General features: G+C 50.4%; 146 protein-coding genes, 4 tRNA genes, 92 pseudogenes, 1 riboswitch and 1 other annotated feature (2 of these 244 cut by a window edge). Of the genes and pseudogenes, 122 read left to right on the plus strand and 120 right to left on the minus strand.

Going from position 1 to position 230,686, the window contains the following annotated elements; all coding sequences use genetic code 11:
* The 11 genes from trhP to P2W74_RS08310 form a co-directional block, all read right to left on the minus strand.
* A protein-coding gene (gene trhP / locus P2W74_RS08260) for a prephenate-dependent tRNA uridine(34) hydroxylase TrhP (protein WP_203360695.1) crosses the window boundary here: on the minus strand, window positions 1–645 show its beginning. 717 nt of this gene lie to the left of the window's left edge; only the first 645 of its 1,362 coding nucleotides appear in the window; it begins with the start codon at window positions 643–645; its stop codon lies beyond the left edge, outside the window.
* A gap of 113 nt (window positions 646–758) precedes the next feature.
* Window positions 759–2,870, minus strand: a complete 2,112-nt coding sequence (locus P2W74_RS08265; RefSeq protein ID WP_276294655.1) for a DUF4034 domain-containing protein — start codon at window positions 2,868–2,870, stop codon at window positions 759–761.
* Window positions 2,871–2,881: 11 nt separating this feature from the next.
* Window positions 2,882–3,601 carry a DUF1266 domain-containing protein gene (locus tag P2W74_RS08270; RefSeq protein ID WP_412767219.1) on the minus strand — a complete coding sequence of 240 codons (720 nt, stop codon included), beginning with the start codon at window positions 3,599–3,601 and terminating at the stop codon, window positions 2,882–2,884.
* Complete coding sequence (locus tag P2W74_RS08275; RefSeq protein WP_276294656.1) at window positions 3,598–4,797, minus strand: PcfJ domain-containing protein; 1,200 nt, start codon at window positions 4,795–4,797, stop codon at window positions 3,598–3,600. Before P2W74_RS08275 ends, P2W74_RS08270 begins: the two co-directional genes overlap by 4 nt.
* Before the next feature lie 26 nt (window positions 4,798–4,823).
* Window positions 4,824–5,534 carry a tetratricopeptide repeat protein gene (locus tag P2W74_RS08280; protein WP_276294657.1) on the minus strand — a complete coding sequence of 237 codons (711 nt, stop codon included), beginning with the start codon at window positions 5,532–5,534 and terminating at the stop codon, window positions 4,824–4,826.
* 28 nt (window positions 5,535–5,562) lie between these two features.
* Complete coding sequence (gene baeR, locus P2W74_RS08285; RefSeq protein WP_276294658.1) at window positions 5,563–6,285, minus strand: envelope stress response regulator BaeR; 723 nt, start codon at window positions 6,283–6,285, stop codon at window positions 5,563–5,565.
* Window positions 6,282–7,685: an envelope stress sensor histidine kinase BaeS gene (baeS, locus tag P2W74_RS08290; protein WP_276294659.1), complete on the minus strand. Its 1,404-nt coding sequence runs from the start codon at window positions 7,683–7,685 to the stop codon at window positions 6,282–6,284. Before baeS ends, baeR begins: the two co-directional genes overlap by 4 nt.
* Window positions 7,685–9,097 carry an MFS transporter gene (gene mdtD, locus P2W74_RS08295; RefSeq protein ID WP_276294660.1) on the minus strand — a complete coding sequence of 471 codons (1,413 nt, stop codon included), beginning with the start codon at window positions 9,095–9,097 and terminating at the stop codon, window positions 7,685–7,687. The genes baeS and mdtD overlap by 1 nt, the downstream gene beginning before the upstream one ends.
* A gap of 4 nt (window positions 9,098–9,101) precedes the next feature.
* Window positions 9,102–12,179, minus strand: coding sequence for a multidrug efflux RND transporter permease subunit MdtC (mdtC, locus tag P2W74_RS08300; protein ID WP_276294661.1), 3,078 nt, complete (start codon window positions 12,177–12,179; stop codon window positions 9,102–9,104).
* Window positions 12,180–15,302 (minus strand): MdtB/MuxB family multidrug efflux RND transporter permease subunit, encoded by a 3,123-nt coding sequence (locus tag P2W74_RS08305; protein WP_276294662.1) that lies wholly within the window; start codon window positions 15,300–15,302, stop codon window positions 12,180–12,182. It lies immediately after the preceding gene.
* Window positions 15,302–16,549: an MdtA/MuxA family multidrug efflux RND transporter periplasmic adaptor subunit gene (locus P2W74_RS08310; protein ID WP_276294663.1), complete on the minus strand. Its 1,248-nt coding sequence runs from the start codon at window positions 16,547–16,549 to the stop codon at window positions 15,302–15,304. The genes P2W74_RS08305 and P2W74_RS08310 overlap by 1 nt, the downstream gene beginning before the upstream one ends.
* 280 nt (window positions 16,550–16,829) lie before the next feature.
* Here P2W74_RS08310 and P2W74_RS23480 point away from each other — a divergent pair, with 280 nt between their 5' ends.
* Both P2W74_RS23480 and P2W74_RS08315 read left to right on the plus strand, forming a co-directional pair.
* Window positions 16,830–16,886, plus strand: coding sequence for a type I toxin-antitoxin system Ibs family toxin (locus P2W74_RS23480; protein WP_223882170.1), 57 nt, complete (start codon window positions 16,830–16,832; stop codon window positions 16,884–16,886).
* 188 nt (window positions 16,887–17,074) lie between these two features.
* Window positions 17,075–17,719, plus strand: coding sequence for a hypothetical protein (locus tag P2W74_RS08315; RefSeq protein ID WP_276294665.1), 645 nt, complete (start codon window positions 17,075–17,077; stop codon window positions 17,717–17,719).
* Here the strand turns inward: P2W74_RS08315 and P2W74_RS08320 are convergent.
* Complete coding sequence (locus tag P2W74_RS08320) at window positions 17,694–18,749, minus strand: DUF3829 domain-containing protein (protein WP_276294666.1); 1,056 nt, start codon at window positions 18,747–18,749, stop codon at window positions 17,694–17,696. The genes P2W74_RS08315 and P2W74_RS08320 overlap by 26 nt on opposite strands.
* A gap of 94 nt (window positions 18,750–18,843) precedes the next feature.
* On the minus strand, window positions 18,844–20,196 hold the full coding sequence (gene yegD / locus P2W74_RS08325) for a molecular chaperone (protein WP_276294667.1): 1,353 nt from the start codon (window positions 20,194–20,196) through the stop codon (window positions 18,844–18,846).
* 134 nt (window positions 20,197–20,330) lie between these two features.
* Between yegD and alkA the strand changes: the two genes are divergently transcribed.
* Window positions 20,331–21,200 carry a DNA-3-methyladenine glycosylase 2 gene (alkA, locus tag P2W74_RS08330; RefSeq protein ID WP_276294668.1) on the plus strand — a complete coding sequence of 290 codons (870 nt, stop codon included), beginning with the start codon at window positions 20,331–20,333 and terminating at the stop codon, window positions 21,198–21,200.
* Here alkA and P2W74_RS08335 read toward each other — a convergent pair.
* Window positions 21,168–24,497: a diguanylate cyclase gene (locus tag P2W74_RS08335; RefSeq protein ID WP_276294669.1), complete on the minus strand. Its 3,330-nt coding sequence runs from the start codon at window positions 24,495–24,497 to the stop codon at window positions 21,168–21,170. The genes alkA and P2W74_RS08335 overlap by 33 nt on opposite strands.
* A gap of 340 nt (window positions 24,498–24,837) precedes the next feature.
* Here P2W74_RS08335 and udk point away from each other — a divergent pair, with 340 nt between their 5' ends.
* The 3 genes from udk (at window position 24,838) to asmA (ending at window position 28,032) form a co-directional block, all read left to right on the plus strand.
* Entirely contained in the window at window positions 24,838–25,479 is a 642-nt protein-coding gene (udk, locus tag P2W74_RS08340) for a uridine kinase (protein WP_276294670.1), read from the plus strand.
* Between the two features lie 91 nt (window positions 25,480–25,570).
* Window positions 25,571–26,152, plus strand: coding sequence for a dCTP deaminase (gene dcd / locus P2W74_RS08345; protein WP_276294671.1), 582 nt, complete (start codon window positions 25,571–25,573; stop codon window positions 26,150–26,152).
* A 26-nt stretch (window positions 26,153–26,178) separates the two neighbouring features.
* On the plus strand, window positions 26,179–28,032 hold the full coding sequence (asmA, locus tag P2W74_RS08350) for an outer membrane assembly protein AsmA (protein ID WP_276294672.1): 1,854 nt from the start codon (window positions 26,179–26,181) through the stop codon (window positions 28,030–28,032).
* An 85-nt stretch (window positions 28,033–28,117) separates the two neighbouring features.
* On the opposite strand, the pseudogene P2W74_RS08355 reads toward asmA, so the two are convergent.
* Window positions 28,118–29,705 (minus strand): annotated as a pseudogene (locus P2W74_RS08355) (TerC family protein).
* Window positions 29,706–30,392: 687 nt separating this feature from the next.
* On the opposite strand from P2W74_RS08355, the pseudogene P2W74_RS08360 reads away from it, so the two are divergent.
* The 38 genes and pseudogenes from P2W74_RS08360 to tnpA form a co-directional block, all read left to right on the plus strand.
* Window positions 30,393–31,536 (plus strand): annotated as a pseudogene (locus P2W74_RS08360) (polysaccharide export protein).
* Window positions 31,537–31,541: 5 nt separating this feature from the next.
* Window positions 31,542–31,980, plus strand: a pseudogene (gene wzb / locus P2W74_RS08365) (low molecular weight protein-tyrosine-phosphatase Wzb); the annotation flags it as partial.
* A 9-nt stretch (window positions 31,981–31,989) separates the two neighbouring features.
* Window positions 31,990–34,153: pseudogene (gene wzc, locus P2W74_RS08370) on the plus strand (tyrosine-protein kinase Wzc).
* A gap of 134 nt (window positions 34,154–34,287) precedes the next feature.
* Window positions 34,288–35,132, plus strand: a pseudogene (gene wcaA, locus P2W74_RS08375) (colanic acid biosynthesis glycosyltransferase WcaA).
* Between the two features lie 2 nt (window positions 35,133–35,134).
* The gene (gene wcaB, locus P2W74_RS08380) at window positions 35,135–35,623 is read left to right on the plus strand and encodes a colanic acid biosynthesis acetyltransferase WcaB (RefSeq protein WP_276294673.1); all 489 of its coding nucleotides are present in this window, start codon (window positions 35,135–35,137) and stop codon (window positions 35,621–35,623) included.
* Window positions 35,620–36,837: a colanic acid biosynthesis glycosyltransferase WcaC gene (gene wcaC, locus P2W74_RS08385; RefSeq protein ID WP_276294674.1), complete on the plus strand. Its 1,218-nt coding sequence runs from the start codon at window positions 35,620–35,622 to the stop codon at window positions 36,835–36,837. Before wcaB ends, wcaC begins: the two co-directional genes overlap by 4 nt.
* Window positions 36,812–38,024 (plus strand): annotated as a pseudogene (gene wcaD / locus P2W74_RS08390) (colanic acid polymerase WcaD). Before wcaC ends, wcaD begins: the two are co-directional and overlap by 26 nt.
* Before the next feature lie 32 nt (window positions 38,025–38,056).
* Window positions 38,057–38,802, plus strand: a pseudogene (wcaE, locus tag P2W74_RS08395) (colanic acid biosynthesis glycosyltransferase WcaE); the annotation flags it as partial.
* Window positions 38,803–38,821: 19 nt separating this feature from the next.
* Complete coding sequence (gene wcaF / locus P2W74_RS08400) at window positions 38,822–39,370, plus strand: colanic acid biosynthesis acetyltransferase WcaF (RefSeq protein WP_276294675.1); 549 nt, start codon at window positions 38,822–38,824, stop codon at window positions 39,368–39,370.
* Between the two features lie 29 nt (window positions 39,371–39,399).
* A pseudogene (gmd, locus tag P2W74_RS08405) lies at window positions 39,400–40,524 on the plus strand (GDP-mannose 4,6-dehydratase).
* A complete protein-coding gene (gene fcl, locus P2W74_RS08410) occupies window positions 40,524–41,501 on the plus strand; it encodes a GDP-L-fucose synthase (RefSeq protein ID WP_276294676.1) in 978 nt (325 codons plus the stop codon). Before gmd (P2W74_RS08405) ends, fcl begins: the two are co-directional and overlap by 1 nt.
* Window positions 41,491–41,970: a GDP-mannose mannosyl hydrolase gene (locus tag P2W74_RS08415; protein WP_276294677.1), complete on the plus strand. Its 480-nt coding sequence runs from the start codon at window positions 41,491–41,493 to the stop codon at window positions 41,968–41,970. The genes fcl and P2W74_RS08415 overlap by 11 nt, the downstream gene beginning before the upstream one ends.
* Window positions 41,967–43,192 (plus strand): annotated as a pseudogene (gene wcaI / locus P2W74_RS08420) (colanic acid biosynthesis fucosyltransferase WcaI). The gene P2W74_RS08415 and the pseudogene wcaI overlap by 4 nt, the downstream one beginning before the upstream one ends.
* 3 nt (window positions 43,193–43,195) lie before the next feature.
* The gene (gene cpsB, locus P2W74_RS08425; RefSeq protein WP_276294678.1) at window positions 43,196–44,641 is read left to right on the plus strand and encodes a mannose-1-phosphate guanyltransferase; all 1,446 of its coding nucleotides are present in this window, start codon (window positions 43,196–43,198) and stop codon (window positions 44,639–44,641) included.
* A 375-nt stretch (window positions 44,642–45,016) separates the two neighbouring features.
* Window positions 45,017–46,411, plus strand: a complete 1,395-nt coding sequence (wcaJ, locus tag P2W74_RS08430) for an undecaprenyl-phosphate glucose phosphotransferase (protein ID WP_276294679.1) — start codon at window positions 45,017–45,019, stop codon at window positions 46,409–46,411.
* A 9-nt stretch (window positions 46,412–46,420) separates the two neighbouring features.
* Window positions 46,421–47,899: a colanic acid undecaprenyl disphosphate flippase WzxC gene (gene wzxC / locus P2W74_RS08435; RefSeq protein WP_276294680.1), complete on the plus strand. Its 1,479-nt coding sequence runs from the start codon at window positions 46,421–46,423 to the stop codon at window positions 47,897–47,899.
* A 27-nt stretch (window positions 47,900–47,926) separates the two neighbouring features.
* Window positions 47,927–49,222, plus strand: a pseudogene (gene wcaK, locus P2W74_RS08440) (colanic acid biosynthesis pyruvyl transferase WcaK).
* Window positions 49,219–50,443, plus strand: a pseudogene (gene wcaL, locus P2W74_RS08445) (colanic acid biosynthesis glycosyltransferase WcaL). The pseudogenes wcaK and wcaL overlap by 4 nt, the downstream one beginning before the upstream one ends.
* An 11-nt stretch (window positions 50,444–50,454) precedes the next feature.
* A pseudogene (wcaM, locus tag P2W74_RS08450) lies at window positions 50,455–51,851 on the plus strand (colanic acid biosynthesis protein WcaM); the annotation flags it as partial.
* A 176-nt stretch (window positions 51,852–52,027) separates the two neighbouring features.
* On the plus strand, window positions 52,028–52,918 hold the full coding sequence (gene galF / locus P2W74_RS08455; protein ID WP_276294681.1) for a GalU regulator GalF: 891 nt from the start codon (window positions 52,028–52,030) through the stop codon (window positions 52,916–52,918).
* A gap of 379 nt (window positions 52,919–53,297) precedes the next feature.
* A pseudogene (locus P2W74_RS08460) lies at window positions 53,298–54,714 on the plus strand (mannose-1-phosphate guanylyltransferase/mannose-6-phosphate isomerase).
* Window positions 54,715–54,735: 21 nt separating this feature from the next.
* Window positions 54,736–56,115: a phosphomannomutase CpsG gene (gene cpsG, locus P2W74_RS08465; RefSeq protein WP_276294682.1), complete on the plus strand. Its 1,380-nt coding sequence runs from the start codon at window positions 54,736–54,738 to the stop codon at window positions 56,113–56,115.
* Window positions 56,115–56,909, plus strand: a complete 795-nt coding sequence (locus P2W74_RS08470; RefSeq protein WP_276294683.1) for an ABC transporter permease — start codon at window positions 56,115–56,117, stop codon at window positions 56,907–56,909. Before cpsG ends, P2W74_RS08470 begins: the two co-directional genes overlap by 1 nt.
* Window positions 56,909–58,134: pseudogene (locus tag P2W74_RS08475) on the plus strand (ABC transporter ATP-binding protein). Before P2W74_RS08470 ends, P2W74_RS08475 begins: the two are co-directional and overlap by 1 nt.
* Window positions 58,131–58,370 carry a class I SAM-dependent methyltransferase gene (locus P2W74_RS08480; RefSeq protein ID WP_276294684.1) on the plus strand — a complete coding sequence of 80 codons (240 nt, stop codon included), beginning with the start codon at window positions 58,131–58,133 and terminating at the stop codon, window positions 58,368–58,370. The pseudogene P2W74_RS08475 and the gene P2W74_RS08480 overlap by 4 nt, the downstream one beginning before the upstream one ends.
* 19 nt (window positions 58,371–58,389) lie before the next feature.
* Window positions 58,390–59,343 (plus strand): FkbM family methyltransferase, encoded by a 954-nt coding sequence (locus P2W74_RS08485; RefSeq protein WP_328517919.1) that lies wholly within the window; start codon window positions 58,390–58,392, stop codon window positions 59,341–59,343.
* A gap of 144 nt (window positions 59,344–59,487) precedes the next feature.
* On the plus strand, window positions 59,488–62,589 hold the full coding sequence (locus P2W74_RS08490) for a glycosyltransferase (protein ID WP_276294686.1): 3,102 nt from the start codon (window positions 59,488–59,490) through the stop codon (window positions 62,587–62,589).
* Between the two features lie 33 nt (window positions 62,590–62,622).
* Window positions 62,623–63,662: pseudogene (gene gmd, locus P2W74_RS08495) on the plus strand (GDP-mannose 4,6-dehydratase).
* A pseudogene (locus tag P2W74_RS23485) lies at window positions 63,662–64,560 on the plus strand (GDP-mannose 4,6-dehydratase). Before gmd (P2W74_RS08495) ends, P2W74_RS23485 begins: the two co-directional pseudogenes overlap by 1 nt.
* Window positions 64,560–65,696, plus strand: a complete 1,137-nt coding sequence (locus tag P2W74_RS08510; RefSeq protein ID WP_276294688.1) for a glycosyltransferase family 4 protein — start codon at window positions 64,560–64,562, stop codon at window positions 65,694–65,696. The pseudogene P2W74_RS23485 and the gene P2W74_RS08510 overlap by 1 nt, the downstream one beginning before the upstream one ends.
* Before the next feature lie 5 nt (window positions 65,697–65,701).
* Window positions 65,702–66,022: a glycosyltransferase gene (locus P2W74_RS23415; protein ID WP_328517917.1), complete on the plus strand. Its 321-nt coding sequence runs from the start codon at window positions 65,702–65,704 to the stop codon at window positions 66,020–66,022.
* A gap of 1 nt (window position 66,023) precedes the next feature.
* Window positions 66,024–66,824 (plus strand): glycosyltransferase, encoded by an 801-nt coding sequence (locus tag P2W74_RS08515; RefSeq protein WP_328517920.1) that lies wholly within the window; start codon window positions 66,024–66,026, stop codon window positions 66,822–66,824.
* 482 nt (window positions 66,825–67,306) lie between these two features.
* A pseudogene (locus tag P2W74_RS08520) lies at window positions 67,307–68,333 on the plus strand (integrase core domain-containing protein).
* A 401-nt stretch (window positions 68,334–68,734) separates the two neighbouring features.
* The gene (locus tag P2W74_RS08525) at window positions 68,735–70,360 is read left to right on the plus strand and encodes a DUF6311 domain-containing protein (RefSeq protein ID WP_276294689.1); all 1,626 of its coding nucleotides are present in this window, start codon (window positions 68,735–68,737) and stop codon (window positions 70,358–70,360) included.
* A gap of 233 nt (window positions 70,361–70,593) precedes the next feature.
* Window positions 70,594–70,956 carry a GtrA family protein gene (locus tag P2W74_RS08530; RefSeq protein ID WP_276295149.1) on the plus strand — a complete coding sequence of 121 codons (363 nt, stop codon included), beginning with the start codon at window positions 70,594–70,596 and terminating at the stop codon, window positions 70,954–70,956.
* On the plus strand, window positions 70,953–71,870 hold the full coding sequence (locus P2W74_RS08535) for a glycosyltransferase family 2 protein (RefSeq protein ID WP_276294690.1): 918 nt from the start codon (window positions 70,953–70,955) through the stop codon (window positions 71,868–71,870). The genes P2W74_RS08530 and P2W74_RS08535 overlap by 4 nt, the downstream gene beginning before the upstream one ends.
* Window positions 71,871–72,063: 193 nt before the next feature.
* The gene (gene gndA / locus P2W74_RS08540) at window positions 72,064–73,470 is read left to right on the plus strand and encodes an NADP-dependent phosphogluconate dehydrogenase (protein ID WP_276294691.1); all 1,407 of its coding nucleotides are present in this window, start codon (window positions 72,064–72,066) and stop codon (window positions 73,468–73,470) included.
* Window positions 73,471–73,692: 222 nt separating this feature from the next.
* A pseudogene (gene tnpA / locus P2W74_RS08545) lies at window positions 73,693–74,117 on the plus strand (IS200/IS605 family transposase); the annotation flags it as partial.
* A 154-nt stretch (window positions 74,118–74,271) separates the two neighbouring features.
* Here the strand turns inward: tnpA and P2W74_RS08550 are convergent.
* The 7 genes and pseudogenes from P2W74_RS08550 to P2W74_RS23495 form a co-directional block, all read right to left on the minus strand.
* Window positions 74,272–76,008, minus strand: a complete 1,737-nt coding sequence (locus tag P2W74_RS08550; protein ID WP_276294692.1) for a hypothetical protein — start codon at window positions 76,006–76,008, stop codon at window positions 74,272–74,274.
* A 577-nt stretch (window positions 76,009–76,585) separates the two neighbouring features.
* The gene (locus P2W74_RS08555; protein ID WP_276294693.1) at window positions 76,586–77,203 is read right to left on the minus strand and encodes a hypothetical protein; all 618 of its coding nucleotides are present in this window, start codon (window positions 77,201–77,203) and stop codon (window positions 76,586–76,588) included.
* Window positions 77,172–77,486: a hypothetical protein gene (locus P2W74_RS08560; protein WP_276294694.1), complete on the minus strand. Its 315-nt coding sequence runs from the start codon at window positions 77,484–77,486 to the stop codon at window positions 77,172–77,174. The genes P2W74_RS08555 and P2W74_RS08560 overlap by 32 nt, the downstream gene beginning before the upstream one ends.
* Complete coding sequence (locus tag P2W74_RS23490; RefSeq protein WP_412767220.1) at window positions 77,468–77,908, minus strand: class I SAM-dependent methyltransferase; 441 nt, start codon at window positions 77,906–77,908, stop codon at window positions 77,468–77,470. Before P2W74_RS23490 ends, P2W74_RS08560 begins: the two co-directional genes overlap by 19 nt.
* Complete coding sequence (locus P2W74_RS08565; protein ID WP_276294695.1) at window positions 77,877–78,110, minus strand: hypothetical protein; 234 nt, start codon at window positions 78,108–78,110, stop codon at window positions 77,877–77,879. Before P2W74_RS08565 ends, P2W74_RS23490 begins: the two co-directional genes overlap by 32 nt.
* Window positions 78,107–79,114, minus strand: a complete 1,008-nt coding sequence (locus P2W74_RS08570; protein ID WP_276294696.1) for a glycosyltransferase family 2 protein — start codon at window positions 79,112–79,114, stop codon at window positions 78,107–78,109. The genes P2W74_RS08565 and P2W74_RS08570 overlap by 4 nt, the downstream gene beginning before the upstream one ends.
* Before the next feature lie 281 nt (window positions 79,115–79,395).
* Window positions 79,396–80,205: pseudogene (locus P2W74_RS23495) on the minus strand (transposase).
* A gap of 510 nt (window positions 80,206–80,715) precedes the next feature.
* On the opposite strand from P2W74_RS23495, the pseudogene ugd reads away from it, so the two are divergent.
* Window positions 80,716–81,883: pseudogene (gene ugd, locus P2W74_RS08585) on the plus strand (UDP-glucose 6-dehydrogenase).
* A gap of 45 nt (window positions 81,884–81,928) precedes the next feature.
* Here the strand turns inward: ugd and P2W74_RS08590 are convergent.
* The 10 genes and pseudogenes from P2W74_RS08590 to hisL all read right to left on the minus strand — a co-directional run bounded on the left by P2W74_RS08590 (window position 81,929) and on the right by hisL (window position 89,176).
* Window positions 81,929–82,066: a pyrophosphohydrolase domain-containing protein gene (locus P2W74_RS08590; protein ID WP_328517921.1), complete on the minus strand. Its 138-nt coding sequence runs from the start codon at window positions 82,064–82,066 to the stop codon at window positions 81,929–81,931.
* A 121-nt stretch (window positions 82,067–82,187) separates the two neighbouring features.
* The gene (locus P2W74_RS08595) at window positions 82,188–82,451 is read right to left on the minus strand and encodes a phosphoribosyl-AMP cyclohydrolase (RefSeq protein ID WP_276294697.1); all 264 of its coding nucleotides are present in this window, start codon (window positions 82,449–82,451) and stop codon (window positions 82,188–82,190) included.
* A gap of 89 nt (window positions 82,452–82,540) precedes the next feature.
* A pseudogene (hisF, locus tag P2W74_RS08600) lies at window positions 82,541–83,318 on the minus strand (imidazole glycerol phosphate synthase subunit HisF).
* A pseudogene (gene hisA / locus P2W74_RS08605) lies at window positions 83,300–84,038 on the minus strand (1-(5-phosphoribosyl)-5-[(5-phosphoribosylamino)methylideneamino]imidazole-4-carboxamide isomerase). The pseudogenes hisF and hisA overlap by 19 nt, the downstream one beginning before the upstream one ends.
* Window positions 84,038–84,628 carry an imidazole glycerol phosphate synthase subunit HisH gene (gene hisH / locus P2W74_RS08610; RefSeq protein ID WP_276294698.1) on the minus strand — a complete coding sequence of 197 codons (591 nt, stop codon included), beginning with the start codon at window positions 84,626–84,628 and terminating at the stop codon, window positions 84,038–84,040. Before hisH ends, hisA begins: the two are co-directional and overlap by 1 nt.
* A pseudogene (gene hisB, locus P2W74_RS08615) lies at window positions 84,628–85,696 on the minus strand (bifunctional histidinol-phosphatase/imidazoleglycerol-phosphate dehydratase HisB). Before hisB ends, hisH begins: the two are co-directional and overlap by 1 nt.
* Window positions 85,693–86,774, minus strand: a pseudogene (gene hisC / locus P2W74_RS08620) (histidinol-phosphate transaminase). The pseudogenes hisB and hisC overlap by 4 nt, the downstream one beginning before the upstream one ends.
* Window positions 86,771–88,077, minus strand: a pseudogene (gene hisD / locus P2W74_RS08625) (histidinol dehydrogenase). The pseudogenes hisC and hisD overlap by 4 nt, the downstream one beginning before the upstream one ends.
* A 6-nt stretch (window positions 88,078–88,083) precedes the next feature.
* Window positions 88,084–88,985: pseudogene (gene hisG, locus P2W74_RS08630) on the minus strand (ATP phosphoribosyltransferase).
* A gap of 45 nt (window positions 88,986–89,030) precedes the next feature.
* Window positions 89,031–89,153: a sequence feature (His leader region), on the minus strand.
* Window positions 89,129–89,176: a his operon leader peptide gene (gene hisL, locus P2W74_RS08635; protein ID WP_001375657.1), complete on the minus strand. Its 48-nt coding sequence runs from the start codon at window positions 89,174–89,176 to the stop codon at window positions 89,129–89,131. It overlaps the preceding feature by 25 nt.
* Before the next feature lie 174 nt (window positions 89,177–89,350).
* Here hisL and P2W74_RS08640 point away from each other — a divergent pair.
* The 4 genes and pseudogenes from P2W74_RS08640 to plaP all read left to right on the plus strand — a co-directional run bounded on the left by P2W74_RS08640 (window position 89,351) and on the right by plaP (window position 92,774).
* Window positions 89,351–90,176, plus strand: a pseudogene (locus P2W74_RS08640) (SDR family oxidoreductase).
* 46 nt (window positions 90,177–90,222) lie between these two features.
* Window positions 90,223–91,148, plus strand: a pseudogene (locus P2W74_RS08645) (LysR substrate-binding domain-containing protein).
* Between the two features lie 215 nt (window positions 91,149–91,363).
* Window positions 91,364–91,426 (plus strand): membrane protein YoeI, encoded by a 63-nt coding sequence (gene yoeI, locus P2W74_RS08650; protein WP_181684280.1) that lies wholly within the window; start codon window positions 91,364–91,366, stop codon window positions 91,424–91,426.
* Window positions 91,416–92,774, plus strand: a complete 1,359-nt coding sequence (plaP, locus tag P2W74_RS08655; RefSeq protein WP_276294699.1) for a putrescine/proton symporter PlaP — start codon at window positions 91,416–91,418, stop codon at window positions 92,772–92,774. The genes yoeI and plaP overlap by 11 nt, the downstream gene beginning before the upstream one ends.
* Window positions 92,775–92,885: 111 nt before the next feature.
* On the opposite strand, the pseudogene sbcB reads toward plaP, so the two are convergent.
* A pseudogene (sbcB, locus tag P2W74_RS08660) lies at window positions 92,886–94,311 on the minus strand (exodeoxyribonuclease I).
* Window positions 94,312–94,709: 398 nt separating this feature from the next.
* Here sbcB and phsA point away from each other — a divergent pair.
* From phsA to P2W74_RS08695, 7 genes and pseudogenes are all read left to right on the plus strand, one after another.
* Window positions 94,710–96,986: pseudogene (gene phsA / locus P2W74_RS08665) on the plus strand (thiosulfate reductase PhsA).
* A gap of 14 nt (window positions 96,987–97,000) precedes the next feature.
* A complete protein-coding gene (gene phsB, locus P2W74_RS08670) occupies window positions 97,001–97,579 on the plus strand; it encodes a thiosulfate reductase electron transport protein PhsB (protein WP_276294700.1) in 579 nt (192 codons plus the stop codon).
* Complete coding sequence (phsC, locus tag P2W74_RS08675) at window positions 97,576–98,340, plus strand: thiosulfate reductase cytochrome B subunit (RefSeq protein ID WP_276294701.1); 765 nt, start codon at window positions 97,576–97,578, stop codon at window positions 98,338–98,340. The genes phsB and phsC overlap by 4 nt, the downstream gene beginning before the upstream one ends.
* 151 nt (window positions 98,341–98,491) lie before the next feature.
* A pseudogene (gene dacD, locus P2W74_RS08680) lies at window positions 98,492–99,664 on the plus strand (serine-type D-Ala-D-Ala carboxypeptidase DacD).
* 122 nt (window positions 99,665–99,786) lie between these two features.
* The gene (sbmC, locus tag P2W74_RS08685) at window positions 99,787–100,257 is read left to right on the plus strand and encodes a DNA gyrase inhibitor SbmC (RefSeq protein WP_276294702.1); all 471 of its coding nucleotides are present in this window, start codon (window positions 99,787–99,789) and stop codon (window positions 100,255–100,257) included.
* 136 nt (window positions 100,258–100,393) lie between these two features.
* A pseudogene (locus P2W74_RS08690) lies at window positions 100,394–101,454 on the plus strand (FUSC family protein).
* Between the two features lie 172 nt (window positions 101,455–101,626).
* A complete protein-coding gene (locus tag P2W74_RS08695; protein WP_162379907.1) occupies window positions 101,627–101,962 on the plus strand; it encodes a DUF496 family protein in 336 nt (111 codons plus the stop codon).
* Between the two features lie 33 nt (window positions 101,963–101,995).
* On the opposite strand, the pseudogene P2W74_RS08700 reads toward P2W74_RS08695, so the two are convergent.
* The 25 genes and pseudogenes from P2W74_RS08700 to pduA all read right to left on the minus strand — a co-directional run bounded on the left by P2W74_RS08700 (window position 101,996) and on the right by pduA (window position 118,821).
* Window positions 101,996–102,865, minus strand: a pseudogene (locus P2W74_RS08700) (L-threonine kinase).
* Between the two features lie 132 nt (window positions 102,866–102,997).
* On the minus strand, window positions 102,998–103,339 hold the full coding sequence (locus tag P2W74_RS23790) for a hypothetical protein (protein ID WP_459560540.1): 342 nt from the start codon (window positions 103,337–103,339) through the stop codon (window positions 102,998–103,000).
* Window positions 103,329–104,174: a hypothetical protein gene (locus P2W74_RS08705; RefSeq protein WP_459560537.1), complete on the minus strand. Its 846-nt coding sequence runs from the start codon at window positions 104,172–104,174 to the stop codon at window positions 103,329–103,331. Before P2W74_RS08705 ends, P2W74_RS23790 begins: the two co-directional genes overlap by 11 nt.
* Window positions 104,159–104,611, minus strand: a complete 453-nt coding sequence (gene pduV, locus P2W74_RS08710; RefSeq protein ID WP_276294703.1) for a propanediol utilization protein PduV — start codon at window positions 104,609–104,611, stop codon at window positions 104,159–104,161. Before pduV ends, P2W74_RS08705 begins: the two co-directional genes overlap by 16 nt.
* Before the next feature lie 4 nt (window positions 104,612–104,615).
* Window positions 104,616–104,970: pseudogene (gene pduU / locus P2W74_RS08715) on the minus strand (propanediol utilization microcompartment protein PduU).
* 87 nt (window positions 104,971–105,057) lie between these two features.
* Complete coding sequence (locus tag P2W74_RS23500; protein WP_412767233.1) at window positions 105,058–105,144, minus strand: hypothetical protein; 87 nt, start codon at window positions 105,142–105,144, stop codon at window positions 105,058–105,060.
* 44 nt (window positions 105,145–105,188) lie between these two features.
* Entirely contained in the window at window positions 105,189–105,311 is a 123-nt protein-coding gene (locus P2W74_RS23505) for a hypothetical protein (RefSeq protein ID WP_412767252.1), read from the minus strand.
* Window positions 105,263–105,532 (minus strand): annotated as a pseudogene (locus tag P2W74_RS23510) (BMC domain-containing protein). Before P2W74_RS23510 ends, P2W74_RS23505 begins: the two are co-directional and overlap by 49 nt.
* A 2-nt stretch (window positions 105,533–105,534) precedes the next feature.
* Window positions 105,535–106,912, minus strand: a pseudogene (locus P2W74_RS08725) (SLBB domain-containing protein).
* Window positions 106,909–108,027 (minus strand): annotated as a pseudogene (locus P2W74_RS08730) (1-propanol dehydrogenase PduQ). Before P2W74_RS08730 ends, P2W74_RS08725 begins: the two co-directional pseudogenes overlap by 4 nt.
* A 10-nt stretch (window positions 108,028–108,037) precedes the next feature.
* Window positions 108,038–109,425, minus strand: a pseudogene (pduP, locus tag P2W74_RS08735) (CoA-acylating propionaldehyde dehydrogenase PduP).
* Window positions 109,422–110,422: pseudogene (gene pduO / locus P2W74_RS08740) on the minus strand (two-domain cob(I)yrinic acid a,c-diamide adenosyltransferase PduO). The pseudogenes pduP and pduO overlap by 4 nt, the downstream one beginning before the upstream one ends.
* A gap of 10 nt (window positions 110,423–110,432) precedes the next feature.
* Window positions 110,433–110,724, minus strand: a pseudogene (locus tag P2W74_RS08745) (EutN/CcmL family microcompartment protein).
* Between the two features lie 3 nt (window positions 110,725–110,727).
* Window positions 110,728–111,221, minus strand: a pseudogene (gene pduM / locus P2W74_RS08750) (microcompartment protein PduM).
* Window positions 111,218–111,361, minus strand: coding sequence for a PduL/EutD family phosphate acyltransferase (locus tag P2W74_RS08755; RefSeq protein ID WP_276294704.1), 144 nt, complete (start codon window positions 111,359–111,361; stop codon window positions 111,218–111,220). The pseudogene pduM and the gene P2W74_RS08755 overlap by 4 nt, the downstream one beginning before the upstream one ends.
* A complete protein-coding gene (locus tag P2W74_RS08760) occupies window positions 111,339–111,812 on the minus strand; it encodes a PduL/EutD family phosphate acyltransferase (RefSeq protein ID WP_276294705.1) in 474 nt (157 codons plus the stop codon). The genes P2W74_RS08755 and P2W74_RS08760 overlap by 23 nt, the downstream gene beginning before the upstream one ends.
* 42 nt (window positions 111,813–111,854) lie before the next feature.
* Window positions 111,855–112,320: pseudogene (locus P2W74_RS08765) on the minus strand (BMC domain-containing protein).
* A gap of 24 nt (window positions 112,321–112,344) precedes the next feature.
* Window positions 112,345–112,621: pseudogene (gene pduJ / locus P2W74_RS08770) on the minus strand (propanediol utilization microcompartment protein PduJ).
* Window positions 112,622–112,640: 19 nt separating this feature from the next.
* Window positions 112,641–112,991 carry a glycerol dehydratase reactivase beta/small subunit family protein gene (locus P2W74_RS08775; protein ID WP_276294706.1) on the minus strand — a complete coding sequence of 117 codons (351 nt, stop codon included), beginning with the start codon at window positions 112,989–112,991 and terminating at the stop codon, window positions 112,641–112,643.
* Window positions 112,981–114,819 (minus strand): annotated as a pseudogene (locus P2W74_RS08780) (diol dehydratase reactivase subunit alpha). The gene P2W74_RS08775 and the pseudogene P2W74_RS08780 overlap by 11 nt, the downstream one beginning before the upstream one ends.
* Window positions 114,820–114,832: 13 nt before the next feature.
* A pseudogene (pduE, locus tag P2W74_RS08785) lies at window positions 114,833–115,352 on the minus strand (propanediol dehydratase small subunit PduE).
* A gap of 14 nt (window positions 115,353–115,366) precedes the next feature.
* Window positions 115,367–116,034 (minus strand): annotated as a pseudogene (locus tag P2W74_RS08790) (propanediol/glycerol family dehydratase medium subunit).
* A 10-nt stretch (window positions 116,035–116,044) separates the two neighbouring features.
* A complete protein-coding gene (pduC, locus tag P2W74_RS08795) occupies window positions 116,045–117,709 on the minus strand; it encodes a propanediol dehydratase large subunit PduC (protein WP_276294707.1) in 1,665 nt (554 codons plus the stop codon).
* 18 nt (window positions 117,710–117,727) lie between these two features.
* Window positions 117,728–118,540, minus strand: coding sequence for a propanediol utilization microcompartment protein PduB (gene pduB / locus P2W74_RS08800; protein WP_276294708.1), 813 nt, complete (start codon window positions 118,538–118,540; stop codon window positions 117,728–117,730).
* Window positions 118,537–118,821 (minus strand): propanediol utilization microcompartment protein PduA, encoded by a 285-nt coding sequence (gene pduA / locus P2W74_RS08805; RefSeq protein WP_001183618.1) that lies wholly within the window; start codon window positions 118,819–118,821, stop codon window positions 118,537–118,539. The genes pduB and pduA overlap by 4 nt, the downstream gene beginning before the upstream one ends.
* A gap of 514 nt (window positions 118,822–119,335) precedes the next feature.
* Between pduA and pduF the strand changes: the two are divergent.
* The 25 genes and pseudogenes from pduF (at window position 119,336) to P2W74_RS08930 (ending at window position 139,477) form a co-directional block, all read left to right on the plus strand.
* A pseudogene (pduF, locus tag P2W74_RS08810) lies at window positions 119,336–120,147 on the plus strand (propanediol diffusion facilitator PduF).
* Between the two features lie 199 nt (window positions 120,148–120,346).
* A pseudogene (pocR, locus tag P2W74_RS08815) lies at window positions 120,347–121,259 on the plus strand (transcriptional regulator PocR).
* Between the two features lie 312 nt (window positions 121,260–121,571).
* Window positions 121,572–121,746, plus strand: a riboswitch (cobalamin riboswitch).
* Window positions 121,747–121,846: 100 nt separating this feature from the next.
* Entirely contained in the window at window positions 121,847–123,226 is a 1,380-nt protein-coding gene (locus tag P2W74_RS08820) for a cobyrinate a,c-diamide synthase (RefSeq protein ID WP_276294709.1), read from the plus strand.
* Complete coding sequence (gene cbiB / locus P2W74_RS08825) at window positions 123,223–124,182, plus strand: adenosylcobinamide-phosphate synthase CbiB (RefSeq protein ID WP_276294710.1); 960 nt, start codon at window positions 123,223–123,225, stop codon at window positions 124,180–124,182. Before P2W74_RS08820 ends, cbiB begins: the two co-directional genes overlap by 4 nt.
* Window positions 124,183–124,192: 10 nt before the next feature.
* Window positions 124,193–124,825, plus strand: a complete 633-nt coding sequence (locus tag P2W74_RS08830; RefSeq protein WP_276294711.1) for a cobalt-precorrin-8 methylmutase — start codon at window positions 124,193–124,195, stop codon at window positions 124,823–124,825.
* Window positions 124,822–125,961 (plus strand): cobalt-precorrin-5B (C(1))-methyltransferase CbiD, encoded by a 1,140-nt coding sequence (gene cbiD / locus P2W74_RS08835; RefSeq protein ID WP_276294712.1) that lies wholly within the window; start codon window positions 124,822–124,824, stop codon window positions 125,959–125,961. The genes P2W74_RS08830 and cbiD overlap by 4 nt, the downstream gene beginning before the upstream one ends.
* Window positions 125,955–126,560, plus strand: a complete 606-nt coding sequence (locus P2W74_RS08840) for a cobalt-precorrin-7 (C(5))-methyltransferase (RefSeq protein WP_276294713.1) — start codon at window positions 125,955–125,957, stop codon at window positions 126,558–126,560. The genes cbiD and P2W74_RS08840 overlap by 7 nt, the downstream gene beginning before the upstream one ends.
* A pseudogene (locus P2W74_RS08845) lies at window positions 126,550–127,120 on the plus strand (decarboxylating cobalt-precorrin-6B (C(15))-methyltransferase). Before P2W74_RS08840 ends, P2W74_RS08845 begins: the two are co-directional and overlap by 11 nt.
* A complete protein-coding gene (locus tag P2W74_RS08850) occupies window positions 127,113–127,886 on the plus strand; it encodes a cobalt-precorrin-4 methyltransferase (RefSeq protein ID WP_276294715.1) in 774 nt (257 codons plus the stop codon). Before P2W74_RS08845 ends, P2W74_RS08850 begins: the two are co-directional and overlap by 8 nt.
* Window positions 127,867–128,922 (plus strand): cobalt-precorrin 5A hydrolase, encoded by a 1,056-nt coding sequence (gene cbiG / locus P2W74_RS08855; RefSeq protein WP_276294716.1) that lies wholly within the window; start codon window positions 127,867–127,869, stop codon window positions 128,920–128,922. The genes P2W74_RS08850 and cbiG overlap by 20 nt, the downstream gene beginning before the upstream one ends.
* A pseudogene (locus P2W74_RS08860) lies at window positions 128,922–129,651 on the plus strand (precorrin-3B C(17)-methyltransferase). Before cbiG ends, P2W74_RS08860 begins: the two are co-directional and overlap by 1 nt.
* Window positions 129,648–130,440: pseudogene (locus P2W74_RS08865) on the plus strand (cobalt-precorrin-6A reductase). The pseudogenes P2W74_RS08860 and P2W74_RS08865 overlap by 4 nt, the downstream one beginning before the upstream one ends.
* Window positions 130,441–130,464: 24 nt before the next feature.
* Window positions 130,465–131,247: pseudogene (cbiK, locus tag P2W74_RS08870) on the plus strand (sirohydrochlorin cobaltochelatase).
* A pseudogene (locus P2W74_RS08875) lies at window positions 131,244–131,963 on the plus strand (cobalt-factor II C(20)-methyltransferase). The pseudogenes cbiK and P2W74_RS08875 overlap by 4 nt, the downstream one beginning before the upstream one ends.
* A 15-nt stretch (window positions 131,964–131,978) precedes the next feature.
* Window positions 131,979–132,703 (plus strand): annotated as a pseudogene (gene cbiM / locus P2W74_RS08880) (cobalt ECF transporter S component CbiM).
* Window position 132,704: 1 nt separating this feature from the next.
* Window positions 132,705–132,987, plus strand: a pseudogene (locus P2W74_RS08885) (energy-coupling factor ABC transporter substrate-binding protein).
* Window positions 132,974–133,654: an energy-coupling factor ABC transporter transmembrane protein gene (locus P2W74_RS08890; RefSeq protein WP_276295152.1), complete on the plus strand. Its 681-nt coding sequence runs from the start codon at window positions 132,974–132,976 to the stop codon at window positions 133,652–133,654. Before P2W74_RS08885 ends, P2W74_RS08890 begins: the two are co-directional and overlap by 14 nt.
* Before the next feature lie 8 nt (window positions 133,655–133,662).
* Window positions 133,663–134,483: pseudogene (locus P2W74_RS08895) on the plus strand (energy-coupling factor ABC transporter ATP-binding protein).
* Window positions 134,480–136,010: pseudogene (locus tag P2W74_RS08900) on the plus strand (cobyric acid synthase). The pseudogenes P2W74_RS08895 and P2W74_RS08900 overlap by 4 nt, the downstream one beginning before the upstream one ends.
* Window positions 136,007–136,553 (plus strand): annotated as a pseudogene (cobU, locus tag P2W74_RS08905) (bifunctional adenosylcobinamide kinase/adenosylcobinamide-phosphate guanylyltransferase). The pseudogenes P2W74_RS08900 and cobU overlap by 4 nt, the downstream one beginning before the upstream one ends.
* A pseudogene (gene cobS, locus P2W74_RS08910) lies at window positions 136,550–137,298 on the plus strand (adenosylcobinamide-GDP ribazoletransferase). The pseudogenes cobU and cobS overlap by 4 nt, the downstream one beginning before the upstream one ends.
* A 79-nt stretch (window positions 137,299–137,377) precedes the next feature.
* A pseudogene (cobT, locus tag P2W74_RS08915) lies at window positions 137,378–138,273 on the plus strand (nicotinate-nucleotide--dimethylbenzimidazole phosphoribosyltransferase).
* A 22-nt stretch (window positions 138,274–138,295) separates the two neighbouring features.
* Window positions 138,296–138,388: a hypothetical protein gene (locus tag P2W74_RS08920; RefSeq protein ID WP_276294717.1), complete on the plus strand. Its 93-nt coding sequence runs from the start codon at window positions 138,296–138,298 to the stop codon at window positions 138,386–138,388.
* A gap of 153 nt (window positions 138,389–138,541) precedes the next feature.
* Window positions 138,542–139,237 carry a L,D-transpeptidase family protein gene (locus tag P2W74_RS08925; protein WP_276294718.1) on the plus strand — a complete coding sequence of 232 codons (696 nt, stop codon included), beginning with the start codon at window positions 138,542–138,544 and terminating at the stop codon, window positions 139,235–139,237.
* 66 nt (window positions 139,238–139,303) lie between these two features.
* Window positions 139,304–139,477: a hypothetical protein gene (locus P2W74_RS08930; RefSeq protein ID WP_276295153.1), complete on the plus strand. Its 174-nt coding sequence runs from the start codon at window positions 139,304–139,306 to the stop codon at window positions 139,475–139,477.
* 152 nt (window positions 139,478–139,629) lie between these two features.
* Here the strand turns inward: P2W74_RS08930 and P2W74_RS08935 are convergent, their stop codons facing one another.
* The gene (locus P2W74_RS08935; protein ID WP_276294719.1) at window positions 139,630–141,069 is read right to left on the minus strand and encodes a PRD domain-containing protein; all 1,440 of its coding nucleotides are present in this window, start codon (window positions 141,067–141,069) and stop codon (window positions 139,630–139,632) included.
* A 333-nt stretch (window positions 141,070–141,402) separates the two neighbouring features.
* On the opposite strand from P2W74_RS08935, the gene P2W74_RS08940 reads away from it, so the two are divergent.
* The 4 genes from P2W74_RS08940 (at window position 141,403) to P2W74_RS08955 (ending at window position 145,136) form a co-directional block, all read left to right on the plus strand.
* The gene (locus P2W74_RS08940) at window positions 141,403–142,944 is read left to right on the plus strand and encodes a PTS transporter subunit EIIC (RefSeq protein WP_276294720.1); all 1,542 of its coding nucleotides are present in this window, start codon (window positions 141,403–141,405) and stop codon (window positions 142,942–142,944) included.
* 33 nt (window positions 142,945–142,977) lie between these two features.
* Window positions 142,978–144,336 (plus strand): class-II fumarase/aspartase family protein, encoded by a 1,359-nt coding sequence (locus P2W74_RS08945; RefSeq protein ID WP_276294721.1) that lies wholly within the window; start codon window positions 142,978–142,980, stop codon window positions 144,334–144,336.
* A 93-nt stretch (window positions 144,337–144,429) separates the two neighbouring features.
* Window positions 144,430–145,053 carry an oligogalacturonate-specific porin KdgM family protein gene (locus tag P2W74_RS08950; RefSeq protein WP_276294722.1) on the plus strand — a complete coding sequence of 208 codons (624 nt, stop codon included), beginning with the start codon at window positions 144,430–144,432 and terminating at the stop codon, window positions 145,051–145,053.
* Window positions 144,993–145,136 (plus strand): oligogalacturonate-specific porin KdgM family protein, encoded by a 144-nt coding sequence (locus P2W74_RS08955; protein WP_276294723.1) that lies wholly within the window; start codon window positions 144,993–144,995, stop codon window positions 145,134–145,136. Before P2W74_RS08950 ends, P2W74_RS08955 begins: the two co-directional genes overlap by 61 nt.
* Window positions 145,137–145,491: 355 nt before the next feature.
* Here P2W74_RS08955 and P2W74_RS08960 read toward each other — a convergent pair whose 3' ends face one another.
* The 6 genes and pseudogenes from P2W74_RS08960 to P2W74_RS23525 form a co-directional block, all read right to left on the minus strand.
* On the minus strand, window positions 145,492–145,875 hold the full coding sequence (locus P2W74_RS08960) for a DUF2750 domain-containing protein (protein WP_276294724.1): 384 nt from the start codon (window positions 145,873–145,875) through the stop codon (window positions 145,492–145,494).
* A 5-nt stretch (window positions 145,876–145,880) separates the two neighbouring features.
* Entirely contained in the window at window positions 145,881–147,068 is a 1,188-nt protein-coding gene (locus P2W74_RS08965; RefSeq protein WP_276294725.1) for an RHS repeat-associated core domain-containing protein, read from the minus strand.
* A 72-nt stretch (window positions 147,069–147,140) separates the two neighbouring features.
* Window positions 147,141–147,563, minus strand: coding sequence for a hypothetical protein (locus P2W74_RS08970; RefSeq protein WP_276294726.1), 423 nt, complete (start codon window positions 147,561–147,563; stop codon window positions 147,141–147,143).
* Window positions 147,545–147,634, minus strand: a complete 90-nt coding sequence (locus P2W74_RS23515) for a hypothetical protein (protein ID WP_412767221.1) — start codon at window positions 147,632–147,634, stop codon at window positions 147,545–147,547. The genes P2W74_RS08970 and P2W74_RS23515 overlap by 19 nt, the downstream gene beginning before the upstream one ends.
* Complete coding sequence (locus tag P2W74_RS23520; RefSeq protein ID WP_412767234.1) at window positions 147,621–147,890, minus strand: hypothetical protein; 270 nt, start codon at window positions 147,888–147,890, stop codon at window positions 147,621–147,623. Before P2W74_RS23520 ends, P2W74_RS23515 begins: the two co-directional genes overlap by 14 nt.
* Window positions 147,885–148,073, minus strand: a pseudogene (locus P2W74_RS23525) (RHS repeat-associated core domain-containing protein); the annotation flags it as partial. The pseudogene P2W74_RS23525 and the gene P2W74_RS23520, both read right to left, overlap by 6 nt.
* Before the next feature lie 413 nt (window positions 148,074–148,486).
* Between P2W74_RS23525 and P2W74_RS08980 the strand changes: the two are divergent.
* Window positions 148,487–148,600, plus strand: a pseudogene (locus tag P2W74_RS08980) (SymE family type I addiction module toxin); the annotation flags it as partial.
* A 43-nt stretch (window positions 148,601–148,643) separates the two neighbouring features.
* Here P2W74_RS08980 and P2W74_RS08985 read toward each other — a convergent pair.
* The 7 genes from P2W74_RS08985 to P2W74_RS09015 form a co-directional block, all read right to left on the minus strand.
* Window positions 148,644–149,033 (minus strand): DUF2750 domain-containing protein, encoded by a 390-nt coding sequence (locus P2W74_RS08985; protein WP_276294728.1) that lies wholly within the window; start codon window positions 149,031–149,033, stop codon window positions 148,644–148,646.
* Window positions 149,030–149,542, minus strand: a complete 513-nt coding sequence (locus P2W74_RS08990) for an RHS repeat-associated core domain-containing protein (RefSeq protein WP_276294729.1) — start codon at window positions 149,540–149,542, stop codon at window positions 149,030–149,032. The genes P2W74_RS08985 and P2W74_RS08990 overlap by 4 nt, the downstream gene beginning before the upstream one ends.
* Window positions 149,543–149,570: 28 nt before the next feature.
* Complete coding sequence (locus P2W74_RS08995; RefSeq protein WP_276294730.1) at window positions 149,571–150,965, minus strand: RHS repeat domain-containing protein; 1,395 nt, start codon at window positions 150,963–150,965, stop codon at window positions 149,571–149,573.
* A complete protein-coding gene (locus P2W74_RS09000; protein WP_276294731.1) occupies window positions 150,940–151,248 on the minus strand; it encodes a hypothetical protein in 309 nt (102 codons plus the stop codon). Before P2W74_RS09000 ends, P2W74_RS08995 begins: the two co-directional genes overlap by 26 nt.
* A 119-nt stretch (window positions 151,249–151,367) precedes the next feature.
* A complete protein-coding gene (locus P2W74_RS09005) occupies window positions 151,368–151,982 on the minus strand; it encodes a DUF4303 domain-containing protein (RefSeq protein WP_276294732.1) in 615 nt (204 codons plus the stop codon).
* A 1-nt stretch (window position 151,983) separates the two neighbouring features.
* Entirely contained in the window at window positions 151,984–153,033 is a 1,050-nt protein-coding gene (locus P2W74_RS09010; RefSeq protein ID WP_276294733.1) for an RHS repeat domain-containing protein, read from the minus strand.
* 99 nt (window positions 153,034–153,132) lie between these two features.
* The gene (locus P2W74_RS09015) at window positions 153,133–154,263 is read right to left on the minus strand and encodes a hypothetical protein (RefSeq protein ID WP_276294734.1); all 1,131 of its coding nucleotides are present in this window, start codon (window positions 154,261–154,263) and stop codon (window positions 153,133–153,135) included.
* Window positions 154,264–154,335: 72 nt separating this feature from the next.
* Between P2W74_RS09015 and P2W74_RS09020 the strand changes: the two genes are divergently transcribed.
* On the plus strand, window positions 154,336–154,587 hold the full coding sequence (locus P2W74_RS09020) for a SymE family type I addiction module toxin (RefSeq protein ID WP_328517922.1): 252 nt from the start codon (window positions 154,336–154,338) through the stop codon (window positions 154,585–154,587).
* A gap of 64 nt (window positions 154,588–154,651) precedes the next feature.
* Here P2W74_RS09020 and P2W74_RS09025 read toward each other — a convergent pair whose 3' ends face one another.
* The 15 genes and pseudogenes from P2W74_RS09025 to P2W74_RS09095 form a co-directional block, all read right to left on the minus strand.
* Window positions 154,652–155,131: an Imm26 family immunity protein gene (locus tag P2W74_RS09025; RefSeq protein ID WP_276294735.1), complete on the minus strand. Its 480-nt coding sequence runs from the start codon at window positions 155,129–155,131 to the stop codon at window positions 154,652–154,654.
* A 349-nt stretch (window positions 155,132–155,480) separates the two neighbouring features.
* A pseudogene (locus P2W74_RS23530) lies at window positions 155,481–155,672 on the minus strand (RHS repeat-associated core domain-containing protein); the annotation flags it as partial.
* Window positions 155,673–155,770: 98 nt separating this feature from the next.
* Window positions 155,771–156,205: an SMI1/KNR4 family protein gene (locus P2W74_RS09035; RefSeq protein WP_276294737.1), complete on the minus strand. Its 435-nt coding sequence runs from the start codon at window positions 156,203–156,205 to the stop codon at window positions 155,771–155,773.
* The gene (locus P2W74_RS09040) at window positions 156,202–156,669 is read right to left on the minus strand and encodes a hypothetical protein (protein WP_276294738.1); all 468 of its coding nucleotides are present in this window, start codon (window positions 156,667–156,669) and stop codon (window positions 156,202–156,204) included. The genes P2W74_RS09035 and P2W74_RS09040 overlap by 4 nt, the downstream gene beginning before the upstream one ends.
* A 170-nt stretch (window positions 156,670–156,839) precedes the next feature.
* Window positions 156,840–157,193, minus strand: coding sequence for a hypothetical protein (locus tag P2W74_RS09045; RefSeq protein ID WP_276294739.1), 354 nt, complete (start codon window positions 157,191–157,193; stop codon window positions 156,840–156,842).
* A 12-nt stretch (window positions 157,194–157,205) separates the two neighbouring features.
* Complete coding sequence (locus P2W74_RS09050; RefSeq protein WP_276294740.1) at window positions 157,206–159,032, minus strand: RHS repeat domain-containing protein; 1,827 nt, start codon at window positions 159,030–159,032, stop codon at window positions 157,206–157,208.
* A 77-nt stretch (window positions 159,033–159,109) separates the two neighbouring features.
* Entirely contained in the window at window positions 159,110–161,596 is a 2,487-nt protein-coding gene (locus P2W74_RS09055) for a PAAR-like domain-containing protein (protein WP_276294741.1), read from the minus strand.
* A gap of 2 nt (window positions 161,597–161,598) precedes the next feature.
* Window positions 161,599–162,780: a DUF2169 family type VI secretion system accessory protein gene (locus P2W74_RS09060; protein ID WP_276294742.1), complete on the minus strand. Its 1,182-nt coding sequence runs from the start codon at window positions 162,778–162,780 to the stop codon at window positions 161,599–161,601.
* A 10-nt stretch (window positions 162,781–162,790) separates the two neighbouring features.
* Window positions 162,791–164,782 (minus strand): type VI secretion system Vgr family protein, encoded by a 1,992-nt coding sequence (locus tag P2W74_RS09065; RefSeq protein WP_276294743.1) that lies wholly within the window; start codon window positions 164,780–164,782, stop codon window positions 162,791–162,793.
* Window positions 164,783–165,325: 543 nt separating this feature from the next.
* Window positions 165,326–165,640: a hypothetical protein gene (locus P2W74_RS09070; RefSeq protein WP_276294744.1), complete on the minus strand. Its 315-nt coding sequence runs from the start codon at window positions 165,638–165,640 to the stop codon at window positions 165,326–165,328.
* 47 nt (window positions 165,641–165,687) lie between these two features.
* Window positions 165,688–166,002 (minus strand): hypothetical protein, encoded by a 315-nt coding sequence (locus tag P2W74_RS09075; RefSeq protein WP_276294745.1) that lies wholly within the window; start codon window positions 166,000–166,002, stop codon window positions 165,688–165,690.
* Window positions 165,999–166,808, minus strand: coding sequence for a DUF4225 domain-containing protein (locus P2W74_RS09080; RefSeq protein ID WP_276294746.1), 810 nt, complete (start codon window positions 166,806–166,808; stop codon window positions 165,999–166,001). The genes P2W74_RS09075 and P2W74_RS09080 overlap by 4 nt, the downstream gene beginning before the upstream one ends.
* Before the next feature lie 61 nt (window positions 166,809–166,869).
* A pseudogene (locus P2W74_RS09085) lies at window positions 166,870–167,055 on the minus strand (ISAs1 family transposase); the annotation flags it as partial.
* Window positions 167,056–167,069: 14 nt separating this feature from the next.
* Window positions 167,070–167,474: pseudogene (locus P2W74_RS09090) on the minus strand (contractile injection system protein, VgrG/Pvc8 family); the annotation flags it as partial.
* A gap of 235 nt (window positions 167,475–167,709) precedes the next feature.
* Window positions 167,710–168,228: an Hcp family type VI secretion system effector gene (locus tag P2W74_RS09095; protein WP_276294747.1), complete on the minus strand. Its 519-nt coding sequence runs from the start codon at window positions 168,226–168,228 to the stop codon at window positions 167,710–167,712.
* A 713-nt stretch (window positions 168,229–168,941) separates the two neighbouring features.
* Between P2W74_RS09095 and tssB the strand changes: the two genes are divergently transcribed.
* The 18 genes from tssB (at window position 168,942) to P2W74_RS09185 (ending at window position 190,563) form a co-directional block, all read left to right on the plus strand.
* Window positions 168,942–169,448 carry a type VI secretion system contractile sheath small subunit gene (gene tssB, locus P2W74_RS09100; protein ID WP_276294748.1) on the plus strand — a complete coding sequence of 169 codons (507 nt, stop codon included), beginning with the start codon at window positions 168,942–168,944 and terminating at the stop codon, window positions 169,446–169,448.
* A 19-nt stretch (window positions 169,449–169,467) separates the two neighbouring features.
* Entirely contained in the window at window positions 169,468–170,952 is a 1,485-nt protein-coding gene (gene tssC / locus P2W74_RS09105; RefSeq protein WP_276294749.1) for a type VI secretion system contractile sheath large subunit, read from the plus strand.
* Window positions 170,953–170,958: 6 nt separating this feature from the next.
* Window positions 170,959–171,381, plus strand: coding sequence for a type VI secretion system baseplate subunit TssE (tssE, locus tag P2W74_RS09110; RefSeq protein ID WP_276294750.1), 423 nt, complete (start codon window positions 170,959–170,961; stop codon window positions 171,379–171,381).
* A 5-nt stretch (window positions 171,382–171,386) separates the two neighbouring features.
* The gene (gene tssF, locus P2W74_RS09115) at window positions 171,387–173,210 is read left to right on the plus strand and encodes a type VI secretion system baseplate subunit TssF (protein WP_276294751.1); all 1,824 of its coding nucleotides are present in this window, start codon (window positions 171,387–171,389) and stop codon (window positions 173,208–173,210) included.
* The gene (tssG, locus tag P2W74_RS09120; protein WP_276294752.1) at window positions 173,177–174,220 is read left to right on the plus strand and encodes a type VI secretion system baseplate subunit TssG; all 1,044 of its coding nucleotides are present in this window, start codon (window positions 173,177–173,179) and stop codon (window positions 174,218–174,220) included. The genes tssF and tssG overlap by 34 nt, the downstream gene beginning before the upstream one ends.
* A 16-nt stretch (window positions 174,221–174,236) precedes the next feature.
* Complete coding sequence (gene tagH / locus P2W74_RS09125) at window positions 174,237–175,523, plus strand: type VI secretion system-associated FHA domain protein TagH (protein WP_276294753.1); 1,287 nt, start codon at window positions 174,237–174,239, stop codon at window positions 175,521–175,523.
* 23 nt (window positions 175,524–175,546) lie between these two features.
* Window positions 175,547–176,053 carry a type VI secretion system lipoprotein TssJ gene (tssJ, locus tag P2W74_RS09130; protein ID WP_412767235.1) on the plus strand — a complete coding sequence of 169 codons (507 nt, stop codon included), beginning with the start codon at window positions 175,547–175,549 and terminating at the stop codon, window positions 176,051–176,053.
* A gap of 2 nt (window positions 176,054–176,055) precedes the next feature.
* Window positions 176,056–177,399: a type VI secretion system baseplate subunit TssK gene (tssK, locus tag P2W74_RS09135; RefSeq protein WP_276294755.1), complete on the plus strand. Its 1,344-nt coding sequence runs from the start codon at window positions 176,056–176,058 to the stop codon at window positions 177,397–177,399.
* A gap of 4 nt (window positions 177,400–177,403) precedes the next feature.
* Complete coding sequence (icmH, locus tag P2W74_RS09140) at window positions 177,404–178,219, plus strand: type IVB secretion system protein IcmH/DotU (protein WP_412767222.1); 816 nt, start codon at window positions 177,404–177,406, stop codon at window positions 178,217–178,219.
* Window positions 178,220–178,230: 11 nt separating this feature from the next.
* Window positions 178,231–180,927, plus strand: coding sequence for a type VI secretion system ATPase TssH (tssH, locus tag P2W74_RS09145; protein WP_276294756.1), 2,697 nt, complete (start codon window positions 178,231–178,233; stop codon window positions 180,925–180,927).
* A complete protein-coding gene (vasI, locus tag P2W74_RS09150) occupies window positions 180,924–181,673 on the plus strand; it encodes a type VI secretion system-associated protein VasI (protein ID WP_276294757.1) in 750 nt (249 codons plus the stop codon). The genes tssH and vasI overlap by 4 nt, the downstream gene beginning before the upstream one ends.
* A gap of 2 nt (window positions 181,674–181,675) precedes the next feature.
* Complete coding sequence (gene tssA / locus P2W74_RS09155; RefSeq protein ID WP_412767236.1) at window positions 181,676–183,103, plus strand: type VI secretion system protein TssA; 1,428 nt, start codon at window positions 181,676–181,678, stop codon at window positions 183,101–183,103.
* A 75-nt stretch (window positions 183,104–183,178) separates the two neighbouring features.
* Complete coding sequence (gene tssM / locus P2W74_RS09160) at window positions 183,179–186,643, plus strand: type VI secretion system membrane subunit TssM (protein ID WP_459560541.1); 3,465 nt, start codon at window positions 183,179–183,181, stop codon at window positions 186,641–186,643.
* Between the two features lie 141 nt (window positions 186,644–186,784).
* Window positions 186,785–187,684 (plus strand): hypothetical protein, encoded by a 900-nt coding sequence (locus P2W74_RS09165; RefSeq protein WP_276294759.1) that lies wholly within the window; start codon window positions 186,785–186,787, stop codon window positions 187,682–187,684.
* Window positions 187,685–187,693: 9 nt separating this feature from the next.
* Window positions 187,694–188,194, plus strand: coding sequence for a hypothetical protein (locus tag P2W74_RS09170; protein ID WP_276294760.1), 501 nt, complete (start codon window positions 187,694–187,696; stop codon window positions 188,192–188,194).
* Window positions 188,187–188,717, plus strand: a complete 531-nt coding sequence (locus P2W74_RS09175) for a DUF1240 domain-containing protein (protein ID WP_276294761.1) — start codon at window positions 188,187–188,189, stop codon at window positions 188,715–188,717. The genes P2W74_RS09170 and P2W74_RS09175 overlap by 8 nt, the downstream gene beginning before the upstream one ends.
* On the plus strand, window positions 188,714–190,060 hold the full coding sequence (locus tag P2W74_RS09180; RefSeq protein WP_276294762.1) for a VasL domain-containing protein: 1,347 nt from the start codon (window positions 188,714–188,716) through the stop codon (window positions 190,058–190,060). The genes P2W74_RS09175 and P2W74_RS09180 overlap by 4 nt, the downstream gene beginning before the upstream one ends.
* Window positions 190,061–190,083: 23 nt before the next feature.
* The gene (locus tag P2W74_RS09185) at window positions 190,084–190,563 is read left to right on the plus strand and encodes an Hcp family type VI secretion system effector (protein ID WP_276294763.1); all 480 of its coding nucleotides are present in this window, start codon (window positions 190,084–190,086) and stop codon (window positions 190,561–190,563) included.
* Between the two features lie 784 nt (window positions 190,564–191,347).
* Here the strand turns inward: P2W74_RS09185 and P2W74_RS09190 are convergent.
* From P2W74_RS09190 to P2W74_RS09205, 4 genes and pseudogenes are all read right to left on the minus strand, one after another.
* Window positions 191,348–192,112, minus strand: a complete 765-nt coding sequence (locus P2W74_RS09190; protein ID WP_276294764.1) for a hypothetical protein — start codon at window positions 192,110–192,112, stop codon at window positions 191,348–191,350.
* 537 nt (window positions 192,113–192,649) lie between these two features.
* Window positions 192,650–192,846, minus strand: a pseudogene (locus P2W74_RS09195) (integrase); the annotation flags it as partial.
* A 305-nt stretch (window positions 192,847–193,151) separates the two neighbouring features.
* A tRNA-Asn gene (locus tag P2W74_RS09200) sits at window positions 193,152–193,227 on the minus strand.
* A 99-nt stretch (window positions 193,228–193,326) separates the two neighbouring features.
* The gene (locus tag P2W74_RS09205) at window positions 193,327–194,781 is read right to left on the minus strand and encodes an EmmdR/YeeO family multidrug/toxin efflux MATE transporter (RefSeq protein ID WP_301702813.1); all 1,455 of its coding nucleotides are present in this window, start codon (window positions 194,779–194,781) and stop codon (window positions 193,327–193,329) included.
* A 192-nt stretch (window positions 194,782–194,973) separates the two neighbouring features.
* Between P2W74_RS09205 and P2W74_RS09210 the strand changes: the two genes are divergently transcribed.
* From P2W74_RS09210 to P2W74_RS09225, 4 genes and pseudogenes are all read left to right on the plus strand, one after another.
* Window positions 194,974–195,049, plus strand: a tRNA-Asn gene (locus tag P2W74_RS09210).
* A gap of 143 nt (window positions 195,050–195,192) precedes the next feature.
* Window positions 195,193–195,543 (plus strand): annotated as a pseudogene (locus tag P2W74_RS09215) (Arm DNA-binding domain-containing protein); the annotation flags it as partial.
* A pseudogene (locus tag P2W74_RS09220) lies at window positions 195,523–195,804 on the plus strand (integrase core domain-containing protein); the annotation flags it as partial. The pseudogenes P2W74_RS09215 and P2W74_RS09220, both read left to right, overlap by 21 nt.
* A 39-nt stretch (window positions 195,805–195,843) precedes the next feature.
* Window positions 195,844–196,074 (plus strand): annotated as a pseudogene (locus P2W74_RS09225) (transposase domain-containing protein); the annotation flags it as partial.
* A gap of 451 nt (window positions 196,075–196,525) precedes the next feature.
* On the opposite strand, the gene P2W74_RS09230 reads toward P2W74_RS09225, so the two are convergent.
* The 5 genes and pseudogenes from P2W74_RS09230 to P2W74_RS23545 form a co-directional block, all read right to left on the minus strand.
* A complete protein-coding gene (locus P2W74_RS09230) occupies window positions 196,526–198,616 on the minus strand; it encodes a beta strand repeat-containing protein (RefSeq protein WP_276294765.1) in 2,091 nt (696 codons plus the stop codon).
* A gap of 31 nt (window positions 198,617–198,647) precedes the next feature.
* Window positions 198,648–198,908, minus strand: coding sequence for an Ig-like domain-containing protein (locus P2W74_RS09235; RefSeq protein ID WP_412767237.1), 261 nt, complete (start codon window positions 198,906–198,908; stop codon window positions 198,648–198,650).
* Window positions 198,905–199,362: pseudogene (locus P2W74_RS23535) on the minus strand (inverse autotransporter beta domain-containing protein). The gene P2W74_RS09235 and the pseudogene P2W74_RS23535 overlap by 4 nt, the downstream one beginning before the upstream one ends.
* A 26-nt stretch (window positions 199,363–199,388) precedes the next feature.
* Window positions 199,389–199,571 carry an inverse autotransporter beta domain-containing protein gene (locus P2W74_RS23540; RefSeq protein WP_412767238.1) on the minus strand — a complete coding sequence of 61 codons (183 nt, stop codon included), beginning with the start codon at window positions 199,569–199,571 and terminating at the stop codon, window positions 199,389–199,391.
* Window positions 199,565–199,783: pseudogene (locus P2W74_RS23545) on the minus strand (inverse autotransporter beta domain-containing protein); the annotation flags it as partial. The gene P2W74_RS23540 and the pseudogene P2W74_RS23545, both read right to left, overlap by 7 nt.
* A 638-nt stretch (window positions 199,784–200,421) precedes the next feature.
* Between P2W74_RS23545 and P2W74_RS09255 the strand changes: the two are divergent.
* Window positions 200,422–200,834, plus strand: a pseudogene (locus P2W74_RS09255) (transposase); the annotation flags it as partial.
* A gap of 64 nt (window positions 200,835–200,898) precedes the next feature.
* Here the strand turns inward: P2W74_RS09255 and P2W74_RS09260 are convergent.
* From P2W74_RS09260 to P2W74_RS09280, 5 genes and pseudogenes are all read right to left on the minus strand, one after another.
* Window positions 200,899–201,585 (minus strand): helix-turn-helix domain-containing protein, encoded by a 687-nt coding sequence (locus P2W74_RS09260; RefSeq protein WP_276294770.1) that lies wholly within the window; start codon window positions 201,583–201,585, stop codon window positions 200,899–200,901.
* Window positions 201,586–202,126: 541 nt separating this feature from the next.
* Window positions 202,127–203,907 (minus strand): annotated as a pseudogene (locus P2W74_RS09265) (aminopeptidase P family protein).
* 15 nt (window positions 203,908–203,922) lie between these two features.
* A pseudogene (locus tag P2W74_RS09270) lies at window positions 203,923–205,391 on the minus strand (AMP nucleosidase).
* A 142-nt stretch (window positions 205,392–205,533) separates the two neighbouring features.
* A pseudogene (locus P2W74_RS09275) lies at window positions 205,534–207,040 on the minus strand (C69 family dipeptidase).
* A gap of 499 nt (window positions 207,041–207,539) precedes the next feature.
* Window positions 207,540–207,615, minus strand: a tRNA-Asn gene (locus P2W74_RS09280).
* 328 nt (window positions 207,616–207,943) lie between these two features.
* Here P2W74_RS09280 and nac point away from each other — a divergent pair.
* Together nac and cbl are read left to right on the plus strand one after the other, a co-directional pair.
* A pseudogene (gene nac, locus P2W74_RS09285) lies at window positions 207,944–208,863 on the plus strand (nitrogen assimilation transcriptional regulator NAC).
* A gap of 101 nt (window positions 208,864–208,964) precedes the next feature.
* Window positions 208,965–209,915: pseudogene (cbl, locus tag P2W74_RS09290) on the plus strand (HTH-type transcriptional regulator Cbl).
* Window positions 209,916–209,951: 36 nt separating this feature from the next.
* Here the strand turns inward: cbl and P2W74_RS09295 are convergent.
* The 3 genes and pseudogenes from P2W74_RS09295 to P2W74_RS09305 form a co-directional block, all read right to left on the minus strand.
* Window positions 209,952–210,027 (minus strand) — tRNA-Asn (locus tag P2W74_RS09295).
* A 100-nt stretch (window positions 210,028–210,127) separates the two neighbouring features.
* Window positions 210,128–210,926, minus strand: a pseudogene (gene mtfA, locus P2W74_RS09300) (DgsA anti-repressor MtfA).
* A 247-nt stretch (window positions 210,927–211,173) separates the two neighbouring features.
* Window positions 211,174–211,632, minus strand: a pseudogene (locus tag P2W74_RS09305) (tyrosine-type recombinase/integrase); the annotation flags it as partial.
* 89 nt (window positions 211,633–211,721) lie between these two features.
* Here P2W74_RS09305 and P2W74_RS09310 point away from each other — a divergent pair.
* Window positions 211,722–211,853, plus strand: coding sequence for a hypothetical protein (locus P2W74_RS09310; RefSeq protein ID WP_276294771.1), 132 nt, complete (start codon window positions 211,722–211,724; stop codon window positions 211,851–211,853).
* Between the two features lie 106 nt (window positions 211,854–211,959).
* On the opposite strand, the gene P2W74_RS09315 is transcribed toward P2W74_RS09310, so the two are convergent.
* The gene (locus tag P2W74_RS09315; protein ID WP_276294772.1) at window positions 211,960–212,220 is read right to left on the minus strand and encodes a YdgH/BhsA/McbA-like domain containing protein; all 261 of its coding nucleotides are present in this window, start codon (window positions 212,218–212,220) and stop codon (window positions 211,960–211,962) included.
* 112 nt (window positions 212,221–212,332) lie between these two features.
* Between P2W74_RS09315 and P2W74_RS09320 the strand changes: the two are divergent.
* Window positions 212,333–212,635 (plus strand): annotated as a pseudogene (locus tag P2W74_RS09320) (DNA cytosine methyltransferase); the annotation flags it as partial.
* A 205-nt stretch (window positions 212,636–212,840) separates the two neighbouring features.
* On the opposite strand, the gene ompC reads toward P2W74_RS09320, so the two are convergent.
* A complete protein-coding gene (gene ompC, locus P2W74_RS09325) occupies window positions 212,841–214,016 on the minus strand; it encodes a porin OmpC (RefSeq protein ID WP_276294773.1) in 1,176 nt (391 codons plus the stop codon).
* A gap of 647 nt (window positions 214,017–214,663) precedes the next feature.
* Here ompC and drpB point away from each other — a divergent pair.
* The 4 genes and pseudogenes from drpB (at window position 214,664) to P2W74_RS09345 (ending at window position 217,635) form a co-directional block, all read left to right on the plus strand.
* Window positions 214,664–214,956, plus strand: a pseudogene (gene drpB / locus P2W74_RS09330) (cell division protein DrpB).
* Between the two features lie 29 nt (window positions 214,957–214,985).
* Window positions 214,986–215,682: pseudogene (locus P2W74_RS09335) on the plus strand (phosphohydrolase).
* 73 nt (window positions 215,683–215,755) lie between these two features.
* Window positions 215,756–217,187 (plus strand): annotated as a pseudogene (locus P2W74_RS09340) (DNA cytosine methyltransferase).
* On the plus strand, window positions 217,168–217,635 hold the full coding sequence (locus P2W74_RS09345; RefSeq protein WP_276294774.1) for a very short patch repair endonuclease: 468 nt from the start codon (window positions 217,168–217,170) through the stop codon (window positions 217,633–217,635). The pseudogene P2W74_RS09340 and the gene P2W74_RS09345 overlap by 20 nt, the downstream one beginning before the upstream one ends.
* On the opposite strand, the pseudogene yedA reads toward P2W74_RS09345, so the two are convergent.
* A pseudogene (gene yedA / locus P2W74_RS09350) lies at window positions 217,627–218,549 on the minus strand (drug/metabolite exporter YedA). The gene P2W74_RS09345 and the pseudogene yedA sit on opposite strands and share 9 nt — an antisense overlap.
* Window positions 218,550–218,720: 171 nt before the next feature.
* On the opposite strand from yedA, the gene P2W74_RS09355 reads away from it, so the two are divergent.
* From P2W74_RS09355 to dgcQ, 3 genes and pseudogenes are all read left to right on the plus strand, one after another.
* Window positions 218,721–219,638, plus strand: a complete 918-nt coding sequence (locus P2W74_RS09355) for a DUF808 domain-containing protein (RefSeq protein WP_276295157.1) — start codon at window positions 218,721–218,723, stop codon at window positions 219,636–219,638.
* 76 nt (window positions 219,639–219,714) lie between these two features.
* Window positions 219,715–219,897: a YodC family protein gene (locus tag P2W74_RS09360; protein ID WP_276294775.1), complete on the plus strand. Its 183-nt coding sequence runs from the start codon at window positions 219,715–219,717 to the stop codon at window positions 219,895–219,897.
* Between the two features lie 124 nt (window positions 219,898–220,021).
* Window positions 220,022–221,720, plus strand: a pseudogene (gene dgcQ, locus P2W74_RS09365) (cellulose biosynthesis regulator diguanylate cyclase DgcQ); the annotation flags it as partial.
* Here the strand turns inward: dgcQ and P2W74_RS09370 are convergent.
* Both P2W74_RS09370 and yodD read right to left on the minus strand, forming a co-directional pair.
* A pseudogene (locus P2W74_RS09370) lies at window positions 221,715–222,543 on the minus strand (mannosyl-3-phosphoglycerate phosphatase-related protein). The pseudogenes dgcQ and P2W74_RS09370 sit on opposite strands and share 6 nt — an antisense overlap.
* 311 nt (window positions 222,544–222,854) lie before the next feature.
* Complete coding sequence (yodD, locus tag P2W74_RS09375; protein WP_276294776.1) at window positions 222,855–223,082, minus strand: YodD family peroxide/acid resistance protein; 228 nt, start codon at window positions 223,080–223,082, stop codon at window positions 222,855–222,857.
* 129 nt (window positions 223,083–223,211) lie between these two features.
* Between yodD and dsrB the strand changes: the two genes are divergently transcribed.
* A complete protein-coding gene (dsrB, locus tag P2W74_RS09380; protein ID WP_176167543.1) occupies window positions 223,212–223,400 on the plus strand; it encodes a protein DsrB in 189 nt (62 codons plus the stop codon).
* A 130-nt stretch (window positions 223,401–223,530) separates the two neighbouring features.
* Here dsrB and rcsA read toward each other — a convergent pair whose 3' ends face one another.
* From rcsA to fliI, 11 genes and pseudogenes are all read right to left on the minus strand, one after another.
* Entirely contained in the window at window positions 223,531–223,989 is a 459-nt protein-coding gene (gene rcsA, locus P2W74_RS09385; protein WP_412767223.1) for a transcriptional regulator RcsA, read from the minus strand.
* Between the two features lie 397 nt (window positions 223,990–224,386).
* Window positions 224,387–225,164, minus strand: a pseudogene (gene fliR / locus P2W74_RS09390) (flagellar biosynthetic protein FliR); the annotation flags it as partial.
* A gap of 8 nt (window positions 225,165–225,172) precedes the next feature.
* Window positions 225,173–225,443: pseudogene (fliQ, locus tag P2W74_RS09395) on the minus strand (flagellar biosynthesis protein FliQ).
* Between the two features lie 8 nt (window positions 225,444–225,451).
* On the minus strand, window positions 225,452–226,189 hold the full coding sequence (gene fliP / locus P2W74_RS09400) for a flagellar type III secretion system pore protein FliP (RefSeq protein ID WP_276294777.1): 738 nt from the start codon (window positions 226,187–226,189) through the stop codon (window positions 225,452–225,454).
* The gene (gene fliO, locus P2W74_RS09405) at window positions 226,189–226,566 is read right to left on the minus strand and encodes a flagellar biosynthetic protein FliO (RefSeq protein ID WP_276295158.1); all 378 of its coding nucleotides are present in this window, start codon (window positions 226,564–226,566) and stop codon (window positions 226,189–226,191) included. The genes fliP and fliO overlap by 1 nt, the downstream gene beginning before the upstream one ends.
* Window positions 226,566–226,979 carry a flagellar motor switch protein FliN gene (gene fliN, locus P2W74_RS09410; protein ID WP_276294778.1) on the minus strand — a complete coding sequence of 138 codons (414 nt, stop codon included), beginning with the start codon at window positions 226,977–226,979 and terminating at the stop codon, window positions 226,566–226,568. The genes fliO and fliN overlap by 1 nt, the downstream gene beginning before the upstream one ends.
* Window positions 226,976–227,980, minus strand: coding sequence for a flagellar motor switch protein FliM (fliM, locus tag P2W74_RS09415; protein ID WP_276294779.1), 1,005 nt, complete (start codon window positions 227,978–227,980; stop codon window positions 226,976–226,978). Before fliM ends, fliN begins: the two co-directional genes overlap by 4 nt.
* A gap of 4 nt (window positions 227,981–227,984) precedes the next feature.
* Window positions 227,985–228,453: pseudogene (gene fliL, locus P2W74_RS09420) on the minus strand (flagellar basal body-associated protein FliL).
* 104 nt (window positions 228,454–228,557) lie between these two features.
* Window positions 228,558–229,780, minus strand: a pseudogene (gene fliK, locus P2W74_RS09425) (flagellar hook length control protein FliK).
* Window positions 229,777–230,228, minus strand: a pseudogene (gene fliJ, locus P2W74_RS09430) (flagellar export protein FliJ). Before fliJ ends, fliK begins: the two co-directional pseudogenes overlap by 4 nt.
* Window positions 230,229–230,248: 20 nt before the next feature.
* Window positions 230,249–230,686, minus strand: a pseudogene (gene fliI / locus P2W74_RS09435) (flagellar protein export ATPase FliI); it runs 943 nt beyond the window's last position.

Genomic DNA, 230,686 nt, shown 5'->3' on the forward strand with positions numbered 1-230,686 from the left:
GACGATATTACCGACCGCATCTTCTTTCCCTTCCTGCACGTTGTATTCCCAACGGCAGGCGTTGGTGCAGGTTCCCTGGTTCGGGTCGCGCTTGTTGATGTAACCAGAAAGCAGGCAACGGCCGGAGTAGGCCATGCACAGCGCGCCATGAACGAAGATTTCAATCTCCATTTCGGGCACCTGGTTGCGGATCTCTTCAATCTCTTCCAGCGACAGCTCGCGGGAGAGGATCACGCGGGTCAGTCCCATTTGCTGCCAGAATTTTACCGTCGCCCAGTTGACGGCGTTCGCCTGAACCGACAGGTGAATGGCCATTTCCGGGAAGTGTTCACGAACCAGCATGATGAGCCCAGGATCGGACATGATCAGGGCATCCGGACCCATTTCCACCACCGGCTTCAGGTCGCGGATAAAGGTTTTCAGTTTCGCGTTATGGGGGGCGATGTTAACAACCACGTAGAATTTTTTGCCAAGCGCATGGGCTTCATTGATGCCGAGCTGCAAATTTTCGTGGTTGAATTCATTGTTGCGCACGCGCAGTGAATAACGCGGTTGCCCCGCATAAACAGCATCTGCGCCATAAGCGAAAGCGTAACGCATATTTTTCAGCGTTCCCGCCGGGGAAAGGAGTTCCGGTTTAAACATAGTTTTCTCGTTCTGATGACAGGTCAGATCCGTCCCAACGGGTGGGACGGTTAGGGGAGTGCCCCCACTTTAAGGGCGGGCATTGTAGCGCTAGCGGGCCTGTGAGTAAACGGCTACACCATTGGGTTGACCTGACCGGGTAATTCCGAGGCCGGGATACGCACGGTATGCCAAGTATAACGCATGCGTTTCCAGCGCGTATCGAAATGCAGCTTGTAAAGACAATCTCTGACCAGCTCATTGTCGGGGTACAGCGTATCGGCAAAGTGGGTCCAGCGAGCGCTTTGTTTTATATTAAACAACACCTTATCCTGCTTGTTACCGTGTAATCGCGCGAGCGTCACCATCGCCTGAAGTGTGCCTTTTTGTGCCTCTTCCTGGATAACCGCTAAATGAGAATGCGCCAGGGTCAGATCGGTAACTTCAAAAATGTTGAGCAGGAACAAACCCCAGGCCTGTTCGTGACCCAGTTGATGCGCCTGTAAGAGATAATCGAGGAGATTTTTTTCGTAGCCTGGCCATTTTGCAGGATCGCTTTCTTCAACGCACAGTCGCTGATTGCAGATAGCGAGACTGAAATAAATATCGCGTAAATCCGCTTCGTACCCGCTATAGCCGCCATTGGCGATCAGAGGCCAGGGCGTGTTGTCGCGCTGGGCGATATGGTCACGCAGAATCTGTGCGGCATGCTGATAATAGTTCAGCGCGGTGGCGGTTTGATAAGGCACAAGGGTGCCATTGTCCCGATTGTTATATTCATCCGCCAGCCAGTGTAGCGCGCCGGGAATATTACGCTCTGCGCCAACCTCCGCCAACGGTACGCAATACTCAGAACGGTTGAGCCAGCCGAAAGAGCGAATGGTCCATTTCCAGGTCGCGCTGTGTTGTATGGCTGAAACGCGGTCCAGCCAGGCATTGCCCCGTTCGGTATTTTTCTCAAAGCCAAACAGTCCCGCGAGCTGGAAATAACCGCGATAAATCACCGCAGCCCAGCCTTCAGCGTTCTGTGAATTCTGACAAATAAAATTATAGATCCAGTGGCTGTCGGGGAAATCACGTAGCGCAAACTTGATGGCCTGATAAGTGAAGTAATTGTCTAACTTCTTGTTCTCCATGACCGCCCGTTGAATGCAGTCCCAGAGCGCCTCTTCATCGCCTACATCGTCATAGCAGTTAAGCAGCCACCCCAGCGCATTGTGGCGATCTTCCTGATTCCGGGCATGGCTGGCAACGGCTTGCGCTTTCGCGATGGTTTTGGTTCTGATCTCAGGCTCGTCAATCTCTTTGACGCTCAGGTCACGATACTCATCCCACCAGATCAGTAGCTCCAGGTGTTCGCGTTCGCTATCAGAGAGATGAGCACAGGTCCCGGACGCCAGAAACGCATTAATCTCTTGATGGGTGCCGTTCCAGCGCGGCATGCGAAACGGAAGATACTCGCCCAATGCAGAGTATGCCGTTGGGAAAATCCTCAGACATACGGTGAGCCAGTAATTGAGGCTGAAGTCATCATCGGTGGTCAGCAGCACAGACGGTCGCGGCAGGGAAGGGCAAACGGCGTTGTCCAGCGACAAACCGGAATGGGCCATCAGTGCGTCGATTTCCTGCGGCGAACGCTGATGGTAATCGGCAAGTTTCGGCACGCCTGCGGTGCCGACGGTCTCGTTACCTTTAAGAAAATCCGCCATCCAGTCGGGAAAACCAAATACCTGCGCGTTGGTGTTGGCGAGTGAAGCGGCCATCCACTGGCGCGGATCGCAGTCGATGGAGTTGATGGCGGCAATCATCATCTGTTCATTACAGGCGCTGGCGCAAATCCACATGGCGTGCGACGTGTCGCGCGCCCAGCCGTAGCTACGGTACAACCATGCGCGATGGTTCCAGTATTGCGTTTCAGCAAGCCAGGCGTGTGTGGAGCGCGGACGCGCGTTTTGCCAGGCTTTAATAAGCGCCAGGCCTTCTGATCCGGCTTCAACGAGCGGCTCCAGATCATAGAGGGGGTTACACATCTGCGTCCAGGCGAGGAAATAGCGTTTTTCCGCTTCCCGGCTGGTGAAGCTTTCCGTCAGCGCATGGTTAAACAACTCGTCCAGCTCGTCATAGCGCTTAAGGCGCAGGAAACTGGCGATATCGGCGATGAACCACTCCCGTTGCCCGCTGTTTTCCGCCATTTTGTGGTTACACATTGTCGCGGTAGCATTGAGTACGCGATCGTTCAATTCCATATGTTCGTCTCTCAATTGAGTTCAAAAATTTTAAAGTCATTCCACGGCAATTCTCGCCAGTGGCTGAGTGGATCTTCCAGATACTGCATGACTTCCTGGAGATCGCGCCCGGTGATTGTCGTCGGGGTGTGGTGTAGCTCCAGCCATATCTGCCGTGCGCGAACGTAAGCGGTAGCGTAATCTTCCCAACTGTGAAAGCAGTCCTGAGCACGCTGGGCGTTGAGGAGTAAAACCAGCCATGCTTGCTCGTCGCGACACCAGCCTAATCCGGCGATGCAGCGCGTTAAAAAGGCGGTACGCGCGCAGTCGAAAGCCAGCGCGTCACGCACCTGTCCCTGGGCGGCTAACTGCTCATAAAACCCGCGTGGTGTCTGACCGACGCCAGCAGGCCAGCGCTGCAAAATATCAGCAACCTGCTGGCGTAATGTGTCTTCACGAAGATCTTCCGCCAGCCCCAGCTCTTTTTTCACCTGTTGCGCCAGCTGTTGACGTTTACGCTCATCAATGGGCAACGCCAGTGTGACGTTTTCCGTTTTCAACCCGTTGCGCAAAATGAGAATATCCGCCAGCGCCAACGCCCATTTGCGTCGACGGGTGTCGCGGCGTCGTTCTGCCAGCCGCTCTTGTTCTTGCTCCTGCGCGGTGGGTGTTTTTCTTCGCGCCGCTTTTTTGCATTTCCAGATAATAAATATGATGGCGACCAGCAGTGAAAGGAGTAGATGCAACGTCATTTCCTCTCGTCAGCGGTTAAATAGCGGGTGGTTTGCAGCGTGATGCTTTCAATTTCAAACGGTTCGCAGCCGGTGTTTTTTCCGGCAACGGTGGGATGCCACAGTTGTTGTGGGTACAACATTTCGGCCGCCGTTGCGACCGTGGGGTCGATCGTCTGTAGCTGGTGCAGTTCGCCTGGCGAGCTGTGTAGCAGCAACCATTGTAACGCGACGGGCGGGTCTGTGACGTGTCGCAGCAGATGGAAATTGTTGTGCAACACGCTGAGCAGAAAACTTTCATCGTGGATATCGGTAATGAATTTCCAGCCCTCGTGCTCCGGCGTTTTTTCGTAAACAATACCCATACCTTCGCAGTCGGCATGGCGTACCGGTTGTGCCGCGATGTGGCGCAGTAAATGCAAAACATCAGCGGTGTATTTTTTCACCGGATGGCGGTTTTGTTTGCCTTTGATCTGCTCGATTTCCAGCCCTTCAGGTTTTACCCGCATGCTAATGGTGACGTGAGGAATATTATTTTCGTCGCGCAGGCTGAACAGGCGCATTGCCCCCTGTTCAATTTGTTTGGCGTAGTAGTCACCGTAGCCGCCTGCAAGCGAGTTGTTATCCTGAAATTGCCCCACGCAGTGCTGCATGTGCCAGGATTCATAGGCCATTTCGCAGCGTAGCGCCGGGTGCATGGCATCAAATTCAACCAGCGTCCCGCTGGTCACGCTGAGCACTTTTTTCAGCACTTCCTGGGTAGCGGGATGCCAGCCTTGTTGACGGCGGCGCTGCATTTTTTTATGTTCCGCTTCGCGCATCACCAGTGCGGTAAAGCAGTTGATACGCTGCAGTTTTCCCGCCAGCCGGGTGTCATTTTGACGGCTGAGAAACTCCACCAAATTGCGCTCCGTGGCGTGCAATTCCGGATGCTGCGGGTCGAGATAGTAGAACGTTGCGCCGCCGGTGAGTTTTGGCGGCAACCATTCGGGCATGTCAGTCTGTGCACCGAACCAGGTGGCATAATCAAGCGCGTTTCGAATTGGGGAAACGAGAGGAAAACTGCCGATAGCCCAGCGATAAAAGTGGTTGGTCAACCAGCGGCGAATGTCTTCGCTGTCGCCGCGCTGTTCACTGCGCGACGTAATGGTTGCCATGACATCGGTGGAATTGATGACATTGCGGGGCTGGTATGTCTTAACGTTATCTTCACTCATGGCTTTCCCTGCCGGGTTGGTAAACGTCAGTCAACGCGCAGATAGCGCCCGTCGGCGCTGACGTTAGCACCAAAACCGCATTGGGTGGGATCATCTGTTTTCACGTCAATAGCGTCGGGCGAGACGGTTAACGAGATGTCACAATGGATATAATCGCCTTCTCTGAGCGCGATGACGCCGGCATTGTCTTTTAGCGTGACCTTCTCGGAGAACTCGCCCATATTGGGACCGTAATATATCGCCATCATGCCTAAATAGTAGCCCTGAAAATCTACCTGGTAGTCGGATTTATTTTCCAGCGGTTTTATGATAAGCGTTTCCCACGTGCCCAACCCCACGTAATTCCAGTATTCGCCCGCCGCAGAAGAGGGGGCGGGCAACGCCGCCAGTTTATCTTTGATCAGTCCCAGATTATAGGCAGACTTGCGATCGTCAGGTTTGATCATCAGCCAGGCGCGGGCTTTACGCCACTCAGCCTGGCGCATCCAGGTGAGCGCAACGTTGTTGTACGCCGTGGCGATGGCCTTGTCGTCAAGTCGACAACTTTCGCTCCAGGTCACTTGTTTTTCAAACGCTTCACGCGCGTCGGCGTAGTTTTTCGCTTTGTAGAGTTGCTCACCCTGACGGGCATAGTCAGGGATTTTTGCGCAGTCGGCGACAAATTGTTGCTCAGAGATTTCTGCGTGAGCGACACCTGAGATCAGCAGAAGCAGTAACGCGCTATTTCTTATATCCATGACAATCCCTTGGTCCTTTTGAATGACGTTAAACAATCCGACAGGCATCGGCTTCCCAGCGATATCCAACACCATAGACAGCGCGAATAAATGACTGTTCGGTGTCCAGTGATTCCAGCTTACGGCGCAAATTTTTGATGTGGCTGTCGATGGTGCGATCGGTCACCACACGATAATCATCGTAGAGGTGATTGAGCAGTTGCTCGCGAGAAAAGACCTTGCCCGGCTCGTGCGAAAGGGTTTTCAGTAAGCGGAATTCGGCAGGCGTCAAATCAAGCATCTTACCGCACCAGGAGGCCTGAAAACGGCCTTCATCGACAATCAGTGGGCTGTCGGCGTCCAGCTGTTGCAACTCTTTGTGGGGGCGGCAACGGCGAAGAATGGTTTTGACGCGGGCGACCACTTCACGCGGGCTGTACGGTTTGCAGATGTAATCATCGGCGCCAATTTCCAGCCCCAGCAGCCGGTCGATCTCTTCAATTTTGGCCGTCACCATGACGATAGGAATTTCAGAAAAACGGCGGATTTCCCGACACAGGGTTAAACCGTCAGTGCCGGGTAACATGAGATCCAGCAGGATCAAGTCGGGCGGTGTTTGATGCACGTAAGGCAGTACCTGATCGCCGTGACCGATCAGGGTCGGTGCATAACTCGCGGCGCGCAGATAGTCGATAAGCAGTTGTCCCAGTTTGGGTTCATCTTCCACAATCAAAATCCGTGGCGTGTTTTCATCAATGGGTAACTCAGTCATACATCTCTCTGTAAATCGCGTTCCAGCGGTAACTCTACTGTAATGCTAACCCCGCCAAAAGGCGAATGGGCTGCGCGGATGTGGCCATTATGTGCCTGCACAATGTTGACGCAAATCGCCAGTCCCAGCCCGGAACCGCCACTGGCGCGGTTGCGGGAGCCTTCTGTTCGGTAAAAACGTTCAAACAGTTTTTGCAGCTGTTCGTCGCTAACGCCGGGCGCGGAATCAGCGAAGGTCAACAGCAACGACTTGTCGCGTTGTTCAGCGGAAATATGCAGACCGCCACCGCTATCGGTGTAACGCAGACTGTTTTCCAGCAGATTATTGAACAACTGCATCAGACGATCCCGGTCGCCAAATACGCAGGCACTGTCTGGCAAAGACAGCTGTAACGTCAGTCCCCGGCTGGCGAAACGCTCGCGAAACGCACCACCGGCGACTTCCAGAAGAGGAATAAGATCGACCGAGGTTTTCTGGTACGCCAGCGCCCCCTCATCAGACATCGACAGCTGATGCAGGTCGTTTACCAGCTTGGTCAGTGTGCCGACTTCGGCCTGTAGCGAGGCCACTGACTCCGGCGTGAATTGCCGCACGCCATCCTGAATCGCCTCCAGCTCACCGCGCAGAACGGCTAACGGCGTGCGCAGTTCGTGAGAGATGTCAGCCATAAAATCGCGGCGCATTTGCTGATTTTTTTCCAGCGTACTGGCGAGCTGGTTAAAGTCCTGCGCCAGTTTGCCCAGTTCATCTGTGCTGGTGGCGGCCACGCGGGTGGTGAAATCACCGGCAGCCAGCTTGTGCGTACCTTCCACCAGGCGTTTTACGGGCGCCAGCAGTCCACGCGCCAGTGAAAACGTCGCCAGCGCTGCCAGCAGGGTGGATAGCGCCACAATCAGCCAACTGGTTCGACGCTGCTGTTTATCAAAATTAATGTCGGTATTGCGCGTCAAGCGTTCGACAGGGGAGGCGATGACCGCGCCGACTTCCATGCCATTCACGAGGATTGCCCGCCGCGTACCGTCGTGTGGAACGGGGGCTCGGGGGCCGACCAGCACTCTGGCATTTTGGTCGACGACCCAAAACTGGGTGCGCCAGCCGTGCGGGGGCATACCCGGGCCGGGTTTGTCATCGTCGTTATCATGTTCTAAAGAGCGCAGGATCTGGAACACAAAACGATCGTTATTGCGTAAAAAACGCCAGTTGCCATGTAACTGGTACTGCTCGCCCAGCGCGTCGCTCAGCAGTTGCAAGCGCTGCTCGTTGCCCTGTTTGATGTAGTCAATAAATCCGCGCTCGAAGCTAATGCGTACGGCCCAGTGCATGGTGATGAGCAAAACAATGCAGGTGGCGAAAATAGCCAGAAACAGTTTACCGGTGATACCGGGTCGCCAGAATTTCATTACAGGCTCCTTTTTCGCCGCGAAATGACCGTGTTTTTATGTGTGTCGTTAGGGACCCGGGAAAAAATGATCGCCGGAAGTGCAATGATGAACGCCATACAAAGCCAGCTGTACATAAAGACGGTTTGCGTTGCGCCTGCCTCAGCGGTGAGGTGTTGTTGACCAAACATCCCCAGCAATAATCCGGCAACGGTCACGCCAATACTCATCGACAACTGCATGATCATCGACAGCAAACTGTTGCCGCTGCTGGCTAAGTCGTCCGGAAGATCCTTCAACGTCAAGGTGTTCATCGAGGAGAAACGGGTTGAGTTAACCATCCCTAGCATGAACAGTACAAAAGGCAGGATGTAATACCAGCCCAGCAGCGCTGTGGCCATAAGCAGCAGACTGACCAGCGCCAGGCCGAGGGTGGTGGCGACCAATACGCGGCGATAGCCAAACCGGTTGACCACCTGCACCACTACCCGTTTCATCCCCATACTGCCGAGCACCATCGGGATCATCATTAACCCGGCATGGAAGGGCGAGAAGCCCAGGCCAATCTGTAAAAATACCGGGGTCATAAAGGGGAGCATGCCACTGCCGATACGTCCGGCGAAACTGCCAAGCAGACCGAGCGAAAAGGTGTGAGTGCGGAACAAGTCCAGACTAAACAGAGCGCGCGCATTGTTCTTCGCATGCCGGAGATACAGCAGGATTGCCACGACGCCGCTGGCGATGAGTACCGCCAGCGCGGCGTGAGAGATCCCCGATCCTTTACCGCCATCAAGCGCCAACGTGAGGACCGCCATGCCGACGGCCAGCAGAAGAAATCCAGAGAGATCAAAACGCCGCGTTTGCATCGTGTAGTTTGGCATCAGCAGCAATGTGGCGATGGCCCCGACGATCCCAACGGGAATGTTGATCAGGAAAATCCAGTGCCAGGAGGCGTACTCCACCAGAATGCCCCCTAATGCCGGGCCGAGCAGCGGACCAATCTGACCCGGTAACGTCACGAATGTCATTGCAGCCATATACTGTTCGCGTGGGACGATTTTCATCACCGTTAGCCTGCCGACCGGCACCATCATTGCGCCGCCGACGCCCTGTAGCACGCGCGCCATCACCAGCTCATTGAGCGTGTTGGAACCCGCGCAAAACAACGATCCCAGCGTGAACAGGATGATGGCGGAAAAGAAAATGTTACGCACGCCGATTTTGTCCGCCAGCCACCCGCTGGCGGGGAGCATCACGGCCACGGTCAGCACATACGACACGATAACCATGTGCATATGCAGCGGGCTTTCCCCAAGGCTTTTCGCCATCGAGGGAAGTGCAGTGTTAACAATCGTGGTATCCAGCGACTGCATAAAGAAGCCGAATGCCACAATCCAAAGTTGCCAGCGGGTGCTGTCGGGAAGTTCTGTCATTTTTCTATGCCGATACGGTTTTGCTGTTTTTACGTGAAAAACGCAGCCGCAGACGGTCAAAAAAGAGATACACCACCGGGGTGGTATAGAGTGTCAGGAGCTGGCTCATGACCAGCCCTCCCACAATCGTAATCCCCAGCGGCTGGCGTAACTCTGAGCCGTCTCCACTTGATAGCACCAGCGGCAGTGCGCCAAATAACGCCGCCAGCGTGGTCATCATGATGGGGCGAAAACGCAGTAAACAGGCCTGAAATATCGCCTGTTCCGGCGTCAGATTGCCGTTTCTTTGCGCTTCCAGCGCAAAATCGACCATCATGATGGCGTTTTTCTTCACAATGCCAATTAATAGCATGATCCCTATCAGGGCGATTAGGCTGAACGGGGCATCAAAAAGCTCCAGCGCCAGTAGCGCACCTACGCCAGCGGAGGGGAGCGTTGAGAGAATGGTCAGCGGGTGAACATAGCTTTCATATAACATCCCCAACACAATATAGACCGTGGCGATCGCCGCCAGAATCAGAATCACCTGGGCGTTCATGGTGTCCTGAAACACCTGTGCGGTACCGGCAAAACTGCCGCGAACCGTGGAGGGAACCCCAAGCTGTGTCATGGCGCGGTTGATTGCGTCAGTGGCTTGTGAGAGCGACGTCCCGGTCGGCAGGTTAAAGGCGATGGTCGAGGCCGCAGATAATCCCTGATGGTTTACCGACAACGGCGCGTTAGCGGGCTGCCATTTCGCAAAGCTCGAGAGCGGAATGGCTTTCCCGTCATTGTTAATCACGAACATTTTATCCAGCGCGCTGATGTCCTGGGTATAACGCGGATCCACTTCCATCACCACTTTGTACTGGTTCATCGGCTGATAAATGGTCGAAATCTGCCGCTGACCAAAGGCATTGTTCAGTAAACTGTTCGCCGCCTGAACGTCGATACCCAGCCGTGACAGGGTGTCGCGATCGTATATCAGGTCCATCTCCGCGCCGTTGTCCTGCTGGTCAGAGTTAACATCGGCCAGTTGCGAAAGCGAGGAGAGCGATTTACGAATTTTGGGTTCCCATTCGCGAAGCGCCGCCAGGTCATCTGACAGTAGCGTGTACTGATAGCTGGCGTTGGCCTGACGTCCACCGACGCGGATATCCTGCACCGCCATCAGAAACAGATTGGCGCCGGGCTCTTTTGCCAGTTTGACCCGCAGCCTGTCGATGATCTGCTGAGCGGTTTCGTGGCGCTCATCGCGAGATTTCAGGGTGATAAACATCATGCCGCTGTTGACTCTCGAACCGCCGGTAAAACCGGTGACGTTATTCACCGCCGGATCGTCACGGATGATTTTCATAAAGTCTTCGAGTTTACCGCGCATCGCCTGGAACGAAATGCTCTGATCGGCCTGAATGCCGCCCATCAACACCCCAGTATCCTGCTCAGGGAAGAAGGTTTTGGGGATCGAAATATAGAGCCAGATGTTCAGCGCGATGGTGCCAAGCAGGACAACGCCCACCAAACGGGTATGTTTTAACACCCATTTCAGTGAGTTGCCGTAACCTTGTTGCAATGCGACCAGCAGGCGTCCAAAACCCCGCTTGCGCGTCTGCTCGCGCGGCTTGCCGGATTTGAGCATCCAGCCGCACATCATCGGGGTTAAGGTCAGCGAGACGAGCAGTGAAATCCCTATCGCCACCGACAGCGTAACGGCAAATTCGCGCAGCAGCCTGCCGGGCAATCCCCCCATCAGCAGCAACGGCAGAAATACCGCCACCAGCGAAAGACTCATCGAGAGCACGGTGAAACCGACTTCCCGCGTTCCCTGTAGCGCCGCCTGTAAGGGTTTCATTCCCGCTTCAAGGTGGCGGGAGATGTTTTCCAGCACCACGATGGCGTCATCGACGACAAAACCGGTCGCAATAGTTAACGCCATCAGCGACAGGTTATTCAGGCTAAAGCCGCACAAATACATGGCGGCGAAAGTACCAATCAGCGAAACCGGCACGGCGACGGCAGGGATCAAGGTTGCACGCCCGGAACGCAGGAATAAAAACACTACCAGCACCACCAGGGCGACGGAAATGATCAGCGTCTGTTCTACCTCTTCCAGCGAGGCCCGAATTGTCGGAGAACGGTCCTGGGCAATTTGTAGATCGATGGAGGCCGGGATCAGCGTTTGCAGGTCAGGGATCTTTGCCCGAATACTGTCCACCGTCTGAATGATGTTGGCTTCCGGCAGTTTGCGGATCATCAACAATATCGCCGGTTTCGCGTTGGTCATCCCGGCATTACGCACATCCTGAACCGAGTCGCTGACCGTGGCGACATCACCCAGCCGTACGGCCGCGCCGTTGTTGTAATGAATGATCAGCGGCTGGTATTCCGCAGCGGTTTTCAGTTCATCATTGGTCTGAACCTGCCAGCGACGGCCCTGGTCTTCAAGCGCACCCTGCGGTTTTCGCACATTGGCATCGCTGATGGCGGTACGCACATCGTCCAGCGAAACGCCCTGGTTAAACAGCGCCTGTGGATTCAGCCCAACGCGCACGGCGGGTAACGAACTGCCGCCGACGTCCACATCGCCCACGCCGTCGATTTGGGCGATGGTCTGGGCAAGCTGCGTCGAGGCAAAGTCATACAGCTCGCCCTGAGTCCAGGTATCCGATGTCAGCGTCAGGATCATGACCGGCGCATCAGACGGATTGGCCTTCCGGTAGGTCGGGCGGCTGGGCATTCCGCTGGGGAGCAAACTTTGTGCGGCGTTGATCGCCGCCTGCACGTCACGCGCGGCACCGTTGATATCGCGGTCGAAATTAAACTCAAGAATAATGCGCGTGCTGCCCAGTGAGCTACTGGAGGTCATTTCAGTGATGCCGGCAATGCGCCCCAACGCGCGTTCCAGCGGCGTGGCGACCGAAGAGGCCATTGTCTCCGGTGAAGCGCCCGGCAACGAGGCGCTTACCATGATTACCGGGAAATCTACCTGCGGCAACGGCGCGACCGGCAACAGCCGGAAGCCCAGCACGCCGCACAGGGTAATCGCGAGAGCGATCAAAATGGTGGCGACCGGACGATAAATGAAAAGGGCGAAAAACTTCATTTACGCTTCCTCTTCCCGGCGCGAAAAGCGGTTTTTCATCGACAGCGATAAGCGGTCAAACAGCAGATAAATGACCGGCGTGGTGAACAGTGTCAATACCTGGCTGACCAGCAGACCGCCGACCATGCCAATGCCCAGCGGACGGCGCAATTCGGCCCCTACGCCGGTACTTAGCATCAACGGCAATGCCCCCAGTAATGCCGCCAGGGTCGTCATCAGGATCGGGCGAAAACGCAGCAAACAGGCCTGGAAGATGGCTTCCTGCGGTGCCATGCCCTGTTCGCGCTCAGCGGCAAGGGCAAAGTCGATCATCATGATGGCGTTTTTCTTGACGATCCCAATCAACAGAATGATGCCGATGATGGCGATAACATCCAGTTCACTGCCTGCAATCATCAAGGCCAGTAGCGCGCCGACGCCAGCCGTTGGCAACGTGGAGAGAATGGTGATGGGGTGAATAAAGCTTTCGTACAGCACACCGAGCACGATGTACATCGCCACCACCGCCGCGACGATAAGCCAGACGGTGTTGCCGAGAGCGGCCTGGAAGGCGAGGGTGCTACCCTGGAACTGAGTGGTGATATCCGCAGGCAGATTGAGCGTTTTTTCGGTGTCCAGGATCGCCTGTACCGCATCGCCGAGCGCATAGTCGTCCGGTACGTTAAAGGAGATGGTCGTGACCGGGAACTGATCGAGATGGTTAATGGAAAGCGGGGCAAAACGCTGGCCGATGCTGGCGATAGCGCTGAGCGGTACTATGCCGCCGTCGCGACCGGTCAGACGCACGGAATCTAATGCCGCCAGCCCCGGCGTGTTTTCCGTGTTGTGTTCAAGGACCACGCGATACTGGTTTGCCTGGGTATAAATCGTCGAAATCAGCCGCTGGCCGAACGCGTTATACAGGGCGTTATCGACATCAGCCATACTGATCCCCAACCGGCTGGCGCTGTCACGATCAACATTGACATATGCCACCAGACCTTTGTCCTGCCAGTCGCTGCTCACGTCAGAAAGCTGCGGCAACTGCTGCAGTTTTTCCACCAGTTGTGGCACCCAGGTGCTTAGCGCATCCAGCGATGTCGCCTGCAGCGTGAACTGATACTGCGTCCGGCTCACCTGGGTATCGATGGTGAGATCCTGCGTTGGCTGAAGATAGAGATCCACGCCCGGCACGGTGTCTACCGCTTGCTGCAGACGTGAAATCACCTGCGAAACGCGATCGTCACGCTCATCAAGGGGCTTCAGGTTGATTTGCAATCGGGCGCTATTCAGTGCCGGATTGGTGCCATCCACGCCGACAAACGCGGTCAGACTTTCGACAGCAGGGTCTTTGAGAATGAGGTCGGAAACCTGGCGCTGACGCTGCGCCATGTTGGCGAACGAGCTGGATTGCGGCGCCTGCAGCGTTCCCTGAATAATGCCGTTATCCTGGATCGGGAAGAAACCTTTCGGGATAAATACCCACAACATCACGCTCAGGAGCAGCGTGCCCAGGGCGACGCTGAGCGTCAGCCAGGGATGATTGAGCACTTTCGCCAACAGATGACCATATCCGGCGATAATGCGTTCAAACATTTTTTCCGAGGCGCGGGAGAAACGGTTTTGCTTGCGCAGTGATTCCTGGCTCAGCATTCGTGCGCACATCATTGGGGTCAGCGTCAGCGACACCACGGCAGAAATCAGAATAGCGACCGCCAGCGTCACGGCAAATTCGCGAAACAGCCGCCCGACGATATCGCCCATAAACAGCAGTGGGATGAGTACCGCAATCAACGAGAAGGTTAACGAGATAATGGTAAAGCCGATCTCGCCCGCCCCTTTGAGCGCGGCCGCCAGCGGTTTCTCGCCTTTTTCGATATAACGCGAAATGTTTTCAATGACCACAATCGCGTCATCCACCACAAAACCGGTGGCGATGGTGAGCGCCATCAACGTCAGGTTATTGATGGAGAAATCGAGAAATACCATCACGGCAAAGGTGCCGATCAGCGACAGCGGTACGGCGACACCGGGTATAATGGTGGCAGGAATATTGCGCAAGAACAGGTAGATGATCATCACAACCAGCGCAATGGCCAGCATTAGTTCGAACTGGGTGTCCGTCACCGAGGCGCGAATATTGGTGGTGCGGTCCGACAGTACCGTCACCTTGACCGATTTCGGCAAACTGTCGGTCAGTTGCGGCAACATCTGGCGAATACTGTCTGCGGTGGAGATAATATTCGCGCCGGGCTGGCGCTGCACATTCATCACGATGGCTTGTTCTTTATTGGCCCAGGCCCCGAGCCAACGGTTTTCGGCACCTTGTTCAACGGTGGCGACATCGCCCAGGCGAACAGGTGCGCCGTTTTGATAAGCAATAATCAACTGGCGATATTCATCCACGGACTGCATCTGATCGTTGGCGGAGAGCGTGACCGCGCGCGTGGGACCGTCGAGACTGCCTTTTGCCGAATTGACGTTCGCGCCGGTGATGGCGGTACGGATGGTTTCGCTGGTAAGCCCCAACGCGGCGATGGCCTGCGCATTCAGCTTCACGCGTACTGCCGGGCGTTGTCCCCCGGAAAGCGTCACTAAACCAACGCCGGAAACCTGCGAAATTTTTTGCGCCACCCGTGTTTCGACCATATCTTCTACCTGCGTCATCGGCAGGGCGGTGGAGGTGACGGCCAGCGTCATAATGGGCGGATCTGCCGGGTTCACTTTGCTGTAAACCGGAGGGTTAGGGAGATCGTTCGGCAGCAGATTGGTGGCGGCATTAATGGCGGCCTGCACTTCCTGCTCGGCGACATCCAACGGCAGTGAAAGCTGGAACTGTAGCGTCACCACCGATGCGCCGCCTGAGCTCTGCGACGACATCTGTTTCAGACCTGACATTTGTCCAAACTGGCGCTCAAGCGGGGCGGTGACGGCGGAGGTCATCACATCGGGGCTGGCGCCAGGATAGAGCGTCACCACCTGAATCGTCGGATAGTCCACTTCGGGCAATGCGGCAACGGGCAAGAATCGATAGCCGATAATCCCGGCCAACAGAATTGCCACCATCAATAGCGTCGTGGCGACAGGGCGCAGAATAAACAGGCGGGATGGGCCGCCCGTTCTGCCTGGCGGTAACACCTGCATCAGGAGTTCGCTCCTTTTTTGCCATATTCTCGCGTAGTGGCTTTACCGTCAGTTGGGGTTGCGGATTGCGCCTCCACCACTTCAACTTTCGCCCCTTCCGTCAGACGGTCAATACCGTCGGTGACCACACGATCGCCAACGGACAATCCGGCGCTAATCACCACTTTCTGACTGTCCTGAATACCGGGTTTCACCTGATGTTTGCTGACCCTGTTTTCGTCATTCAATACCCAGACAAAATGGCCTTCGTTACCCATTTGTACGGCGGCAGTCGGAATTACAACGGCATTGTGCTCGGTATCAACCAGCATTCGCGCATTGACGAATTGATTAGGGAACAACGTATCATCCTGATTATTAAAGCGCGCTTTAATCTTAATGGTACCGGTGGTGGCATCAATCTGGTTGTCCAGGCTCAGCAATACCCCTTCGCTCAGCTTTTGCGCGTTGGTGCGATCCCAGGCCTCAACCGTGACGGTTTTCCCCGCTTTTTGCGCCTGCACCACCGTGGCGATATCGCTTTCCGGCAGGGTAAAAATCAGATCGATAGGGTGTGTCTGAGTGATAACGACGATCCCGGTGGTGTCGCTACTGGCGATCTGATTACCGATATCCACCTGTTTCAAACCGACGCGACCGTCAACCGGTGCGGTAATGCGGCTCCAGTCAAGCTGAAGTTGCGCGCTGGCGACGCTGGCCTCATCAGCTTTGATCGTTCCCTGGGTTTCGCTGACCAGCGCCTGCTGGGCGTCCAGCTCCTGACGAGAAACGAGATTGGTTTTCGCCAGTTGTTGAAAGCGGGCTAAATCACGACGGGCATTCGCCAGTGTGGCGTTGTCTTTGGCTAACTGTCCCTGCGCCTGGGCTAACGCAACCCTGAACTGGCTGGGATCAATTTCCGCCAGCAGATCGCCTGCTTTGACCTGTTGCCCTTCCTGAAAGTGCAGCGCCATCAGTTGACCGTCCACGCGGCTACGCACCGTCACCGTATTGGCCGCCGTCACGGTTCCCAGCCCGGTCAGATAGCGTGGCACCGCTTGTTCTACGGCGGTCGCAGCCTGAACTGGCGCTAACGGGCCGGCGCGCATACCGCGTCGGCCTTGCCCGGCGGGGTGCTGTGCGTGCCCGGTGGCGCCCGGCGCTGTTCCCTGTGTTTCTCCACGACTGTGCCAGAACCAGACTGCGGAAATGGCCGCCGTAGCGACCACAATAGCGAGCACCCAGCGGAATTTGTTACTGCCTTTCATCGTTATAAGTTTCTCATCCTGAAACGTTTCGCGGAATGATACTAGTTTAGCCATCTAACAAGGGAGAATAATGGAGGAATTATGAAACACTGTCTGGATTCGTCTGAATGGCGACGGGCTTTGCGAAGCGTTACGCAACAATTATCGACAAAAAGAGAGGGTGCTGGGTATTACGTTAAAGTGACGGCACGGCGAAGGAGGTAAGCCACTCATTTCAGCAGGACGCTGAAACGGGAAAGCCCCTCCCGAGGAAGGGGCCTTAAATAAGGAAAGGGTTATGATGAGGTTAGTCATCATACTGGTGATACTCTTAGTTATCAGCTTGCCAGCATACTAAGACACCAGGGGGAGGGGGAAACCTCTCCCTTACCCTCACTCCTTAATTTAGAAGTCACGAAGGAGAAAGTCAATAATGCTGGCAACAAAGCGCGTGTTTGATGAATGACAGAAATTTGCATTGTGAGCGCAATGAAGTGGCGATAAGGTTAATAACCTGGATGTGTTCAATGACTATTGGCGATTTAAATGAATTCTGGAGTTGGTCGTAGTCTAGGTTATATATTTGGTGTAACTGTTGCTTTGCCTTTGGTTATAGCTGTGGCGAATTTTTTATTCTTTCGCGGTAATCAAGTCACCCCTGAGCAGGTAACGGAATATATCAATGCCAGCGTTATTGTTGAGTTATATATTCCACAGATAGGTGAGGGGCCGGATGAGACGCGAGACGATGATGAAATTTATTATCCAAAGTTATCAACAAAGCGAGGTCGCCACACGAAAGTGATTCATCGTTTTATCTTTTTCTCTAAAGAGTACCAAAGATATTTTATGATGGTTAATTTTGATGGTTTTGATTATGAAGGCGAATTTAATTTCGACCGAAATAATGACCGAAACCATTACATTTACAGTGGCAACTCCGTTTTTGTGCTGGCGAATATGACGCAATGGAACGATGTCCGTTATGGTTCAAAAAGCCAGCCTGTACCCGTTTTTGGGGTTGAAATCAGTAGTCGGGGCTTTACGAACCCTGACATTCTTCAGGATGCCAAAAAAGCGTTTGATGTTCCTGAACGGGTAAATCGTCAGTTTGTTGAGCAATACCTCAATCACTTTTTACCCGCTGAGGATTTTAAACGCCTGTTCATTCATCGCAATGAGCGCGAGTGAACAGGAAGTTATCGCCGTCATCAGGTGTTAGCCAGTTGTATTGATCGACCACACTGTTGTACTTGTCTTGTACGGCGGGGCAGGAACCATCAACCGTATAGCCCATGTCCATCCCTTCTATGCGCATTTTTTCTGAGCGGGTATAAGGCGTAGGCTCTTTCATTCTTCGCGCATATTTTATGGCTTGCGTCTGGAGATTCTGTGTCTCATAAATAAATAAAGACTCACGGCCTTCTTCATCTGTTGCTTTCAATTTTGCAATTAGCGTATCCAGTGCAGAGGTCTTTTCTTTGAGCGCATCCACATCGACACTTCCCATTGTAACGTTCTTCTGAATTTCCTGGGCTATCATCGTTGTCTTAAGAGCATAATAACGAAAGTTTTTTTGTGCTACGATCTCTTCTTCAGTCAGTGTTTTTTGGTGTTGCTCATCGACCTGTTTCTGAATTGCGGCATACCAGTCGTTTGCGACAGTCTCAAACGGGACATGATATTTTAACCACTCGCCATGTAACGCTTTACCTTTGATAAAACCATCGTCCTTATAGTTTTCTTGTTTATAATAGACGCGTATTTCGCTAATTTTAGCCGCCAGCGCCGTTGCCCTGCGCATATAATCAATGGCGAGTGTATCAATAGACTCGGGTGTGGCGATTAATGTGTGCACCTGACTGATTTTTTTATCACAGTCAGATAAGTGATTGTCCGAAATTTCACTAATGCCTGCGCCTGGGCTTTCATTACCCGTTGGGCCATGCTGTAAATCCTTTATCCAGGAATGATAATGTATAAAACTGCGGTCAAATTCGGGCTGGAGATGATTGATGCAGCCAATATAAATGCGCATTTTTTCACGATAAATTTTATCAGCATTAAGTTGGTCGGGTGTTATCACCTTTGGCTGGATGAGGGAAGAAGGTTGTTGTGCAATGGTAGTGGTAGATATCGACTCATCATTGTTATTATCGCATCCAATCAATCCGATTGAAGTGAAAATAATCGATAGTGTAAATATATTAATTCGTTTCATACTAATAAATGATAATGAAGTAATTTACATAGAAACTTCACTATAATCTTTTTATTTAGCGCCGGGTAGCACAATGCCGCCCGGCACTACATGATTAGCGAAAAACCACGTCCGCCCAGCGCGCCAGACCGGCGGTTACCGAACCAAAATCATCGCCCCCGGCAATCGGTATTCCCGGTAGCTGTTCGGCCAGCGCTTTCCTGAGCAGCGGCGAACGCGCGCTGCCGCCGGTCAGGTAAATCACATCCGGTTTTTCCTGCGCGTTATCCAGCGCCAGTTGAACCTGTTCCAGAATCCTTGCCAGTGGTTGATTCAGCGCCGCTTCCAGCCCTTGCTGGCTGATTGCCGCCGCGAGTTCGTCACTGATGAAAGGCAACGACGTGGTGACAGTCGTCTGTTCGGAAAGGGCAATTTTGCTCTCTTCCGCACTGCGCACCAGGCGATAGCTCAGACGCTGACGCCAGACTTTGAGCAACAGCGCCACTTTGTCTGCCTCACGCGCGTCACGAACCAGATCGTTAAGCAAGCGACCGTTGGCGGTGCTGTAAAAATCACTTTGCGCCGGGACATCATTTATGGCGACGGCATTCCACCATGGCAGAATCGGCAGCGCGATGCCTTTTTCTGTTTCGCCACCCATGCCGAGCAGCGGCATTAGGTTTTTAAACGCCAGTGCGATATCAAGATCGTTACCGCCGACGCGACATCCGCTGTGTCCGAGCAGGCTGGTTTCACGATCGGCGCGTTGATGCCACTGGGGTCCCATCAACAGTAAGGAGCAGTCCGTGGTCCCGCCGCCGATGTCGACAACCAGAACCCGTTTTTCTTCGGTCAGCGTGGCCTCATAATCCAGCCCTGCTGCAACGGGTTCGTACTGAAACACCACTTCCTGAAACCCCGCGCGTTTTGCCGCACGTTCCAGAATCCCTTGCGCCTGGGCATTGGCGTCGTCTCCGCCTAATCCCTGAAAGTTGATCGGGCGACCAATGACCGCCTGGTTTATCGATTCTGGTAACTGACTCTGAGCCTGAAGACGGATGTGCAGCATCATGGCGCAAACCAAATCCTCGAACAGCGCAACCTGCTGCGGCTTAAGCCCGCTGGCGCCTAAGAAAGATTTGGGCGATTTAACGAAGTAAACCTCTTCGGGATCGTCAATGTACTGGGCCAGAGAGGCGAGTCCAAACTGTACGCTGCCCGCATTGACATCAATGTCTTCTTCACGGTTGTAGCGCATCGCGCGACGCAACAGTGCCTGCGTTTCTGCATCCGTTGCCGGAACATCGTGATGGCGGTACAACCATTCACTCACCGCTTCGCGCGTGGGAGCACAAAGCATCGAGGGCAACAGCGTGCTGTTATTTTCCATCCTGAGCAGGCGCGGTTGCCCGTCTTGCATAACGGCCACTGAACAGTTCGCCGTACCGTAATCAAAACCAATAAACACTGAAAAATCCCCATGCCAGTGAAGAAGGGGCGTGACTTTAACGAAATGTTGCCGCCCCGACAACTGGAATATGAAAGCAAGGCGCAACGCGTGTAAACCGTTTATGCTGAAGATTCACCGTTAAAGGAGTCGCAATGTATACCCTGAGCTGGCAACCGCCGTATGACTGGTCCTGGATGTTGGGTTTTCTCGCCGCGCGTGCGGTTGAGGGTGTGGAGACCGTGGACGCGTCGTCCTACGTGCGAAGTCTGGCTATCGGGGAGCATCGGGGGCTGCTGACCGCGGTGCCAGACCCTCAGACGCATTCGTTGCAAATTACCCTGAGTCCCGGTTTACAGCCCGTCGCCGCTGAATGTCTGGCGAAAATTGAGCGCCTCTTCGATCTTCGCTGTGATCCGTTGCGGGTGAGCGATGCGCTTGGCGATCTGGGGGCTGCGCGCCCAGGGTTACGACTGCCGGGCGCTGTTGATGCGTTTGAACAGGGCGTGCGGGCGATTCTGGGGCAACTGGTCAGTGTGGCGATGGCCGCTAAACTGACCGCGAAGGTGGCCCGCCGCTATGGCGAGACGCTGGAAGATGCCGCGGGCTATGTCTGTTTTCCCGGCCCTGAAACGTTGGCCGCTGCGGACCCGGTCGAGCTTAAAGCGCTGGGGATGCCGCTCAAACGTGGCGAGGCGCTGATCCATCTGGCTCAGGCTATGCTTAATGGCGCACTAACGGTCACGCCGCCCCCTGACATTGAGCTCGGCGTTAAAGATCTGCAAACGTTTCCCGGTATTGGTCGCTGGACCGCCAGCTACTTTGCGCTGCGCGGCTGGCAGGCAAAGGACATTTTTTTGCCAGACGATTATCTGATTAAACAGCGCTTTCCCGGCATGACGCCCGCTCAGATTCGGCGCTATGCCGAACGCTGGAAACCCTGGCGCTCCTACGCGTTGTTGCATATCTGGTATACGGAAGGCTGGCAGCCGTCAGTTGATGGCGAAATAGCTGGTGCTAAGTAGCAGATCCAACGGCTGAGCGTCGGCGATGATATCGCCATAAATCAGGTCAATCCCGATGCCGGAAAGCGCATCCATGATAACCGGCGTCTGCACCGGACCGACAAGCGTTTTGATCCCCAGTCGCTGTGCATTCCCCTGGATGATTGAAACCAGCATTTCGTCCATCAAATTACCGTGCAGGCTGGTTGCGAGTTCGCTTTCAAGCAGCAGATAGTCAGCCATGTGCGGGGTCAGATGGCTGAAGAGTTCCAGATCGCGACCGACCTGGCTGAAAATCATCCGGCATCCCACCTGGCGCAATTTTTGAATCGCAGAAGCGGTCTCCGTTGGATGTGTGATCATGACATCGGCTGGCACAACCAGGTGCAGCAGACGCGCCGGAAGCGGGCTGTGTTCAAGGTGTGTCAGCAACTCATCAATCAGGGTCGCGCTGCTTAACCCGGCGGCGGAGAGGGGGAGGGCGACGCTCAGCCCCTTGCTGGCAACCGACGGGGCTGCGTGATGGAAAAACTCATGCAGTACGCGGCGGTCGAGCGCATGATTGAGCGCCGGGTCGACCAGTCCCGCGCGGAAGGACTGCTCTTCCATGACGTCGCCTTCACTGGTCCACAGGCGTAATGAAATCAACCAGAAACTGCATGTTTCAGGGATCCGTGGCGATGCCACCCCCCGCGCCATCATCAGCAAATGATGGTCTTTAATCATATGCCACTGCTCATCCAGCGACATCGTTCCCCGTTCTTTGTGAGCCTCTTCTTGCTGAGGTTCATACACAGTGACGCGACCGCGGCCATTGTTTTTGGAGGCGTAACAGGCGATGTCAGCCTGTGACATGACGTCCGTTGTCAGATAATTGCGTTCGTCAATCCGCGTTATCCCGGCGCTGGCGCCAATCCGGTGCAGGCGTCCTTCCCACATAAAGTGATAATCGTTGATGGCGTTAATCATTCGCGTTGCGATGAAACGGGCGCTTTCGATATTACAGTCTGGCAGTAACAGCCCAAACTCATCCCCGCCCAGCCGCGCCAGCATGTCGCTGGAACGGAGCATACTGAGCATGAGCGCCGAGATCTCGCGCAACAGCGCGTCACCGGCGGCATGGCCCGCACTGTCGTTTACGGCTTTGAAACGGTCAAGGTCAATAAAGACCAGGGCGTGGCGTTGGTGGGCGTCGTGAACCGTTTGCAGCAAACGCTTCAGGTGGTTTTCGAAGCTGACCCGGTTAGCCAGATGGGTCAGGGCATCATGGGATGCGCTGTAACTGAGCTGGCGCAGCATTTTACGCGATTCAGTGACGTCCTGGATAACCAATACCGACCCAATATTGCCGCCGTCCAGCGTACTGAGCGGGGTAATGCTGTAATGGATATCGTAGTTGCCGCCGGTACGGCAATGCAGCACCACATCCTGCTCAATCGCGGAGCGGGACATGTCCGCGCTATAGATGTTTTCCATTAACGGACCGTTGTCGCCAAAGGTGATGCGCAGCACAGTCAGTAGCGGCACCCCCATTGCGTCTTTTTGCTGCCAGCCACTCATCTTTTCCGCCACCGGGTTCATAAAGGTGACGTTCATGTCGACGTCAATACAGACAACGGCTTCCCCGATGGAGTCCAGCGTAATGTGCAGGCGCTCTTTTTCCTGGTATAGCGCTTCGTTCAACTGCTTCACTTCGGTCATGTCCATATTGATGCCGAGTAAGCGTTCCACTTCGCCGTCTTTATTTAATACCCGGTTTGCCAGCGAACGGATATGGCGGACACCACCTTTTACCGCAATACGAAACTCCAGTTTGAAGGGACGGCGGGCGGTGAGCGCGTCCCGGATCACTCTTTCTGCGTGATCGCGATCTTCTGGCAATACGCAGTCATACCAGACTTGCCAGGAGGGTTTGATATGTGGCGGGAGCTCGTAGAGATCGAACATGCGCTTATCCCAACTGAACACGTCGGGCTGCAACTCCCACTCCCAGATGCCAATGCCGCCCGCTTCATTCGCCAGTGTTATCCGCTCCATCAGGCGTTTATTCACCCATTCGGTCTGCTTCAGGTCGTTGATATCTTCAATCTGCGCAATAAAGTAGAGCGGGGTGGTATCGTTATGGCGCACCAGCGAGACGGTCAGCAGCGCCCACACCACTTCTCCGGCCCGGGTGTAGTAACGCTTTTCCATCGAGTAACTGTTGATATCGCCGCGAACCAGCATATTGAGCTGTTCAAGATCGTTATTGAGATCTTCCGGCCAGGTCAGTTGCTGGAACGTGAGCGCGCGTAGCTCATCCTGGCTATAGCCAAGAAACTGGCACAACGCTTTGTTCGCTTGCAGCCACTGGCCTTCGGTACCGACCAGCGCCATGCCGATGGCGGAGTATTCCATGGCGTTGCGAAAGCGCGCCTCGCTTTCGGAAATGTGTTTACGCTCAGTCCGAAACGCATACATCACCATGGTCATCACGTTGGCGGGCAGCAGAATCATTAAAAACGGCAGCCAGGGGACGTTCGCCATGATGTGGGTTTTGGGCGTTGAGAGCAGAGAGGGATCGACGGCCATCATTAATGACACCATCATCACGGTCGCGAGGAAGATTAAAAATGCTTCCACACGTGGCAGACGTACCGCGCTCCACATCAGCAACACGATGACGCTGGTAAACGGCCACGGCAGATATTGCATTGAGAGCCAACTCAACACCAGCGTGACGGTCAGCGTCAGCAAGGTCTCAAGCAATAAACGCGGGTCACGGTGGCGCAGCAGATAATGCGGTTTAAACAGCAAACCCAGGGGAACCAGCGCCAGCGCACCGATTGATTCAGAAAGAACCCAAATAAGAAATGCTTTCAGCGGCGTGCCTTCCGGCACCAGCAACCAGACAAGGAGTCCACCCACCAGAGGCGGAACCACCGCGCTGCCTATCGCCAGCCGGATCCAGTCGCTAAGATTTTGCAACGGGTTATACCAGGGCAGGAGTTTACGCAGCAATAGTGCGCCGATGACGGCTTCGAAAATGTTAATTGCGGTGTAGGTAAAGTTCAGTGAGGTGTCAGGGAAAAGCAGTAAAGCCGCGCCGAGACTGCCCAGCGAGCAGAAGAGCGCAATACCTGGCCACATGCGACCCGCGTGACGGTAAAACGCCACCATCATAATGGAGGTCGGGAACCACAAAGGCGCCAACTGTGTACCAAAACGCGATAATTCGAGCGAAAACAGCGTAAAGATAAAGGCCACCAGGCTTAAACTGACAAGACGCAGTAAAGGGTGGGGGAGGGTAACTAAAACATGTTGGAATTGTTTACTCATTACCGCGTTATCCGAATAGCCCGTACCGTCACGGAACACCCGGACGCGTCAGTTTTTATCTGTGGTTATGCTAGTACAAACAATTGACCATTTATAGGCCAACTGCTCATAAAATGACACGATTAGGTTAATAATTCCTTACGATTGGAAATAATTTTCCGGCCTGCTTTAAAGTTGACCGTTTTAATTTGCGAAAGGGAAAAGTTGGGGCGTAATTTAGCAGCCGCTGCGTCATCTGCTATCTCGACTGGTATCGCGCGCCTGAAATCCCTATAATTGCCGCGTTTGGCGTTTCTACGCCGCCCTCCCTAACATCCAGGTTAATCAGGTCGCTAAATTTATGACTGATCAGTCTCATCAGTGCGTCATTATCGGTATCGCTGGCGCGTCCGCTTCCGGCAAAAGTCTCATTGCCAGTACCCTTTATCGTGAGTTGCGTGAACAAGTCGGTGATGCACATATTGGCGTTATTCCCGAAGACAGCTATTACAAAGATCAAAGCCATCTGTCGATGGAAGAGCGCGTAAAAACCAACTATGACCATCCGAATGCGATGGATCACAGCTTGCTGTTTCAACATCTGCAAACGCTCAAACGCGGCTGTGCGATTGAACTGCCGGTGTATAGCTATGTTGAACATACCCGAATGAAAGAAACGGTTCGCGTCGAGCCGAAAAAAGTCATCATCCTGGAAGGCATTTTGCTGCTGACGGATGTACGGTTACGTGAAGAGATGAATTTCTCTATTTTTGTTGATACCCCGCTGGATATCTGTCTGATGCGTCGCATCAAGCGCGACGTCAATGAGCGCGGCCGTTCTATGGATTCGGTCATGGCGCAGTATCAGAAGACCGTACGTCCGATGTTCCTGCAGTTTATCGAACCGTCTAAACAGTATGCGGACATTATTGTGCCGCGCGGTGGTAAGAACCGCATCGCTATCGATATTCTGAAAGCGAAAATCAGTCAGTTCTTTGAATAAGCCCAGCGAATTGTGTACCGTTCAGTGATAACCTGGTTCGCCCTTGACGCACCAGGCGTCAAGGGATTGATGCTCAAAAGGAGAAAGTACTATGCGTTTGTGTGACCGAGATATTGAAGCCTGGCTGGATGAAGGCCGTTTGTCGATCAACCCGCGACCTCCTGTAGAGCGCATCAACGGCGCTACAGTCGATGTGCGCCTGGGCAATAAGTTTCGCACGTTCAGTGGCCACACGGCCGCGTTTATCGACCTGAGTGGTCCTAAAGCTGAAGTGAGCGCCGCGCTGGATCGCGTGATGAGCGATGAAATCGTGCTGGAGGAAGGCGAGGCCTTTTTCCTGCATCCTGGCGAACTGGCGCTGGCGGTGACCTATGAATCTGTTACGCTGCCGCCGGATTTGGTGGGATGGCTGGACGGTCGTTCTTCGCTGGCGCGTCTGGGGCTGATGGTGCACGTCACTGCGCACCGCATCGATCCCGGCTGGTCGGGTTGTATTGTGCTGGAGTTCTACAATTCCGGGAAATTACCGCTGGCGCTGCGCCCTGGCATGTTGATTGGCGCGCTGAGCTTCGAGCCGCTTTCCGGCCCGGCAGCGCGCCCGTACAATCGTCGTGAAGATGCGAAGTATCGCGATCAACAAGGCGCTGTTGCCAGTCGGATTGATAAAGACTAAGCCTTTTCCGATCCATTGAGGATAGCATGAGACGATTTCTGACGACGCTGATGATTTTACTGGTCGTGCTGGTGGCCGGTTTTTCTGCGTTAGTTATGTTGGTAAATCCAAATGATTTCCGCGCTTATATGGTGCAGCAGGTTGCTGCGCGTAGCGGATATCAACTCGAACTGGATGGTCCACTGCGTTGGCATGTCTGGCCGCAGCTTAGCATCCTCTCCGGGCGGATGACCTTAACGGCACATGGCGCAAGTGAGCCGTTAATTCGCGCTGACAACATGCGTCTGGACGTCTCTTTGTGGCCGCTTCTGAGCCATCAGCTCAAGGTTGAGCAGGTGATGCTGAAAGGGGCGGTGATCCAACTGACCCCGCAATCGGAAGCGGTGCTCAGCAAAGACGCCCCGGTTGCGCCAAAAGACAATACATTACCGGATATCGCCGAAGATCGCGGCTGGTCGTTTGATATCGCCAGTTTACGCGTGGCGGACAGCGTGCTGGTTTTCCAGCATGAAAACGATGAGCAGGTGACGGTTCGCGATATCCGCCTGCAAATGGAACAGGATACCCAACATCGCGGTTCGTTCGAGTTTTCCGGACGCGTCAATCGTGACCAGCGCGATCTCAACCTCGCTCTGAATGGTACGGTTGATGCTTCTGATTACCCGCATAATCTGACGGCCACGATTCAACAGTTCACCTGGCAATTGCAGGGCGCCGATTTACCGAAGCAGGGGATTCAGGGGCAAGGACAATTGCAGGCACAGTGGCAGGAAGAGGAAAAAAGGCTCTCTTTTAGCCAGCTGAATTTGACCGCCAATGACAGCACGCTCACCGGAAAAACAGAGGTAACGCTCAATGATAAACCGGAATGGGTGATTGACCTCCAGTTTGGCAAGCTGAATCTTGATAATCTTCTCCCGCGCAGTGAAGAGGCGCCTGGCGCAAACGGTATTGCGCAGCAGGTGCAGAGCCAGCCAACGCTGGCGAGACCGGTTATCTCTTCACGGATTGATGAACCGGCTTACAGCGGCTTGCACAGTTTTTCTGCTGACATTTCGCTGCAGGCTGCCAATGTGCGCTGGCGGGAAATGGAATTTACCGATGTTGCCGCCAAAATGTCGAATCAGTCAGGGCTGCTGAATATCGACCAACTACAGGGGAAACTCGATGGCGGTCTGGTGTCGCTACCGGGCGCACTGGATGCCAGGGCGCAGGAACCACAGGCGGTGTTTCATCCTCGTCTTGAGAATGTGGAGATTGGAACTATTCTTCAGGCCTTTAATTACCCCATCTCTCTGACCGGGAAGATGTCGCTGACCGGGGAGTTTTCTGGCGCGGATATTGATGCACAGGCGTTTCGTCACAGCTGGCAGGGTCAGGCGCATGTTGAAATGAACGACACGCACATGGAAGGGATGAACTTCCAACAACTGGTGCAACAGGCCGTGGAGCGAAACGGGGGCGATGTACAATCACAACAAAGTTTCGATAACGCCACGCGTCTGGATCACTTTGAGAGCGATGTCACGCTCAGAAAAGGTGAGCTGACGCTCAACGATATGCAGGGGCAATCTTCGCATCTGGCGCTTTCCGGTAAAGGGACGTTGGATCTTAGCGATCAGACCTGTGACACCCAGTTTAATCTTCTGGTACTCGACGGCTGGACAGGGGACAGTAAGCTGGTCTCTTTCTTGAAAGAGACGCCGGTTCCGCTCCGGGTTTACGGGAGTTGGGATTCTCTGAATTACAGCCTACAGGTAGACCAGGTCTTGCGTAAACACATGCAGGATGAAGCGAAACGTCGTCTCAACAACTGGGCGGATCGCAATAAAGATAGCCGTAACGGTAAAGACGTGAAGCAGTTGCTTGATAAGATGTAAGAATTAACCGGATGGTCACCAAATGCTTGATAAGATGTAAGAATTAACCGGATGGTCACCAAATTGCTGGCCATCCGGTTTTCCATCACACCTCGTAGTCCAGATCATCCTCATCATGGCGCAGCGGAATCAACTGAACCTTTTGCACCCGGTGGCTTTCGACCTGTAGCGTTTTTAACAGATAATCGCCGACCTGAACTTCTTCACCGGGCTTCGGTACCCGCTGTAGGTATTCCATCAGCAGCCCGGCGATAGTGTGGTATTCACGTTTCTCGTCCAGCGGCAACGGGACATATTGCACAAGGTCTTCCAGCGGCATATGGCCATTGGCGGTCCAGGAGCCGTCCGGGTTCTTCTGAATGTCGTGACGGGCGTCGATCTCCTCGATTTCATTGGGCAGGTTCCCGGCAATCGTCTCCATCACATCACTGAGTGTGACTATCCCTTCGACAGAACCAAACTCATCCACGACAAAGGCAAAGTGGGTACGCGCGTTACGGAATTGCTCCAGGGCGGTAAGCAACGGCAGCGTTTCCGGGAACACCAGCGGCTGGCGGATCAAGCGCCCGCAGGTCGAGCGGCTTCGCCACGCAAGATTGCTGCAACAGGTCGATGACGTGCACCACGCCAAGCAAATCTTCTTGCTCATTTTCTGCGGTGACCACCAGACGGGTATGCTGATTTTTCTCCAGCAAGGCGCGAACGTCTGCTTCGGGAGCGCTGAGATCGATATGCTCAATATCGTGACGCGAGGTCATGATACTGCTGACAGTACGTTGATTCAGATTCAGGACCCGCCCAATCATCCGCCGCTCTTGCGGATTGAAGATCTGGCGATTATCGTGATCCACCAGCATTGAGGCGGTTTGCGCATCCAGTTCTGCGTCTTCTTTTTGCCCGCTCAGCAGGCGCATGACCGCCTCTGTGGTGCGCTGGCGCAAGGTATGGTTCGCAGACAGAAAGCGACGGCGGTTAAAAATAGCCAGTTGGTTAAGGGCTTCAATCATCACCGAGAAACCAATAGCGGCATACAGATAACCTTTCGGAATGTGGAACCCAAACCCATCCGCCACAAGGCTGAACCCGATCATCAGCAGGAAGCTGAGACACAGAATAACGATAGTCGGGTGGCTGTTAACAAAGCGCGTCAGGGACTTGCTGGCGAGCAGCATCAGGCTAATGGCGACAATCACGGCGGCCATCATGACGGCAAGGTGATCAACCATCCCCACGGCGGTGATGACCGAATCGAGCGAGAAGATGGCATCCAGTACCACTATTTGCGCCACCACACCCCAGAATTTTGCCCCCTTACGCTGTGTGGGATTATCGCTGTCTTTCCCTTCCAGCCTTTCGTTCAGCTCCATGGTGGCTTTAAACAGTAAGAAGAAGCCGCCAAACAGCATAATCAGGTCACGTGCGCTGAAGCTAAGCTCATGCACGGTGAAGAGGGGGTTGGTCAACGTGACCAGCCATGAGATTGACGCCAGCAGCAGCAGGCGCATGACCATTGCTAGCAGCAGCCCGATGATACGCGCGCGGTCACGCTGCGCAGGAGGCAGTTTTTCAGCGAGGATAGCAATAAAGACGAGGTTATCAATGCCGAGGACTAACTCAATCACAATAAGCGTGACGAGTCCGGCCCAGATTGACGGATCGGCAATCCATTCCATAGTAAACGTAATACCCCTGGTTATATGACAATTGTCACAATTCGATCATGGATAAAGCTGGGCCAAATTGCAATGCCGCAACGCGATTTCTCTTCCTTTTATATCAAATGGCGGCAGCGGAAAATTGACGTCAAAATAACCACACTATTTTCACAGAGGATGCATAGAGTGCGGAATTATATTTAGGATATATCGCAGGTAGTTGGTCGAAATGAATATTGTCAACATCAATAAAATCCTAAAATTATAAACAAACCAGGCTTAATATTAATCTTAAAAAGAGTGAGGTACAGACTTGTTACCTTGCCTGCTATTACGTTAGCTGCAACAATTCTGGCAACATTAACGGCCTGGCAATAAAAATATTCTTCCGCGACGAAGCAGACGCGCTCTGTGCTTTATTATTTTCTGCGATGTGGCTTCGTTGGTAAGAATGTGAAAATAAAGAGGATTAAAAACATAAATGAATCAGTGTATTGGTAGCTAGAAAGCCAAGGGCGGTAGCGTGCCTGGCTGCCTGAAGACGAGCCCTCAATTATTCTGTCAATAGCCTGTGGACGAAAGCCGATTTTTTAGGATTGATGCCAGTTAAATTCCTGGTCAATTAACTGCAAGGTAAATATGAACAGGTGAAGTCGCTATTTAAAATGCACAGGATAATTACTCTGCCAAAGTGATAAATAATCAATGATGAAATCCAAAATGAAATTGATGCCATTATTGGTGTCGGTAGCCCTGATAAGTGGTTGCACAGTACTTCCGGGCAGCAATATGTCTACGATGGGTAAAGATGTCATCAAACAACAGGACGCTGATTTTGATCTCGACCGAATGGTGAATGTCTATCCGTTAACCCCGCGTTTGGTTGAACAATTACGTCCGCGACCCAACGTGGCGCAACCCAATATGTCGCTAGACCAGGAGATCGCCCGCTACCAGTACCGGGTCGGTGCAGGCGACGTGCTGAATGTGACCGTCTGGGACCACCCGGAACTGACCACGCCAGCGGGGCAATATCGTAGCTCCAGCGACGCCGGTAACTGGGTACAGCCCGATGGCACCATGTTTTATCCCTACATTGGGCAAAGTCAGCGTGGTCGGAAAAACGCTGGGTGAAATCCGCAGTGATATTACCGGGCGCTTAGCGAAGTACATTGCTGACCCGCAGGTGGACGTTAATATCGCCGCTTTCCGCTCGCAGAAGGCGTATGTCTCCGGGCAGGTGAATAAATCGGGCCAGCAGGCGATCACCAACGTTCCTTTGACCGTCCTCGACGCCATTAACGCCGCAGGTGGTCTGACGGACGCCGCCGACTGGCGCAATGTGGTGCTGACCCATAAAGGGCAGGAGCAGCGCATTTCTCTGCAGGCGCTGCATGCAAAACGGCGATACTCAGTCAAAAACCGACTGCTGTACCCCGGGGACATTCTGTTTGTGCCGCGCAATGACGATCTGAAAGTCTTCGTGATGGGCGAAGTGAAGAAACAGAGCACCCTCAAAATGGACTTCAGCGGTATGACGCTGACCGAAGCGCTCGGTACTGCGGAAGGCATCGACCTGACGACCTCCAACGCCAGCGGCATCTTCGTGATCCGTCCGCTGAAAGGCGAGGGCGGGCGTAACGGCAAGATTGCCAATATCTATCAGCTTGATATGTCCGATGCCACCTCTCTGGTGATGGCGACGGAATTCCGTCTGCAACCTTACGACGTGGTGTATGTCACCACCGCGCCGGTGGCTCGCTGGAACCGTCTGATCAATCAGTTGCTGCCGACCATCAGCGGTGTCCGTTACATGACGGATACGGCCAGCGACATTCACACCTGGTAATCGTCATGTTTAACAAAATCTTGGTTGTCTGCGTGGGGAATATTTGCCGTTCCCCAACGGCAGAACGTTTGCTGAAAAGTTATCACCCCGCGTTGATGGTGGACTCTGCCGGTTTAGGGGCACTGTCTGGCCACGGAGCGGACCCGTCGGCATTCAGCGTCGCGGCGGCGCATAACCTCTCTCTGGAAGGGCACTGCGCGCGTCAGATTTCCGGCCGTATGTGCCGCGACTACGACCTGATCCTGACCATGGAGAAACGCCATATTGCCCGGTTATGCGAGGATGGCGCCGGAGATGCGCGGCAAAGTGATGTTGTTTGGTCATTGGGATAGTGAACGTGAAATACCCGATCCGTATCGCAAAAGTCGTGATGCGTTTGAAGCGGTGTACTCACTCCTTGAACGGTCTGCCCGCCAGTGGGCGCAGGCACTGAATGCAGGGCAGGGGAAAACAATGACAGAAAAAGTAAAACAGTCTGCGGCGCCGGTAACGGGCAATGATGAGATTGATATCGGTCGTCTGGTGGGGACCGTGATTGAGGCGCGCTGGTGGGTTCTTGGCATCACGGCGGCGTTTGCGCTGTGCGCCAGCATCTACACCCTCTTCGCCACGCCTATCTACAGTGCCGATGCACTGGTGCAGATTGAGCAAAATAACGGCAACTCACTGGTCCAGGATATCGGCTCAGCTCTGTCGAATAAACCGCCAGCGTCAGACGCAGAAATCCAGCTTATTCAGTCACGTCTGGTGCTGGGAAAAACGGTGGACGATCTGGATCTGGATATCGCCGTCACTAAAAACAGTTTTCCGTTGTTTGGCGCCGGGTGGGATCGCCTGATGGGGCGTCAGAATGACACGGTAAAAGTGACCACGTTCACCCGCCCGAAGGCGATGAATGAACAGGTGTTTACCCTGCATGCTCTGAGCTACAAAACCTACGAACTGACCAGCGACGGCGGTTTAAGCGCACGGGGTCAGGTGGGACAATTGCTGAGCAAAGAGGGGGTGACCCTGAACGTTAGCGCGATTCAGGCCGCGCCAGACAGCGAATTCACGGTGACCAAATTCTCCACCCTGGGGATGATCAACGCGTTGCAAAACAACCTGACGGTGACGGAAAACGGGAAAGATACGGGCGTATTAAGCCTCAGTTTTACCGGGGAAGACAGAGAACAGATCCGCGACATTCTCAACAGCATCACCCGCAACTATCTCGAGCAAAATATTGCGCGTAAATCAGAAGAGGCGGCAAAAAGCCTGGCGTTCCTGGCGAAACAGCTGCCTGAAGTGCGTGACCGTCTGGACATCGCAGAGAACAAGCTGAACGCCTTCCGCCAGGATAAAGACTCGGTCGACTTGCCGCTGGAAGCGAAAGCGGTGCTGGATTCGATGGTCAACATCGATGCCCAGTTGAACGAACTGACCTTCAAAGAGGCGGAAATCTCCAAGCTGTACACCAAAGTGCATCCGGCTTACCGCACATTGCTGGAAAAACGCAAGGCTCTGGAAGAGGAAAAAAACAAGTTGAATGGCCGCGTGACGGCGATGCCGAAAACGCAGCAGGAAATTGTCCGTCTGACGCGTGACGTGGAATCCGGCCAGCAGGTCTATATGCAACTGCTGAATAAACAACAGGAACTGAAAATCACGGAGGCCAGCACGGTAGGTGATGTCAGGATCGTCGATCCGGCCAATCGCACAGCCCGGCGTGCTGAAACCGAAGAAAGCGCTGATTATCCTCGGCAGCATTATTCTCGGTCTGATGCTTTCTATCGTTGGTGTTTTGCTGCGCGCCTTGCTTAATCGGGGGATTGAAAGCCCGCAGGCGCTGGAAGAGAACGGGATCAGCGTTTATGCCAGTATTCCGCTGTCGGAGTGGCAAAAAGCGCACGATAACGTCAAAACCGTTAAAGGCGTTAAGCGCTATAAGCAGAGTCAGTTGCTGGCGGTGGGCAATCCCACTGACCTGGCCGTTGAAGCGGTACGTAGCCTGCGCACCAGTCTGCACTTCGCCATGATGCAGGCGCAAAACAATGTGCTGATGCTGACGGGCGTGAGTCCTTCCATCGGCAAAACGTTTGTCTGCGCCAACCTTGCGGCAGTCATCAGCCAGACCCATAAACGCGTACTGCTGATCGACTGTGACATGCGCAAGGGCTACACCCATGAGCTGCTCGGCACCAATAACGTGAATGGGCTGTCCGATATTCTGGCGGGAAAAGGGGAGGTCGCCACCAGTGCCAAGCCGACCTCTATCCCCCATTTCGATCTCGTGCCGCGTGGGCAAGTCCCGCCGAACCCTTCCGAGCTGTTGATGAGCGAACGTTTCGGCGAGCTGATTCGCTGGGCCAGTGCGAACTATGACCTGGTGCTGATTGATACGCCGCCTATCCTCGCGGTGACCGATGCCGCGATTGTAGGACGTCATGCCGGTACCACGCTGATGGTGGCGCGTTACGCCGTCAACACGCTGAAAGAGGTGGAAACCAGCCTGAGCCGCTTTGAACAAAATGGGGTTCCGGTCAAAGGCGTGATCCTCAACTCCATATTCCGCCGGGCTTCCGGGTACCAGGATTACGGTTACTACGAGTACGAATACACGTCGGATTCAAAATAAAAAATCGTGAGTGGCCTGCTAATTCAGTAGGCCTGATAAGCAAAGCGCCATCAGGCATAGCTGCCGGATGGCGGCGTAAACGCCTTATCCGGCCTACACGCTGTGCCATCAGGCAAAACTTCCCGGAAACGAGTATGAAAACAGACAACCCATTGATTTCAATTTATATGCCAACCTGGAAACCGGCAACAGCTCGCCATTCGGGGCGATTAAATCGGTATTGCGCCAGGATTACCGTCACTGGGAGATGATCATCGTAGATGATTGCTCCACCTCGTGGGAACAGTTGCAGAAATTTGTTGAAGAGCTGAACGATCCTCGTGTGCGCTATATTCACAACGACACTAACTCTGGTGCCTGCGCGGTGCGCAATCAGGCCATCATGCAGGCCAATGGCGCCTACATTACCGGAATTGATGATGATGATGAATGGACGCCGAACCGTCTGAGCGTCTTCCTTGAACACGCGCATCAACTGGTGACGCACGCTTTTTTATATGCCAACGATTATGTCTGTGAGGGGGAGGTCTACTCGCAGCCTGCCAGTTTGCCGCTGTACCCTAAATCGCCGTACTCGCGCCGTTTGTTCTACAAGCGCAACATTATTGGCAATCAGGTTTTTACCGGGGCGTGGCGTTTTAAAGAGTGCCTGTTCGATACGTCGCTTTCGGCGGCGCAGGATTATGACATTTTTCTGCGCATGGTCGTCGAATATGGCGAGCCGTGGAAAGTGGAAGAGGTGACGCAAATCCTGCACATCAATCACGGCGAGATGCAGATCACCTCATCGCCGAAAAAATTCTCCGGCTACTTTCATTTTTACCGCAAGCACAAAGACAAATTCGACCGGGCCAGCAAAAAGTATCAGCTGTTTACGTTGTATCAGATCCGCAACAAGCGCATGACGTGGCGCACGTTGCTGACGCTCTTTTCCGTACGCAACGGCAAACGACTGGCTGACGGACTGCGGGGGCGCTAAGCATGCTGGAAGATTTACGCGCAAACAGCTGGAGCCTGCGTCCGTGCTGCATGGTGCTGGCGTACCGTGTCGCCCATTTCTGCTCCGTCTGGCGCAAAAAGAATGTGCTGAACAACCTGTGGGCGGCGCCGGTACTGGTGTTGTACCGCATCATCACCGAAGGCTTTTTCGGTTATGAAATACAAGCCGCGGCCACCATTGGCCGCCGATTCACCATCCATCACGGTTATGCGGTGGTGATTAACAAACACGTGGTGGCGGGCGACGATTTTACCCTCCGCCACGGCGTCACTATCGGTAATCGCGGCGCTGACAATATGGCCTGCCCGGTGATTGGCAACGGCGTGGACCTGGGCGCCAATGTCATTCTGCTCGGCGGCATCACTATTGGTCATAACGTGACGATTGGCGCAGGCAGCGTCGTGCTCGACACCATCCCGGACAACGCGCTGGTGGTGGGCGAGAAAGCGCGCGTGAGGATCATCAAATGAACATTCTGCAATTTAATGTGCGGTTGGCGGAAGGCGGCGCGGCAGGCGTGGCGTTAGATCTTCACCAGCGTGCGCTGCAAAAAGGACTGACCTCCCGCTTTGTGTACGGCTATGGCAAAGGCGGTAAGAAAAGCGTTAGCCATCACCGCTACCCGCACGTCATCAAGCACACTCCGCGTCTGACCTCGATGGCGAACATTGCGCTGTTTCGTGTGTTCAATCGCGATCTGTTCGGCAATCTGAATAATGTATACCGCAGCGTAACCCGCACGCCTGGCCCCGTGGTGCTGCATTTTCATGTGTTGCACAGTTACTGGCTGAATCTTGCTGAGGTGGTGGCGTTCTGCGAAAAGGTCACAAACCACAAGCCCGACGTGACGCTGGTGTGGACGCTGCACGATCACTGGAGCGTCACCGGACGCTGCGCCTTTACTGACGGCTGCGAGGGGTGGAAGTCTGGCTGCCAGAAGTGCCCAACACTCAATAACTATCCGCCGGTTAAGGTGGATCGCGCGCATGAGCTGGTGGACGAAAAGCGCCAGCTGTTTCGTGAAATGCTGGCGCTGGGCTGCCAGTTTATCTCTCCCAGCCAGCATGTGGCGGGGGCCTTCAATAGTCTGTATGGCGCAGGACGTTGCCGGGTCATCAATAACGGTATTGATGTGGCAACCGAAGCGATTCTCTCAACGCTGCCCCCGGTCGTTGAAACCCAGGGCCGGCCGAAAATTGCCATTGTCGCGCACGACTTACGTTATGACGGCAAAACAAATCAACGGTTGGTACGCGAGCTGATAGCGCTGGCCGACAAGGTGGAACTGCACACCTTCGGTAAGTTTTCGCCATTCGAAGGGGCCAACGTCATCAACCACGGCTTTGAAACGGATAAAGGGACGCTGATGAGCGCCCTTAACCAGATGGATGCGTTGCTGTTCAGTTCCCGGGTCGACAACTATCCGCTGATCCTCTGTGAGGCGCTGTCCATCGGCGTCCCGGTTATCGCGACCCACAGCGAGGCCGCGCGGGAAGTCTTGCAAAAATCAGGGGGGAAAACCTTCGCTGAAGAGGAGGTAATACGGCTGGTGCAGCTGAGCAAATCAGAGATTGCCAAGGCGGTATTCGGGAGCACGCTGGCCGCGTTTCGTGAACGCAGCCGTGCGGCGTACAGTGGAGATCAGATGCTGGAGGAGTATGTCTCGTTCTATCAGAATCTGTAGTTATCTGCTGCTGCCGCTTATCTATCTGTTGGTTAACGTCAAAATTGCGCAGTTGGGCGAAAGTTTTCCCATCACCATCGTCACCTTTCTGCCGATCCTGCTGTTGTTATTTGTGGAACGCATCAACATAAAAAAACTGATGATCGCGTTAGGCGTAGGGGCAGGGCTGACGGCGTTTAACTTTCTGTTTGGTCAGTCGCTGGATGCCAGCAAGTACGTGACGTCAACCCTGCTGTTTGTCTATATCGTCATCATTATTGGCATGGTCTGGAGCATTCGCTTCAAAACGATTTCACCGCACAACTACCGTAAGATCCTGCGTTTTTTCTACCTGGTGGTGGCGCTGGTGGTGTTGCTCGCTGCGGCTGAAATGGCGCAGATCATTCTCACCGGCGGCAGCAGTTTAATGGAAGGAATTTCGAAATATCTTATTTACAGTAATAGCTATGTTCTGAATTTTATTAAATTCGGTGGTAAGCGAACAACAGCACTGTATTTCGAACCCGCATTTTTTGCTCTGGCCTTAATCTCAATTTGGCTCAGTATCAAACAGTTTGGTATCAAAACACCTAAAACTGATGCTATGATTCTGGCAGGGATAATATTATCAGGATCGTTTTCAGGAGTAATGACGTTTATTCTATTTTACTTACTGGAGTGGGCGTTTCAGTATCTGAATAAGGACGCGATAAAGAAAAAATTACCACTGGCGATAATCTCATTGGCCGTATTTTTGGTCGGTTTGATATTTGCATTTCCTTACATCTCGACCCGCCTCGGTGATTTAGGTACTGAAGGCTCATCATCCTATTATCGTATTATCGGTCCGTTAGTGATGGTGGGTTATTCGTTGAGCCATATTGATGGTGTAATCAGATTTGGCTCACTTTATGAATATGTTGCATCATTCGGAATTTTTAACGGTGCAGATGTCGGTAAAAACAATAGACAATGGGTTGTATCTGCTGATTATTTATTTTTCCTGGTTCGCGGTGTTATTGACGCTGTGGTACATGTGGAAAGTCCTTAAAATGACATTAAATGCGTTTGGCGATAATCAGAATTTTCGGGTGCAGCTTTATCTTTTTACGCCGGTGTCGCTGTTTTTTACCGGTTCGATATTTAGTCCGGAATATGCATTTTTAATTGTGTGTCCGTTTATTTTACGTAAAGCGCTTAGCGTCTGAGTCATCAGGCGCAATGTTACGAGGTCATTCACATGTTGCTCAGTATTATCACCGTCGCCTTTCGTAATCGGGAAGGTATCGTCAGAACGCATGCGTCGTTAGCGCATCTGGCACAGGCGAAGGAGCTCAGCTTCGAGTGGATCGTAGTGGATGGCGGTTCCAACGACGGAACCCGTGAATTTCTCGAAAATCTGAACGGGGATTACCACTTACGCTTTGTCAGCGAGCCGGATAACGGTATCTATGATGCGATGAACAAAGGGATTGAGATGGCGCGCGGTCGCTTTTGCGCTGTTCCTCAACTCTGGCGATATTTTTCATCCACAGGCTGCCCGTTTCGTCCGCCAGCTGCAATCACAAAAAGATGATCGGATGATTACCGGCGACGCGCTGCTGGATTTTGGCGATGGTCATAAAATAAAACGTAGCGCGAAACCCGGTTGGTATATTTATCACAGCTTACCGGCGAGTCATCAGGCAATATTTTTTCCGGTCAGCGGTCTAAAAGTCTGCCAATATGATCTGCAATATAAGGTTTCTTCCGATTATGCACTGGCCGCCAGGATGTATAAAAACGGATACCCCTTTAAAAAACTGAACGGCCTGGTGTCTGAATTTTCAATGGGTGGGGTGTCCACGACGAATAATCTGGAATTATGCCAGGATGCGAAAAAAGTGCAGCGCCAGATATTACGGGTGCCGGGTTTTTGGGATGAATTGTCCATGGCACTTACGCCTGCGCACAACGGGTAAAACGAAGACCTTATATAACAAAAACGTAAATATAAGGAGATGTGATGCAGGATCTCAGTGGTTTTTCTGTGCCAAAAGGGTTCCGGGGCGGCAATGCCATCAAAGTGCAATTATGGTGGGCGGTACAGGCGACATTATTTGCGTGGTCGCCACAGGTGATGTATCGCTGGCGTGCCTTTTTATTACGCTTATTTGGCGCAAAAATCGGAAAAAACGCAGTAATTAGACCGTCAGTAAAAATTACTTATCCGTGGAAATTAACCTTAGGGGACTATGCCTGGGTTGGGGATGACGCGGTTTTATATACGCTGGGTGAGATTACGATAGGTGCGCATTCTGTTATTTCGCAGAAAAGCTATTTGTGCACCGGTAGTCACGATCACCGCAGTCAACATTTTGCTATTAACGCCACACCGATTGTGATTGGCGAGAAATGCTGGCTGGCGACGGATGTTTTCGTTGCTCCTGGCATCACCATCGGCGACGGCACCGTTGTTGGTGCGCGTAGCAGTGTTTTTAAGTCGCTACCGGCAAACGTGATTTGTCGTGGCAATCCGGCAGTGGTGATACGCGAACGCGTTCAGGCTGAATAATTTCTAATAAGTACAGAAGGAAAACATACATGTCAAAAGTCGCTCTCATTACTGGCGTTACCGGGCAGGACGGTTCTTACCTGGCGGAGCTTCTCCTGGAGAAGGGTTACGAGGTGCACGGTATCAAGCGCCGCGCTTCGTCGTTCCAATACCGAGCGTGGTGGATCACATTTATCAGGACCCTCACGCCAGCAATCCGAAATTTCATCTGCACTACGGCGATCTGACGGACTCTTCCAACCTGACGCGCATTCTGCAGGAAGTGCAGCCCGATGAAGTTTACAACCTGGGGGCGATGAGCCACGTCGCAGTGTCCTTTGAATCGCCGGAATACACCGCTGACGTCGATGCGATGGGGACGCTGCGCCTGCTGGAGGCCGATCCGCTTCCTCGGTCTGGAAAAGAAAACGCGCTTCTATCAGGCCTCCACCTCTGAGTTGTATGGCCTGGTGCAGGAAATCCCGCAGAAAGAGACCACGCCGTTCTATCCGCGTTCTCCGTACGCGGTGGCCAAACTGTACGCCTACTGGATAACCGTCAACTACCGTGAATCCTACGGGATCTACGCCTGTAACGGCATTTTGTTTAACCATGAATCGCCGCGCCGTGGCGAAACCTTCGTGACCCGCAAAATTACCCGCGCGATCGCCAATATCGCCCAGGGCCTGGAGTCATGCCTGTACCTCGGCAATATGGATTCCTTGCGTGACTGGGGCCACGCCAAAGACTACGTCAAAATGCAGTGGATGATGCTGCAGCAGGAGAAACCGGAAGACTTCGTGATCGCCACCGGCGTGCAGTACTCCGTTCGTCAGTTCGTTGAAATGGCGGCAGGGCAACTGGGGATCAAATTGCGTTTCGAAGGGGAAGGGGTGGACGAGAAAGGCATCGTCGTCTCTGTGACCGGTCATGATGCGCCGGGCGTTAAAGCGGGTGATGTGATTGTGGCGGTTGACCCGCGTTATTTCCGCCCTGCGGAAGTGGAAACCCTGCTGGGCGACCCTTCCCGCGCACATCAAAAACTGGGCTGGAAGCCGGAGATTACCTTGCAGCAGATGGTGTCAGAGATGGTCGCTAACGATCTGGAAGCGGCGAAGAAGCACTCACTGCTGAAATCTCATGGTTACGAGGTTGCCATCGCGCTGGAGAATTAATGATGAAAAAACGTATTTATATTGCTGGTCATCGTGGAATGGTAGGTTCCGCTATCTATCGGCAGCTTGCACAGCGAGACGATGTTGAACTGGTTGTTCGTCATCGTGAACAACTTAATCTGTTGGATACGCAAGCCGTTAATGCTTTCTTTGCCAGCGAAGATATTGATCAAGTTTATCTGGCTGCGGCTAAAGTTGGTGGAATTATGGCTAATAACAACTATCCATCTGATTTTATTTATGAAAATATGATGATGGAGAATAATATTATCCATGCTGCACACAGTTTCAATGTTGAGAAACTTCTTTTTCTGGGGTCGTCATGTATTTATCCTAAATTTGCGCAGCAGCCAATTAAAGAAAGCGAATTACTCCAGGGGTCACTCGAACCCACAAATGAGCCGTACGCAATTGCTAAAATTGCGGGAATAAAGCTTTGTGAATCTTATAACAGGCAGTATGGAAGAGATTACCGCTCCGTGATGCCAACAAATTTATATGGGCCTAACGATAACTTCCATCGTCATAATTCACATGTTATTCCGGCCCTGCTGCGTCGTTTTCATGAGGCTGCTCAGCGTAATGAAAAATATGTGGAAGTATGGGGGAGTGGGGAACCGATGCGAGATTTTTTGCATGTGGATGATATGGCCGCTGCCAGCATTTATGTAATGGAACTTGATCACGAGGTGTGGCAGAAGAATACCGATCCAATGCTTTCTCATGTCAATGTGGGGACAGGGGAAGACTGTACTATCCGGGAGCTTTCTGACGTTATTGCGAAAGTTGTCGGTTTGAAGAGTGAAATTATTTTTGACTCTTCGAAACCAGACGGTACACCACGAAAATTACTGGATGTGAGTCGCTTAAGACGCCTTGGCTGGCAACATGAAATTGGGCTGGAACAAGGGCTGGCAAACACTTATCGCTGGTTTATTGATAATCAGCAGAAATTCAGGGGGAGTAATGCTCCTTAATAAAGAAGACTTTGCTCACATAGTGCGCTCTACCCCTCTGATCTCACTGGATTTTATTATTGAAAATGAATTTGGCGAGTTTTTAGTTGGGAGGCGAAATAATAGACCAGCAAAGGGATATTGGTTTGTCCCTGGTGGGCGAGTATTAAAAAGTGAAACTCTGGAGCAGGCGTTTATTCGTTTAAGCGAGGAGGAGTTGGGTCAGCAATTCGTTCTTATGGATAGTCAATTTTTCGGCGTCTGGCAACACTTTTACGATGACAATTTTTCTGATGCTCGTTTTTCGACGCACTATGTCGTTCTGGGGTTTCGGCTCAAAATAAATTCTACTGCCACGATGCTACCCTTAAAGCAGCATGATACCTGGCGTTGGGCGAAATCAGAGGTGCTTCTTACTGATGAGGATGTCCACCATAATACTCGAGCTTACTTTAATCCAGAGCTGCAGCACCAGGTGCCCGGCTTATGAGAATTCTGGTTTACGGTATTAACTACTCACCTGAACTTACTGGAATCGGCAAGTACACCGGCGAGATGGTGGAATGGATGGCGGGCATGGGCCATGACGTTCGTGTCATAACAGCACCTCCATACTATCCTCAGTGGAAAGTAGAAAAGGGCTACTCATTTTGGCGTTATCGTCGGGAAGAGGGGAAGGCCACAGTTTGGCGCTGTCCTTTATATGTTCCTGGACAACCAACGACACTTAAACGGTTACTGCATTTGGCCAGCTTTGCCCTGAGCAGTTTTTTTCCCTTGATGGCTCAGCTTCGTTGGAAGCCTGATCGCATTATTGGTGTGGTGCCGACACTATTTTGCACGCCGGGAATGCGTCTGTTAGCGAAATTAACAGGTGCTCGTACGTTGCTGCATATTCAGGATTATGAAGTGGATGCCATGCTTGGGCTAGGTATGACGGGGGAAAGGTAAATCTGGAATACTCGCCAGACTGGCAACAGTATTTGAGCGTAGCGGTTTGCTGAATGTTGACAACGTCTCCACGATCTCTCATTCAATGATGAAAAGAGCGCAGGGAAAAGGGTTTCCGGCGGAAAAAATGATCTTTTTCCCTAACTGGTCGGAAGTTGCGCGATTTCGCGAGGTGAATGTTACTGAGGTGGCTCGATTAAGGCATCAGTTGGGCTTACCAAAGGGAAAAAAAATCATTCTCTATTCCGGCAATATTGGTGAGAAGCAGGGGATGGAAAATATTGTCGAAGCAGCTGCTGTTCTCGAGAATAAACCTTGGCTATTTGTCATTGTTTGGACAAGGCGGAGGGAAAGCTAGAATAGAAAAAATGGTAACGGAACGTGCGTTGAGTAATGTGAATTTCTATCCGCTACAACCCTATGAAACATTACCCGCGTTACTAAAAATTGCAGATTGTCATCTGATAGTTCAGAAGCGTGGTGCAGCCGATGCCGTTTTGCCTTCCAAACTGACGAATATTCTGGCTGTGGGTGGTAATGCCGTGATCACTGCGGAAGAACATACTGAACTGGGACAACTTTGCCAGAAACATCCAGGTATTGCGACTTGCATTGACCCGGAATCAGTGGATGCACTGGTTGCAGGTATCACTCAATCATTATCTTTACCCGAAAATAATGTCGTTGCTTATACCTATGCTGAGCACACATTCAATAAACAAAATGTGTTAAACCAATTTATTATAGATTTACAGGACTAATTTATGCGTCAGTGCAATCTTTATCCAGTGATTATCGCAGGAGGCTCAGGAACCCGCTTATGGCCTTTATCCAGGACCTTGTACCCTAAGCAGTTTCTGTGTCTTGGAGGAGATACATCGATGCTTCAGTCGACAGTATGCCGTTTGAATGGGCTTGAATGTGCTCCTCCACTCGTAATTTGTAATGAGAAACATCGTTTTATTGTTTCTGAACAACTTCAGGAAATTGGGCAGTTGTCAGGAAATATTATTTTGGAACCATCCGCGAGAAACACTGCCCCAGCAGTTGCTCTTGCAGCGATAGCCGCATGTAATAGCAATCCCGATCATGAACCTATTTTGTTAGTGTTGGCTGCAGATCATGTTATCGAAGAAAATAAAGCTTTCCAGGAAGCTGTAATATCTGCTATTCCTTTGGCTGAAAATGGTAAGTTAGTTACCTTTGGTATAGTGCCTGATGCACCTGAAACAGGATATGGATATATTCGCCGGGGGGATGTGACTAATACGGAAATAAAAGTGGACTCAGTCGCATTTAACGTCGATGCTTTTGTGGAGAAGCCAGATTTAAAAGCCGCAGAGAAATATATTTCTGGAGGAGATTACTACTGGAATAGTGGTATGTTTTTATTCCGTGCTCGACGATATCTTGAAGAACTTGAAAAATATCGGCCAGATATTTTTCAGGCTTGCCAGGATGCAATGAATAATGCAGAGCAGGACAATAATTTCATTCGTGTTGGCAGTGCTGCTTTTCAGGGGTGTCCCAGTGAATCCATTGATTACGCGGTGATGGAAAAGACCACTGATGCTGTTGTTTTACCAATGAATGTTGGATGGAGCGATGTAGGTTCATGGTCTTCGCTTTGGGAAATTAGCAACCAAAATGAAGATGGCAATGTTCATCATGGCGATGTGATAAGCCATAATACAGAGAATAGCTTTGTTTATGCTGAGTCAGGACTCGTTACAACCGTAGGCGTGAAGGATCTTGTTGTCGTTCAGACAAAAGATGCGGTGTTAATTGCAAATAAACATGACGTACAGGTTGTAAAGAAAATTGTAGAACAAATAAAAGTTACTGGTAGACAAGAACATCATATTCATCGTGAAGTCTTTAGACCGTGGGGGAAATATGACTCCATCGATGAAGGTAATCGTTATCAGGTGAAAAGAATCACAGTGAAACCGGGGGAGGGATTCGCGTTAAGGATGCATCATCATCGTGCTGAGCATTGGATTATCGTCGCAGGGACGGCAAAAATCACTATTTGCAATGAGGTTCAGTTATTTAGTGAAAATCAGTCAGTCTATATTCCTCAGGGGACGATTCACTGTCTTGAAAATCCCGGTAAAGTACCACTTGAAATGATTGAGGTTCGCTCGGGAGTGTATCTCGAAGAAGATGATATTGTACGGTTTAGTCAACCCAATAAATATATTGAATGATTATTAAATTATTGTTCATAAAGATTTGTTTCAATATAAGATATTACGGTGTGAATTATATAAGTATCACTCGTTCTGTTCGTTTGTTTTTCCACTCGGTCAGAGGTTAACAGTTATCTGGATAAGGGGGGCCATGACGAAATTAACGTCCATGAGGTTCACTGCAGTTCAGGCGGTAAATTATTCTTAACTGCGAGACGCAGACGTTGATAATAGCGAAAGGATTGCGGTGTGCCAGAGTTGACATGATTAACATATTATTGGGCACTGACGAGAGCTATTTCGCCATCATCAGGCGTTGTTGAATCAGTAATGTCAGTGCTTCTCTTATCCAGTCAGGGAATGCCTGGATAAGGGCTAAGAACAGGAACAACGATGACAAATCTAAAAAAGCGCGAGCGAGCCAAAACCAATGCATCGTTAATCTCTATGGTGCAACGCTTTTCAGATATCACCCTCATGTTTGGCGGGCTGTGGGTCGTCTGCCAGGTGAGCGGCTTGCCATTTCTGTATATGCACCTGTTGGTGGCCTTAATTACGTTGGTGGTGTTCCAGATGCTGGGAGGCATAACGGATTTTTACCGCTCCTGGCGCGGGGTCAAAATTTCGACGGAGCTGGCGCTGCTGCTGCGTAACTGGACGCTGAGCCTGGTGTTTAGCGCGGGTTTAATCGCCTTTAATAACGACGTTGAGAACCGTCCTGCCGTCTGGCTGGCGTGGTATCTGCTCTCAAGCGTTGGACTGGTGGTCTGCCGTTCGTTGATTCGTTACGGGGCAGGCTGGTTACGCCATCGTGGTTACAACAAACGGCGGGTGGCGGTGGCGGGCGATTTGCCCGCCGGTCAGGCGTTGCTGGAGAGTTTTCGCAACGAACCGTGGCTGGGCTTTGAAGTGGTCGGGGTGTATCACGACGCGAAACCGGGCGGCGTGTCATCGGACTGGGCGGGCAATCTGCGACAGCTGGTGGAGGATGCCAAAGCGTCACGCATTCATAACGTTTATATCGCCATGTCGATGTGTGACGGCGCGCGGGTGAAAAAGCTGGTGCGGGAACTGGCTGATACAACCTGTTCGGTGATCCTGATCCCCGATGTCTTCACCTTCAATATTTTGCACTCCCGCATCGAAGAGGTGAGTGGTGTGCCGGTCGTGCCGCTGTATGACACGCCGCTCTCGGGCATCAATCGTCTGCTTAAACGTGCCGAAGACATTGCGCTGGCGTCGCTGATTCTGTTGCTGATTTCTCCGGTGCTGTGCTGCATTGCGCTGTCGGTCAAACTGACGTCTCCCGGCCCGGTTATTTTCCGCCAGACGCGCTACGGCATGGATGGCAAACCGATCAAAGTGTGGAAATTCCGATCCATGAAAGTGATGGAAAACGATGCGGTGGTCACTCAGGCGACGCAAAACGATCCCCGCGTGACCCCCGTGGGAAACTTCCTGCGCCGCACGTCTCTGGACGAGTTGCCGCAGTTCATTAACGTGTTGACGGGCGGCATGTCCATCGTTGGGCCGCGACCGCATGCGGTGGCGCACAACGAGCAATACCGCCAGCTTATCGAGGGTTACATGCTGCGCCACAAGGTGAAACCGGGCATTACCGGCTGGGCGCAAATCAACGGCTGGCGCGGTGAGACCGACACCTTAGAGAAGATGGAAAAGCGGGTTGAGTTTGATCTGGAGTACATCCGCGAATGGAGCCTGTGGTTCGACATCAAGATTGTCTTTCTGACTGTGTTTAAGGGCTTTGTTAACAAAGCGGCTTACTGAGGAACGATCATGAGTTTACGCGAAAAAACCCTCAGCGGCGCCAGGTGGTCGGCGATGGCCACCGTGGTTATCATCGGTCTGGGACTGATTCAGATGACGGTGCTGGCGCGGATTATCGACAACCATCAGTTTGGTCTGTTAACCGTCTCGCTGGTGATTATTGCGCTGGCCGACACCCTCTCGGACTTTGGCATCGCCAACTCGATTATCCAGCGTAAAGAGATAAGTCACCTCGAACTAACCACTCTGTACTGGCTCAACGTCGGTCTGGGAATAGTGGTGTGCGTGGCGGTGTTTCTGCTTAGCGACGTGATTGGCAATGTGCTGAATAACCCCGATCTGGCGCCATTAATCAAAACCTTGTCGCTGGCATTTGTGGTGATCCCCCATGGGCAGCAGTTCCGTGCGCTGATGCAAAAGGAGCTGGAATTCAACAAGATTGGCATGATCGAGACCAGTTCGGTGCTGGCGGGGTTTACCTTTACGGTGGTCAGCGCCCATTTCTGGCCGTGGGCGTTAACCGCGATCCTCGGTTATCTGGTCAACAGCGCGGTCCGTACGCTGCTGTTTGGCTATTTTGGCCGCAAAATCTATCGTCCCGGACTGCACTTTTCGCTGGCATCCGTCTCATCGAACTTACGTTTTGGCGCCTGGCTGACGGCAGACAGCATCATCAATTATGTGAATACCAATCTCTCAACCCTGGTGCTTGCGCGCATTCTTGGCGCAGGCGTGGCGGGGGGATACAACCTGGCGTACAACGTGGCGGTCGTTCCGCCGATGAAACTCAACCCCATCATTACCCGCGTGCTGTTTCCCGCGTTTGCCAAAATTCAGGACGATACCGAAAAGCTGCGAATTAACTTCTACAAGCTGCTGTCGGTGGTGGGGATCATTAACTTCCCTGCGTTGCTTGGTCTGATGGTGGTGTCGAACAATTTTGTACCACTGGTTTTTGGCGAGAAATGGCGCGGTATTGTTCCGGTACTGCAGCTGTTGTGCGTGGTGGGACTGTTGCGCTCCATTGGCAACCCGATTGGCTCGCTGCTAATGGCGAAAGCGCGCGTCGATATCAGCTTCAAATTCAATGTGTTCAAAACGTGCCTGTTTATTCCGGCCATTCTCGTGGGTGGTCATCTGGCGGGCGTCATCGGCGTCACGCTGGGTTTTCTGCTGGTGCAAATCATCAATACGGTGCTGAGTTATTTCGTGATGATCAAACCGGTGCTGGGCTCCAGTTATCGTCAGTACATCCTGAGCCTGTGGTTACCGTTTTATCTCTCTTTACCGACGCTGGCGCTGAGTTATGGCCTGGGCGTTGCGTTGCAGGGACATCTGCTACTCAGCGTATTGCTGGCAACGCAAATTGCTGCGGGCGCGCTGGCCTTTGTCGTGATGATCGTGGCATCACGCCATCCGTTAGTGGTGGAAATTAAGCGCCAGTTTTGTCGCAGCGAAAAAATGAAAACACTGCTACGCGCAGGATAAAGCTCAAACATGATTAATGGGATACAAATGAAACTACTCATACTTGGCAACCATACCTGCGGCAACCGTGGCGACAGTGCGATTTTACGCGGCCTGTTGGATGCTGTTCATCGCCTGGAACCCGACGCTGAAGTCGACGTGATGAGCCGTTATCCGGTGAGTTCTTCCTGGTTACTCAATCGTCCGGTGAGTGGGCGATCCTATCTGGCTGCAAATGAAGCAGCACAACAGGTGCCGGCAGGGATGATGGGGCGGGTGAAAAAAGTGCTGCGCCGCCGCTATCAACATCAGGTTCTGCTTTCGCGCGTCACGGATACCGGCAAGCTGCGTAACATTGCGATTGCCCAGGGCTTTACAGATTTTGTCCGTCTGCTGTCGGGCTACGACGCGATTATCCAGGTTGGCGGATCGTTTTTTGTCGACCTCTACGGCGTACCGCAATTTGAGCATGCACTGTGTACGTTCATGGCGAAAAAACCGCTGTAGCAATGATGGGTCACAGCGTCGGCCCGTTTCCAGGACGATCAGTTCAACCGACTGGCGAACTATGTTTTTGGACAGTGTGACGCGTTGATCCTGCGCGAAGCGGTAAGCCTTGAACTGATGAAGCGTAGCGACATCACGACGGCAAAAGTGGAATCCGGCGTGGACACCGCGTGGCTGGTGGAGCGTCACCTTGAGGATTTTGAAGCGGCCTACACGGTACAACACTGGCTGGATGTGGCCGCGACGCAGAAGACCGTGGCAATCACACTGCGCGAACTGGCGCCGTTTGATAAACCGTCTGGGGCACTACCCAGCAAGGCCTATGAGCAGGCGTTCGCCCGGGGTCGTGAATCGCATTCTGGAGGAAGGGTATCAGGTGATTGCACTCTCAACCTGTACCGGGATCGACAGCTATAACAAAGATGACCGTATGGTGGCGCTGAATTTACGCCAGTATGTCAGCGATCCGTCGCGCTACCACGTGGTGATGGACGAACTGAACGATCTGGAAATGGGAAAAATTCTTGCCGCCTGCGAATTGACCGTGGGAACAACGTCTGCACTCCGCGATTATCTCGATGAACTTTGACACCCCGGCCATTGCCATCAACTACGAACATAAGTCGGCGGGGATCATGCAGGCAACTGGGATTGCCTGAGATGGCCATCGATATTCGCCATCTCCTGGATGGCAGCCTGGAAACAAGGGTTGCCGATACGCTGGGGGCAGTTGCCGGAACTGGGAACACGCGCGTTTCTGCCGCTGTGGCACGTGAGCGTGAACAGGGGTTACGCATGGTTGAATCGGTGTTAAGCCGCATCAGGGAGGGAAAATGAAAGTTAGCTTCTTTTTACTCAAATTCCCGTTGTCCTCAGAGACTTTTGTGCTGAACCAAATCACCGCGTTTATCGACATGGGGTTTGAGGTCGACATTGTCGCGCTGCAGAAGGGCGATTTGCAAAATACCCACGCGTCATGGACGAAATACAGTCTGGAAGCAAAACGCGCTGGTTGCAGGATGAGCCGACGGGGCGGCCTCGCAAAAGCTTGCGCTATCGCGCATTCAAAACGTTATCGGGGACTTCATCGTGCGACGACATGGAAAGCGCTCAACGTTTCCCGCTACGGTGCCGAGTCACGCAACCTGATCCTTTCCTCTATTTGCGCTCAGGTCACGACACCGTTTGATGCGGATGTCTTTATCGCCCATTTTGGTCCTGCGGGGGTAACGGCGGCGAAACTGCGGGAACTTGGGGTACTCAAAGGCAAGATCGCCACTATTTTCCACGGCATTGATATCTCGAGTCGGGAAGTGGCTCAACCATTATACGCCCGAGTACCAGCACCTGTTTCGGCGCGGTGATTTGATGCTGCCCATCAGCGACCTATGGGCTGCGCGCCTGAAAGGGATGGGCTGTCCGCCGGAGAAGATCGCGGTATCACGCATGGGCGTGGATATGGCGCGGTTTACCCATCGGCCGCTTAAAACGCCAGCAACGCCGCTGGAAGTAATCTCCGTTGCCCGCCTTACCGAGAAAAAAGGGCTGCACGTCGCCATTGAAGCCTGCCGCCTGCTTAAAGCGCGCGGCGTGGATTTCCGTTATCGCATTCTGGGTATCGGTCCGTGGGAAAGACGTCTGCGCACGCTGATCGAGCAGTACCAACTGGAGGATGTAATTGACATGCCCGGATTTAAACCCAGTCATGACGTAAAAAAAATGCTGGATCAGGCCGATGTCTTTCTGCTGCCTTCGGTCACGGGGGCGGACGGGGATATGGAAGGTATTCCTGTAGCATTGATGGAAGCGATGGCGGTAGGTATTCCGGTTATCTCTACGGTGCATAGTGGGATCCCGGAACTGGTGGAAGCTGGAAAATCCGGCTGGCTGGTGCCCGAAAACGATGCCCCGGCGCTGGCCGAACAACTGGCCGCATTCAGTCGAATCGACGGCGAGGCGCTCCGACCCGTGGTGCAACGCGCTCGTGAAAAAATTGAGTCTGATTTTAACCAGCAGGCGATCAATCTTCAGCTCTCCAGCCTGCTGCAAACGCTATAAATTGAGGTTGTATGCCAGAGAAGACACTCTCCCGACGTACCTTTCTGACGGCAGGCTCCGTCCTTGCCGCACTCCCCATCCTCCATACTCCGCTTGCCCGCGCCGTTGAACCCCGAAGGACCGTCAATATCCAGGAATATAATCCGCAGGACTGGGTAGCCTCGTTCAGACGCGCGTTCGATGACGCGCAAACCGTCGTTGTGCCCGCCGGAGTGGTCTGCAAAAACATCAATACGGGGATTTTCATCCCTGCCGGTAAAACGCTGCACGTACTTGGGCGGCTAAGCGGCAACGGCAGAGGCCGATTTGTGCTACAGGATGGCTGTCAGGTCACAGGGAAGGGGGGCGGTAGCCTGCACAACATCACGCTGGACGTTCGCGGTTCGGACTGTGTTATCAAAGGGATTGCCATGAGCGGGTTTGTCTCCGGTGACCCAGATTTTATATTGGCGGCAAAAAACCGCGGATTATGCGCAATCTGATCATTGATGACATCACGGTGACTCAGGCGAACTATGCCATTCTGCGCCAGGGATTCCATAACCAGGTTGACGGCGCGCGGATCACTCATAGCCGTTTCAGTGACCTACAGGGCGATGCGATTGAATGGAATGTGGCGATCAACGATCGCAATATCCTGATTTCGGATCATGTCATTGAACGTATCAACTGCACTAACGGCAAGATTAACTGGGGGATCGGCATTGGGTTAGCGGGAAGCACGTATGACAATCGCTACCCGGAAGAGCAAACGGTGAAAAACTTTGTGGTGGCAAACATCACCGGCTCTGATTGTCGGCAACTGGTCCACGTCGAGAACGGCAAACACTTTATCATTCGCAATGTGAAGGCCCGAAATATCACACCGGATTTCAGTAAGAAAGCAGGGATAGATAATGCCACGGTGGCAATATATGGTTGTGATAATTTTGTGATCGATAATATTGATATGGTGAATAGTACTGGAATACTTATTGGTTACGGTGTGGTTAAAGGTCGATATTTATCCATCCCACAAAATTTCAAATTGAATGATATTCATCTCGATAATACTCATCTTGCCTGGAAGCTACGCGGCATCCAAATCGCTTCCGGAAACGCGCCCTCGTTTGTGGCGCTCACTAACATTGAGATGAAGCGGGCGACACTGGAACTGCACAATAAGCCGCAGCATCTTTTTTTACGTAACATCAATGTGATGCAGACGTCCACCACCGGGCCCGCGCTGAAAATGCACTTTGACCTGCGCAAAGACGTGAGAGGGAAGTTTATGGCCAAACAGGACACGTTGTTGTCTCTGGCCAACGTGCATGCGGTTAATGAGAAAGGGCAGAGTTCGGTAGATATCGACAGCATCAATCACCAGGTCGTCAATGTTGAGGATATCAATTTCAGATTGCCGGAACAGGGCTCGGTAGTTTTATGTACATTCCTGAAAAACACATGTCTATTCTTCAGATTATGGCTACTGCATTCTCTGGATAAGCGGCGTAACATCTTCAACAGGGCCGCCATGTAATTCATGCTGGCTAAAACATGCTAAAGAGCTATAATTCAGCAACCATTTTGCAGGTGGATGAAATAATGATTAATTTGAAAGCAGTTATTCCGGTAGCGGGTCTGGGTATGCACATGTTGCCTGCCACCAAGGCAATTCCCAAAGAGATGCTGCCGATCGTCGACAAACCCATGATTCAGTACATTGTCGACGAGATTGTGGCTGCTGGGATCAAAGAAATCCTCCTGGTAACTCACGCGTCCAAAAACGCGGTCGAGAACCATTTCGACACCTCCTACGAACTGGAATCTCTCCTCGAGCAGCGTGTAAAACGCCAATTGTTGGCGGAAGTACAGTCCATCTGTCCTCCTGGTGTGACGATCATGAATGTGCGCCAGGCTCAACCTCTTGGTTTGGGTCATTCCATTCTGTGCGCGCGCCCGGTTATTGGTGATAACCCGTTTGTCGTTGTATTACCTGATATTATTATCGATAACGCCAGTGCTGACCCACTGCGTTATAACCTTGCTGCCATGGTGGCCCGCTTCAATGAAACCGGTCGTAGCCAGGTACTGGCGAAGCGCATGAAGGGCGATCTTTCAGAGTATTCTGTTATTCAGACGAAAGAAGCACTGGATAATGAGGGTAAAGTGAGCCGCATCGTTGAGTTCATCGAAAAACCAGATCAGCCGCAAACGCTCGACTCTGATCTGATGGCGGTGGGTCGCTATGTCCTCTCTGCGGATATCTGGGCTGAACTCGAAAAAACTGAACGAGGTGCCTGGGGTCGCATCCAGTTGACTGACGCCATTGCCGAACTGGCGAAAAAACAGTCTGTTGATGCAATGCTGATGACTGGTGACAGCTATGACTGCGGTAAAAAAATGGGTTATATGCAGGCGTTTGTGAAGTATGGGCTGCGTAACCTGAAGGAAGGGCCGAAGTTCCGTAAGAGTATTGAGAAGTTGCTGAGTTAACGCCGAAAACTTTGGTTATTTGAAATACAGGTTGGTAGAGCGGCAGTCTAAGTCGAGGTTGAAGGTCGTCCTGATGCCTCAATCTTACTGCCGTTTTTTTATAAAATTCAAATGCTAAAAAGGGTGATAGTGTTAGGAAATACTCATACACAATTAGATATTTTTCCTTGTTTCGTCAGTTAAGAAATAAGAGAATATACGGATAAAGGATTTCATAGAGCCTTCTGAATTTGATGAAATCATACTAAAGCCAATCAAAAAATGAGCAGTATCCTGGTAGCTGTAGAGCCAGTGCGGTAGCGTGCTCAATTCTCAAGCAATAGCGACAAACTTTGTGTGCTGATCTTAATATAAAGCGTCAATATTTTAAGGACTTAAAATGTTACTTCCTGTGATTATGGCCGGTGGTACCGGTAGTCGTTTGTGGCCTATGTCGCGCGAACTCTATCCAAAGCAGTTTTTGCGTCTTTATGGACAGCGGTCAATGCTGCAGGAAACAGTGCTTCGCCTGGATGATGTTGACGCCCGTGAACCCGTAGTGATTTGCAATCAAGAGCACCGATTCCTGGTGGCTGAACAACTGAGGCAGATCAATAAGCTCTCTCACAATATTATTCTTGAACCCGTTGGTCGCAACACAGCACCAGCTATTGCACTGGCAGCCTTGAGTGCAATTGAAAATGGTGACGATCCAATTCTCCTGGTGCTGGCTGCTGATCATATAATCAACAACAAACCGGCATTTCATCAGGCGATTAAATCAGCGTTCAAATTTGCTTTACAAGGACGCTTGGTTACATTCGGAATTGTCCCTACCGGGCCTGAAACGGGTTATGGTTACATTCACCGTGGCCAGGTCGAAACGCTGGATGAGCAAGTTGCGTATCAGGTCAGTCGTTTTGTTGAAAAACCGAATAAGAGAACCGCCGAAGGTTATATCGATTCCGGTGAATATTACTGGAATAGCGGGATGTTCATGTTCAAAGCCAAGAAATATCTTGAAGAACTGGAAAAGTTTAGACCGGATATTCTTGAGTCATGCAAAGCCGCTATTCGTGGCGGCAAAGACGGTGATGATTTCATCAAGATCGATCGTGATCTATTTATCGCCTGCCCGGATGAATCTGTCGATTATGCTGTAATGGAAAAAACGACAGATGCCGTAGTCGTCGGACTTGATGCTGACTGGAGTGATGTCGGTTCCTGGTCTGCATTGTGGGATGTCAGTGCTAAAGATCAGAAAGGAAATGTTCTCACGGGGGATACTTTCCTGCATAACGCAAACAACTGTTATGTTAATACAGACGAGAAACTAGTTGCTGCCATCGGGGTTGATAACCTTGTAATTATTAATACAAAAGATGCAGTACTGGTGGTTGATAAAGATCAGGTGCAGGATGTCAAAAAAGTTGTCGAGTACCTGAAGGTCAATCATCGCAGCGAATACAAACGCCATCGGGAAATTTATCGACCCTGGGGGCGTTGCGATGTGGTTGTGCAATCTGAACGTTTTAATGTCAATCGTATTACTGTCAAACCAGGCGCTGCATTCTCAATGCAGATGCATCACCATCGCACTGAGCACTGGGTTGTGCTTTCCGGCACCGGTGAAGTAACGATTAAAGATCAAAAATTCCTGTTAACGAAAAATCAATCGACTTTTATCCCTATTGGCGCACAGCATGCGTCTGGAAAATCCTGGAAAAATTCCACTGGAATTACTTGAAATTCAGTCAGGTTCCTATTTAGGTGATGACGATATTATTCGTATTAAAGACCAATACGGTCGTTGCTAATATTTGAAGGTAACAAGATTTATGTCCAAGCTAACCTGTTTTAAAGCCTATGATATTCGTGGAAAATTAGGTGAAGAGTTAAATGAAGATATTGCATATCGCATTGGACGTGCGTATGGCGAATTTCTAAAACCCAAAACAATAGTGGTGGGTGGTGATGTACGTTTGACCAGTGAGAGCCTGAAGCTTGCATTGGCAAATGGCCTGATGGATGCCGGAACTGACGTGCTGGATATTGGTCTGAGCGGGACGGAAGAAATCTATTTTGCAACTTTCCATCTTGGTGTGGATGGCGGCATAGAGGTTACAGCAAGCCATAATCCTATGGATTACAATGGGATGAAACTGGTTCGTGAAAATGCGAAACCGATCAGCGGTGATACCGGGCTGCGTGATGTTCAGCGTTTGGCGGAAGAGAATGATTTTGCGCCGGTTGAGCAAAATCAACGTGGCAACTATAAGCGGATCTCTGTTCTGGATGATTACGTTGATCACCTGATGGGCTACATTGATTTTGCGAGCTTTACTCGCCCAATGAAATTGGTGGTTAACTCCGGAAATGGGGCAGCAGGTCATGTGATCGACGCTATTGAGCAGCGTTTTAAAGCTGCAAATGTTCCGGTTACTTTTATTAAAGTACATCATCAACCAGACGGTACTTTTCCAAATGGTATCCCTAACCCACTATTGCCAGAATGCCGGCAGGATACTACCGATGCTGTAAAAGCGCATGGCGCAGATTTAGGCATTGCGTTTGATGGCGACTTTGACCGTTGTTTCCTGTTTGATAGTCAGGGCCAATTTATTGAGGGCTACTATATTGTTGGTTTGCTGGCTGAAGCATTCCTGCAAAAAGAACCTGGAGCAAAAATTATCCATGATCCTCGCCTGACATGGAACACAATTGATATTGTGACCAAAGCAGGTGGTGTGCCGATCATGTCCAAAACTGGCCATGCTTTTATCAAAGAGCGTATGCGTAAAGAAGATGCTGCTTATGGTGGTGAAATGAGTGCGCACCATTATTTCCGTGATTTTGCCTATTGTGACAGCGGTATGATTCCATGGTTGTTGGTGGCTGAACTAATTTCCATGAAAAATAATACATTAGATTCGCTTCTTAATCATCGAGTCAGCAAGTTTCCTTGCAGTGGTGAAATTAATTATAAGGTTGTTGATGTTGCTCCGATCCTTGATGAGGTTGAAATTGCTTATGAAAATTCCACGGTAATTAATAAAATTGATGGTTTGTCTTTTGAATCACCAGAATGGCGTTTTAATATCCGTTGTTCAAATACAGAATCATTATTGCGCTTGAATGTCGAGGCAAAAGGTGATCAAGAAATTGTCAAGCAAAAAGTTACAGAAATAGAGTCAATAATAATGAGGTTTCACCAATAATGCGTAGTCTTATTAATGGATTATGGAGTTACCGAGGATTTATTTTAGGTAGTATTAAACGTGAGTTTCAATCTAAATATAGAAACTCATTATTAGGTTTTCTGTGGAATATTTTAAATCCACTGGCAATGATTATCATCTATACTGTGATTTTTTCTCAAGTCATGCGGGCAAAATTACCAGGAGTCGATCATTCATTTGCATATAGCATTTATCTTTGTGCTGGAGTATTAACTTGGGGATTGTTTTCTGAAATAGTATCACGTTCACAGGTTATGTTTGTTGATAACGGAAACTTATTAAAGAAGATAAATTTCCCCAGGGCATGTATTCCGGCAATTATAGTTGGTAGTGCTTTACTTAATTTTATTATCGTTTTTTCTATATTTTGCGCTTTCTTACTGATTAGTGGCTTTTTCCCTGGTATTGTTATACTTTCTCTTATTCCAATCATTGGGATATTAATTCTATTCGCAATTGGCCTTGGCATGACTATTGGCGTGCTTAATGTATTTTTTAGCGACGTTGGCCAATTTTTTGGAATATTTTTGCAGTTTTGGTTTTGGCTAACACCAATTGTCTACTCTGTAGCGATTTTGCCTGAAAACCTGAGAGAATATATTTCATTTAATCCCATGTCCGGCATTGTAATGGCCTGCCAGACAGTATTGGTCAAAGGTACCCTGCCAGATTGGAATAGTATATTGCACGCGACAATAATAGGGTTATTACTTTGTATGTTAGGTATGCGTTTATTTCAACGCAGGGCGGCAGAAATGGTGGATGAATTGTAATGGGTTCTATCAGTGTAAGCAATATCGGTAAAGCATTTAAGCAATACCCTAATCGCTGGGCGCGATTAATTGAATGGTTTTGTCCTGGAAATATAATTAAGCATCGATTAAAGTGGGTATTGCAGGATATTAACTTTACAGTTAGTCCTGGTGAAGCTGTTGGGATCATCGGGATTAACGGTGCAGGTAAAAGTACTCTTCTGAAAATGATTACCGGTACAAGTCAACCCACTAAAGGAAGTATTCATATTTCTGGAAGAGTGGCGGCTCTGTTGGAACTGGGGTATGGGATTTCATCCTGACTTCACGGGGCGCCAGAATGTTTACATGGCGGGCCAATTAATGGGCTTACATGCCGAAGCCATTAGCAATCTGATGCCAAAAATTGAAGAATTTGCTGAAATTGGTGACTATCTTGATAGTCCTGTGAGAGTGTATTCTAGCGGTATGCAAATGCGCTTGGCATTTAGCGTTGCCACCGCTGTACGACCAGATGTGCTAATTGTCGACGAAGCACTATCTGTAGGTGATGATTATTTCCAGCATAAAAGCTTCGAAAGAATCCGTGAGTTTCGGCGTCAAGGGACGACACTATTAATTGTATCACATGATAAACAAGCGATTCAGAGTATTTGTGATCGAGCGATTTTGCTAAATGCTGGGCATATCGAGATGGAAGGAGAGCCTGAAGCTGTAATGGATTACTACAATGCTTTGCTCGCAGCAAAACAAAATCAAAAAGTAGAACAAAAAACCACATCGGAAGGTAAAATCCAGACAATATCTGGTACGGGCGAGGCTGAAGTCTCAAAAATATGTTTACTAGATCAGCATAAAAATACCGTTGAGTTTATCAATGTTGGTCAAGCTGTTATTTTGCATGTTGAAGTTAAGGTCAATGCAGATATTCCCCCGGTTAGTATTAGGTTATGGCATTAAAGATCGTTTGGGACAAGTTTTATATGGGACTAATACTGATTTTAAAGATAAAGTTATTGAGAATGTGAAGGCTGGATCTATTGTTGTCTATGATTTTAGTTTTGACGCGAACCTCGGGCCCGGAAGTTATTCGATACAAACCGCACTCGTTAGTACTGATAGTCATTTAGTCAATAACTATGAATGGCGTGATTTAGCTTTGCTTTTTAATGTAGTGAATATTGATAAAACTAAATTCGTTGGTTTAACTTGGCTCGACCCGAAAATAGGGGTTTATGAAAGATGACTTTTATTTCATATGCACAAAATTTAGAAGATGTTGTTCTCTGGAAAGCACTAAAAAATATAGAAAATGGATTTTATATTGATGTTGGTGCCAATGATCCACTTATTGACTCTGTGACTAACTCGTTTTACAATAATGGTTGGCATGGTATAAATATTGAGCCAATAAATACACATTTTAAAAAATTAGTGTTGGAACGACCAAGAAGATATAAATCTAAATTGTGCAATAAGTGAGTCTAAAGGGAATTTAGATATTTGGGAGTGTGAAGTGCGTGGTTGGGCTACTCTTGACCGCCATGTTGCAGAGACCCACGAAAAAAATGGTCATATAGGCAAATGGCATAATGTTGAAGTTAAAACTTTAGCTGAAGTGTGCGCAGAATATGAACCTGAGAATATTCATTTTTTAAAAATAGATGTCGAAGGTTTAGAAATTTCAGTCCTTAAAGGAAATGACTGGAGTAAATATCGACCATGGATTGTTGTCGTAGAAGCAACATTCCCAAATACCCAAATTGACAGATATTCAGATCTCGAAGAACTTCTTGTCGCTGAAAATTATGTTTTTGCATATGCCGATGGCTTAAACCGTTTTTATGTTTCTGCTGAACATATAGAACTTCTTCCGTCGTTGAAATACCCACCTAACATTTTTGATGACTACCAAACATATAGTGAGTATTCAGCCTTGCAGGAGGTGAAAATTTTTGAGAAAAAAAATATTTCCTTATTGCAAGACAATGTTAAAATTACGGAAGAATACCATTTGTTATCTCAAAAAAATTTGAGTTTATCTGCAGAAAATGAGAGGGTTAGCATAGCTAATAACCTGCTTTCTTTGGAAAATGAGAAGCTTAGTGTAACTAATAATGAGCTTTCCAAAAAGTATGAAGTTATTTTAGAACATGTTAAAAAACTTGAGCATGAGAATGCTATAACAAAGAAATATGTGGGTGAAATTTTAAATAGTACTTCATGGCGTATTACGGCACCGGTAAGATTGATTGGACAATTAAAACATGGGAAGAAGAATGATTCCACACTTAAACATTCGTGGCTATCAAAAAAACTGATAAGAAAGTTAATTAATCAAATAAATAAACATCCTAAACTAAGATATCAAATAGTAAACATTATAAAAAAAATAGGCCTTTATTCCATAGTCCGTTCTGCTTATTTAGGTGTTTTTATAAATAATGCATCCTAAAACTACATTTCCTGAAAATGAAATGGTTTCTTATAAAAGTAATACAGTTTTACCGTTTGCAACAATTCATTCGCTAAGTGTTGATGAGTTGCATAATAGAATCAAAAATGAGCTTAAAGCTACCACAGAAGAGCGAGGTGAGTAGTGAATTACTGCAATCAATACTCCGAATTAGAAAATTTCAAAGGCCTGCGTGTTGCTGTACTAACCACAGAGTCAGCCAAGGGTGAAGTCGGTGGCGCTGAACGGTTCTATCAAGGTTTATTAGCTGGATTAATAGAAATCGGTTGTGAAGCTGAAATTGTTCCTGTGATTGCCGATGAGTCCTCCTTTGAACAAATAAAAAATAATTATCAATATTGCCGTGAATTGGACTTGAGTCGTTATGATGCCGTAATTTCGACCAAAACTCCAAGTTTTGCTGTTAATCATCCGAATCACGTAATGTACCTGGTTCATACGGTTCGCGTATTTGATGATATGTTTTACGAAAGCTTCCCTGAATGCGATACGATGCGTTTAGCTGAACGGGCAATGCTTCATCGATGGGACTTTGATGCCATTAGTAAAATCAAGGCAAAGTTCTGCATTGGTCATGAAGTATCCAAGCGTCTATACCGCTGGCGAGGAATACACTCAGATGTTATTCATCCTCCATTAGGTGTTAACGGGTTTAAACAGGGCGAAATGGGGGATTACTTTTTCTTACCTGGAAGACTGCACCCATGGAAACGTGTTGACCTCGCGATTAATGCTATTAAGGCATCTAACTTACCTTTAAAATTAGTTATTGCGGGTACTGGTGAGGCTGAAGAAAAATTAAAAGAATTGGCTGGTTGTGATGCCAGAATTCAATTTGTAGGACGCCTTAGTGATGAAGAGCTTTTAGATTATTATGCTAATGCCCTTGCGATTGCGTTTGTGCCCAAAAAAGAGGACTATGGATACGTCACACTTGAAGGTTATGCCAGTGGTAAACCTGTAATCACCTGCACTGATTCTGGCGAACCCACATACTTCGTTAAGCATAAAGAAACTGGTATTATTTGTGAGCCGACTAGTGAATCTTTGAGGGAAGGTTTTGAATGGATCTTTAACAATAAAGATCTTGCAGCAGTGATGGGGGGGAAGGGCTATGAAAAAATCCAAGGGATGTCATGGCCAATTGTGGCTAAACAATTAGTATCTGCTGCAATGGCTCCGAATATTGAGCTAAAACAATTGCCTATAAATGTCACTATTGCTGATATGCAACCAATCGATCCTCCTGTTGGAGGTGGTCGCCTACGCTTACTTGGGGTTTATCACGACCTAGGCGATAATGTTAAAGCTACGTATGTGGGTTCTTATGATTGGCCAGGAGAAAATTATCGACGTCATAAATTGAGCCCAAATTTAGAAGAAATTGATATTCCATTAAGTCAAGAACATCATCTTGCGGCCCAAGAATGGGCTACTCAGGCAAATGGTAAGACAGTAATCGATGTTGTCTTTAGCCAGCAAGGACATTTGTCATCTGATTATTTGTCAGGTGTTATAGATAATATCAAAATGGCAGATGTAGTCGTCTTTTCTCACCCTTGGGTTTATCCTCTCATTGACCCAAGTTTATTGCAGGGAAAAGTTATTATTTATGATTCGCAGAATGTAGAAGGTTATTTGCGTGCTCAACTATTTGATGAGAGCAATATGGCCGAATTAGCTGCGATCCGACAGGTTATTTCTGATGAGTATTTACTAGGCCAGCGAGCAGATCTCATTCTTGCATGTTCACAAGAAGACTTATTACGTTTTAATCGTATTTATGAGTTTTCACCAGAAAAAATGCGAGTTGTTCCTAATGGAGTGATGGCTTTTACACGTCCTGTTCCAGGGGATAATGAGCGGTTAGCGGCTAAGAAAGCATTAAATTTTTCCATTGACAATCGTTTAGCTATTTTTATTGGCAGCGCATATGGGCCAAATGTCGAAGCTGCTAAATTCATTGCAGAAGAATTGGCACCAGAAGTTCCTGAGGTTACCTTTATCATTGCCGGTGGAGTTAGCACTGTGGTTGGCAAGGTTAAATGTAAGAACGTACATTTGACAGGACCTCTTAGCGATAAAGATAGAGACTTGTGGCTAACTGCAGCGGATTTGGCCGTAAATCCTATGTTTTCGGGTTCTGGCACGAATATTAAAATGTTCGACTTTATGTCCATGGCTTTACCAACAGTTACAACAAAAATTGGTGCTCGTGGTATAGATACGGCTGGATTAAATGCAATGCTTGTTGTTGAACCAACTGTAGAAGCTTTTAGTTCTGCTTTACATAATTTGCTTGATCATGAATATTGTAGGGCTATTGGTGTGGCAGCGCGCCAATGTGTTGAGAATAGCTATTCTTGGGAACGAATCTCGAATATTGTCGGGAAGATGTTATCTTCACGTGCTGAACTCGCTAATCAACCACAGCCCTTTTTCTCTGTTGTTATTCCAAGTTATGAACGCCCAGAGCAATTGCTTGATCTTATGCATTGCTTGCAAGGTCAAATTGAGCGTGATTTTGAAGTGATCGTAATAGATCAAAGTGCGGTTCCCTGGTCGGAATCTGAACGAAATTTCGGCTTCCCACTTTGCTACTATCATTCTCCCGTAAAAGGTGCTGTGGCAGCGAGAAATACCGGGGCAATGCTAGCTCAAGGCAAAGTAATTGCCTTTACTGATGATGATTGCTGTCCTGACTCGAATTGGTTGGCAAATGCACGTAAATATTTTAATATCCCAGATATTGTTGGTGTAGAAGGTCAAATTACGTCAGACCATCACGGTGATGAAAACTGGCGTCCTGTAACAAATGTCGGCTTTGAAGGCATTGGTTTTATGACCGCAAATTTAATGGTTAGAACTGCAGTATTTCATTATCTTGGCGGGTTCGACCTACAATTTGATCGTCCCCATTTCCGTGAAGACACCGATTTTGGATGGCGTATGCAAAAAATTGGGATGGTACCTTATGCAAAAGATGTAGAGGTATTCCACCCTGCGCAACCACGATCAAAAGAACGAGAGTCACTAGCAAGCCGTTCGAATTTTTTCCAGAAAGATGCTTTGCTTTATCGCAAACATCCTGAAAAGTATCGTGAACTCTTTGTATTAGAGAAACATTACGCAATTACTCCAGGTTTTAAAGAAAATCTGCTATTGGGTTTCGAAAAAGAGAATGAAACGGTTCCTCAGTGGATGGTTGATTTTTTAAATTCGTAACTTTAGTAAATGAACTGAAATAGGAAATATTCTGTGCAAAAAATTGCAATTATTACAGGTATCACTGGACAAGATGGCGCTTACTTAGCTGAGCTCTTGCTGGATAAAAACTATACAGTTTATGGTACCTACCGTCGTACTAGCTCGGTCAACTTTTGGCGTATTGAAGAGCTCGGGATTAAAAATAACCCTAATCTGCATCTTGTTGAGTATGATCTGACCGACCTTTCTTCAAGTATTCGCCTGATGCAAACGACTGGAGCAACTGAAGTTTATAACCTTGCTGCGCAAAGTTTTGTGGGTGTGTCATTTGATCAGCCCGTGACGACTGCTGAAATTACGGGTATTGGTCCAGTGAATTTGTTGGAAGCTATTCGAATAGTAAACCCTAAAATTCGCTACTATCAAGCATCGACCTCTGAAATGTTTGGTCTGGTCCAGGCAGTTCCTCAAAAAGAAGACACCCCGTTCTATCCACGTAGTCCGTATGGTATTGCTAAACTTTACGCCCACTGGATGACGGTGAACTATCGTGAGAGCTACAATATTTTTGCCCTCCAGCGGTATTCTCTTTAACCATGAGTCTCCATTACGTGGCCAGGAGTTTGTAACGCGTAAAATTACTGACACTGTTGCGAAGATCAAGCTTGGCAAACAGGATGTTCTGGAGCTGGGTAATATGGATGCTAAGCGCGATTGGGGCTATGCAAAAGAGTATGTCGAGGGTATGTGGCGTATTCTCTCGGGCTGAAAAACCTGATACATTTGTTTTGGCGACAAACCGAACTGAAACCGTTCGTGATTTTGTCTCTATGGCTTTTAAGGCAGCTGGCTATACTCTTCGTTTTGAAGGTAAAGATGAGCAAGAAGTTGGAATTGATGTCGAAACTGGTAAAACCCTTGTTCGTGTGAATCCTAAATTCTTCCGTCCTGCCGAAGTCGATCTGCTAATTGGCGATCCTGCTCGCGCGAAAGAGATTCTGGGATGGGAACCAAAAACCACACTGGAGCAGTTGTGCCAGATGATGGTAGACGCGGACTTGCGTCGTAACCAGCAAGGATTTTCATTCTGATGTCTGGCGCCGGAAAACATGCCCTTGTAACAGGGATTAACGGGTTTACCGGCCGCTATGTGGCAGCGGAGTTGTCCGCTGCCGGATATCGGGTTTTTGGTCTTGGGGCTGCGCCATTTGATGATCCTGACTATTATCAGGTCGATCTTACTGATATTTCTGGGTTGACTGACACTATTAATCGCATTAAACCTAATGTAGTCATCCACCTTGCGGCAATAGCTTATGTTGGGCATGGTGATGCGGATGCTTTCTATAATGTCAATCTTCTGGGTACCCGCAATCTATTACAAGCTTTGAGTTCCAGCCTGGCACCTCTGGGATGCTGTACTGCTTGCCAGTAGCGCAAATGTCTATGGCAATGGTACTGCAGGAAAGTTAAGCGAATCGACAGTCGTCAATCCAGCAAATGATTATGCGGTGAGTAAGTTGGCGATGGAATATATGTCTCATTTGTGGATGGATAAGCTTCCAATATTTATAACCAGGCCATTTAATTATACCGGTGTAGGTCAAACAGATAATTTTTTACTACCCAAAATAGTCAAGCATTTCAAAGCTAAATCACCCACAATTGAACTTGGCAATATTGATGTATGGCGTGACTTTACTGATGTCCGTGCATTAAGCAAAGCGTATGTTAAATTACTGCATGCCAAACCTTTTGGCGAAGTAATAAATATTTGTTCTGGGCGAACATACTCCTTAAGAAAAGTAATTGAGTTGTGTGAAAAAAATAACAGGGCATCATCTTGATATTCAGGTGAATCCTGCTTTTGTTCGCGCGAATGAAGTAAAAACTCTGAGCGGTGACACATCTAAACTTCAAGTATTTATCCCTGACTGGATGTCCCCACCACTTGAGGTCACTTTGCGCTGGATGTTGGAAAGCGAGTAATGAAAGTTATATTCGGAACTGACGCAATTAAATATCCATTGACTGGCATTGGGCGCTATGCGTATGAGTTAGCAAATCGATTATCGGTGAGTACAGATATATCCGAACTGTTTTTTTTAAATGGTAGGAAACTTACACAGCAACTTCCTTCTGCCAGAGAGACAGGGTCTTCAACCGAAGGGTTGAAGCAATATATAAAAAAGAGTCGACTTGCATCCGAGACTTACCGCCTTACGGCTCCGTGGTTAAAAACTCATGTATTAAGAAAACATAAAGATACCATTTACCATGGTCCAAATTTTTATCTACCACCAAAAGTCGACCGCTGTGTAGTAACATTCCATGATCTTTCTGTATTTACTTTACCTGAGTGCCATCCACCAGAACGAGTCAGGTATATGCGGAAAGAACTTTTGCAGACTGTAAAACGGGCCCAAATTTTTATTACTGACTCTGATTTTACAAGAAAAGAGTTAATTAATTATTTTTGCCTCCCGGAAGATCGTGTATTTACTGCAAAACTAGCATGCAGTGGTGAGTTTAGGCCCTATGGTGAAAACCAGATCTCTGCAGTTTTAAATAAATACCAACTTTGTTTCAAACGCTATAGCTTATTCACTGGGTCTATTGAGCCAAGAAAGAACATTGGCACCTTATTAGACGCGTATGAGCGTTTGCCATTACCTATCAGACAACATATACCTTTAGTTATTAGCGGCTTCAAAGGGTGGAGCAGTGAGCTACTTCATCGTCGCTTTGCAAAAGGTGAGCGTGAGGGATGGTTATATTATTTGGGCTTTACTCCTGCCGCTGATTTACCCGCACTGTATGCCGGGGCTGTAAGTTTTTTGTTTCCATCGCTTTATGAGGGATTTGGCCTACCTGTACTGGAAGCTATGGCAACGGGCACTCCGGTCGTATGTTCAAACAGTTCCTCTCTTCCCGAAGTTGCAGGCGAAAGTGCATTAATGTGCGATGCTATGGATGTTGACACATTAACAAATCTAATCAGAAAAAGCCTTGAGGATACATCGTGGCAAACGCTGGCTTCAGAATGCGGGCAGGTACATGCGAGCCAATTTTCATGGGAAAGATGCGCAATTGAGACTATTGCAGCATATAAACAGGTAGAATAAGATTAATGTTGAAAGTATTGCACTTCTATAAAACTTATTATCCCGATACGTTTGGTGGAATTGAGCAGGTTATTTATCAATTGAGTGAGTCAGGCTCTGCATATGGGGTATGCCCAACAATACTTACACTCAGCAAACGCGGGGATATAGATAACGTACATATTGGTGTGCAACGAGTTTTTTATTCTAAAGCAAATTTTGAGATAGCTTCGACTCCTTTTTCCTTATCTTGTATCCGTAAGTTTAAAAAACTGGCCCAGGAAGCCGACATCATCCATTATCACTATCCATTTCCTTTTATGGATATGCTGCATTTCATGTTGTAGAATAAAAAAACCTACGGTCGTGAGCTATCACTCTGATATTGTTAAGCAAAAATCTTTTTTACGGCTTTACACACCATTGATGAACCGTTTTTTGAACTCAGTTAATTGTATTGTGGCAGCCTCACCAAATTATGCTCAAACAAGCCCTGTTTTGCAGAAATTTAAATCTAAAGTCAAAGTTGTCCCTTATGGATTAGACGAAAAATCTTATCCAAAAGCGGATGACGAAAGGATAAGTTACTGGAAAAATAAGTTTGGAGATAAATTTTTCTTGTTTGTAGGTGCCTTTAGATATTACAAAGGGTTACATACTCTATTAGAGGCAGTACATACAACCTCTTTACCTGTTGTAATTGTCGGTGGGGGTACGGTAGAAACCGAGCTGAAATTAAGAGCAAAAGAGTTGAATCTCTCCCATGTCCATTTCGTAGGGGCATTACCAGATGAGGATAAGGCTGCTTTATTAACGCTATGTTATTCTGTTGTTTTTCCATCACATCTTCGTTCAGAAGCATTTGGAATAACTTTATTGGAAGGTGCTTTATATGGAAAGCCTTTGATTTCCTGTGAGATCGGCACTGGAACAAGTTATATAAATCTGAATAAAAAAACTGGTTTAGTGGTTTTGCCATCAGATAAAATCGCACTTAGAAGTGCGATGATTCAACTGTGGGAAAACGAAGATTTGGCCAAGCAGTATGGGGAAAATGCAAAAACAAGATTTTATGAATTATTTACATCACAAAAAATGATAAAAGGATATCATAGTATTTATAATGCTATGATAAGTAAAAATTCTTGAGTCTTGTATATTAATAGAACTATGGCTAAAGTGTTCTTTATTTTATTGGTCGAAAATACTTTTGCACTTACAGCGTTTTAGTGTTATGAATGGAATTAAAATATTTTAACTTACAGGAGGGTTTCTAAAGTTTTATTTTCAAAAATACGTTGCGTAAATCAAATAATATTTGAGGCGTCAGCGGATCGAGTATATTAAATTATCTATTGCTTGGCATTTGGATGTGATATTTTTTAAAGGGAATTTATTTATATTGTACTAATTATGGAAGTTATTTTTGCTCACCAATGACGTTCTGTCGCCGCGTTGCCCATAACTATCAGTTATTACTGGGCATTTTCTTTATTCCAGACATAATGTTAGTGGCTGGTATTGTCAGTATCCCGCATAATCGTACCATTCACATTTAGAGATCTTCCGGCATAATCATTCTGCCAACGAAGGAGATCGCTATTCGTAAAGCACGTTTTACTGAGCATTAGATCATCACCGTGATTAAATCGGTTGAAGCCGGACAAACTGTTAAGGATGTCTGACGGAAGCTGGTATCTCTGAAGCCACTTATTACAACTGGAAGTCAAAATACGGTGGTATGGAAGCATCCGATATTAAAAAAGATAAAGGATCTTGAGGATGAGAACCGACGCCTCAAACAGATGTTTGCCGATCTCAGTCTTGAGGACCGGGCACTGAAAGATGTTATCGAAAAGAAGCTTTAAAAACCAGCCTTTAATCGTGAGGCTGGTAAACGCATCTGACAACGACATTCGGGCTCCGTATTCGTCAGGCCTGCCGGAGTCTGAATCTGAGCAGAACGGTTTACCATTACCTCCCGGATACTGCTCGTGATGAACCTGTTATTTTCGCATTATAGGCTGCCGCCGAACGGCATCCACGATATGGTTTTCCAAAGTTATTTCAGATTCTGCAGCGGCAGGAATACCAGTGGAATCATAAAAGGATCCACCGTATTTACTGTCTGCTTAAGCTGAATTTTCACTGCAAAGGTAAACAGCGTCTGCCTGTGCGTATAATCCATCACCGGTGGCTCCGCCAAAAGCGTTAAACCAGAGTTGGTCTGCATGACGCTCTGATTGTGGTCGTCGTTTTCACACGTTCAATGTCGTTGATGACTTTAATCGTGAAGCGTAGTGGATCGAAATAGACCTGAATCTGCCAGCCCAGCCCAGCCCAGCCCAGCCCGTAGCCATTAGTCAGAGACTAAATAAGTAGCATGGCCGGAATTTATCTCTCTGACGCTGGCCGCATGGCCAGAGAGTCATGCAGTAAAGTTGGAATTTATCAAGCCGGGTAAACCAACTCAGAATGCTTTTATAGAACGCTTTAACCAAACGTATCGTACAGAAATACTCGATTTTTATCTATTCAGAACCCTTTATGAAGTGCGGGAAATGCCGGAAAATGGTTGTCAGAATACAACAATGAACGCCTGCACGAATCACTGAATAACATGACAAGGCCGGGATCTCAAAAAGTGCATGGAACTAAAACGGGTCTATTTGCACTATGGCTTCTAATTATATGTGTTCATTGATTTAGTTTAACGTGAGCTACTATTTCAGGTTTGTATTGGAAATTATTAAAAAGTTAACTTCATCGCTGATATAAGTTTCCCTCTGCATCTGGCTCACCCCTTAATAACATATGTATCATGAGGGGGTAATTAATGATGAGGAGTATTTTATACTGTCATTTTTATATTTTTTGGAGGGAGTGATATTTGATGAATATGGTATTTATAGATATATGTGAAAATTTCGGCTAATAAAGTAGGTGGGTGTTTCTAAAAAAAATGGTTTAAACTGTTTACTCTTAATCTATCTGGGGCTGTGTGTGCATAAAGAATTAGAGTTATTTTTCTATATTTTAATTGGTGGGGATATTAGTTGATGCGATTTAACTTTTACGGTCTACTTTCTATTGCTATCGGATTTATATTTTTCACCCTTTGTGTAGGGATCTCACCACTTAATGTCACAAATATATCTTTTTTAATGAATGGAGATGCTGCTCAGCATTGGATTGGTTGGGAGTTTTTTAGGCATACACCTTTACTTCAGTGGCCAATTGGTAAAAACTATGGATATGGAATTCAGTTGCATAACTCAATCGTTTATACTGATTCAATACCTATATTTTCTGTCTTTTTCAAAATATTCTCTGGCATGGTGCCAGTGGAATTTCAATATACTGGGCTGTGGTTACTGCTCTGCTTTTGCCTGCAGGGATTTTTTTCATTTACATTAATAAAGAAAATAACTGGGAATGATATTTATTCACTACTGGCAAGTATCATTTTTGTGATTTCGATTCCATTTATTGATAGAATTGGAGGGCACTTCGCTTTAGCTGCTCATTGGTTGATTCTCTGGGCGCTCTGCCTATATTTTAATCGTGAGTTTACATTTAAAAATTGGATCGCATTATTAATTTTTTCCTCATGGGTCCATGCTTATCTTCTGGCTATGACTTTGACTATTTGGATTTTAGATATAACTAATAAAGTCTATCAGAAAAAAATATCAACGAAAGCGATTATCTTGCACATTGTATTGTCATTTTCATTATTATTATTGGCAATGTACTCTATTGGATATTTTACTATATCAGGGAGTTTCTCATCAGGAGGGTTTGGGTATTACAAGCTAAACTTGAACTCAATAATTAATCCCTATTATGGACCATTTTCATCGATTATAAATCCGTTACCTGCAGGTAAGGGAGAGTATGAAGGGTTAAATTACATTGGTGCTGGTGTGATGTTATTGCTGGTTTTCTCGATTTTTGGTGTAAAACGCACAAAAAAAAATATCAGCGATGAGTTATCTACACATATCCCACTGTTATTGCTATCGATAGCATTAACTATTTATGCATTAAGTAATGTCATTAGTTGGGGCAATGATATTTTATTGGAGTATTATATACCTAACTTTATGAAGAGTATCACTAATACTTTTAGAGCGTCAGGAAGATTTTTTTGGATTGTTTACTATTTGATATTTACTGTATCTATTGTTGGGATTTATAAATATTTCAAATTTCGAACTGCTATTATTATTTTGTTTTCTTGCGCAGTTTTACAGATTTACGATGTCCATCATGTTTTAAATGTTAGAAAAAATGGCTTTGAAGTTTACCATCATGGGTACACACTTAATGGCTCAAATTGGTCGTATGTCGCAAAAAATTATGAGAAAATACTCACCCCCTCTCCTTGGTTATTTGGTGATGATTATTTAAAATATGCCTATTTTGCATCCGTAAATAATATGAAAATAAGCTTTGGTTATTTTGCAAGGGTTAATATGGATGTTTGGAACAAACAAACCTTAGATATTGGCAAAGCTATAAGTACAGGAGATTTGGAGGAAGGTGCTGTTTATTTATTTAAGGATAAAACTCAGTATGAGAAAGTATTGGGTAGGGTAAATCAGAGAACATATAATTTCGAAGATAATGGCGTTTACGTGATTGGATTAATGAAGTCACCTATGTCATACACTAAATCTTGATTGGGGAATATTTATACCAAATTGCTTTTTAGTGCTATTTAATTCTTGGGGTTATAGTTGTTATTGTTTTATTCTGGTATTGCAGTCTCTCATTTGTAATTAAGAATCGATGATTTGACTTTCACCACTGCTAGTGGTCTACATAGAACTGTTTCATAAAACTAAGTGTGCGACCTGTGGCCGCGCACTTAGTTGATAGTTCACTTCTTTCTCTTAATTTCTTTATATTACGTATGCTAAAATTATTTACTAAATATACATCTATAGGTGTGCTTAATACAGCAATCCACTGGTGCATATTCGCTATTTGTATCTATAAATTGGGCACCAATCAGATCGTGGCAAATCTCGCTGGTTTCGTTGTTGCAGTCAGTTTTAGTTTCTTCGCTAATGCACGCTTTACATTCAAAGCATCCACTTCGACAATGCGCTATATTTTATATATTGGGTTTATGGGAGCTCTTAGTGCTTTAATTGGTTGGGGGGCTGATATATGTTCCCTACCTCCACTGGTCACTATGATTACTTTTTCTATAATTAGCTTGGTTTGTGGTTTTTTATATTCAAAGTTTATTGTTTTTAGAGTTTTTAAATGAAAATATCACTGCTTGTTCCAGTATTAAATGAAGAAGATACAATACCTATATTTTATAATAAAGTTAGGAGAGATGACGCACTAAAGAAATATGAAGTGGAAATAGTGTTTATCAATGATGGAAGTAAAGATTCAACAGAATCAATAATAAATGCACTCGCTATTGCTGACCCACTGGTGATGTCTCTGTCCTTTAGCCGAAACTTCGGAAAGGAGTCCGCTCTCTTTGCCGGTCTGACACATGCCTCTGGTGATGCTTTAATCCCTATAGATGTTGACCTTCAGGATCCTATAGAAGTAATTCCGCTGTTAATTGAGCGGTGGGAATCAGGTGCAGATGTGGTGCTGGCAAAGCGTTCAGATCGCGCATCTGATAGTCGATTAAAGCGAAAAACAGCCGAATGGTTTTACAAGCTACACAATAAAATTAGTAATCCCCCCATTGAAGAGAATGTAGGTGATTTTCGCTTAATGTCTCGTGAGGTTGTCGAAAACATCAAGCAGATGCCGGAGCGCAATTTATTTATGAAGGGCGTTCTTTCCTGGGTTGGCGGACGTACAGATATTGTTGAATATGCTCGGGCTGAACGTGTGGCTGGTAGTTCAAAATTCAATGGCTGGAAATTATGGAACCTGGCACTGGAGGGTATTACCAGTTTCTCAACTTTTCCCCTTCGGATCTGGACTTACATAGGTCTATTTGTTGCGGGATTGGCCTTTATCTATGGTATCTGGATGGTCGTTGATACCTTAGCGTTTGGTAACCCTGTCAGGGGATATCCTTCATTAATTGTATCTGTTCTTTTTTTAGGGGGGGTTCAATTAATTGGTGTCGGAGTTTTAGGTGAGTATATTGGTCGTATTTATATTGAAGTAAAACAGCGACCTCGATATATTCTAAAAAAGAGAAAATAAATGTTAACGAGGTCTAACATCGAATATTTTTTAACCGTTGATGACGAGCTGCATAAAACATGGCGCCGCAGATATCTCCTGTCATGCGATAATTCTTGGCAATCATCTACCCAATACCCTCCAACCTGAGTTAACATTTGAGTTTTCCAAGCCGCGCATAACCCGCGGTGAGCACACCTGACAGGAGTAAAAAATGTCTAAGCAACAAATCGGCGTCGTTGGGATGGCTGTTATGGGGCGCAACTTGGCGCTTAACATCGAAAGTCGTGGCTATACCGTGTCCGTTTTCAACCGCTCCCGTGAAAAAACCGAAGAAGTGATTGCCGAGAACCCTGGCAAGAAACTTGTGCCTTCCTACACGGTTAAAGAGTTTGTTGAATCCCTTGAAACGCCTCGCCGTATCCTGTTGATGGTTAAAGCCGGTGCGGGTACTGATGCTGCTATCGATTCCCTAAAACCCTATCTTGATAAAGGCGACATCATCATTGATGGTGGTAACACGTTCTTCCAGGACACGATTCGTCGTAATCGTGAACTTTCTGCAGAAGGTTTCAACTTTATCGGGACCGGTGTCTCCGGAGGTGAGGAAGGCGCACTGAAAGGGCCTTCTATTATGCCTGGTGGTCAGAAAGAAGCCTACGAACTGGTAGCACCGATTCTGACGAAGATAGCTGCAGTGGCGGAAGATGGTGAACCGTGTGTGACTTATATCGGTGCCGATGGTGCGGGTCACTATGTAAAAATGGTGCATAACGGCATTGAATATGGCGATATGCAGTTGATCGCTGAAGCCTACTCCCTTCTAAAAAGGGGCCTTGACCTTAGCAATGATGAGCTGGCCAGTACCTTCACCGAGTGGAACAACGGCGAGCTGAGCAGCTACCTGATCGACATTACGAAAGACATCTTCACCAAAAAAGATGAAGAAGGTAAATACCTGGTCGATGTGATTCTCGATGAAGCGGCTAACAAAGGTACTGGAAAATGGACCAGCCAGAGTTCTCTTGACCTCGGCGAACCGCTGTCTCTGATCACCGAGTCTGTATTTGCACGCTACATCTCCTCGCTGAAAGATCAGCGTGTGGCGGCGTCTAAGGTTCTGACAGGACCGAAAGCGCAGCTGGCAGGTGAAAAAGCAGAATTTATCGAGAAAGTTCGTCGTGCTCTGTATCTGGGTAAAATCGTTTCTTATGCTCAGGGATTCTCTCAGTTGCGTGCCGCTTCTGACGAGTACAACTGGGATCTGAACTACGGTGAGATTGCGAAAATCTTCCGCGCGGGTTGCATCATTCGTGCCCAGTTTCTGCAGAAGATTACCGATGCGTATGCCGAGAATGCGAATATTGCAAACTTGCTGCTGGCACCGTACTTCAAGAACATTGCTGATGAATACCAGCAAGCGCTGCGTGACGTCGTGGCTTATGCGGTTCAGAACGGTATTCCTGTTCCGACCTTCTCTGCAGCTGTTGCCTATTATGACAGTTATCGTGCTGCAGTTCTGCCTGCTAACCTGATCCAGGCGCAGCGTGACTACTTTGGTGCGCATACTTATAAACGCACTGATAAAGAAGGGGTCTTCCATACTGAATGGATGGAATAATCTTTATTATTTCGATGAGCTCGATTTTATATATTCAGTTGGTTAATTGAGCGAGTCGGGCAATGTATAAAAAACCGTAATCTCTTTGAGATTACGGTTTTTTTTATCCCTGCATGAACACCACCTCCTATGGAGGTGGTCAGCAATAAGTTGGCTCTGCCAATAATGTTACTCATGGGAAAATCCGAATCTGTTATCCACATAACTGATAAGGATTTAACCATGAGTAGATTCCAGAAAGCATCTCATGTGCTCTGGTGTTGTCAATATCCGTATGGACACCCAAGTACCGATTTCGCATCCTTAGGAACAATGTTGGCAAAGAGGTCTACAAGCAGATAAGGATCTCAAGTGAGCAGCTCGGGATAGAAGTGGTAGAGCTGAATGTTCAGATAGATCATGTCCATTTACTGGTAAAAGTCCCGCCACGTCTTTCTATTTCACATGTGATCGGTCATTTGAAAGGTAAAACAGCCCTTAGGCTGTTCAGCAAATTTCCCTACCTGCGGAAGAACAAGTTGTGGGTAAATCACTTTTGGGCACGGGGTTACTGCGTAGATACCGTAGGTATAAATGAAGAAATGATAAGAAAGCACGTGAAGTATCAGGAAAAGCATGAAGTTGAAGAGAGCCAGCTTCCACTAAAAGGAGGTGTGAAGGGAAGGCTCTCAGAGTCTGGACTTAGTACGCCCCTATGGGGCGTTATCAATGCCACCTGCTATGCAGGTGGTTTTTTACCCATCTTTATCTATCACTTGCGAGGTAGTGATAGTCCCTGTCGGTCCCGGTGTACTGTATATCTTAATTCAACAATTCAATGCGTTGAAGATTGATTCCAAGCACACGTGGGTCAGGCGCGCCGTTCAACAAATGTGGTGATGTTGCATCAGGAACAGAGATTGACAGTGTTAGTGCCCCCTTTACTCCAGAAAGTGGGACTTGTATCTTTTTCAGGTCGCCAGAGGAAACCGTCATGTTGGTGCTCCAGGGTAGACCATGGTCCTGTTTTTTGAATATGACCTCAACGGGGCGCTCCTGACTGGCACCAAAAACGGTGAAATTGAGTACGGCATGACATGTCATTGATTCACAATTTTGTGGAATTGGCAGAAGTAATTTGGCAGAAGTTTGTGACCAGACATGGTGCTCTTCCATATCATGCCATCCATCCCATAATAGGACATGGGGCGAATTGCTTTTTGAATTTGTACCCATCAAAATTGGGTAACTGATATTTTCAGTAATAGAACTCAGCAATGCCGCCTTATTCTCTTCTCCTGAAAGTTGATGGCGTAATCGGATACTCGCAAAATATGGAGAATCTGATACTTCTATATATGGCAGTGTCCGTAGTACATCAATAATAGTCTTAAACTCAGCCCTCTTCTCTGAGAGCTGAAATGTATTTGATACTCTATTTAACGAATCACTTTGTTGAGTTTTCGTATTATCGGTATAGGGCCATGAAGCTGATGATATGAGCATATCAAAATATGGGATGACGAGCACATCAGTTGAGCCATCTACCAGCATTTTTATGGCGCTCATGGTTTTAGTCGTATCCAACGGCGCGCCGGCCTGGCGCATTGCCGGTGGCCAGGCACCTACTGCTGCCTGCAGGTTCTTATCACCGCCAACATTGTATGTCCGGAAGCCTGTTTTTGGTGCTAAATAGTTAGCAAAAAAATCATTACCCCAAGGGATAAATGAGACCATTTCACCGGGTTGGATATGTTGTCGAAGTGTTGTCACAAGTACCTGATCAATTTGTTGAAACATGTCTCTCTCTGCCGTTGATTGTTTCCAACTAGCTTTAAAATCTGGCAAATTAAGCAGTACCAGGGCAGTCAGACCTACTACTCCGATACGTCTGTTTTTATCATCTATGCGAGCTAATCCTATGATAACTAGCAGCCACAATGCAAAGATGCCGAGCGCAGACCATCGATAGGATGCCCGCATCGTATTAAAACCAGGGATGTTTTCTGAGATCCATGAGTTAAATGTAGGTGCTATAGCGAACTCAGCAGGCATAACCTGCAGATTTAGATACTCTGGCTTGATTGAATTGATTTTTAGCGATGGCCCAAGTGCCATATAAAAACTTAAAATTGCAATCAACAAGATCCCAGTTGCAATCTTAAAATGTCGCTTCGCTCGCCACCAGGCCCACATACCAAGTAGTAATATGGGCAAAGAAAAGGTGGTGACCCAAACAGAGGAATCACCAAAATAAATTTGTTCGTTACGCCTCTGGCCTAAGCCTAATAAATCAGGAAGCCAAAGCAAGCCTTTAGTTGGAATGACAATAAATGATAAATCTACCCCCCAGCCCCTGAACATATCTATTGATTCTGCAGAAAAACCTGACTTTCCGATAAATGTAGTATAAAGAGTATATGCAACAGCAAAGCTAATTACGTGGGTTGGGATAGCAACTTTTATGAATACACTTCTAATTTCAGGACGTGTAACAAATGAATACAATAACAGGAAGCTTGAACCACATGCAAACATCATGAAGGTATAGCCATCCATAAAAATGGAGACTATTGTAGCGACAAAATAGGTGGCGATAACTAATAAAGAGATACTCGCAGGTTTAGAACCGATAGAAAATAGTTTTAAAGCAGCTAAAAAGTAAAATGATAATAGCGCAATAACCTAAGGATAACATGCTGTATCCAGCGTGTGCCCAAATAACAGGCATTGTCATCCACGTGACTGCGGCCAGTAATGCAATGGAACTTGCTATATTAAAACGACGAGCAATCTGATATGCGGAAAACATTGCCAACATTAACCATAGTGCTACCATCCCCGTATAGGCGTCTGCCGAGTGCAGACCGAGGCGGATAAGTATACTTGCAGGCCAGGCACCCGCCAGACCAAATGCAATAGCCTGCTGATTAGGGCGTTACCAAAATCATGAGCATAGGGATCAAAAAGCGAACCATTCGCAAAAGATTGAGCAAACCCCATTGACCAGACTGCTTGCCCAAGGGTAGGCAGCATTAAAAATGGTATAGCGCCATTAATAAAGAGGACAAAACATACAGCCATCAAGAGAATAATTATTTCTCGAAAGGAACTTGTTTGTGTTTTACAGGGCATGTTATCTCTCAATTGTGTATAATTTTCGATGGAATAAAGGAGTGTTACCAGAAAAAATTAAAATGTCACCTGTTACGGTCACTATGCGTCCAAGGAGCACCACAATTAGTAGGCTGTCTTCTGCTACAATTCCTTTTAGTACCAGCAGTAAAATTATTTCGCGAATACCTACCCCTGCTGGAGAACCAGGTGTTACCAACCCCGCCAACCAGGCAATAGTATAGGTGCCTCCGATAATCAGACAGTACTGCATGCTCAGTTTGTCATATCCTGAAATCAGTCCAGTAAGAGCAATAAAAATATTTGCGGAAATTAATAAAAAAAATAATTGCCATAGAAATGCTATCGCTACATGTCTCCCGATAAACCGGCGAAGCAGGCACATTACTAATATAAAAGATGCAAACATTAGTATAATACCGAATGGTAATGGGAAATAATGTAACAACCGTGGTAATACTAGCCAGGAAAATAAAGAGCCAGCTCCAGCGATTAGGAAAAGTTCCCAAGCCATAGATTTGGCTAATGCCTTTGCGGGAATGCCTGCAGACATACCCAGTGCTTGACGACCCGCAAGATGAAAAATATTACCGGGCACATACTTGGCTAGCTGAGACATGCCATAAATTTTTAACTGAGTTTAAAAAACTTCCATCATTGCAGAAATGCTGTAACAAGCTCCACCATGCTTGGGCGAGTAAAAAATTAGCTGCACCATAAATAATTGCCAGGAACAAAACCACCCCCCAACCATGCAGAGTGATTTTAGAAAGATCAAGTTCAAGCCAATAAGAGTGTAAGCGAAAGCCAACAAATAATACGCCTGCAAGGGCCAATCCGCTTCCTATCCAATTCAGTAAATGGCGCAGTGAATGTGACATTTTTATTTGCGGGGGCGACATAGCAGCATAGTCCATGGTAGTGGGCTTTTTATTTCTACAATATCAAAATATTTGGAGATCAGTCTGATAAAGTTCCGCTTAGACCAATGTTGAATATGACCCGGTGTGTTCCCCCATTGGGTTATATATTTTCCCCTGGCGAGATTCAGTGCACACCAAAGCGGTTCTCTTGGTACGCTCACAATCAAATGCTGTTTCGTTACTTTTTGCAAAGCTCTTAAACCAGCTTCTGGGTTTTCCAGATGTTCCAGTACTTCACAGCAAACCACTAGATCAGCACTATCTTCTATTGCGTTTAAATCATAGATGCTGCGTGGCTGAAATACAGTAGGTGGTAACCCTCTGTCTATTGAGTTTTCTCGGGCGATATTTATTACTTTCTCTGAAAAATCACACCCTCGGAGCAGGAATTCCCAACTCATTCCAGCGTAATACCCAGTAACCTTCGCCACAACCAATTTCGTGTATTGTTTCGGGAGATGCTTTAGTAACAAAATCAGATAAAGCTGACTCGAAACCGTTCATCATCCATCTAACGATTGGATTACGTGAGCCATATTTATCGTAAGCGTTGCCAACAACGATACCGCTTTCAACTGTACCCCCTGCAATTTTTATTTTCATGAACCGGCCCTCGAACTATCTTCTTGAGTGTCGTTAGCTGCGTTATTTTGATAATCAATATGTTCACTTTTTTTGATATTCGCTGTTTTGACCCTAATGTCTTCAAGTAATTTGCGATTTGCAGACAACAAATCAGCAATGAAAGCCACAAGGATGGTCTGAAAACCTATCCCTAGCAAAATGCCAGCTAATATGAGTGACTGAACATGCCCATTACCATCGCCATTCATGTAGTACCACAAAAACCTGACGCCAATTGCAATGCCTAAGCTAAATAAACTTAAACCAATCGTGCCAAAAAAGTTGAACGGTCTATAAACGACAAAAATTCGAACAATAGTAAATATACTAGATTTAATATAAGAGGGGATGCTTTTTACCAGTCTTGATGGGCGGAGATCACCATTGACTCTTATAGGCACTGATGCAATCGTTATATTTTTTTGACCAGCCTGGATAATGGTCTCCAGCGTATAAGTGTAGTCATTGAATACCATAATCATCTGGGCCGCTGAACGACTCATTGCTCTAAAACCGCTGGGGGCATCAGGGATATCTGTTTTACTCGCCATACGAACAACCCAACTACCCAGCTTCTGTAGCATCTTTTTTACGGGTGAAAAGTGCTCAATAGTCGCAATAGGACGAGCGCCAATCACAATCTCAGCCTTATGCTGGAGGGATAGGGGCGTGTTAAAGGCCGGGATATCGTCGGCATTGTATTGATTATCAGCGTCGGTATTGACGATGACATCTGCACCCAACCGTAAGCTTGACTCCAGCCCTGTCATAAATGCCTTGGCAAGCCCTTTGTTTCCCGTGTGCCTAACGACATGATCAACGCCATGTGCCTTTGCAACTTCTACCGTGTTATCGCTACTGCCATCATCAATAATGAGCCACTCGACTGAGCTAAAACCAGGAACTATGCGTGGCAGGGCTGCAAGCGCTATTGGCAAGGTCTCTGCTTCGTTAAAACACGGGATTTGTATTATAAGTTTCATCAAAGATCCTACTGATGATGGATAAGATTACTTCTGCTGCCACGATGTGACAGAGATAAATTATTTTGTAGTGTTCAGACTATTCGCGGTTAGAGCCTATGCTATAGCGTTTTATTCCAAACAACGGTACCAGGTACAAGATTCAACATCGCCTCATAAGAATCAAATTTTTTCAGCAACTACGTCTTCAAGAGAGGTATTATTTAATTAAATTGAGTGAGATTTCAACCTGCTTTGTCATCACTATGGACTGACCGTGCCACCGTAGACATTTCCTGCTCTCACGACGAAGCCTGTTCAAAGGCCTCCAGGCTGGCACCACCTTGATGACCGTGGCCTCCGGGACCGATTGTAAAGCACTGCAGTATAATCGAAGATATCGGCCCGGGCCAGATCGCGGGTTTTGTAGATCCGTCTTCTGATGCGCTTTTTTCAGTGAACTGAAAAACGATTCTGCTACCGCATTATACCAGCGGTGCCACGCAGTTTCATACCAGGTGTCAGATTTTTGGCCCTGCAGAAACGCCGCCAGCCCGTCACTGCCATACTGGCTATCCTGATCGCTGCGCACGATTACCACGCTGTGCGGTTTACATCGCCCACTCGGCCATCATCTTTCGCTCAGATCGCCATGAACCTGACGATAGCCATACACGCCGCGCTCAACGCATATGAGCGTCAGCAGGCTTTATTGCGTGCAGAGACTGGATTAAGCAACCAGGCATAGAACCAGGCCCTGGCGGGACCTGACACATTGTCATGACACCCCGTACAGAACGGTGTTCATTGATTTGATAACGCGGTACTTCAGTCGGGTCCCTTGCAAAGTACTGCGCAGCTTTTTTCAGAATATCCTGCTCTTCTTCGATGCGTTTCAGTTACGCCCGTAGCTTCAGGATTTCGCTTTTGGCTTCCAGTAAATCACAGGCATGCTGCTCGCTATTACCGGGTTTGATATCCCGTAGCCACTTGTAGAGACTGTGCGAGGAAACGCCCACCTGGTCGGAGACCTCTGCAACGGAATAACCGAGCTCCGTGATTTGACGGACGGCTTTCTCTTTAAATTCAGGTGTAAATTGTGGTGCGCCCATACGCTCCTCCTTGTATCGTGAAAGTGGATTACTATGAACTGACTTAGATTTGGCAAAGCCTGTGTAATCCGATTCCTTCAGTGGCGGAGTCAGTTTATGCTCAGTATAATAAATTTGATAATGTCAAGTCTCCATTGTTATTTATTCGGTAACGATGTTTTATCTGCGGGGTGTGTTTGCATGGTCGGACCCATCTCAAATGTTGTGTCCGCCACCACGCTGTATCACATGGGGGAAGGCGCACGTGAGGTTATGACAAGCATGGCCCTCAGAACTGGAATGGCGACTAAATTTGATAGAAATCAGAATATTACTTCTCTTTAAATGCTAGGTTTTAACCTTAATGTATAAGACACATATTGCGTAACATTTATCGAATGAATTACAGTTACTCTTCTGTAGAGAATTTGTTTATTGTTTCCTTGATGAATTTGTTATAATTTTAACTTTCATCTGTTATCAGGGCCGAAAATATCGGAGTGGATGATCGGCTTAAATTGAGAGTGTAGAATGAAAATCACCATTTCTGGAACCGGATATGTTGGCCTGTCGAATGGTCTGCTTATCGCACAGCATCATCAAGTCGTGGCGCTCGATATTGTCCCTTCGCGTGTTGAAATGCTAAACGATCGGAAATCTCCTATTATTGATAAAGAAATTCAACAATTTTTACAATCGGCTGATATTCATTTTGAAGCTACACTCGATAAATATTATGCTTATCGAAATGCGGATTATGTCATCATTGCAACGCCGACAGATTATGATCCAAAGACCAATTATTTTAATACAACCAGTGTAGAGTCGGTTATTCAGGATGTCCTGGAGATTAATCCTGATGCGGTGATGGTTATAAAATCTACGGTGCCTGTCGGTTTTACGGCAGAAATGTCGAAAAAATTTGATACGAAAAATCTTATTTTCTCTCCCGAATTTCTGCGTGAAGGTAAAGCTCTCTACGATAACCTGTATCCTTCCCGAATTGTTATTGGTGAACGCTCAGAACGAGCAGAGCGGTTTGCCGGTTTGTTGCAGGAAGGGGCGATTAAACAGGATATCCCCACACTTTTTACCGATTCTACCGAAGCAGAAGCGATTAAACTCTTTGCTAATACCTATCTGGCTATGCGCGTTGCCTATTTTAATGAGCTCGACAGCTATGCAGAAAGTTTAGGGTTGAATGCAAAGCAAATCATTGAAGGTGTATGTCTGGATCCGCGAATAGGGGATCACTACAACAATCCTTCTTTCGGATATGGTGGTTATTGCTTACCGAAAGATACTAAGCAGCTTCTGGCTAATTACCAGTCGGTACCAAATAATATTATTTCCAGCTATTGTGGATGCCAACCGTACACGTAAAGATTTTATTGCGGATGCGATCCTGGCAAGAAAACCGAAAGTTGTTGGGATTTATCGTCTCATTATGAAGAGCGGTTCTGACAATTTCCGAGCATCTTCCATTCAGGGAATTATGAAGCGTATTAAGGCAAAAGGCATTCCCGTTATCGTTTATGAGCCAGTGTTGCAAGAGGAGAGTTTTTTTCATTCAAGGGTTGAAAGAGATCTTGCCGCATTCAAAAATGAAGCTGATGTGATTATCTCCAATCGTATGGCGGCGGAACTGGAAGATGTGGCTGACAAGGTTTATACCCGGGATCTTTTTGGTAATGACTAAGAGATAGGGGGTAAAAAATACCGACATTACGTCGGTATTTTTTTATCATTGATGTCGCTGACGTAAATTCTCAATGACTGTCGTCAGGTCGAGATCCTGATCCTGCAGCAGCACCAGCAGGTGGTACATCAAATCTGACGCTTCATTGGTCAGTTCAGCACGATCGTGAACCGTCGCTGCCAGCGCGGTTTCAACACCTTACTTCCCCGACTTTTTGCGCGATGCGCTTGTCCCCACTGGCGTACAGTTTCGCGGTGTAGGAGCTTGCCGGGTCGGCTGTCTTACGCCCGGCCCAGCCAGTTGTTCAAAGCTGGTAGAGGAACAACCACTGGTGGCTGGTTTCGCCAAAGCAACTGGTGGTGCCTTTATGACAGGTAGGCCCGCAAGGATTGACCAGCACCAGCAGGTGTGTCGTTATCGCAATCCGGTTTGCAATGCTGACCACATTGAGGAAATGGCCTGACGTCTCACCTTTGGTCCACAGACGCTGTTTGGTGCGTGAGAAGAAAGTGACTTTCCCGCTTTCAAGGGTTTTATCCAGCGCTTCAGGGTTCATATACCCCAGCATCAACACTTCCCCGGATACCGCATGCTGTTACAACGACAGGCATCAGTCCGTCGGTTTTTTTCCAGTCCAGTTGGCTGCGCTGTTGCTTGTTAACATATCCTGATCTCCACGCCCTGGGTTGCCAGGTACGTTTTTAATTCACCAATATTAATGATCTGTTTGTGAAAGACGGAAGCGGCAAGCGCACCGTCAACATCGGTGTCGCGGAAGGCTTCCAGGAAATGTTTCCATGGTGCCTGCGCCGCCGGAGGCGATCAGCGGTACGTGGCAAACCTCACGCACTTTCTTAAGCTGCACCAGATCGTACCCATTACGCACACCGTCTTGGTTCATCATATTGAGGACGATTTCACCGGCACCGCGTTTTTGTACTTCCTGAACCCAGTCGAGGGTTTCCCATTGGGTGACGCGGGTACGGCTCTCATCGCCGGTATACTGGTTAACGTGGTATTTACCGGTTTCAGCGTCAAACCAGGTATCAATTCCTACAACGATACACTGCACGCCAAAGCGATCGGCCAGGCGGGTGATCAGCTCCGTGGTCGGCGAGCGCTGAGAGTTGATGGATATTTTATCCGCGCCGAAGGAGAGAATTTTCGCGGCGTCTTCTGCCGACTTAATCCCGCCCGCCACGCAGAACGGAATATCGATCACTTCCGCTACGCGGGAGACCCAACTCTTGTCGACGACACGGCCATCGCTGGAGGCGGTGATATCGTAGAACACCAGCTCATCTGCACCCTCTTCGGCATAGCGCTTCGCAAGGGGTACGATGTCGCCGATGATTTCATGGTTGCGAAATTGTACGCCTTTGACGACCTGGCCATCACGAACGTCCAGGCAAGGGATTATGCGTTTTGCCAGCATTGGATCGCCTCCTTAACGGTAAATTTGCCTTCCAGCAATGCGCGTCCGACGATCACGCCGCGAACGCCGGTTCCGCGAAGCGCGGCAACGTCATTGATGTCGCCAATTCCACCAGAGGACTGAAACGCCACCTGCGGGTATTTGGCGCACACTTCCTCATACAGTGCGACGTTGGAGCCTGCCAGCGTACCGTCGCGAGAAATATCGGTGCACAGCACATGCTTCAGGCCGACCGGCAGATACATTTCAACCAACTCTTCCAAAGATACGCCAGAGTTTTCCTGCCAGCCGCTGACGGCCACCTGCTTGTTACCCTGGTCGTCAATGCGCACATCCAGCGCCAGCACCAGTGCGTCGGCGCCAAAGCGTTCGAACCAGCGTTTAACCACGTCAGGGGATTTTACCGCCGTGGAACCGACCACCACGCGAGCGACGCCAGCCTCAAGCAACGCCGCCACATCGTCTTCGCTACGTACGCCGCCGCCAACCTGTACAGGCACGTTAACGCCTGCCACCAGGGCTTTAATCAGCGGAATTTGTCTTTTTGCCGGATCTTTTGCCCCGGTCAGATCGACAAGGTGCAGCACTTCTGCTCCCTGGGCTGCGTAATCCTGCAAACGGGGCAGGGGATCGCTTCCCGTAATCGCGCTGTTGGGCGTAATCGCCCTGATGGAGGCGTACCACGGTGCCGTCGATTAAATCTAAAGCTGGAATAATCATCACATCTCCAGGAAGTTTTTCAGCAACTGTGCGCCAGCGGCACCCGAACGTTCCGGGTGGAATTGCACGCCAAAGAAATTATCTTTTTGCACGGCGGCGGTGAACGGTTCGCCGTAATGACACTGAGCGATGGTCCACGGGTTCACCGGCATCGCGTAGCTGTGCACGAAGTAAAAATAAGCGCCGTCTTCAATGCCCTGGAACAGACGATTCCCCGCCTGTGGATAGACGCGGTTCCAGCCCATATGCGGTAACGGCAGACCAAAGTCGGTCATTTTAGGGACGTCCTGGTCGATAATGCCCAGCAGGTCGACACCGTGGGTTTCTTCGCTGCGGCGACCCAGAAGCTGCATACCTAAGCAAATACCCAACACCGGTTGCGTACAGGCTTTGATAAGCTCAATCAGTTCTCGCTGGCGCAACTGGTCCATCGCCGCTTGCGCGGTACCCCACACCGGCAGAAACAATTTGTCTGCCCGCAGAACAATATCAGGGTCGCGACTGACCACCGGATCGTATCCGTGGCGCACCACGGCGGATTTCACCGAGTTCAGGTTGGCGCAGCCTGTGTCGAGGATCACCACGTTCATCACAGCACTCCTTTCGAGGAAGGAAGCGTGTCACCCTCCACGCGAATCGCCTGACGCAGCGTACGACCAAACGCTTTAAACAGGCTTTCCACGCGGTGGTGGTCGTTTTTGCCTTTGGTTTTCAGGTGCAACGTCACACCCATGGTGTAGGAGAGCGAGCGGAAGAAGTGCTCAATCATCTCGGTGCTCAGATCGCCGACACGCTGGTAGGCAAACTCGGCGCGATATTCCAGGTGCGGACGCCCGGAGATGTCCAGAGCGCAGCGCGCCAGGCATTCATCCATCGGCAGAACAAAACCAAAACGGTTGATGCCGCGCTTGTCGCCCAGCGCCAGTTTTAACGCTTCGCCCAGCGCCAGTCCTGTGTCTTCGACCGTGTGGGTGATCGTCGATGTAAAGGTCGCCCTTAACGGCTACCTCCATGCGAAAGCCGCCGTGGGTGGCGATTTGATCCAGCATGTGGTCGAAGAAGCCGACGCCCGTGTTGATCTTGCTGCTGCCTTCGCGGTCGAGCCACACCTTGACGTCAATCTGCGTCTCTTTGGTGTTGCGCTCAACGTGGGCGTAACGGTCGCGTTTCGTCAGCTGTTCGCCAATCATCGCCCAGTTCAGATTTTCGCGGTGGTAGCGTAAGCCGGTGATCCCCATGTTTTCAGCGAGCTGGATATCGGTGACACGATCGCCAATGACATAGCTGTTAACGCTGTCGATTGCCTGTTCGGCCAGATAGTGTTCAACCAGTTTGACCTTCGGTTTACGGCAGTCGCACGCATCCGCGGGCAGATGCGGGCAGATCAGAACTTCATCAAACAGCACGCCCTGAGAGGTAAAAATCTGCATCATCAGGTTGTGCGGACCCTCGAAATCCGCCTGTGGGAAGCTCTGTGTTCCCAGCCCATCCTGGTTGGTTATCATCACCAGTTTAAAGCCTGCTTTTTGCAGCTTTAGCAGAACGGGGACAACGTCAGGCTCAAACGCCAGTTTGTCGAAGCGATCGACCTGAAAATCACTCGGTGGTTCAGAAATCAGGGTTCCATCACGGTCAATAAAAAGATACTTCTGGCTCATACTTGCTCCGCACGTAAGGCGTCGATGACGCGCTGGCTTTCCTCGCGGGTTCCCACAGTGATCCGCAGACAGCCACTTAAAGAAGGTTGCTTATTCTGATCCCGTAAGATAATGCCCTGATCCCACAACGATTTAAACACGCTACTGGAGGCCGTGAACCGCGCCAGAACGCAGTTGGTTTCGGAGTCGAAGACCTGTTCTACGCAGGCTGTCTCTTTCAGGGCATTGATCAGATACTGACGCTCGACCAGGATCTGCGCCACGCGTTCGCGCATGGCGGTAATGCCCTGTGGGCTTAAGGCCTGGGCGGCGATGTCGGCGACCGGTGTGGAGAGCGGATACGGGGCGAGTGACTTTCAGTAGCAGAGTGATGACCTCTTCGCTGGCCAGCGTAAATCCGCAGCGTAATCCGGCGAGGGCAAATGCTTTAGAAAGTGTCCGTAAGATGACCAGGTTGGGGTATTCACTGAGCCAACCCGCCAGCGTCGCCTGCGGGCAAAACTCAATATACGCCTCATCGGCAACTACAATGGCCTTCCCCGCGGGTCAGTTCCAGCAATGTCCGCAGATCCTGCGGGTTGATCAACTGCCCGGTCGGGTTGTTCGGACTACAGACGTACACTACTTTTACGCCCTCAAGCTTGTCCGAAATGCCCTGCATATCCAGCTGCCAGTTTTCACGCGTAGGCACGGTACGGCACTCCACGCGATTCGTTTCAGCGCTGACGTTGTACATCCCGTAGGTGGGAGGGCAGTAAAGAATCGCATCTTTGCCTGGCTCACAAAATACACGAACCAGCAATTCGATACCTTCATCTGCGCCACGGCTGACCAGTACCTGTTCTGGCTTCACCCCCGCATACTGGGCATAGTTGGCAATGACCGCTTTTGGCTGACATTCCGGGTAACGATTGAGCGTCTGCTGGGTAAGCTGAAAATTGACCGCCGTGGGAAATTCATTGGCGTTCAGCCAGACATCGCCGTTACCACCCAGACGGCGTGCCGACTGGTACGGTATCAGTTTGCGGACGTTTTCACGGGCTAAGTCGGTGACGCTGAGGGTGTTTTCGGTGCTCATGCTTGCTCCTTCAGGGCGTTAACACGCAGGGGTGACGGCATTTTTATGGGCGCTCAGGCGTTCGGCTGCCGCCAGCGTCTCGATGGTAGTGGCCAAAGCGGAGAAACCTTCTCGTGACAGTTCCTGCACGGTCATACGTTTCTGGAAATCCGCCAGCCCAAGGCTGGAACAGGTCGCCGTGTAGCCATAGGTCGGCAACACGTGGTTGGTGCCGGACGCGTAGTCGCCAGCGGATTCCGGTGACCAGTCGCCCAGGAATACGGAGCCTGCGCTGGTGACCTCGTCGACCAGTTCGCGCGCATTGCGGGTTTGAATGATCAGGTGCTCCGGGCCGTACAGGTTAGAAATGGCCACACATTGTGCCAAATCGTTCATCACAATCAGTCGACTGGCGCTCAGCGCCTGACGTGCCGTTTCCGCGCGCGGCAGTTCGGCTAACTGGCGTTCAACGGCGTCAGCGACCCGACGGGCGAGATTGGCATCTGGCGTTAACAGAATCACCTGCGAGTCAGGGCCATGTTCCGCCTGGGAGAGCAGGTCGGAGGCAACGAAATCTGGCGTCGCGCCGCTGTCGGCAATCACCAGTACCTCTGACGGTCCCGCAGGCATATCGATGGCAGCACCGTCGAGACGTTGGCTGACCTGACGTTTAGCCTCGGTGACAAAGGCATTACCGGGACCAAAGATTTTATCCACTTTAGGGACAGATTCGCTGCCGAAGGCCAGCGCGGCAATCGCCTGCGCGCCGCCAACGTTGAAGACCTCCTGTACGCCGCACAGCTTTGCCGCGTAGAGAATTTCGTCGGCAATTGGCGGAGGTGAGCAAAGCACCACTTTTTTGCAGCCAGCAATGCGTGCCGGCGTGGCTAGCATTAATACGGTAGAGAAAAGCGGGGCGGAGCCGCCGGGGATATACAGGCCGACAGAGCTCACCGGGCGGGGTCACCTGTTGGCAGCGTACGCCTGGCAGGGTTTCCACATCCACCGTTGGCAGTTGTTGTGCGGTGTGGAACGTCTCAATATTTTTTACCGCAACCGCCATGGCCTGTTTGAGTTCGTCGCTGAGTCTGTCGCTGGCTGCGGCGATCTCATCGGCAGTGACTTTCATTGCGCCGACGTTCGTTTTGTCAAATTTGGCGCTGTATTCCCGAAGGGCGTCGTCACCGCGTGATTTCACGTTATCCAGAATATCCGCAACGATACGGGTAATGCTGTCAGAGGCGGAAATGGCCGGGCGCATCAGCAAATCACGCTGCTGCTCAGGGCTACAGGAATTCCAGTCAATGATAGTATTAAAGCTCATGGCGATTTACTCCATCATCTTCTCAATGGGCAGCACCCAGAATCGAACTGGCGCCCAGCGCTTTCAGTTTTTCCATGGTTTCCCAGAACAGGGTTTCACTACTGACCATGTGCATCGCCACGCGTTGCTGATCGCCTGCCAGCGGCAGAATGGTTGGGCGCTCGGCGCCTGGTAGCAGGGCGATAACTTCATCCAGACGCTCGCTTGGCGCGTGCATCATGATGTATTTGGATTCGCGGGCCTGAATAACGCCCTGAATACGGGTCAGTAATTTGTCAACCAGCAGTTGTTTAGCATCGGCCAGTTCGCCGTCTCGCTGAATCAGACACGCTTTAGATCGGTAGATAACTTCAACTTCACGCAGGCCATTGGCTTCAAGCGTCGCGCCGGTTGACACCAAATCGCAGATCGCATCAGCCAGACCCGCACGCGGGGCGACTTCAACAGAGCCATTAAGCAGACAGGATTTAAACGAAACGCCTTTCTGGTCCAGATAACGTTTCAACAGGTGCGGATAAGAGGTAGCAATGCGTTTGCCATCCAGCCCGGCAGGGCCATCCCAGGCTTCGTCGACAGGGGTCGCCAGCGAGAGGCGGCAACTGCCGAAGTCGAGACGACGCAGCGTAAAATAGCGAGGATCTTCACCCTGTGCGCGGCGGTTCAGCAGTTCCTCTTCGAGGACGTTTTCACCGATAATACCCAGATCAACGACGCCATCCATGACCAGGCCCGGGATGTCGTCGTCACGCCACGCGCAGAATATCGATAGGCATATTCTCTGCCATCGCAATCAAACGCTGAGTGTGTAAATTAATTTTAATCCCGCAGCGAGCCAGAAGTTCGCGTGAATCGTCGCTCAAACGGCCTGATTTTTGAATAGCTATGCGTAAACGAGTGTTATCTAACATCTTTTAATCCTCTTTATCCTGTCTGAACCGAGCTGAATCACGCACAAAAAAAAGCCCCCGGAAGAAATCTTCCGGGGGCTTTTTCATACGTTCATGCACCACTGGAAGATCTGAATGTCTTCCAGCACACATCGCCTGAAAGACTAGTCAGGATGATGGTGATGATGGTGTTTAAATTGAACGCGTGTCATAAAATTCTCGATGAATGCTTATTCATTTGATGTCTTTTAACCTAAACCACTTTAACGCAGGAAAGCAAGGGCTTTTTTTGTACATTAATTCATTTCATATTAATGGTATGAATTGTCAGTCACACCATGCTGGCGTAGCCTTATATAAATGGTGCCAGATTCAGGAGAAAAGGGATGAAAAAGGTCGCGATTGTCGGTTTAGGTTGGTTAGGTATGCCGCTGGCGATGTCTCTGGCCGCGAAAGGCTGGCAGGTTATCGGCAGCAAAACCACTCAGGATGGGGTGGACGCGGCCCGCATGAGCGGTATTGAAAGCTATCCGCTGCGCCTGGAGCCGGAGCTGGTTTGTGAAACGGATGATCTTGATGCATTGATGGATGTGGATGCATTGGTGGTAACGTTACCTGCGCGTCGTAGCGGTCCCGGTGAGGATTTTTACCTGCAGGCGACGCAAGAGCTGGTTGATAGCGCGCTGGCGCATCGTATCCCGCGTATTCTCTTTACCAGTTCCACGTCGGTGTACGGCGATGTGCAGGGGACGGTAAAAGAGAACATGGCGCGCAACCCGGTGACGGCGAGTGGACGTGTACTGAAGGAGCTTGAAGACTGGCTGCATAATTTGCCTGGCACCTCCGTGGATATTCTTCGCCTGGCGGGGCTGGTGGGGCCAGGAAGACATCCAGGACGTTTCTTTGCCGGTAAAATGGCACCTGACGGCGAGCAGGGGGTGAATCTGGTGCACCTGGAGGATGTGATCGCTGCCATCACCCTTCTGTTACAGGCACCTAAAGGAGGACACATCTATAATATATGTGCGCCCGCGCACCCGGCGCGTAATGTGTTCTATCCACAGATGGCCCGTTTATTGGGAATGGAACCGCCGAAATTCCGGGAAGGCCCGGAAAAGGGAAGAGGTAAAATTATTGATGGCAGCCGGATTTGTAATGAGCTTGGATTTGAGTATCAGTATCCGTGATCCGCTGGTGATGCCAATGGAATGACGCGAACGGCCAGCAGATGATCGCCATATACCCTGAGGGGGCGAGCATGAAACCACTGCTGGACGTTCTGATCATTCTTGATGCTTTAGAGAAAGAGGGCAGTTTTGCGGCGGCGTCGGCAAAATTATTTAAGACGCCTTCTGCTCTCAGCTATACCGTCCACAAACTCGAAAGCGATCTGAATATTCAGTTACTGGATCGCAGCGGTCATCGGGCCAAATTCACCCGCACCGGCCAAATGCTGTTGGAAAAAGGCCGGGAAGTCCTGCACACCGTGCGTGAGCTGGAAAAACAGGCGATCAAACTTCACGAAGGATGGGAAAACGAACTGGTCATCGGTGTGGATGACACATTCCCTTTTTCACTTCTGGCGCCCCTCATCGAATCTTTCTATCAACATCACAGCGTTACTCGCCTTAAATTTATCAATGGTGTGCTGGGCGGCTCCTGGGAAGCGCTTACGCAGGGACGGGCGGATATCATTGTGGGGGCAACGCATGAAACCGCCTCCCTTTAAGCGGTTTCGGTTTTGTGCAGTTGGGGTATCTTGAGCAAGTCTTTGCTGTCGCACCGCACCACCCCTTAGTGCAGGAACAAGAGCCGTTGAGCCGCCGTATCATTAAACGCTTCCGCGCCATTGTGGTCGGCGACATTACTCATCCGGCGTCCTCATCTCAGCTTCTCGAAGACCAGGAAGCGATAACCGTGTTTGATTTTAAAACCAAACTGGAGCTGCAAATCAGTGGGCTGGGATGCGGCTATTTACCGCGCTATCTGGCGCAGCGATTTCTGGAAAGTGGCGCGTTGGTCGAGAAGAAGGTGGTGGCGCAAATCTTCTTTGAACCGGTATGGATTGGCTGGAACGAGCAGACTGCCGGACTGGCCAGCGCCTGGTGGCGAGATGAGATTTTAGCAAATAGTGCTATTGCTGGTGTCTACTCAAAAAATGCTGTTGGTAAATCAATCGATTAGAAAAATTAATTTGGGACAGATGTCTCATTCTATTGTTATTTCGCCTCAATCTAGTGCAAAATACGCCGCTTGCAAAAAATGACATTAACCGACGTTTTCATACGCGTCGGTTATTTTTTTGCATCAAACCAATCATTCATAAAAGAGGCCGGGCTTCGTACCGGATAGATACTTACTAAAAACCGACAGTTGTTGTCGCTGAGGAATCCGTAAAAATGGGGCAATTTTTTGCTTACGCGACGGTATTCGCCGTAAAGGGGAATGACCATGTCGCATAACGTTACTCCAAACACCTCTCGCGTGGAATTACGTAAGACGCTTACGTTGGTTCCGGTTGTTATGATGGGCCTTGCCTATATGCAGCCAATGACGCTGTTCGATACATTTGGTATCGTTTCAGGCCTCACAGACGGTCACGTACCGACGGCATACGCCTTCGCGTTGATCGCTATTCTGTTTACGGCGCTGAGCTACGGGAAGCTGGTACGTCGTTACCCTTCTGCTGGCTCTGCGTATACCTATGCCCAGAAATCCATTAGCCCTACCGTCGGTTTTATGGTGGGTTGGTCTTCTCTGCTCGACTACTTGTTCGCGCCGATGATCAACATTCTGCTGGCGAAAATTTACTTTGAAGCCCTTGTGCCTTCGATCCCGTCGTGGGTGTTTGTTATCGCCCTGGTGGCGTTTATGACGGCATTTAACCTGCGCAGTCTCAAATCCGTGGCTAACTTCAATACCGTTATTGTGGTGTTGCAGGTGGTGCTGATTGCGGTCATTTTGGGCATGGTAGTTTACGGTGTGTTTGAAGGCGAAGGCGCCGGTACGCTGGCCAGCTCGCGTCCGTTCTGGTCTGGTGATGCGCACGTGATTCCGATGATCACCGGTGCGACGATTCTGTGCTTCTCGTTTACCGGGTTTGACGGCATTAGCAACCTGTCGGAAGAAACCAAAGATGCAGAGCGCGTTATTCCGCGTGCTATTTTCCTGACCGCGCTTATCGGCGGCCTGATCTTCATCTTTTCAACCTACTTCCTGCAGCTGTATTTCCCGGATATTTCTCGCTTTAAAGATCCGGATGCCTCTCAGCCAGAAATTATGCTGTATGTTGCGGGTAAAACCTTCCAGGTTGGCGCGTTGATCTTCTCCACCATCACCGTACTGGCTTCTGGTATGGCGGCACATGCGGGCGTAGCACGTCTGATGTACGTGATGGGTCGTGACGGCGTGTTCCCGAAAAGTTTCTTCGGTTACGTTCACCCGAAATGGCGTACACCGGCGATGAACATCATTCTGGTGGGGGCGATTGCTCTGCTGGCAATCAACTTTGACCTGGTGATGGCGACTGCGCTTATCAACTTCGGTGCGCTGGTGGCATTTACATTTGTTAACCTGTCGGTGATTTCACAGTTCTGGATCCGTGAGAAGCGCAACAAAACGCTGAAAGACCATTTCCAGTATCTGTTCCTGCCGATGTGTGGTGCGCTGACCGTTGGCGCGCTGTGGGTTAACCTGGAGAGGAGCTCCATGGTGCTGGGCTTGATCTGGGCCGCGATTGGCCTGATTTATCTGGCCTGCGTGACCAAAAGCTTCCGCAACCCGGTGCCGCAGTACGAAGACGTCGCGTAACCGCTGACTTTTCTGCGCCCGTCTGTTCGGCCTGGCGCAAAATAAAAAACCGGAGCGCTGTCTCCGGTTTTTTTATGCTGCAGATTCAGTCATCAGGGACTTACTAGGTTCTCAGACAATCTCTTCGACGTACTGCCAGAGCGATTTCAGTAACGTTTGCTTCCCGCTATCATCAGCATACTGCTGATACAACATCTGCAATTCATCCGCATAGCGTTGCAAAAACTCTGGTGTGAAGACCTGACGGCGGTGCTCCAGCCAGCGCTGCTGTTCCGCTTCATCCAGGGTGCCCGGGAAATTACGGCGCGATAATTAAACAGCAGTTTTTCTATGCGCTTATCGGCGAAGGTGATATCCAGCGCGGGTAAATTGCGCGGCTCCGTTTCCAGAATGATCTTCATGGCTTCACGATCCGCATCGCCGAAAAAGCCATTATAAAGCTGAGCATCAACGTTATCCGAGGGGGTAAACGGCTCTGCTTCTGCAAAGATCGCCACGACTTTATCGCGTACCTGCGGGTTTTTCGCGCAACACTTTCAGATTATCGAGACACTGCTGGCGATTAATGCCCAGCCGGTCCGCATCTTCCGGGCGCAGCGTATTGGCCTGCGCCAGAACCGGGCACTTATTGATGTGCACCAGTTTGACGGGAACTGCGGCGTTATCGCCCAGATCGGCTTTGGCTGTGTATAACCGCTCGCGCAGGGTATTACTGTCAAGCTCCAGCAGCGGGGAAATATCACCCGCCAGATCCACCATGATCACCGCATTCCGATTTTCCGGGTGCCAGGCCAGTGGGGCGACCCAACTGGTATTGCCGCGCCATGCGCCAAACATACCGGAGACATGGACCAGCGGCTTCATCTGAGGGACATCAATCAGCGCAGCCAGCTTATGCTTGTTACGGTGGGTGTAAAGGTACTCAAACAAACGCGGCTGGCGCGATTTCACCAGTTGCGCCATCGCAATGGTTGCATAAACATCGGCCATCGCATCGTGTGCGTTGGCGTGTTCAATTCCGTTAGCTTTGGTTAAATGTTCAAGGCGAAAACTGGGCAGCCCGTCATCGTTTTCGGGCCAGTTGATCCCTTCCGGTCGCAGAGCGTAGCAGGCGCGCATCACATCCAGCAGATCCCAGCGTGAGTTGTCGTGTTGCCAGCTCCAGGCGTAGGGATCGTAAAAGTTGCGGTACAGAATATTGCGCGTGACTTCATCATCGAAGCGGACATTGTTGTAGCCAAGGATACAGGTCTTCGGCACGCTAAACAGGGCGTGAATTCGTTGAGCGAAGGCGGCTTCGTTTTCCCCTTTTTCCCGCGCTTCCTGCGGCGTGATGCCGGTGATCAGCACGGCTTGCGGTTTGCGGGAGGTAATCATCGGCAGGCTTGCAGTAAAACACCTCCGGCTCGCCAATAACGTTAAAATCGCTATCGGTGCGAATCGCGGCGAACTGTGCGGGTCTGTCCAGTGCGGGGTGTGTACCAAATGTTTCGTAATCGTGGAACAAAAAGGTAGGAAGCTGCTTGCCGTCATTCATTGTGGAGTTGTACCCGGTTTCAATTTTCGCTCTGGTAAGAGTAACAAAAAACGACAGGGTAATCAGCAAGACCGGTGCTTTGCCTGAATCACGAATGCGAATTAATTGGGTTGTTATTAAATTTCAGCGAATACAGAAATAACGTAGCTGATTTGTATCTTTGTTTTAATAGAGTGAGCCTGGGCAGTGATATAAATTTACGCTAATTTGACGACATCCAATGGGGTTATTTTCTTGCTGACTGTCATTATTTGACTGTATTCGGAATCTTTTGATAAGTAACAATTTTTAGCTATTTATCTATTTTATTGCTCTCTGTTATGAATTGTGAGTAAGGACATAAACTTACGATATATATTCAATATAATTATTGGATATATCTAATAACAGGAGGTTATATGAGCATCAGTCGGCGTAGTTTTTTGCAAGGCGTCGGGTTGAGTTGTTCCGCGTGCGCCATAGGCGGCTTTGCACCGGAGCACTGGCGCGCAATCCGACAGAGGGAGTGAACGGTAAAACATCCCTGACGCCCAGTCTGTGCGAAATGTGTTCGTTTCGGTGTCCGATTCAGGCACAGGTCATTAAAAATAAAACGGTTTTTATTCAAGGCAATCCTCATGCCCCCCAGCAGGGAACGCGGGTTTGCGCCAGGGGCGGCAGCGGTGTCAGCCTGGTGAACGATCCTCATCGTATTGTGAAACCCATGAAGCGCACCGGCCCGCGCGGCGGTGGTGAATGGCAGGTCATTAGCTGGCAGCAGGCTTATAAAGAAATTGCTGAAAAAATGACGGAAATTAAAAAGCAATATGGGCCGGAAGGGGTCGTATTTTCTTCCAAGTCCGGCTCGCTTTCAGGCCATCTGTTTCATCTGGCTACCGCATTCGGCTCTCCGAATACCTTCACACATGCCTCAACCTGTCCTGCCGGAAAATCCATTGCGGCAAAAGTGATGATGGGTGGAGACCTGGCGATGGACATCGCAAATACCCGCTACATGGTCTCGTTTGGACATAATTTGTATGAGGGGATCGAAGTTGCGGATACCCATGAATTGATGACCGCGCAGGAGAAGGGGGCCAAAATGGTCAGCTTCGATCCGCGTCTTTCCGTTTTCTCCAGCAAAGCAGATGAGTGGCATGCGATTCGTCCCGGCGGTGACTTACCGGTATTGATGGCAATGTGCCACGTCATGATCAACGAAAATCTTTACGATGCCGCCTTTGTTGAGCGTTACACCAGCGGATTCGCGCAGCTGGTGGATGCGGTGAAAGAGACCACGCCTGCGTGGGCGCAACAGCATTCCGACGTGCCTGCCGATGTGATTGTGCGGGTCACGCGAGAGCTTGCCGCCTGCGCGCCGCATGCCATGGTCAGCCCCGGTCATCGCGCAACATTCTCTCAAGAAGAGATCGACATGCGGCGCATGATTTTTACCCTGAACGTGCTGCTCGGAAATATTGAGCGCGAGGGCGGGATGTACCAGAAAAAAAGGGGCCGCAACGTATAACAAACTGGCAGGAGAAACGGTCGCTCCGGTGCTGGCAAAACCTGACGTCAAAAATATGCCCAAGCCGAAGGCAGAGCGCATTGATTTAGTGGCGCCGCAATTCAACATTATCGCGGCAGGCGGTGGTGTCGTCCAAAGCGTGATTGACGCGGTGCTAAAACAGACGCCTTACCCGGTGAAGGGCTGGATTATGTCCCGCCACAATCCTCTGCAAACCGTCACCTGTCGACCGGATCTGGTGAAAACCATGGAGCAGTTGGATCTGGTCGTGAGTTGCGATGTGTATCTGAGTGAGAGCGCGGCTTACGCAGACTATCTGTTACCGGAATGCACTTACCTTGAGCGTGATGAAGAAATCTCCGACATGTCTGGGCTCAATCCCGCTTATGCGTTGCGCCAGCAGGTGGTGGACCCCATTGGCGAGGCGCGTCCGAGCTGGCAAATCTGGAAAGAGCTGGCTGTGCAGTTGGGCCTGGGGCATTACTTCCCCTGGCAGGATATGCAGACTCGTCAGCTGTATCAGCTCAATGGCGATCATGGCTTGTCGGCGGAATTGCGCCAGAAAGGGTATCGGGAATGGGGTGTGCCGCTGTTGTTGCGTGAGCCAGAATCCGTTCGTCAGTTTGTCACGCGTTATCCCGGCGCGGCGGCGGCAGACAGTGAAGGAACCTATGGCGACCAGCTACGTTTCAAATCGCCGTCCGGCAAAATCGAGTTGTACTCTGAAGCGCTGGAAGCCTTGTTGCCTGGCTATGGGATACCTCAGGCCCGCCACATCGCACTTAAAAAAGACGACGAACTTTATTTTATTCAGGGCAAGGTTGCCGTACATACCAACGGCGCGACGCAGTATGTCCCGTTACTCAGTGAGTTGATGTGGGATAACGCCGTTTGGATCCACCCGCAGACAGCCCGCGAAAAGGGTATCCGCAATGGGGACGAGATCTGGCTGGAAAACGCAACCGGCAAAGAAAAAGGGAAAGCGCTGGTCACGGCAGGCATTCGACCCGATACGCTGTTTGTTTACATGGGCTTTGGGGCGAAAGCCGGGGCGAAAACCGCCGCGACAACGCACGGCATTCACTGCGGAAACTTGCTGCCGCATGTGACCAGTCCGGTTTCTGGCACGGTGGTGCATACCGCTGGCGTCACGCTTAGCCGGGCATGAGGAAGGAGAAAAGCATGAATCAACCGACGAATTCATATGCCATGTTGCATGACGAGAAACGCTGCATTGGATGCCAGGCGTGCACGGTGGCCTGTAAGGTGCTTAATGATGTCCCGGAGGGATTTAGCCGCGTTCAGGTGCAGATCCAAACGCCTGACCCTGAATCTGCCACGCTGGATCATTTTCGTTTTATCCGTGTCTCCTGTCAGCATTGCGAAGACGCCCCCTGCGTCACGGTATGCCCAACCGGCGCCTCATTCCGTGATGAAAACGGCATCGTGCAGGTCGATAAATCGCGCTGTATCGGCTGCGATTACTGTGTTGCAGCGTGTCCGTTCCACGTTCGCTTTCTGAATCCCCAAACGGGGATTGCCGAAAAATGTAATTTCTGTGCCGATACGCGTCTGGCATCAGGACAACAGCCCGCCTGCGTCTCCGTGTGTCCGACGGATGCGCTGAAATTTGGTCGACTCGATGAACCGGAGATCCAACACTGGATCGGCCAAAAAGAGGTGTACCGGCAGCAGGAAGAAGGCAGTGGTGCGGTCAGTTTATACCGACGCAAGGAGATACATCAGGAGGGTAAAGTATGAATACCATCTGGGGAGCCGAACTGAACTACACGCCGGATTACTGGCCTTTATGGCTCGTCTGTGCGGGGGGCGTGGTGTTGATGCTGCTTGCCGCACTTGGGGCGCATGCGCTGTTGCGCGCCATGTTTTCACCGAAAACGGCGACAGGGGAAGAGCAACGTGACTACCTCTATTCACTGGCGATCCGCCGCTGGCACTGGGGAAATGCTCTGCTCTTTGTCCTGCTTTTGCTCAGTGGTCTGTTTGGCCATTTTTCAATCGGACCTGTGGCATTAATGGTGAAACTACATACCGTGTGCGGATTTGCGCTGGCGGCATGTTGGATCGGCTTCATCCTCATTAATGCGTTCGGTGGTAACGGACATCACTACAAGGTGAACGTCAACGGACTGGTCACGCGGTGTCTGCGGCAAACGCGTTTTTACCTGTGCGGCATTATGCATGCGAAGCGCACCTTATGCCGCACGACGGAAAATAAATTTAACCCGCTACAGCAACTGGCGTATCTGGCCATCATGTATGCGCTCGTGCCTCTGTTGATCATCAGCGGATTTCTGTGTTTGTATCCGCAATTCATGGGGGCAGGTCCGATAATGCTGGTGTTGCATATGGCGTTAGCCGTCGTTGGGCTGCTGTTTATTTGCGCACATATTTACCTTTGCACGCTCGGTGATACACCAGGGCAAATTTTCCGCAGCATGATAGACGGTTATCACCGCCATCGCAGTCATCATGCGGAAACTTCGCCGCGTAAGGGATAATTTTCCCCCGCGCTGAAACCCGGAAAACAGGCTCGGTGGGTTAAAATCATGCAAGGAAATGTGCTTTGAGTCACATTTTCTTGCAATTTTTTCATGTTTGTTCAACAGAACTTCCGTAAAAAGAACAGCAAATTATTCTCTTTCTGAGGACATGCTGTTGAAATCCCGTTTGTTTATTGCCGCTTCGCTGTTTACGTTGAATCTTACATCTGCCTTTGCAACCAATACCCCGGACTTTTCTCCCCAGCCGCCAGCCATTGACGCAGGGGCGTGGGTGCTGATGGATTACACGACAGGACAGATTCTTACCGCCAATAACGAACACCAGCAGCGTAACCCTGCCAGCCTGACCAAACTGATGACCGGGTATGTGGTTGACCGCGCCATCGACAGCCATCGTATTAGCCGCAACGACATTGTGACTGTCGGACGTGATGCCTGGCAAAAGACAATCCTGTGTTTGTGGGTTCCTCATTGATGTTCTTAAAAGAGGGCGACCGCGTCACGGTGCATGATTTAAGTCGTGGGCTGATCGTTGATTCAGGCAACGATGCTTGCGTGGCGCTGGCGGATTACATTGCCGGGGGGCAGCCGCAGTTTGTTGCCATGATGAACCGCTATGTGCAAAAGCTAAATTTACAGGATACGCATTTTGAAACGGTACACGGGCTGGATGCGCCGGGTCAGCACAGTTCGGCGTATGACCTTGCGGTACTTTCGCGTGCGATTATTCATGGCGAACCTGAGTTTTATCATATGTATAGCGAAAAGAGCCTCACCTGGAATGGCATCACGCAGCAAAACCGCAATGGCCTGCTGTGGGATAAAACGCTCAACGTTGATGGTCTTAAAACCGGACACACCTCTGGCGCCGGATATAACCTTATCGCCTCTTCCGTGGATGGGCAGCGCCGCCTTATCGCCGTGGTGATGGGGGCTGAAAGCCCGAAAGGCCGTGAAGAACAAGCCCGTAAACTGTTGCACTGGGGGCAACAGAATTTCGACACGGTGCAAATTCTTAAAAGTGGGAAGAAAGTTGGTAGCGAACGCATATGGTACGGTGACAAAAGAGAACATCACATTAGGCACTGAGCAGGATTTTTGGTTAGCGCTTCCAAAAGCAGAAATTCCTAATATCAAAGCAAAATATGTACTTGATAGAAAAGAGATTGTGGCACCTATTGCCGCACATCAACGGGTTGGCGAAATTGAACTCTACGATCGGGATAAACTGGTCGCGCACTGGCCGCTGGTGACGCTGGAATCCGTTGATAAAGGCGGCGTTTTTTCGCGTCTGAGCGATTATTTTCACCATAAGGCATAACGGATTTGTTCCGGGGCAGACTGGCGAGAGTGCGAGTCTGCTCACATAATAATCACTATTTCCTTGTGGCTGTTAGGTGAAAATTATACTGTATATAATAACAGTATAATGACGGAGGCATTATGAACTACGAGATCAGACAAGCAGAGAAACGCAGGATTGCCGGTTTTCACATGGTTGGACCGTGGGAAAAAACGGTAAAACAAGGTTTTGAACAACTGATGATGTGGGTTGATGGAAACCAGATCGTGCCGCTGGAATGGATTGCCGTTTACTATGATAACCCTGATGAAGTCCCGGCGGAGAAACTGCGTTGCGATACCGTTGTTTCAGTACCCGCTGATTTCACGTTGCCCGAAAACAGCGAAGGTGTGATCCTCACTGAAATAGTGGGCGGTCAATATGCTGTTGCTGTCACACGCGTTGAAAATAACGATTTCGCGACGCCGTGGTATCAGTTTTTCAATAGCGTGCTGCAGGATAGCCGTTACCAGATTTCCGGCAAACCTTGTTTTGAGGTCTATCTGAATAATGGGGCAGAAGACGGGTACTGGGATATTGAAATGCATATACCGGTACAACCGAAGTCGTGATATTGATGTTTTCGGCGTTACTGCGCGGACGATCGCGACATTCGTTCATCCTGGATAAGATCTGTCCGCAGCAGTGATGTTTTCAGTGAAAAAGCAGGTACAATGCGTTTTTTGTGATTTCCAGATGGAGCCGAAAGTGCGTACCGATAAGTCGCTGAGCCCCTTTGAAATTCGTTTGTATCGCCACTACCGCGTCGTGCATGGGATTCGCATTGCGCTGGCATTTATCCTCACATTTCTGTTCGTTCGTCTGTTCCATATCCCGGAAGGCACGTGGCCACTTATTACGCTGGTGGTCATTATGGGGCCGATCTCCTTTTGGGGTAACGTGGTCCCCCGGGCCTTTGAACGTATCGGCGGTACGATTCTGGGAGCGGCGTTAGGGCTGGTGGCGCTGCGCCTGGAGCTTTTCTCATTACCGCTGATGATTATCTGGTGCGCGGTGGCGATGTTCCTGTGCGGGTGGCTGGCGTTAGGCAAAAAACCGTATCAGGCGTTGTTGATAGGAATCACCCTGGCCGTGGTGGTAGGTGCGCCAGCAGGCGATATGGAGACGGCATTATGGCGAGGCGGCGATGTGATTCTGGGGTCGCTTTTGGCCATGTTGTTTACCGGTATCTGGCCGCAACGGGCGTTTATACACTGGCGGATCCAACTGGCGCAGTGCGTCACGTCCTATAACCGACTCTATCAGGCGGCGCTTTCTCCTAACTTGCTTGAACGTCCACGGGCTGGATAAACACTTACAGCGGCTACTTGGGGATGTCGTGAAGATGCGCGGCTTGATTACGCCCGCCAGTAAAGAAACCCATATTCATAAATCGATATTTGAAGCAATTCAAACGATTAACCGCAATCTGGTCTGCATGCTCGAGCTGCAAATTAATGCACACTGGGCATCGCGCACCAGCCATTTCGTGATGCTGAATGCCCATACACTGCGTGAAACGCAACAGATGATCCAGCAAACGTTACTGACGATTACGCATGCGTTGTATGAAGGAAACCCCGCAGCCGGTGCTGGCAAACACCGGGAAGCTGAACGACATTGTGGCGGAACTTCGGCAACTGATTAATGAACAGCATAGCGACAGAGTGGCTGAAATCCCCATTCATGGCTATGTTTGGCTAAGCATGGAAACCGCGCGCCAACTGGAGCTACTCTCGCATTTGATCTGTCGCGCATTGCGCAAATAAAGAGCAGATAAGGTGAATGATTCTACTGCTGCTTCGATTCAGCAAGGAATAAGGGTATGATACGGAAAAAGGATAAAACCATTGTCATCTGCAACGGCTAAAAGTAATGTTTACCCTTACTTGTCGCGGTTGCTTAAACGAATCCGAATCTCACATTATCAGGGGTGTAAAAATGGAAACTACCAAGCCTTCTTTCCAGGACGTGCTGGAATTTGTTCGTCTGTTTCGCCGTAAGAACAAGCTGCAACGTGAAATCCAGGACGTTGAGAAAAAGATCCGTGACAACCAGAAGCGTGTGCTGCTGCTGGACAACCTGAGCGACTACATCAAACCAGGTATGAGCGTTGAAGCGATCCAGGGCATTATCGCCAGCATGAAAACCGACTATGAAGATCGCGTTGATGATTACATCATCAAAAATGCAGAAATCTCCAAAGAACGTCGCGACATTTCTAAAAAGCTCAAAGCAATGGGTGAAATGAAAAACCCTGACGCAAAAGCAGAATAATGCGTTACCGCAGTGAGGATCGCGGTGCGGTTCTCACTGCAGTTCAACCCCACCCTTTACCATTCTAAGTAAATGCTGTTCTGGCCAATGGTTCGTCAGTTTTCTTTCTGTAAGCGTCCATTTAATGTAATCGACATCATGACGCTCCCGGTCCAGCATCAAACCGACAACGCTGCCGCTGTGCGCCACATTCACGCCGTATAAATCACACTCTTCAACGATCGATAACAACGCATTGAAGTCGGGTTTTGGAAGCAACATCTGGCTGGCGATGGCGCTCAGGGTCGCGGCTTCACCCATCCGTCGTGGGTTCTGCGTTACGCACGCTTCCTGCACGGCTTCCCAGGCTTGCTGCAAGGCTGCCGCGCCCGCGTGTAAACGATCAAGACGGGGAATACCGGTGATAATCCGAGGTACGTAAAGTCACGGGACTTTCGAGCACTAAAAGATCGAGCTGCGGTTGCGCTTCGCAGGCGATCTGCGTTGAAGCATCATTATGATCAAAAAGCGTAAGCTGGCGGAAAACGGTGCTGTCGGTCGGTTCGAGTGAAACGCAAAGCTGCGCAAGGGTGGATTCATCAAGCGTGTGGCCCAGATGGTGCGCAGTGGCAAGCTGCCTGTAGCGGCAATGTCTGCGGTGCTGCTGGCCATTCCTTTGGCAACAGGAATGGTGGAATGGACATCCACCCGTATCTCCTGGCTCCAGCAGGCAGGGTAGTTAAAGTGCGCAAGCACCCGATCTACCATCGTGCGTGAAAGTGAACGCTCATCCGCCAGAGGCGAGCCTGAACCTACCTCGACGGTGCTGTACCAGTCGACAGGGCAGGAGACCGGCTTCTCACTGCCAAGAATCCAACCCTGAATAAGTTCACCGCATGACGCCGGGCATTGTGCTACAGCCATGTATACACCTTCTTGATCAGCAATTCTCGGCGCATAGTGTCATGCTGATCATGCTATTACCTTGATTTACCGCAACTTGTGGTGATGCTTTAATTACGCAGGTACGCAAAAAGCCCGCCGTTTCGGTTAAGGCTATCTCATAACATCTTGTGCGATCATGAGTTCTTCATTGGTATTAATCACCGCCACCTTGACCATCGCGTTGTCTGTCTGAATGAACGTGCTGTTGCGTTGATTTTTTTCTTCATCAATCGCCAGCCCAAGAAAATGCAGGTTATGACAGATTGCCGACCTGGCGCGAGACGAGTTTTCGCCAATCCCACCGGTAAACAGGAGAACATCCAGTCCGCCCATCTGCATAATGTAGCTGCCTATCGTGGCGCGGATACGTTCGGCAAACAGGGTGAGCGCCAGTGCTGCCTGTCTGTTCCCCGAATCAGCAGCCTGTTCAACATCGCGATAATCACTGGATATTCCGGAGACCCCCCAGCAAGCCTGACTCGTTGTTTAATAAATGATTAAGTTGTTGCGGTGTTTTACCTTCTCGCTGCGCAATCCACGGTAAAATGGACGGATCGATATCACCACTGCGGGTCCCCATCATCACACCTGACTGCGGCGTGAATCCCATCGAGGTGTTAACGGACAGACCTCTTTGATAGCACAAAGACCTGCTGCGTTGCCGAGATGACAACACACAATGCGTAGCGCGCTGAGCGGAACCCCCAGCTTTTCTGCCAGCGTCGCACTGACATATTTGTGGCTGGTGCCGTGGAATCCGTAGCGACGAATACCAAGCTCTGGCGTAATAGCGCCAGGGTAAGGGATAGATATAGGCGGGTTCATCCAGTGTCTGATGAAAAGCCGTATCAAAGACGGCAACTGACGGCGTGTTGGGCAGCAATTGCCGAAATACCTTAATGCCAATGACATTGACCGGATTGTGCAAAGGGGCCAGTTCTGCGAGGTGTTCTATCTGCGCCAGCGTTTCATCTGTGATCAGCGCCGAATCTTTAAACGATTCTCCTCCGTGCGCGACGCGGTGACCGACACCTGTAATGTCAGTTAATGCATTGATAATTTGATAATCAATGAGCTTCTCCAGCAGTAGCGCAACGGCTTCACGATGATCCGCCATCGGCAATGTTTCTTGCCATTTTTGCGTGGTCGTTTTTATCGTGACCTGCGCATTGACCATACCAATACGTTCGATCAAACCCTGACAGATAGCCGTGCCCTGCGGCATCGCCAGTAACTGGAATTTTAGCGATGAACTGCCTGCGTTAATGGCCATTATTTTGTGAGACATAAAGATTCCTTTGCGGTCAGAAAATCAAACATTTCATCGACGCCTGAATTGGTCACGGCGCTGGTGGTAAAGATGTGTTCAGCTCCGGCTTGCGCCAACCAGTTATGTACGGTTGAAATACGCGACGCGTTTGCCAGATCGGATTTTGTGACGATGCCAATGACGGGTCTGTTCATCGGCGCTGTAAACCCCGGAGAAAAGGGGGACCAGGGGGCATCAGCGTTCAGCACCAGGGCAATCATTTCAGCTTCACAGGCACTTGCCAGCAGCGCGCTGTAGAGACAGCGGTTCTCCAGATATTCGCCCGGAGTGTCTATCGTGTCCGGAGACCACACGATGGCCTGTGTTTTTTGGTAATGAAGCGTCTCGCCACGTAAACATTGCGTGAGTGACGTTTTACCGCACTGGCTGGGGCCAATAAGCATCATGCGCTTCATGGTGTCAGGTCCGCGTGACGGGGCATGAGGTAAACAGCATCATTTCACTCAGTGTTCTGGTGACCTGTTTCAGCGCGTATTCAACGGCAGAAACATCTCCCGTTAACACAACGGCACCCGTGAATCGGTCGAGAGAAACCAATCCCACGGCACCTGACTTGGTGGCGATATCACAGGCGATAATGGGAGGCCCTCGCTGGGGGTGTGATGGTCAGAATACCTATGGCTGATACGGCATCCTGCAGCCCCAGTTTTTTAAATAAATCTTTGCCTGGATTGGCAATCAGATGCGCCAGCGTCACCTGCTTACCAGGGACATATTCCTGGATCATACGATCCGTCGTGGGTTGTCTTTCCATTATCCCTCCACAATTTGTCGCCACATGGCTTCATGTGGACGTGGAATCACAGAGCGGTAGACCAGCAGCCCTTTTTCGCCCGCGCTTTCACTGGCAACGGTAACGGCGTATGTTAACATCAGAAATATCGCCCGCTACCACCATGTAGCATTTGCCTCCGATACCAAACGCCATATGTACCCGAACCAGCGTGACATTTGAGGCTTTGACCGCACGGGTCAGCGGCGCTGATGCATGCCGCCACGCTCCACGGTTTCCACAATCCCGACGGCCTGACGCTTATCAACACTGTTCAGCCCGCTGATCGCGGGGAGGACGCTGGCATGAATATTGGGTAACACCCAGGCTGTCGACGGAGCATGTCTGCGGCGAGTGAGGAACCGGTCGCTATGGCTTGTTGCACCGCACCTACATCACCGCCGATCATCAGTAAAAATTTGCCTGGGCAGATGGGTCTTACTGACCAGAAGATTCAACGTTGGGCGCTTTTCAGCATGGCATCGCCTGATTCCATTCCTTTAGCGATACTGGTGAGTTCTAAAATACCTATTGCCTGAGACATGGTTAACCTCTTACAACCGTAATTGCCAGCTCAGTGACGTCACTAACGATGCCGACAATACTGGCGTGAATGGGGCGCGGCCTAATGCACCCGGAGGGACATCTGCGACGCACTGGCCACGAACGACGCGGTCACCTTTTTGCACCTGCGGGAGGGTATTGGCACCAATATGTTGGCGCAGAAGCAGAGTGACGTTATCCGTCAGGTGTTCGGTTTCTGATAACGGTGCTTCGTGATACCAGTCGCTAAGACCCAGGCTTAGCAAATCAGCCGTTTTACCGGACAACAGCCGATATTTCGCCATTTCATCGGCAGGATTCAGTGGCCCTTCATAACGCAGGTTTTGCGCCCGCAACTCACGCTTGAGCATGCGGTTAATACGCATTGGGGAGATGCCAACCGGACAGGCGACACATTTCACAAACATTGCATTCCGAACAGGGTCAACGCGCTGAGCAACAGTTGGGGTGTCGCGGCCTGTTGGTAGTTCACCGCGCGTACCAAGCAGGGTGCGGCGATAATTCTGGCCTATCAAATGTCGTGGGCACAAATCAGTACATAACCGACACTGTTCGCAGACCGTTTTCGCAACGGAAAGCAGCGTGCGTTCATCCTGCCTACGCCGCTGGATCAGTGGGTGCTTTTCGGGCAATACCAGCAATCCCCCCGTGGTTTTGGTTACCGGGGTATCCAGCGTGGTGAGCAAATGTCCCATCATTGGGCCACCATTGATAAAGCCAGGAGAATCAATGGTGGCTCCTCCCGCCAGAGAGAGAACCTCACGTAATGACATACCGATGGGGACGGTCAGCGTCTGTGGTGTGAGCCACTGCGCCATTAACCGTCAGAGTGCGGCGAGTGACGGGAAACTGCTGTTCCACCGCCCTGGCAATATTCAGCACGGTCTGCACGTTATTGACGACAACGCCCACGCTGACAGGCAAAGCCGCAGGGGGGACGCGATCGGCCTTGTCGCCATCCAGATGTCAGAACCTCATCACCTGCCGGATAAACATCCGGCAAAATGTGCAACCTGATGTCTGAAGGGAGAAACGGGGTTAACGCGGCGATGGCAGGACGATATTTTTCTTTGAGGGCAATAATGCCTTCGCGGGCGCCGGTTGCTTTCATCGCGTATTGCACGCCACGCACCAGACGAGCCGCCTGTTGGGCCATAAGCTGTTGGTCAACCTTCAGCATCGGTTCACATTCTGCGGCGTTGACCAGGAAGATTTCCACCTGCGCCTGCAGTTTGACATGGGCGGGAAAACCAGCGCCTCCGGCACCTACCACCCCCGCAGCACGAACTCTTTCCCGGATTGCCTGAGCATCGCAAACAATAAGTTCAGTGAATTCGAAGGCATTAGGAGCCGTATTCATATCAATTCCTCCAACAACTCTTGAATGGCGCAGGCATCAGCGGGGCGCGGATTAGTTTTTAACGTGACATCTGCCAGTGCAGCCTGAACCATGGCAGGGATTCGCTGGGAATACTCGGTTTTACCATCAGTCAGCACTTCGGAAAAAGAAGGGATGGCGCATTGTCTTATGAGTTGTTCAATACTGCGAATCAGCGCATTTAACCCTGTGATGTCTTTCGCATTGTCAGGACATAACTGACAAGCTTTCGCGAATCTTACGTACCGTTTTGCCGCTCGCGGATCCCGCGCATTAAAACGAATGACTGAGGGTAAGTAGCAGCGGCATTGGCAAGCCCATGGAGCGAGGTGAAATTGGCCTCCCAACTGGTGTGCGATGGCATGGTTAAGCCCCAGACCTGCCTGGCTAAACGCCATGCCAGCCAGGGTTGACGCGTTGTGCATTTTTCCGCGCGTCGCCAGGCAATCCCCTTTTTTAACGGCGACGGGCAGATACTGAAAAACGATTTGCGCGGCTTTTTCCGCCAGCGCGTCAGTGAAATCACTGGCCCGTGAGGAAACATAGGCTTCCAGGGCATGCGTGCAATACATCCATACCGTGTTGGCGGTGATATTGGCGGGGGACGCTGACGACCAGTCGGGGATCGAGGATCGCCATATCCGGATAGAGAGCGTTGTTGAACAGCGGGTATTTAATCCCTTTGTCGGGATCGCTTATCACACACGCGCTGGTCACTTCAGACCCAGTCCCGCTGGTGGTTGGAATGGCAACACAGGTTTCGATTTCAATACCAAACTGGCGGCTGAACCAGACGATGGCTTTGGCGGCGTCAAGCGCTGAACCGCCACCAAAACCTATTACGACATCAGGGCGCAGGGTTTGCATTTTGCGCAATCCCTTGCACGACAGTGCTGATGGTGGGGGTCTGGCGTTATCTCGCTAAACACACTGATGCGATTATTGGCAGGCAACGTCTCACGTAACATGTCGATCAGCGGTGAACGCGCCAGAAAACCATCACAAATAATCCAGATATGCTTGTTCGTAAAGCGCTTCAGCACATCCAGACTGCCCTGGCCGCTGTACAAACGGGTTTGCAGTGAAAAGGTGTTCATCACAACCTCATTAGCGGATTGAAAAACCGTTTGTCAGTACGCAGCGACGGGACCGCGCAAATGTTTTGGCTGAGGTTGTCCCTTCACCGGTTGGCGTGGCGGATTGTAAAGGGTGGTGAAACCTTCGCCTCCGACGCCGATTCCGGCATAGGACGGACCGTTCTTCACAAAAATAGAGGTCTGCAATGTGCGGGCTGCCAGATTCAGTCGTGAAACGTTCTGCGAGTGCATAATGGCGGTATGGTGCAAGCCTTCTTCTACTTTTAGTGCCAGGGTCAGGGCGCTGTCGAAGTCTTTCACTTTCACGATGGGCAACATCGGCATCAGCTGTTCGCGGGTAACCCAGTCGTCGTCAGCGTTAACGACCGCGATCAACAAACGTGGTGTTTTGGCGGGAACAGCAATACCTGCGGCTTCCAGCATGGCAGCAGGGCTTTTACCAACCAGCTTTTTATTGGCCTGACCTTCCGGAAGGCAGGCTGCGCGAAGCTTATCCGTTTCTGCGGGGGTGAGGAGCAGCGCGCCAAAGCTCTGCATTTGTTGGATCAGGCTGTCGGCAACGGACTCCACGACGATCAGGCTCTTTTCTGCAATACAGGGCAGGTTGTAATCGAAGGAAGCGCCATTAATGATATCTTCCGCAGCTTTCACTAAATCCGCGGTTTCATCGACGATGCAGGGGGGATTTCCCGCGCCTGCGCCAATGACTTTTTTGCCGCTTTTCATCCCCATCGCCACGATACCGGGGCCGCCGGTGATCGCCAGCACGGCAATGTGAGGGTGTGCCATCATTTGCTGGGTCGCTTCAAACGTGGGTTCTGCGACAGTGACGACCAGATTGCGGATCCCACAACTGCGAAACGCTATCTCCTCAATCATGCTGATCAACTTAAGAGAGACGTTTTTGGCCCCAGGATGCGGACTGAAATAAACGCTGTTTCCCGCCGCCAGCATGCTGATGCTGTTATTGATGATGGTTTCGGTGGGGTTGGTGCTGGGGGCGACGGAACCGATCACGCCAAACGGCGAATATTCGAATAGCACCATGCCGCCATCGCCGGTCAACGCCGTAGTGGTGAGATCCTCAATACCCGGTGTGTTTTCCAGGGCAGCTTTATTCTTGAGGAACTTGTCCTCTTTATTGCCCATCCCGGTTTCTACCGCGCTCTCTTCTGCAAGCGTCGTAAGGTGCGAATCGAGCGCTTCACGCATTGTGCTGATAATGGCGCTTCGGGTTTTTAGCGGGCACTGCTGATAACGTAAGAATGCCTGGTGTGCGGCGTTGATTGCCTCATCAACGGACTGAAAGATACCATTCCCTTTTACGTCTGTGGTTGTGGGCGTTAACTGTTCGCTCAGAATGGTTCGGATGAGGGTTTCCAGTTCAGAAGTATTCATTGATGTGTTCTCACGTTAATGGCCGCAATGGCGGCTTGTGCAATGTCCATGTCCTGCTCAACGCTACCGCCGCTGATCCCAAGACCCCCAATCAGTACACCGTCACGCCATAGCGCATATCCGCCGCCAAAAGTAACCACCTTTCCTTGCAGATGACTTTCCAGACCATAAAGCGCAGCGCCGGGTTGAACCGCAGCGGAAAGTTCATGGGTCGCTGTTTTCATCGCGACGGCAGTCCATGCTTTCTTCGGTGCCAGCTCGCTGCTCACTAACAGAGCATCCGGCATACGCCAGGTCACTGTTTCCACGCCGTGGGCGTCAACAATGCTGACGACAACAGGCACCTGTAATTCTTGTGCCCGCTCAACGGCTGAACGGGTCAATTGATGAAGCTCCTGAGATGAGAGTGACATCGCGGATTACCTTCATGAGGGGGAGTGACCAGAAGCCAGATAACGCTTTGTCACTTCCCGAATAATGGTGTTCTGATGAGCATCGTGATCTTCGGCGCGCGCCAGGGCATACAAACAATCTGAGAGTCGGTTGATATAGCGCATCAGTACATGCCTGACAGCGACGTCCTCAGACAGCTCCACCAGACGTCGCTCAGCGCGACGCGCTAACGTTCGCGGCAAAGTGCAATTCGGCTCGCAGCCTCACACCGACCCGGCAGAATAAAGCTGTGCAAGGGGGCTACGCGGCCCATCGCGGTATCAATAGCGGTTTCAAGTGCGGTAATTTCTTCAGAACTGATGTAACGCTGCCCTGATGCCGGTTGTTCGCTTTCACTGGCAAGCTCTGCGCTAAACCAGAAGATCTGTAACTGAATAGATTCCAGCAACGTGCGATGTTGCGCACAGGCGCAAGCGCACACACACAGACTCAGCGCGGCATTAAGTTCATCCAGCGTTCCGTAAGCTTCAACACGCGGATGGGTTTTACTGACGCGTTGGCCGGTAAACAGGGCGGTTGTTCCGGCATCACCTGTTCGGGGTATAAATCTGCCATCATTCCCCCCTTAACGGAGAAACCGTGTCGACGATGCCGACAATGGCCAGATCTATGGCCTCATTGGGACCGCTAAAAACATGTCTGGCGCTGGAGCCGCTGCTGAGCAACACTAACTCGCCAACGCCAGCCCCTACGGAATCAACCGCCACCTCATCACCTGTCGTGGGATGTGAGGGGAAGCTCCCCATCGCACTGGACCCAGACGTACCAGCAGGAAGTTTTTTCCCCACCAGATGACGGTGATTTTTGTGTGGATACCACCGCGCCTGTAACGCGTGCAGAGTGCATGGTTCACTCCTGTTTAATTGAGATGAATATTGCGTGTGCAGCGGCTTCACGAGCCAGTGCGGTAATGACACATTGACGACGTAACACCAGCGATACACTGGGAAGGCGAGCCACGTCGGCATAACTTAAAAGATTGACCGGGTGCAGGATGCCAGGTCTGTCCCAGCTCATCACTGAATATCAGAGGCAGGTGTGCCAGCTTTTTCACCGGTAACGCCGGTAACAAACGACGTTGCACTGACAGCTGTACGCGAAGTCCAAATGCCAGCGCCTCGTGAATCATTACCGTCGTTGCATTTGACGAATCGTTCTGTGCAAGTTGTTCCAGTAATGGCAAGTCAACCTGCTGAACATGCAGAGATGAATACTGACAAAACAGTGTCCGGGCATCGATTTCCTGCAGTTGCGCGGCGCTGAGCGTGACCGCACTTTCGGCACGACGCAGCAGGACGCGCAAAAACCTCTTCGACGATCCGTTGCAACCGTTCGCCGTTCATCGTGGCGTCACCAGTTTGGCGAAGGCGTGCGGGTTATCTGCGCCTGCCGCATTGGCTTCGTCAGTGTCGATATGCATCTCAAGACGCATATCTGGCGAAACGCGAACGGCGACATTGTCAAAAAACCAGCCGACGCTCATCTCCCTCAATGGCCACAGAAACGTTGTCGCCGTGCGAAACCCTCAGGATCAGCGCATCCAGCGGTGACATATGAATATGGCGACGGGCGATAATCACGCCCGACGTGAGATCCAGTTCGGCAAACGGGCTGACAAGGCGGATCCCCGGCGTTCCTTGCAGAGCGCCAGACATACGCAAAGGGGCTGCGACGCCCAATGTTCTGGCGTCGGTACGGGAGATTTCAACCTGACTCGTATTACGCAATGGCCCAAGCAGGCGAACATTATTTAACTGACCTTTTGGGCCGACCAAGTGTGACGGTTTGCTCGGCGGCGTATTGTCCGGGCTGTAATAGCGCTTTTTTCTCGCTGATCGGTTTGGTCCAGGAAAAAGGACGGCATAGTCTTCTGCGCAAAGATGGATATGACCGATTAGAAACGCCCAGCGGAATAGGGGCGCTCCCGCATCCATCCAGGATCTGACTCACGGTCGTCTCCAGAAGTTGCTTATCCATTACGCTTCACCTCGTTTGCCTGAATGCAGACAGAGAGAACGGGGTTCCCCCTTCTGGCGTTTGCATTGTGGATCGAGGCAAAGATTGCAACTGATAAGCTCAGTTCCCTGTGCGCTCTCAGGTAAAAAAGGCTCCGCAAGGATCTCTTCCTGAGGCTCTTCGGGAGCAGCATCGGGAATGGGTGCAGACGACGTCTCTACGCTGCAAGAAAGAATGCCCTCTCCAGGCCGGGCGATGACTTTATGTGCGACCAGACCTGCTTGCTGGTCGGCAAAACTGGCGCCAGTGATGATGGCCGCCTGAACAGAGGCTACATCACCGGGTAATTTTTGATCACCGTCCAGCTGAACCGTTGGTCTTTTCGAGGCCAACCAGCGTGATGGAAGCGGCTTTCGCCATGACATCCGCGCAATTGATGGCTAATGCCAGACCACTAACTTCAAGTAATCCCAGTGATTGCTTCACGCTGTTCTCCTTCTTCGAATTGACTTAGGCAGATTTAGGTAAAATGGCCTCAACGTCGCTGTGCGGGCGTGGGATGACGTGGCAGGATTTGACTTCGCCTACCGCGCTTGCCGCAGCACTTCCTGCGTCTACGGCCGCTTTAACGGCGCCGACATCACCGCGAACCATCACGGTCACTAAACCCGAGCCGAGTCTTTTCATAGCCGACCAACTGCACGTGGGCGGATTTCACCATGGCATCGGCGGCTTCGATCGCGGCTACCAGCCCTTTTGTTTCAACCAGTCCCAGTGCGTTATTCATACTGCGGTTCTCCTGTGGATTATGAGTGACCATCCCGGAAGGGAAGGCCTTTAACCAGCCGCGCGGCGTTGTTGCCAATACGTCGACGGGCAGGGTTATCTTGGTGATAGGTCAGCGTAAATAGCGGCGCTGATGCGGGTAAATTCTTGTAATGCACAACCAGGGTTTCACTGTCACAGGCGATGCCTACGAGCAGCGGCGACTGGCGCGCTGCCTGCCACGCGCAATGAACGACATCGTCTGATGCCTGCTGCTGAACAACGAAGGGAATACCTTCTTCTTCGATACCCAACAGGACGTCATTCCAGTCGGAGAGTGTGCCGTCAATGGCCGCGACCACAATCGCCGGTGCGATATGATTACTGTTCATAAGCAAACTCCTTATGCCAGGAAAGGATCAATCCTGTTGCGACGGCGTTTCTTGGCCCTTCGCTACCGCGAATGTTTCCTCGCCCAGCCACCAGCCGATAGTGCGCCAGCGCATCGGTGACCAGTTGCGGGACTTCAAAATCCAGAGAAGAACCGCCAACCAGCACCACAAACGGTATGTCACGAATATTGCCGGTTGGGCTTACCTGACGCAGTGCGCGCAGAGCGTTGGTGACAAAGACTCGCTCTTTCGCGCTGCGGCGAATGGCACGCACTTTCTCCAGGGCCAGGTCGCCAGGGAGAGGAACCAGTTCATCGGGTTTCACCACGCAGACACGTGCGAACACCGACGGAGGGAGGCTGAGTGGTGAGGAACTGAACGCTGCCGTCCTCATGGCGCAGGTGAAACAAACTTTCCACCTTGGCTAACGGGTGCTTTTTGATCTCCTCGGCCAGATAACGATCTTCCAGGACCCAGTTCGCGAGCGATGATCATCGTGACCATATCGCCAGCACCGGCGAGGTGAGTGGCGATAATTTCGCCTTTAGGGTTGATGATTGAGGCGTCAGTTGAACCTGCGCGCCAGATGCCAGAATCGCCAGGGGACGCGTGGTTGCCAGCGTGGTTAAGGCGCCCAGAATGGCGGCTTCGGCCTCTGCGCCGCCAACCTGTACGTCAACGTTGAGTTTTTGCTTAATTTCGCGGGCGATCATCGCCATCTGCAGGCGATCTGATTTCACCATGGAGGCGATGCCGACGGCCTGCTCCAGCGAAAACTCTCCGGCTAACCCACCTGTAACACTTTACGGGTACAGAAGTATCGACGGCTAACAGGTCCTGAATGAAAACTTCAGTGCTGGGTTTGTTGGTGAGTTCTGCCATTGTCTGGCGCACATGTTCCAGCATGCCGCCAATATTAGTTCCGGCTTCACCCGTCACATTATCCAGTTTCGGGCATTCGCCGACCGCTTTCATGATGGCGTCGGCACCAGCAGCAACATCGACTCGACGCGTGCGCCCCTGTGACAGCAGTTCAATATTTCCGGCTGGTATGGCGCGAGCTTTTACATCACCTGATGGTGTTTTCACCACCACGGCGGAACGGTTGCCAATCAGCGCGCGCGCCATAGGCACAATGTTTTTGGTCTCGTTGGCACTGAGATTAAAAACCGTAGCGATGCCGTAAGGGTTAGACAGTGTTTCGATCACCTTCCCCGGGGACGGCAACCTCAATAGCGGCCAGCATCCCGAGAGGAATTCGGTCGATATACCGAACTTCATCAACAATAGGGACGGGTTTTTCAAGACGATTACTGACCAGTACACCGTCATCCTGTTGAAGAATGACGCCGGTCAATTGATACCCCGCCCGCACGGAAGCATTAATCATGGTGGCGACATCGGCGAAATCGAACGCTGCTGATACCACCAGGATGTAAGAGACATCAGCCGGGCGAGTCAGCAACTCTTCCGGCGTAATGGTTATCCCGACGCCAAGACCGACTCCGCCCGGGGTTTTCGGGTTGTGGCCGATCATGGTTGACTCAGTGATGATGGTTTCCGTGATGGTTTCCATCGCCACATCGCCAATCACTGGCGTGGCTTCGTTGATGCGGATGAGCGAAATATCACTGACATTGATGCCAGCGTCTTTTGCCGCCAGCGTAAGCGCTTCCTGAATCCCGAACACATTGCGTAATGTGCCTTTGATTCCGGTCGTTTCCGCCAGCGCACTGCCGGTGATTGTCAGTACGCCAGACTCATTCAACGTCGCCAGAGCGACTTCTGTTGATGAGTTACCAATATCAATGCCAGCGATATAGCGCATGGATTCTCTCCGTTTAATCGTCGCCTTTAAGTTTTTTGCGCTCGACGTACAGCATGGCCGCTTCACGAATGAAACCTGCGCAAATCTTTGCCTGATAACGACTTTCGAGATCGTCCGCAATGGCCATCAGCTCTTCTTTCGTTGAACGGTAAGGACGCAGTGCGTTGTAGATTTCAAGGATCCGTTCGTCGGGTACGGCGGTCAGTTCCGCTGCGCGTTCAAAGTTCATCGCCAACCGGTCACGGCCAGCATCTTTGGCGATAGCGGCCTGAAGACGCAGTGTTTCCGGCGTGATACGCATATCCTGCGCGGTCACTTTATTGCTCAAGGACATTCTCAAGCGTGAAATCATCCAACGTTTTGTTGGTTGCTGTTTTCACCCACTCAGGATGCTTGTTCGCCAGTGGGTAATCGGTCACCTTCGCGGTATGCGTGGTCGTATGCACTGCGGCAGAGGTGGGTGTTTCACCTTGCAGGCTGTTCATGCGGCTCAACACATCCCGAACCATCGATTCAATTGCTTCGGTATTCATGGAGGTATCCTTTGTTAAAGCGCCACGCGCAGTTCCTGCGCGTTTTTGCCCGTCACGACATACTTCGTCTCTTTGATATGCAAAATGGCCGATTTCGCCTGATATTTCGGGCGCGCCATCTGATCGTTCAGCGTCGGAACAGGTTGCGGAGATTCTCTCTTGGCATAACGCGCGGCGTTCTTACCAATTTGACGATACGTTTCCAGCGTGAGTAACGGGGCCTGCGGGAAAAGCTCCAGGTTGGAGAGCGGAGGTAACCCTTGTTGGTGAATGACCGTCGTCCCTTTAGACTGGATGCCGATAGAGATACCAGAACCGCTCAGACGGTTCCCTTCTACCGCGACGAAACGCCACATCGGATGATTTAAAACAGCGAATAACACAGGCTTTGATGCCTTCTTCTTCAATACCCGCGATCACTTCGCGCAGAATGCTCTTGTGCGGCAGACCCACGATATTGACGGTTTGCGGACAGACCAAATGCCGGGCCAACAGCAATGATGACTCATCGTCATTGCTGGGAACCTTGTTTGGCTTCGCCAATTTCAGTCAGAAAGCTTTCACCCTGTGCAGGCGCAGCCTGAACAGCGGGTGTGCGCAAGGTCACTGGTTTGTCACTGCTCTGCATTTCGGACAGTACATCTTCAATTATCTGGCGCAGCAGCTTTTCATTAATTTCCATTTTTCACCCCTTAGCCAAGTTCGTTGGGATCGAGTGCGCCAGGGATATTTTTTATCTCTTCCCAGCGTTCGCCTTGCAGGCGATAACCTGTTGCCGGGACGGCATAATCGTTAATGTCATTTACTGCTGAGAGCACTTGTCCATCACCGACGATAATGGCGGAGGTATGCAGATAGTCTCCGGTCAGCTTGGCTTTCTGGATGTTGAGCATGTCCTGAGCAACGTCGGTAAAACCACCCTGGGCGAGGGCTTTTACCACTTCCAGGCCGTTACGGTTCTTATTGATGATCTCCTGCGCAAACTTGAGATCTTCAACAATGTTACGTTCCGGCATGTCTTTCGAACCGTGGGCGTAAGTGGCGGCTTCGACTTCTTCGTCAGTGATCGGTGGAAGACCCATACCGGCAAAGACGGCCTGCAGTGCGCGGGCAGCTTTATTACGAATGGCGATGACGTCTTCTTCACGAACCGGACGTAGACCCCCGTCTACTTTCAGGTCACGCTGAAGGACGTTGTAGTCGTCAAAATCCTCGGCATCTTCGTTGGAACCGGCAAACATGTTGTCGTAGTTCGGCACCGCAGAATACCCGGAGGAGATAAAGTCAGTTCCCGGCAGGAACTGCATCAGCAGGCGCGCCGTACGGCGCATGTCGGAGTGGGTGAAGGTCTGGTCGTTACTGGAGGCGCATTCCAGATCCAACGACGAGCAGATCAGGTTTTCTGCTAATACGGCGCGAATCCCCGATGGCACTGCGGAAGGCACGCCAATGCAGCTTACCGAACCGTTTTGCAATCCCTGTACGCCAGCCGCTTTCGTGATGTAGATGCAACGCGCTTCCAGGTACAGCATCGACTTGCCTTCGGCGTAACCCATTTGCACTTCAGAGCCAGAACCGGAGGTAAACCGCATTTTCAGGCCGCGAGAGGCATAAGAAGAGGCCAGAAAGCCTTTCGACCAGGGGGTATCATCACCGTCGGTAAAGACAGGTTCGGTACCGTAGACGGAGATGGTTTCGGCGTAGCAGGTATGGCCTAACATACCGAGTTTCAGTTCGGTGGCTTCTTCCAGCGAACACTGGGTTAATACGCCAGGACGACCAACCTGGGAGCCAACGAGCAGAGCGATAGCGTTGAACGGGGCATAACGCGCCACCGCCACCGTCGTCTCTTGTTCATCAAATCCGCGCCATGCGCCTTCGGCGGCATCGGCAGCGATCTGTACCGGGTTATCTTTGATGTTGGTCACGTGCGCCTGTTGAGAAGGGGTACGACGAGCGCGCATTTTCTGCATCGCCATCATCATCTCAACCACGTTCATGTGTGACACCACTTCAACGATTTTCGCCGGTGTCATCGCGGTGGTGAGCGGTACGATGTCACTGCGTTTTACATTAGGATCGCAGAGCATATTGGCAAGCTTGACCGAATCCATTTTCATGACTTCTTCGGCACGTGCCAGATTAATCCCGTAGCGGGCGATGAAATGGTCAATCAGGTCAAATTCGCTGGCGGCTTTGCCATCCAGTTCGGTCACTGCGCCGTTGACGATTTTAATCGAGGGTTTAGGATCGTTCGGGCTTTCCATTGCAATGAAGCCTTCTTCGATCCACTCCTTAACGAAGCCGTCCTGATTCACAGGGCGTTTCGCCAGTGCTTCAAATCTTTTCGATCTCATGAATCAGCCTCATGGGTATTAGATATAGGACGGACGATCGTTTTTCGGTTCAGAGCCGAGGGTCGACAGGACGGTTTTGCCAATTTCGCGAGCAGAGATAACCGCCTGACGTACAGCGCCGGAGTCGCCGGAAATCACCAGAATGGCTTCATTACTAAAGCTGGTTCCATGTGCCGGAGAGCTATAGGCCACGACCTCAACGTTGGCGGATTTCAGCGCGGTATCAGCCATTAACACGCCGACAGAAGCTGGAGCGCCAACAATGACGCCGCAGGCGCGACCGAGTGGTGCGCCGAACGCTTTTTCAAGGGCATAACTGGCGCGTGCGGTGTACTGCAGTTCCAGATGACCCGCTTCGTTGGCGTAGACATCGCCAAAGGTACGGTCAAGTTCTTTGAGCGCGACTTCGATGCCGCGTTTTACGTCTGAAACATCGTTGCCGCCCAGAATGATCAGCGAACCATGCCCGGCACCGCCCTTGGTGTCGCGGGGAAGCTCAATGCTGACCACTTCCGTATTCGTCGCTTTTACGGCTTCATCAGCGGCCATAATGTGTGGACCTGCACCCGTACGTGCGCCCAGAATGCCAATTGAGCGATAACGCTTCTCAAGCTTCATCGCCTCCAGCAAGGCGCTGTCTACGTTCGCGATGACCAGACCAACAGTGTCGCCAATCGCGGTGCCGACAAATTCCGTTAAACTGCAGCTCTTTTCTGCCATAGCCGTCTCTCGTTTTGGATAGGGTTTATCAGGGATGACCGGTTGAGCGGGGGTTGCCACGCGGGCAATCACCTGCGCCATGATCTGTTCCACCAGCTCATTGCTGCTCATTGGCTAATTCCCTTCGGTAGGATTTTTTCTACATCGGTATGAGGGCGTGGAATCACGTGTACGGCTTTCACTTCTCCCACGTTGCGGGCAGCTGCCGCACCTGCATCGGTAGCCGCTTTGACTGCGCCGACGTCACCGCGAACGATAACTGTCACCAGTCCCGAGCCAATTTTTTCGTAGCCGACCAGCATGACATTGGCTGATTTCACCATCGCATCAGCGGCTTCGATGGCAGCGGTTAAACCTTTGGTTTCTACCATTCCTAATGCTTCTTGTTGCATAAAGACCTCGCCTGGGTTGTCCCGATAATCAGGACTATAAAAAGAAGCGAGGAAAAAGAATGGCTGACTTATCTTTGAACGTGAAAAAATAGTGGGTTGTCAATGCTATTAAATTGCTTAAATTTATTTCATGTTGTTGTTTTTAAACAAAAATAAAAATAATAAAAATGTAACTATTTTGTTTTTGTTATTTCATTTTTACATTTTACCAGGTGACAAAATAAAATTAATTTGCCAAGGAGAAATGAATATGTGATGTTTGTTGGAAATTTAAATGTTGGATTTAGCCATTTTTTACTAATGCAACGACTGCATTTTATTTATCGAATCGCTCGTGGTGTCTGCTCTACGGGGTAAACGAATAGCAATAATTTGTTATTGCGGCACGATTTTTCAGAGCCTGCCAGCCTTCAGGTTGCCAACAATTTGCAGAGATCAGTTTTTATAGTGAAAGTCGGTCGTCAGCAGGGAAGCTTGCTGGCACAGACACAAACTCTGCTTAGAAGGTGTCACAATGAACGATTCATTAAAAGCGCAATGCATTGCCGAATTTTTGGGCACCGGGCTGTTTTTGTTCTTCGGTATCGGTTGCCTCAGTGCGCTCAAAGTTGCTGGCGCAAGTTTGGGATTATGGGAAATCTGTATCATTTGGGGGTTAGGGATCTCGCTTGCCGTTTATCTGACCGCCGGAATATCCGGTGCGCATTTAAACCCGGCAGTGACGATTGCATTATGGTTGTTTGCCTGTTTCCCAGGCCGTAAAGTTCTGCCCTACACAATCGCCCAGCTTGCTGGCGCGTTTGGCGGGGCGATGCTGGCATATCTGCTTTATGGCAGTCTGTTTATCGAATTTGAAACGGCTCATCAACTGGTGCGTGGCAGCGTCGAAAGTTTGCAACTGGCGAGTATTTTCAGTACATATCCAGCTGCGGCCTTGAGTGTATGGCAAGCTGCGCTGGTGGAAGTGGTGATCACGTCCATTCTGATGGGGATGATCATGGCGCTGACCGACGATGGCAATGGTGTGCCTAAAGGACCGTTGGCCCCTTTGCTGATTGGGATACTGGTGGCGGTTATCGGTGCTTCCACCGGTCCTCTTACTGGATTTGCGATGAACCCTGCTCGTGATTTTGGCCCAAAACTGTTCGCATGGATGGCAGGATGGGGAGACATTGCGATGACAGGCGGACGTGATATCCCATATTTTATTGTACCTATCGTGGCACCGATTGTTGGGGCTTGCGGGGGGGGCGGCAATCTATCGCTATTTTATTGGTAAAAAACTTACCGTGTAATGCCTGTAAGCTGGAAGAAAATCAGGGGTAACGCCGTTTTTATGGGCTTTTCTGAAATAGGTAAATGATTTCGTGATCTGGTTTCACGAACTGAATAAAACGTCTCCCAGGGATGGGGGACTTTTGTTATTGTGCATTATGCTTTGATCATTAATACCTCAAGATAATGATTAAGCGAATGTAAATAAAATGTGCTGTTTATAACAATAAATTAACTGAGAGGTTTTATCATGATTTCTGCGAGCGCTCTGAACTCAGAACTCATTAATAAAATCGCACAGGATTTTGCACAAGCCACCAGTCTGGCGGTTGTGGTTGTCAATATTCATGGTGATGAGATTTCTGAGCTGTTTAATTTCACACCATTTTGTCAATTGATGCGCCAACATCCCCAACACAGTACGCGTTGCCGTATGAGCGATCGCTGCGGCGGTCTGGAAGCATCAAAATCAGATCAGCCTTGTATTTATCGCTGCCATGCAGGGTTAACCGATTTCTCTATTCCGTTGGTGATTGCGGGTCATCTGGTTGGGTTCGTCCTTTGTGGGCAAGTGCGTTTAAGCAATGATGTCGGCCTGGTGGATATTCTCAATGTGGATGACCGTTGGCAGGCCGATCCCGAGCTGCTGAACGAATTTCATAACGTACCAGAGATGGACTATTCAAGGGTGATGGCGTCAGCAGACCTGTTGAAGCTCATTGTTGAAAATTGCCTTAAAAAACAACTCAATTTTGTTGTTATCAAAGATAATCCACAGCAAGCTGAACCGGCCCGGGCGAGCCGTAGTCCTAATCCGCATGACAGTAAAATAAAGAAAGCGCTGCGCTACATTGATGCGCATTTGTCGGACGATCTGCGTCTTGAGGATGTCGCGTCACATGTTTATCTTAGCCCGTACTACTTCAGCAAGTTATTTAAAAAATATCAGGGCATCGGTTTTAACGCTTGGGTAAACCAGCAAAGAATGGCCAGCGCCAGGGAACTGCTGTGCCACAGTGACTGGAGCATTGCCAGCATTGCGCGTAATTTAGGCTTTTCTCAAACCAGTTATTTCTGCAAAGTTTTTCGCCAGACGTATCAGGTGACGCCGCAGGACGTTTCGTCAGCAAATTAATGAAAATTCGTCTATTGAATCTGCGTAAATATCAATATCTGGCAATTGCCGATTTTTGATATCCTGTGGCATGTCATTCATTATAAAATGAAAGTAACCGCCTCAATGCGATAAGTTGTCGTAGCGCAACAAAATAGTATTATTTGCGGGATAAACTGCGTCTGTTTTTATTTTTGTGATGGGGTGCAGTTTCGGGAAGTTGGTGGTTTTTATTATTATTCCCGCTGCACTCATTCAGTACATATACGAGTGAAAATATGCATTAGTAACGCCAGAAAATTGGCGTAAGAAAGAGTGAGATGTAATTAGAATTTAATTACCGTTATGGGTTGATAAAAATCCCTAACGTAAGTCGACAGGTTTGCCACATTTGTGGCAGGGAAGGGGGTGAGAAATCCCCCGCAGCCCCGCTGCTGTGATGCTGACGACCCCGTAAACGCCACTGATCGCAAGATTGGGAAGGACGGGTGAGGATGACGCTGAGCCAGAAGACCTGCCTGTCGGCCATTACCAACAACTTCGGTGGGAAGTGGGTTGATCGGAAGCGGTACAGTCTGAAGGCACTGGTTACAAGCGCATCTCTACACCCCTACCACCCTGAACAGGATCAGGGGTATGGCGGCACGTTCTCACGCATTTATTCTTGCAGGCACCGGAAGCGGCTGTGGCAAAACCACGGTAACGCTGGGTTTGCTGAGTCTGTTAAAACGTCGCGGTCTGCGTGTACAACCCTGCAAAGTGGGACCTGACTATCTCGACACGGGCTGGCATACGGCGGTTTGTGGCACGACCTCCCGCAATCTCGACAGTTTCATGCTCCCTGAGCCCGTTCTTAATGCCTTGTTTTGCGAGCATATGCAGCAGGCTGACATTGCCGTCATCGAAGGGGTTATGGGGCTGTACGACGGCTACGGCACCGACCCCAATTATTGCAGTACGGCGGCAATGGCGAAGCAACTGGGTTGCCCGGTCGTTCTGCTGGTGGATGGCAAAGCGGTTTCAACCTCGATTGCCGCGACGGTGATGGGATTCCAGCACTTTGATCCTGATCTCAACATTGCGGGCGTCATCGTCAATCGCGTCAACAGCGAAGCACATTACCAACTCCTCAAAACGGCAATTGAGCGCTACTGCACGGTGCCTGTTCTGGGCTATGTCCCTCGTGCTGAGGGCGTTTCATTGCCTGAACGCCATCTTGGACTGGTCACCGCCCGAGAGTCGCTTATCAATCAGCAGCCGTGGCAGGAATTCGCCAGTACCCTTGAGCAGACACTGGATATCGACAAACTGCTTTCGCTGAGTCAACTCACGTCGCTGCCTGAAGGGGAATGGCCTGCATCACCGTCCGCCTCTGCTGGCGAAGGACTTACGCTGGCGCTCGCGGATGATGAAGCCTTCAATTTTTATTACCCGGACAACATCACTCTGCTGGAGCGTACTGGCGTCCGTATTGCCCGTTTTAGCCCTCTTCATGACCGCAAACTTCCTGACTGCCAGATGATTTGGCTTGGCGGTGGATACCCCGAACTGCATGCGGCGGGTCTTGCCGAAAATACAGAGATGTTGTCGCAATTGCGGGCAGCGCACCAGCGCGGTGTGGCTATCTATGCGGAGTGCGGCGGTTTGATGTACCTGGGAAGCTCGCTGGAGGATGCAACCGGAGCGGTGTATCAGATGGCCGATGTTATTCCGGGCCATAGCCGGATGGGAAAACGACTTACCCGCTTCGGCTACTGCGAGGCGCAGGCCAGGCAGCAAACATTACTGGCAGCGCCTGGCGATGTGCTTCGCGGACATGAATTTCACTATTCGGATTTTACCCCGGAAATACCGTCCGTGATGGCGTGTCGCAAAGTGCGTGACGGTAAAATTTTGCAGGAGTGGTCCGGCGGCTGGCAAGTGGGCAATACCTTTGCCAGTTACCTTCACGTTCATTTCGCACAGCGTCCGGAAATGCTGAACCACTGGCTGGCTGCGGGCAGGGAGTCACTATGACATTGCTGGCATGGGGCGTTGCCTGGCTTCTCGATTTCATTATCGGTGACCCGCAAAACTGGCCGCATCCGGTACGCTGGATTGGCAATTTAATCTCCTCGGTTCAGCGCCTTGTCAGACGTTATTGCCATAGCGAGCGCGCGCTGCGGATTGGTGGTGCGGTGATGTGGGTTCTGGTGGTCGGCGTGACCTGGGGTGTTTCCTGGGGCGTGCTGACGCTGGCGACAATGATTCACCCCTGGTTTGGCTGGCTGGTTGAAGTCTGGATGATCTTTACCGTCCTGGCGGGACGCTGCCTGGCAAAGGCCGCGATGGATGTTGAACGTCCATTGCGGGCTGGCAATCTTGCCGAAAGCAGGGAAAAGCTCGCCTGGATTGTGGGTCGAGACACGTCGCAGTTACAGCCGGATCAAATCAATCGTGCGGTGGTAGAGACCGTGGCGGAAAACACCGTTGACGGCATTATTGCGCCGCTGTTTTTCCTGTTGATTGGCGGCGCGCCTTTAGCCATGGCCTACAAAGCGGTCAACACCCTTGATTCTATGGTGGGCTATAAGCATGAAAAATACCGGGCCATCGGTATGGTCAGCGCTCGCCTTGATGATGTGGCGAATTACCTTCCAGCCCGTCTTAGCTGGCTATTGCTTAGCCTTGCCGCAGTTCTGTGCCGTCAGGATGGTGCCCGCGCACTGCAGATCGGCTGGCGCGACCGTTACAACCATAGCAGTCCAAACTGTGCCTGGTCTGAGGCGTGTGTGGCCGGGGCGTTGGGGATTCGCCTGGGCGGGCCAAATAACTACTTTGGTCAGCGTGTTGAGAAACCCTGGATAGGCGATGCGCGGCGCGACATTTCTGTAGACGACATTTCCCAAACGATTCGATTGATGTGGGTAGCTTCGACCCTGGCCCTTGCGCTGTTTATGGTGGCGCACTGGCTGGTAGTTGGCGCGGCCTGAGGAGAAATACATGCAATACATCCAGCAACCCCAGGCGATTGAAACCAAAAGTTTCGACATCATTGGCGAGATTATTCGTGAAACCCGCCCGGATTATCAGTTTGCCAGCCCGTTGCATGAAGCGATCATCAAACGGGTTATCCACACTACGGCAGATTTTGACTGGCTGGACATTTTGTGGTTTTCCAGCGATGCGCTGGAGCACCTGTGTGCGGCACTCCAGCGCCAGTGCGTTATCTACACCGACACCACGATGGCGCTTTCCGGGATCAATAAAACGCTGCTGGCCAAATTTGGCGGTGAATGCCGCTGCTACATCAGCGACCCGCGCGTGGTGAGTACAGCAAAAGCGCAGGGGATCACCCGCTCAATGGCGGCCGTTGATATTGCGGTTACCGAAGAGTGCGAGAAGGTGTTTGTATTCGGCAATGCGCCAACGGCATTGTTCCGGTTGCTTGAACATGATGTTGCCGTCAGCGGCGTGGTCGGTGTGCCAGTAGGATTCGTTGGCGCCGAAGAGTCGAAAGACGCGCTAACGCAAAGCAACCTGCCGGCTATCGCCGCATTGGGGCGCAAAGGCGGAAGCAACGTGGCTGCGGCCATCGTGAACGCCATGTTGTACCACCTGCAGGGGGCGCGATGAGCGACGCATCCTTTGATGCCCCGGTATGGCACAACGGCAAAGCGCTGCGTAAGGGGTATACCACGGGATCCTGTGCAACGGCGGCAGCAAAAGTCGCTGCACTCATGGTATTGCGCCAGCATTTGATTCATCAGGTTTCTATCGTGACGCCTTCCGGGGTGACGCTGTGTCTGAACGTTGAGTCTCCCCACATTGAAGGGCAGCAGGCCATTGCCGCGATTCGTAAGGATGGTGGCGATGATGTGGACGCTACCCACGGCATGCTGATTTTTGCCCGTGTGACCCTGAATGAAACCGGTGAGATCGTCTTGCTGGGCGGAGAAGGCGTAGGCACGGTTACCCGCAAAGGTATTGGTTTGCCTGTCGGTAGCGCGGCGATCAACCGCACGCCCCGGCACACCATTGAATCCGCAGTACGTGAAGCCATTGGTCCGGCGCGTGGCGCAGAAATCGAAATCTTCGCCCCGGAAGGCGAAGAGCGAGCGCAAAAAACCTACAACTCACGCCTCGGGATTCTGGGGGGGATTTCGATCATTGGCACGACAGGAATTGTGACGCCAATGTCGGAAGAGAGCTGGAAACGTTCTTTGTCGCTGGAGCTGGAGATCAAACGCGCTGCGGGTCTGGACAGGGTTGTGCTGGTGCCTGGCAACCATGGTGAACGTTTTGTCCGCGAGCAAATGGGAATCGACACTCAGGTTGTCGTCACCATGAGCAATTTCGTCGGCTACATGATTGAAGAGGCGGTGCGACTGGGGTATCGCCACATCGTGCTGGTGGGACACCCCGGTAAGCTCATTAAAATCGCGGCTGGGATCTTCCATACGCACAGTCATATCGCCGATGCCCGCATGGAAACGTTAGTGGCGCATCTGGCGCTCCTTGGCGCACCGCGTGAACTGCTGACGCTCGTCAGCGACTGCGATACCACCGAAGCGGCGATGGAACATATCGACGCCTACGGGTTTCAGTGCATTTACCCGCATCTGGCCGAGCGAATTTGTCTGCGCGTCATGCAGATGCTGCGCTTTACGAAAAACCCGCCTTGCTGTGACGCCATTATGTTCTCTTTCGAGAATCAGGTTCTCGGCAGTAACCGCCCGGTCGAAGAGATTGCGAAGGAGATGCAATGTTAACGGTGGTGGGAATGGGACCCGCAGGGCTACATCTGATGACGCCAGCCGCCCGGGAAGCGGTGGCGCAAGCCGACGTCCTGGTAGGCGGAAAACGTCATTTATTACAGTTCCCTGATTTCAGCGGCGAACAGTTTGTGCTCGGCGCCAACATTGCGGAACTGCTGGACTGGGTTGCCCGCCATGACGATAAACGCGTGGTGGTACTGGCCTCTGGCGATCCGCTTTTTTACGGTATCGGCACGCGCATGGTGGCGCACTTTGGTCTTGAGTGGGTGCGCATTATTCCGGGTATCAGCGCGGTGCAGTATCTCTGCGCGCAGTCAGGCGTTGACATGAACGATATGTGGCTCACCAGCAGCCACGGGCGCAGCGTCTGTTTTGACGAACTGGCGCGGCACAACAAGGTCGCGATGGTGACAGACACGCTCTGCGGCCCACGCGAAATAGCGGCTCAGTTAATGAAACGCGGTAAGGGACATCGCTGGATGGTGATCGGTGAAAACCTGGCGATGGAAAACGAACGGATCCACTGGCTGCCCGTCAGTGAGGTCAACAGCGACTATGAGATGAATGCAGTGGTGATCCTTGATGAAAGATGAGCTGTTCCTACGTGGAGAGAAAGTGCCGATGACCAAAGAAGTGGTTCGCGCACTCGCCCTCTCAAAACTTGAATTGCACCGCGCAAGCCATCTCATAGATGTCGGCGCTGGAACCGGAAGCGTCTCGATTGAGGCGGCGCTGCAGCATCCTTCTCTGCATGTCACCGCCATTGAGCGTAATCCCGCAGCGCTGCGACTGCTGGATGAAAACCGCCAGCATTTCGCCTGCAGCAACATTGATATCCTGCCGGGTGAAGCGCCAATGATGCTGACGCGAGAAAGCCGATGCGGTGTTTATGGGCGGCAGCGGTGGTCACCTTACCGAACTGATTGACTGGGCAATGCGTCAGCTTCACTGCGGCGGCCGCCTGGTCATGACCTTCATCCTGCAAGAAAACCTCAATACCGCGCTGGCGCATCTGGAGCACATTGGTGTGCAGGACGTGGATTGCCTACAGCTACACGTTTCGTCACTGACTGCCCTCGGCAGTGGTCACTATTTCAAACCGAATAATCCTGTTTTTGTTATCGCCTGTCAGAAGGAAGAACACCATGTCTGAGACATTTGATCCCCGTAGTGTGTGGTTTGTCGGCGCAGGTCCTGGCGACCGTGAGCTGATCACCCTCAAAGGCTACCGTTTGCTGCAACAGGCGCAGGTGGTTATCTATGCAGGCTCGTTGATCAATACCGAATTACTGGATTACTGCCCGCCAGATGCAGAGTGCCACGACAGCGCGGAACTGCACCTGGAACAGATCCTCGACCTGATGGAAGCCGGAGTGAAGGCGGGAAAAACGGTGGTGCGTCTGCAAACCGGCGATGTATCACTGTACGGCTCAGTGCGCGAGCAGGGTGAAGAGTTGACCCGTCGTGGGATTGACTGGCAGGTAGTGCCTGGCGTCAGTGCTTTCCTCGGCGCGGCCGCCGAGCTTGGCGTGGAATATACCGTCCCGGAAGTGTCGCAGAGCCTCATTATTACCCGTCTGGAAGGACGGACTCCGGTACCGGAACGTGAACAACTGGAGGCGTTTGCCAGCCACCAGACGTCAATGGCTATTTATCTTTCAGTCCAGCGTATTCATCGGGTCGCGGAGCGTCTGATTGAAGGTGGATACCCGGCAACAACCCCTGTGGCGGTGATCTACAAAGCGACTTGGCCGGAAAGTCAGACCGTACGCGGCACGCTGGCAGACATTGGCGACAAAGTTCGTGACGCGGGGATCCGCAAAACGGCGCTCATTCTGGTGGGGAATTTCCTCGGTGATGAATATCACTACTCCAGACTTTATGCTGCGGACTTTAGCCATGAATACCGTAAAGCCTGAGTCTATTGCGCTTTTTTGTTTGACGCCTGGCGGAGTCATGCTGGCGAAACGGCTGGCGGCAATGCTGCCGCTGACCTGCTTTACCAGTGAGAAATTGCTGGAAGAGGGGTTTGTGCCGTTTACTGACGGATTTGCCAGTACGGCACGCGATGCGTTTGCGCAATATTCGGCGCTGATTTTTATTGGCGCGACCGGTATTGCAGTACGTGTGCTCGCGCCGCTGGTGAATGACAAATTCAGTGACCCGGCAGTCGTCGTCATCGATGAGCGCGGGCAGCATGTGATCAGCCTGCTCTCCGGTCATGCCGGGGGAGCCAATGCGCTCACCCGTTACCTTGCGGGCATGCTGGGCGCCGATCCGGTGATTACCACCGCGACCGATGTTAACGATATGGCTGCGCTGGATACGCTGGCGTTCCAGCTTAACGCCCGAATGAATGATTTTCGCACGGCGGTAAAAACCGTTAACCAAATGCTGGTAAGCCAGCGGCGGGTGGGGCTGTGGTGGGACGACGCGTTAGCCGAAGAGGTCAGCCACTGTGACAAACGCGGCTTTATTATCGTGACCGACCTGCAGCAATTGCCGGAGCTGGATGCGCTGATTTGCATCACGCTGCGCACGGATTTACCCGCACTGCCAGTACAGCACTGGAAACTGGTGCCCCAGCGGGTTGTCGCCGGGATTGGCTGTCGTCGGGACACGCCATTTCCGCTGTTAGCGAACCTGTTGGCCCGTCAGCTTGAAGCGCAGCGGCTCGATCCGCTGGCATTAAAAGCGATCGGCAGCGTCAACCTCAAAAAAGACGAACAGGGGCTGATTCAACTGGCCTCCTGTTGTCGGGTTCCTTTCGAAACCTTTACCGCTGACGCGCTGCGTGAGCACGAACATCGCTTTCCTGCCTCGTCGTTTGTGCGTCAAACGGTGGGCGTCGGTAGCGTATCAGGTCCGGCAGCCTGGCTGCTGAGCCATGGACAACTGTTAGGCGAGACCCTGCGTGAGCAGGGCGTGACTATTACTTTGGGAGTTTCACACTGATGTTAACCGTAATTGGAATAGGTCCTGGCTCGCAGGCAATGATGACGATGGAAGCGGTCGAGGCACTACAGGCGGCGGAAATTATTGTCGGTTACAAAACCTATACCCATCTGGTGAAAGCCTTCACGGGCGGACAAGCAGGTGATCAAAACCGGTATGTGCAAAGAGATCGAACGCTGTCAGGCGGCGATTGAACTGGCGCAGGCCGGGCATAACGTGGCGCTGATCAGCAGCGGCGACGCAGGCATTTATGGCATGGCGGGTCTGGTGCTGGAACTGGTCAGCAAGCAGAAACTGGATGTTGAGGTCCGTCTGGTGCCCGGCATGACCGCCAGTATCGCTGCCGCTTCTCTGTTGGGCGCGCCGTTGATGCACGATTTTTGTCACATCAGCTTAAGCGATCTGTTAACGCCGTGGCCGGTCCATTGAAAAAACGCATTATCGCCGCAGGCGAAGCCGACTTTGTGATTTGTTTCTACAACCCGCGTAGTCGGGGCCGTGAAGGGCATCTGGCGCGCGCATTCGAATTATTGTCGGCCAGCAAGAGCGCAGAAACCCCGGTCGGTGTCGTGAAGTCGGCGGGACGTAAGAAACAGGAGAAATGGCTGAGCACGCTTGGCGGAATGGACTTCGAACCCGTGGATATGACCAGCCTGGTGTTGTCCGGTAAACAAAGCCACCTACATCCAGGATGGTCTGATGATCACGCCAAGAGGTTACGTGCTGTGAGATTCGGCGAGGTGCTGGTGATGGGCGGAACCAGCGACGCGCGGGCGCTGTGTCAGCAACTGGACGCCGCGAACGTCCCTTACACCCCTGTCGGTGGCGCCCCCTACTGGTAAGCAACTGGCGGGGGAGATTAAAGGGCAGGTGCGATGCGGTCGTCTGGAGCTGGAGCCGATGATCGCCTGGCTGCCGGGATAACCGCACCCGCTGGGTGATCGATGCGTCACATCCGTATGCCGAGGTGGTGAGTCGTAACATCCTGCGCGCCATGCGAAGCGGCGGGCGTGTTGCTGAGTCGCTACCAGCGCCCGGAACAACTTAGCGACCTGACGCACCCGTTGCTTTATACCGTTCAGAGCATTGCGCAAGCCTGTGATTTGGCACAGAAGTTTGGCGATCGTGTGCTGCTGACCACCGGCAGTAAAGACCTGGCGCAATGGCGTGCAGGGCCTGCCGGAGAAAACATTGCTGGCCCGCGTCTTGCCCGTTCCTGATGTGATTGCGCAATGCGCAGAACTGGGATTCGGCGTAGGGGAGATCTTCGCCCTCTGCGGCCCCTTTAGCGCTGAATTTAACGCAGCGTTTTATCGCCAGTGTCAGGCCGACGTGGTAGTGACAAAAGCCTCTGGCGCAGCAAGGCGGTTATCAGGGAAAAAGTTCAACCCCTGTCTGGATGCAGGGATCCCCTGCATCGTGATCACCCGCCCGGCGCCGCTGGTGACGGGAGACGAATTACTGGAAAGTCAGGCCGCATTTGCGCAGCGTTTAGCACGCTGGCTGGCCGCTGATTAAGGAGTCACACATGAAAAAGCACTTCTGGTCGTCAGTTTTGGCACCAGCTATCACGACACCTGTGAGAAAAATATTGTGGCCTGCGAGCGCGATTTGGCGGCAAGTTGCCCTGACAGAGATCCGTTTCGCGCTTTCACCTCCGGGATGATCATCCGCAAACTTAAACAGCGCGATGGTATTGATATCGACACGCCGTTGCAGGCATTGCAAAAACTCGCCGCGCAGGGATATCAGGACGTTGCCATTCAGTCTCTGCACATCATTAACGGTGATGAATACGAAAAAATCGTGCGCGAAGTGCAAAGTATGCGCCCGCTGTTTTCCCGTCTGACGCTGGGGGCGCCGTTATTGAGCAGTCATCGTGATTACACGCAACTGATGCTGGCGTTGCAGCAACAGATGCCCACGCTTGAGACAACCGAGAAGGTGGTGTTTATGGGGGCATGGCGCCAGCCATCATGCGTTCGCCGCCTATGCGTGCCTTGACCATATGATGACGGCGCAGGGTTTTCCGGCTCGCGTGGGGGCGGTCGAGAGTTACCCGGAAGTCGAGATCCTCATTGAGAGTCTGGGTAAAGAAGGCGTTAGCGGTGTGCATCTTATGCCGTTGATGCTGGTCGCGGGCGATCACGCCATCAACGACATGGCCTCTGATGAAGAGGACTCCTGGAAAACACGCTTTAACGCCGCAGGTATTCCGGCCACGCCGTGGTTAAAGTGGGCTGGGAGAAACATCCGGCAGTTCGCGCGATGTTTGTCGCGCACCTGCAACACGCGCTGGAAATGGCAGTGGAGGAAGCAGCATGAGCGGTAAACTGTATGCGTTGAGCACGGGTCCTGGTGCGTCACCGATCCTGATCCACGGTTCGTGGGGCGCGGATCCTCGGTTCACTGGATATTTTATATGCCCCGGCCGGGCCGTAAAGGCGGTGACAGCCTGGCGCTCTCCATTGTGCGTGAATATATCGGCGAACAGACAGAGGTGCGCTGCTGCCATTTCCCGATGAGTGCCGACAGCGCCGAGAAAGAGGCCGTCTGGGACGAGGTCGCCGCCGCGCTGGTCAAAGAAGTTAAGGCCGGAAAACAGGTTGGCTTTATCACGCTGGGCGATGCCATGTTGTTCAGCACCTGGGTCTTTTTACTGCAGCGTATTGGCAACCCGGAGTGGTTGGAAATTGTCCCTGGCGTCACCTCGTTTGCCGCCATTGCCGCCCGCTCAAAAACGCCGCTGGCAATGGAACAACAGTCGCTGGCTGTGATCTCCTGTACGGCACCGGAAGCTGAAATTCAGCAGGCGCTAAAGCAGCACGAAAGCCTGGTGCTCATGAAGGTGTACGGCAGGTTCACGCGTATTAAAGCGTTGCTGCAAACAGGAAGGTTTACTGGACTGTGCCCTGATGATGGCTGAAGCCACCCTGCCTGGCGAGCAATGCTGGCGCCATCTGGATGAGGTGAGTGATGAGCAGTCGCTGCCTTACTTCTCGACCATTCTGGTCAACAAACGGTGGGAGTATGAGGAATGATACTCGAAAAAACAGCTGAAGCAACTGTCATTCAGTGGGTTGGGCTGCGGCGCTATTGCTGATGGTGGTTCCCGAGCAGGCGTTCGCGATGCACATCATGGAGGGTTTTCTGCCGCCGATGTGGGCGTTGGCATGGTGGCTGCTGTGTTTTTACCCTTGCCTGTGGTACGGACTGGTTCGCCTGCGGCAGATTGTCCAGGAAGATAACCATCAAAAAGTGCTGCTGGCGCTGTGCGGGGCATTCATTTTCGTGCTCTCGGCGCTGAAAATCCCTTCCGTGACCCGGGAGCTGTTCTCATCCGACCGGCGTTGGTCTGGCGGTCATTCTGTTTGGACCCGGCGTGGTGGCGGTTCTTGGCGCGATCGTTCTGCTCTTCCAGGCATTGTTGCTGGCGCATGGCGGGCTGACCACGCTGGGTGCGAATGGCATGTCGATGGCGGTGATTGGGCCGGTTGTTGGATATCTGGTGTGGCAACTGGCCTGTCGCGCAGGATTGCGCCGCGATGTTGGGGTCTTCTTGTGCGCGATGCTGGCGGATCTGGTGACCTATTTCGTCACCTCTGTACAGCTTGGGGTTGCCTTCCCGGATCCGCAGGCGGGCGCGCCAGGATCCATCGTCAAATTTATGGGCATTTTCTGTTTAACACAGATTCCGATTGCGATCGCGGAAGGGTTGTTAACCGTCATGATCTACGACCAGTTGACCAAGCGGCGGTTGATTACCGCACAAGGACATTAGGATGAAAAAGACGCTGATATTGTTGAGCATGGTGATAGCCCTGGTGATCCTGCCGTTCTTCATTAATCATGGCGGCGAATACGGCGGTGCTGATGGGGAAGCCGAAAGCCAGATCCAGGCCATTGCGCCGGATTATAAACCCCTGGTTCGACCCACTGTATGAACCGGCCAGTGGTGAAATCGAAAGTTTGCTGTTCACCCTGCAGGGTTCGCTTGGCGCGGCAGTGATTTTCTACATTCTGGGTTATTGCAAAGGTAGACAACGTCGTGATGACCGGGCTTGACAGGCTTAGCTACCAGAGTCGCTGGTTTCATGTATCACCGGAGCGAAAGTTTTTGCTCTGGACGGTGATGATGACGCTGGCGTTCACCCCTGCCGCCATGGAGGGCAGGGTATCGAGCTCCTGTTTACCGCCGGACCTGACCTGCTGGTTGTTACGCCTCTCGGTATGGCGCTGGTGCAGGTGGATGGCCTTGCCCTTTGGTTTTTTAGTGGTTGGGGTGGTGACGATTCTGTTTAGCGTAAGCCGCGATCCCCAGTCGCTGTTGGTCAGTTTGCCTGTCGGATCGTACTGGCTTGGTATTACCTCTTCAGGGCTTATCACCGCGAACGAAACCTTCTGGCGTAGCCTGGCCGCACTGGCATCAACGTTCTGGCTGGTACTGAATCTACCGTTTCCACAGCTGATTGTATTGCTTAAACGCGCGCGTGTGCCGCGACTGCTCACCGAGCAGATCCTGCTGACCTGGCGCTTCATTTTTATTCTGTTAGACGAAGCGCTTGCCATTCATCGCGCGCAAACGCTGCGTTTTGGTTATCGTAGTCTGCCGAAAAGCTACCGTTCTCTGGCGATGTTGGTCGGATTACTGTTTACTCGCGTGCTGATTCGCTATCAGCAAATGGCTACCACGCTGGATATCAAACTGTATCAGGGTGATTTTCACCTGTAAGGAAAAGCATGCTTGCCACGACAGAGCTCTGGTTTCGCTATCAGGATGAGCAGGTACTCAAAGGGGCTCACGCTGGATTTTCTCGCGCATTCTGTGACCGGATTAGTCGGCGCGAATGGCTGCGGGAAATCGACGCTGTTTATGAACCTGAGCGGCCTTCTGCGCCCACAAAAAGGGGCGGTTCTGTGGCAGGGAAAACCGTTGGATTACAGTAAACGCGGCTTGCTGGCGTTACGCCAACAGGTGGCTACCGTCTTTCAGGACCCCGATCAGCAAATATTCTATACCGACATCGATAGCGACATTGCGTTTAGCCTGCGCAATCTGGGCGTGGCGGAAGCCGAAATAGCCCGGCGTGTGGAGGATGCGCTGACGCTGGTTGATGCCCCAGCATTATTCCGCCATCAACCCGATCCAGTGTTTAAGCCACGGGCAGAAAAAACGGGTGGCGATTGCGGGTGCGATGGTATTACAGGCCCGTTATTTGTTGCTGGATGAACCGACGGCAGGTCTCGATCCTGCCGGAAGAACGCAAATGATCGACATCATCAAGCGAATTGTGGCGCAGGGGAATCACGTCGTCATCTCCAGCCACGATATCGATCTCATCTATGAAGTCAGCGATGCGGTGTATGTCCTGCGCCGTGGCGAAGTGCTGGCGCATGGCGAGCCGGGCGAGGTGTTCGCCCGTACTGAATTAATCGAACAAGCCGGGTTAACGCAGCCCTGGCTGGTGAACCTGCATGCCCAATTGGGGCTACCGCTGTGTAAAACCGAAGCTGAATTTTTTAGTCGTATGCGAGAGAACGCACTGAAGGAGGCGTCATGACGCAGGCAATAATGTTGCAGGGAACGGCATCCTGATGTGGGTAAAAGCGTGCTGGTGGCAGGGCTGTGCCCGTATTTTTTATCAGGACCGGTCTGCGCACGGCGCCTTTTTAAATCGCAGAATATGGCGCTGAACTCCCGGTATCACGCCCGGATGGCAAAGAGATGGGCCGCGCGCAGATCTTTCAGGCGGAGGCCGCGGGGATCACACCCGACGTGCGGATGAATCCGGTCCTGCTAAAACCCACCAGCGATCGCAAAGCGCAAGTGGTGCTGATGGGTAAAGTGGCCACCGATATGGATGCCGTCAGCTACCACGAAATTAAACCGCGGCTACGGGAACAGATCCTCGAGGTATACAGGCAGCCTGGCGCAGGACATGACGTCATCGTGCTGGAGGGGGCGGCAGCCCGGCAGAGATAAACCTGCGCGAATTCGTAGACATCGTCAATATGGGGATGGCGGAGATGGCAAAATGCCCGGTGATCCTGGTGGCGGATATCGACCGGGGTGGGGTCTTCGCCTCTATTTATGGCACGCTGGCTCTGCTGCACGACCATGAACGCGCCAGAGTGAAAGGGGTCATCATCAACAAATTCAGAGGCGATGTGGCGCTGCTTTACTCCGGCATTGAACAAATTGAATCATTGAACGGGGTGCCGGTGCTGGCGTAATGCCCTGGCTGGATGTGGATCTGGAAGATGAAGATGGCGTTGCGCTGCAAAAAGGGAAATACCTGCGCACCGAAAAACGCGATATCGATATTGCAGTTTGTTCAACTGCCGACACATCTCAAATTTTACGGATTTCAACGCGCTGGCAGCCCACCCGGATGTCCGGGTACGCTACGTGCGGCATCCTGAAGAGCTGGAAACGGTCGATTTGGTTCTCCTGCCCGGTAGTAAAAACACGTTGGGCGATCTGGTGTGGATGCGCGAAAGCTGTATGGCGCATGCTGTTTTACAGGCACATCAACGCAGCGTACCCATCATGGGCATTTGCGGCGGCTACCAGATCCTCGGCGATACCATCATTGATGAAGTGGAGTCCGGGCTGGGCACGCTGCCGGGGCTTGGCTTACTCAACACCGTCACCCATTTTGCACAGCATAAAACCACGACTCAGGTAGAGGCGACAATGTCGCCCGCGCTGCCCGGATGGCTGGCTGCGGCTTCAGGCTTACCCGTACGCGGTTATGAAATTCACATGGGGGAAACCGCGCTGAACGAGGATTGCCGCTCAGTGATGCAGCTACGAAAAAATGGGCAACATGTGGCGGATGGCGCGGTGACCGAGGACGGACTGGCGTTTGGGCACCTACCTGCATGGCCTGTTTGATAGCGATGATTTTACCCGTGCTCTGATCAATGGCCTGCGCGTGCGTAAAGGTCTGGAACCCCTGGATATGACTTTTCAGTATGGGCAGTACAAATTGCAGCAGTTCGATCTGCTGGCTGAGGGGATGCGCGAACATATTGATATTGATAAAATTTATCAAATCATGCAACAACATCAGGAGCCTGTATGATGATTCTGGTAACGGGCGGGGCGCGCAGTGGAAAAAGCCGACATGCCGAGGCGCTGATTGCGGATTCGCCGCAGGTATTATACATCGCAACGTCTCAGGTTTTTGACGAGGAGATGGCGGCGCGAATTCAACATCATCGGGACGGACGACCGGCGCACTGGCGTACCGCCGAGCGCTGGCAACAGCTTGATGAATTGATCACAGCGCAAAACGATCCCAATGAGGCCATTTTGTTGGAGTGCATCACGACAATGGTGACCAACATGCTGTTTGCGTTGGGGGGAGAGAGCGATCCCGATAGCTGGGATTATGCGGCGATGGAACGCGCTATTGAGGACGAGGTCCACGCGCTGATTGCCGCCTGCCAGCGCTGTCCTGCAAACGTGGTGCTGGTGACCAACGAAGTTGGGATGGGCATCGTCCCGGAGAACCGTCTGGCGCGCCATTTTCGCGATATTGCCGGCCGGGTTAACCAACGGCTTGCCAGCGCTGCCGGATGAGGTGTGGCTGGTGGTGTCAGGTATTGGAGTCAAAATTAAATGAGTAAGTTGTTCTGGGCAATGCTTTCGTTTATCAGTCGTTTGCCCGTTCCCGTCCGCTGGTCGCAGGGGCTGGATTTCGATCAGTATTCACGCGGCATTGTGATGTTTCCGCTGATTGGCCTTGTGCTGGGTGGGTTAAGTGGTCTGGTGTTTATGGCCGTGCAACCCTGGTGCTGGGTATTCCTCTGGGCGTCATTGTTTGCGGTGCTGACGCTGGCGTTGCTGACGGGCGGATTTCATCTGGATGGCCTTGCAGATACCTGCGATGGCGTATTTTCTGCGCGTCGCCGTGAACGCATGCTGGAGATCATGCGAGACAGTCGTCTGGGAACGCACGGCGGACTGGCACTGATTTTTGTCTTGCTGGCGAAGGTTCTGGTGATCGGTGGAACTCGCCTTGCGGGGAACGCCTGTACTGGCGTCGGCTGGTCGCTGCCTGTGCCGCAGGGCGAGGCATTGCCGTGTTGCTGATGTACCGCCATCGCTATGCCCGCGAAGAAGGGCTGGGCAATGTGTTTATCGGCAAAGTCACCGGGCGACAGACCTGTGTCTCGCTAGGTTTAGCGGCGATTTTGGCTGCCGTGCTGCTTCCGGGTATGCATGGGTTGGCGGCGATAGTGGTCACCATGGTGGCAATTTTCATTCTTGGTCAATTACTTAAACGTACGTTGGGTGGACAAACTGGCGATACGCTGGGCGCGGCTATCGAACTTGGTGAGTTAATCTTCCTGCTGGCTCTGCTGTGAGTCAGCCAACACAATGAGAACCCTTATGCAGACTTTATCCTCAGTACTCCGTGCGATCCCACCGATTGACGGTGATGCGATGTCGCGTGCGCAGCAACATATTGACGGTTTGCTCAAGCCGCCAGGCAGTCTTGGTCGCCTGGAAGCGCTGGCTGTGCAACTGGCAGGAATGCCGGGTCTCAACGGCGTACCTCACGTGGGTGAAAAAGCGATGTTGGTGATGTGCGCGGATCACGGCGTATGGGATGAAGGGGTTGCCGTCTCGCCTAAAGTGGTGACTGCGGTTCAGGCTGCGAATATGCTGCGGGGAACGACTGGCGTCTGTGTGCTGGCCGCACAGGCGGGCGCAAAGGTGCATGTGATCGATGTCGGGATTGATTGCGACCTTATCCCTGGCGTCGTAAACATGCGAGTGGCGCGCGGCTGCGGCAATATCGCCACAGGGCCGGCAATGAGCCGCACTCAGACCGAAGAGTTACTGCTGGAAGTGATTCGATATACCCAGGAACTGGCAAAAAACGGCGTGACGTTGTTTGGTGTTGGGGAGCTGGGTATGGCGAATACACCCCGGCCGCGGCAATCGTGAGCGTGCTGACCGGAAACGATGCTGAGGATGTGGTCGGGATTGGCGCCAATCTCCCGCTGTCCAAAGTGGGGAATAAAGTAGATGTGGTGCGTCGTGCCATTAGCGTGAACCAGCCTGACTCGCGTGACGGTATTGATGTTCTGGCCAAAGTCGGTGGTTTTGATCTGGTCGGTATGGCTGGCGTGATGCTTGGCGCTGCGTCTTGCGGATTACCCGTATTGATGGATGGTTTCCTCTCTTATTCGGCGGCGCTGGCGGCTTGTCGCATTGCCCCTGAGATTAAGCCGTATTTGATACCTTCCCATTTCTCGGCGGAGAAAGGGGCGCGGATTGCGCTGGCGCATCTTGAACTGGACCCGTATCTGAATATGGGGATGCGACTGGGGTGAGGGCAGTGGTGCCGCCCTGGCCATGCCGATTGTTGAGGCGGCCTGTGCGATGTACAGCAATATGGGACACCTGGCAGACAGCAATATCGAACTGCCGGACGGTAAAGAAGCGTAGTCACTCTCTGAAACCCCCGCTTACAGGCGGGGGTTTCCTTTTTAAACCTGTTTATTGTTACACTCTTGCACGTGAACAGTCCTTCGTTAACACCTAATCGTATATCAAAAAGCTATAATTAACTGACTCCTGCCGCGACTGAGGGAAAGGGAAATGATGCGTCGTGTGAAATTGTTTTGCTCTCTGGCCATGCTATTGACCAGCCAGATCGCCCTGGCAGTGAGTTACCCGCTACCGCCTGACGGGAGTCGTCTGGTGGGAAGCCCACTGACGATGATAGTACCGGATAAAAATACCCAACCGCTGGAGACGTTTGCGGCTCAGTACGGCCTGGGGTTGAGCAACATGCTGGAAGCGAACCCCGGAGTGGATTGTCTATCTACCCAGGTTCCGGGTTCTACTCTCGTTATCCCGCAACAGCTCATTTTGCCCGCCACGGTCCGCGAGGGCATCGTGATTAACGTGGCGGAAATGCGTCTCTACTATTATCCGAGTGGGGGAAATACGGTTGAAATTCTGCCCATCGGCATTGGTCAGGCAGGGCGAGAAACCCCGCGCAACTGGGTGACATCGGTACAGCGTAAACAGGAAGCGCCGACCTGGAGTCCAACCCCAATACCCGACGTGAATATGCCAGAAGGGGAGAGAGCCTGCCCGCGTTTGTTCCTGCGGGGCCGGAAAACCCAATGGGGACTGTATGCCATTTATATCGGCAAGCTGTATGCTATCCATGGCACGAATGCCAATTTTGGCATTGGCCTGCGGGTGAGTCAGGGCTGTATCCGCTTACGTAACGATGACATTGAATATCTGTTCGACAATGTGCCGGTGGTACGCGTGTGCAACTGATCGACCAGCCGGTGAAAATACACCACAGAGCCGGACGGTAGCCGCTGGCTTGAAGTTCACGAGCCGCTGTCACGTAATCGCGCCGAATATGAATCCGACAGAAAAGTCCCGCTGCCGGTCACGCCAGCGCTACGCACCTTCATGACGAGCGGTGGCGTTGATGCCAGCCGGGTCAACCATGAACTGGAGCGTCGCTCCGGAATGCCGGTGAATATTAATGTCGGTGCCATCAATCAATAAATGATGCGCCTGAATAACGGCAGCAACAGAAAAAAATACCGCCAGATGTTATGGCGGTAATATATCAGACATTAGCATGGCTTTTCACAAATCCCCAGGCCCTGTTTTTTAGTGATTATGGTTGGCCTCTAAAATTTAATTTGTCGCGAGAGTTAAGTAAAATAATTCATATAGTTCCGCTTAAGAAGTTCATGGATCTCCTCCCTCGACTTTCCTTCAATAGCATCTAAAAAATCGTGAGTGGACAGTTTTCTATTGAGATTGCTGGAGAAACCATGAGCGATAAAAACCCGGATGTCGTTATCTTTGAGGTGATAATTTACCTTAATATGGTCAACATTCATCTCATTTAGCAACCATGAAATACGGTTTGAGAAGGTGACTACAATATCGGCATCTAAATCTTTTAGCCGTTCTTTTTCATGAATATTGATCGATTCTTTTACATCGATATCCAGATGAAATTTGAGATGGCTGATAAAAAAGTCAATCTTTTCTACAGCAGAGTTTGTTACTATGATAACTGTTTTTCTGTTTCTACCCGATAACTTGCTGCTGTTGATATGTTTTTTTATTATCAGGGTTATCGTCGATAGCTGGTTTTTATCAAGGTTAAGTCGGTATTCCGATTCTAAAACCTGAATTGACTGCTGAACAATATGAAAAAGGTTGGGATAGTGTTTCTCCGTACTTGATAGATTATTATCAAATAGGCTGTAACCAAGAATACTGCGCAAAATGCATTTCTGAATATACTGATAAAGTTCATGCAGAAGCGCATCAGGGTAGATTATTGCAGTAATGATATTTTTACTCACTTCAGTAAAAAATGCTCTCAGAGTCGTATACAGACGTAAATCGATGAGTGGCAGTTCCGTACTGTTTTGATCGAGTGAGTGGATAAAATAGTACCTCAGTTGCTCTTCCGCACTGTATTCCTTGTGAGGATAACGCGGCAGCAGTACGGGGATATCACAGGGGGTGACATGACTCTCGGGAGCACGGATCGCCTCTAGCAGCAGCCAGATATAGAGCAATTTTTTGCCGGGGTAGGAGAGCGCCAGTTGCTCATCACGGATAACAGCATGAAACCTGTTCACCACCTCAGTAAGGTTTGACGATTGTTGACTAAAACGGGTAAACATCAACCTTTCATAGACATCGTTAGCGGCGCGCCCGACCAGGGATGCCTCGTGATTCAGTTCGCAAATGGATGCAAGGATCTCCATAATAAGAATCCGCCACGCCGTTTCATTACCCGTAATTCTTATCCCTTTACGACTGACAACCTCAGACTTCAAACCTCGTGCTGATAAATAATTTTCCAGCGTTTTCAAGTCTTTCTTTTTCGTCGTTAAACTAATTCCAATTTCTTCATAGAGTCGGGATGTGTTTACCGTCGTATAAAGAAATGCGTAAAAGAGAATGAGCTTAATCCTCTCTTCAACGGATGAGTTATAGTCTTTGACTTTAAGACTTGATAAAAAAACAAGCAAATCAGCATAAGTAAGATCGCAGACAAAAGAGTCGGTATGAATGACAATGCGCTCTGTTTTAAGGTAATAATTAATGTTTGCGACGCTGCGTTTCAACGTGAGTAAGCTCTTTCCAGGAAGAGTGCTCGGGAATATCCGTAAAAGCCAACTCACCTTTATCTTGCATAAAGCTAAGAAAAGCAATGTCATACTGATTAATGCTAATAATCACCTCCTTTTTATGCGCACAATTTCAGTTGGTTTAACCTTCATGTCAATATGCAGAAATTGATAGTGAGATGATGCTCACAAATTCTTTTTATCGTGTTTTCACGGAAACTTATTGTCGCAGTTTTATTACATCAAGTTACCTTGAATGTTGATGGGAACGCAGATGACAATGGGCTCAGATAGTTAAAATTACTGATTAATTAAGACAGAGTATATCCAATGAAGATGGACAAATTTAAAGACGGCATACAGTTATTTGGACGCTCATTATTATTGCCGATAGCGGTGATGGCACCGATTGGGATGATCATGGGTATCTGTGCTGCGCTGAGCCAGTCCTATATGATAAATAAGTTACCGTTCCTCGGTAACGATGTAATAAAAATGATACTGGAAAGTATGAGGGACATTACCGGGATCGTCTTTAACAATATCCCGTTATTGTTTGCCATGGGGGTTGCCTATGGTCTCTCCAAAAATGAGAAGGGTATTGCAGTATTCTCTGCGGTATTGGCTTACCTGACGCTCACCATCGTGATGAACGTCTGGCTAAAGGTGAATGGCGCGTTAGCCAAGGGAGACCTCTCTTCTGTAGGCCAGGGCCTGGTACTTGGCATACAAACGCTGAAGATTGAAGCGATGGGGGGGATTATTTCCGGGCTGGTGGCTGCAAAAGTGACCGACCGATTTTACCGGCTGCAACTTCCTCTGGCTTTTGCTTTCTTCAGCGGTAAGAAGTCAGTCCCGATCATCACCTTCCTGTACATGATCCCTGTTGGGCTGCTGATTCCTTTCGTCTGGAGTGGGGTCACCACCGCGCTGACCAGCATCTCATTCATCATGATGGACGATACGTTCGGCGTCGGTGTGTACTGGTTTATTCACCGCACTCTGATCCCTTTCGGTCTCCATCATGTGCTGGCCTCGGTGCTGCGCTTTACCGAAGCAGGCGGGACCTATTTGATTAATGGAGAAACTTATACCGGTATTCTCAATGCCACCAATAAGATCCTCTTTGAGCTTGGCCCTAACGATCCGAGCTGGTCATTGATGCCTAAACTCACCGCCTACCTGGGCGCTGGTCAGATGCTCAATACGCTCTTCCGTGTTCCGGCTATTGGTCTGGCAATGTATCACGCCTCGTTTAAGGCTAACCGTCCTATTGCTAAAGGGATGATCCTGACCATCGTGTTGACCGCCTTCCTCGGCAACGTGACGGAACCGCTGGAGTTTTCATTCCTGTTTATCGCGCCAGGTCTGTTCTTTATCTACACCGTGCTTTGTGGGGTGATGGCCATCCCTCTGGCGTTCCTTGATGTTTCCATTGGCTATATCCGTGGCACCATTTTCGACTTTGGTATCTTCGGACTGCTGTATGAAAACACCCACTGGGTTCAGCTTGTTATCCTGGGTGCGGTGAACTTCGTTGTCTTCTATGTGGTATTCCGCTTCGCGATTGAAAAATTCAAAATTCAGACACCGGGCCGGGAAGAGGAGATCAGGAACAATAACCTGCTTAAAGAAAAGCGTTATCCGGAAATTGCCACTCTGGTATTAGAAGGCCTTGGCGGAAGTGACAATATTAAGAATGTTGATAACTGTGTCACCCGCTTACGTATCGATTTAAAAGATCAGGGTAAGGTACAGACTGAGACGTTAAAAAATGCAGGCTCTTCAGGAATATTTATTCCTAAAAATAACCATATCCACGTTGTTTTTCGGTCCGCACGTCGAGTTTGTAAAGAACGCGATTGTCGATAAGATTGCTGGCAAATGATTAATAAGGAATAAATCGTGAGTGCATTATACGATTCAAAAACAAAAACGATGGATGATCGTGGGATCAGAGCATTATTAACCGAAGAAGAAAAATTCCGCTCCTGGTTGGATATTGAAGCTGCGCTGGCAAAAGCTCAGAGTGAAATAGGCATCGTACCGGTGGATGACGCCCAAAAAATTATCCAGTCATGTCGTATTGAGAACATCGATATTAACACCGTTAATGAGCTGCAAAGAGAAATTGGGCATGGCTTTGTGCCCTTTCTCAAAATGCTGGTAAAAGCCTGTCCGGCGGATAGTGGAAAATTTGTTCACTATGGCGTTACCACACAAAATATTCAGCAGAGTGCGCAACTGCTGGTAGCGAAGAAGGTACACGTTAAATTCAAAACGGTTATTGAAGAGATTCTGCTTAATCTTGCACAGATCGCCACCCGTGAAGCGAATACCGTCATGCCAGGACGAACCCATGGCCGCCACGCTATTCCCATTACTTTTGGCTTTAAGGCTGCGGTATGGATCGATGAGTTCCAGATGATGCTGGAACGTATGGAACAATGCGAAAAAAGGGTATTCCGCATCATGATGGGGGGAGCCGTAGGCGCCTTCAACTCAAGTGGTGAAGCTGGCCGGCAGGTACAAACTCGCATGGCTGAACTGCTGGGTATGTCTGAGATGCGCGTTCCTTCTCGCAATATCGCCAACCATAAAGTTGAGTATGTTCAGGTACTTTCATTGCTGGCCAGTTGCTGCCACAAGATCGCCGAGGAAGTTTACAGTACCTCATTGGAAGAAATCGCTGAGCTGGGTGAAGGATTTACGACCGGAACGGTTGGCAGCAGCACGATGCCTCATAAGGTCAATCCAAAGCTTGCTAAAGGTATTATCGCTAACGCACAGAAACTGTACTCACTTTCTTCTGTCATGCTCAACTCTTCAAGTCGTCCCTACGAAGCGGACAGCTCTTCTTATATGCTACTGGAATCATCGTTACATGAAGCGCTGGCGTTAATGACGGAAATTATTTTACGCGCTGAGGAGCTTACCCGAACGCTGCATGTTAACCGAGAGCAGATGTGCCGTAATGCCGGTATTAATAGCGGTCTGGATAACAGTGAGTTCATAATGATGAAGCTTGCTGCCGTTCTGGGAAAAGATAAGGCCCATGAAAAAATGTATTCACTGGCAATGCAGTCAATACATGAAAAATCCAGTTTTTCTAAACTGCTGTGTGAAGATCCTCAAATTTCAGGTTTATTTACAACGAATGAGATTTTGACATTTCTGGAACCCAATAACTATACAGGGCTGTCATCAACAATCGCCGAAGAAGTCGCAAGGTCCGTCAAGGAAGAGTTAACCCCACGGGGCTAATCGCCATCTGATAATAACGACAAATTGTGAATATAAAGTATGGGCAGAAATGCCCATACGACAGATTTCCTATGTTTAAAATATGGAGTGTTTATGAACAATTTTTTTAAATTAAGTACCCTGCCTATTATTATTCTCTCTTTTTCCGCTGGTGCGGTAACACTCGACTATCGGCATGAATATAAGGCCGACAGTAAAACCAATGCAGATCGCCTGAAACTGAGCCACACCACCCAGAATGGGTATTTTGCTAGTGTGGAAGGTAAACAGGCAGAAAGTACAAAAGTGATGTCTGATGGATTTAAAGAAGGCAATGGTGGTTACAGTGGCAATGGCAGCGAGTGGGAATTTGGGCGTAACTTTAAAATAACGGATAAATTAACCCTTGCTCCTGCTTTGAATCTGGATAATGGTGATACCTTTGTTGGCTATCGTGCGCAAATTAAAGCCATTTATAAAATTACTGATAGCTGGGTGACAACATTTCGCTGGCGTCCGGGTATTCAGGTTGATGAAAAATCATCCGTAGATAACAAAAACTATAATCAGTTCAACTGGGAGTTTGGCTACGTCAGCGATAAATTTACCGTAACGGGTGTGACTATGAATACCGCTTTACAAACTATGAAGATTACAAAGGGGATCATAATTACTGGTTGTATAATGTTGTCGCGACTTTGCCGCTCAACAAAAACTGGACACCTTATACTGAAATAGGCGTGGTTCCTCGTTACAACACCAACCACGAAAAAGACGAAATGGAAATGCGCTATCGTCTTGGCATTAAATACAACTTCTAAATTAGCCATTCACCGGCAATCAGTATTTGGTCGGGTGCACAAGCATACCGTATCTGCGTACGCCGGGGATGTGGGTCATAGACGAAAAAAAAGCCCGTACTTTCGTACGCGCTTTTCTCAAATATGGCGGTGAGGGGGGGATTGACTCGCTGCGCTCGCCGTTCTCGTATCTGGCTCCCGGCGTCAGGGTGCCCGGTTCATACAGTCAGTAGACGCTTTTCTCTGTAGCGACCGTGCCGTCTGCATACACTGGGACTTCGGCGCACCGGCAGTCGTATCCGGCGATGCCTTTTACGCTGTCCTGCCGCCGCTTGCTTATCCTGCGGGCAAAGGTATCGTAGCGGTACGGTCCTACTTATTCATATTGTTCTAATTCTTCTTGCAATAATTTCTTAAAATCAGATGGTGTAATTACAATTCCATTACCTTTGTCTATAGGGAAAATCAAAATGTCAATATTGCCCTTTTCTAATCCAGTGATCCACTTGTCTAAAAAATAATATAAATCTATTTCTTTGGGTGAAAATTGATACTGATGATTTGTATTATAATCAACAGAAAACTCTTCTTCTGGCCAAAGAGGAAGCAATTCTCCCCCTTCTTTAGTTGATAAGTGCAACCATCCATTTTCACCATAACTTCCCCATACTTTTTCAAAGTCAGCCACTTTCCGGATAAAATAATTGAATCTATTCTCTGAAGTTAGGGATTTTATGTTTTCGATTTTGGCACTTTTCATAAGTCCTAATATCCTTCGTGTTTATGTTCTAATTTATGAAGATCGTCATCTTGTAAATCAGAATGCTCATAAGAATTACTATCTTTTGCCCTTTGCCCTCTTCTATGAGCTAAAACTTTTCCCGGATCTTTAGATCTCCTTGAGTTACCGGGTAAACGGATAGTTCTTCTATTTTTATTACGAATATGTCGTAACTCATTCTTTATCCAGCCCCGAACCCATGATGGTTGCTTCGGATCATTTGCTAGTTCTTTAAGCCTTGCTTGTTTACCTGAGCGACCGCATTTCAACCCTAACGGGTCGATCCATGATAGCGGATTTGCCACATACCCATAAGGATTAGCCCCGCCATCCAGTCCTATCGGGTCAGCACACAGATACTGCCCCGTATCGCAACCATAGTACCTGAACCGGTTATAGTACAGTCCCGATTCTGTATCCTCATACTGCCCCGGAAAACGTAACTGACATGTGGGCGCATCTTCTTTATTGATGCCTTCTTCGCGGCCCCAGAGTTGCTGTTTCCCCCGCCAGACGATGGTGCCGTCTTCGGTCAGTAGTTCCTGGATACGACCTACAGTATCTGTTACCGCGTAATGCAGTAGTCCATTTTCATAACGCGCAATTGGCGTGAAATCTCCCGGCTCGTATATCCAGCGGATGCTGTTTTCAGCATCTTGCGTACCGTCCTGATTGACCGGAATTTCCGCCGTTAGCTGGTCACCATTCCAGTGGAAGTCCATGCCGGGTTTGTCGTGGTTGGTACAGCGTTTGCTGATACGTCTGCCGAACGGGTTGTACTTATACTCCCAGCGTTCGCCTTCCGGTGTCTCCAGTCCGGTCAACTGGCTGCGGGCATCCCAGCGGTAGCGCCACAGGAGAGGGCGGTAGCCGCCTTTATCAACCAGTTTTTCGACCAGCCGCCCGTTAGCGTCGTACTTCCAGGTGATGTTGTGTTCATTCACCACCCGGACAAATTTTCCTTCCTCCGGCTTGCCGGTCTCCGGATTGATGCGGTGTGTCTGATGCCGCCAGCCTTTGTGCTCTCTGGAAACAACCCGCCCATGCTGTTGCTGTTGGTGTGATTCGCTGTCCAGCACCTCATTGACCCACGTTTGTCTGCGGGTGATATTCAGGTTTTTGTGATTATCCATATTAACTGCATAACCAATATCACCTACTATTTTTGGCATCCATATAATTACCAAGCGTTCACTATATTAATAATCTTCAATAGTAGGCTTAGTTTTGATGAAGAATTGAAGTTACTTTTTTAATTCAATTATTGTGGTACTTTTATCAAAAATATCAATTATATATTGATATAATTGTTCAAACTCTTCATTTGCAATATATAAATCAATATGAATCTTATCAATCCCAATTTTTTGCCCTTTACCTTCCTTTATATCAATAATCAAATGGCTTTTGTTTATCTGTATTTTTTTGATTGCATTGGATATTTCACTTTCAAAAAAATGCCCCTGCAACCCGATCGAATCATCAAAGCTTTCATTTTTATCAATAAATTGCGATATTATAATATAATGTTTCGGCTCTTCTGGGTCGTCACCTATGCCAATGACTGGAACATTATGTTCAGTATAACAACTTACAAAATTAGCTGAAAATTTAATTGTTGATATCATATTGGTTGCCTTTTCTGCTATTATCTTCCCGCTGACCACACATTGGATATACTATCCTCTATCCAATGGTATAAAACATCAGTCCCCGTACTTTCTTTAAAATCGTTCATTTTTCCTTGTGCATGATTTACAGGGCGCGTATTCCCCAATAATCTCTAACAAATCACCAGGCTTGGCAAGATCTTTTAAGTCAACAGTAATTCTAGCCTCAGTATGAGTTGCCAGACTACTCTTGGGGAAACCCAACGCTTTCTCATTTGGCGTCATATTCCCACTTTGCCAATGCCCTGTGGCTTTTACGTTTCCTTTACTATCGTAAAGAGTTGCAGTTGCATGATGAGTTCCTTTCCCTGAACGGAATGCCAATCCTAATGGATCTATCCATTCTGACGGATTATGCACATATCCATAGGGATTAATCCCCCCATCCAGCCCAATGGGGTCCGATGAAATATATTGAGCCGTAACAGGATCATAGTACCGGAACCGGTTATAGTACAGTCCCGATTCAGCATCCTCATACTGTCCCGGAAAACGTAACCTGCATGTGGGAGCATCATCTTTATTGATGCCTTCTTCACGGCCCCAGAGCTGTTGCTTACCTTTCCAGACTATCAGTCCGTCTTCGGTTAACAGCTCCTGGACACGACCGACCGTATCTGTCACCGCATAGTGCAGTTGCCCTTTTTCATAACGTGCCATCAGTTCACGCACGCCGTCCGGGCGGTTGATTTCTTCCACGCTGCCCAGCGGCCCGGCGTGTGTTTTGCTGTGACGGAACTGTGTGGTGAAGCCCAGCGGGTCTTTCACGCTTAACAGGCGACCCAGAATATCCTGTTCGGTTTGCGTAATGCCGCCGTCTGGTGCAACGATTTCTCGTACCTGATGCAGGGCATCATGACGCCAGCGCCAGCAGACAGCAAAATGACCACGTATTATTCACGCAGTCCCCGGCCTGACCCTTAAAGGCGGACTGGCTGGCTGAGGCGGGATTTGATACCGGGTTGAGTGTGACGGTGAAAATATCAGAAGGGTGCCTGACCATTATTGCCGGCAGCTCGATGAAAGAAGTATAAAAATAAAGGCTGGGTATATTACATACCCAGCCTAATTTAATTATTAATTATATTTTCGGCATTCGTTTTTTAAATCTGTTAATAAGCTATCAGCACTGATAATAGGTGTGTCAGATGTCGAAGGCACCATAAATACACCTATTCCAATTTTCTTTTCAGATAAATCAGGTAATAAATTATTCATGAGATAACTAAGTTTTATTTCTTTCGCTTTGTAATTAACCCAACCCTCTGCAATACAAGCCTCTGCGTATTCACGTGCGGGCCATAACATAAGCATATCATTTCCACTATCATCACCACTTAAGGCAAAACCACCATCATCCAAGACCCATAGCAACTCACTATCGACAATTCTTTTAATAAAATATACATATCTGTCCTTATTAGGTTTGGCAGACATAATTTCTATTTCTTTTGCCGATAATTTCATAGATCTTCATCCTCATATTTTCCACTCGCTTGTGGATTATTCTTACGCCCATAATCATCGTATTTGTGCTGACGCCTATGGAGATCGGTATGCTGTGGTTCAGAATATTTATAACTATATCCCTTTGATGATTCGTACCCACGACCATGCGCCATTTCATAGCCCGGAGGGTTACGAATATTTGTTCTCTTCCCTCTTGCTATTGAGTTTAACTCTTGCTGTATCCAACCTCTAACATGCCGGGGTTGTTTAGGATCATTTGCTAGTTCTTTAAGCCTTGCTTGTTTACCTGAGCGACCGCATTTCAACCCTAACGGGTCGATCCATGATAGCGGATTAGGTGCATAAGCATACAGATTCAGCCCACCTTCCAGCCCTATCGGGTCAGCACACAGATACTGCCCTGTTTCACAATCATAGTACCGGAAGCGGTTGTAGTACAACCCTGATTCAGCATCCTCATACTGTCCCGGAAAACGTAACCGGCAGGTGAGGTTAGCGTCATTCACACTCTCTTCACGGCCCCAGAGTTGTTGCTTACCCCGCCAGACGATGGGTGCCTTCTTCGGTCAGCAACTCCTGGATGCGCCCGACGGTGTCGGTCACTGCATAATGCAGCTGGCCCTTTTCATAACGCGCAAGCGGGGTAAAACTGCCGGGCTCATATATCCAGCGGATGGCGTTTCCATACTCAGGCTCTCCTTCGGAGTTGACCGGAATTTCCTCCGTTAACTGGTCGCCGTTCCAGTGAAAATCAACGCCGGGTTTGTCCCGGTTGGTACAGCGTTTGCTGATGCGTCTGCCGAACGGGTCGTATTTATACTCCCAGCGTTCGCCTTCCGGCGTTTCCAGCCCCGTAAGCTGACTGCGTGCATCCCAGCGGTAGCGCCACAGGAGAGGGCGGTAGCCGCCTTTATCAACCAGTTTTTCGACCAGCCGCCCGTTAGCGTCGTACTTCCAGGTGATGTTGTGTTCATTCACCACCCTTACAAATTTTCCTTCCTCCGGCTTGCCGGTCTCCGGATTGATGCGGTGTGTCTGATGCCGCCAGCCTTTGTGCTCTCTGGAAACAACCCGCCCATGCTGTTGCTGCTGGTGTGATTCGCTGTCCAGGACCTCATTGACCCAGGTCTGGCGGCGGGTGATATTCAGGTTTTTGTCGTAACTGAAGCGCTCCTCGCACATCGGTACATTACCGCTGCCCGTCCAGGTGGCATGGCTTATCTGGTCGTTGGCCGTGATGCTGTTAAACATCGTCCCGCGCAGCGAGTCCGCTATCATGGTCAGGTTGTAGGCTTTGTCGTACAGCCACTGACGTTGCAGGTTTTTATCGTGGGCATCCGGTTCGGCCTGGCTGCCCGCTTTCTGCTTCGTCAGCATCCCGGTCTGTGTATAACCCAGTTGCTGGTAAAATCCGGCCTCGCTCTGTCTGGAGATTTCAAGGCCGCGCAGGTCGTGGGTGAAGGTCAGGGGAGCATGGTCCGCTATCTGCCAGGCTTTCAGCTCACCCATTAACCCGTGAGTGAAGTGTTCCGTCAGTCCGGCTGTGGTGCGCTGTGAAACCGTGTCCAGATTTAAGTCGTAAGCATATTCCGTACGCCTGCCGTTGAGGGTTTCAGCTATAAGATGGCTGGCGTTATCATATTCATACGTAACGGTGGCATCGTCATTTTTTGCCTCCACCAGACGACACAGCGTGTCATAGCAGAACCGGGTGGCACTCAGAATACGGTCGCTGTCGCCCTGTGTGACTTCCTCGTCTGTCACCTGGTCGGTCACGTTATAGCGGCGGTTCAGGTGTGTGCCGTCCGGGAAAGAGGTGCGGATGCAGCGCCCCGCAGCATCGTAGGTGTAGGTCAGCGTGCGTCCGGTAAAGTCGGTTTCTGCAACCAGTTGCCCGGCCAGGTCATATGCCAGGGCGATAGTGTTCACCTTCGGCGTTGGTGATTTCGGTCAGGCGGGTCAGTTTGTCGTAGCGACATTCCAGTCGTTCACCATCCGGACGGATTACGGCTGTCAGCAGGTCAAATGCACCATATTCGTAGCGGGTGGTTTTACCCTCGCCATCAGTGAAGCTCTCCGGGAGTTTTTCACCGTTCTGACTCATCAGCTCCCGCACGCCGTCCGGGCGGTTGATTTCTTCCACGCTGCCCAGCGGCCCGGCGTGGTTTTTGCTGTGGCGGAACTGCGTGGTGAAACCCAGCGGGTCTTTCACACTCAGCAGGCGACCCAGAATATCCTGTTCGGTCTGCGTAATGCCGCCGTCAGGGGCAACGGTTTCACGTACCTGGTGCAGGGCATCATGACGCCAGCGCCAGGTGTTAGTTATATCAATTAGTCATCTGTAACTATATTTCTCTGTTTTATAAATTCATTGTAGCTAATTTCTGTGTTTAATTTCTTGGCGGATTTATTTTCAATTAATTTTGAATTTTTAGAATCAGTTACCGACATAAATAAAAAAATATCGCTATTTAGACTTTCTTTTATATACATTTTTAATGATAAGAGAGAATCCATCATTGCCTTATGAATTTTTCTTTCAAAATTTATGCGTTCGGAGTGTTGTAGTGATTCGCTTTTATTATGAAGAATTAAATTTAACTTGTTAATCAAACTGTCTTCTAATAAATTATTCCCATATCCCCAATCATCTGGAATCCATTTAGTACTCATTGTTAATTTTTCATATTGCCCAAATGATTTTTGAAACTCTTCAGGGGCGAGCATTTTTCTGAACTCTGCATATGGATCTTTTTTGAATAAGACACTATCTTTCTCTTTTAAGTATTCTATTGTATTAAAAATAAGGAACATCCCAGACACATCTTCATCAATAACTAAACAACCAGCATAAAATTCCTCATTAATTATTTTATTCCGAAGATCTAAATAATCATGTTTCACTGCTGTTGCTAGATTATATCTAAACTCGTCATGAAATTTCACTCTAATATCCTCCGAATACATCCAAACCAATATTCTGAAGAGCTTCACGCATTTCTTTTGCTGCTCTTATTTTACATATTAGTCCTTTATCAAGTCTATCGCTAATGTCTAAATCTGCTTGCGTTAATTTTAAGGCAACAGACCTGGCATTATCCGTTGTATGAACACCTTCAATATTCGATGCCCACATTAGATTAGCTATATCATTTACTGGGTCAATGCCATACTTGGCAAGTATATTTTTGCTATGGTTAACAAATGGTCCCCTAGGATCTCCAGTAAAATCCCCTTTAAACACAATATGGTGACCATGCGGATTAGTTAATCCACAGGGGTCACTTTTACCAGCACTTCGTAGTTTCCCTAACCATGATAACCCTAATGGATCAACGATATTTTGTGGATTTTTAACATATCCATAAAGGTTTATTCCGCCTTTTACTCCTAACGGGTCCGCACACAGATACTGCCCCGTCTCGCAATCATAGTACCGGAACCGGTTGTAATACAACCCGGATTCTTCATCCTCATACTGCCCCGGAAAACGTAATCGGCAGGTGAGTTTGGCGTCATTCACACACTCTTCACGGCCCCAGAGTTGCTGTTTACCGCGCCAGGCGATGGTGCTTTCTTCGGTCAGCAACTCCTGGATGCGCCCGACGGTGTCGGTCACTGTATAATGCAGCTGTCCTTTTTCATAACGGGCTATCGGGGTAAAACTTCCCGGCTCGTATATCCAGCGAATAGTGTTTTCGTCTTCCTGTTTGCCGTCAGCGCCAACCGGAATTTCCGCCGTTAGCTGGTCACCATTCCAGTGGAAGTCCATGCCGGGTTTGTCGTGGTTGGTACAGCGTTTGCTGATACGTCTGCCGAACGGGTCGTACTTATACTCCCAGCGTTCGCCTTCCGGTGTCTCCAGTCCGGTCAACTGGCTGCGGGCATCCCAGCGGTAGCGCCACAGGAGAGGGCGGTAGCCGCCTTTATCAACCAGTTTTTCGACCAGCCGCCCGTTAGCGTCGTACTTCCAGGTGATGTTGTGTTCATTCACCACCCTTACAAATTTTCCTTCCTCCGGCTTGCCGGTGTCCGGATTGATGCGGTGTGTCTGATGCCGCCAGCCTTTGTGCTCTCTGGAAACAACCCGCCCATGCTATTGCTGCTGGTGTGATTCGCTGTCCAGCACCTCATTGACCCAGGTCTGGCGGCGGGTGAGGTTCAGGTTTTTATCGTAGGTGAACCGCTCCTCGCACATCGGTACATTACCGCTGCCCGTCCAGGTGGCATGGCTTATCTGGTCGTTGGCCGTCACGCTGTTGAACATCGTCCCGCGCAGCGAGTCCGCTGTCATGGTCAGGTTGTAGGCTTTGTCGTACAGCCACTGACGTTGCAGGTTTTTATCGCGGGCATCCGGTCCGGCCTGGCTGCCCGCTTTCTGCTTCGTCAGCATCCCGGTCTGTGTATAACCCAGGGTCTGGTAAAATCCGGCCTCGCTCTGTCTGGAGATTTCAAGGCCGCGCAGGTCGTGGGTGAAGGTCAGGGGAGCATGGTCCGCTATCTGCCAGGCTTTCAGCTCACCCATTAACCCGTGAGTGAAGTGTTCCGTCAGTCCGGCTGTGGTGCGCTGTGAAACCGTGTCCAGATTTAAGTCGTAAGCATATTCCGTACGCCTGCCGCTGAGGGTTTCAGCTATAAGATGGCTGGCGTTATCATATTCATACGTAACGGTGGCATCGTCATTTTTTGCCTCCACCAGACGACACAGCGTGTCATAGCAGAACCGGGTGGCACTCAGAATACGGTCGCTGTCGCCCTGTGTGACTTCCTCGTCTGTCACCTGGTCGGTCACGTTATAGCGGCGGTTCAGGTGCGTGCCGTCCGGGAAAGAGGTGCGGATGCAGCGCCCCGCAGCATCGTAGGTGTAGGTCAGCGTGCGGCCGGTAAAGTCGGTTTCTGCGACCAGTTGCCCGGCCAGGTCATATGCCAGGCGATAGTGTTCGCCTTCGGCGTTGGTGATTTCGGTCAGGCGGGTGAGTTTATCGTAGCGGCACTCCAGCCGTTCACCGTCCGGGCGGATTACGGCTGTCAGCAGGTCAAACGCGCCGTATTCGTAGCGGGTGGTTTTTCCCTCGCCGTCGGTGACGCTCTCCGGCAGTTTTTCGCTGTTCTGGCGCATCAGTTCACGCACGCCGTCCGGGCGGTTGATTTCTTCCACGCTGCCCAGCGGCCCGGCGTGTGTTTTGCTGTGGCGGAACTGCGTGGTGAAACCCAGCGGGTCTTTCACACTCAGCAGGCGACCCAGAATATCCTGTTCGGTCTGCGTGATGCCGCCGTCAGGGGCAACGGTTTCACGTACCTGGTGCAGGGCATCATGACTCCTGCGCCAGCAGACAGCAAAATGACCATGTGTTATTCACGCAGTCCCGGCCTGACCCTTAAAGGCGACTGGCTGGCTGAGGCGGGATTTGAGACCGGGACGGGGGTGACGGTGAAAATATCGGATGGCGTGCTGACGATTATTGCGGACACCAGTGAAGTGCAGGCCCTGAAGGCTGAACTATTCCAGTTTAAAGAGGCGGCGATGGGGATGAAGGAGCTGGTTGCTTAGCGGGTTAGGCAGTATTTGATGATAATAAAATAACCGGGGACAAAGTAATTATCCCCGGTTGTTTTTATTTCAATAAAACATTTTTTGGTTTTTTATCCGGTGAAATCAACAATGAATCAAGATAATTTGGGTCATAAAATGCATTCCAAGGAGTTAGAGAGTAATATGCATTCATTAATTTAATTATTAATCCTGAGCCGATAGATTTTACCCCGATAAATCCATTGCTCTGGAGATCGGTTAGATTCAAATATTTATCAATAGGGAAAGCATCAGAGTACTGTGAAAATACCTTCCAATCCCCAGAATCAAGAAGATCTCGAGTAACAAACAAAATTGAAATTAGGTCATTATCATTTAGTACTGGTTCTGAACTAGGAATTTCATCCATGCGATGAGCATAAAATGCACAAATTGCACTATTTAATGCCTTTGGTTCGAAGCCAACAACTTTTCCAATGCAATATGTTCCATCTGACAACGGAACAGTAAACATATCTCCAACATCCCACGACTGTTTTCGTCTTCTCTTATTTGTTGTCATGATTTCTCCCTCACTAATATGGCATCGGTGTTGTTCCGCCGTTTGATTTATATCGAGCATCAGACATCTGATGTCGCTTATTTGCCAAGGTACCTCCTTTAGGAGTTCCTCTTGATGTTTCTTTTATTCCACCCATTTCTCTAATTTTTGTTTCTTCCAAAACATCAAGGTCTGTACCTGGTTTTGCTCTTCCTAAAATCTCATATTGATGTTCAACACCTAATGCTGAATTATGTTCTCCTTGGCGAGCCGAAAATCTTGCATCCGATTTTGCCTGACCAACATATATTTCACCAGTCTCAGGATTAGTCCTCAAATAAACGATCCCTTCGGATTCACTACCAGTTTTGGGGCATAGTCCCAGAGGATCGATCAGTTTAAGAGGATTTTTGACGTAATTGTAAGGATTAACCCCACCATCCAGCCCTATCGGGTCCGCACACAGATACTGCCCCGTATCGCAATCATAGTATCGGAACCGGTTGTAATACAACCCCGATTCCGCATCCTCATACTATCCTGGAAAACGTAACTGGCAGGTCGGTACAGCGTTTGCTGATTCGTCTGCCGAACGGATCGTATTTAAGTGCCATAACCGTTTGCATTAAAATATTGGCACTCCCTTTACTTTGGCAGGGATTAAATAAACTTATCAGCGCCAATGCCATAAATTAATAATTGGGTTAGTGATGATGAGATAAACTCTGCATCATTGATATCTAGATCACCAAAACCTACTTGGTACAGACCATACCCATCTTTACCTGAAGCATATAAAATAACTTTCCCACCTTCATTATCACCTATAGCTAATGAGTTGGGTATATATTTCTGAATATGGTAGGCATCATTCATTTCTATACAACCTTCAGCCCCCCATATTCTTATGTAGGACTCATTCATAACAAGAATCTCAGCCTCAGTCATTTGTGATACAAATGCTGAATATTCATCAGGGATACCAATATCCTTAAAATGATTTTTCATTTGTTCCATATCATTCTTACTTGAAGCGGGTTTGTATACCTCGAGTCGGAATTTTTCATGCATCGTAAAAAAAGATATATTAGTCATAGGATTACCTTCGTGTAATCAATTTTTAATTTATCAAGCATTTTATATTGTTGATCAAGTATTTTACTTATGGTTGCGTCATCAAAAACCGTACTACGGAAGTCATTAACAATATTCATTAATTCATCTTGCAAAGACGATGACCACTTACATTTTCCTTGTGCTATGCGAGCATCCCGTCGGGCGTTTTGTGCATTTGAGATCGCCGTATGTGGTAATCCTTTGCCAGTTTCTATAGTCACCGTTGGTGCCAGTTTAGGGTCATATCCAGGTAAATTGTGTTTTGACCATTCTTGTTGCAAACCATGATGTGATTGTAGTCTACCACCATTAGAACCTGTGCCTTTAGGTTTTGGTAATGAATCTTGATGAGTTTTATTAAAGGTAATATCAGGGCTTAATCCTAAGAAATCGATATATTCTAGAGGGTTGCAGACATAACCATAAGGATTTATTCCTCCCATTAGCCCTATCGGGTCAGGATGCGCAATCTACCCATCTTGTGAATCGTAATATCACCTACGTATATAGTGCATTAAAACATATCACTTGCAATCCAAGTCGTAGTGATAGAATCAGTTACGCTACGACCCTAACTCCACATCTTCACACCTTCTTAGAAAATTCGGTTAACTTATTCATCATATTTACTAAATTGACTTATCCATCCGTCTTCTGTAAATAACTCACCACACAACCCATCACTAATTTCATTAATATCTACGCCATGAACTAGGATTTTTTTGCTCTCCTCCTCCTCAAACATGGAAAGAGTGTTAAAAATAGTATTATCAATAAACTCCACAATAAGCTTTTTTATTACCTTTTGTTGTTCGTTATTGAATTGGGTAAATAAATCGCAAAGTATTTTTCCGCTTGAGCCTTTTAATGCGCCAGATTGAGCTTGCTCGAGCTTACTAATAGAGCGATCCCGAACCGATGCCATCAGCGTTACCCCAAACTCATTTAAAATATCTTTGTCATTCATAAATATAACCACCTATGTGTACCAAGGAATATTAGACGGTGTAACTGTTTTATTTTTCCGAAGATCTCGAAGCGCTTCTGCGACCAAGCTTCTCGCCTCTTGTTTTGTTGCACCGCCAGCCATTAGGGCGTCAACTGCTATTTTTGTATGCTCCTTTAAAGTATTGCATTTTCCACTTTCATACAGGGCTTTAAACGCTCGTCTTTGATGCGTGGTCATATCGCTATGGTTCCAGCCCATACTTTCAATATAATCGTAACTTATTGAAAATGCGTCTCGTGGATTATAATTTGGGGTATTTTTAAATCCAGCTTTTGAGTAAACATGGTGCCCTCCCGTATCTCTGTATGCACCTTTGTTAGGTCTTAATCCTAAAAAATCAATATATTTCAGTGGATTATTGACGTAACCATAAGGATTAGCCCCACCTGCCAATCCTATCGGATCAGCACACAGATACTGCCCTGTTTCACAATCATAGTACCGGAACCGGTTATAGTACAGTCCCGATTCCGCATCCTCATACTGTCCCGGAAAACGTAACCGGCAGGTGAGGTTAGCGTCATTCACACTCTCTTCACGGCCCCAGAGTTGTTGCTTACCCCGCCAGACGATGGTGCCTTCTTCGGTCAGCAACTCCTGGATGCGCCCGACGGTGTCGGTCACTGCATAATGCAGCTGGCCCTTTTCATATCGCGCCAGAGGTGTAAAACTCCCCGGCTCATATATCCAGCGGATGGCGTTTTCATACTCCGGCTCTCCTTCGGAGTTGACCGGAATTTCCTCCGTTAACTGGTCGCCGTTCCAGTGGAAATCTGTACCGGGTTTGTCGTGGTTGGTACAGCGTTTGCTGATACGTCTGCCGAACGGGTCGTATTTATACTCCCAGCGTTCGCCATCAGGTGTTTCCAGTCCGGTAAGCTGACTGCGTGCATCCCAGCGGTAGCGCCACAGGAGAGGGCGGTAGCCGCCTTTATCGACCAGCTTTTCGACCAGACGGCCGTTAGCGTCGTACTTCCAGGTGATGTTGTGTTCATTCACCACCCTTACAAATTTTCCTTCCTCCGGCTTGCCGGTGTCCGGATTGATACGGTGTGTCTGATGCCGCCAGCCTTTATGCTCTCTGGTTATCACCCGGCCATGCTGTTGCTGCTGGTGCGATTCGCTGTCCAGCACCTCATTGACCCAGGTCTGGCGGCGGGTGATGTTCAGGTTTTTATCGTAACTGAAGCGCTCCTCGCACATCGGTACATTGCCGCTGCCGGTCCAGGTGGCATGGCTTATCTGGTCGTTGTCCGTCAGGCTGTTGAACATCGTCCCGCGCAGCGAGTCCGCTATCATGGTCAGGTTGTAGGCTTTGTCGTACAGCCACTGACGTTGCAGGTTTTTATTATGGGCATCCGGTTCAGCCTGGCTGCCCGCTTTCTGCTTCGTCAACATCCCGGTCTGTGTATAACCCAGTTGCTGGTAAAATCCGGCTTCGCTTTTTCTTGAGGTTTCCAGGCCGCGCAGGTCGTGCTCAAACGTCAGCGGGGCATGGTCTGCCAGTTGCCATGATTTCAGCTCACCCATTAACCCGTGAGTGAAGTGTTCCGTCAGTCCGGCTGTGGTGCGCTGTGAAACTGTGTCCAGATTTAAGTCGTAAGCATATTCCGTGCGCCTGCCGTTGAGGGTTTCAGCTATAAGATGGCTGGCGTTATCATATTCATACGTAACAATGGCATCATCGTTCTTTGCTTCTACCAGACGGCACAGCGTGTCATAGCGAAAGGCGGTGGTACTCAGGATACGGTCGCTGTCGCCCTGTGTGACTTCCTCTTCTGTCACCTGGTCGGTCACGTTATAGCGGCGGTTCAGGTGTGTGCCGTCCGGGAAAGAGGTGCGGATGCAGCGCCCCGCAGCATCGTAGGTGTAGGTCAGCGTGCGTCCGGTAAAGTCGGTTTCTGCAACCAGTTGCCGGCCAGGTCATATGCCAGGCGATAGTGTTCACCTTCGGCGTTGGTGATTTCGGTCAGGCGGGTCAGTTTGTCGTAGCGACATTCCAGTCGTTCACCATCCGGACGGATTACGGCTGTCAGCAGGTCAAATGCACCGTATTCGTAGCGGGTGGTTTTACCCTCGCCATCAGTGAAGCTCTCCGGGAGTTTTTCACCGTTCTGACTCATCAGCTCCCGCACGCCGTCCGGGCGGTTAATTTCCTCCACGCTGCCCAGCGGCCCGGCGTGGTTTTTGCTGTGGCGGAACTGCGTGGTGAAACCCAGCGGGTCTTTCACATTCAGCAGGCGACCCAGCATATCCTGTTCGGTTTGCGTAATGCCGCCATCCGGGGCGACGGTTTCACGGACCTGATGCAGGGCGTCGTGACTCCAGCGCCAGGTGGCTCCACCGGGCAAAATGCGCGCCAGTAAATCGCCCTGTTCACTGTAGCTGAACTGCTGTTTCCGGCCCTGCGGGTCGGTCAGGCAGACCATGCTGCCTTTATCGTCGTAGTCCCACCGCCATTCCTGGTCGCCAGGCAGAGTCAGACGGGATAACTGTCCGGCATCATTGTAGTGGTAATACAGGCTGTAGCCGCCCGGCAGAGACACCCGGCTGATATCGCCTTCATTGTTATATTCATACGCCGTGGTACGCCCCAGCGCATCGGTGCGTGACTGGAGCAGTGTTCCTTCCCATTCAGACGTTTCTTCACGCCCCAGCGCATCGGTGATGCTGATGACGAGATTATCTCCGTTGTAGCGGTAAAGTTTTTTTCCGCCCTCTGCATCCAGATAGGTGGTACAGCGTTCTTCATCGTTATAGATAAAGTGGTCGTTGTAATAACCTTCCGGCGTTGAAACTTCTGTAACTCTTCCGGTTTCGTCATAGCAGTAACTGACCTGTGTTTTATCCGTGTCCCGCCAGCGGGTCATAAATCCTTCTGAAGTGTATTCATGCCATAAATGGGTAAACTGGAAAGTATCGCACTCTGCAAGATAGCCATTATTGTCATACTGGCAGGTGACCAGACGCTGGCGCTGCGGCGCCACCAGATCAATGTTCATCAGTTGTTGCTGTTGCCAGTTAAGCGAAAGCGTGTAGCCGTCGCTGTGGCAAATTTCCGTCAGCAGGTCATCTGTACGGGTAAAGTCTATCCGGTTGCCGTAGTTATCGTGGACAGCGGATAACAGCCAGACACCCGTATCCGCAGGAGCAAACACCCGTGTTTGCTGTGCACGGCGGTCGAAAACCGTCAGTTCTCCGGCCATATTCCCGTTCAGCCGGTAACGGCTTATGCGGAAGTTGATGGCATTGTGGAAAATACCGTCCTGCGGGATGGGGAAATAAAGCACCACGCCAGTACTGTCGGTAAAATGCAGATTACCGTCGGCGTGTGCGACCAGCGAGCAGGCCCATTCATCTGTCCATTTGGGGCCAAATGTCCCCGTCTCTCTGGCCTGCGAGCGGTAAAACCGTGAAAGCGTCAGCGGCAGGGAACCGGGCAGGCTGAGGACACTGAGTTGCTGAATGAGAGAACCGGTAACCACATCCACAGGGTCACTGTCACAAAACAGTTCTTCAAGTTTTTCACCTGTGTTTTCCTTAAGTTCCTTCAATCCCTTAACTATCCCGCCGTTGAGCTTCTCTTTAGCGGCCTTTGCTGCAGCTTTAGCGGCAGCCGCCGCCGCTCTTGCCGCTTTGGCTGCTGCTCTTGCTGCCTTTGCAGCGGCCTTTGCTGCCGCTTTTGCGCTCATCTTCCCGGCGGCTCTGGCTCCCTTAACGGCCATCTTTGCCGCCGCAGCTGCATCGCCAATCCCCGGCACTGCGGCAACCAGTGATGCTGCTGCCTCAAGATAATTTCCCCGCGCCGCGCTGATACCCGCATTCGCCAGGTCAGCCAGACCGCCAAACACCGGAATAAATCCCGCAATATCCAGCCCGGTTTGCACCCAGTCAAGCCAGCCACCTTCCTCTTCTTCCTCTTCGGTTTCTGGCTCTTCCGGCGGGTCGGCTTCTTCGGCAGAAACACCCGCCGGAGGGGGCTGGCCTACTATCAGCCCGATGGTGTTGCGGCTGTTCATCCAGAACTCGTCGTTGTGTCGCAGTATCGGTTTACCACCAATGAATACCGTTTCGCTGTGACCTTTGGGTTCGCAGACGTCACCCACTGTCCCGCTGCTGACGCCTTTGGCGGCGCCGGGCGAATCACCCAGAGTCTGCGGAATGCTGCTCTGATTAAGCACCACTGCCGGGCAGCCGTTCAGTTTCACTGACTGCACTACCATCACCGCTGAGGCCATGTTGGCCGTCACGGGGTAGGGGACCGGCGGCGTGGAGTCGCCCCTTGGCGTTTTACAGACGTCCGGTTTGGTGCTGACGACCTTCCACTGCCCGTTCTGACGGGCTGTAAAATTATCTGCCATCCTTATGCACTCCTTGTTCTGTACCGTGCTTCCAGCACCCGCACCGGTGGCGTGTTGTTTGGCAGCAGAAAGCGCCAGGTCTGCGCCACGGTCAGTGTGTCAGTATTGATTTCCACGGTGTCCAGCAGCATGGGCAGCGGCATACGGTGCCCGCTCACGGCCCGCAGCAGAAGGCGACCCTCGTGTGCTGGCAGGGTGAAATGGATATCACCCTGCGGACGAAATCCCGTCAGCACAAATTCCTGCCCCGGCAGCGGAAAGGGGATACGCTGATCATCCGGCGCGCAGTTCCAGTAGTTAAAATCAAAATCATCCGGCAGGTCAGGGTGCTGCGTTTCCAGCCACTCCTGGTCATAGGTTCCCGCCAGCAGCAGCCGTGGCCACCAGGCCCGGCCAACCGCACCAAAACCGGCAGGCTGGAATTCAGGTGCGAACCAGTCAGCTTTCCCGTCAAGGCAGGCGGTGAAGTGTTGCAGGGTAAACGGGCTGTCCACGGCGATAATGCGGGGGGCTTCGATCTGTTGGATGCTACAGGCTCGCAGATACCACTGCTGCATATAGCCCAGTCCCAGCGGATTGACCGGACAGGCCATGTGCGCCAGCGGGGGATTTTCCTGGTCGGGGTGCTCGCGACGCTGGTCTTCGGTAAGACGGTATTCTTCAGGAATGCGGCTGGAATATTCGCTGTCGGCCTCCACGCGGCACTCGCCGCCAAAGGCATAGCGGTAGTCCAGGGGCAGGGAGGTAAATGGTTCCGGTTCGGTTTCGAACCATTGCCCGGTCAGGGCCTGGCGCTGATAAAAGCGCTTCCCTGTCACCCGCAGCTTTTTGTCCAGCAGAACCTCACCTGATGCTGAACGCATCAGCACGCTTGCTATCATCTCCGGTACGGCGACACCACCCGGTGTATAAGCCGTTCCGTTAATGATGACGTCACAAGCGGGTTTCAGGGGAGCGAGGTCGCTTTCACGCAGAACCGGCGAAACATTCATTTCTCCGGAATACTCATCTTCCATACAGAGCGGCAGCGGTGGGTTTTCCATCAGTTGCGCCTGCCACTGACCATCCTCGTCCTGTTTCAGCCGGAAGCCGGTTTTCATGGCGACCACACAATGACGCTCGTTGTGTTTGTCATCCATTGCATATTGCATTACTGAAAACGGCGTCAGATTTCTAAATTCCATTCTTCACGCCTCAGTTGATGAATACGTCTTTGCCTTTGATGTTCGCCGGACCACCCGCAGTGAAATCAAACTCCTGCCCGGATATGGTTATTTTTCCACTGCTTTCCAGCGTGATGGAGCTTTTACCGCATATCAGTTCGATTTTGTCGCCGGATTTGATCGTGGTGATATTGGCGACATCGAGCGTATAGCTTTGCTTAACGTTGACCTTCTGATCTTTCACCACGGTTTCGGTGTCATTCCCGGTAATTTCGGTAGTCTGATCGCCGCCGACCTTCTTCTCACGATCCTTTGTGACCTTCAGCGTTTGATTATTCTGAACTGTGACAGTTTGATCATGTGCGACAGTGACTTTCTGGTCGTGTCCGCCTGCATTCTTGCTGCCCACATTGACTGTCTGGCCCACAACCACCGTGACCGTCTGGTTATTCTTCACGGTTTCGGTATGGTCGTGATCCACCGTCGTGGTCCGGTCATGCAGTACCTCTGTCACCATATCCTTCTGGGCGTGCATATAGAGCTGTTCTTTGCTGGTCGCATCCTCAAAGCGCAGTTCGTTAAAGCCACTGCCTTTGTAGGTCTTTGAGCGGATGGTCATCTGTGTTTTGGTGCCGGGCAGGCCACCGGGTGAGCGGTTATCCTGGTGGTAGGTACGCCCCATGATGATGGGCTGGTCCGGGTCGCCGTTGAGGAAGTCGACAATGACTTCCTGATCTATTCGTGGGATGGCAAGGTTGCCGAACCCCGGTCCGGCCCATGCCTGCGATACCCGCACCCAGCAGGAGCTGTTTTCATCTTTCTGGTTGTATCTGTCCCAGTGAAATTTCACCCGCACCCGGCCATGCTCATCACAGAAGATTTCCTCGCCTGCCGGGCCGGTGACGATGGCGCTTTGTGGCCCGTCCACTCTGGGTTTAGGTTTGGGTTGAGAACGCCAGGTGCGATCGGCGGGGATTACGCTAAACTGGTTGTCCAGTGTGGTTCCATTCCCTTGGTTGCCATGCAATGCCTGTGGCTGCTGTCCGATAAGAGTACTTTTTACCACCTGCCATTCCTGGTTCAGAGTTTCCTGTGGATGGTTCTTCAGCATGAAACGGGTTCCGGGCCACAATTTCGGGGAATTGCTGGCACCTCTGCCGATTTCCGCATTATTACGCTGCCCGTCCATCTGGTAGCGGGTAAAATCCTGTCCGTGCTGCTCATCCTTGAAACGTCCTGGATAGTCATAGATTTCATATTGTGTGAACTGGTTGTTCAGGTTTTCGCCCTGCTGAGTATATTTGCCTTCCCAGCCGGGGGTCTTGAAGGTGTAATCTTTGCTCAGTACCGAAGAGGGGCGGACACTCGCTTCATAATGAAACGCGGTGATACACTCATCGGTGGATTCTGTCCGGGTGTTCGGGTTGAAGGTGATAGCGTCTTTTATTGGTGTCAGACCTGCCACATCATCACACAATATCAGCTTCTGATCCGGGCCATCTGACGCCAGTTTGTCATAAAAGAAAATACCTTCCTCAGCCCACAGGCGTGATAAAAACGCCAGATCGCTTTCACCATACTGCACGCAAAACTCGCGATTAGGGTGATCGGTATTAAAGGAAGGTGTCCAGTCAGTAACACCATTTTCATTCAGCAGGGTGGCGGAAATGGCCTGGATGTTCTGCTGCTGGAAGATACGGAAGTTCTGGCGTAAGCCGCTACGCCATAGAGGCGGCTGGATATTGAGGCGATACTGCATTTGCCAGCGATTGTTCTCTTTTATCACGAATCCTGATACAACGCCGATGACATAACGCAGCGCTTTAACTCCTTGCCAGATAGTCAGCGTGGCTTTTTTTTCCAGTAATGCACTTGCCGCCAGACCAAACTCCTTACTGGCAACATCCACGTTTAGTTCAAACGGGAAGGAAAAATTCTGCTTCAACAGGAAATTCACTACTGCAAAGGTGTCCGGCGTCTGACCATCCACTTCCAGTGTAAAACGCAGTCCTTTTAATGACATATCTGTTTATCCTTATGCAATAATATTATTAAAATTTGATGAAGTTAGATGACGACCATCGGGTATGGATTAATCGCATTTATAATTAATATGGTGGGGTATAAGTTGCATATCTTAAATAAGATGTCTGGCATGTTAATAATATGGCTAATTCTATGAGGTGCTTATAATGGTTTTTATTATATATATAAATGCCTTGCAACTATGTAAGGAAATAAACTAATAAAACTTAGGCAAATGATATATAATACAAAGCAATGTTACTACTGATGTTAATATCAAAGAGGGGTATCATGCCAAAGTTAAACACATATAAATGGAAAAAAGGCAATATCATTTATATTATGATTGCATAGAAATGCGGTATTAACTCAGATGAATTCAGAAGTTTTTTTACAATAAGGAAGTTAATATGTATTCCAAGCAATGAAAACACGACATACAGAAAGTTAGTTTTATTGGTTAAAGACTCGATAAGAATGAGAATGCTCATTCTAATAAATCCTTCATTTTTCAATAGTACTTATACTATTTCGTTATCTCCTATGTATATAATCGCCTGGCAATTATATAAGGCAATCCGCTAAGCCAGGCAAGCCCAAAAGAAATATAGTACAGAGGGATATTGTCATTTAATTCAATATCAATAAATGGTATCACTCCAAAATGGAAAACATAAAAATGGAAAAAAGGTAACACCAATGATGTTAGTATTGCATAAAAATGTGGCATTAACTCTTCTGATGTCAGAAGTTTCTTTACAATAAGGAAGTTAACATGTAAGCCAAACAAAGAAAATGCCACATACAGGAAATTAATTTTATTGCTCAAAGATTCGATAAGAATGAGGATGCTCATCAATAATTCCTTCATTTTCCAATAAGCTTATACTATTCCGCTATTTTCTATGTATATAATCGTCTTGCGATTATATAAGGCAATCCGCTAAGCCAGGCAAGCCCAAAAGAAATATAGTACAGAGGGATATTGTCATTTAATTCAATATCAATAAATGGTATCACTCCAAAATGGAAAACATAAAAATGGAAAAAAGGTAACATCAATGATATTAATAATGCATAGACATTTTGCATTGACTCTTCTGGAGTCAGGATTTTTTTTAATATAAGGAAGTTAACATGTAAGCCAAACAATGAAAACACTACATACAGAAGGTTAACTTTAATAGTCAAAGACTCAATAATAATGAGTATGCTCATTGGTTAGCTCTCCATTGTCCTATTAATGTGTTGGCGTCGCCTAATATTTCTATTACACGATCACCTGGTCCCATTAGATTTATCCCCATCGTTTTCATACCCCAAAGTAAATCTGCGTTCACATATCGGTAAAGCCTTTGGACGTCCTCCGCTAACTTATACCCAAACATACCGTTTAATGATAATCCCACGTCAACAAATGTGTAAATGGTATCCGATGTTTTAGTATCTAGCCCAAAGAGATTACCCACGTCTTCATAAATAAATCGTAAAGGACCAGTAAAACTCTCTTGATAGAGTAAATAATAGCCATTCTCTATGAGGTTATTAATACCATGGAGTGTTAATAATACACCAGGGATTATTCCTGCACCAGAGCTCATCATTCCAACGCCAGCAACAACCTGTAATCCACCGGAAATAAACCCAACTCCGGCGATGAATAGATCTACATTAATGGCATCTGTGCCACTACTCCCTCTTGAATGCTCTACATTAACAGGGCGAACGACAACAAACTGCCTCATTTGATTTTTAGTTAGTTCCTCATCTTGTTTTCTCAGCGATGCAATTTCGCGGTCAAGTGAGTCAATAGCCTCCTGTAAGGTTGAAGCCCCAGCAAATGCACTCCTATCAATCTGTGATGAATATCTGATTATCTCCTGGATAAAATGGTCTTTGGCAAGACTCCACTTTATATATTTACTGGCCACGCTATTCATTACCTGCATAAGTTCATTCTGCTTATCAAATAGAGTAATTCTAAGCTCTCTATTTTTACTTATATCTTCATAAGATTCGCTCACATATAACGCCTCATTATAGTAATATCACATTTATTCATTCATAGAAGAACTCAGGGCAAGATTACGAAAGCCCGCACTCCGCAAGGACTGACGCGAGGTAGTTATTGTCCATCGCAGCTTTTCGTATCTTTCTTCTCAATCCTGCTTTGAGCTCTTTGTGATTGGTCAGAATATTTACAGCTACATGCCTTATTCCTGAGAATAATTCAGCAGCACGCCCTCTGCTTATTCTGCAGTTGTCCTCATTCTGGTCACTTCCGTTGTGGTATTCGGGTTAAAGGTGATGGCGTCATTTAGCGGGGAGAGGCCAGCCACATTATCACACAGCGTCAGCTTCTGGTCTGGGCCGTCCGGCGCGAGTTTGTCATAATAGAAAATGCCTTCTTCCGCCCAGAGGCGCGACAAAAAAGCCTGATCGTTTTCACCATACTGCACGCAGAATTCGTGAGATGGGTGGTCTGCATTGAAGGATGGTGTCCAGTCGGTTACGCCATTTTCATTCAGAAGGGTGGCGGAAATAGCCTGGATATTCTGTTGCTGGAAGATACGGAAATTTTGACGAAGGCCGCAACGCCACAGGGGAGGGGGTATACGAAGGCGATATTGCATTTGCCAACGGTTGTTCTCTTTCATTCCGAAACTGGCAACCACACCAGTGATATAACGCAGCCCTTTAATGACATATTGACCTCCCTGATGTTTGCAGGAAAACAGACATCCGCTGTCCAGCGGCTGTGACAGTACAGTGTTACGCTTATCTTCAGGCACGCTACCGCCGAAGTCTCCGGCGTCTGCCATCTCCCGTAAAAACGTAACCCCTTACTGACAACCCTTTTTTACAGATGCCGTAATGCAAAAAAACAGCATCCAGCCCATAAGGGCAGGATGCTGTTGGTTTAACTTATGCTTCCAGCGGTGCACGCCAGTCATCGGCACCGGAAGTGCCTGACTTTATGTGTTCCCACTCGATTTTGCGGTAGGCCAATTTCACTGCGAGCAGTTGTGTAAACTCACGCTGTGATGGGTCCTGGCAGTGCGGCATATGCAGGTTGATATCGACGATAGTCGAATCAGTCAGGCGGGTGGTGAAATAATGCTCCTGCTTACCTTCAACAGAGGTGCGCCACCAGTGCAGTTCGGTTTTTGGCAGCATTTCGCCTGAGGCGAGCGCGTTGTACAGCAGAGGAACGGCTTTATTCAGCGCCACCGTAAAGATGAACGGTTTGTGGGCTCGCTGGCCTGAGGGCTGACCAGATTGTGGGTCGGTCGGCACTGTCACGTTATGCAGGAACTCCTGCACCAGCATTTCATCTTCGTGGCCCTGCACGTAGATGTTGCCGACAGAATCAGCAGTGAAGGCACCTGCGGTAATATTTCCCTGGGTCTGTCCTGTGATTGAAATGTAACACGGTGTAGGCATTTGTAAACTCCTTGTGAATGTTATCAGCGACTACTTACAATGACCTGTCGTTAATCCCCGACAGGTAGAACGTGAGACGGTTCACCACAGGAACCGCTTCATTTTTCTGCATTCGGCTTACAGGTAAACCGAATGGATGGCAGACGGGAAAGTACAATTTAAAATCTCTGAAAGCCTTATTTATATAAACTAGACATATATCTGAGATAATATTTTCGCTTTTTGTGCGCACTCTGAATTCAATAAAAATATCCATTGGCTAATCATGAATTAATATTGTATTCATCTTTTTTAAATTTTACTCTTGCTCTTGTGTGAATCCGTAAGGAATCTCTTAAATATCTTTTCTTTTATTTGTGTTATGAATAAGTCCAGATCTGAATATAATAAATAACTATATTGTCATATAATTGTTTGATTTATTTATCTTACTGTATTTAAAGAATTAATCAGTGCTTTTCCCAGGTGGATCAACGCTATCTTGCGTAGTTTATAGATTGAAATGTCTATGGCAAACCTATTTAATGAACAAAGGATACCCCTCTTTCATTCGAATAAAAAGTGCTTTTAAAATTTTTCCCTGAGCGTAATATGAAGGTCAAATAGGATGTGTGATATATTTTACCGCCACCGGAATGGCATCGTCTGTGATTTTTTGTGGTACGGAACATGCTGTATTCATGGCACGAACGATAACCTTATGGACTATTTTTATGAGCAGCAAAAAAAATGACAGTGGTGGCAGTGTTGCACCGAAGGAACGCGTAAATATTAAATTCACCCCTAAGACAGGAAACCAGACAGCAGAAGTGGAACTGCCGCTAAACCTGCTGGTTACTGGCAACCTGACGGGTGGCACAGATGACACATCACTCGATGAGCGCCAACCGGTTGCCATCAGCCGTAACAATTTTAATGCCGTACTGGAACAGTCCGGAATCAGACGTGATTTCATTGTTCCGTCTGTGCTCAGTGAAACGCCGGATGCGCGTATGAGCGTTAACCTGAAAGTCAAAGCGCTGGCAGATCTCTCGCCGGACAACGTTGCCGCCCGGGTGCCGGAAATGCGGAAAATGCTGGAGCTACGCGAAGCATTGGTGGCGCTGCGCGGCCCTATGGGCAATATCCCTGCCTTCCGCGCACAACTTCAGGCTTTGCTTGATGACGAAAAGAGCCGTGAACAACTGATTGCGGAGCTGGGCCTCGTTGGTCGGAAATAACTTGTACAAGGACTTCAGTATGTCAGATATCACCTTATCGGAGGCACCTGCTTCCACCACACTGGTCACAGCGCCCAGCTTGCTGGATGAAATTATGGCGCAGACTCGTTTTAAACCGGAGTCAGAAAGCTACGATATCGCCCGTCAGGGTGTTACAGCCTTTATTACCGCGCTGTTGCAAAGTGACGATGAGGCAGAGCCTGTAGATATCCTGGCTGTCAATGGCATGATCGCCGATATTGATGAGCGTATGGGGCGCCAGATGGATCTGATCCTTCATGCTCCAGAATTTCAGGAACTGGAGTCGTTCCTGCGCTCACTGAAACTGCTGGTTGACCATGCAGATCCCCGAGAAAATATTAAAATTCATCTGATGCATGCTACCAAAGAAGAACTGCTGGATGATTTTGAATTTGCGCCTGAAATTACCCAGTCAGGGTTCTACCGGCATGTCTATTCCAGCGGATTCGGTCAGTTTGGTGGAGAGCCGATCGCCGCAGTTATTGGTAACTACGCTTTCAATAACACCGCCGCAGATATGAAATTGCTGAAATATATCAGCGCGGTCAGTGCGATGGCCCACTCACCGTTCTTGTCCTCTGTTTCCCCAGAATTTTTTGGTCTGGATTCGTTTACTGAGCTTCCTGGGATTAAGGATGTTGCCGCTATTTTTGAAGGTCCGGCTTATACCAAATGGCGTTCGTTGCGTGAGTCAGATGATTCCCGAAATCTCGGCCTGACTGCACCGCGCTTCCTGCTGCGCCATCCTTATGCCCCGGATGAAAATCCGGTTAAAAGTTTCAATTATCATGAGAATGTCAGCAAAAATCACGAGCATTATTTGTGGGGGAATACTGCGTTTCTGCTGGCGGCAAACATGGCTGAAAGTTTCATGTCAACCCGCTGGTGCCCGAATATTGTTGGCCCACAAAGTGGTGGTGCGGTGAAAGATTTGCCGGTGCATTTATATGAAGCAATGGGTCAGCTTCAGGCCAAAGTCCCAACCGAAATTCTCATCACCGACAGGCGAGAGTATGAGCTTGCAGATCAAGGGTTTATCACTTTGACTATGCGTAAAGGCTCTGATAATGCAGCCTTTTTCTCTGCCAACTCGGTGCAGAAACCAAAAGTTTTCCCCAATACGGCAGAAGGGAAGGAAGCCGAAACCAACTATAAGCTGGGTACTCAGCTCCCTTATCTCTTTGTTATCAACAGATTAGCACATTATATCAAAGTGCTTCAACGCGAGCAGCTTGGCTCATGGAAAGAAAGAGGAGATCTGGAACGCGAGCTGAACACCTGGATTCGCCAGTATGTGGCTGACCAGGAGAACCCGCCTTCAGATGTCCGCAGCCGCAAACCGCTGCGCCAGGCGAAGATTGAAGTTTCCGATGTGGAAGGTGAACCTGGCTGGTATCAGGTTGCGCTAAGTGTACGCCCGCACTTCAAGTATATGGGGGCGTCGTTTGAGTTGTCCCTGGTCGGACGCCTGGACAGGGAATAAACCACCATGATAACGGAACGGGAGTCGGGAGGCAGTCTATTTGAACGTATCGGCGAGGCGGTGAATTTACCTTCACGTCAGCGTCCAAAGGCGGCGTTGTTGCAGTCTGTGCGCAATAACCTGCGCAATGTACTCAACACCCGTTCCGGTAGTTGCTACGGTTCGCCGGATCTGGGGATCGCTGATTTTAATGATGAATCACCTGACTCCATGAACATCCGGAACTGGATGGTTCAGGCTATCAGTCGTTGTATTTTGCGGTATGAGCCCCGTATTTCGGATGTGGTGGTAACCACCACCGCAGAGGACAGCCATGCCCCGCTGGATCTGCGTTTTCATATTGTGGCGTACATGGATTTCAGTAACAGAAAGGATGTTCTGGAGTTTGACATTCTGCTGGATAACCACCAGCACTGGTGTGTGGGGTAAACCTGATGGCCTTCGAAGAACGCTACTACCGTGAAGAGCTGGATTATTTGCGTCAACTGGGCAAACTACTTGCACAGGAAAAACCTTATCTGGCCCGTTTCCTGGCTGAGAAGGAAGGCGATCCTGATGTGGAACGCTTGATGGAGGCTTTCGCTTTTCTCTCCGGTGGCCTGCGACAAAAGCTGGAGGATGAGTTCCCGGAATTCACACACGGCTTGATTAATATGCTGTGGCCCAATTATCTGCGTCCGGTTCCGGCCATGACGGTGATCGAATATCAGCCTCGTCAGGAACTGAAATCCTCCGTTCAGATCCACCGTGATGAGCTGATAAAAACGCAGACGGGAAGCAGCACACGAACGTCTGCTCAGGGCGCACTGAACGGGGAGAGCAGTAAAGACGTGCTGCCGCCCTGCCATTTCACCCTGGCGCGTGATCTCTGGTTGCAACCCCTGTTGGTTCAGGATATCCGTAACACCAGCAGTCTGAAAGAGGGGGTTATTGAGATTGACTTTTTTACGGAGGGTAACGTCTCTCCTGGCGAACTGGATCTCAATAAACTTACCTTCTGGCTGGGCAATGAAGACGACTATACCCGCCATCAGCTTTATTTATGGTTCAACGAGCGACTGATGGATGCGGAGGTAGTGACCGGGGATTGTCGCGTGCCATTACCGGAACTGCGGCTGGAGGCTGCCGGGTTTGAGCGGGAAGATGCGTTGTTGCCATGGCCGAAAAACGTTCATAGCGGCTACCGGGTGCTTCAGGAGTATTTCTGCTACCCGGAAAGTTTTTTCTTTTTTCACTTGCGAGATGCAGCTCCATTGCCTGCACATTTTCCGGTTGGCGCTTTTACGCTGCGCCTGCGTTTTAACCTGCCGCTGCCTGTGGATATTAAGCTGCGCAAGAATTCACTGCGCCCCTACTGTACGCCAGCGGTAAATCTGTTTGTTCATCATTCTGAACCTGTCAGGCCGGATGGGAGTGCAACACAGTATCCCTTATGCACCAGCCATCAGTATCCAGAATCCTGTGACATCTTTCGGGTTAAATCCGTTTCCAGCAAGCTCCCGGCGGCCAGTCAGAATAAAAAATTCCGGCTCTGGCCTGAGTTTGAGGGATTTCAGCACCAGATTGAATACAGCCATCAGCGCGACGTGGTCTACTGGCATCACCGGACAAAAACCTCGCTGTTTCACCGAGGCCTGGATCATGCGATTGCGTTTGTTCACTCAGATGGCAGTTTGCCGGTGCACTCCAGGCTGGACGGTGAAGTGTTCACCGCCTTGCTGGTCTGTACCAACAGGATGTTGCCGGCTTCACTGCATACCGGTGATATCTGTGAGGCCGTTGATAAAAATCCGGCCGTTGCGTCTTTCAGCAACGTCACCCGCCCGACCCGCCCCCTGTACCCGGTGACTGATGGCGACATGCACTGGTCGCTGATTTCCTGCATGAACCTGAACTACCTCTCGCTGCTGGACAGAGAAGCTCTGGTCCAGGTGTTACGGACTTTTGACCTGCCGGGCATTCATCATCCGCAGCAGGCTCGTCTTTCTTCTCAGAAGCTGGACGCTATAGAAAAAATGGCGTCCCGTCCGGTAGATCGCCTGTTTAAAGGTGTGCCGGTTCGGGGGCTGTCCACCACGCTGTGGATCAATCCCGCCCCTTTTGTCTGTGAAGGGGAAATCTATCTGCTGGGGACCGTGTTGTCGTGCTTTTTTGCTCTGTACGCCAGTATTAACTCATTTCACTGCCTCAAAATCATTAACACAGAAAGTCAGGAGTCCTGGGAATGGCAACACACCGGCCAGCACGCCCTGATGTAGGGGATACTGCATTGCTCCCGGATGTGCGCGGGATAAATTTTTATGTGCTGATGGAGTCGTTGTACCGTCGGTATGGTGATCCGAATCATGAGCCGTCGCTGCGCACCGAGCCGGAGCAGGAAGTGGCGTTGTTCAAATCCGATGCCAGTATTGCTTTTCCGGGCAGCGATCTGAGTACGCTTGAGCGTAACCATACCGGACAGTTTTCCCTAACCACAAAATTCCTGGGTTTCTCCGGCTGCCAGTCGCCGCTGCCCGGTTACTATCTGGATCGGATGGCGCAGGAGTCCGCACAGAATGAAGACGGGTTGAAAGCATTCCTCGATCTGTTCAGCCACCGCTGGACGCAGTTTGCCTGGCACGCCTGGCGCAAGTACCGATATTACATCTGTTTTCGCAATGGCGGAACGGATGTCTTTTCACAGCGGATGTACTCGCTGGTCGGGCTGGGCAACCCGAGTGTGCGCGGCAGCCTTGCCATTAATCACAGTAAGATGCTGGCTTATGCCGGGATACTGGCGACGCCTGGGCGCTCGCCGGATGTGGTGTGCAACCTTGTCAGTCATTGTTTTGATTTGTCGGATGTCAGCGTTGAGAGCTGGCAGCTACGCAAGGTCGCGATTGAACCCGCGCAGCAAAACCGACTGGGTGTGCGTAACCCGAAACGGAGAACCGCCGGATATGTGCTGGGGCGCTCGGTTATCGGCGTTAATTTTACCCTCGGCGCCAGGGTGCCTGACCGCAGCGGCAAGTTCCTATTGCGGTTAGGTAATCTGCCAATGGCGCGTTATCTCTCATTTTTACCGGATGGCGAGAATCACCAGGCGCTGACCCTGTTTATTTCCTTCCTGCTGCGCGACCAGCTTGCCTGGGATTTACGGCTTGATTTGGCCCCGGAGCAGGCAAAAGGAATGCGGCTGGGCGATCGTTCCCGTTCCTGTATCGGGCGCACGGCGTTTATTGGTCAGCCGAAAATGCCACCGTCCGTCACCCTTCACATCAGGGATTAATTTTATGGAATTGCATATGGCTGAGGAAAAAACGCACTCTCCCACGCTCTCACTGACGTTGCAGGTGATGAACGGTAATGAACTGGAAAGTGGGCGCGCAGCAAAATGTCTTTTTACCGCCGAAGGTGGAGATATTGGCAACGTACCCGAGTGCCACTGGCCGGTACAGGACAGAGCTGGCTCAGTGGCTGGTCGTGCCTGTCGGGTAGTTTTGCATGATGGCGCATTTTGCCTGAAGAGTCTGATGCCCGGGTTGATGATTAACCTTGCCCCGGTAGCCCTGGATGCCGGGCTGGTACGCCTGCGTCAGGGCGATGAGATAGTGTTGGGCGCACTGGCACTGAAAGCCTTTATCCACGAAGGGAAGCTCGTCACTTACAGCGAGAAAATGGCCGCACCTGAAACGATTGTCAGCAACCGTGACCGTCTGGCAGACGCGTTGCTGACAACGGACGGTCAGCCCATGTATCCGGGAATGCCCCAGCGGCACCAGCTTGCGGATACCGTGGTAAACAGCTTTTCAGCCGATCCGCTTCAGGCATTACAGACCGAAAGACTGACTGTTGCAGGCGATCCGCTTTCGGGGATCGTCCCCAGCCGATCTGCGGCTCCCGGCAGGGATGGCGTTATCGACAAACCGTTTATGGATCTGCCGCCAGTGTATTCCGATCCGCAGGAGAACCATGTTGATACTACCTCACCGGCAAATCTTGCACAGCGCCATCTTGCCATTACTCCACTGCTGCGTGGACTGGGGAGTTCACTTGCTGTCCGCAATTCGCAGGATGCCGATGATTTTCTTGAGGAAGCGGGTAGGACATTACAGGCAGCCATCAAAGGATTACTCGATCTGCAACAGCGTCGTAACAGCCTGTCAGACAAGCATCTGCGTCCGTTGGAAGATAACCCACTGCGTCTGAATATGGATTATGTCACCGCGCTCGACGTCATGTTTGCTGAAGGCAAAAGCCCGGTACATCTGGCGGCACCCGCTGCAGTCGGTGAGAGCCTGCGCAACATCCGCCACCACGAAGAGGCTAACCGGGCGGCGATCGTGGAATCGCTGCGTGTGCTGCTGGACGCCTTCTCGCCGCAAAGTCTGATGCGCCGCTTTGTGCAGTACCGCCGCAGTCATGAATTACGTCAGCCTCTGGATGATGCCGGAGCCTGGAAAATGTACCGCGATTACTACGACGAGTTAGCTTCCAGTCGGCAACAGGGATTTGAGATGCTGTTTAACGAAGTGTACGCCCAGGTCTATGACCGTGTACTGCGTGAAAAACAGCGGGAGCCGGAAGCATGACAGGGCGTTTTTTTCGTGTCTGCATGGTAGCGCTGTTTCTCTGCGCCCTCCTGACAGGCTGCGAAACAGTGAAAAAGCTCGGTCAGGTGATCAAGGACCCCGATATTCAGGTCGGAAAGCCTGCGGAGCAACCGTCAGAGGTCACTGTCACGTTGCTGACTGAGCCGGACACCAATACCAATACTGACGGTGAAGCCGCTTCTGTGGATGTGCAGATGGTTTATATGAGCGACGACTCGAAATTGCAGGCTGCTGACTATGACCAGATTTTCAGTACGCCGCTCCCGGATGTGCTGGGCAAAAACTATATCGACCACCAGGATTTCAGCTTGCTGCCGGACACGATGAAGACCCTGCCGCCAGTGAAACTGGATGAGAAAACACAATTCATTGGCGTTGTGGCCTATTTTTCTGATGACCAGACCACCGAATGGAAACAAATCGAACCCGTGGAAGGTACAGGTCACAGCTACCGCCTGCTGGTGCATGTCCGACAGGGCAGTATCGAACTGAAAAAAGAGGAAAACTGACGATGGCGACCATGAAAAATAGGGTGATCTGGCAGGAGGGGTTATTTGCTCTGCCGCAGCATTTTCAGCAACAGCAGCGTAATCAGGACTATCTGCTGAACCAGCGTATCAATGCGCAGGATGATTTTGCCTGGGGATTTACCTCGCTGTCGATCAACACAGAGCTGCTGGCTCAGGGGAAACTCATGCTGGACAGTGCCGATGGGTGTATGCCGGACGGCACCGTATTCAGTATTCCGGGGCAAGATCAATTGCCGGTGCCTTTTCAGCCTCTCGATCTTTCCCGTCAGGGCAGTCATGACATCTATCTGGCACTACCGGTCATCAGTGATATTACCTGCGAAATTGAGGGACGCCAGAGCGCCGGGCAGGGCACGGAACGTTACCGTCTGGCCTTTGCCGACGTCCGCGATTTGCATTCCGATGACGGCGATGTGCAGCAAATCGTGCTGGGGCAATTGGCACCGAAAATCGTCAGTGGTGCGGACGATCTCAGCGCGATGGTGACGTTACCGCTGTGCCGTATCCGCAGCCAGCAGCCCAACGGAGCACTGGCGCTGGATGACAGTTTCATCCCGACCTGTCAGGCCATCCGCGTTAGCCCGGTGTTGAGCGGGTTTGCCGGTGACGTGCAGGGGCTAATCAGTAACCGCGCCAGTGAACTGGCAAAACGCATTGGCTCGCCAGAGCAGAGCGGGATTGCCGATGTGGCCGAGTTTATGATGCTACAGATGCTTAACCGCAGCCAGATGCACTTCACCCACCGTTCGCATTTGCGCACACTGTCCCCGGAAGCCTTTTATCTGGATTTGGTCCGGTTACTGGGCGAACTGATGACCTTTACGGAGGACAGTCGTTTGCCCTGCCCGGTGGATGTTTACAATCACCGTGACCTCACGCAGTCGTTTAAAACGGTGATCCCGGCATTGCGGCGGGCGCTCAACACCGTGCTGATGCCGCGTGCGCAGAACCTGCCACTTGCTTTCTCTGACGGATTTTATGTCGCCACAGTTAACGATCCGACGCTGTTGCAGTCTGGGACTTTTATTCTGGCGGTACGTGCGCGGATGCCGCACAGCCAGCTTATCCACCAGTTCACCCAGCAGTCCAAAGTGGCAGCCACCAACAAAATCCGCGATATGGTCAGCGTACAGGTGCCGGGCGTGCCGTTAACGCCCCGAACCGCTGCCCCGCGCCAGTTACCGTATCACGACGGTTTTGTTTACTTTGAACTGGATAAGGGCGCTGCCGCCTGGCAAGACGTGGTGAAAGCTGGTGCGCTGGCGTTGCATATTTCCGGCCCTTTCCCGGATCTGAACATACAGCTTTGGGCGATAAGAGGGTAAGGCTATGAGTGAACAATCTGTTCTTTTCCCCGCCGGAAATGACAGTCAGGATGCAGTCAATCCAGTGGATAAGGGGAGGGTGGCTTTGCAGGATACGGGCGAAGGAGATTCCAGTCGCCAGTACCGACTTCCTCTGCGCGGCAACAATCTCAATCCGATGATCGACGCCGCCACACCGTTACTGGGGATGGTCATGCGCGTGGATGGAATGAACAGCCAGACCATGCCTGAACACCTGTTCGCGCAGGTGGTAACGGATGTGCAGGCCGTGGAGCAACTGCTTCAGGAGCAGGGCTATGAGCCGGGCGTGATTGTTTCGTTTCGCTATGTCCTCTGCACCTTTATTGATGAGGCCGCGCTGGGCAACGGCTGGTCGAACAAGAACGAATGGATCAAACAGTCACTGCTGGTGCATTTCCATAATGAAGCCTGGGGCGGCGAGAAGGTCTTTATTTTGCTCGAACGCCTGATCCGGGAGCCAAAGCGTTATCAGGATCTGCTTGAGTTCCTCTACCTCTGTTTTTCACTGGGCTTTCGTGGGCGCTACAAAGTGGCCATGCAGGATCAGGGGGAGTTTGAGCAGATATACCGCCGCCTGCATCACGTCCTTCATAAGCTGCGTGGCGATGCCCCCTTTCCGTTACTGCATCAGGACAAAACCCAGGGCGGGCGTTACCAGCTCATGAGGCGTCTGACCATTAAACATATCTTCGTTGGCGGTGTTGTCGTGCTGGGGCTGTTTTATCTGTTCTATATGCTGCGGCTGGACAGCCAGACGCAGGATATTCTGCATCAACTGAACCGACTGCTTGCCAGGTAAGGACACAACATATGATCCAGATTGATTTACCCACGCTGGTCAAACGGCTGAACCTGTTCTCCCGTCAGGCGCTGGAGGCTGCCGCAGCAGAATGTATGAGCCAGCAGGCGGCAGAAATCACTGTCAGCCATGTGTTGCTCCAGATGCTTGCAACGCCGCGCAGTGACCTGCGGGTTATTAACGAGCAGGCTGATATTACCGTGGATGCACTGCGTCAGTCTCTGACGGTGGAATACTATGCTACTGCGCGAACGGTAGACAGCTACCCGGCTTTCTCCCCAATGCTGGTCGAATGGCTGAAAGAGGCCTGGTTGCTGGCTTCAGCTGAAATGCAGCACAGTGAACTGCGTGGCGGTGTGCTGCTGCTGGCTCTCCTGTATTCACCCTTGCGCTACGTGCCGCCTGCCGCTGCCCGGTTGCTGACCAGTATTAACCGCGATCGCCTGCAACAGGATTTTGTGCAGTGGACGCGGGAGTCGGCGGAAACGGTAATGCTGAACGCGGACGGCCATGCGGCCAGCATGATGACAGACGCTGGCGACAGCTTGCTTGCCCGCTACGCGAAGAATATGACCGATGACGCCCGTCAGGGGCGGCTCGATCCGGTGCTGTGTCGCGATCATGAAATTGATTTGATGATCGACATTCTTTGCCGCCGCCGTAAGAACAATCCTGTGGTGGTGGGGGAGGCCGGTGTCGGGAAAAGTGCGCTAATCGAAGGGTTGGCACTGCGTATTGTCGCCGGTCAGGTGCCGGACAAGCTGCGTAATACCGATATTATGACCCTGGACTTAGGTGCACTTCAGGCCGGGGCATCAGTGAAAGGCGAGTTTGAAAAGCGCTTTAAGGGGCTGATGGCGGAAGTGATTTCTTCACCCGTGCCGGTCATTCTGTTTATTGACGAAGCGCATACACTCATTGGTGCAGGCAACCAGCAGGGGGGGCTTGATATCTCTAACCTGCTTAAACCGGCGCTGGCGCGTGGCGAGCTGAAAACCATCGCCGCCACCACCTGGAGTGAATATAAGAAGTATTTTGAAAAAGACGCCGCCCTGTCGCGTCGTTTTCAGTTAGTGAAGGTGAGCGAACCCAATGCCAGTGAGGCGACCATTATTCTGCGCGGCCTGTCGGCGGTGTATGAGCAGTCTCACGGCGTGCTGATTGACGACGAAGCCTTACAGGCAGCAGCAATGCTAAGTGAGCGCTATCTCTCCGGGCGGCAGCTACCGGATAAAGCGATTGATGTGCTGGATACCGCCTGCGCCCGAGTGGCCATCAACCTTTCATCGCCACCGAAGCAAATCTCCGCGCTAACGACTCAGAGTCATCAGTATGAGGTGGAAATTCGCCAGCTTGAGCGCGAGATTCGTATTGGGCTGCGCACTGACGCTTCGCGGTTGAATGAGATTTATGCACAGTATGAAACGACGCAGCAGAAGCTTCAGACGCTTGACGTCGCATGGCAGCAGCAACAGGCTCTGGTGCAAAAGATTATCTCGTTACGTCAGCAGTTGCTGAATGCCGTGGATGAAGAGGATGGGCTCCCATCGCCGGATACGGTTATCGCTCTCCAGCCACAAACTGTTTCTGCAGCTGCATGCCTGACACAACTGACTGCCGAACTTGATGCCTTGCATAACGCGCAATTGCTGGTCTCCCCGCACGTCGATAAAAAGCAGATAGCGGCGGTGATTGCCGAATGGACCGGCGTGCCGCTAAACCGCCTGTCACAGGATGAAATATCGGTCATTACGGACCTGCCACAGTGGCTGGGCGAGACCATCAAGGGCCAGCATCTGGCGATTGCCAGCCTGCATAAGCATTTACTCACCGCACGTGCGGATTTGCGTCGTCCGGGCAGACCTCTGGGAGCGTTCCTGCTGGCTGGCCCCAGCGGCGTGGGTAAAACCGAAACTGTGCTGCAATTGGCGGAACTGCTCTACGGCGGTCGCCAGTACCTCACCACCATCAATATGTCGGAGTTTCAGGAAAAACACACAGTCTCACGGCTGATAGGCTCTCCTCCTGGTTATGTTGGCTACGGCGAAGGTGGTGTGTTGACTGAAGCGATTCGCCAGAAACCGTACTCAGTGGTGCTGCTCGACGAAGTGGAAAAAGCGCACCCGGATGTGCTCAACCTGTTCTATCAGGCGTTCGATAAAGGCGAGATGGCCGATGGTGAGGGCAGGGTGATCGACTGCAAAAACATCGTCTTTTTCCTCACCTCCAACCTCGGTTACCAGGTGATTGTTGAATATGCCGACAATCCGCAGCAGATGCAGGAAGTACTCTATCCGGTACTGGCCGACTTCTTTAAACCGGCGCTGCTGGCGCGTATGGAAGTGGTGCCGTACCTGCCGCTATCAAAAGAGACGCTTGCCACCATCATCGCCGGGAAGCTCATCCGGCTGGATAACGTGTTGCGCACCCGCTTTGGTGCGGAAGTCATTATCGAACCAGACGTTACCGACGAAATCATGAAGCGTGTTACCCGCGCAGAAAATGGCGCAAGGATGCTGGAGTCTGTTATCGACGGCGATATGCTGCCGCCGCTCTCGCTGCAGCTGTTGCAAAAGATGGCAGCAGGCTCCGACATCGCCCGTATCCGGCTGTCGGCAGCAGACGGTGTGTTCACAGCCAGCGTGGACGATGCCCTGCCTGATGTGGCTCATCTGATGCTGCAAACCGCAGGCGAAGCTGCTTTATGAGCAGGATGCGCGTTTTCCGGCGAATCCGGTGGTTGTTAGCGGGCCTGCTGGCAGGCCTGTCGGTCAGTGCTGCGTCTGCGAACACCGTCCCGGCGCCTGGTGCCGCGCTGGCCTCTGTAACAGCGACACCGCCTGGCGCACAGGCCATATTACAGGCCATGCAGTCCTGTCGCAGCGAGTCTGCGGCGCTGGAGCGACTTGACTGCTATGACCGCCTGCTTGCCCCGCTGTCGCCGTCAGGATTTGATGGGGCGCTGGTGAAAGCGGGTTTTGTGGGCGAGGCCTGGACCCGCGCAACAGAGCAGGAAAAACGCCGTCAGGGCAACACGACTGAGCTGTTGATGACACAGATGCCGGGAGATCGTCCAACCGTTGTCATTACTACTCCGGCTATAGGTCATGTCCCGCCCCGTCCTGTGCTGATGTTCAGCTGTGTGGACAATATTACCCGGATGCAGGTGGCGCTGATGCACTCGCTGGATACGCACGATATCGCCGTCACTCTGAATGCGGATAACCGGACTTTTCACAGCCGCTGGTTTGTGCGCGAAAACGGCACCCTGCTGGAATCCAGCCGGGGACTATCCGGTATCGACGAGATTAAGCCGCTATTGGGAGCAAAAACGCTGACGGTGGAGACCGGCGCAGACAACGCTGCCGGAAAGCTGACCTTTAACATTGATGGGCTGGCGAAGGTTATCATCCCCCTGCGCGATGCCTGTCATTGGGCGGGAGAATCATCATGACCATGGATTTGTGTAATCCGGATATCTGGATTTCGCACCTGCTGGAAAATCTTCCGCAAGAAAAGCTGGCATCGGCTCTGAAAGAGGATAATCCGGACTGGGAGTATATCGACGGCGAAATCGTCAAACTCGGTTCGCTGGCCCACAGTCAGCTCGATATCCCGACGCTTCAGTGCCGGGGGCTGGGGCTTCTGGCCTCGGAGAGTAAAGACTTCCGTCTGCTGGCGCATTTGTTGCGAACCTTGCAACACGCGGGGGACCCGCTGCTGGCGCTGCGCCTGCTGGCCCTGTATGTGGAACAGTACTGGACGGTGGCTGCGCCGCAGAATATGGCGCATAAAAAACGCTTTGCCAGCCAGGTCGTTAAACGTTTTGAGACCGGTATCGCCGGTTTTGCGGAACACGCCGCCACGGCACAGCAAGATGCATTGCTGGGGGAACTGGCGAAATTGGCGCAGTGCTGGCAGGCTCATAACGCTCCGGAGCTGGCGCAGGCGACGGATGACCTGTTTGCCTTGTACCAGCGGGCCTTTCGTGATGCTGTACCGGCAACGTCATCTGTCGCTTCCGACAACGCGCAGCAGGTTGCCGTCATGTCTGCACCTGATGCTTCGCAGACTGCTGCAACCGTAACTACATCTGTAGCCTCCCCTACACCACAAATCACTGTCGACAGCCATGACGATACCACCTGGCGCGATACGCTGCTGAAGGTGGCCGCTGTTCTCTGCGAGCGTCAGCCGGAGTCGCCGTTGGGCTACCGCCTGCGCCGCCATGCGCTGTGGCAGACCATTACCGGCACACCGCAGGCAGAAATCGATGGGCGTACGCCACTGGCCGCTGTCTCTGCCGATATGATGGCGGATTATCAGGCCCGGCTTGGCTGCGCAGATATGGCATTGTGGCAGCAGGTTGAGAAAAGTGTCTTGCTGGCCCCTTACTGGCTGGACGGGCATTACCTTTCCGCACAGATCGCGCTACGCCTCGGTTTTAAGCAGGTGGCAGAAGCGATCCGCGATGAAGTGTCCTGCTTTACGGCGCGTCTTCCGGTTCTTACCGATCTGTTGTTTAACGATCGCACCCCCTTTATCTGCGAGCAGACAAAACAGTGGCTGTCCGCCACCTCTTCCGGTAGCCAGGCCGCATTAGTTCTGCAATCTGGAGAAGAATTGCAGACCGCCAGAGCATGTTATACGGATCAGGGGCTGGAAGCTGCGCTGCGCTATCTGGATGCGCTACCCGCAGGCAGCCCTCGCGATCAGTTCCACCGTCAGTATTTTGGCGCACAGCTGATGGAAGAGTCCGGGATGATCACACTGGCACAGCAACACTACCGGACGCTGTTCAGAACCGGCCTACAAATGGCGCTGGCCGACTGGGAGCCCTCTCTGCTCGAACAACTTGAACAGAAATTCAAGACAGAACAATAAGAGATAACAGGAGTTTTTGTGAGATTACCGACACCCCGACTATTCAGCGGACTGAAATCTGCTCTGCGACCTGCAATGCCACGGTTTAAAGTCTCTGCTTTCTGGCTGCTGGTACTGGCATGGATTTTTCTGCTGGTGTGGATCTGGTGGAAAGGCCCGTCATGGTCGTTGTATGACGAGCAGTGGCTGAAGCCGTTAGCCAACCGCTGGCTTGCCACGGCAGTATGGGGATTTATTGCCCTGGTGTGGCTCACTGTGCGGATGATGAAACGCCTGCAACAGCTTGAACTCCAGCAAAAACAGCAGCGCCAGGAGGCCGTTGATCCGCTCAGTATGGAGCTGAATGCGCAGCAGCGCTATCTTGACCACTGGCTGTTACGCCTGCAACGCCACCTCGACAGTCGCCGTTATCTGTGGCAACTGCCGTGGTATATGGTTATCGGTCCGGCCAGCAGTGGTAAATCTTCGCTGCTGCGTGAGGGCTTTCCGTCCGACATCATTTATACGCCGGAAGCGGTTCGTGGGGCAGAGCAACATCTGTACCTCACCCCGCATGTTGGGAAACAGGCAGTGATTTTTGATATTGATGGAACTCTGTGTGAGCAAACCGATGCAGACGTATTACACCGCCGTTTATGGGAACATGCCCTGAGTTGGCTGGTGGAAAAACGAACCCGCCAGCCACTGAATGGGATCATTCTAACGCTGGATTTTCCCGATCTGCTGACGGCCGACAAGCGTCGTCGTGAACATCTGTTGCAGATGCTGCGCAGCCGCCTCCAGGACGTACGCCAGCACCTTCACTGCCAACTACCAGTGTATGTTGTGCTGACCCGGCTGGACTTGTTGCACGGTTTTGCGACGCTGTTTCAGTCGCTGGATAAAAAAGATCGTGATCGCATTCTTGGTGTCACTTTCACCCGCCGCGCCCATGAAAACGAGGGCTGGAGAAGTGAGCTTGATGCTTTCTGGTTGTCCTGGTGCAGGCAGATGAACCAGGCGCTACCGGACCTGATGCTGACACAGAGTCATATGCGCAGTTCTCTGTTCAGCTTTGTCCGTCAGATGCAGGGGAGCCGGGAGTGTCTGGTGGCTCTGCTTGATAGCCTGCTGGACGGTGAAAACATGGACGTCATGTTGCGTGGTGTCTATCTCACCTCGTCACTGCAACGCGGCCAGATGGATGACATTTTTACGCAATCTGCCGCCCGGCAGTATCGGCTGGGTGGCAGCCCGCTGACTGCCTGGCCGCTGGTCGATACTGCACCGTACTTCACCCGCAATCTGTTTCCGGAAGCATTACTGGCAGAACCGAATATGGCCGGGGAAAGTCGAACCTGGCTGATAATCCGCCGCCGCCGTATGACAGCCTTTTCTGCCGCTGGTGGCGTGACAGCGCTGTTATTAATCACTGGCTGGCATCATTACTACAACGATAACTATGCCTCCGGCGTCCAGGTGCTGAAACAGGCAGAAGCCTTTATGGCTATCAAACCGCCACAGGGGATGGACGACTATGGCGATCTGCAACTGCCGTTGCTCAATCCGGTACGCGACGCGACGTTAGCCTACGGAAACTGGGATGACAGAAGTAGCCTGGCTGATATGGGGTTATATCAGGGACGGCGTGTCGGGCCTTATGTGGAGCAAACCTACCTGCAACTGCTGGAACAGCGCTATCTGCCTGCCCTGTTTAACGGCCTGGTAAAAGAGATGGACGCAGCCCCGCCGGAAAGCGAACAAAAACTGGCGGTACTGCGGGTTATCAGAATGCTGGAGGATAAAAGCGGGCGCAGTAACGAGGTGGTGAAGCAGTATATGGCGAAACGCTGGAGTGAAAAATTCCACGGCCAGCGTGAGATCCAGTCGCAACTAATGTCTCATCTTGACTACGCTCTTGCGCACACCGACTGGCATGCCGAGCGTGAAAGCGGCGACGGTGATGCCATTAGCCGTTGGGTGCCGTATGACTCCCCTGTGTCGGCGGCGCAAAAAGAACTGAGCAAACTGCCGGTTTACCAGCGCGTCTACCAGAGCCTGAAAACGCGGGCGCTGGGCGTGTTGCCTGCTGACCTTAATCTCCGCGACCAGGTAGGGCCAACCTTTGACCTGGTGTTTACCTCCGCCGATGACAGCAAGCTGATTGTTCCCCAGTTTTTAACGCGCTATGGCTTGCAAAGCTATTTTGTCAAACAGCGTGATGAACTGGTGGAACTCACAGCCATGGATTCCTGGGTGCTGAATCTCACCCACAGCGTGAAATACAGCGAGGCCGATAGGGCTGAAATTCAGCGCCAACTGACCGAACAGTATGTGAGTGACTACACCGCGACCTGGCGGGCCGGAATGGATAACCTTAACGTGCGCGACTATGAGTCCATCGCGCAACTGACCGGGGCGCTGGAGCAGGTGATTAGCGGCGACCAGCCGTTACAGCGGGCGCTGACGGCTCTGCGGGATAATACCCTGCCTGCGGTGCTCTCTGAAAAACTCTCTGATAAAGAACGCGAAGACGCGCTGGCCGAGCCGGACTATCAACTGTTGACACGTCTTGGTCATGAATTTGCGCCGGAAAACAGTACGCTGATCGTGCAGAAAGACAAAGAGAATACCCTCCAGGCGGTGTATCAGCAGTTAACCGAACTGCACCGTTATCTGCTGGCGATACAGAACGCGCCGGTGCCGGGTAAATCGGCGCTTAAGGCTGTGCAGCTTCGCCTGGATCAGAACAGCAGCGACCCGATCTTCGCCACCCGCCAGATGGCGAAAACCCTGCCCGCGCCGCTTAACCGCTGGGTGGGTAAACTGGCAGACCAGGCCTGGCATGTAGTGATGGTGGAAGCGGTTCACTATATGGAAGTGGACTGGCGCGACACCGTGGTCAAACCGTTTAATGAACAACTGGCAAATAGCTATCCCTTTAATCCGCGCGCGAAGCAGGATGCGTCGCTGGATGCGTTTGAGCGTTTCTTTAAACCGGACGGTGTGCTGGACAGTTTTTACCAGCAAAACCTGAAGCTGTTTATGGAAAACGACCTGAGCCTGGAAGATGGTGATAACGCCGTGATTATTCGGGAGGATATCCGTCAGCAACTCGACACGGCGCAGACGATCCGCAACATCTTCTTCAGTAAACAGAACGGGCTGGGAACCGAGTTTGCGGTGGAAACCGTCTCGCTTTCGGGCAATAAGCGTCGCAGTGTGCTGAATCTTGACGGTCAACTGGTGGATTACAGCCAGGGGCGCAACTACACCGCGCACCTGGTCTGGCCGAATAACATGCGTGAAGGTAACGAAAGCAAACTGACGCTGGTTGGCACCAGTGGCGGAGCACCGCGCAGCATTAGTTTCAGTGGGCCGTGGGCGCAGTTTCGTTTGTTTGGGGCAGGGCAGTTAACCGGCGTACAGGACGGTACTTTCAGCGTGAAATTTACGGTTGAGGGTGGCGCGATGGTTTACCGGGTACATACCGATATGGAAGACAATCCATTTACTGGCGGGCTATTCAGTCAGTTCCGGTTGCCAGATACGCTGTACTGAACAGCCGTTGCCAGAGGATGGAGGAACAGGACGTGATCATGACCAATTTCAGCAGACAGAGGCAGGAGGGGCAAGTGCAGGTGCAGGACGCTTTCTGTTATTTGCCCACTATAGTTGTTTCCCGAATCTATGGAGGCAGGAATGTCTGAGTTCAATAACCAGAATCCATCAGCGGCAGATTATCTCGGTGATGTCCTGCGCGGCAATGTGCCCGTCAACCAGTTGATCCCACAGCATCCTTATATTCTGGATACGCTGGGGCTGGCAGAGGCCTTTGAGAAAAATACCACGCATATTATGTTACTGACCCTGGATGAGGCGCAGGGCGTGATTGATGATTTGGACAGCAGCCGACCTGTGACATTTGCCACCACCTATGCCGGAAACATTAAGGATACTCTCGAAGGGGCGAAAAGTATCTCGAAGTTGGTAAGTTATAAAGATGTACATGATCTTGTCTATCGGCTAAAGGGATTGGGTATTAAAGCCATTCAGTATCTACATAGTGGACAATTTTTTGTCAAAATTATTGGCTATGCGTCGTTGCGACGTATCCTGCAGGGGACAAGATATAAAATTAACTCGCCCAGGATACTCGAGTTAGGCATTGGTAAGGCAGGTGTTAATGCCGGCATTCTTGAAGGTGCCAGATTCTGCATCTGGTTTTCATTCGCATATCGTACTGTTCAGCTTATTTTTAAATCAGACCATGATGTGGCAGCCTTTATTGGAAATATTACGATGGATATTGCAAAAATTATTGTGACGATATTTGTGACTAATGTTTTGGTTGCTGTTGGGACTGCGGTGGCTACTGCTGCAGGTTTTGCTGCAGTGCCTGTTGCATTGGGCATAGTTCTATTGATCGCAGTGGGTTTTGTTATTACTGGCACTCTGGATTATTTAGACAGGCAATATAATTTATCCTCTAAGTTAATCACTGCAATCAGAGAAGGAATGAATGCTCAGCAGGGTATTGAAAGATGGAATATTGAACACACTGCCCCATTTACACATGGTCTGATGAATACACACTGGTAAGGATCTGTCATGTCTGGAAATCGAGAGGATCAAGAGCGGATGGCAAGACAGGCAATGACCACTATCCCTTTAAAAACGAGACTGTCTGCGTTGTTTTTATTTGTGTGCGTTACTGCTGCAACCGTTTTTATCTTTACAGTCGCTGGTTCTGAGCTTGTAGATATACTACATAAAAAAGACGTTGTTTACTATGACTGGAAGACTTTACCACTTTTCCTTTGGCTCCCGGCATTTTTTTATGCTGATATTCTTGTTGCTGCCATGATGTTTTTTCCCATTACCAGAAACTTACTGGAGTATCTTCTGACAGGGATGAGAGCTATAGCAGTATATGGGTGGTTGATGTTGTTCCTCTCAATTCCACTATCGCTAATAATTTTATATTATCCATTGGGCAACTACGAGTCATGTGGTCAAAACGGCCCCTTTTCAGGCACTGACTACGTAAAAGATCCAAAAATGTGTGAGCAGTTTGAATACCATCCCGAAAAGGATATATCTAATGATTAATAATAATGAATTGAAGATGAAGGATATGACGTTAAAAGAAAAAGTTAAGTTCATTCTTTCATGCATTATCTCTATTGCAATACTTACTGGGGCGTTGATTTTCCTTTTTAATATCTTTGGTTCTGCAATGATAGATGCTTTTAGAGGGACTGATACATTATATTATGACTGGAGGGCGATTTTTATATTGTTACTCTTTCCTGTTATGGGGTATTTTGATGTGTTGGTCTTTTTTCTTTTATTTACACCCTATACTCTTCCATTGGCGCAGTTTTGGTATAAAAAAATAAATATAGTTTGGGGGTATTCCATTGTTGCCTTTATTCTTTCAATTCCACTATCCTTAGTCATTTTTATTCATATCCATAATACATATGATTCGTGTGGTAAGGGCGGATTTCTTTCAGGTGACTTTTATGCAAAAGATCCAAAAATGTGTGAGCAGTTTGAATACCATCCTGAAAAGGATAAATCTGATGATTCCTCTACGGCTGTAATACCTACGGATACGAAAGTAAAATGAACATGTCAGCTTACACTCAGACCATCACTACTGGTGCAGATCCCCGCACCCTGCCGGAGTTCATTGCCATCCGTGAGGAAATTAACAAAGCCAGTCATCCGGCACAGCCGGAACTGAACTGGCGACTGGTAGAGTCACTGGCGTTGACGATTTTTAAAACCAATGGGGTGGATTTACACTCCGCCACGTACTACACGCTGGCGCGCACCCGCACCCAGGGACTAACAGGTTTCTGCGAAGGTGTGGAACTGCTGGCAGCGATGATAAGCCATGAATGGGACAAATTCTGGCCGCAGAACGGCTCTGCGCGAACCGAAATGCTGGACTGGTTCAATACCCGTACCGGCAATATCCTGCGCCAGCAACTCTCTTTTGCGGAAGCTGACCTGCCGGTGCTGTACCGTACTGAACGTGCGTTACAGCTTATCTGCGACAAAATCCAGCAAGTAGAACTGAAGCGCCAACCGCGGGTGGAGAACTTGCTGTACTTTGTGCAGAACACCCGAAACCGGCTTGAGCCACAGCGGAAGAAGGGTACTGCTCTTCAGGCGCAACCCGCTCTCAGAACACTGGTATATGCGCCGGAGGGGGCGTTGTCCACAGCGGCGGAAAGTATACCATCATTACCGGACTTACCAGACATGAAGGTGTCCGTTCGCGGCATGACAGATGCAGGGGCGGAACAGAAACAAAACCAGATCCATGTTGTAAAAGGTTTCGCTGCGGGCGTCATCGGTACGTCGATTATCGCCGTCGCGCTCTGGTGGTGGCTGGTGTATCCGATGCAGCAGCAACTGGCGCAGGTGAGGGATACTGCGCAGGGGGCCGCTACCATCTGGCTGTCATCGCCAGCACCGGAAACCTATGCACAGCGGTTGCAACGGCTTCTGGAGACATCGCTGCTACAACCGCTGGAAACCGGTGAGCAAATGACCCGTATCGCAGACAGCCGCTGGCCGGAGAGTCAGCAGCAGCGGCTGGCCACCGCGCAATGGAATGAAACGTTGCAAAGCCGGGCACAAAGCAGCCCACAGTTACGCGGCTGGGTACAGGCCCGACAGCATTTACATGATTTTGCGGACCTGATGATGAAGCGTGAGAAAGAAGGACTCACTCTCTCGTATATCAAAAATGTTATCTGGCAGGCAGAACGCGGACTGGGTCAGGAAACACCACTGGAGTCCCTGCTAACACAATATCAGGATGCTCAGTCTCAGGGGCAGAATACCGAGGCGCTGGAAAAACAAATTAACGATCAACTGGATGGGGTAGCAAGCCGCTGGCTGCTGCTGAAAAATAATGTGATGCTGGAAACGGCAACTGATATAAAACCCGGAAAATAACGACGGAATCGAAGGAGTTTGTTATGGCAAATCTTGTTTATCTGACGCTGAATGGCGATCTTCAGGGGCTGATTTCAGCAGGTTGTTGTTCTTTGGCTTCAATCGGCAATAAGGCGCAGATTGCGCATACAGATCAGATTATGGTGCTGGGTATGAGCCACGGACTGAGTCGGGTACAAAATGTGAATCATCTTGCATTGAACATTCAGAAGCCATTGGATAAATCAACGCCATTACTGAGTAAGGCTATTACCGAAAATGAATGTCTGACCTGCGATTTTGAATTTTATCGTACCAACCGTTTCGGTATTAATGAACTGTATTATAAAGTGAAACTAATTAACGCACGCATTTCAGATATCCATCTGTCAGTGCCACATTCCATCACCGACAGTGGTGGTCAGCCAGAAGAGACTGTGTCATTCACTTATGAAAGCATCACGGAGGAACACTGTATTGCCGGAACCAGTGCGTACAGTTTGTGGGAAGAACGGTTATACTGAGGAAAATAAATTTCAGTGAATAATATTATTTCTGACACCAGCCAGAATTGCTGATTTTTTTGTAAAAAGCATCCAGGACCAGTGGCGAAAATTGAAAAAGTGCGGCTGATGAAGGGGAAAAATACCTGACACGCTTTTGTCTTATTCGCTAACTGTGGATATTTTATTTCGTCTTCCAGAATGGTGCATCTACGTAAGGACGCCTGATATGCATATGGATGGTAAGATCTTACACGGATTCTGAGTTACGATAAGTCTGGATGATATTAACCATCGGCGATCCCTTGATCTCCTGTTGAATAGGAAAAATGGCTTATAGGCTGAATCATTACCCCTTAAGAACGGCACAGTGAATGCCATATGGGAAGAAATGTTTCATGCCGGGCTGGATAGCAGTAGCGCATCATCAGAAGAAATTAATCTGATCAAGCAGGCTGCTATCTATTTTGTTGTATATCTGCTCCGAAGAGCCGGAAATTAACAGCGAGCACCAGCCCGGCGTATATCCGGAAAGACCGAAACCAGTTAAAACGAAGAAAGGCTTCAGGCTGTTTCCGTCAAACAGCGTACATTACTGAGCGGTGGGAGAGGAAACGGGCCGGATGCTGGCAGAAACTCAGGCGTACAGCCTGGCTAAAACAACTGCGACCAGATGCCATCCCCGCGCCCATTTACGGCGCGGTCACTGGCACGGTTTCTTGTCGGGGAAAAGGATGCTCCGGATGCACGAAAATTTTCGTACCACAGCCTGCCGCCGCAATCTATCGGTGGCAGGCAAAGCTGCTTACTGGTAGCGGTTCACCAGATCTTTAACCACCGCCGCATAGGTTTTCATCTTAAGCTGAGTGATTTGTTGTTCCATGATTTTTGTATCCGCTTTTCCGCTTTGCACCGGAAGTACGCTGTATTCATAGTTTACCGGTGACCAGGTAGCCCATTCACCCGTAGCGACATCTACCAGGGTAAAGCGAACAAGATAACGTAGCGACGCTGCATCCGGCAGTTTGTTGTTTTTATAATCTGACCATACGGTTGTTTTTGCCGCGGCATCATATTTACCCGCCTGCAACGCATCCTGATAAACGACGATTGCCTTCTGGTGTCCCTTTGCTGCCACATAACGTAACGCCTGCATGTAATTCATGTTTTCACTGGTTATGGTCTCGCCCTTTTCATCCTTATTACAGGCCACTGCTTTCTGTCTGTCCGGGATGCCGGAGAAGGTCGAGATGGTATAATATTTACTCATCTCCTGTTGCATCGCGACTTCAGGTGCGCGACTTCCAGACTGTACCAGGATAACCGCAGAATTCAGTGGTACGCGGACAGCTTCTTCTTCCAGTGCTGCCTGAATATCCTCTTCAGAAACCGCCAGTGTAGTTTCATTACCAAAGATATCTTTGTCAGTGAGTTGTACCAGTGTGTTTTTACTGGTATCACTTTCTGTCCGGGATGTACCCGTTTTCCTGGCATCAATGGGCGAGCGCGGTACACAGCCAGCCAGTAAAATTGCCGTCGCACATAAAAATATTGCTGACCTGAAATTCATATTTTTGTTCCCTATCTGCATAAGATAATTATTTTTACTGACGGATAATCTGTAATGGATTATATACCTGCACCAGAAGCCAACAAAATGAAATCCCATGTGTGCAATTATTTTTTATGTGATTGCATGGTGTTTATTTATTCTTTTGGTGAATGTATTGATAAGGCCAAAAAACATTTTCGGTGCTATCTCTATAAATCCATTTGGTATATTAAATACATCACTGAGTATGTGTCGAGTATAATAAAATGGAGAGTAAATGGGTGAGGATTGATCCGTCCAGTATGGCCAGGCTTGAGTCAGAAATAGACGAATGGATTATTGAAAAATGGAATGATCGATGAACTATTTTATTCACGACTGACTTAATCAGGGGCATTACTATAAACAATGATCAGGGCATGCTTGTGTCTGTTTCGCTGGGTCAGCGACGAGCATTTGATCTGAACCCGTAATCTAAATTATGATGAAATTAAGGCATCTATTAAAATATCGAACCAGATTATTCAGAGTGACTTCTTGTCACCTGGTATATATTCAGGGAGCGGCATACCTCTCACAGCACACATCCAGATAATCCAACCACCACTGCATCATTTCCATACAGGCTTCCAGATGTTCAGTCTTGCCTACATACTGTTACGTTCCTGATGGCCAATTCGGCGCTCCACCGTATACCGTGACCAGAGATCCGACTCCACGAGGGCGCTACAGGCCATTGCCCTGAGTCCATGCTGGCGCAGCGCTTTAAAGCACTTTCACGACAGCAGGCCGCATTCTCTACCATGCGCTTCAGCATCCGCATTGACGAGCAGATACAGGCCGTGTGAGTCGGAGATTTTTACAGGACAGGAAGGGGGGGTTAACTTGTGGATTTGAGAATCGTTTAAAGACATTAGGTCACAGAAGCGCTGTCTAAGCTTGTGAACAGCGAGGCGCGTTCGTGGTTGTTTGCAGCAACGGCACCCACTCGGGTACAGGCGAATTAAGCCTGAATAAGAAAGCAAAAAGCCCGCTAAAAAGCGGGCTTTTCTAAATATGGCTCCTCTGACTGGACTCGAACCAGTGACATACGGATTAACAGTCCGCCGTTCTACCGACTGAACTACAGAGGAATCGTGTGAACGGGGCGCATATTAGCGACGCCCATCGTCATTGTCAAAGCCTGAATGCACAAACTTGATCGTTTGCCGAAATTTTCCTCATTTCGCCGTTTATTCACACGCGTTCGGTTGTTTTACGCACTTTTCATGTGCCGGGCGAGGGTATTTCCAGAGCCATCGTCCGGTCACCATACGCCAGTAAAAGAGTGCCGCACGGACTGCCCAGTCGAAGAACATCCCCATCCAGACACCCACTACGCCCCAGCCAAGAACAATCCCCAACGTGTAACCTGCCACGACACGACATCCCCACATCCCCAACATCGAAACCCACATGGCATAACGGGCATCACGTGCGCCCTTAAATCCGGCAGGTAAAACCCAGGATGCCGCCCAGATAGGCATAAATGCAGCGTTCAGCCAAATCAGGATCACCACCACATCTTTTACATCCTGATCGTGGGTGTAAAACGATGCCATTATTCCGGCAAAGGGCGCGCTCAACCACGCGATTGCGGTTAATCCGATGGTGGAAAGCCAGAACACATGGCGTAGCTGAACCTCCGCCTGCGCCATTTGCCCATTACCCAGTCGTCTACCGGTGATGATGGTTGATGCCGACCCCAGGGCGTTTCCCGGCAGGTTGATCAACGCAGCAATCGAGAAAGCAATAAAATTACCGGCGATGACACTGGTGCCCATCCCTGCAACGAACATCTGCGTTAGCAGTTTCCCGCTGTTGAACAGGACCGATTCAATACTTGCCGGAATGCCAATGCCCATCACTTCCCAGATAATGGCGAAATTTAGCGGCTTAAAGTAGCTTTTTAGCGTGATACGCAATGCCGGGTTAAACCCAATCATCAGTACCCAGATAATGGCAACAGCGCCAATATAGCGGGAGATGGTCAGCCCCAGCCCGGCACCCACAAATCCCAGCCCCTGCCATGAAAAAATCCCGTAAATCAAAATACTGCTGATAATGATATTCAGGATATTCATGCCACCATTGATGAGTAACGGGATTTTGGTATTACCCGCCCCACGTAACGCGCCACTGCCAATCAGCGCAATGGCGGCCGCAGGATAACTGAGGACCGTCAGTTCCAGATAAGTCAGCGCCAGGGCTTTCACGTCTGGGGTGGCTTCTCCAGCCACAATATCAATGATCTGCTCACCGAAATAATGAATCACAGCCGCCAGCACGATGGCAAAAAGCGTCATGATCACCAGCGATTGCCTCGCAGCGGCTCTGGCTCGTCGCCGATCGCGTTTACCCAGGCTAAACGCCACCACGACCGTAGTCCCCAGATCGATAGCGGCAAAAAACGCCATGATAACCATGTTGAAGCTATCGGCGAGCCCGACGCCAGCCATGGCCTCTTTGCCCAACCAACTGACCAGGAAGGTACTTAATACCCCCATTAACAGGACACAGGTGTTTTCAAGAAAAATAGGGACAGCAAGCGGGGTGATTTCACGCCAGAAAAGAACTTTATAACTCTTGCGTTTGGCATACCAGGGTGTGCGGGAAACAGCCCGGCGTAAAGCGGTGGAGACGTTCAAAGTGGACCTTAAAGAAAAAGTTGAAACCTCATTTCAAATGATGAGGGAGAAACAGAAAAGCTGCAAAGTTTTTTCCAGGAAAAATGTCTGCAATTGCTACAAATTGTTGAGAGAAACGGCAAATGAACCGATACGGGGGAAATGGGGTTTGACAAAAAAATTTTCGCCGCTAAGATATGCCTCCACACCGATTCCTCTGTAGTTCAGTCGGTAGAACGGCGGACTGTTAATCCGTATGTCACTGGTTCGAGTCCAGTCAGAGGAGCCATATTTAGAAAAGCCCGCTTTTTAGCGGGCTTTTTGCTTTCTTATTCAGGCTTAATTCGCCTGTACCCGAGTGGGTGCCGTTGCTGCAAACAACCACGAACGCGCCTCGCTGTTCACAAGCTTAGACAGCGCTTCTGTGACCTAATGTCTTTAAACGATTCTCAAATCCACAAGTTAACCCCCCTTCCTGTCCTGTAAAAATCTCTGAACCTGTATCTGCTCGTCAATCTAGTCGGTTCACGCATCTGGTATCTCAAATATCGTTTCAACGGAAAAGAATCCAGAGTCAGTCTTGGCGCATACCCGTTTGTCTCACTGGCAGAAGCCAGGCAGCAGCGCGACGGTATCCGTAAGTTGCTGGCGCAGAATATCAACCCGGCACAGCATCTGGATGGCGTTGCCGCCTCACCCGTATAGAATCACTACCCCGCGTTACCGCTGGAACGGTTGCCTGAACTGCTTGACCGCATCGGCGCGTATACGCAGCGGCTGGAGGATGCAGGGTTGCTGGCCTCAACGGGGAGCACAGGCGACTCGTATGATAACGCGATGGCGGAGAGCATCAACGGACTTTACAAAGCGGAGGTGATACATCGTCAGAGCTGGAAAAGCCGGTCAGAAGTGGAGCTGGTGACGCTGGCATGGGTGGACTGGTATAACAATCGCCGGTTGCTGGAACGACTGGGACATATCCCACCGACAGATGCAGAACAGGCATATTACGCTTCCATCGGGAACAAGGATCTGGCAGCCTGAGTTACCGGACTTAAATCTCTCCAGGAAAACCGGGGCGGTTCAATCAGACCGGTGGTTATGGGGTGCTCCAACTGGCTCTTCGCCGGTTCGGTTGCAGCAGGTGAGCGTGCAGCCAGAATCATGAGCCTGCTGGAAACAGTGAAAATGAATGGCCTTGATCTGCATGCCTGGCTGACGGATGTTCTGCAACGGCTACCGGACTGGCCGCAAGACAAGGTGGACGCGTTGCTGCCGCAGCAGGGGTTCGTCTTCGTGGGTGAAGGAGCCTGACGGAAAGCGCGTGATATCCGCACTAAGGACTTGCGAACCTGACAGCGTAAATACCGGTAACCCACGCCCCACATAGCTTTATCGCCATAGCACAACTGACCGGGTTCCTGCGCCACACGCGGGTAATACCTCGCTCAGTACTTCACCACCTGACGAACGCTTCCCGGGGAAAGCTGAGGCCGAGCCCGTCGGATCTATCAATATGAGTTCACCGTAACGTTACCTTCAACTCAGCAAAAGTTTGATTTATTCAACAAAGCCCAGGGCAATTTAAATTTATTCAAAATATTTCACTGACATTATTAATCGGCATAGTAAATTTTCCGGAGAGATGTCATTGATTGAGCAAATAACATAATCGAGGTCGAGTCTCCTTTCAGGGTTCTACTATTTCGCGCAGCTATTAAGTTGTCCCCTGAATGTTATCAAATAGGACGCATTTTACGCTGTGCTATGGTGATACAGCGACAAAATAGCTGGGTAACGTTACTGTCTGGCCATTGAACAGCGTAACAAGAATATTTTTAGAACCAGCTGTCGTACTGGTGAAGGTTATGGCAGCTCTTCCGTTTTGATCTGTAGAATTAGAATGAGAAGAAAGCGTCGCAAAACTCGCGCTCCAGGATACACCCACTCCACTGACCGGATTACCAAAAGCGTCCTTAATCACAACGCTCGCACCGTTATCGGTTACGCCATCCGCCGGGCTGCCATCCGGATCAACAGTATATGATGCGATTGTCGCCGTCCTGAAATCAGCAACAAATGTCATACCAGCCGTCTTACTAATGCCACCATCCAGAGTCGCCGTTATTGTGACATGCTCTGCCACCGTATCGGTATAGGTTAACATCACCTGGCCACTACTATCCGTTACCCCTGATGATGCACTTAGTTTCACGGTGTTCGAGTCAACACTCCATCTAACAATCACCCCCGACATTGGGCTCCCGCTTGCGCTTGTAACCGTTGCTGTCACCCCTGCGCTTGTAACGCCATCTGCCACAGGAGAGCCACCTGAGTTTACTAAAACAATCTTTGGTGGCCCTACAAAAGTCGACGTTTTGGTCATACCGCCAACGCCCGGTATCGAGGCAGTAATATTTACACTTTCAGGTACCGTATCAGTGAAGGTAACGCTTATTTTGCCATTCACATCGCTAACCCCGGATATCGCGCTGAACATAACGGTATTTTTATTTCTACTCCAGTTGATCGTCACCCCTGCCACCGGATTGTTGTTCACATCTGTTACTGTGGCTGTTGCCATATTGCTCGTAACCCCGTCTGCAGGACTGCCGTCCGGGTCGATGGTCAGCGTGGAGACACGGGCGGTGGCGGTATCTGCCACGAAGCTGCTGGTTTTGGACTGACCCGCATCCGAACCGCCTGCCTTCGCGGTCAGGGTGACCGTTTCTGCCTTGGTATCCGTAAAGGTCATCACAGCCTGACCGCTGCCGTTGGTGGTGCTGGTACCTGATGTCAGTCCTGCACTGCCGGTAACTGACCAGTTTACTGTGGTGTTTGCCAGAATGTTGTTCTGGCTGTCCACCACGGTCGCCGTGGCGCTGTTCTGCGCCGTACCGTTGGCAACACTGCCGTCGGTGTTGATGGTCAGCGTGGAGACACGGGCAGTGGCGGTGTCCGTTACGAAGCTGCTGGTTTTTGACTGACCCGCATCCGAACCGCCTGCCTTCGCGGTCAGGGTGACCGTTTCTGCTTTCGTGTCCGTGAAGGTGATGGTGGCCTGGCCGCTGCTGTTGGTGGTACTGGTTCCGGAAGTTAATCCTGCACTGCCGGTGACAGTCCAGGTAACGGTGGTGTCTGCCAGCACGTTATTCTGGCTGTCCACCACGGTCGCCGTGGCGCTGTTCTGTGCCGTACCGTTGGCAACACTGCCGTCAGTGTCGATGGTCAGTGTGGAGACATGGGCGGTGGCGGTGTTTGCCACGAAGCTTGATGATACTTGTTTACTGTTACCGTTATCCAGTGTGGCGGTCAATTGGGTTGCTTCTGCAACCGTGTCAGTAAAGGCAACGGTAAGCGAGCCTTGCGCATCCGTCTGGAATGTTTTCGCGGCTTTGGCCTTTGATTTCAGGGCAGAACCAAAGACAACTGTGCCTTTATCTGCACTCAGCGATACACTGGCATTGCTCACCGGTGCACCATTGCTGTCTTTGACCGTCACTGTGACAGCATTTGGCGTGGTGCCATTCGCAGGACTACCATCCTGGGTGACCACCATCGTATCAATCACATTATCGGCTGAGTCGGTGATAAAATGCCCCTGTTGCGACGCACTTTTGTCGCCTGCCGTGGCGGTCAGCATAACCGTTCCCGCGGTGGTTGACGTAAAGTCAGTCGTGACCTGTCCGCTGGCATCCGTGGTTGTCTGCGCGTTTTTTAATGCAGCAGGTGTATCAACGCCCCATGTCACCTGCGTGTTAGCGACAGGACGATTGTTAATGTCCGTGACGGTGGCGACGGCATGGTTTGGTGTTTTTCCATCCGCAGTGCTGCCGTCTTTGGTGATTTTTAGCATGATATTGCTGACCGTCACGGTAGTAAATTGGCTATTTTGTGTAGCGCTGGCGGCCCCCACTTTTCGCCGTGATTTGCACCGCTTCAGGCACTGTGTTGGTGAAATTTACCGGTCGAAAGCCGCTGTCGTTAGTCACGGTAGTCGGCGTAGCAAACCTGGCAGAGCCAGTAGTTGACCACATAACAGGCGCATTACGTACCGGCTGGCCGTCTTTATCTGTCGCCAGCACCTGCGCAGAGTTAGGCGTCAGGCCGTCAGACGGGCTGTTGTCGACGGTGACCTGCAGGCTCAGGTTGCTGACGCTTTGCTGTCTTTCTTTTTATACTGCAACACAATCTGGTTATTACGTTCCACCAAATCATAGCGGCTACCGGCCAGACTACGCTCGATACGCACGCTCTCAGGGTCAATCTGATATGCCCATGGCTGGCCGAGGTCGTAGCGGAAATTGACCTGGAACTGAGTATCGTCCAGCGAGTCTTGTCCACGTTTATAGTTGACGGCAAGCTGGACTAAAGGAACAGGGGTATAGCTCAATCCGGTAGTGACCGCTGATGGTTGCTTTGCAAATGGTCGGTATCAAACAGGGCGACTTTATCGCCGTAGTACTGCTCGTACATCAGCTTAGCGCCTAACTGCGGACAGGCAGGAAGATAGCCTTCAGCGCGCACGTCATAACCATCAGCAGGTTTTTCATTATAATCGTTAAAATCACGCGACTGATGCCATTCGGTGGTGCCCCACATAAGTGTTGGCTGACAACTTTAAATTATCAGTCCCATGCTTCAGCGCCTATGCCAATACGGCGGTTCTTACCTGTAAAGTCGTCATCAAAGAATACGTTGCCCGCCGAACATCCAGTTTTCCAGATAGAAAGTACGCACCCCCATCCCCATATTTCCCTGTGACGCGACCATCGGGTGCGCGCAGGCCAAGTTGGGTAAACAACATGGATTTTTTATTGTCATAGAGTGGGGCGAGGAAATCGATGGAACTGTCATCCCAATTGCCGTTTTCATCAACGTTAAGCTGTACGCGCGCGGTGCCAAATTGGCTTAACCACTGTTGGACTGATGAAGAGGCATAGCCGGTAGCGACGGAGGTTGCAGCACTCGTTTGCATTGCCGCTACTGAGCGCGGAGGCGGCAGAGGCCATGGACGAGGCATACGGGAGTTCTGTACCGGGCTGTGTTGTCGTCGTTGTCTGGCGATCGGCCGAAAACGGGGATTGGTTAGTCATTGAAGAACTTGCGCCATCGCCGGTGCGGCATATAGACACTAAAGGAATAAGACTTGTAAAACAATCTGTAACCAGGCAAAACACGAAAACAGTTCGCATTGCTTTATTGGTGAGCTTTGCTTCATCATCAAGTTCCAAATTATAATTTATTAGCAACTACATCAACATTAGCCACAATTTAATGAATGTTAGCTTTACGCTAGAGGATATAAATGCTTAACCATTAGCATTCACATATAACCGAGTAGTTGCTGCGTATAATATACGCTGAACTTTTTCATAATTGTAGTTGCATTGTAGCAGTTCATACCCGAAATCCTCTCGCTCTCAGATTCAACGAGAGCGTTCAGAATCCCGTGTCACGTTAAAAACTCCGCGGATAATCTAAAGCTGGCAGCGGCAATGTCAAACTCCAATTTAGGACCGTATTATCTATTTCTCCTGCGCATTCATCTATGATAGCGACAATAACTCAGTCCGGATGCCCATCAATGCTGTCTTCGCTGTGAGCGACAAATACTCAGCTGTTGACCTTCATCAAAACCAGACTGGCCGTACAGTGCAAATTTTTAAGCGGGCCAGGTCGGTTAACGTCAATTTCAAAACGTCGATCTGGGGTGAAATAGCGTACCTGGTGATCGATTCCACAGGGCTGAAGGTCTTTGCTGAAGGCGTGTGGAAAGTCAAAAAACACGGCAAAGAGCGCCGTCGTATCTGGCGGAAGCTCCATCTGACCGTTGACATCAAAACACATAAAATCATCAGTGCTGACCTGTCGTTGAACAATGTTACGAACGCAGAGGCTTTTCCGGGGCTAGTCCGGCAGACCCACCGAAAAATCAGGTCAGCGGCTGCGGACGGGGGCTTATGACACCCGGTTATGTCATCGATGGTCAGGTAGCAGACGCTTTGGCCATAGTTCGTGCTTTGAACAAAATGACGAAGGCAGGTATGCCAGAAAGCATGCGAATTGCCTGACAGCAACAACCCGTTACGGGGATGCTTATTCCAAATCTGATTTATTCAACAAAGCCATGTTTAACTAAAAAGCCTTTGGTAATTTATTGAGGTCAACAAGTTTGCCTGTTTTTATCGTGATATAGCCACCTTCTTTCAGTGCTGACAGCACAGCCATAATTCGACTCCTGGAAAGATTCGTGCGTTTTTGAATGAAGGCGGCAATATTCAATTGGCTGCGTATATCTTCAGGGTAGAGCCAAAGCTCGATCAATACAGCGCGAATGGAGCCATAGGCATTCAGCCCGACAAGCTCTTCTTCCATCGCGCTCATGGTCATTAAGCGTTGCGCGAGGATACGTGCAACGTCATGCCAGAGATTGTATGTATCACATTGCTCGACAAATTTTTCTAAAGGAACTTTGTACCCAGTACATCGCGTTTCGGCATAAATATAGTGGCGGGGACGGTTCTCGACATCGTAGTACAAGCTATAACCATCAATCAAACCGACAATCGTCGGGGCGAATGTCGTCCCGGTATGAAGGTTGGTATTAAAGTGACAAAGTGAGGCACATCCCTCGCTGAGTATGAAAATGAATGCTGTTTCCTTATCATCACTGAAAAATAATTCCTCACCAACCTCGAGCTTGACTGGAGTTCCAAACTCTTGCAATTTATCCTGCAATCTTTTTATTGCCATTACTGGCTTTGTTTTCTTTGCAAAATCAAAAGCATGTAGCGAGTTGGATGAATCTGGTTCATATGGCATAAAAACTATCCGTTGGGCTAAGCCGGTACATTTCGCAGTCCGTCTTTGGCAGTTTGTAACAAATATACATACAACATAGTACAAAATAAAAATGCTAAATAATATTTTATCAGTGTTCCTTGTGTATGTTGTACTTGGCGTCCGATCGACACATAGGTACTGTGCTGTTGTTGATGCTTCGCTGAGCAGTTTGCATAACCCTGTACACTGATAGCCCGTTCACTCTTACCGGTGACAGACCGTCACAGCCTACAGAGATGTAGCAAATGTTGCAGAAGAACTGGCTCGTTTACATGGACTATCCACAAGCAGTATGGCCAAACTTATTCGTAATAACTTAAGGACATTGCTCAATGGTTGAAGGATACCAGGCTTTCCTTCCAGAAATAAGAGATTGGTGGTCATTTTGGTGGTCTTGATAAAATAAAATTTCTGTTCTAGCTTAACTATTAGCTAGTTAATGGCAAAGGAGATCCCAGTCAGAGGAGCCAAATTTAGAGAAGCCCGCTTTTTAGCGGGCTTTTTGCTTTCTTATTCAGACTTAATTCGCCTGTACCCGAATGGGTGCCGTTGCTGCAAACAGCCACGGACGCGCCTCGCTGTTCACCCGCGGAGACAACGTTTCTCTGACCTGCTGATGGTAGTCATCGATCCATTGTTTCTCAGTGTCACTCAGTAAATGTAACTCCACCAGATTAAGGTCGATGGGCACCAGCGTCAGCGTGGAAAACTTACAGAATCCTGGGCGGCTTTCTACGATCTCAACCTGATTTTCAATACGGATACCATATTGCCCGGCAAGGTAATAACCCGGCTCAATGGTCATGATATTGCCTGCGGCCAGCGGCCACGGATTCACTTTTTTAGCCAGACGGTGAGGCTGCTCGTGGATCAAAAGCTGATGACCGACGCCGTGACCCGTTCCATGATCGTAGTCGAGGCCGAGTTCCCAAAGCGCCCGGCGGGCAAACGCATCGAGTTGGTGGCCCTGACTTCCGCTGGGGAACTGCAGGGTGATCAGTGACAGGAAGCCCTTCAGTACAGCAGTGTAATGCAGACGTCGCTGCGCATTCTGAGGCCCAAACGCCAGTGTACGGGTGGTATCGGTGGTTCCATTCTGATACTGGCCGCCGGAATCGTTCAGGTACATTGCTTGCGATGTTATCGGCGTATTGGTTTGTTCGCTCGAGTGATAATGACACATGGCGGCGTTGCTCGCCGAGGCAGAAATAGTGCCAAAACTTTGTTCAATAAAGCCCGGTTGCTGTTGACGATAGAACAGCTGTTTTGCCTGAGCTTCCAGCTCGGTGACGGGATTGCCTGCCGCTTCACGCAGTGGAACTTCATGCGCCAGCCACGCCAGAAAATTAACCCACGCGGCGCCATCCTGCTCGTGGCATTCCCGATAACCCGCCAGCTCTGTCGCGTTTTTATTCGCTTTGATAAAAGTGATGGGATCGGGCGACCAAATGACTTCGCCGCCGTGTTGTTCAATGGCAAAACGTAGCGCAACCGGTGCGTAATCTTTATCCACCAGAACGCGTTTTCCGGGGGCCAGTTGTTGGCAACGAGCCACGAAATCTTCCTGCGCTGAGAGCGTCAACGTTTCCAGCAGTGCGTTCGGTAATGATGTGGTTTTTCGGCTATCGACGAACCATTCCAGTTCGCCCGTGCGGTGCAGCAGAGCAAAAGAGAAAGGCACCGGCACCATATTCAAGTCCGCACCGCGGACATTCAGCAGCCAGGCAATGTTGTCCGGCAAGGTGATAGCCAGAATATCTGCCTGGTGTTTTGACAACGCTTCGATAATACGCGCGCGCTTTTGCGTACTGCTTTCTCCGCTGATTTCAATCGGCATTTCTCTGATCAGTCCACAAGGTGCTGCGGGGCGGTCATGCCATACGGTGTCAAATGGGTCGCTCTCTAAGGCGACCAGTTCGCAGTGCGTCGCCGAGAGAGCTTCAAACTGGCTGTTAGCCATCAGTAATGGCTCGAATGCGATACGTGCCCCGGCCGGAACATGCGTCTGTAGATAGTCTGCCAGAGGTTCATCGTGCAAATGATGAATCTCAAAATCGTTGAGATCGACCTCAGCGCGGACCTGTACCTGGTATCGCCCGTCGACGAAGATTAGCGCCCGGTCGCCGAGCACCTAGCGCCAGTCCGGCGGAGCCGCTAAACCCGGTCAACCAGGCCAGTTTGTTGTCATGCGGCGTACAATCTCTCGCTCTGATGGGCGTCGGCGCGTGGGATAATCATGCCATCCAGCCCTTGCGTTATCAGTAAGCTGCGCAGAGCGGAAAGGGGAGTTGAGTTTTGCATAGATACCTTCTGGCCTTAACGGAACGGCGGTTCGTTGAACGTACGTAATTTACGGGATAGCAGACGATCGCCTTCTGCGCGCAGCAGGTCGACCTCGCCCCCGGATACCAATCTGCAGGTGCTCGGAAATGGCACCCTCATAAAAACGGTTAGCCTGGCCCGGAAGCTTGATTTCTCCGTGCAGGGGTTTATCAGAAACACACAGTAGCGTGCCGTAGGGAACGCGGAAACGGTAGCCCTGGGCGGCAATGGTGGCGCTTTCCATATCAATCGCCACGGCGCGACTCAGGTTGAAGCGCAATGCTGAGGCCGAATAACGTAACTCCCAGTTTCGGTCATCGGTGGTGACCACACGGTCTCCGGTGACGCAAGCGTTGTTTAACCTCCTTCGCCCGGCATTCCACTGACCTGTTTGGTGGCGTCATAGAGTGCGCGCTGTACTTCCGGCAATGCTGGGGATTGGGATATCGGGCGGGAGTACGGCGTCCAGCACGTGATCGTCGCGCAAATAGGCGTGAGCCAGTACGTAATCGCCAATGGACTGGCTTTCACGTAATCCACCGCAGTGGCACGTCATGAGCCAGACATCCGGGCGCAGGACGGCCAGATGGTCACAAATCGTTTTGGCGTTAGAAGGGCCGACGCCGATGTTCACCAAGCGTAATGCCCTGGGCCGTCGGCGGTGATCAGACTGCCAGGCGGGCATTTGATGCTTTTTCCAGGCCAAATCGGAAATGGCTTCTTCCGGCGCTTCTGTTTCTGCGGTGATCCAGATCCCTCCTGCACAAGACAGGGCGATGTAAGGGCTGTCCGGATCCAGAATTTGGCTGCATCCCCAACGCACAAATTCATCCACATAACGGGTGTAGTTGGTAAACAATACGAAGGGCTGAAAATGTTCAACCGGCGTGCCGGTATAGTGGCGCAGGCGCGCCAGCGAGAAATCGACACGGCGAGCATCGAAATGAGACAGGGGAGAAAATTCTGCCGGATGATAGATGCCGTCGGCCGTCTCATCACCAATCTGTGCCAGTTCCGTTGTCGGGAAATGGCGCGTAAGTCCGGCGCTCATTGAACGATCAAGCGTCAGCGCAGAACCATCAATGACATAAGGATAGGGGATTTCGTGGTGCGACGGTTCGACACAGATATGAGCACCGTAATCCTGATAAACCAGCGTTAGCTGTTCCAGCAGATAAGCGCGAAACAGTTCGGGACGCGTCACGGTGGTGGTGTAACATCCCGCATGGGTAAAACGCCCAAAAGCGCGCGTTTTGGGGGGATTAGTGGCGGTGCCATCCCAGCTTACTGAGAGGGAAGGGTAGACGAAAAGCCCATTATTTCTTGCATCGGCATCGGGTTAGCGTACCGTTTTCAATATAGTGAGAGATGGCTTCCCGTAGTGCATTTACTGACCGATCATATAATTCATTAAGGCGTTCCAGCGCCTGTTCGGGTGTCAGACCTTTACCCTGATTCTCCATATTGTTCTCCTTATGCGTTCACAGGTTGCCCATACCATTCGATAGTATGTCAGCGAATTGTGAAACAAAAGGGGGCGATGAACGCGGGGTGAAAAAGCCGGAGGGCATCCGGCTTTGGAGGTTACCGTGTGACTGTTTTCCGTTAGTCTTTTTTGGCGGCATTAGCAAAGAAGATATCGGACTGAATATCCTTGGTGCGTAGGGTGAAAAGCTGGTTTGTTAACGACTCGGTCAGTTCCTCTGCGTCGGCCATCACGCGTAAATTAAAGTCATTCAGCATTTTATTTGCGGCAGACTTTATTGGTTTTGCCATTTTCAGATACTCGGGCTTCGGACCTCTTTCTGCTCCTTCGCGATACTTGTCCTCCCAGTCTTTGTAAGCACGCTTAACGATAGGGGCGAGTTTCGGGTAATCCGTCATCGTCAGGCAGTCTGCAATTTACGGTATTTCCAGTAAATGGACTGACTGTCCGCTTTATCTGTGCCGATGGTATAGTTGGCCGGATAGGCTTTTAATCCCGCTGTAGTAGGGGACAAACGCGGTGAGATCGGCCATGCCCAGGCCAATATAACTGACTTCGCCGATTTCCTTCGGCAGCCACGGGCGGACCTGCATAACGTGCGCTTCATAGGTACGGAAAACGCTTACCGGAAACGCCAGTGGTTCTTTTCCATTCAGACCCTTTTGAATAGGGATCATGCTCGGTGCCTTCGTAATGATCGCGCAGGACGGCTTTAACGTCATCCAGCGTCATTTTTTTCTCAGGCGTGGCAGAGACCGGGAATTGTCTACCGGCGGCGACGTCCTGCGTCAGTGACGGTGTAAATTGCTTCTGAATAGTCCAGACGCGTGGGTCGTTATACGTCCGGTCACGTTCATCATCACGGGTATAGGCTTTGGAGAAATTAAATGCCCCGTCGCGTTTCTGGTCATAAAGACCTTTTTCCGTGGCAAACTCAACCAGGTTTTTGATTCCCATAAAATTAGGGTCTTTTGCATCATAAGATTGTAAACGTCCCTGATTGCCTGACGCAAAATATTGGCTGGAAGGGAGGCGTTGCGCCATCCACTGATGCCCGGTTGCAGTTTCCAGATACCAGACTTCATTATCATCGACAACGGCCACACCAAAACCTTCGCCGGCGCCTGTGGTTTCAATAATATGGCCCAGCAATGCGACGGCTTCTCGTGCAGTTTTTGTCTGGGAAAGGAGAACGTCTGGAATATCGTCTTCCGTAATGCCGACATCTTCGACATAGGGATCAAATGCCAGTGCTTTTGGTGAAGCAAAAATAGATTCTGTGCCGCTCACACCGACACCTGCTTCGTTAAAGCCCGTTGCGCCATGCAACTGGGTTTTCCAGTTAGGGACGGTGGTATAACGTAAGGAGTTCTTCGGTAATGGCCAGGTGAAATTATTCGCGCCGTTATGTGCTTTGGTACTGTACACCCCGGTTTGATTTTTTTTCGCCGGATGAATCAGGAAATGCTGTGCTTTCATTGCATCACTGTCTGCGCTACGGGCAACCATCATGGAACCATCCGCAGACGCTTCATTTCCGACCAACAGTGTTGTACAGGCAAAACCCGATGAAACTACCGCTACGTTTATTGACAGTGCAATAAGGCACTTTTTAAAAGTCGACATGCTCACTCCCTCTTTGTTCCGTTATCAATAGACCGGAAACACGCTGCTTCCTTAAGCGCGATGACGCGCCGACTGACCCGGCGTCGCTCGCCAGAGAGACAAACGCGTCTGCCCGCGTTTGCTCCAAATATCTGCCCACGTATCTCAGTCTTTTGGACAAAATAACCGGTCCGTTTCGCTTAATTATTGCGCAGGGGATATTGAGGTATTCAGGATGTTACCCAAACAGAAGTCGAAGAATAGCAAATGACGTAAAGATGATTTCACTGACGCATATCTCAATGCCGCACAGCTTAAAAAGAACAGAATGTCTATCTGGAGACTTTAATGTGGTTATCGGAAAACAAAATGAAATGAACGAAAGGCGGAGTATCAGAGTGAATTTTGCGATAGCGGAGGATTATTTTTACTGACAGTAATTAATTGCAAAAAATAAGCACAGGCAGAGGGTAAATCCCGAAAAGCAAAAAGCCCGCTAAAAAGCGGGCTTTTCTAAATTTGGCTCCTCTGACTGGACTCGAACCAGTGACATACGGATTAACAGTCCGCCGTTCTACCGACTGAACTACAGAGGAATCGTGTGAACGAGGCGCATATTAGCGGCGCGCGTTTGGGTTGTCAAAGGGTGAAATACAATTCCGAGTTCGTTTGCTGACAAAATCAACAAAGCGATGATCTTTCGGGCAGTTTCCATTTTTGCCCTGATCTGGTGCGCTTTTACCTGTGATGGAGCAGAACAACATGACCGACTTGGTTTATAAGAATGCCAGGAAGGAATAATGTCTTTCTTAACAACATATTAGAGTGCATGTCGTCGATTGATAGAAACTGGCAAGCATCTTGCAATACCCTTCGCGAACACGGCTGCCAGCATCAGGGCTGGCGTTCCGGACAGGAGGCAAAATGAACTTCAGACGGCTGAAATACTTCGTAAAAATCGTCGATATTGGTAGCCTGACTCAGGCTGCTGAAGTGCTGCATATCGCGCAACCTGCACTTAGCCAGCAGGTAGCAACGCTGGAAGGGGAACTGGATCAGCAACTGTTGATTCGAAACCCAAGCGGGGCGTAACGCCTACTGAGGCTGGGAAAACTCTCTATACGCATGCACGGACGATACTCCGCCAGTGCGAGCAAGCCCATCTGGCAGTGAATAACGCCGGACAGACCCTCAGCGGGCAGGTTTCTATTGGTCTTGCCCCAGGGACCGCGGCCTCTTCTATAACCATGCCGCTGCTTCAGGCGGTTCGCGCCGAGTTACCCGAGGTACTGGTCTACTTACATGAAAATAGCGGAGCGGTGCTGAACGACAAACTGCTCAACGGCCAACTGGATATCGCCGTGTTGTATGAACGTTCTCCGGTTGCGGGTATTAGCAGTCAACCTTTGCTCAAGGAAGATCTGTTCCTGGTGGGAACGTGTGATTGTCCCGGGCAGAGTGTTGATTTAACGGCGGTTGCTGAGATGAATTTGTTCCTTCCTCGGGACTACAGCGCGGTTCGCCTGCGCGTGGATGAAGCGTTTTCGCTACGCCGCCTGACGCTGAAAGTGATTGGTGAAATTGAATCTATCACAACCTTAACGGCGGCAATTGCCAGCGGGATGGGGGTAACTGTTTTGCCTGAGTCGGCAGCCCGCGCCCTGAGCAGTGCGGCGAATGGCTGGATGGCCCGTATTACGACACCCTCTATGAGCTTACCTTTGTCGCTCAATACGCAGGCCAAAGGGAGTTTGTCACCTCAGGCTCAGGCGGTAAAAGAGATTTTGATGTCTCTGGTGAGCCGTCCAACCCTGGAAAATCGGGAACTGTTGCTGGTTAGTTAAGCGTTATTCCTCAGTGGAATAAGATGCGGGTTTTTATTATTTGTTATGCCGGGCATCAGACTTTAACAATAGCGTAATGTCTGATGTTTCCGGAGCGAAGAGTGAATTTTCAGCAACTAAAAATAATCCGCGAGGCGGCCCGCCAGGACTATAACCTGACGGAGGTCGCCAATATGCTCTATACCTCGCAGTCGGGTGTGAGTCGACATATTCGTGAACTGGAGGACGAGTTAGGCATTGAGATTTTTATCCGGCGTGGTAAACGTCTGCTTGGAATGACAGAACCCGGCAAAGCGCTGCTGGTGATCGCCGAGCGGATTCTCAATGAAGCCAGTAATGTTCGTCGGCTTGCTGATTTGTTTACCAACGACACCTCCGGTGTTTTAACGATTGCCACGACCCACACCCAGGCGCGATACTAGTCTGCCGGAAGCATTAAAGCTTTCGTGAATTGTTCCCGGAAGTTCGCCTGGAGTTAATTCAGGGAAACACGCAAGAGATTGAGGGATTGTTGCATAGCGGCGGGGCCGACATAGGGATTGCCAGCGAGCGGTTAAGCAATGACCCTCAGCTAGTCGCGTTCCCCTGGTTTCGCTGGCATCACAGTCTGTTGGTGCCTCACGATCACCCGCTTGTTCACTCGTTACCCTTAACGCTGGAGTCAATTGCACACTGGCCGTTGATCACTTACAGACAAGGGATTACCGGACGTTCCCGCATTGATGAAGCTTTTACCCGCAAAGGACTACTTCCTGATATTGTCCTGAGCGCTCAGGATTCTGATGTTATTAAAACCTATGTGGGACTAGGGGCTGGGGATAGGTTTGGTGGCAGAGCAATCAAGTGGTGAGACAGAAGAGGGGGCGCTGACACGTCTCGATACCCGACATTTATTTGATGCCAATACGGTCTGGCTCGGTCTGAAACGCGGGCAGTTACAGCGCAATTACGTCTGGCGTTTCATTGAGTTATGTAATGCTGGGTTGTCAGTTGAAGATATTAAGCGACAGGTGATGGAATCAGACGAGAGCGTCATCGATTATCAGATATAAAGCAAAAAGCCCGCTATAAGCGGGCTTTTCTAAATTTGGCTCCTCTGACTGGACTCGAACCAGTGACATACGGATTAACAGTCCGCCGTTCTACCGACTGAACTACAGAGGAATCGTTTGAACGAGGCGAATAATACTGACCACACCACACGGTGTCAACAGTAAAATTCGTATGCTATTTCAATTGGTTAATTAATCCTCAAATCAGAGAGTTAATGTACGCTTGAGGCCCACTGCTCGTCGTCATCGGCGCTATCGCGTAAACGCTGTAACGGATCCTGACGGTAGAACTGGCAAAAGCGTTGCCACAGCCGCCGGGAATCGTGGTGCAAACAGTTCTGGCGCACTGAAAAAGTACTCTGACAAGACGGCAAAACATTCAGCAGGGTCGACAGCGGCATAGGCATCAATACTGGATGCTGTCTCGCCCACCAAATCAATCTCGTCCTGAATATTGTTCATTGCAGCGTGCAGGTCATGCTCCCAACTGGCAACATCCCGCAACGGGATTAAAGGAATGCCGCTTGCGCGATCGCCATTGCGCATATCCAATTTATGCGCCACTTCGTGAATGATCAGATTAAAACCGGAGGCATCGAAGGAGTCATGAATGTCGAGCCAGTTGAGAATAATAGGTCCTTGCTGCCAGCTTTGTCCGGACTGAACGACGCGCTGGTTGTGTACTAACCCAATGTCGTCTTCCCATTCATCATCCACCACAAACGGGGCAGGGTAGATCAGCACTTCATGAAAGCCGTCCAGCCATTCAATGCCTAACTCCAGAACCGGCAGACAAAAAAGGAGCGCGATGCGGGTACTTTTTAGCGAGTCCAGCTCAAAACCCTGAAGTGCGACCAGCCTTTTTTGCTGTAAAAAACGCTCTGCCAGCGCAATCAATCTGGCTTGTTCTTGGGCAGAGAGGGTTACCAGCAGAGGAATGGCAAGGGCGTCTTCCCACGGCAGGACTTCATTCTGCGCTGTTTCTTGTGCTTTCCAGGGCCACTTAATCATCGTTTTGCTCGCAAACTCGTCACTTGAACAAAATTGAAAGGGCAGGGTCTGTTAAAATGCCAAATTACCTGGCATCATTGCAACCACCAGAACGGAGATGCCGGAGCGGCTGAACGGAACGGTCTCGAAAACCGGAGTAGGGGCAACTCTACCGGGGGTTCAAATCCCCCTCTCTCCGCCACTATTCAAGCACTTAGTTCAATCCCATTCAACGACTCATGTCACACTTGGTATAGTGTTGGTATATTCACTTGGTATAAAACTCGCCATCATCATCTTCTGATTTGCCTAATACTGGAAGATCCAATGTGGGAGAAATTTTCACTTTTCTGTCATAAACCACAACCTGGCTTTCAGTTTTGTGACCTGAGAATAATTGCTTGTCTTTACTCGAACCTTCGTAGTCAGAGATTCCCTTGGCTTTAAGAACGTGAAAAGTACATGACAGTTTTCTATCAAGTTTTTTTCCTGCCGCTTCTCTTGCCGTTTCCCACAGATCGTTAAACCCACTTTTCGAATACTTAGTTTTCTTACTGCTACAGATAACGGTTTCCCGTCCGCCCAGAGTCTTTGCAAGTTCTATGGCGTTATGAAGCCTCTCAGTCCAGACTTTAATTTGTTTTGTCCCTGTCTTCCCTTGCTGGATAAAAATGCCTTCCTCGCTTATTTGCGACCATTTGAGAGAAAGAACATCGGATAGCTTGGCATACTCGATACCGCTCTGAAAATTGCGTTGGTGGCTGGGGGTTATGTTGATGGCAGGGCCTTCAATGGGATATAGCAAAGGGGCATGAAATGCAGGCACTCTACGCAGCACCACCATTACAGGCTGTGACGGTGCCGGATGAGTTCGAACGCAAGCGTGAAGCCATCAAGCAAGAAATGGCGCTAGGTGCGCGCACCACCACGCACCGGTTTAAGGTGTAACTCAATCAGCCCCACTAATACGGGGCTTAGTTTTATCTGGGTATAGCGGCTCTATTGAGGGAGCCGTTAATTTTTCAGATGATACATTCTTCCTGTTGATCAAAATTTATTTATAGAGGGTTGCTTTGCCGTAGACCTGCCCAGCATCATTACTCTCAGTAGTAATCGTATATGCTGATGCACCGCTGTTAATTGCTTCCGATTTAAGGGTGCTTTCAACTTCTTCAACACTGTTTCCCTTTACAGTGAGGGTGCCGCTCATGTGACTGGCAGAGTTCCCATTGGTAAGAGAATCAACAGCAAAGGTCGTTATCGGAAGAGCTATCAGGATCACAGCTATTGAAAAGTGAAGTAAATTTTTCATCATTACATCCTCCTAGCTTATGAGTGATTAAACATAATCACCTCATAAATTATAGGTGAAATGACACAGAAAAATGTCAAGATTAGATGGGATAATTCTCCTCTACTACCCACACGCCGAGTCAGTACGTGATTTTCTTCGTGAATATTGTGGTGAAGATGCTTTCGAATTTGTAGAAGTAGATAGCGTTATGAACCGCATTGTAGATATTGGCATGCGCATGTTGCAGCTGCATGAACTCTACCGCGCTCAGGGTTTCCCGGAGTGGTACATCATCGATCAGGATTATCGGGGTCAGAAATACGCGAAGGACAAGCAGGTAGCGCGATGTGGCAACGCTGTTCCGCCGCCATTTGCAGAGGCATTAGTGCGAGCTAATTTATCTGAGCTTTGTCAGCATAAAGAGATTGCCGCTTAATAAAACACAGTTAATTCAACCCGCTACGGCGGGTTATTTTTCATCAATGCTGACATGAACTAACAATTTGTGCTTAAGACAGAGCGTAGTCTGGATAATGACTTTATTCACTGGACGATATCGGTGGTGATTATTTATCACGGTGATAGATGGAAGGGCAGGTTATAAAAAAGCCCGCGTAGCGCGGGCCTGGGAAAAAGGGAACTTAGAACTGGTAAACCAGACCAACAGCAACGATGTCGTCTGTTGCGATGCCATTGTCAGCATAAAACTGGTCATCGTTATCCAACAGGTTGATTTTATAATCAACATAGGTGGACATATTTTTGTTGAAATAGTAAGTCGCACCCACCTCAACATATTTGACCAGATCTTTGTCGGTGTAACGAGGGTTACCGCTACTATCGTGAGCCCAACCGCCTAAATCAGACCCTTTAGATTGCAGGTAGGCCAGTGAAGGGCGCAGACCGAAGTCGAACTGGTACTGAGCAACGGCTTCAAAGTTCTTTGTTTTATTGGCGATACCACCTTCACTACCATCACCACTGCCGTAGTACGTCATGTTGCGCGTTTCTGCATACATTGTTGCCAGATAAATGTTATTAGCATCGTATTTAGCGCCAACGGTCCAGGCTTCTGCCGTTTCACCACCGGCATAGCTGTTAGCATGAGAGCGATCTCCGTTACCACGAGTCACCTGAGCGTCAGTACGATCTGAGGCAGAATATGCCGCACCCAGACTTAAACCAAAGTCAAAGTCATAGGAGGTCGACATACCAAAACCGTCACCGTTTTCTTTGGCTAATTTACGATTCGTGCTGTTACCAGAACCTTCCTGGCCATTGTTGCCTTCGTTATTACCCTGATACTGTAATGCAAAGTTCAAACCGTCAACCTGGCCAAAGAACCCTTTATTACGATAAGTGGCAACGCCGTTAGTACGACCCAACATGAACACATCAGTCTGAGTGTAGGTATCGCCACCATATTCTGGCAGCATATCAGTCCACGCCTCTACGTCGTAAACCACACCATAGTTACGGCCGTAATCAAAGGTACCATTCTGACCGAAGCCTAAGCCCGCAAAGCCCAGACGAGTCGATGCGTCACCTTTGTCACTTTCAGTACCATTTGCCTGAACGTTATATTCCCACTGACCGTAACCAGTGAACTGATCTGCAATCTGCGTTTCACCTTTGAAGCCGAAACGGACGTAAGACATATCGCCATCATTGCCGGTATCGTCAGAGAAGTAATGCAGGCCATCAACTTTTCCGTATAGGTCGAGTTTATTGCCGTCTTTATTATATACTTCAGCCGCATTTGCTGCGCCTGCCGCTAATAATGCCGGAACAAGCAACGCCAGAACTTTTCTTTTCATTATATATATCCTTATGATAATAATTTGTATGAATATGTACTGTATCCAAAAAAGTACATTGAGATACTATTCTATGAAGTTCATTTTTTTTAAAAAATAACATGTAACAAATATATTTAAAATATTTCAAATTGTATCTTCGAGGTTTGCTGTAAATAATTAAATATGTTTTGCGATGTTTTTATTTCTCATGTTTATGTTTTTCTTTTACTTAATTATGGTTTGCTTTGTTGAAATTCTCTGAATTAATAATATTGAGTGTGTTAATAATGTTTGTGTGTGGTATTTGTTTAAAAAACCGGCATAGATGCTGGCAATGAAGCATTGCTAAAGTGAATAACAAATGGATAATAACAACCCGATTCTGGCATAAGAATAGTTAAAATTAAAATGATGCACTGTCGCTAATTTTATTCACGGAATTAATATATTTTAAATCTCTGATGTGGGCGCTTTTTGTTTCTTTTCTGGACTGACAAGGCTTGCGAAGCCTTAACTAAAATTGCCTGAGATCAATGTATATGTAAAATAAATAACCAAAGTTCGTGTAGCGCCTTACTTCACAGTTGAATGTGATTATAATCACAAAGTTGCGTAAATTTCGTCGTTTTAGTTACATCACCAAAGCGGAGTATAAATTGACCAATATGGAAGAAAAAGCAAACCGCAGTCTGGGCGGGAAAACTGGCGTTGTGGGTTTTTTATGCTTTTTGCGGATATTTTGTATGGGCCATGGCGCGGTACGTCTGGGTGATGAGTAACCCTTCAGTCAGTGCCTGTTCCTGGTATGGAGAGCGATCTGGGGTCAACGGCAGGCAAATGGCTTGGGGCTCTGCTGGGATTTATGGTGCTGGGTCTGGTTGGCGTTATATTGGGTGGAATTGCATGGTACACAAGGCCTCGTGATATTCGGCGTGAAGGTGACAGAGAAAGTTGCTAACGTATGGCCTTTACACGAGGAGAGGCGACATGGATCTGCAACAGTGGCAACGAGAGTTTGAGAGCTGGCTTAGCGAGCATCATCTGGAGCAGGACGCTGCCCATGATATTTTTCATTTTCGTCGTGTCTGGGCGACAGCGCAAAAATTGTGTGCACATGAAGCTGTAGACGGGTTAGTGGTGCTGACGGCATGTTACTTTCATGACATTGTCAGCCTCCCGAAAAACCATCCCGAACGCCACCGTTCGGTCCGTGTTAGCGGCGAAAGAGGCCAGTCGTATATTAATGAATGATTTCCTGTCATTCCCCCCATCACGGATACCCGCGGTCGTTCACGCGATCGAGGCCCACAGTTTTAGCGCAAAAATTGCACCAACCACGCTCGAGGCGAAAATCGTGCAGGATGCCGACAGACTGGAAGCCCTCGGCGCCATTGGCCTGGCCCGCGTATTTGCGGTATCGGGCGCACTGGGCGTGGCATTGTTTGATGCCGAGGATCCCTTTGCCCGGAACCGTTCTCTCGACGATAAACAGTTTGCGCTCGACCATTTCCAGAGCAAATTACTGGTACTGCCGAAAACCATGCAAACAGCCAAAGGAAAAGTGCTGGCGAAGCACAATGCCGATTTTCTGGTGGCCTATATGGCGAAACTGAGCGCAGAGTTAAACGGTGAGTATGAATCGCTGGATCACGCCGTTATTCAGTCTTTTAGCGCTGACAAATAGCGTTCATACCCAAAACGTAAATACCTTCATTTTATGTTAACCTGTCGAATATCAATTTTGGCCGGTTAAATGTATGCAGGATAATCTTTCAGTAACAGGCGTTCAGGACCTGATGACAGACAATATCGGGATCGCGGTTCAGGCGATGCTGGATAAATTGCTGGAAATCTATGATGTGAAAACGCTGGTGGCGCACCTTAATGGCGTTGGGGAGAATCACTGGAGCCCGGCCATTTTAAAACGCGTCGTGGCGAATGCAGCATGGCATCGGTTGAGTGAGAACGAATTTACCCATCTTAAAATGTTGCTGCCGACGCCGCCTGCGCATCATCCCCATTATGCTTTTCGCTTTATCGATCTTTTCGCTGGAATAGGCGGAATACGCCGTGGATTTGAAGCGATAGGCGGGCAATGCGTGTTTACCAGCGAATGGAATAAACACGCAGTGCGAACGGTATAAAGCAAACTGCTACTGCGATCCCCAGACGCATCACTTCAATGAAGATATTCGCGACATTACCCTGAGTCATCATGATGGCGTGACGGATCAGCAGGCCGCCGAACATATTCGCCAGCATATACCGCAGCATGATGTTCTGTTGGCGGGGTTTCCCTGCCAGCCGTTTTCGCTCGCCGGGGTATCAAAGAAAAATGCGATGGGCCGCGCACACGGTTTTGCCTGTGATACGCAGGGCACGCTGTTCTTTGATGTGGTGCGGATCATTGATGCCTGTCGTCCCGCGATTTTCGTGCTTGAGAACGTGAAGAACCTGAAGAGTCACGATCAGGGCAAAACGTTCCGTATTATTATGCAGACGCTGGATGAACTCGGTTACGACGTGGCGGATGCCGCCGATAACGGTCCTGATGATCCGAAGATCATCGATGGGCGGCATTTCTTGCCCCAACATCGCGAACGTATCGTCCTGGTGGGGTTTCGGCGCGATCTGAACCTGAAAGCCGATTTTACATTGCGGGATATTGTGACGCGCTATCCGCAGCGTCGTGTCACGCTTGCTGAAACTCCTGGAACCCGCCGTTGAAGCAAAATACGTTCTGACGCCGGTCCTGTGGAAGTATCTGTACCGCTACGCGAAAAAACACCAGGCGCGGGGAAATGGATTTGGTTACGGGATGGTCTATCCCTCCAACCCTGAGAGCGTGACGCGAACGCTGTCTGCACGTTATTACAAAGATGGCGCGGAATCTTAATCGATCGTGGCTGGGATATGGCCCTGGGTGAGCGTGATTTTGACGATCCGCAGAACCAACAATATCGCCCACGCAGATTAACGCCCAGAGAGTGTGCCCGGTTAATGGGCTTTGAGACGCCACAGGGTTATCAGTTCCGTATCCCGGTGTCAGACACCCAGGCGTATCGTCAGTTTGGCAACTCTGTTGTGGTTCCTGCATTTGCTGCGGTGGCCAAATTGCTGGAACCGAAAATCAAACAGGCCGTCGCGCTGCGCCAGCAAGAGAGTCAGCATGGCGGACGTACACGATAAGGCGACGCGCAGTAAAAATATGCGGGCGATAGCGACCCGCGATACGGCGATCGAAAAGCGTCTCGCCAGCCTGCTCATGGATCAGGGAATTGCATTTCGCGTGCAGGATGCCACCCTTCCCGGACGGCCTGATTTTGTTATCGACGAGTACCACTGCGTCATCTTCACCCACGGATGTTTCTGGCATCACCACCATTGCTACCTGTTCAAAGTGCCTGCAACGCGTACCGAGTTTTGGCTGGAGAAAATTGGCAAAAATGTCGAACGGGACAGCCGGGATCTTCTGAAACTCCAGACGCTGGGTTGGCGAGTGTTGATCCTGTGGGAATGCGCCTTGCGCGGGCGGGATAAACTCGATGATGCGGCGTTATCTGAGCGAATTGAAGAGTGGATCTGCGGGGGCGGCGCCACGGCGCAGATCGACACTCAGGGGATTCACTTACTGTAGTGATTTTTGGGATTCAGCCGCGACGATGACCGGTTTTGCAGGAAACAGATATTTTCCAAGCGTGACCAGTACCACCGCAAAGACAATCACTCCCAGCGCCAGCCACTCGATAAACGCGAGGCTTTCACCGCCAAGCCCCGTTCCCAGCAATACCGCGACAACCGGGTTAACATAGGCATAACTGGTTGCCAGAGCGGGACTGACGTTGCGTATCAGATACATGTATGCATTGATAGCGATGATGGATCCAAAAAGCGCAAGATAGCCCCACGGCTAAAAAAGCCGGAAAGCGTCGGTGTGGCGGTGAGTTTCTCTCCCGAGATAAAAGACGCGCACATGAGCACAACCCCTGCGGCAAGCATCTCAATGGCGCCAGCCATCATCCCGACAGGCAATGCAATGCGCGAACCGTATACCGAACCAAATGCCCAACTCATTGAACCAATCAGAATCAATACCGCGCCCCAGGGATTTCCGCTTAAGTTCCCACCGCTGTTAAGCATGATGATCCCCGCCAGGCCAATGGCGATCCCTGCCCACTCTAATTTTCGCGTTTGAATACCAAAAAAACAGCTGAAGCAGAGCGTAAAGAGCGGAACGGTAGCGACCACCACGGCGGCGATACCGGAAGGCACGTTCTGATGTTCCGCGACGGTGACCAGCCCATTCCCTACCGCCAGCAGCAGGATGCCAATCAGCGCCGCGTTAAGAAGTGGGCGCAGGGGAGGGAGTTTGTGCCCGCGAAGGAGTAAAAATGCAGTCAGGAGGATACCCGCAGATAGAAAACGCACGCCAGCCATCATCAGCGGCGGCCAACTTTCCACCCCAATACGAATCACGAAGTACGTGGAACCCCAAATAATGTACAGCGCGAAAAGCGCGCTAAAAAGTGGTAACAACTGCCTGAAGCGCATAAATCCTCACGGTGGAAATAAAAAGGAGCAACATAGTAAACTGCAAAACTATGTTTCTGGCGAGATTTATAATTACTCTGCATTGTTAAAAATTTGTTGCTATAGGGGCCGGTTTCAGCTTTACCGGTTTTACTTCATACTTGCGGTGTCAAAAAGAAAAACGCAGAGGGAATCATCTTGGCAGGAAGTAGCTTATTAACGTTGCTCGACGATATCGCCACCTTGTTGGATGATGTCTCTATGATGGGAAAACTGGCTGCGAAAAAAACAGCCGGTGTGCTGGGCGATGATTTATCGCTCAACGCGCAGCAGGTCTCTGGCGTGCGGGCTAACCGTGAGCTTCCTGTTGTCTGGAGTGTGGCCAAAGGCTCGCTGGTAAACAAAGTGATCCTGGTGCCTCTGGCGCTGCTAATCAGTGCTTTTATTCCCTGGGCCATCACCCCGTTACTGATGATTGGCGGGGCATTTCTCTGCTTTGAGGGCGTGGAAAAAGTGCTCCACACCTTAGAAGCGCGAAAACACAAAGAAAGTCCGGCAGAGCGCCAGCAGCGTCTGGAGGCCATTGCCGCGCAGGATCCTCTTACTTTCGAGAAAGACAAAATTAAAGGGGCAATTCGGACTGACTTTATTCTCTCCGCCGAAATTGTGGCGATTACCCTGGGCATTGTTGCGCAGTCGCCATTGTTGAATCAGGTGCTGGTATTGTCGGGTGTCGCTCTGGTGGTAACCGTCGGTGTTTACGGACTGGTGGGGATCATCGTAAAACTGGACGATATGGGGTTCTGGCTGGTGGAAAAAACCAGTGTGGTGGCACAGTTCGTGGGGAAAGGATTGCTCGTCGTTGCCCCCTGGCTGATGAAAGCGTTGTCCATTGTCGGGACGTTAGCAATGTTTTTGGTGGGCGGGGGAATTGTGGTACACGGTATTGCGCCGTTACACCATGCCATCGAACATTTTGCCCAGCAGCAAAGCGCGTTTATTGCGCTCAGCCTTCCGACGCTGCTTAATCTTGTGCTGGGCTTTATCGTTGGCGCCATTGTCGTTGCCCTGGTAAAAGCGGTTGCGCGCGTTCGGGGCGTATCGCACTAATTGCACCCTGGCAAAGTACGCAAAAAAGGCCATCGTCGTCTAAGGTGAAACAGTTTCACCTGAAGAGGAGGCAGGTATGGTGTTTGTTGTCAGCGAGGAGGTGACCATGAAAGATGGCGGGCCTCGTATGATTGTCACCGGTTATTCCAGTGGAATGGTCGAGTGCCGTTGGTATGACGGTTTTGGCGTAAAACGGGAAGCATTCCATGAGAATGAACTCGTGCCCGGTGACGGAAGGCGAATTTGGGAAGAAGCCTGATGAAGAAACGCCCGGTGAATGCCGGGCGTTTTATTTTTAGTAAACAAAAATACGGTTGTAATGCAACACATGGCGGCCGGGTTATGTCAGGATAAGGACATTCAACTACCAGGGAGTCGTCAGAGTGCCGCACGAGACAACGATGGAAAGCAGGAACTGGCTGAAAAGGTCCTTCCGACGTTTCAGGCCAGGACACGTCGTAAATCTCTGTTTTGTGGCGGTGATGATCTTCTCTACCTTGCTCACCTGGCGTGAAGTCGTTGTACTTGAAGACGCCTATATTTCCAGCCAGCAAAATCACCTGGATAGTGTTGCGAACGTCTTGGACCGACAGCTGCAATTCAATGTCGATAAACTGATTTTTTTGCGAAACGGTATGCATGACGCGCTGCTTACGCCGCTCGATTTTGCGATATTACATGGCGCCGTCACCCAATTTGAGCAACTGCGAAAGCAGCGTTTCTGGCAGTTAGAGCTCGACCGTCGTCGCACCCTGTCACTTAATGGCGTTTCTGATGCGCTTGTTGACCAGGGCATTCTGCTCACCCGTGATAACGCTAATCTGGCGAATGAGCTGACGGCAGCGCTGGAGGCCGGTTATCTGATGCGTCTGGCCCATTCATCCGCCCCAATGGCACATCAGGCGATGTATGTCTCGCGCTCTGGATTCTATGTGGCAACACAACCCACCACGCACGGCGCGGATATTCTTACCCGCTATTATGACTATGTGACTCAGCCGTGGTTTAAGGAACAGACTCAACGACTTAATCCGCAGCGCGGCGTCCGCTGGTTTACGTCCCCGGCGAACCCGGCCCGTGAAGGGCAGCAAATGGTCACGGCCAGTGTGCCGCTGGATCATGAAAACTACTGGTATGGCGTGCTGGCCATGGACATCCCTGTTTTATCAATAAAACGTTTTCTGGAAGACGCCATCGTAAAAGACGTGGAAGGTGAGTACCAACTCTACGACAGCCAACTCCGTTTGCTGACCACCTCAACATCCGAGAAGCGCAAGGTCAATGTGTTTGATGAGCGTGAACAAGCCATGCTCGTCGAAGACATTGCGAAAGACACCGTAGGCGGTAAGCACGTAGGAAGTCGCTACATCAGTTGGGAACGACTGGACAATTTCGATGGCGTGCTGGTGCGTGTGCATACCTTAAAGGAAGGGCTGAGTGGGGACTTTGGCAGTATCAGTATCGCATTGGGTCTGTTGTGGGTGCTTTTTACGGGCATGTTACTGATTTCGTGGGGCGTTATCCGGCATATGGTCAGCAACATGTTTGTGATGCAAAGCTCGCTGCAGTGGCAGGCGTGGCATGACACCCTGACCCGACTGTATAACCGGGGCGGACTGTTTGAAAAAGCGCGCATCGAGGCTAAATGCAGTCGGGAGGCCAGGCAGCCTTTCTCGGTGATTCAGCTCGATCTGGATCACTTCAAGGGTGTGAATGACCGTTTTGGTCATCAGGCCGGCGATCGGGTGCTTTCACACGCGGCAGGATTAATCAGCGGAACGCTGCGCACGCATGATCTTGCCGGTCGTGTCGGCGGCGAGGAGTTCTGCATTATTTTACCGGGGGCGACGCTGTCCCAGGCTGAGCGGATTGCGGAACGTATTCGTCGTCGGATCAATGGCAAAGAGATCCTGGTCGCCGAAAAGCACCACCATCTGGATTAGCGCCTCGTTTGGCGTCAGCAGTTCGCAGGAAACGGGTGATTATGACATCGAGCAGCTACAGTCGCTGGCAGACCAGCGGCTCTACTGGGCCAAACAGACCGGACGTAACCGCGTGTGTGCCAGTGATGCCGAATCAGAGCATGGCGATGAAATAATCCATCCCTTCGCGCCAGCCCTCCGGGCCTTCCTGCTGTGTATGGTATACCCGTTGTGGGGTATCCACCTTTAACCTGACGCCCTCGCGGTTCAGTCCTTTTACGATCACCGCATAGTCCATAACATCCAGAAGCAGGGGCATCATTCGGCCCATCTCCCGGACCCAGGGTGATAGGGTGTTTTCTTCACATTGCCGCTGATACTCACCTTGTCAGCCAGTTTGCCGCCCAAGATCCTTTGCCCAACAGAAGTATCCAGTACATGCCCAAAAGCGCGCGCCGTGGAGAAATTGCAGGCACAAGCTCGTTGAGCTGTGGCGGCCAACTGCGTCATTCGTTCGTCACTGTCACGCCAGATAAGCGAAACTGAAGCTTCATGCAGAGTGTCAGTGCCGACTGGGTGCGGTTAAGTCCGGTCCATTCGCCAATGACCTGCTCATCGACATCGTCGAATGTCGTAAATTTATAGCGCCCTTTGTCGCGCAGTTTATTCAGCACCATACTGATGTCTGCGTGGGGCGTACCGGCGATTTGGCGAGGATAATCAGGGTGAGTTTGCCAGTGGGCGTCTAACTGAATGACGGCGCCATTTTCCGCGATGAACGGTAACCCTTGCAGGTCCAGCGTTTTTTGGAGATACAGCATCTCTGCGGCGGTTTTGCTGCTGCAAAGGATCACCGGAATATGATGTTCACGGGAGGGTGGCCAGCCAGGTCCGCCAGCAGGTTGCCATTCATAAGTATGACTGTCCAGTAAGGTGCCATCCAGATCGGTAAAAATCAGCAGGGGGTTAAGGATTGATAGCATTTTTATACCTCGACGCCTGTGTGACAGCAGTCTTATGACCAGGATAAATCTTAAAACTCAATACGTTCGCAGTGACTGCCAGACAGGGAACGCTCCCGGCATTCCCATGCTACACGTAGGGGATTTCTCAATTCAGCCACAATCATTAGTAAGAATAATCATTTATGATAAAAATATTTACTTGTCTTGCAAAAAAATTGCAGATAAGGTTTGGAGCACATCAGATTTCCTGGTGTAACGAATTTTCAAGTGCTTCTTGCATAAGCAAGCTTGATCCCGGCCCTCAGGACCGGGATTTTTTTCGCCTAAAGTCAGCGATTGATTTCCGTTACGCTGAAGTCATGAATATCAAGCTCGAACGCGTCGGCTAATTCATGCCATGTATGGTCATCACGGCCATCGACGCTGACTCTATCAGGGTCGTTCTCGCTTCGATGAATTTCGCTCTCGCTGATTTCATTAATTGCCGCCAGCAGGGCGTCAACATCGATACTGACATCGCGATTGGCCATATCGCTGAACTCTTTCGCGGTTTTCATCTTCGATACCTCATTCAACCGTGGCACTTATAAGTATAGACCGTAGAGAAAACCAGCAATCGCGCGGAGCAGACACTGCCAGTAAAACGAAATTGTTCTACACTGGCACAAAGCCACAGGAGGATTACGATGAAGGTGAATGATCGGGTGACAGTCAAAACGGACGGCGGTCCTCGCCGGCCTGGCGTGGTACTGGCGGTAGAAGAGTTTAGTGAAGGCACAATGTACCTGGTTTCGCTGGAAGACTACCCGCTCGGTATCTGGTTCTTTAATGAATCGGGCCATCAGGATGGCATCTTTGTGGAAAAAGCAGAGTAACGCGTAACGTCAGCACGTTTTACCCGGACTGGTGGCAACCCCACCAGTCCGGATACTTCAGCGCATGTTAACAAAAATACCGTTTGTGACATTATCTGTCAGACGTACCACGTGATAGATAACCTGCTTATTATGCGTTTTTTATCTTTCGTTTAATATTCCCCCTTATGGATGGACACGGTCTTCGCTTTGATATCATTTGCTTCTGAAAATCTGAATGGTTCCCTGACCCGGCCATCCACATGCGTAACATACTGGATTCAGTCCGGCTTAAAGATAACGTCGGTAAATTAACACCTTCGGAAATATCTGTCTCTTTTTTAAGAATATCGCCAAGGATATCATCCAGTGAATCTGGCTTGATTGATTTAGAACTGATCAATAAATTTTTTCTGACTACCAAATACTCATCAAAATGCACGTTGGCAATTGCCATAAAAACAATAAATAATGTATTGGGATGTTGATTAATGATTTGCTTTATTTGCTGACTGTTAGATGGGTGGTGGATAAAACAGTCCTCATTAATAAACACCACAGACGGCTGGTGTGAATCACAAGCGATGGCGAGTTCGTCAAACGGTTTCAATGTCGTTGATTTCCCTTTTCTTCACCCCTCTGCTTACCAGATACCCGGTTAACCCAAGCCGGGTGTAACTGCATAGATCCATAATAATCGTTGACATGGCATACCCTCACTCAATGTGTAACGATAATTCCCCTTACCTGAATATATTTTAGTAACCCAACTGAACAATAATAGTGGTTCAATATGACAGTTCTGCGATTTTTCAGCGGGACTTACTATCCCGTAAAGTTACGTATAATTTGCCTGGAATTATCTTAAAGTAAAGTAAATGTTGCATTATGTGAGTGAGATAAAAACAAATAACAGGCGGCAGATATATCCTGGTAGATGTTTTTGAAATTTAAATTTCGGATAATCCTTAGCAAAACAGGATAAATACTGTGGGTTATTTATTTCGCGGAAGTTCGCTCACGACATCAGCCAATAAATTAAAAACTTCGCTGAATAAGTGTTCACAAAAAGGAGCAATTAATGGCATGAGGGCAGCCATTAAAGAAATACCGATGGTTAATGTTAATGGGAAACCAATAACAAATATCGACAACTGCGGCGCCATACGATTTAACAACCCCAACGCCAGGTTGAGCGTTAACAGTACGGTGATCACCGGTAAGGCCAGCATAAGCCCGTTGATGAAGATCATACCGCCTGCCCGGGCGAGCGCCAGAAACGCATTACTGTTAACCGGATTGTCGCCGACAGGAAGGGTATGAAAAGTATCGACCAGCAGTGAAATCAGCCATAAATGCCCGTTAAAGGTCAGAAAAAGCAGCATCGCGAGCATGTCGATGATTCTTGCAAGCACGGGCATATTGAGATGGCTGGCAGGGTCAACAAAGGTGGCGAAAGAAAGCCCCATCTGTAATCCCATCAGTTCACCCGCGGTACGCACGGCAGCAAAGGCAAATTGCATGGTAAATCCCCAGCGCAATGCCAATCATGATTTGCTGCATGGCTAGCCACAGTGCGCTGGCGGAGAAAATCGGCACATCCGTGACGGGAAGCGAAGGGGCAATCACAAAGGTGATCATCATCCCCAACCCCAGCTTTACCCGTTTAGGCACCGCGCGTTCACTGAGTATCGGTGCCGTCGAAATGAGCGCCAGCACGCGCAGCAGCGGCCAGAAATAAAGGTTAAGCCAGTATAGCCACTGTTCGCTCGTTACCTGCAACATCGCGTGTGTTACCCGATGATGTAGGGTATATTGTTGAATAACGTCCGCACGTAATCCAGCAACAGGTTAAGCATCCACGGACCGGCAACAATAATGGCAATAAACACCGCCACAATTTTCGGGATGAAGGACAACGTCATTTCGTTGATCTGGGTTGCCGCCTGCAAAATGCTGATAATCAGACCCCGTGACCAGGGCGACAAGCAGGAGGGGGGCGGCGAGCGCGAGAGCGACTTTCATCGCCTCGGTGCCCATCATCATGACCGAATCAGGCGTCATTGCGTCCCCTAGCTGTAAAAGCTTTGTGCAAGAGAGCCAACCAGCAACTGCCAGCCGTCAACAAGGACAAAAAGCATCAGCTTGAACGGCAACGCAATGGTGGCAGGGGGAACCATCATCATCCCGAGCGCCATCAACACACTGGCGATCACCAGGTCGATGATCAAAAAAGGAATGAATATGGTAAAGCCGATCTGGAATGCGGTTTTCAGCTCGCTGGTCACGTAAGCCGGGAGCAGGATGCGCATCGGAACCGCTTCCGGTCCTTGCAACGGCCCGCTGTTTGCCAGACGCGCAAACAGCGCCAGGTCAGCCTCGCGGGTCTGGCGCAGCATAAATTCGCGCAGCGGCTGCGCGCCTTTCGCCATCGCCTCCTGCATGGAAATCTTCTCTTCGCTGAACGGCTGATAGGCGTCGACGTAGATTTTATCAATCACCGGCGACATGATGAAAAACGTTAAGAACAGCGCCAGCCCTAACAATACCTGGTTTGGCGGCGCAGACGGTGTTCCCAGCGCGTTACGCAGCAGGCCAAAAACAATGATGATGCGCGTAAAACTGGTCATCATCAGCAGGATCGCGGGCAGGAAGGTCAGCGAGGTGATGAACACCAGCGTTTGCACGGGAAGCGTCCAGCTTTGTCCGCCGCCGGGCAATGGCTGGCTGATCAGGCCGGGTAACTGAGCAAGCGCTGCGGGAGAGAAAAACCATACACCCATGAGCGTGAGGGATAACAAACGACGCATCAGGATCTCCCAGGACGCTTTAGCAAGTTCTTCATCATGGCCTGAAAATCTGCAGGAGAGGCCGGTTCTTCGTTTGTACTCCCCGCAGCGGCAGGCAGGGTGTGGAGTAAATTGACAGAGGACGCCGTAACGCCAAGCACTAAACGTGCATCGTCGACATCTACAATCACCACCCGTTCACGTGGGCCGAGCGAGGCGCTGGCTGACACGTTAAGCCCACGGGTCTTGTTTCCCCTGGGAGCGAATCCCAGGCGTTTGATAACCCAGGCAGCAGCCAGTATCAGCACAATAATCCCCAGCAATGCGCCGCTGACCTGGGCAAGCGGCGAACCGGGAACGGCCGCAGGTTGTGAGACAATGGCCTGGGTTTTCATGATTAACGGCTCAGGCGACGCATACGCTCAGACGGCGTAATGATGTCAGTAATGCGCACACCGTATTTGTCGGCGACCACCACGACTTCACCTTGCGCGATCAGATAGCCGTTGATCAGAATATCCAGCGGCTCTCCGGCCAGACCGTCAAGTGCGACAACGGATCCCTGCGTCAGACGCAGCAGCTCTTTGATGGTCATGCGGGTACGGCCCAGTTCAACCGTCAGTTTGACCGGAATATCCATGATCAGGTCGATATCCTGCAATGTGCCGCTCACATCGCCGCCGCCCAACTGCTGGAACACGGCATCGACCGCGCTTTTGCCTGTCGGTGTTTTTTGCTCGTTTAACGCGTCAGCCCACAGATCGTCCAATGCGCCATTGTTGTCATCGGACGGATTATTCATGTCACTCATTTGGGCTGTTCCTCATTCAGCGAATTCAAAATCGGGTTGATCAGATGTTCTACACGTAACGCATACTGACCGTTTACGGTGCCATATTGACTGGTCAGCACGGGTACGCCGTCCACATGAGCAATAATGCGGTCGGGTTTTTCAATCGGCAGTACGTCGCCGGGTTTGAGTTTCAATATCTGGGAAAGACGCAGCGGAACGTCGGCAAAGTTCGCCACCAGCTCCAGTTCTGAGTGCTGAACCTGACGCACAAGATTGTCGCGCCAGTTCTGATCCTCATGGCGCGAGTTTTCCAGCGGTGGGTTAACCAGCAGTTCCCGCAGCGGTTCAATCATGCTGAAGGGGAGGCAGATGTTAAACTCGCCAGTCAGGTTGCCAATCTCAACGTGGAAAGGGGTATTGACCACAATGTCGTTCGGAGAAGTGGTGATATTGGTAAATTTCACCTGCATCTCAGAGCGCACGTACTCCACTTCCAACGGATTAATGGCTTTCCAGGCGTCGCTATAGCCTTCCAGCGCCAGTTTCAGCATGCGGTTAATGACGCGCTGCTCGGTGTGCGTAAATTCCCGTCCTTCGACTTTGGTCGGGAAGCGACCGTCGCCGCCGAACAGGTTATCCACCGCAATAAACACCAGACTCGGGGAGAACACCACCAGACCCGTACCGCGCAGCGGTTTCAGGTGGATCAGGTTCAGGTTCGTCGGCACCGGTAAGTTACGCGCAAATTCGTGGTACGGCTGAATACGGATAGCGCCAACGGTGATATCCGGGCTGCGACGCAGCAGGTTAAACAGCCCCATACGGAACTGGCGTGCGAAACGTTCGTTAATGATCTCCAGCGCCTGCAGACGCTCACGTACTACCCGGCGCTGCGTGTTGGGATCATAGGGACGAATATCGTTTTCGCCTACGATGCCCGTCGTCGGTTCGTCTTTGGTCTCGCTGTCGCCGTTGAGCAGCGCATCGATTTCAGCCTGAGAAAGAATACTATCGCCCATGTCTTTACCGCAGAATAAAAGCTGTATAAAGAACGTCGGTGACTTCCTGTTTCGGTTGTCCAGCAACGAGCGGAGTAGAGAGCGTCTCTTTAATGGCGGCAATCAGTTTTTGTTTGCCGTCTTCCGTGGAGAGCGCGGAGGGCATCCTGACGGGAAAACAGCAACAGCAAACGGCTGCGCACTTCAGGCAGATATTCACTGAGGCGCGTGCGGGTCACTTCATCTTTCAGCCGTAGCGTCACGCCGATATACAGCACGCGATCCGCATCGCCCAGATTGACGGTAAACGTATCCAGCGCGAAAAACACGGGGGCGGCTGGCGGAGCCGGTTGTGCGGTTGCGCTGACAGACGGATGCGTCTGCATACGCCAGTAGCTATAGCCCGCGGTCGCGCAGGCGGCGAGGGTAATTAGCACCAGCAAAGGGATCCAAATAGAGCGTTTGCTCTTTCTGTTCATCGCGGAGTCAGTCATCTGATACGGGCTTCCTGTTTCGGTACAGCTTATTGGCTGATTATCCCGTGTCCTGTTCCCGTCAAAGCGTGGAAAAGACACGGATAATCATGCTACCTCTGGCGTTAGGCGAAGATATCCACCGCGCCATTGCCGCGGGACGCGTTCTGCAATGAGGCCGGCACGGCCAGATTGCCGTCATCTTCGGCAAGCCGGGACTCTTGTCCCTGCGCCCGGGCGGTCTGTTGTTGCTGGGATGAAGAGTGCTGCTGCCCGGTAAAGCTTTCGCTACTGATACTGCTTTGACCCAGTTGGATCCCGCTTTCCGCCAGTTGCGTGCGTAATACCGGTAATGCCGCCTCCAGCGCGGCGCGGACGTGGCTATGTGCCGACACCATCTGCAAGTGCGCCTGGTTGTCATCAAGCTTCAGGGAGATTTGCACCTGACCCAGATCTTCCGGGTGCAGGCGGAGTTCGGCACTCTGCTGTCCCTGACGGGTGAACAACGTAATGTGCTGGCTAAGCGATTGCTGCCATTCATGGCTGCCTAACGGCGCGCTGAGCACCGGCGCGGCAACCCGTAGGGAAGCGGCTGCGGCTGTGCTGCCGGACTGCTGATCGCCGTCATTGCAAGGCCTGGCGTCACCGGGGAAGGGCTGCTTTCGAGATCGACTTTGGCCGTCGCGGCGGCGACCAGCGGTGTCAGTGGCTGAGTCTGAGCGGTCTCTGTGCCAGCACTGTGGATTACGGCATCCGGCTTCCCTTTTTTCCCGTCGTCAGAGGGCAACGTAAAGGAGAGGTCCTGAGCTGTCTGACGCGTCTCGCCACGCAACGCGGCGGTTAGCGAGGCACCGCTTTGGGGCGTAGCGCTGCTGACTGCTGGCGTTACGTTCTGTTGTCCGGGCAGCATGGCAAACAAGGCGCTCAGATTTGCGAGGTCTTCGTCGCTGAGGTGCGGTGTTTTTTCGTCCGCTTGCGCGGATTTGTTCAGTGCCGTCAGCGCGTTGTTTTTCATCGTCGGCGTGAGCGTGGAAAGCCACTGCTGCGCGTCAGTCAATGTGGTCAACGTTTCGTCAGCCGCCGGGTCCTGGCGCGCCAAAAGGTCGGCCAGTTTTTCGGCAGGAGACGCCTCGCCATGTTCAGACAGCAGTCCTTTTTGCAGCGGGTTACCAGCAGTTTGTATGTCGGCAAACGGCAACGAAACCGCCTTTCCCGGCGTGTCGTTCGCGCCTAACGCGCCTGCCAGCAGCGCCAGGAAATCCTGCGCGGCGTCGCCTGTTGTTCCGGCTTTTGAGCCGCCCGGTCACGTCCGTCTCACAGTCGTTACCAGTGGGGGCAATGTGATCATTCAGGTTTCCTCATGGCTGCACGCTGAGCAAATTCATCATTCTTTTTCTGATCCAGGCGGTTTTCAGCCAGTAAGGCTGCCGCGGTTTGTCGGTCTTAGTAAGGTTTGCCAGGCCTGTAGCACGCTGTCGCTTTTTCACGCCAGCTATTCAGCGCAACGTCGACTTTTTGCGTCCACTGGTTGAGTTGATGGCGATGCCTGCTCAATGGACCTTTTCCAGGGTCTGGATAAATTGCCGGTAATTGATCCAACGATTGCTGGCAATCCCTTGTCCCATATCGGTGTTGAGGTTGGTTCGGTATTCATGCTGATAGTCGATCAGCAATCTCAACTGTTCTTCCGCCTGCTGAAATCCACGCCGCATTTCACCCAACAGGAGCTGCAGCATCATCCACTCCTTTTCCGCCAAATCCTTTTCAGTGTTGCCAGTGGCGCCGTGTTGTGCCATAACGTTTACCCTCCTGCTTATCACACCGTCGGGAAAATCAGATCCAGAGCCTGAAGGGAGTCATCCCAGTCCGCCCGTTCAAAAATACCTTGTTGCAGGAACGCCTCGAGCTGGGGCCACAACGCAATGGCTTTATCCAGCATCGGATCGCTGCCTTTGGCATAGGCGCCAACGCTGACCAGATCGCGGTTACGCTGAAAGCTGGACAGCAGCTGTTTGAAATTGCGTACCCGCGCGTAATGTTTTCTCGGTAATGAGCGCAGTCATTGCACGACTGATCGACGCCTCAATATCAATGGCCGGATAGTGCCCGGCCTCGGCAAGGCGACGGGATAACACGATGTGGCCATCAAGGATCGCGCGTGCGGAGTCAGCAATCGGATCCTGCTGGTCGTCGCCTTCGGTCAGCACGGTATAAAACGCGGTGATGGAACCGCCGCCGTGAATACCGTTCCCCG

The sequence above is a fragment of the Citrobacter enshiensis genome (assembly GCF_029338175.1).
GTDB classification, from domain to species: domain Bacteria; phylum Pseudomonadota; class Gammaproteobacteria; order Enterobacterales; family Enterobacteriaceae; genus Citrobacter_D; species Citrobacter_D enshiensis.

Coding starts and splice junctions, on each gene's coding strand:
- P2W74_RS08265 (WP_276294655.1), bottom strand. CDS start 2,870: ATGGAATTGAACGATCGCGTACTCAATGCTACCGCGACAATGTGTAAC.
- P2W74_RS08270 (WP_412767219.1), bottom strand. CDS start 3,601: ATGACGTTGCATCTACTCCTTTCACTGCTGGTCGCCATCATATTTATT.
- P2W74_RS08275 (WP_276294656.1), bottom strand. CDS start 4,797: ATGAGTGAAGATAACGTTAAGACATACCAGCCCCGCAATGTCATCAAT.
- P2W74_RS08280 (WP_276294657.1), bottom strand. CDS start 5,534: ATGGATATAAGAAATAGCGCGTTACTGCTTCTGCTGATCTCAGGTGTC.
- baeR (WP_276294658.1), bottom strand. CDS start 6,285: ATGACTGAGTTACCCATTGATGAAAACACGCCACGGATTTTGATTGTG.
- baeS (WP_276294659.1), bottom strand. CDS start 7,685: ATGAAATTCTGGCGACCCGGTATCACCGGTAAACTGTTTCTGGCTATT.
- mdtD (WP_276294660.1), bottom strand. CDS start 9,097: ATGACAGAACTTCCCGACAGCACCCGCTGGCAACTTTGGATTGTGGCA.
- mdtC (WP_276294661.1), bottom strand. CDS start 12,179: ATGAAGTTTTTCGCCCTTTTCATTTATCGTCCGGTCGCCACCATTTTG.
- P2W74_RS08305 (WP_276294662.1), bottom strand. CDS start 15,302: ATGCAGGTGTTACCGCCAGGCAGAACGGGCGGCCCATCCCGCCTGTTT.
- P2W74_RS08310 (WP_276294663.1), bottom strand. CDS start 16,549: ATGAAAGGCAGTAACAAATTCCGCTGGGTGCTCGCTATTGTGGTCGCT.
- P2W74_RS08315 (WP_276294665.1), top strand. CDS start 17,075: ATGAATTCTGGAGTTGGTCGTAGTCTAGGTTATATATTTGGTGTAACT.
- P2W74_RS08320 (WP_276294666.1), bottom strand. CDS start 18,749: ATGAAACGAATTAATATATTTACACTATCGATTATTTTCACTTCAATC.
- alkA (WP_276294668.1), top strand. CDS start 20,331: ATGTATACCCTGAGCTGGCAACCGCCGTATGACTGGTCCTGGATGTTG.
- P2W74_RS08335 (WP_276294669.1), bottom strand. CDS start 24,497: ATGAGTAAACAATTCCAACATGTTTTAGTTACCCTCCCCCACCCTTTA.
- udk (WP_276294670.1), top strand. CDS start 24,838: ATGACTGATCAGTCTCATCAGTGCGTCATTATCGGTATCGCTGGCGCG.
- dcd (WP_276294671.1), top strand. CDS start 25,571: ATGCGTTTGTGTGACCGAGATATTGAAGCCTGGCTGGATGAAGGCCGT.
- asmA (WP_276294672.1), top strand. CDS start 26,179: ATGAGACGATTTCTGACGACGCTGATGATTTTACTGGTCGTGCTGGTG.
- wcaB (WP_276294673.1), top strand. CDS start 35,135: ATGCTGGAAGATTTACGCGCAAACAGCTGGAGCCTGCGTCCGTGCTGC.
- wcaC (WP_276294674.1), top strand. CDS start 35,620: ATGAACATTCTGCAATTTAATGTGCGGTTGGCGGAAGGCGGCGCGGCA.
- wcaF (WP_276294675.1), top strand. CDS start 38,822: ATGCAGGATCTCAGTGGTTTTTCTGTGCCAAAAGGGTTCCGGGGCGGC.
- fcl (WP_276294676.1), top strand. CDS start 40,524: ATGATGAAAAAACGTATTTATATTGCTGGTCATCGTGGAATGGTAGGT.
- P2W74_RS08415 (WP_276294677.1), top strand. CDS start 41,491: ATGCTCCTTAATAAAGAAGACTTTGCTCACATAGTGCGCTCTACCCCT.
- cpsB (WP_276294678.1), top strand. CDS start 43,196: ATGCGTCAGTGCAATCTTTATCCAGTGATTATCGCAGGAGGCTCAGGA.
- wcaJ (WP_276294679.1), top strand. CDS start 45,017: ATGACAAATCTAAAAAAGCGCGAGCGAGCCAAAACCAATGCATCGTTA.
- wzxC (WP_276294680.1), top strand. CDS start 46,421: ATGAGTTTACGCGAAAAAACCCTCAGCGGCGCCAGGTGGTCGGCGATG.
- galF (WP_276294681.1), top strand. CDS start 52,028: ATGATTAATTTGAAAGCAGTTATTCCGGTAGCGGGTCTGGGTATGCAC.
- cpsG (WP_276294682.1), top strand. CDS start 54,736: ATGTCCAAGCTAACCTGTTTTAAAGCCTATGATATTCGTGGAAAATTA.
- P2W74_RS08470 (WP_276294683.1), top strand. CDS start 56,115: ATGCGTAGTCTTATTAATGGATTATGGAGTTACCGAGGATTTATTTTA.
- P2W74_RS08480 (WP_276294684.1), top strand. CDS start 58,131: ATGACTTTTATTTCATATGCACAAAATTTAGAAGATGTTGTTCTCTGG.
- P2W74_RS08510 (WP_276294688.1), top strand. CDS start 64,560: ATGAAAGTTATATTCGGAACTGACGCAATTAAATATCCATTGACTGGC.
- P2W74_RS23415 (WP_328517917.1), top strand. CDS start 65,702: ATGTTGAAAGTATTGCACTTCTATAAAACTTATTATCCCGATACGTTT.
- P2W74_RS08525 (WP_276294689.1), top strand. CDS start 68,735: ATGCGATTTAACTTTTACGGTCTACTTTCTATTGCTATCGGATTTATA.
- P2W74_RS08530 (WP_276295149.1), top strand. CDS start 70,594: ATGCTAAAATTATTTACTAAATATACATCTATAGGTGTGCTTAATACA.
- P2W74_RS08535 (WP_276294690.1), top strand. CDS start 70,953: ATGAAAATATCACTGCTTGTTCCAGTATTAAATGAAGAAGATACAATA.
- gndA (WP_276294691.1), top strand. CDS start 72,064: ATGTCTAAGCAACAAATCGGCGTCGTTGGGATGGCTGTTATGGGGCGC.
- P2W74_RS08550 (WP_276294692.1), bottom strand. CDS start 76,008: ATGGATGGCTATACCTTCATGATGTTTGCATGTGGTTCAAGCTTCCTG.
- P2W74_RS08555 (WP_276294693.1), bottom strand. CDS start 77,203: ATGTCTCAGCTAGCCAAGTATGTGCCCGGTAATATTTTTCATCTTGCG.
- P2W74_RS08560 (WP_276294694.1), bottom strand. CDS start 77,486: ATGTCGCCCCCGCAAATAAAAATGTCACATTCACTGCGCCATTTACTG.
- P2W74_RS23490 (WP_412767220.1), bottom strand. CDS start 77,908: ATGAGTTGGGAATTCCTGCTCCGAGGGTGTGATTTTTCAGAGAAAGTA.
- P2W74_RS08565 (WP_276294695.1), bottom strand. CDS start 78,110: ATGAAAATAAAAATTGCAGGGGGTACAGTTGAAAGCGGTATCGTTGTT.
- P2W74_RS08570 (WP_276294696.1), bottom strand. CDS start 79,114: ATGAAACTTATAATACAAATCCCGTGTTTTAACGAAGCAGAGACCTTG.
- P2W74_RS08595 (WP_276294697.1), bottom strand. CDS start 82,451: ATGCTGGGGTATATGAACCCTGAAGCGCTGGATAAAACCCTTGAAAGC.
- hisH (WP_276294698.1), bottom strand. CDS start 84,628: ATGAACGTGGTGATCCTCGACACAGGCTGCGCCAACCTGAACTCGGTG.
- plaP (WP_276294699.1), top strand. CDS start 91,416: ATGTCGCATAACGTTACTCCAAACACCTCTCGCGTGGAATTACGTAAG.
- phsB (WP_276294700.1), top strand. CDS start 97,001: ATGAATCAACCGACGAATTCATATGCCATGTTGCATGACGAGAAACGC.
- phsC (WP_276294701.1), top strand. CDS start 97,576: ATGAATACCATCTGGGGAGCCGAACTGAACTACACGCCGGATTACTGG.
- sbmC (WP_276294702.1), top strand. CDS start 99,787: ATGAACTACGAGATCAGACAAGCAGAGAAACGCAGGATTGCCGGTTTT.
- P2W74_RS08695 (WP_162379907.1), top strand. CDS start 101,627: ATGGAAACTACCAAGCCTTCTTTCCAGGACGTGCTGGAATTTGTTCGT.
- P2W74_RS08705 (WP_459560537.1), bottom strand. CDS start 104,174: ATGTCTCACAAAATAATGGCCATTAACGCAGGCAGTTCATCGCTAAAA.
- pduV (WP_276294703.1), bottom strand. CDS start 104,611: ATGAAGCGCATGATGCTTATTGGCCCCAGCCAGTGCGGTAAAACGTCA.
- P2W74_RS23500 (WP_412767233.1), bottom strand. CDS start 105,144: ATGGCGTTTGGTATCGGAGGCAAATGCTACATGGTGGTAGCGGGCGAT.
- P2W74_RS08755 (WP_276294704.1), bottom strand. CDS start 111,361: ATGAGCGTCGGCTGGTTTTTTGACAATGTCGCCGTTCGCGTTTCGCCA.
- P2W74_RS08760 (WP_276294705.1), bottom strand. CDS start 111,812: ATGGATGCGGGAGCGCCCCTATTCCGCTGGGCGTTTCTAATCGGTCAT.
- P2W74_RS08775 (WP_276294706.1), bottom strand. CDS start 112,991: ATGAACAGTAATCATATCGCACCGGCGATTGTGGTCGCGGCCATTGAC.
- pduC (WP_276294707.1), bottom strand. CDS start 117,709: ATGAGATCGAAAAGATTTGAAGCACTGGCGAAACGCCCTGTGAATCAG.
- pduB (WP_276294708.1), bottom strand. CDS start 118,540: ATGAGCAGCAATGAGCTGGTGGAACAGATCATGGCGCAGGTGATTGCC.
- pduA (WP_001183618.1), bottom strand. CDS start 118,821: ATGCAACAAGAAGCATTAGGAATGGTAGAAACCAAAGGTTTAACCGCT.
- P2W74_RS08820 (WP_276294709.1), top strand. CDS start 121,847: ATGGCGGCACGTTCTCACGCATTTATTCTTGCAGGCACCGGAAGCGGC.
- cbiB (WP_276294710.1), top strand. CDS start 123,223: ATGACATTGCTGGCATGGGGCGTTGCCTGGCTTCTCGATTTCATTATC.
- P2W74_RS08830 (WP_276294711.1), top strand. CDS start 124,193: ATGCAATACATCCAGCAACCCCAGGCGATTGAAACCAAAAGTTTCGAC.
- cbiD (WP_276294712.1), top strand. CDS start 124,822: ATGAGCGACGCATCCTTTGATGCCCCGGTATGGCACAACGGCAAAGCG.
- P2W74_RS08840 (WP_276294713.1), top strand. CDS start 125,955: ATGTTAACGGTGGTGGGAATGGGACCCGCAGGGCTACATCTGATGACG.
- P2W74_RS08850 (WP_276294715.1), top strand. CDS start 127,113: ATGTCTGAGACATTTGATCCCCGTAGTGTGTGGTTTGTCGGCGCAGGT.
- cbiG (WP_276294716.1), top strand. CDS start 127,867: ATGAATACCGTAAAGCCTGAGTCTATTGCGCTTTTTTGTTTGACGCCT.
- P2W74_RS08890 (WP_276295152.1), top strand. CDS start 132,974: ATGACCGGGCTTGACAGGCTTAGCTACCAGAGTCGCTGGTTTCATGTA.
- P2W74_RS08920 (WP_276294717.1), top strand. CDS start 138,296: ATGCCGATTGTTGAGGCGGCCTGTGCGATGTACAGCAATATGGGACAC.
- P2W74_RS08925 (WP_276294718.1), top strand. CDS start 138,542: ATGATGCGTCGTGTGAAATTGTTTTGCTCTCTGGCCATGCTATTGACC.
- P2W74_RS08940 (WP_276294720.1), top strand. CDS start 141,403: ATGAAGATGGACAAATTTAAAGACGGCATACAGTTATTTGGACGCTCA.
- P2W74_RS08950 (WP_276294722.1), top strand. CDS start 144,430: ATGAACAATTTTTTTAAATTAAGTACCCTGCCTATTATTATTCTCTCT.
- P2W74_RS08960 (WP_276294724.1), bottom strand. CDS start 145,875: ATGAAAAGTGCCAAAATCGAAAACATAAAATCCCTAACTTCAGAGAAT.
- P2W74_RS08965 (WP_276294725.1), bottom strand. CDS start 147,068: ATGCCAAAAATAGTAGGTGATATTGGTTATGCAGTTAATATGGATAAT.
- P2W74_RS23515 (WP_412767221.1), bottom strand. CDS start 147,634: ATGAACGATTTTAAAGAAAGTACGGGGACTGATGTTTTATACCATTGG.
- P2W74_RS08985 (WP_276294728.1), bottom strand. CDS start 149,033: ATGAAATTATCGGCAAAAGAAATAGAAATTATGTCTGCCAAACCTAAT.
- P2W74_RS09025 (WP_276294735.1), bottom strand. CDS start 155,131: ATGACAACAAATAAGAGAAGACGAAAACAGTCGTGGGATGTTGGAGAT.
- P2W74_RS09035 (WP_276294737.1), bottom strand. CDS start 156,205: ATGACTAATATATCTTTTTTTACGATGCATGAAAAATTCCGACTCGAG.
- P2W74_RS09040 (WP_276294738.1), bottom strand. CDS start 156,669: ATGGGAGGAATAAATCCTTATGGTTATGTCTGCAACCCTCTAGAATAT.
- P2W74_RS09045 (WP_276294739.1), bottom strand. CDS start 157,193: ATGAATGACAAAGATATTTTAAATGAGTTTGGGGTAACGCTGATGGCA.
- P2W74_RS09055 (WP_276294741.1), bottom strand. CDS start 161,596: ATGGCAGATAATTTTACAGCCCGTCAGAACGGGCAGTGGAAGGTCGTC.
- P2W74_RS09060 (WP_276294742.1), bottom strand. CDS start 162,780: ATGGAATTTAGAAATCTGACGCCGTTTTCAGTAATGCAATATGCAATG.
- P2W74_RS09065 (WP_276294743.1), bottom strand. CDS start 164,782: ATGTCATTAAAAGGACTGCGTTTTACACTGGAAGTGGATGGTCAGACG.
- P2W74_RS09070 (WP_276294744.1), bottom strand. CDS start 165,640: ATGAGCATCCTCATTCTTATCGAATCTTTGAGCAATAAAATTAATTTC.
- P2W74_RS09075 (WP_276294745.1), bottom strand. CDS start 166,002: ATGAGCATACTCATTATTATTGAGTCTTTGACTATTAAAGTTAACCTT.
- P2W74_RS09095 (WP_276294747.1), bottom strand. CDS start 168,228: ATGCCTACACCGTGTTACATTTCAATCACAGGACAGACCCAGGGAAAT.
- tssB (WP_276294748.1), top strand. CDS start 168,942: ATGAGCAGCAAAAAAAATGACAGTGGTGGCAGTGTTGCACCGAAGGAA.
- tssC (WP_276294749.1), top strand. CDS start 169,468: ATGTCAGATATCACCTTATCGGAGGCACCTGCTTCCACCACACTGGTC.
- tssE (WP_276294750.1), top strand. CDS start 170,959: ATGATAACGGAACGGGAGTCGGGAGGCAGTCTATTTGAACGTATCGGC.
- tssF (WP_276294751.1), top strand. CDS start 171,387: ATGGCCTTCGAAGAACGCTACTACCGTGAAGAGCTGGATTATTTGCGT.
- tssG (WP_276294752.1), top strand. CDS start 173,177: ATGGCAACACACCGGCCAGCACGCCCTGATGTAGGGGATACTGCATTG.
- tagH (WP_276294753.1), top strand. CDS start 174,237: ATGGCTGAGGAAAAAACGCACTCTCCCACGCTCTCACTGACGTTGCAG.
- tssJ (WP_412767235.1), top strand. CDS start 175,547: ATGGTAGCGCTGTTTCTCTGCGCCCTCCTGACAGGCTGCGAAACAGTG.
- tssK (WP_276294755.1), top strand. CDS start 176,056: ATGGCGACCATGAAAAATAGGGTGATCTGGCAGGAGGGGTTATTTGCT.
- icmH (WP_412767222.1), top strand. CDS start 177,404: ATGAGTGAACAATCTGTTCTTTTCCCCGCCGGAAATGACAGTCAGGAT.
- tssH (WP_276294756.1), top strand. CDS start 178,231: ATGATCCAGATTGATTTACCCACGCTGGTCAAACGGCTGAACCTGTTC.
- vasI (WP_276294757.1), top strand. CDS start 180,924: ATGAGCAGGATGCGCGTTTTCCGGCGAATCCGGTGGTTGTTAGCGGGC.
- tssA (WP_412767236.1), top strand. CDS start 181,676: ATGGATTTGTGTAATCCGGATATCTGGATTTCGCACCTGCTGGAAAAT.
- tssM (WP_459560541.1), top strand. CDS start 183,179: ATGCCACGGTTTAAAGTCTCTGCTTTCTGGCTGCTGGTACTGGCATGG.
- P2W74_RS09165 (WP_276294759.1), top strand. CDS start 186,785: ATGTCTGAGTTCAATAACCAGAATCCATCAGCGGCAGATTATCTCGGT.
- P2W74_RS09170 (WP_276294760.1), top strand. CDS start 187,694: ATGTCTGGAAATCGAGAGGATCAAGAGCGGATGGCAAGACAGGCAATG.
- P2W74_RS09175 (WP_276294761.1), top strand. CDS start 188,187: ATGATTAATAATAATGAATTGAAGATGAAGGATATGACGTTAAAAGAA.
- P2W74_RS09180 (WP_276294762.1), top strand. CDS start 188,714: ATGAACATGTCAGCTTACACTCAGACCATCACTACTGGTGCAGATCCC.
- P2W74_RS09185 (WP_276294763.1), top strand. CDS start 190,084: ATGGCAAATCTTGTTTATCTGACGCTGAATGGCGATCTTCAGGGGCTG.
- P2W74_RS09190 (WP_276294764.1), bottom strand. CDS start 192,112: ATGAATTTCAGGTCAGCAATATTTTTATGTGCGACGGCAATTTTACTG.
- P2W74_RS09230 (WP_276294765.1), bottom strand. CDS start 198,616: ATGCTAAAAATCACCAAAGACGGCAGCACTGCGGATGGAAAAACACCA.
- P2W74_RS09260 (WP_276294770.1), bottom strand. CDS start 201,585: ATGCCATATGAACCAGATTCATCCAACTCGCTACATGCTTTTGATTTT.
- P2W74_RS09310 (WP_276294771.1), top strand. CDS start 211,722: ATGCAGGCACTCTACGCAGCACCACCATTACAGGCTGTGACGGTGCCG.
- P2W74_RS09315 (WP_276294772.1), bottom strand. CDS start 212,220: ATGATGAAAAATTTACTTCACTTTTCAATAGCTGTGATCCTGATAGCT.
- ompC (WP_276294773.1), bottom strand. CDS start 214,016: ATGAAAAGAAAAGTTCTGGCGTTGCTTGTTCCGGCATTATTAGCGGCA.
- P2W74_RS09345 (WP_276294774.1), top strand. CDS start 217,168: ATGGCGGACGTACACGATAAGGCGACGCGCAGTAAAAATATGCGGGCG.
- P2W74_RS09360 (WP_276294775.1), top strand. CDS start 219,715: ATGGTGTTTGTTGTCAGCGAGGAGGTGACCATGAAAGATGGCGGGCCT.
- yodD (WP_276294776.1), bottom strand. CDS start 223,082: ATGAAAACCGCGAAAGAGTTCAGCGATATGGCCAATCGCGATGTCAGT.
- dsrB (WP_176167543.1), top strand. CDS start 223,212: ATGAAGGTGAATGATCGGGTGACAGTCAAAACGGACGGCGGTCCTCGC.
- fliP (WP_276294777.1), bottom strand. CDS start 226,189: ATGCGTCGTTTGTTATCCCTCACGCTCATGGGTGTATGGTTTTTCTCT.
- fliN (WP_276294778.1), bottom strand. CDS start 226,979: ATGAGTGACATGAATAATCCGTCCGATGACAACAATGGCGCATTGGAC.
- fliM (WP_276294779.1), bottom strand. CDS start 227,980: ATGGGCGATAGTATTCTTTCTCAGGCTGAAATCGATGCGCTGCTCAAC.